The 230,686-nt window shown below is 51.4% G+C and carries 208 protein-coding genes, 8 tRNA genes, 3 rRNA genes, 1 riboswitch and 1 other annotated feature (2 of these 221 running past the window's edge); of the genes, 17 read left to right on the top strand and 202 right to left on the bottom strand.

Annotation, left to right across the window (positions count from 1 at the left end; genetic code table 11):
• The 98 genes from Psch_RS08810 to Psch_RS09295 form a co-directional block, all read right to left on the bottom strand.
• Positions 1 to 39, bottom strand: the beginning of a protein-coding gene (locus tag Psch_RS08810; protein ID WP_190239918.1) for a DUF2922 domain-containing protein. The gene continues 192 nt to the left of window position 1, outside the view; 39 of the gene's 231 nt are visible here — the first part of the coding sequence; its start codon is at positions 37 to 39; its stop codon lies off the left edge, out of view.
• Positions 40 to 298: 259 nt separating this feature from the next.
• Positions 299 to 523, bottom strand: coding sequence for a DUF1659 domain-containing protein (locus Psch_RS08815; protein ID WP_190239919.1), 225 nt, complete (start codon positions 521 to 523; stop codon positions 299 to 301).
• A 177-nt stretch (positions 524 to 700) separates the two neighbouring features.
• Positions 701 to 1,513: an N-acetylmuramoyl-L-alanine amidase CwlD gene (gene cwlD / locus Psch_RS08820; protein WP_190239920.1), complete on the bottom strand. Its 813-nt coding sequence runs from the start codon at positions 1,511 to 1,513 to the stop codon at positions 701 to 703.
• A gap of 537 nt (positions 1,514 to 2,050) precedes the next feature.
• Complete coding sequence (locus Psch_RS08825; RefSeq protein WP_190239921.1) at positions 2,051 to 3,853, bottom strand: S8 family serine peptidase; 1,803 nt, start codon at positions 3,851 to 3,853, stop codon at positions 2,051 to 2,053.
• 351 nt (positions 3,854 to 4,204) lie between these two features.
• Entirely contained in the window at positions 4,205 to 5,077 is an 873-nt protein-coding gene (locus tag Psch_RS08830) for a lipid II flippase family protein (protein ID WP_190239922.1), read from the bottom strand.
• 188 nt (positions 5,078 to 5,265) lie between these two features.
• The gene (gene hepT, locus Psch_RS08835) at positions 5,266 to 5,697 is read right to left on the bottom strand and encodes a type VII toxin-antitoxin system HepT family RNase toxin (protein WP_190239923.1); all 432 of its coding nucleotides are present in this window, start codon (positions 5,695 to 5,697) and stop codon (positions 5,266 to 5,268) included.
• On the bottom strand, positions 5,687 to 6,109 hold the full coding sequence (gene mntA / locus Psch_RS08840; protein WP_190239924.1) for a type VII toxin-antitoxin system MntA family adenylyltransferase antitoxin: 423 nt from the start codon (positions 6,107 to 6,109) through the stop codon (positions 5,687 to 5,689). Before mntA ends, hepT begins: the two co-directional genes overlap by 11 nt.
• A 463-nt stretch (positions 6,110 to 6,572) precedes the next feature.
• Positions 6,573 to 13,253 carry an S-layer homology domain-containing protein gene (locus Psch_RS08845; RefSeq protein ID WP_190239925.1) on the bottom strand — a complete coding sequence of 2,227 codons (6,681 nt, stop codon included), beginning with the start codon at positions 13,251 to 13,253 and terminating at the stop codon, positions 6,573 to 6,575.
• On the bottom strand, positions 13,243 to 13,788 hold the full coding sequence (locus tag Psch_RS08850) for a GNAT family N-acetyltransferase (RefSeq protein WP_190239926.1): 546 nt from the start codon (positions 13,786 to 13,788) through the stop codon (positions 13,243 to 13,245). The genes Psch_RS08845 and Psch_RS08850 overlap by 11 nt, the downstream gene beginning before the upstream one ends.
• Before the next feature lie 10 nt (positions 13,789 to 13,798).
• A complete protein-coding gene (locus Psch_RS08855; RefSeq protein WP_190239927.1) occupies positions 13,799 to 14,350 on the bottom strand; it encodes a phage tail protein in 552 nt (183 codons plus the stop codon).
• 747 nt (positions 14,351 to 15,097) lie between these two features.
• On the bottom strand, positions 15,098 to 15,490 hold the full coding sequence (gene rpsI / locus Psch_RS08860; RefSeq protein WP_134219728.1) for a 30S ribosomal protein S9: 393 nt from the start codon (positions 15,488 to 15,490) through the stop codon (positions 15,098 to 15,100).
• 3 nt (positions 15,491 to 15,493) lie between these two features.
• Complete coding sequence (gene rplM, locus Psch_RS08865; protein WP_134219729.1) at positions 15,494 to 15,949, bottom strand: 50S ribosomal protein L13; 456 nt, start codon at positions 15,947 to 15,949, stop codon at positions 15,494 to 15,496.
• A gap of 215 nt (positions 15,950 to 16,164) precedes the next feature.
• The gene (gene truA, locus Psch_RS08870) at positions 16,165 to 16,914 is read right to left on the bottom strand and encodes a tRNA pseudouridine(38-40) synthase TruA (protein ID WP_190239928.1); all 750 of its coding nucleotides are present in this window, start codon (positions 16,912 to 16,914) and stop codon (positions 16,165 to 16,167) included.
• Between the two features lie 510 nt (positions 16,915 to 17,424).
• Entirely contained in the window at positions 17,425 to 18,213 is a 789-nt protein-coding gene (locus tag Psch_RS08875; RefSeq protein ID WP_190239929.1) for an energy-coupling factor transporter transmembrane component T family protein, read from the bottom strand.
• 82 nt (positions 18,214 to 18,295) lie between these two features.
• On the bottom strand, positions 18,296 to 19,249 hold the full coding sequence (locus tag Psch_RS08880; protein ID WP_190239930.1) for an energy-coupling factor transporter ATPase: 954 nt from the start codon (positions 19,247 to 19,249) through the stop codon (positions 18,296 to 18,298).
• 204 nt (positions 19,250 to 19,453) lie between these two features.
• A complete protein-coding gene (locus Psch_RS08885; protein WP_134219732.1) occupies positions 19,454 to 19,666 on the bottom strand; it encodes a hypothetical protein in 213 nt (70 codons plus the stop codon).
• A 177-nt stretch (positions 19,667 to 19,843) separates the two neighbouring features.
• On the bottom strand, positions 19,844 to 20,779 hold the full coding sequence (locus Psch_RS08890) for an energy-coupling factor transporter ATPase (protein WP_243123994.1): 936 nt from the start codon (positions 20,777 to 20,779) through the stop codon (positions 19,844 to 19,846).
• Positions 20,780 to 21,550: 771 nt separating this feature from the next.
• Positions 21,551 to 21,889 carry a 50S ribosomal protein L17 gene (gene rplQ, locus Psch_RS08895; RefSeq protein WP_134219733.1) on the bottom strand — a complete coding sequence of 113 codons (339 nt, stop codon included), beginning with the start codon at positions 21,887 to 21,889 and terminating at the stop codon, positions 21,551 to 21,553.
• Between the two features lie 16 nt (positions 21,890 to 21,905).
• A complete protein-coding gene (locus Psch_RS08900; protein ID WP_134219734.1) occupies positions 21,906 to 22,853 on the bottom strand; it encodes a DNA-directed RNA polymerase subunit alpha in 948 nt (315 codons plus the stop codon).
• Between the two features lie 41 nt (positions 22,854 to 22,894).
• Entirely contained in the window at positions 22,895 to 23,521 is a 627-nt protein-coding gene (rpsD, locus tag Psch_RS08905) for a 30S ribosomal protein S4 (protein WP_134219735.1), read from the bottom strand.
• Between the two features lie 15 nt (positions 23,522 to 23,536).
• On the bottom strand, positions 23,537 to 23,926 hold the full coding sequence (rpsK, locus tag Psch_RS08910; protein ID WP_134219736.1) for a 30S ribosomal protein S11: 390 nt from the start codon (positions 23,924 to 23,926) through the stop codon (positions 23,537 to 23,539).
• Positions 23,927 to 23,944: 18 nt separating this feature from the next.
• Positions 23,945 to 24,316 carry a 30S ribosomal protein S13 gene (gene rpsM / locus Psch_RS08915; RefSeq protein WP_134219737.1) on the bottom strand — a complete coding sequence of 124 codons (372 nt, stop codon included), beginning with the start codon at positions 24,314 to 24,316 and terminating at the stop codon, positions 23,945 to 23,947.
• Between the two features lie 22 nt (positions 24,317 to 24,338).
• Complete coding sequence (gene rpmJ / locus Psch_RS08920; protein ID WP_011928424.1) at positions 24,339 to 24,452, bottom strand: 50S ribosomal protein L36; 114 nt, start codon at positions 24,450 to 24,452, stop codon at positions 24,339 to 24,341.
• A 392-nt stretch (positions 24,453 to 24,844) separates the two neighbouring features.
• Positions 24,845 to 25,063 carry a translation initiation factor IF-1 gene (infA, locus tag Psch_RS08925; protein WP_045645055.1) on the bottom strand — a complete coding sequence of 73 codons (219 nt, stop codon included), beginning with the start codon at positions 25,061 to 25,063 and terminating at the stop codon, positions 24,845 to 24,847.
• 38 nt (positions 25,064 to 25,101) lie between these two features.
• Entirely contained in the window at positions 25,102 to 25,380 is a 279-nt protein-coding gene (locus Psch_RS08930; RefSeq protein ID WP_190239931.1) for a KOW domain-containing RNA-binding protein, read from the bottom strand.
• 114 nt (positions 25,381 to 25,494) lie between these two features.
• On the bottom strand, positions 25,495 to 26,241 hold the full coding sequence (gene map, locus Psch_RS08935) for a type I methionyl aminopeptidase (protein ID WP_190239932.1): 747 nt from the start codon (positions 26,239 to 26,241) through the stop codon (positions 25,495 to 25,497).
• 8 nt (positions 26,242 to 26,249) lie between these two features.
• Positions 26,250 to 27,509 (bottom strand): preprotein translocase subunit SecY, encoded by a 1,260-nt coding sequence (gene secY, locus Psch_RS08940; RefSeq protein WP_190239933.1) that lies wholly within the window; start codon positions 27,507 to 27,509, stop codon positions 26,250 to 26,252.
• On the bottom strand, positions 27,510 to 27,950 hold the full coding sequence (gene rplO / locus Psch_RS08945) for a 50S ribosomal protein L15 (RefSeq protein WP_190239934.1): 441 nt from the start codon (positions 27,948 to 27,950) through the stop codon (positions 27,510 to 27,512). It abuts the gene before it with no gap.
• A 12-nt stretch (positions 27,951 to 27,962) separates the two neighbouring features.
• Positions 27,963 to 28,142: a 50S ribosomal protein L30 gene (gene rpmD, locus Psch_RS08950; protein WP_134219742.1), complete on the bottom strand. Its 180-nt coding sequence runs from the start codon at positions 28,140 to 28,142 to the stop codon at positions 27,963 to 27,965.
• 17 nt (positions 28,143 to 28,159) lie between these two features.
• Entirely contained in the window at positions 28,160 to 28,660 is a 501-nt protein-coding gene (rpsE, locus tag Psch_RS08955; protein WP_190239935.1) for a 30S ribosomal protein S5, read from the bottom strand.
• 12 nt (positions 28,661 to 28,672) lie between these two features.
• Positions 28,673 to 29,041, bottom strand: a complete 369-nt coding sequence (gene rplR / locus Psch_RS08960; protein ID WP_190239936.1) for a 50S ribosomal protein L18 — start codon at positions 29,039 to 29,041, stop codon at positions 28,673 to 28,675.
• A gap of 19 nt (positions 29,042 to 29,060) precedes the next feature.
• On the bottom strand, positions 29,061 to 29,609 hold the full coding sequence (rplF, locus tag Psch_RS08965; RefSeq protein WP_190239937.1) for a 50S ribosomal protein L6: 549 nt from the start codon (positions 29,607 to 29,609) through the stop codon (positions 29,061 to 29,063).
• 23 nt (positions 29,610 to 29,632) lie between these two features.
• The gene (rpsH, locus tag Psch_RS08970; RefSeq protein WP_190239938.1) at positions 29,633 to 30,031 is read right to left on the bottom strand and encodes a 30S ribosomal protein S8; all 399 of its coding nucleotides are present in this window, start codon (positions 30,029 to 30,031) and stop codon (positions 29,633 to 29,635) included.
• A gap of 22 nt (positions 30,032 to 30,053) precedes the next feature.
• Positions 30,054 to 30,239, bottom strand: coding sequence for a type Z 30S ribosomal protein S14 (locus Psch_RS08975; RefSeq protein ID WP_190240279.1), 186 nt, complete (start codon positions 30,237 to 30,239; stop codon positions 30,054 to 30,056).
• A gap of 236 nt (positions 30,240 to 30,475) precedes the next feature.
• Entirely contained in the window at positions 30,476 to 31,018 is a 543-nt protein-coding gene (rplE, locus tag Psch_RS08980) for a 50S ribosomal protein L5 (RefSeq protein ID WP_190239939.1), read from the bottom strand.
• Between the two features lie 138 nt (positions 31,019 to 31,156).
• On the bottom strand, positions 31,157 to 31,501 hold the full coding sequence (rplX, locus tag Psch_RS08985) for a 50S ribosomal protein L24 (RefSeq protein ID WP_190239940.1): 345 nt from the start codon (positions 31,499 to 31,501) through the stop codon (positions 31,157 to 31,159).
• Between the two features lie 423 nt (positions 31,502 to 31,924).
• Positions 31,925 to 32,293: a 50S ribosomal protein L14 gene (rplN, locus tag Psch_RS08990; RefSeq protein WP_134219749.1), complete on the bottom strand. Its 369-nt coding sequence runs from the start codon at positions 32,291 to 32,293 to the stop codon at positions 31,925 to 31,927.
• A gap of 84 nt (positions 32,294 to 32,377) precedes the next feature.
• On the bottom strand, positions 32,378 to 32,650 hold the full coding sequence (gene rpsQ / locus Psch_RS08995; RefSeq protein WP_134219750.1) for a 30S ribosomal protein S17: 273 nt from the start codon (positions 32,648 to 32,650) through the stop codon (positions 32,378 to 32,380).
• Positions 32,651 to 32,658: 8 nt separating this feature from the next.
• A complete protein-coding gene (rpmC, locus tag Psch_RS09000; RefSeq protein ID WP_190240281.1) occupies positions 32,659 to 32,862 on the bottom strand; it encodes a 50S ribosomal protein L29 in 204 nt (67 codons plus the stop codon).
• The gene (gene rplP / locus Psch_RS09005) at positions 32,852 to 33,283 is read right to left on the bottom strand and encodes a 50S ribosomal protein L16 (protein ID WP_134219751.1); all 432 of its coding nucleotides are present in this window, start codon (positions 33,281 to 33,283) and stop codon (positions 32,852 to 32,854) included. The genes rpmC and rplP overlap by 11 nt, the downstream gene beginning before the upstream one ends.
• Before the next feature lie 5 nt (positions 33,284 to 33,288).
• Complete coding sequence (gene rpsC / locus Psch_RS09010) at positions 33,289 to 33,984, bottom strand: 30S ribosomal protein S3 (RefSeq protein WP_190239941.1); 696 nt, start codon at positions 33,982 to 33,984, stop codon at positions 33,289 to 33,291.
• Between the two features lie 21 nt (positions 33,985 to 34,005).
• The gene (rplV, locus tag Psch_RS09015; RefSeq protein WP_134219753.1) at positions 34,006 to 34,347 is read right to left on the bottom strand and encodes a 50S ribosomal protein L22; all 342 of its coding nucleotides are present in this window, start codon (positions 34,345 to 34,347) and stop codon (positions 34,006 to 34,008) included.
• A gap of 386 nt (positions 34,348 to 34,733) precedes the next feature.
• Positions 34,734 to 35,018 (bottom strand): 30S ribosomal protein S19, encoded by a 285-nt coding sequence (gene rpsS / locus Psch_RS09020; protein ID WP_190239942.1) that lies wholly within the window; start codon positions 35,016 to 35,018, stop codon positions 34,734 to 34,736.
• Positions 35,019 to 35,180: 162 nt separating this feature from the next.
• A complete protein-coding gene (gene rplB, locus Psch_RS09025) occupies positions 35,181 to 36,005 on the bottom strand; it encodes a 50S ribosomal protein L2 (protein ID WP_190239943.1) in 825 nt (274 codons plus the stop codon).
• Positions 36,006 to 36,037: 32 nt separating this feature from the next.
• Entirely contained in the window at positions 36,038 to 36,325 is a 288-nt protein-coding gene (gene rplW, locus Psch_RS09030; RefSeq protein WP_190239944.1) for a 50S ribosomal protein L23, read from the bottom strand.
• Positions 36,325 to 36,945, bottom strand: coding sequence for a 50S ribosomal protein L4 (gene rplD, locus Psch_RS09035; protein WP_190239945.1), 621 nt, complete (start codon positions 36,943 to 36,945; stop codon positions 36,325 to 36,327). Before rplD ends, rplW begins: the two co-directional genes overlap by 1 nt.
• Before the next feature lie 155 nt (positions 36,946 to 37,100).
• Entirely contained in the window at positions 37,101 to 37,730 is a 630-nt protein-coding gene (rplC, locus tag Psch_RS09040; protein ID WP_190239946.1) for a 50S ribosomal protein L3, read from the bottom strand.
• Positions 37,731 to 38,181: 451 nt separating this feature from the next.
• A complete protein-coding gene (gene rpsJ, locus Psch_RS09045; RefSeq protein ID WP_134219763.1) occupies positions 38,182 to 38,490 on the bottom strand; it encodes a 30S ribosomal protein S10 in 309 nt (102 codons plus the stop codon).
• 278 nt (positions 38,491 to 38,768) lie between these two features.
• The gene (gene tuf / locus Psch_RS09050; RefSeq protein ID WP_190239947.1) at positions 38,769 to 39,971 is read right to left on the bottom strand and encodes an elongation factor Tu; all 1,203 of its coding nucleotides are present in this window, start codon (positions 39,969 to 39,971) and stop codon (positions 38,769 to 38,771) included.
• A gap of 59 nt (positions 39,972 to 40,030) precedes the next feature.
• A complete protein-coding gene (gene fusA, locus Psch_RS09055) occupies positions 40,031 to 42,124 on the bottom strand; it encodes an elongation factor G (RefSeq protein WP_190239948.1) in 2,094 nt (697 codons plus the stop codon).
• A gap of 13 nt (positions 42,125 to 42,137) precedes the next feature.
• Positions 42,138 to 42,608 carry a 30S ribosomal protein S7 gene (gene rpsG / locus Psch_RS09060; protein ID WP_134220149.1) on the bottom strand — a complete coding sequence of 157 codons (471 nt, stop codon included), beginning with the start codon at positions 42,606 to 42,608 and terminating at the stop codon, positions 42,138 to 42,140.
• 45 nt (positions 42,609 to 42,653) lie between these two features.
• Complete coding sequence (gene rpsL / locus Psch_RS09065; RefSeq protein ID WP_190239949.1) at positions 42,654 to 43,028, bottom strand: 30S ribosomal protein S12; 375 nt, start codon at positions 43,026 to 43,028, stop codon at positions 42,654 to 42,656.
• Between the two features lie 46 nt (positions 43,029 to 43,074).
• On the bottom strand, positions 43,075 to 43,326 hold the full coding sequence (locus tag Psch_RS09070) for a ribosomal L7Ae/L30e/S12e/Gadd45 family protein (protein WP_134220147.1): 252 nt from the start codon (positions 43,324 to 43,326) through the stop codon (positions 43,075 to 43,077).
• Positions 43,327 to 43,704: 378 nt separating this feature from the next.
• Positions 43,705 to 45,204 (bottom strand): ISLre2 family transposase, encoded by a 1,500-nt coding sequence (locus tag Psch_RS09075; protein ID WP_190238768.1) that lies wholly within the window; start codon positions 45,202 to 45,204, stop codon positions 43,705 to 43,707.
• Positions 45,205 to 45,439: 235 nt separating this feature from the next.
• A complete protein-coding gene (gene rpoC / locus Psch_RS09080; protein ID WP_190239950.1) occupies positions 45,440 to 48,946 on the bottom strand; it encodes a DNA-directed RNA polymerase subunit beta' in 3,507 nt (1,168 codons plus the stop codon).
• A 444-nt stretch (positions 48,947 to 49,390) separates the two neighbouring features.
• A complete protein-coding gene (gene rpoB / locus Psch_RS09085; RefSeq protein WP_190239951.1) occupies positions 49,391 to 52,825 on the bottom strand; it encodes a DNA-directed RNA polymerase subunit beta in 3,435 nt (1,144 codons plus the stop codon).
• 592 nt (positions 52,826 to 53,417) lie between these two features.
• On the bottom strand, positions 53,418 to 53,795 hold the full coding sequence (gene rplL, locus Psch_RS09090) for a 50S ribosomal protein L7/L12 (protein WP_134220144.1): 378 nt from the start codon (positions 53,793 to 53,795) through the stop codon (positions 53,418 to 53,420).
• Positions 53,796 to 53,836: 41 nt separating this feature from the next.
• A complete protein-coding gene (gene rplJ, locus Psch_RS09095) occupies positions 53,837 to 54,364 on the bottom strand; it encodes a 50S ribosomal protein L10 (RefSeq protein ID WP_190239952.1) in 528 nt (175 codons plus the stop codon).
• A 365-nt stretch (positions 54,365 to 54,729) separates the two neighbouring features.
• Positions 54,730 to 54,871: a sequence feature (ribosomal protein L10 leader region), on the bottom strand.
• Positions 54,872 to 54,884: 13 nt separating this feature from the next.
• The gene (rplA, locus tag Psch_RS09100; RefSeq protein WP_190239953.1) at positions 54,885 to 55,583 is read right to left on the bottom strand and encodes a 50S ribosomal protein L1; all 699 of its coding nucleotides are present in this window, start codon (positions 55,581 to 55,583) and stop codon (positions 54,885 to 54,887) included.
• Between the two features lie 48 nt (positions 55,584 to 55,631).
• Entirely contained in the window at positions 55,632 to 56,060 is a 429-nt protein-coding gene (gene rplK, locus Psch_RS09105) for a 50S ribosomal protein L11 (RefSeq protein WP_134220141.1), read from the bottom strand.
• Positions 56,061 to 56,348: 288 nt separating this feature from the next.
• Positions 56,349 to 56,876, bottom strand: coding sequence for a transcription termination/antitermination protein NusG (gene nusG, locus Psch_RS09110; RefSeq protein ID WP_134220140.1), 528 nt, complete (start codon positions 56,874 to 56,876; stop codon positions 56,349 to 56,351).
• 60 nt (positions 56,877 to 56,936) lie between these two features.
• Complete coding sequence (secE, locus tag Psch_RS09115; protein ID WP_134220139.1) at positions 56,937 to 57,326, bottom strand: preprotein translocase subunit SecE; 390 nt, start codon at positions 57,324 to 57,326, stop codon at positions 56,937 to 56,939.
• A 90-nt stretch (positions 57,327 to 57,416) separates the two neighbouring features.
• On the bottom strand, positions 57,417 to 57,566 hold the full coding sequence (rpmG, locus tag Psch_RS09120; protein ID WP_190239954.1) for a 50S ribosomal protein L33: 150 nt from the start codon (positions 57,564 to 57,566) through the stop codon (positions 57,417 to 57,419).
• 611 nt (positions 57,567 to 58,177) lie between these two features.
• Positions 58,178 to 59,380 (bottom strand): elongation factor Tu, encoded by a 1,203-nt coding sequence (gene tuf, locus Psch_RS09125; protein ID WP_190239947.1) that lies wholly within the window; start codon positions 59,378 to 59,380, stop codon positions 58,178 to 58,180.
• Positions 59,381 to 59,567: 187 nt separating this feature from the next.
• Positions 59,568 to 59,644: transfer RNA gene (locus Psch_RS09130), tRNA-Met, on the bottom strand.
• A 61-nt stretch (positions 59,645 to 59,705) separates the two neighbouring features.
• Positions 59,706 to 59,781 (bottom strand) — tRNA-Thr (locus Psch_RS09135).
• 389 nt (positions 59,782 to 60,170) lie between these two features.
• On the bottom strand, positions 60,171 to 61,670 hold the full coding sequence (locus tag Psch_RS09140; RefSeq protein ID WP_190238768.1) for an ISLre2 family transposase: 1,500 nt from the start codon (positions 61,668 to 61,670) through the stop codon (positions 60,171 to 60,173).
• Between the two features lie 380 nt (positions 61,671 to 62,050).
• Positions 62,051 to 64,129 (bottom strand): PAS domain S-box protein, encoded by a 2,079-nt coding sequence (locus Psch_RS09145; RefSeq protein WP_190239955.1) that lies wholly within the window; start codon positions 64,127 to 64,129, stop codon positions 62,051 to 62,053.
• 180 nt (positions 64,130 to 64,309) lie between these two features.
• Positions 64,310 to 64,651, bottom strand: a complete 342-nt coding sequence (locus Psch_RS09150; RefSeq protein ID WP_190239956.1) for a NifB/NifX family molybdenum-iron cluster-binding protein — start codon at positions 64,649 to 64,651, stop codon at positions 64,310 to 64,312.
• Positions 64,652 to 64,684: 33 nt separating this feature from the next.
• Complete coding sequence (locus Psch_RS09155; protein WP_190239957.1) at positions 64,685 to 65,086, bottom strand: DUF134 domain-containing protein; 402 nt, start codon at positions 65,084 to 65,086, stop codon at positions 64,685 to 64,687.
• 453 nt (positions 65,087 to 65,539) lie between these two features.
• Positions 65,540 to 66,499: a glycosyl hydrolase family 18 protein gene (locus Psch_RS09160; RefSeq protein ID WP_243123995.1), complete on the bottom strand. Its 960-nt coding sequence runs from the start codon at positions 66,497 to 66,499 to the stop codon at positions 65,540 to 65,542.
• A 172-nt stretch (positions 66,500 to 66,671) separates the two neighbouring features.
• Positions 66,672 to 66,747 (bottom strand) — tRNA-Met (locus Psch_RS09165).
• Positions 66,748 to 66,818: 71 nt separating this feature from the next.
• Positions 66,819 to 66,903, bottom strand: a tRNA-Tyr gene (locus Psch_RS09170).
• A gap of 30 nt (positions 66,904 to 66,933) precedes the next feature.
• Positions 66,934 to 67,009 (bottom strand) — tRNA-Thr (locus Psch_RS09175).
• Between the two features lie 354 nt (positions 67,010 to 67,363).
• Complete coding sequence (locus tag Psch_RS09180) at positions 67,364 to 68,863, bottom strand: ISLre2 family transposase (protein ID WP_190238768.1); 1,500 nt, start codon at positions 68,861 to 68,863, stop codon at positions 67,364 to 67,366.
• Positions 68,864 to 69,092: 229 nt separating this feature from the next.
• On the bottom strand, positions 69,093 to 69,737 hold the full coding sequence (gene sigH, locus Psch_RS09185) for an RNA polymerase sporulation sigma factor SigH (RefSeq protein ID WP_134219801.1): 645 nt from the start codon (positions 69,735 to 69,737) through the stop codon (positions 69,093 to 69,095).
• A 202-nt stretch (positions 69,738 to 69,939) separates the two neighbouring features.
• Positions 69,940 to 70,455 (bottom strand): NYN domain-containing protein, encoded by a 516-nt coding sequence (locus tag Psch_RS09190; protein WP_134219800.1) that lies wholly within the window; start codon positions 70,453 to 70,455, stop codon positions 69,940 to 69,942.
• The gene (gene rlmB, locus Psch_RS09195) at positions 70,433 to 71,215 is read right to left on the bottom strand and encodes a 23S rRNA (guanosine(2251)-2'-O)-methyltransferase RlmB (RefSeq protein WP_190240283.1); all 783 of its coding nucleotides are present in this window, start codon (positions 71,213 to 71,215) and stop codon (positions 70,433 to 70,435) included. Before rlmB ends, Psch_RS09190 begins: the two co-directional genes overlap by 23 nt.
• Positions 71,216 to 71,220: 5 nt before the next feature.
• The gene (locus Psch_RS09200) at positions 71,221 to 71,535 is read right to left on the bottom strand and encodes a nucleoside triphosphate pyrophosphohydrolase (RefSeq protein ID WP_190239958.1); all 315 of its coding nucleotides are present in this window, start codon (positions 71,533 to 71,535) and stop codon (positions 71,221 to 71,223) included.
• Between the two features lie 5 nt (positions 71,536 to 71,540).
• Positions 71,541 to 72,248 carry an HIT family protein gene (locus tag Psch_RS09205; protein WP_190239959.1) on the bottom strand — a complete coding sequence of 236 codons (708 nt, stop codon included), beginning with the start codon at positions 72,246 to 72,248 and terminating at the stop codon, positions 71,541 to 71,543.
• Between the two features lie 5 nt (positions 72,249 to 72,253).
• Positions 72,254 to 73,183, bottom strand: a complete 930-nt coding sequence (locus Psch_RS09210; RefSeq protein ID WP_190239960.1) for a hypothetical protein — start codon at positions 73,181 to 73,183, stop codon at positions 72,254 to 72,256.
• An 11-nt stretch (positions 73,184 to 73,194) separates the two neighbouring features.
• The gene (gene thyX, locus Psch_RS09215) at positions 73,195 to 74,607 is read right to left on the bottom strand and encodes an FAD-dependent thymidylate synthase (RefSeq protein ID WP_190239961.1); all 1,413 of its coding nucleotides are present in this window, start codon (positions 74,605 to 74,607) and stop codon (positions 73,195 to 73,197) included.
• Between the two features lie 175 nt (positions 74,608 to 74,782).
• Entirely contained in the window at positions 74,783 to 75,169 is a 387-nt protein-coding gene (locus Psch_RS09220) for a Mini-ribonuclease 3 (RefSeq protein WP_190239962.1), read from the bottom strand.
• Between the two features lie 6 nt (positions 75,170 to 75,175).
• Positions 75,176 to 76,645: a cysteine--tRNA ligase gene (gene cysS / locus Psch_RS09225; protein WP_190239963.1), complete on the bottom strand. Its 1,470-nt coding sequence runs from the start codon at positions 76,643 to 76,645 to the stop codon at positions 75,176 to 75,178.
• Positions 76,632 to 77,369: a serine O-acetyltransferase gene (gene cysE / locus Psch_RS09230; RefSeq protein ID WP_190239964.1), complete on the bottom strand. Its 738-nt coding sequence runs from the start codon at positions 77,367 to 77,369 to the stop codon at positions 76,632 to 76,634. Before cysE ends, cysS begins: the two co-directional genes overlap by 14 nt.
• Before the next feature lie 166 nt (positions 77,370 to 77,535).
• Complete coding sequence (gene gltX, locus Psch_RS09235) at positions 77,536 to 79,011, bottom strand: glutamate--tRNA ligase (RefSeq protein ID WP_282432455.1); 1,476 nt, start codon at positions 79,009 to 79,011, stop codon at positions 77,536 to 77,538.
• A 283-nt stretch (positions 79,012 to 79,294) separates the two neighbouring features.
• Entirely contained in the window at positions 79,295 to 79,777 is a 483-nt protein-coding gene (ispF, locus tag Psch_RS09240; RefSeq protein WP_190239965.1) for a 2-C-methyl-D-erythritol 2,4-cyclodiphosphate synthase, read from the bottom strand.
• Complete coding sequence (ispD, locus tag Psch_RS09245) at positions 79,774 to 80,484, bottom strand: 2-C-methyl-D-erythritol 4-phosphate cytidylyltransferase (RefSeq protein WP_190239966.1); 711 nt, start codon at positions 80,482 to 80,484, stop codon at positions 79,774 to 79,776. Before ispD ends, ispF begins: the two co-directional genes overlap by 4 nt.
• Complete coding sequence (locus tag Psch_RS09250; protein ID WP_190239967.1) at positions 80,477 to 81,613, bottom strand: PIN/TRAM domain-containing protein; 1,137 nt, start codon at positions 81,611 to 81,613, stop codon at positions 80,477 to 80,479. Before Psch_RS09250 ends, ispD begins: the two co-directional genes overlap by 8 nt.
• Before the next feature lie 150 nt (positions 81,614 to 81,763).
• Positions 81,764 to 82,240 carry a CarD family transcriptional regulator gene (locus Psch_RS09255; protein WP_134219792.1) on the bottom strand — a complete coding sequence of 159 codons (477 nt, stop codon included), beginning with the start codon at positions 82,238 to 82,240 and terminating at the stop codon, positions 81,764 to 81,766.
• A 191-nt stretch (positions 82,241 to 82,431) separates the two neighbouring features.
• Complete coding sequence (gene disA / locus Psch_RS09260; RefSeq protein WP_134219791.1) at positions 82,432 to 83,508, bottom strand: DNA integrity scanning diadenylate cyclase DisA; 1,077 nt, start codon at positions 83,506 to 83,508, stop codon at positions 82,432 to 82,434.
• An 8-nt stretch (positions 83,509 to 83,516) separates the two neighbouring features.
• Positions 83,517 to 84,869, bottom strand: a complete 1,353-nt coding sequence (gene radA / locus Psch_RS09265; protein WP_190239968.1) for a DNA repair protein RadA — start codon at positions 84,867 to 84,869, stop codon at positions 83,517 to 83,519.
• Positions 84,870 to 85,356: 487 nt separating this feature from the next.
• Positions 85,357 to 85,788 (bottom strand): hypothetical protein, encoded by a 432-nt coding sequence (locus Psch_RS09270; protein ID WP_190239969.1) that lies wholly within the window; start codon positions 85,786 to 85,788, stop codon positions 85,357 to 85,359.
• A 205-nt stretch (positions 85,789 to 85,993) separates the two neighbouring features.
• Complete coding sequence (locus Psch_RS09275; RefSeq protein WP_190239970.1) at positions 85,994 to 88,435, bottom strand: ATP-dependent Clp protease ATP-binding subunit; 2,442 nt, start codon at positions 88,433 to 88,435, stop codon at positions 85,994 to 85,996.
• 20 nt (positions 88,436 to 88,455) lie between these two features.
• Positions 88,456 to 89,526 carry a protein arginine kinase gene (locus Psch_RS09280; RefSeq protein WP_190239971.1) on the bottom strand — a complete coding sequence of 357 codons (1,071 nt, stop codon included), beginning with the start codon at positions 89,524 to 89,526 and terminating at the stop codon, positions 88,456 to 88,458.
• A complete protein-coding gene (locus tag Psch_RS09285) occupies positions 89,526 to 90,050 on the bottom strand; it encodes a UvrB/UvrC motif-containing protein (protein ID WP_190239972.1) in 525 nt (174 codons plus the stop codon). The genes Psch_RS09280 and Psch_RS09285 overlap by 1 nt, the downstream gene beginning before the upstream one ends.
• Before the next feature lie 27 nt (positions 90,051 to 90,077).
• Positions 90,078 to 90,539, bottom strand: a complete 462-nt coding sequence (locus Psch_RS09290; protein WP_134219785.1) for a CtsR family transcriptional regulator — start codon at positions 90,537 to 90,539, stop codon at positions 90,078 to 90,080.
• Positions 90,540 to 90,735: 196 nt separating this feature from the next.
• Positions 90,736 to 90,810 (bottom strand) — tRNA-Asn (locus Psch_RS09295).
• A 276-nt stretch (positions 90,811 to 91,086) separates the two neighbouring features.
• On the opposite strand from Psch_RS09295, the gene Psch_RS09300 reads away from it, so the two are divergent.
• Together Psch_RS09300 and Psch_RS09305 are read left to right on the top strand one after the other, a co-directional pair.
• Entirely contained in the window at positions 91,087 to 91,368 is a 282-nt protein-coding gene (locus Psch_RS09300) for an AbrB/MazE/SpoVT family DNA-binding domain-containing protein (protein WP_190239973.1), read from the top strand.
• The gene (locus Psch_RS09305; RefSeq protein ID WP_190239974.1) at positions 91,365 to 91,625 is read left to right on the top strand and encodes a hypothetical protein; all 261 of its coding nucleotides are present in this window, start codon (positions 91,365 to 91,367) and stop codon (positions 91,623 to 91,625) included. The genes Psch_RS09300 and Psch_RS09305 overlap by 4 nt, the downstream gene beginning before the upstream one ends.
• Before the next feature lie 176 nt (positions 91,626 to 91,801).
• On the opposite strand, the gene Psch_RS09310 is transcribed toward Psch_RS09305, so the two are convergent.
• The 19 genes from Psch_RS09310 to Psch_RS09410 form a co-directional block, all read right to left on the bottom strand.
• Positions 91,802 to 92,461 carry an Ig-like domain-containing protein gene (locus Psch_RS09310; protein WP_243123996.1) on the bottom strand — a complete coding sequence of 220 codons (660 nt, stop codon included), beginning with the start codon at positions 92,459 to 92,461 and terminating at the stop codon, positions 91,802 to 91,804.
• A 625-nt stretch (positions 92,462 to 93,086) separates the two neighbouring features.
• Positions 93,087 to 93,833: a hypothetical protein gene (locus Psch_RS09325; protein WP_190239978.1), complete on the bottom strand. Its 747-nt coding sequence runs from the start codon at positions 93,831 to 93,833 to the stop codon at positions 93,087 to 93,089.
• 16 nt (positions 93,834 to 93,849) lie between these two features.
• Positions 93,850 to 97,980, bottom strand: coding sequence for an RHS repeat-associated core domain-containing protein (locus Psch_RS09330; protein WP_190239979.1), 4,131 nt, complete (start codon positions 97,978 to 97,980; stop codon positions 93,850 to 93,852).
• Between the two features lie 232 nt (positions 97,981 to 98,212).
• Positions 98,213 to 98,307: riboswitch (cyclic di-GMP riboswitch) on the bottom strand.
• Positions 98,308 to 98,465: 158 nt separating this feature from the next.
• Positions 98,466 to 99,314, bottom strand: coding sequence for a hypothetical protein (locus Psch_RS09335; RefSeq protein ID WP_190239980.1), 849 nt, complete (start codon positions 99,312 to 99,314; stop codon positions 98,466 to 98,468).
• A 133-nt stretch (positions 99,315 to 99,447) separates the two neighbouring features.
• A 5S ribosomal RNA gene (gene rrf, locus Psch_RS09340) occupies positions 99,448 to 99,564 on the bottom strand.
• Between the two features lie 124 nt (positions 99,565 to 99,688).
• Positions 99,689 to 103,160: ribosomal RNA gene (locus Psch_RS09345) — 23S ribosomal RNA — on the bottom strand.
• A 218-nt stretch (positions 103,161 to 103,378) separates the two neighbouring features.
• A tRNA-Ala gene (locus Psch_RS09350) sits at positions 103,379 to 103,454 on the bottom strand.
• Between the two features lie 114 nt (positions 103,455 to 103,568).
• Positions 103,569 to 103,645 (bottom strand) — tRNA-Ile (locus tag Psch_RS09355).
• Between the two features lie 278 nt (positions 103,646 to 103,923).
• Positions 103,924 to 105,460 (bottom strand): 16S ribosomal RNA (locus Psch_RS09360).
• Together the 16S, 23S and 5S rRNA genes with 2 tRNA genes alongside form the textbook arrangement of a ribosomal RNA operon.
• A gap of 555 nt (positions 105,461 to 106,015) precedes the next feature.
• Positions 106,016 to 107,533 (bottom strand): lysine--tRNA ligase, encoded by a 1,518-nt coding sequence (gene lysS, locus Psch_RS09365; protein ID WP_190239981.1) that lies wholly within the window; start codon positions 107,531 to 107,533, stop codon positions 106,016 to 106,018.
• 20 nt (positions 107,534 to 107,553) lie between these two features.
• Positions 107,554 to 108,030, bottom strand: a complete 477-nt coding sequence (gene greA / locus Psch_RS09370) for a transcription elongation factor GreA (protein WP_134217211.1) — start codon at positions 108,028 to 108,030, stop codon at positions 107,554 to 107,556.
• Positions 108,031 to 108,381: 351 nt separating this feature from the next.
• Positions 108,382 to 109,458: a shikimate dehydrogenase gene (locus tag Psch_RS09375; RefSeq protein ID WP_190240285.1), complete on the bottom strand. Its 1,077-nt coding sequence runs from the start codon at positions 109,456 to 109,458 to the stop codon at positions 108,382 to 108,384.
• A 12-nt stretch (positions 109,459 to 109,470) separates the two neighbouring features.
• Positions 109,471 to 109,995 (bottom strand): helix-turn-helix domain-containing protein, encoded by a 525-nt coding sequence (locus tag Psch_RS09380; RefSeq protein ID WP_190239982.1) that lies wholly within the window; start codon positions 109,993 to 109,995, stop codon positions 109,471 to 109,473.
• A 400-nt stretch (positions 109,996 to 110,395) separates the two neighbouring features.
• Complete coding sequence (dusB, locus tag Psch_RS09385) at positions 110,396 to 111,364, bottom strand: tRNA dihydrouridine synthase DusB (protein ID WP_190239983.1); 969 nt, start codon at positions 111,362 to 111,364, stop codon at positions 110,396 to 110,398.
• The gene (locus Psch_RS09390) at positions 111,361 to 112,134 is read right to left on the bottom strand and encodes a type III pantothenate kinase (protein ID WP_190239984.1); all 774 of its coding nucleotides are present in this window, start codon (positions 112,132 to 112,134) and stop codon (positions 111,361 to 111,363) included. The genes dusB and Psch_RS09390 overlap by 4 nt, the downstream gene beginning before the upstream one ends.
• A gap of 80 nt (positions 112,135 to 112,214) precedes the next feature.
• The gene (locus Psch_RS09395; RefSeq protein WP_190239985.1) at positions 112,215 to 112,670 is read right to left on the bottom strand and encodes an RrF2 family transcriptional regulator; all 456 of its coding nucleotides are present in this window, start codon (positions 112,668 to 112,670) and stop codon (positions 112,215 to 112,217) included.
• Positions 112,671 to 112,880: 210 nt separating this feature from the next.
• The gene (gene nifS, locus Psch_RS09400) at positions 112,881 to 114,038 is read right to left on the bottom strand and encodes a cysteine desulfurase NifS (protein ID WP_190239986.1); all 1,158 of its coding nucleotides are present in this window, start codon (positions 114,036 to 114,038) and stop codon (positions 112,881 to 112,883) included.
• 102 nt (positions 114,039 to 114,140) lie between these two features.
• On the bottom strand, positions 114,141 to 114,377 hold the full coding sequence (locus tag Psch_RS09405) for a Fic family protein (protein WP_190239987.1): 237 nt from the start codon (positions 114,375 to 114,377) through the stop codon (positions 114,141 to 114,143).
• 41 nt (positions 114,378 to 114,418) lie between these two features.
• Positions 114,419 to 114,745 (bottom strand): AAA family ATPase, encoded by a 327-nt coding sequence (locus tag Psch_RS09410; protein WP_345789063.1) that lies wholly within the window; start codon positions 114,743 to 114,745, stop codon positions 114,419 to 114,421.
• 170 nt (positions 114,746 to 114,915) lie between these two features.
• Here Psch_RS09410 and Psch_RS09415 point away from each other — a divergent pair, with 170 nt between their 5' ends.
• From Psch_RS09415 to Psch_RS09440, 6 genes are all read left to right on the top strand, one after another.
• Positions 114,916 to 115,137, top strand: a complete 222-nt coding sequence (locus Psch_RS09415; RefSeq protein ID WP_110940270.1) for a helix-turn-helix domain-containing protein — start codon at positions 114,916 to 114,918, stop codon at positions 115,135 to 115,137.
• 30 nt (positions 115,138 to 115,167) lie between these two features.
• A complete protein-coding gene (locus Psch_RS09420; RefSeq protein ID WP_345789064.1) occupies positions 115,168 to 115,461 on the top strand; it encodes a phospholipase D-like domain-containing protein in 294 nt (97 codons plus the stop codon).
• A gap of 6 nt (positions 115,462 to 115,467) precedes the next feature.
• Complete coding sequence (locus tag Psch_RS09425) at positions 115,468 to 117,369, top strand: site-specific DNA-methyltransferase (protein WP_190239988.1); 1,902 nt, start codon at positions 115,468 to 115,470, stop codon at positions 117,367 to 117,369.
• Position 117,370: 1 nt separating this feature from the next.
• A complete protein-coding gene (locus Psch_RS09430) occupies positions 117,371 to 118,390 on the top strand; it encodes a virulence RhuM family protein (RefSeq protein ID WP_190239989.1) in 1,020 nt (339 codons plus the stop codon).
• On the top strand, positions 118,387 to 121,434 hold the full coding sequence (locus Psch_RS09435) for a type III restriction-modification system endonuclease (protein WP_190239990.1): 3,048 nt from the start codon (positions 118,387 to 118,389) through the stop codon (positions 121,432 to 121,434). The genes Psch_RS09430 and Psch_RS09435 overlap by 4 nt, the downstream gene beginning before the upstream one ends.
• A gap of 287 nt (positions 121,435 to 121,721) precedes the next feature.
• Positions 121,722 to 122,216: a hypothetical protein gene (locus tag Psch_RS09440; protein WP_190239991.1), complete on the top strand. Its 495-nt coding sequence runs from the start codon at positions 121,722 to 121,724 to the stop codon at positions 122,214 to 122,216.
• A gap of 88 nt (positions 122,217 to 122,304) precedes the next feature.
• Here Psch_RS09440 and Psch_RS09445 read toward each other — a convergent pair whose 3' ends face one another.
• The 4 genes from Psch_RS09445 to Psch_RS09460 form a co-directional block, all read right to left on the bottom strand.
• Entirely contained in the window at positions 122,305 to 122,880 is a 576-nt protein-coding gene (locus Psch_RS09445) for a biotin transporter BioY (protein WP_190239992.1), read from the bottom strand.
• Positions 122,881 to 123,283: 403 nt separating this feature from the next.
• On the bottom strand, positions 123,284 to 124,261 hold the full coding sequence (locus tag Psch_RS09450; RefSeq protein ID WP_243123997.1) for a biotin--[acetyl-CoA-carboxylase] ligase: 978 nt from the start codon (positions 124,259 to 124,261) through the stop codon (positions 123,284 to 123,286).
• 388 nt (positions 124,262 to 124,649) lie between these two features.
• Positions 124,650 to 125,507: a carboxylating nicotinate-nucleotide diphosphorylase gene (gene nadC / locus Psch_RS09455; RefSeq protein WP_190239994.1), complete on the bottom strand. Its 858-nt coding sequence runs from the start codon at positions 125,505 to 125,507 to the stop codon at positions 124,650 to 124,652.
• Positions 125,508 to 125,521: 14 nt separating this feature from the next.
• Positions 125,522 to 126,583 (bottom strand): hypothetical protein, encoded by a 1,062-nt coding sequence (locus Psch_RS09460; protein WP_190239995.1) that lies wholly within the window; start codon positions 126,581 to 126,583, stop codon positions 125,522 to 125,524.
• Positions 126,584 to 126,902: 319 nt separating this feature from the next.
• Between Psch_RS09460 and Psch_RS09465 the strand changes: the two genes are divergently transcribed.
• Positions 126,903 to 127,613 (top strand): hypothetical protein, encoded by a 711-nt coding sequence (locus Psch_RS09465; protein ID WP_134217200.1) that lies wholly within the window; start codon positions 126,903 to 126,905, stop codon positions 127,611 to 127,613.
• A 95-nt stretch (positions 127,614 to 127,708) separates the two neighbouring features.
• Here Psch_RS09465 and Psch_RS09470 read toward each other — a convergent pair whose 3' ends face one another.
• Together Psch_RS09470 and Psch_RS09475 are read right to left on the bottom strand one after the other, a co-directional pair.
• The gene (locus Psch_RS09470) at positions 127,709 to 129,256 is read right to left on the bottom strand and encodes an S-layer homology domain-containing protein (RefSeq protein ID WP_134217199.1); all 1,548 of its coding nucleotides are present in this window, start codon (positions 129,254 to 129,256) and stop codon (positions 127,709 to 127,711) included.
• Between the two features lie 151 nt (positions 129,257 to 129,407).
• Positions 129,408 to 131,945, bottom strand: a complete 2,538-nt coding sequence (locus tag Psch_RS09475) for an S-layer homology domain-containing protein (RefSeq protein ID WP_190239996.1) — start codon at positions 131,943 to 131,945, stop codon at positions 129,408 to 129,410.
• Between the two features lie 477 nt (positions 131,946 to 132,422).
• Here Psch_RS09475 and Psch_RS09480 point away from each other — a divergent pair, with 477 nt between their 5' ends.
• Complete coding sequence (locus tag Psch_RS09480) at positions 132,423 to 132,644, top strand: putative signal transducing protein (RefSeq protein ID WP_205079458.1); 222 nt, start codon at positions 132,423 to 132,425, stop codon at positions 132,642 to 132,644.
• Positions 132,645 to 132,844: 200 nt separating this feature from the next.
• On the opposite strand, the gene Psch_RS09485 is transcribed toward Psch_RS09480, so the two are convergent.
• The 20 genes from Psch_RS09485 to Psch_RS09580 all read right to left on the bottom strand — a co-directional run bounded on the left by Psch_RS09485 (position 132,845) and on the right by Psch_RS09580 (position 155,606).
• Positions 132,845 to 134,014, bottom strand: a complete 1,170-nt coding sequence (locus tag Psch_RS09485; RefSeq protein ID WP_190239997.1) for a THUMP domain-containing class I SAM-dependent RNA methyltransferase — start codon at positions 134,012 to 134,014, stop codon at positions 132,845 to 132,847.
• 275 nt (positions 134,015 to 134,289) lie between these two features.
• Positions 134,290 to 135,873: an L-aspartate oxidase gene (gene nadB / locus Psch_RS09490; RefSeq protein ID WP_134217196.1), complete on the bottom strand. Its 1,584-nt coding sequence runs from the start codon at positions 135,871 to 135,873 to the stop codon at positions 134,290 to 134,292.
• 14 nt (positions 135,874 to 135,887) lie between these two features.
• The gene (gene nadA / locus Psch_RS09495) at positions 135,888 to 136,811 is read right to left on the bottom strand and encodes a quinolinate synthase NadA (RefSeq protein ID WP_134217195.1); all 924 of its coding nucleotides are present in this window, start codon (positions 136,809 to 136,811) and stop codon (positions 135,888 to 135,890) included.
• Between the two features lie 80 nt (positions 136,812 to 136,891).
• Positions 136,892 to 137,287, bottom strand: a complete 396-nt coding sequence (gene panD / locus Psch_RS09500; protein WP_134217194.1) for an aspartate 1-decarboxylase — start codon at positions 137,285 to 137,287, stop codon at positions 136,892 to 136,894.
• 3 nt (positions 137,288 to 137,290) lie between these two features.
• A complete protein-coding gene (gene panC / locus Psch_RS09505) occupies positions 137,291 to 138,136 on the bottom strand; it encodes a pantoate--beta-alanine ligase (protein ID WP_190239998.1) in 846 nt (281 codons plus the stop codon).
• A 444-nt stretch (positions 138,137 to 138,580) separates the two neighbouring features.
• On the bottom strand, positions 138,581 to 139,417 hold the full coding sequence (gene panB, locus Psch_RS09510; RefSeq protein ID WP_190239999.1) for a 3-methyl-2-oxobutanoate hydroxymethyltransferase: 837 nt from the start codon (positions 139,415 to 139,417) through the stop codon (positions 138,581 to 138,583).
• A 2-nt stretch (positions 139,418 to 139,419) separates the two neighbouring features.
• Positions 139,420 to 140,301: a Rossmann-like and DUF2520 domain-containing protein gene (locus Psch_RS09515; protein WP_190240000.1), complete on the bottom strand. Its 882-nt coding sequence runs from the start codon at positions 140,299 to 140,301 to the stop codon at positions 139,420 to 139,422.
• 520 nt (positions 140,302 to 140,821) lie between these two features.
• Positions 140,822 to 141,340 (bottom strand): 2-amino-4-hydroxy-6-hydroxymethyldihydropteridine diphosphokinase, encoded by a 519-nt coding sequence (gene folK / locus Psch_RS09520; RefSeq protein ID WP_190240001.1) that lies wholly within the window; start codon positions 141,338 to 141,340, stop codon positions 140,822 to 140,824.
• Between the two features lie 105 nt (positions 141,341 to 141,445).
• Positions 141,446 to 141,805: a dihydroneopterin aldolase gene (gene folB / locus Psch_RS09525; RefSeq protein WP_190240002.1), complete on the bottom strand. Its 360-nt coding sequence runs from the start codon at positions 141,803 to 141,805 to the stop codon at positions 141,446 to 141,448.
• A gap of 570 nt (positions 141,806 to 142,375) precedes the next feature.
• Complete coding sequence (gene folP, locus Psch_RS09530) at positions 142,376 to 143,566, bottom strand: dihydropteroate synthase (protein WP_190240003.1); 1,191 nt, start codon at positions 143,564 to 143,566, stop codon at positions 142,376 to 142,378.
• A 123-nt stretch (positions 143,567 to 143,689) separates the two neighbouring features.
• Positions 143,690 to 144,145: a universal stress protein gene (locus tag Psch_RS09535; protein ID WP_190240004.1), complete on the bottom strand. Its 456-nt coding sequence runs from the start codon at positions 144,143 to 144,145 to the stop codon at positions 143,690 to 143,692.
• Between the two features lie 170 nt (positions 144,146 to 144,315).
• Positions 144,316 to 144,765: a nucleoside-diphosphate kinase gene (gene ndk, locus Psch_RS09540; protein WP_190240005.1), complete on the bottom strand. Its 450-nt coding sequence runs from the start codon at positions 144,763 to 144,765 to the stop codon at positions 144,316 to 144,318.
• Positions 144,766 to 145,094: 329 nt separating this feature from the next.
• Positions 145,095 to 146,924, bottom strand: coding sequence for an ATP-dependent zinc metalloprotease FtsH (gene ftsH, locus Psch_RS09545; protein ID WP_190240006.1), 1,830 nt, complete (start codon positions 146,922 to 146,924; stop codon positions 145,095 to 145,097).
• Between the two features lie 91 nt (positions 146,925 to 147,015).
• Positions 147,016 to 148,413 carry a tRNA lysidine(34) synthetase TilS gene (gene tilS / locus Psch_RS09550; RefSeq protein ID WP_190240007.1) on the bottom strand — a complete coding sequence of 466 codons (1,398 nt, stop codon included), beginning with the start codon at positions 148,411 to 148,413 and terminating at the stop codon, positions 147,016 to 147,018.
• Positions 148,414 to 148,843: 430 nt separating this feature from the next.
• Positions 148,844 to 151,300, bottom strand: coding sequence for a stage II sporulation protein E (spoIIE, locus tag Psch_RS09555; RefSeq protein ID WP_243123998.1), 2,457 nt, complete (start codon positions 151,298 to 151,300; stop codon positions 148,844 to 148,846).
• Between the two features lie 84 nt (positions 151,301 to 151,384).
• On the bottom strand, positions 151,385 to 152,266 hold the full coding sequence (locus Psch_RS09560; protein WP_190240009.1) for a Ppx/GppA phosphatase family protein: 882 nt from the start codon (positions 152,264 to 152,266) through the stop codon (positions 151,385 to 151,387).
• 106 nt (positions 152,267 to 152,372) lie between these two features.
• Positions 152,373 to 152,756 (bottom strand): S1 RNA-binding domain-containing protein, encoded by a 384-nt coding sequence (locus Psch_RS09565; RefSeq protein ID WP_134217180.1) that lies wholly within the window; start codon positions 152,754 to 152,756, stop codon positions 152,373 to 152,375.
• Positions 152,757 to 152,854: 98 nt separating this feature from the next.
• Positions 152,855 to 153,274: an FtsB family cell division protein gene (locus tag Psch_RS09570; RefSeq protein ID WP_190240010.1), complete on the bottom strand. Its 420-nt coding sequence runs from the start codon at positions 153,272 to 153,274 to the stop codon at positions 152,855 to 152,857.
• Positions 153,271 to 153,507 carry a helix-turn-helix transcriptional regulator gene (locus tag Psch_RS09575; protein WP_134217178.1) on the bottom strand — a complete coding sequence of 79 codons (237 nt, stop codon included), beginning with the start codon at positions 153,505 to 153,507 and terminating at the stop codon, positions 153,271 to 153,273. The genes Psch_RS09570 and Psch_RS09575 overlap by 4 nt, the downstream gene beginning before the upstream one ends.
• Positions 153,508 to 153,896: 389 nt before the next feature.
• Positions 153,897 to 155,606 carry an Ig-like domain-containing protein gene (locus Psch_RS09580; protein WP_190240011.1) on the bottom strand — a complete coding sequence of 570 codons (1,710 nt, stop codon included), beginning with the start codon at positions 155,604 to 155,606 and terminating at the stop codon, positions 153,897 to 153,899.
• 253 nt (positions 155,607 to 155,859) lie between these two features.
• Here Psch_RS09580 and spoIIR point away from each other — a divergent pair, with 253 nt between their 5' ends.
• From spoIIR to Psch_RS09600, 4 genes are all read left to right on the top strand, one after another.
• Positions 155,860 to 156,627, top strand: coding sequence for a stage II sporulation protein R (gene spoIIR, locus Psch_RS09585; RefSeq protein WP_243123999.1), 768 nt, complete (start codon positions 155,860 to 155,862; stop codon positions 156,625 to 156,627).
• 491 nt (positions 156,628 to 157,118) lie between these two features.
• Entirely contained in the window at positions 157,119 to 157,370 is a 252-nt protein-coding gene (locus Psch_RS09590; protein ID WP_190240012.1) for a spore coat associated protein CotJA, read from the top strand.
• A gap of 15 nt (positions 157,371 to 157,385) precedes the next feature.
• Positions 157,386 to 157,643, top strand: a complete 258-nt coding sequence (locus Psch_RS09595) for a spore coat protein CotJB (protein WP_190240013.1) — start codon at positions 157,386 to 157,388, stop codon at positions 157,641 to 157,643.
• 18 nt (positions 157,644 to 157,661) lie between these two features.
• The gene (locus Psch_RS09600; RefSeq protein WP_190240014.1) at positions 157,662 to 158,234 is read left to right on the top strand and encodes a manganese catalase family protein; all 573 of its coding nucleotides are present in this window, start codon (positions 157,662 to 157,664) and stop codon (positions 158,232 to 158,234) included.
• A gap of 200 nt (positions 158,235 to 158,434) precedes the next feature.
• Here Psch_RS09600 and Psch_RS09605 read toward each other — a convergent pair whose 3' ends face one another.
• From Psch_RS09605 to Psch_RS09835, 47 genes are all read right to left on the bottom strand, one after another.
• Entirely contained in the window at positions 158,435 to 159,562 is a 1,128-nt protein-coding gene (locus Psch_RS09605; protein ID WP_190240015.1) for an aminotransferase class V-fold PLP-dependent enzyme, read from the bottom strand.
• Positions 159,549 to 161,321 (bottom strand): ABC transporter ATP-binding protein, encoded by a 1,773-nt coding sequence (locus tag Psch_RS09610; RefSeq protein WP_190240016.1) that lies wholly within the window; start codon positions 161,319 to 161,321, stop codon positions 159,549 to 159,551. The genes Psch_RS09605 and Psch_RS09610 overlap by 14 nt, the downstream gene beginning before the upstream one ends.
• Position 161,322: 1 nt before the next feature.
• A complete protein-coding gene (locus Psch_RS09615) occupies positions 161,323 to 162,864 on the bottom strand; it encodes an ABC transporter substrate-binding protein (protein WP_190240017.1) in 1,542 nt (513 codons plus the stop codon).
• A gap of 121 nt (positions 162,865 to 162,985) precedes the next feature.
• A complete protein-coding gene (gene nikC, locus Psch_RS09620) occupies positions 162,986 to 163,834 on the bottom strand; it encodes a nickel transporter permease (protein WP_190240018.1) in 849 nt (282 codons plus the stop codon).
• Positions 163,835 to 163,841: 7 nt separating this feature from the next.
• Positions 163,842 to 164,771 (bottom strand): nickel ABC transporter permease, encoded by a 930-nt coding sequence (gene nikB / locus Psch_RS09625; RefSeq protein WP_190240019.1) that lies wholly within the window; start codon positions 164,769 to 164,771, stop codon positions 163,842 to 163,844.
• Positions 164,772 to 164,786: 15 nt separating this feature from the next.
• Positions 164,787 to 165,617 carry an acyl-CoA dehydratase activase gene (locus Psch_RS09630; RefSeq protein WP_190240020.1) on the bottom strand — a complete coding sequence of 277 codons (831 nt, stop codon included), beginning with the start codon at positions 165,615 to 165,617 and terminating at the stop codon, positions 164,787 to 164,789.
• Entirely contained in the window at positions 165,598 to 166,827 is a 1,230-nt protein-coding gene (locus Psch_RS09635; protein WP_190240021.1) for a 2-hydroxyacyl-CoA dehydratase family protein, read from the bottom strand. Before Psch_RS09635 ends, Psch_RS09630 begins: the two co-directional genes overlap by 20 nt.
• Before the next feature lie 2 nt (positions 166,828 to 166,829).
• Positions 166,830 to 168,836: a 2-hydroxyacyl-CoA dehydratase gene (locus Psch_RS09640; RefSeq protein WP_190240022.1), complete on the bottom strand. Its 2,007-nt coding sequence runs from the start codon at positions 168,834 to 168,836 to the stop codon at positions 166,830 to 166,832.
• Between the two features lie 730 nt (positions 168,837 to 169,566).
• Positions 169,567 to 170,688 (bottom strand): AAA family ATPase, encoded by a 1,122-nt coding sequence (locus tag Psch_RS09645; protein ID WP_190240023.1) that lies wholly within the window; start codon positions 170,686 to 170,688, stop codon positions 169,567 to 169,569.
• A gap of 168 nt (positions 170,689 to 170,856) precedes the next feature.
• Positions 170,857 to 171,102, bottom strand: coding sequence for an alpha/beta fold hydrolase (locus tag Psch_RS09650; RefSeq protein WP_190240024.1), 246 nt, complete (start codon positions 171,100 to 171,102; stop codon positions 170,857 to 170,859).
• 80 nt (positions 171,103 to 171,182) lie between these two features.
• Positions 171,183 to 171,575: an MmcQ/YjbR family DNA-binding protein gene (locus Psch_RS09655; RefSeq protein ID WP_243124000.1), complete on the bottom strand. Its 393-nt coding sequence runs from the start codon at positions 171,573 to 171,575 to the stop codon at positions 171,183 to 171,185.
• A 312-nt stretch (positions 171,576 to 171,887) separates the two neighbouring features.
• Complete coding sequence (locus tag Psch_RS09660) at positions 171,888 to 174,215, bottom strand: xanthine dehydrogenase family protein molybdopterin-binding subunit (protein ID WP_190240025.1); 2,328 nt, start codon at positions 174,213 to 174,215, stop codon at positions 171,888 to 171,890.
• A 13-nt stretch (positions 174,216 to 174,228) separates the two neighbouring features.
• Positions 174,229 to 174,708 carry a (2Fe-2S)-binding protein gene (locus tag Psch_RS09665; protein ID WP_190240026.1) on the bottom strand — a complete coding sequence of 160 codons (480 nt, stop codon included), beginning with the start codon at positions 174,706 to 174,708 and terminating at the stop codon, positions 174,229 to 174,231.
• Positions 174,709 to 174,729: 21 nt separating this feature from the next.
• Positions 174,730 to 175,602, bottom strand: coding sequence for an FAD binding domain-containing protein (locus tag Psch_RS09670; protein WP_190240027.1), 873 nt, complete (start codon positions 175,600 to 175,602; stop codon positions 174,730 to 174,732).
• A gap of 24 nt (positions 175,603 to 175,626) precedes the next feature.
• On the bottom strand, positions 175,627 to 177,111 hold the full coding sequence (gene gltA / locus Psch_RS09675; protein ID WP_190240028.1) for an NADPH-dependent glutamate synthase: 1,485 nt from the start codon (positions 177,109 to 177,111) through the stop codon (positions 175,627 to 175,629).
• On the bottom strand, positions 177,111 to 177,974 hold the full coding sequence (locus Psch_RS09680) for a sulfide/dihydroorotate dehydrogenase-like FAD/NAD-binding protein (protein WP_190240029.1): 864 nt from the start codon (positions 177,972 to 177,974) through the stop codon (positions 177,111 to 177,113). Before Psch_RS09680 ends, gltA begins: the two co-directional genes overlap by 1 nt.
• A 234-nt stretch (positions 177,975 to 178,208) precedes the next feature.
• On the bottom strand, positions 178,209 to 179,672 hold the full coding sequence (locus Psch_RS09685; RefSeq protein WP_190240030.1) for a sigma-54-dependent transcriptional regulator: 1,464 nt from the start codon (positions 179,670 to 179,672) through the stop codon (positions 178,209 to 178,211).
• Positions 179,673 to 179,704: 32 nt separating this feature from the next.
• Positions 179,705 to 181,402: a GAF domain-containing sensor histidine kinase gene (locus tag Psch_RS09690; RefSeq protein ID WP_190240031.1), complete on the bottom strand. Its 1,698-nt coding sequence runs from the start codon at positions 181,400 to 181,402 to the stop codon at positions 179,705 to 179,707.
• Positions 181,403 to 181,856: 454 nt separating this feature from the next.
• Positions 181,857 to 182,627 carry a 2Fe-2S iron-sulfur cluster-binding protein gene (locus tag Psch_RS09695; protein ID WP_190240032.1) on the bottom strand — a complete coding sequence of 257 codons (771 nt, stop codon included), beginning with the start codon at positions 182,625 to 182,627 and terminating at the stop codon, positions 181,857 to 181,859.
• 13 nt (positions 182,628 to 182,640) lie between these two features.
• Positions 182,641 to 184,446, bottom strand: a complete 1,806-nt coding sequence (locus tag Psch_RS09700; RefSeq protein ID WP_190240033.1) for an NADH-quinone oxidoreductase subunit NuoF — start codon at positions 184,444 to 184,446, stop codon at positions 182,641 to 182,643.
• Positions 184,439 to 184,927, bottom strand: coding sequence for an NADH-quinone oxidoreductase subunit NuoE (gene nuoE, locus Psch_RS09705; protein ID WP_190240034.1), 489 nt, complete (start codon positions 184,925 to 184,927; stop codon positions 184,439 to 184,441). The genes Psch_RS09700 and nuoE overlap by 8 nt, the downstream gene beginning before the upstream one ends.
• 174 nt (positions 184,928 to 185,101) lie before the next feature.
• Positions 185,102 to 185,371 carry a ubiquitin-like small modifier protein 1 gene (locus tag Psch_RS09710; RefSeq protein WP_190240035.1) on the bottom strand — a complete coding sequence of 90 codons (270 nt, stop codon included), beginning with the start codon at positions 185,369 to 185,371 and terminating at the stop codon, positions 185,102 to 185,104.
• A 403-nt stretch (positions 185,372 to 185,774) separates the two neighbouring features.
• Positions 185,775 to 187,577 carry an aldehyde ferredoxin oxidoreductase family protein gene (locus tag Psch_RS09715; protein WP_190240036.1) on the bottom strand — a complete coding sequence of 601 codons (1,803 nt, stop codon included), beginning with the start codon at positions 187,575 to 187,577 and terminating at the stop codon, positions 185,775 to 185,777.
• A complete protein-coding gene (locus Psch_RS09720) occupies positions 187,577 to 188,056 on the bottom strand; it encodes a 4Fe-4S dicluster domain-containing protein (protein ID WP_190240037.1) in 480 nt (159 codons plus the stop codon). Before Psch_RS09720 ends, Psch_RS09715 begins: the two co-directional genes overlap by 1 nt.
• Before the next feature lie 542 nt (positions 188,057 to 188,598).
• On the bottom strand, positions 188,599 to 189,309 hold the full coding sequence (locus Psch_RS09725; protein WP_190240038.1) for an ABC transporter ATP-binding protein: 711 nt from the start codon (positions 189,307 to 189,309) through the stop codon (positions 188,599 to 188,601).
• Positions 189,290 to 190,027, bottom strand: a complete 738-nt coding sequence (locus Psch_RS09730) for an ABC transporter ATP-binding protein (protein WP_243124001.1) — start codon at positions 190,025 to 190,027, stop codon at positions 189,290 to 189,292. Before Psch_RS09730 ends, Psch_RS09725 begins: the two co-directional genes overlap by 20 nt.
• Positions 189,987 to 191,027, bottom strand: a complete 1,041-nt coding sequence (locus tag Psch_RS09735; RefSeq protein ID WP_190240039.1) for a branched-chain amino acid ABC transporter permease — start codon at positions 191,025 to 191,027, stop codon at positions 189,987 to 189,989. The genes Psch_RS09730 and Psch_RS09735 overlap by 41 nt, the downstream gene beginning before the upstream one ends.
• Positions 191,028 to 191,038: 11 nt before the next feature.
• On the bottom strand, positions 191,039 to 191,920 hold the full coding sequence (locus Psch_RS09740; protein WP_190240040.1) for a branched-chain amino acid ABC transporter permease: 882 nt from the start codon (positions 191,918 to 191,920) through the stop codon (positions 191,039 to 191,041).
• A gap of 68 nt (positions 191,921 to 191,988) precedes the next feature.
• A complete protein-coding gene (locus tag Psch_RS09745) occupies positions 191,989 to 193,254 on the bottom strand; it encodes an ABC transporter substrate-binding protein (protein ID WP_206663744.1) in 1,266 nt (421 codons plus the stop codon).
• Positions 193,255 to 193,299: 45 nt separating this feature from the next.
• Positions 193,300 to 194,451: an iron-containing alcohol dehydrogenase gene (locus tag Psch_RS09750; RefSeq protein WP_190240041.1), complete on the bottom strand. Its 1,152-nt coding sequence runs from the start codon at positions 194,449 to 194,451 to the stop codon at positions 193,300 to 193,302.
• Between the two features lie 26 nt (positions 194,452 to 194,477).
• Complete coding sequence (locus tag Psch_RS09755) at positions 194,478 to 196,373, bottom strand: aldehyde ferredoxin oxidoreductase family protein (RefSeq protein ID WP_190240042.1); 1,896 nt, start codon at positions 196,371 to 196,373, stop codon at positions 194,478 to 194,480.
• 417 nt (positions 196,374 to 196,790) lie between these two features.
• On the bottom strand, positions 196,791 to 198,857 hold the full coding sequence (locus tag Psch_RS09760) for a sigma-54-dependent Fis family transcriptional regulator (RefSeq protein ID WP_190240043.1): 2,067 nt from the start codon (positions 198,855 to 198,857) through the stop codon (positions 196,791 to 196,793).
• A gap of 73 nt (positions 198,858 to 198,930) precedes the next feature.
• Positions 198,931 to 199,161, bottom strand: coding sequence for a MoaD/ThiS family protein (locus Psch_RS09765; protein WP_190240044.1), 231 nt, complete (start codon positions 199,159 to 199,161; stop codon positions 198,931 to 198,933).
• Positions 199,162 to 199,294: 133 nt separating this feature from the next.
• Positions 199,295 to 199,846: a spore cortex biosynthesis protein YabQ gene (gene yabQ / locus Psch_RS09770; protein WP_243124049.1), complete on the bottom strand. Its 552-nt coding sequence runs from the start codon at positions 199,844 to 199,846 to the stop codon at positions 199,295 to 199,297.
• Positions 199,847 to 199,904: 58 nt separating this feature from the next.
• Positions 199,905 to 200,177 carry a sporulation protein YabP gene (yabP, locus tag Psch_RS09775; RefSeq protein ID WP_134217164.1) on the bottom strand — a complete coding sequence of 91 codons (273 nt, stop codon included), beginning with the start codon at positions 200,175 to 200,177 and terminating at the stop codon, positions 199,905 to 199,907.
• A gap of 125 nt (positions 200,178 to 200,302) precedes the next feature.
• Entirely contained in the window at positions 200,303 to 201,916 is a 1,614-nt protein-coding gene (locus Psch_RS09780; RefSeq protein WP_190240046.1) for a histidine kinase N-terminal 7TM domain-containing diguanylate cyclase, read from the bottom strand.
• Between the two features lie 388 nt (positions 201,917 to 202,304).
• On the bottom strand, positions 202,305 to 203,255 hold the full coding sequence (locus Psch_RS09785; RefSeq protein ID WP_190240047.1) for a SpoIID/LytB domain-containing protein: 951 nt from the start codon (positions 203,253 to 203,255) through the stop codon (positions 202,305 to 202,307).
• A gap of 51 nt (positions 203,256 to 203,306) precedes the next feature.
• On the bottom strand, positions 203,307 to 203,558 hold the full coding sequence (locus tag Psch_RS09790; protein WP_190240048.1) for an RNA-binding S4 domain-containing protein: 252 nt from the start codon (positions 203,556 to 203,558) through the stop codon (positions 203,307 to 203,309).
• Positions 203,559 to 203,601: 43 nt separating this feature from the next.
• Positions 203,602 to 203,877, bottom strand: a complete 276-nt coding sequence (locus Psch_RS09795; RefSeq protein WP_134217160.1) for an HU family DNA-binding protein — start codon at positions 203,875 to 203,877, stop codon at positions 203,602 to 203,604.
• An 83-nt stretch (positions 203,878 to 203,960) separates the two neighbouring features.
• The gene (gene mazG / locus Psch_RS09800; RefSeq protein WP_190240049.1) at positions 203,961 to 205,652 is read right to left on the bottom strand and encodes a nucleoside triphosphate pyrophosphohydrolase; all 1,692 of its coding nucleotides are present in this window, start codon (positions 205,650 to 205,652) and stop codon (positions 203,961 to 203,963) included.
• A gap of 918 nt (positions 205,653 to 206,570) precedes the next feature.
• Positions 206,571 to 207,131, bottom strand: a complete 561-nt coding sequence (gene spoVT / locus Psch_RS09805) for a stage V sporulation protein T (RefSeq protein ID WP_134217158.1) — start codon at positions 207,129 to 207,131, stop codon at positions 206,571 to 206,573.
• Positions 207,132 to 207,259: 128 nt separating this feature from the next.
• On the bottom strand, positions 207,260 to 208,246 hold the full coding sequence (locus tag Psch_RS09810; RefSeq protein ID WP_190240050.1) for a peptidyl-prolyl cis-trans isomerase: 987 nt from the start codon (positions 208,244 to 208,246) through the stop codon (positions 207,260 to 207,262).
• A gap of 41 nt (positions 208,247 to 208,287) precedes the next feature.
• Positions 208,288 to 211,845, bottom strand: a complete 3,558-nt coding sequence (gene mfd / locus Psch_RS09815; protein WP_190240051.1) for a transcription-repair coupling factor — start codon at positions 211,843 to 211,845, stop codon at positions 208,288 to 208,290.
• 129 nt (positions 211,846 to 211,974) lie between these two features.
• Positions 211,975 to 212,208, bottom strand: a complete 234-nt coding sequence (locus tag Psch_RS09820) for an anti-sigma-F factor Fin (protein ID WP_134217155.1) — start codon at positions 212,206 to 212,208, stop codon at positions 211,975 to 211,977.
• A gap of 115 nt (positions 212,209 to 212,323) precedes the next feature.
• A complete protein-coding gene (locus Psch_RS09825) occupies positions 212,324 to 212,692 on the bottom strand; it encodes a hypothetical protein (RefSeq protein ID WP_134217154.1) in 369 nt (122 codons plus the stop codon).
• Positions 212,693 to 212,753: 61 nt separating this feature from the next.
• Entirely contained in the window at positions 212,754 to 213,311 is a 558-nt protein-coding gene (gene pth / locus Psch_RS09830) for an aminoacyl-tRNA hydrolase (RefSeq protein ID WP_134217153.1), read from the bottom strand.
• Between the two features lie 316 nt (positions 213,312 to 213,627).
• Positions 213,628 to 214,269 carry a 50S ribosomal protein L25/general stress protein Ctc gene (locus Psch_RS09835; protein WP_190240052.1) on the bottom strand — a complete coding sequence of 214 codons (642 nt, stop codon included), beginning with the start codon at positions 214,267 to 214,269 and terminating at the stop codon, positions 213,628 to 213,630.
• 108 nt (positions 214,270 to 214,377) lie between these two features.
• Between Psch_RS09835 and Psch_RS09840 the strand changes: the two genes are divergently transcribed.
• Both Psch_RS09840 and Psch_RS09845 read left to right on the top strand, forming a co-directional pair.
• Entirely contained in the window at positions 214,378 to 215,211 is an 834-nt protein-coding gene (locus Psch_RS09840) for a PRC-barrel domain-containing protein (protein WP_190240053.1), read from the top strand.
• 227 nt (positions 215,212 to 215,438) lie between these two features.
• Positions 215,439 to 217,061: a copper amine oxidase N-terminal domain-containing protein gene (locus Psch_RS09845; protein WP_190240054.1), complete on the top strand. Its 1,623-nt coding sequence runs from the start codon at positions 215,439 to 215,441 to the stop codon at positions 217,059 to 217,061.
• A gap of 36 nt (positions 217,062 to 217,097) precedes the next feature.
• Here Psch_RS09845 and rarD read toward each other — a convergent pair whose 3' ends face one another.
• The 12 genes from rarD to Psch_RS09905 all read right to left on the bottom strand — a co-directional run bounded on the left by rarD (position 217,098) and on the right by Psch_RS09905 (position 230,206).
• Positions 217,098 to 218,096: an EamA family transporter RarD gene (gene rarD / locus Psch_RS09850; protein ID WP_190240055.1), complete on the bottom strand. Its 999-nt coding sequence runs from the start codon at positions 218,094 to 218,096 to the stop codon at positions 217,098 to 217,100.
• 103 nt (positions 218,097 to 218,199) lie between these two features.
• Entirely contained in the window at positions 218,200 to 219,576 is a 1,377-nt protein-coding gene (locus tag Psch_RS09855) for an alanine/glycine:cation symporter family protein (RefSeq protein WP_190240056.1), read from the bottom strand.
• 594 nt (positions 219,577 to 220,170) lie between these two features.
• Positions 220,171 to 221,115, bottom strand: a complete 945-nt coding sequence (locus tag Psch_RS09860) for a ribose-phosphate diphosphokinase (protein WP_134217147.1) — start codon at positions 221,113 to 221,115, stop codon at positions 220,171 to 220,173.
• Between the two features lie 72 nt (positions 221,116 to 221,187).
• Positions 221,188 to 222,576, bottom strand: coding sequence for a bifunctional UDP-N-acetylglucosamine diphosphorylase/glucosamine-1-phosphate N-acetyltransferase GlmU (gene glmU, locus Psch_RS09865; RefSeq protein ID WP_134217146.1), 1,389 nt, complete (start codon positions 222,574 to 222,576; stop codon positions 221,188 to 221,190).
• A 241-nt stretch (positions 222,577 to 222,817) separates the two neighbouring features.
• The gene (gene spoVG / locus Psch_RS09870) at positions 222,818 to 223,072 is read right to left on the bottom strand and encodes a septation regulator SpoVG (RefSeq protein WP_134217145.1); all 255 of its coding nucleotides are present in this window, start codon (positions 223,070 to 223,072) and stop codon (positions 222,818 to 222,820) included.
• A gap of 108 nt (positions 223,073 to 223,180) precedes the next feature.
• Positions 223,181 to 224,398 carry a threonine ammonia-lyase gene (ilvA, locus tag Psch_RS09875; protein ID WP_190240057.1) on the bottom strand — a complete coding sequence of 406 codons (1,218 nt, stop codon included), beginning with the start codon at positions 224,396 to 224,398 and terminating at the stop codon, positions 223,181 to 223,183.
• Between the two features lie 162 nt (positions 224,399 to 224,560).
• A complete protein-coding gene (locus tag Psch_RS09880) occupies positions 224,561 to 225,280 on the bottom strand; it encodes an LCP family protein (RefSeq protein WP_190240058.1) in 720 nt (239 codons plus the stop codon).
• A gap of 375 nt (positions 225,281 to 225,655) precedes the next feature.
• Positions 225,656 to 226,720, bottom strand: a complete 1,065-nt coding sequence (locus Psch_RS09885) for a GNAT family N-acetyltransferase (RefSeq protein ID WP_190240059.1) — start codon at positions 226,718 to 226,720, stop codon at positions 225,656 to 225,658.
• 530 nt (positions 226,721 to 227,250) lie between these two features.
• Positions 227,251 to 228,006, bottom strand: coding sequence for a nucleotidyltransferase family protein (locus Psch_RS09890; RefSeq protein ID WP_190240060.1), 756 nt, complete (start codon positions 228,004 to 228,006; stop codon positions 227,251 to 227,253).
• Positions 228,006 to 228,686, bottom strand: coding sequence for a GntR family transcriptional regulator (locus tag Psch_RS09895; protein WP_134217216.1), 681 nt, complete (start codon positions 228,684 to 228,686; stop codon positions 228,006 to 228,008). Before Psch_RS09895 ends, Psch_RS09890 begins: the two co-directional genes overlap by 1 nt.
• A 58-nt stretch (positions 228,687 to 228,744) precedes the next feature.
• Positions 228,745 to 229,626: a 4-(cytidine 5'-diphospho)-2-C-methyl-D-erythritol kinase gene (ispE, locus tag Psch_RS09900; protein ID WP_190240061.1), complete on the bottom strand. Its 882-nt coding sequence runs from the start codon at positions 229,624 to 229,626 to the stop codon at positions 228,745 to 228,747.
• Between the two features lie 61 nt (positions 229,627 to 229,687).
• Positions 229,688 to 230,206, bottom strand: coding sequence for a hypothetical protein (locus Psch_RS09905; RefSeq protein ID WP_134217138.1), 519 nt, complete (start codon positions 230,204 to 230,206; stop codon positions 229,688 to 229,690).
• Between the two features lie 142 nt (positions 230,207 to 230,348).
• On the opposite strand from Psch_RS09905, the gene Psch_RS09910 reads away from it, so the two are divergent.
• Positions 230,349 to 230,686 carry the 5' portion of a L,D-transpeptidase family protein gene (locus tag Psch_RS09910; protein ID WP_134217137.1) on the top strand. The gene runs 223 nt beyond the window's last position, so only the first 338 of its 561 coding nucleotides appear in the window; its start codon is at positions 230,349 to 230,351; its stop codon lies off the right edge, out of view.

Here is a 230,686-nt window from a genome sequence, read left to right on the forward strand (position 1 = left end):
GCGAAAAACCATGCGCAGGGTTTTGGTGTTGGTGGCCAATCAATCTCCTCCTTTCTGTAGAGAATTAAACTTCACTTTTCAGGCGGCATTTCAATCGCACAACGGCTCGTTAGCGCCGGACTTGTTGGAAGCGCTCCAAAAGACTCCCTCCAAGCCCTGCATAATGCATTTCTCCGGGGCTGATGTGCGAATGAATTCGCACCTGCATTTTTTGAAGTACTGCTCGGTGTGCATTTTCATGGATAGTTTCACAAGCCGCTTTCCGGGCGTCACGTATCATGACACAAGTGTCCTGATGCTACGCGCTGATCAGAGCGCTGTTGTCGACACGGGTAATCCCGTTGAGCGGGTACTGCTGCAGCCCGGCCAGGGCGGTGGCGACGTCAAACAGGTCCTGATCGGCCGCTGCCGGCTTGATCCCGTTGAGGCTCCGGCTCCGCAAAACCGGACTGCCGGTAGCGCTGTCGCCGACATGGAGCGCCAGCTTGAGCACGGAATTGCCGGGGACGTTGTTTACAGCCATGTATTCACCTCCTCTTTGAGAATTCATTTGTCTTGAGGAGGGACTGGGTGTAAACATTTTAGGGCAGGTAAAATGTTTAAAACACTTTGTCCCTGCCCCAAACATATGTTCTGTATATATATTAGCAGAATGGTAATAAGGTGTCAATACCCTTTTTTGGGAATTATATTTTTTCTTTTAGGGCCGCAGGCCCTTGGTGGCGTTCTCCTTAAAGGTCTTGATTATTTCCTCCCTGCCCGTGGTCTCCCGGGCGGGCGGCCCCTGCTCGCTGAAATATTTTACCAAACCTGCGTATATGGCCCAGGCGACCTTGCCCTGGTAGGCGGGGTCCCCCAGCAGTTTGGCCTCCGCGTCGTTGGTGAGGAACCCTATTTCCACGACTACTGCCGGCATGGCGGTGTTTTTGGTGACGTAGTAGTCTACTTCCGCCGGCTGGCGGGTGGTGTTGCGGAGCAGCCTGGCCAACTCCGCCTGGATGTACCGGCTTGCCTTCAGGCTGTCCTCCTTGCCCGGCTGGACGAAGGTCTGGGCGCCGCGCCGGTCGGGGGAGGCAAAGCTGTTGACGTGGATGCTGACATACAGGTCGGCCTGGTTGTCGTTGGCCAGCGCCACCCGCCTCTGGAGGTCCTCCCTCTTTTTGGCGGCGGCTCCGAGGGTGGTGGAGTCGCTGAGGTCGGTGTCGGTCTCCCTGGTCAGCAGCACCATGGCCCCGGCCTGGCCGAGGTTGGCGGCCAGCCTTTTGCCTACCGTCAGGGTGATGTCTTTTTCGAGGAGCCCGTCCTTGCCCACCGCGCCGGGGTCGATCCCGCCGTGGCCGGGGTCGACCACAATAACCCGGTTGGCCAGGGCCGGGGCCATGGCCGCCACGGCCTGCCGGCTGTTCCTATCCTCGATCAGCCGGGCCAGAAAAAATGAAAGGAACAACAGGGCCGCCAGGGCGGCCAGGTGTCGCTTGCGGATCCGGAAGGCGGTGACGATGGTGGGAGACATAGGTAAACCCCCTTATTATCGGCTCTGGTTCGCGGCAGAGGCGCCGTCGCGCGAATGAACCCGGACAGCCCTCCTAATATATGGTATGCGGGTCTGAGGGGGGATATGAAGTTGTTGGTGTCTACTCCAGTATGTTTTTTTATGGATGCAGGCGATTCCAAAAAGCTTTAGCTATAAGAAGATCTTTTAAGATTTTAGGCTGATAGTATTTGTATTGGTAAAAATTGTTATTCGTCTAGACCAAAACTATTATAATGTAAATAAAGTACCCTTTTAAGGGTAGTAGGGCATGTATGCGGTTGGGGGGACTTTCAGCGGGTCTTGAGACTCAGCTTAGTACCAAGACCTTATAGGGCTGGAGCAAACACCCGCTGAGCGGGTGGTTATGATTTGAACGGAGCGGTTTAGGGGGCTTCTACGAGTCTTCGCATATTTGCATTCCTTTGAGGTATTTTTGCGAATGAATTCGCACCCGCACCTTTTGGGGTGTCGCTTCGTATGCCGGACACATGTATTCAAGGTAGTACTCTGGGGTGGTTAAGGGCTGTCGCCGGGCTCGGCCTGGCCGAATTGTTTTCCCGACACAAACAGGGCGTAGCGCTGGTAGCCCATCGGGACGTGGCTGCCGCTGACGGTCACCTTGTAGATCCCGGTTTCCGGGGCTGAAAACACCACCTGTTCAACGTTGTTGACATGGTCACCGGGGCTGAAGGCCTGACCGGAAGGGCTTTGCACGGTAAGGTCGAGGTCGTTGACCAGGGTGGCTGCGGCGTTAACCTGCGCCGGGTAATCCGTCCAGGCCAGGGTTATTTTCAATGGTCCGCCCGTCTCGCTCAACAGGTATTCATACGTTTTGCTTTCACCCGTGGCCAGCTTCGTTTCCTGGTTGACGAATAAACATTCCCTGGCGGAATCGATCGCCGGTTCGGGCGCGTTGATCCGCCCCCAGCCCTCATCGTTTTCCATATAGCCGGGCAGGGCGAAGGCCCCGTCGAGCAGGGCCGCTTTGAGCAGCGCGGCGGAAGGCTTGCAGCCGTGGATCCGGATGAAATACTCCCGCACCAGGGCGAGCATCCCCGTGACAATGGGGGTGGCCATGCTGGTGCCGCTGTGATAGGCGTAGTATTCGTCCTCAATCCCCCAAAAATTGTCGTCCTGCGCCAGGGATGACCTGGTTGAGAGAATCCAGGTCCCCGGAGCGACGACGTCGGGCTTGCTGCGGCCGTCGCTGGTCGGGCCGCGGCTGCTGAAAAAGGCCAGCTCGGCTGGGTTGTCGGCATAGTTGCCTTTATCCGGACGGTTGTTCTCGCTGGCGCCGACGGTAATCACATTTTTGGCCGTGCCGGGAGCGGTAATGGACCCGGCCTGCCCGCTATTGCCGGCCGCTATGGCCACCGCCATGTCGTCGTATTCCCAGACAAACCTGTCCAGCTGGGCAGACGCGTAATTATAGGCGCCGTTAACGCTCATACCCCAGGAGATGTTGTAGAGCCTCGCCCCTGCCTCGTAAGCCTGCTTGAGCAGGACGCCGAGGTCGCCGGGCGCCCCCGTAAGCTTGCCGTTTTTATCCATAATGGACTGGAAGACCAGAGACGCTTCGGGCGCCATCCCCCGGTAAAGGCCCTGGGAAGCGCTTCCGTCGCCATAAGCGGACCCGGCTACATGCGTGCCGTGCCCGTTGAAGTCGCTGGCGTCTTCTTTTCTGCCGAGAGCGTATATGGCCACCACCCTGCTTTTCAAGTCGGGGTGCATGGTTTCCGGGACACCGGTGTCAAGCCCGGTATCCGCGATGCCGATGACCTGTCCGGCGCCGGATAACCCTGTGCTCCACAGCGACGGGACCCTGATAATTTCCCCCGCGCGGTTGTTGAGGAGCTCATATTCCCCTTTTTCCTCGATGCATTGCACCTCGTTGAGTCCGGCCAGTTCGGCCAGTTGCTCCGGCAGCAGCTCTATTTCCAGCCACTGGCTGTCATGCCCGGCCACACTGCCTCCATTCATCCTGACGAAGTCTACAACTGCCTCAGCCCCGGTATTTTCAAAGAGTTTTACGATGACTTGCTTTTTTTTGTCCGAGCCGTCCGGTGTCATCTCCAGGGTCTTCATCAGACCGCTTGTGAATTTTTGTTCGGCCCCGAAAAGGCTGGCGTCAGCCACGAAGGGCAATTTTTTTACAGCCTCCAGCCGCTCTTCGCGCACTCTGGCCAGAAAGGCGCTGCCCGGAAAATACTCGCACAGGAGGACCTCCAGGGCTTCCAGCTGCCGTCTCTCAGGCAGGCCAATGCGGCCGCTGCATTGGATTACGTAAGGCTTATATACTGAGGCTTGCTGCCTTTCCACTTTTACCAACCACCTTATAGTGGCAATGGAGCGTCAGTTCTCATGGTGACAGTGGAGACGGTTTTCGCTGTCACCCGGTGTACCCGGTGTCACCCATTGCTGCTGATAAACGGGTGTAACCAACCCGTATTACAATATATTCCAGCCAGCCCGATTCGGTACCGCTGAAATAAAAAACGGACCTCCCGAAAGAGATCCGCCTGCTGCCGCGCAGTACAAGTGCGATTGTGATTGAAGTTGTCAACAATCCTTGTCAACCATTCCATAAATCAAGTTTCACTCTCATAAAGATCCAAACAAATGCACAAAAAAAAAGAAGTTGACAACAACCTTCGCCCCATTGTCAACCTTTCAGGAAATCCAGCGGGTGAGGAGCATGAGGCCGCGCGATACCGGCTCGAAGATGGCCTGGGCCAGGATCGTGCCGAGCAGGTTTGAGACGGCCAGGTAGAAGACAATTTGCTTCAGCTCGAGCTCCTTTTCTTCGCCCCGGGCTACGGCGTCGGTGACCTTGGCCAGGACCGGGTCGACCATCATCACGTTGACCACGATGGCCGCGTTCCCGACAATGGCCGCCATCATCACCGCGGTCCCGCGGAACTCGGGGTAAAGGGCGCCGGCATAGAGGCCGGCCAGCACGTTGCAGGTCCACAGGCTGTAGCTGGCCAGGTTCCAGAGCAAAAAGGACTTCGGGGTAGTCATCCTGGTGGTGACGATCTCCCTCAAGGTGGCCAGGGAGGACATGCGCAGCTTGAGGATGCCGCTGCCCGGCTTGAATAGCGAGACGAGGATGAGGGGGATGACCTTAAAGACCGAGCCGGTCCTGCCGAAGGCGTTGATGGCGTTGGCAAAGGAGGTGACAAAGCTGGGGATCACCAGCATCCCCGCCACAGTGCCGAGCGAGGCTCCCGCGATAACGAAGCGCAGCTTGTAGTTGAGCCCCATCAAGGCCTGCTGGTAGACCTGGGTACCGGTGGCGTCCGCAGCCGCCGCGATGCCGAGGGCCTGGTTATAGGCGTTCTTGATGATCAGCTCCACCGTCGAGGCCAGCAATGGGGCCTGCAGTGTGTTGGCAAAGCTGGCGGCCAGGTAAACCACTCCGAAAAGGGATATGGCCGTGGCCAGGCTGCCGGTCCTCACCCCGGACAGGCGCGAGGACCGGGTGAGGGTGTTGATCAGGTTGATAAAGGCCGTAAGCAGAAAAACAAACAGTAAACGCTCCAAAGGGTTCCTCCGTTATTAACAACAAATCAATTGCACACCCGCTTTCTCAAATGCGGTGTGGACACACATTCAAACCATGGGATGCCAGCATACCGGCTTTCATGCACGCGTCACTTTTTTCCAGATCATTATACCATATATCCGCTTATAAAAAAGGAAGAGGGGGCTCCCTTCCTTCATAATCGAGCTCATTCCCCTTCTTGTTTTTCTATAAAATATACAGATGCCCTGGCAAACTCATCAAAATCATTAAAACTATGCTTCAGAATACCATACACTTTTTCCGGATTAATTTCCATGTAATCATGTACAAGTATGTTCCTGAAACTCACAATGCCTTTTATTCTGTTAGCCAAATCATTGGGTATTATACCTGCCTTGCCGAGCAATAAAAAAATGTTTTCTTGCTCGAAAGGAAAGCTCAATCTCTTTCTGGCAATAATATAATTCGCAATATCGATGCAAACCTGTATAGATAACTGGAGGTACCTTTCCACAACCGCCTGCATGTCCTGGTTACCAAGATATTCCTGCAAACCAACCGGTTCGAATCGTTTTAGCCGGCTGACGTACTCATCCAGTTTTGCCAGGCGCAAAAGGACGACGCTTTTATCGAACACCAAGCCCGACCTCCTTGATTCTTTCGGCGAGATGCCGTGCATGATAATCAAAGTAGCGCTTGTAATCATAATACCTGCCGGCTACAGACATTACAAAAACCGCCCTCTTGTCGGCGTCTCTTTCAAAAACCACTTTGCCCTTCTGTATAACCTGGAACTGCAGCATTATGGGCGCTTCATTGAGGACAATAATGTCCGCGTCCAACCCGGTCAGCCTCTTAATATCCTCCATTACAGCCAGACGATACTCCATTGTGTCTCTGGAAACAGGCTCCATTATAACCGCAATGTCAATGTCGCTGTCCGGCCTGGCTACATCCTCTGCATATGACCCAAAAACATAGGCTGCCATAACCTCGTTGTTCTTCGAAAAATATTCGGCCAGTAAGGAAAAAATACGGTGCTGATGCATTTTCTGCTTCACCCAAATCCAATCGTAAATATTTACCATTTATATTATACCACAATTTTCAGCATCCAGAGGACTTAGCCGCTTGAACTGCTTCGCAGTGCAACTGCGAATGAACCAATCATGATTTTCAATCGCAAACTACCAATGAAAATATGTGGGTCTGTGCGAATGAATTCGCACCTCGTTTTCCACATTAATTCGCACTTGCATTTCAATGCTGTTTCAAGGTCTCATGTCCTGGAACTCATGCGTAACTTTTTTCCAGGCAATTATACCATATATCTGCTTATGAAAAAAAGGAAGGGGGGTGCCCTTCCTTCATAGTGTAAGCTCATTCTCCTTAGGAACACCACCGGAAATATTTCTCCGGGGGGTCCGCCAGTTTAATCGCATATCTAAACATCCATCTTAAAAAACAACGTCCAGGCGCCGTGTGTGATTGAAATGCCGCCGGCAAGAGCGACTACCATCCAAGCGCTTTTACTATGATCGTAACCGCTTCCGCTCTGGTCGTATCTGCTTTTGGCCGGAAGGTGTTGTCCGGATATCCATTGATCACCCCGTTCTGCACGGCTGCGGCCACTGCACCTGTCGCCCAACCGGAAATTTCCGCACTGTCGGTAAAAGATGTGCCGTTAGACAGCGGCGCGGCAAGCTTAGCGGCTTTTACAACCATCACCGCCGCCTGCTCCCTGGTCACCGGGTCGTCCGGACCGAAGGCCTCGTCGCTGTAGCCGTCAATTATGCCGTGGAAACTGGCGGTGGAGATACTATCCTTCGCCCAGTGCTCTTGTGTGTCGGCAAATATTTTACCTTGTTGTGGCTCCAGTTTGCAGGCCTTCACCAGGACGGTGACGAACTCCGCCCGGGTGATGGAGCTGTCCGGCCTGAAGGTGTCGTCGGGGTAGCCGTTGACGGCGCCTGTGGCCACCAATTTTTCTATATTCTCTTGTGCCCAGTGGCCGGCGATGTCGGCAAAGGCGACGGCTCTTTTAGCCATCACGGCGTACAGGGTGAAGTGGTCCACGGTTATCGTGATGGTATTTCCCGCGACCTCGCCGCCCAGGCTGATCCACTGCGCGCTCTCCTCATCGTAGTAGAACACCTCCGGCTTTTCGCCGGGAGCCAGGGCCGCCGGATCAAATATGAAGGTCAGGGTGACCGGCTTATTGAAATTGTAGTGACTCTGGCCGTTCACGCTAAGCTCGTAATGGCCGCCCAGTACGGTAAAGCCTGCGGGCGCCGGCGGGGGATTATCATGTCTGACAATGCTTACGTTAACATTGGTGTACCCGGTCAGGGCTCCGGCCGGTATGGATACCGACACCTCGTTGCCCAGGCTTACGGTCCCGCCAACGCTTGACTTTATCACGGCCGACCCGGTGGCGGAAGATGACGGGGAGGAAACATGTCCTCCACTACCGCCCCTGTCGTTGTCGGTGATGCTTACGCTGAGGTCCGGCGCCGCTATAGCGTCGTAGTCCGGGTCGTTGCTGGAAACGCTGTGCTTTATGGCGCCGGTGTGCGGTCCCTCAACAGCGTTGTCGTCAACAGCCGTCACCGTGACCTCCTGCGGCACGTTCCAATCGTTTGGCGAGAAAGTCAAGGATCCAGGCGACACGCTTACCTGAGCGTCCCCGTACACATTGACCACCACGCTGGCCGACGGCTGAGTGGCAAGCACAATGGGGTATTTGACTGAAGCCCCGCCCTCCGTCACGCTGACAGAGCCGCTGTTGTCACCTATGATCACCGCCGGTGTATCGTTATCGGTGATGTAAATGGTCAATGGCTGCACCGGGATGCCGTTGTAATCCGGATCCGGACTGTAAACAGAATGGGTCACGGACACGGAGCGCGATCCTTCGGCCGTAAAGTTATCCACCGCTGTGACCGCGACCTCCTGCGGGAGGCTCCAATTATGAGGTGAAAAGGTAATTTCTGTTGGATACAAATCCAACTGGCTGTCTCCATAAACCTTGACAGTAACACTATCCGCCGGCCGGGTGGTAAGTACAACCGCGTACTTGCCCGGCTCTCCGCCCTCCGTCACGCTGGTGGAGCCGCCGGTCTGGACTATGCGCACCGCCGGAGAGTCGTTGTCGGTGATGTGGACGACCACGGGGTCCGCTATGACGCTGCTGTAATAAGGATCGGAGCTGTATACCCCGTTTGTGACCGTTAGGTCGCGGGGGCCCTGGTTTACATTATCATCAACAGCGGTTACCGTCACCGTCTGGGGGACATTCCAGTTGCCGCCATTGAACGACAGGGACGCAGGGGCCACGGCTGCCTGGCTGCCGCCATATACATGGATGGTCACCGTGTCTGCCGGCTGGGAACCCAGTGCCACGGAGTAGCCGGCATGCTCACCCTCGGTGAGGCTTAAGCCGGTGGGACTGACGCTTACTCCCCCCGTAAAGGTTACCTGGGCGCTCTGTGCCAGGGTCACACCGGCTGATATGTCTGTGGCCGTATACGTCACCGTCTCCGCACGGATGCTGTGTACGCTGAAGACAGCCCGGCCGTTTTGGTCGGACACCGCGGTTGCCGGCGTGATGACCGAACTGCCGGAGCCTTGATTGAGCTCTACGGTTTGCCCGCCGACAAGGTTGTCAAAATGGTCTCGCAAGGTTACCGTGATGGTGGAGACGCCTGTTCCGTCACCCGGGACGGTGGTGGGACCGGCTGCTACCGCGGACCTGTCCGGGTCCGTGACGCCGTTTGTCACCGTTATTGCCGGAGACGCTCCCAGGTCGATTAATGTCCCGCCGGAGGTGGACTTTGTTGCAGCCTGCCAGGTCACCGTGCCCGGTGTCGTGGCGGCGGTGGCGCCGGGTCCCCCCATCGCCTTGTCGCCGTAGCTCACCGTAAGGGATTCGCCGCCCGCCAGGTTTAGGCCGGAGACTGTAATGGTGCGGCCGGCGACAGTTACACTCCCTTTGCTGGCCGTACTGTAGCCCGCTCCCGCGGGGTCGGTGCCAGGGACACTCCAACCGTCCGGAACGGTGATGGTTATGGCGCCGTTATTTAACCCGCCGGCGTCCGCCACATAGGTGAAAGTCAAGGTTACCCCTGTCTGTCCCGCGGTTACGCTGCCGGGAAAGACCGTCAGCGCGCCGCCGCCGTCCGCCGCGTATACCTGGAACACTACGAATTGAGAAGCCGAGGTGTCAACGCCGCCGTTGGCCGTCCCGCCGTCATCCGTTAAACAAAAGGCTACTGTTGCGCTTCCGGTGGCGCCCGGCGCAGGGGTGTACGTAAGTGTTCCGTCTGCAGCCACAGCCGGCGGAACTGCAAATAGCGCGGGATTATCGTTGCTGTACACAGAGAAGGTCATCGTCTGACCCGCCTCGTCGGCAGGCCCCGCTATAATGTCCGTGGCCCAGTTTGCCATGGTCTGTGGCCCCGCATTGGCCGAAACAGCCTGGTCCGGACCTTTGGTGAAAGAGGGCGCGTCGTTGACGGGGTCGACATGAACCGTAACGTTCGTTACGCCGGACTCCAGGGCGCCGCCCGGGCCGGTGTGGCCCTGGTCATTGACTGAAACGCTTAAGCTTGCGTCGCCGGTGTCGTTCAGGGCGGTGGTATAGCGTAGGTTGCCGCCGCTGATAAAATTGTTAATATCCGCGACTGTCCCGGTCAGGGTCAGAGCGGCTGCCGTACCGCCCACGGTTACCCCGCCCCCGGATGCTGCCGACAGTATACCGAAATCAACCGTAAAAGTGGCTATCACATTATTTGCCCCCGCGTCCATGTCCGCCACTGAAATACCGGTAATCGGGCTTAGCACATCCTCAGTGACCGTAACAGCCGCCGGTGCGGAAACCGAAGGGGGTTCGTTGACATTGTCGACATCGACGGTCACCGTCTGCGCGCTGTTGTTGCTCCCGTCCGTGGCCTTAACGGTCAGTGTAAAGCTTGCCGCAGTCTCGTAGTCGATGGCGTCGGCATTGTTCACGGTAATCTCTCCGGTGGATGCGTTGATAGCAAAGGCGCCGCCGGTGTTGCCGCTTTCGATGGAGAAGGTCAGCGAGTCGTCGTCGCCGGTAACCGCGACGGCGCCCACCGATGTGCCTGCGGCGGCTGTTTCGCTTACCGTAAACGATTGGCCGGGAGTAACAACCGGGGCGGCGTCACTTACGTTGACGGTGACGGCCTGGCTGGAGTTGTTGCTACCGTCCGTGGCCTGAATGGTTAGTGTAAAGCTGGCGGCGGCCTCGTAGTCGATGGCGCCGCTATTGTTCACGGTCATCTCACCGGTGGATGCGTTGATGGCAAAAGCGCCGCCGGTGTTGCCGCTTTCGATGGAGTAGGTCACCGAGTCGTCGTCGCCGGCGGCTACGACGGCGCCCACGGATGTACCGTCTGTGGCTGTTTCGCTTACCGTAAACGATTGGCCGGGGGTAACAACCGGGGCGACGTCACTTACGTTGACGGTGATGGTCTGCTCGGTGATGTTGTTGGTTGCCTGGCCGTCGTCGGCGCGAACCGTCAGCGTGTAACCGGCGGCCGATTCGTAATCGAGGGCCGCCGCGCCGGCGGCACTGAGGGTAATCTCCCCGGTTGCACCGTTGATGGCAAAGTAGCTTTGGCCGGTCCCGCCTGCTATGCTGTAGGTCAGGTTGGCGTCGTTGGCGCCGCCGTCTCCGTCGTCGGCCTGGACGTCGTGCAGCACGGCGCTGTCCGCCTGGGCGGTTTCCGGTACACTAAAGCTCGCAGCCGAATGGAATACGGGCGGCAGGTTGGCGGCCTGGGGATTGGCAATGGTAAAAGAATCCAGCCCCAGGTTTGACACGTCCTGGAAGCCTGAAACCCGTACGATTTGAACGTCAAACGAAGTCAGGCCGGTCATGCCGCTCAAGTTTATCGCGTTGAATGACACCGTGTCGCTGCCGGTGGCGCTGGTAGTGACCGTGCCCCCACCGGCCTTGTGTCCCGTGACAGTGGCGGTATAGATGTTACCGCTGCCATATAAGTCGAACACAATGCCGGCCAGGTCAAACATGCCTCCCTCGAATTGTTCGGCGGCAGTGATGGTTAACGAGGCCGGACCGGCGCCTCCGCCAGTTAGCCATATGGATGACGCGTCACCGGCCAGGGTCACGCTGCCGTTGGCGGCAACCGTGAAACCGTTGTTGAGATCGTCCACCCAGTCCGGATAACTGAGGTCCTGGGTCAGAGCCGGGCTGTCGACTCCGGACTCTGCCTGGCCGGACACCGATATCCTGGCCGTAGCCGCCGTACTGGTGCCCCCGTCGCCGTCGCTGACGGTAACGGAGATGGTGCGGTAACTGGCGGGCTCATCAGAAGTGTTCCGGTAAGTGAGCGCGCGCAGCAATTCTGTAACCCGCACCGGTGTGGTGACGGAGTTGAGGGAAATCACCAGGCTGGAACCGTTGGCTCCGCCGCTCATTGTGCCGATCTGACCGGCGCCGGCATAGTTGACGGCGCTGCCCGCCACGGAAATATTGCCGATATTGCCGACGGACAGCTGGTCCTCCGGCAATCCCGCGGAAGTGTAGGAGACCGTGACCTGCCCGCCGTCGAAGTCCTCGGAGTCGCTGTCGGTTACCGTGATGTCCGCGTCAATCTGCTGCGGCGCGGCATTGACGGTGTTCTCCTGAAAGGCGGTGTCGTTAAGGTTGGAAATACTTGGCGGCAGGTTTCCCGCGCTGGTCTGGGGGTTGGCGATGGTAAACGAATCCAGCCCCAGGTTATACACGTTAGCGGTGCCGGAAATTTGAACATCAAAAGAATAGATATGGGTCATGCCGCTTAAGTCTATCGCGTTTAATTCCGCCGCAGTGCCGCCGGTTACGTCGGCTGTGACCGTACTGCCCCCGGCCTTGTGACCGGTGATGGTGACAGTGTAGGTATTCCCGCTGCCGGCCAAATCGAATACCAGCCCGGCCAGGTCGAACATGCCTCCCTCGAATTGTTCGGTGGCAATGATGGTTAAGGAAGCCGGACCGGTGCCGCCATTTTCTAACCAGATACTCGTAGCGTTACCGTTCAAGGCCGCGCTGCCGTTGGCGGCAATGGTGAAACCGTTATTGAGATCGTCCCACCAGGCCGGGTAACTGAGGTCCTGTGTCAACGCCGGGATCTCGACGCCGGACTCCGCCTGGCCGGACACCGATATTTTGGCCGTCACCGCTGCACTGGTACCCCCGTCGCCGTCACTGACGGTGATGGAGATGGTGCGATGGCTGGCGGGCTCATTGAAGGTGTTCCCGTAGGCCAGCGCGCGCAGCAATTCTGTAACCCGCGCCGGGGTGGCGGTGGCATTGAGGGAGATCACCAGGTCGGCGCCGTTGGTACCGCCACTGATCGTGCCGATCTGGCCCACGCCGGCATGGTTGACGGCGCTGCCAGCCACGGAAATATTGCCGATATTGCCGATGGACAGCTGGTCTTCCGGCAGCCCCGCGGCGGTGTAGGAGACCACGACCTGTCCGCCGTCGAAGTCCGCCGAGTCACTGTCGGTCACCGTGATATCGGCGTCAATCTGCTGCGGCGCGGCATTGACTGTGTTCTCCTGAAAGAGGGCGTCGCTGAGGTTGGAGATAGTGGGCGCCTGGTTTCCTGCGTATAACTGGGGATTGACAATGGTAAAAGAATCCAGAGCCAGGTAGGACAGATCATCGTCGCCTGCTGTTCGAACTAATTCAACATCAAAAGAAGTCAGTTGGGTCATGCCGCTTAAATCAATCGCATTAAATTCCGCCGTGCTGCCGCCGGTTACACCGGCGGTGACCGTGCTCCCACTAGCCTTATAACCTGTGACAGTCACGTTGTAAGTGCTCCCGGGTAACAAATCGAACGCAATGGCGGTCAGGTCGAACACGCCCCCCGCAAAGTCTTCGCCGGCACTGATGGTCAGCGAGGCCGGCCCGGCCCCGATGGGGCCTTCGTCGGGACCTGCCAGCCAGATAAACGACGGGTCGCCGCTCAATCTTGCGTTGCTGCTGGCGGTGATCGTAAAACCGTTGTTGGAATCGTTCACCCAGTCCGGGTAACTGAGGTCCTGAGTCAGCGCCGGAATCGTGAAGGCCTCTGCTTTGGGCGCATTTTCAAACACAGCTGTAAAAATGGATATCAATATAGAAAATACAAGAAGTAACTTCAGTCTATGGCTCATTTTTCACCTCCGGTTCACACTGCATTTCACAGTAAGCTCCCCCATCTTCGACCACACGGAACCCAAGCCTTTCATAAAGGGCACGGGCGGCGTAGTTGTACCAGGCCACATGGATACGCACCGGCTTGCCCGCCTTGGAGGCGTCCCGCAGCATACCGTTGATCAACTCACTCCCGATTCCCATGTTGCGGAATTCAGGGAGCAGGGTGATGGCGAGACCGCGAAACTCTTCTTTCCCGCGGTGAACGTACAACCTTCCCACGGGTTCTCCTTCCAGAAGTACAATGCAAAACTGCGCATCGGGGTAGTTTTTTTTGAACTGCTCCTGCTCGCACCGGAACTGCCGGCGATAAAGCTCCGTCTTCTGCTCCTCGCTGAGATAAGTGATCCACTCCAGATCCGGACGGCCGCCGGCAAAGAGACGGAAGAGAAACGGCTCATCCGCCGGACATGCCGGACGCAGGGTTACCCGTACCGTCTCCTCCCCGCCGGAAGCACACCTGTTTATCTCCCGTCCTTCAGCGGCGGCGTTCATTCGTTTCGCCTTAATCCCTGGGAGGGAAAATGCCCTGCAGGGCTATAATGTAATTGATAGCCAGGTAGGGCGGCATATTGTTATGGGGTTGACCACCCCCGGCGGTGCCGGTGGGAGAGGCCGGCTTAAGGGTTGTATTGGCGTCAGCCTCGGGCGAATAGATGTTGTAATACTGGCCCCTTTCCTTTTCATAGGAACCCGGCACCACCGCAGGACCGGGCTGTCCCACCGTTGCCGTTTTAGTGGAAGCGGGAATCCCGGCCGAAACATGATTATGAGCAGGCATCTCATTAACTGAAAGGGCAACTTTTTCAGAGCCGGCGCTCTCGCCAAGACTTCGCGGTGTCAGGCCGGGTCCCTGCCCCGCTCCAAGGGGAACGCGCCCGCACAGGTTTGGCAGGGCAAAAGTGTTAATTCCATCACCCCCGTAAGTAGTCCCGATAAGAGCAAATAACGCCTGGTTCGTCCTGATCTGCAGGAGCTGGCCATTGCAGAACGCCCATCCCATTGGTGCGAAATTACATGGCCAGGCTATGATTGTACCTAAAAACGGATCGGACATAATAAAATCTCTCCTTTCTTTTTGGCAGATTAACAGAGCAAAAATCCATTCGGACATAACCCCTTAGAATTGCAAGTTATGCGCCGGACCGCCGCCCGCCGGCACGGGAAGTCTGCCTGCCATTCCCTGCGGTCTGCCCGGATAAAATCGAACGAATCATCAACTCCTTTCCCTTTAACATTACCTTAGATATAGACGCTGCCTTAAAAGCAGTTGTCCATCATACGAAGCGATACCCCAAAAATGCAGGTGCGAATTCATTCGCACAAATGCAACATTGGCTGCCACAAGTTTGGCGCTGGCGCGCCGTGTGCGATTAAAATGGCGCCTACATCGCTGGTGTTTTCATAATATTCAGCAGCATGTTGTATAAGCTCGCAGATAGACAAGGCAACTTTATGTATAATACAGATCACTTACCAATATTTTTTAGTTGAATAATAAAAAATTTTATAAATTTTTCAATAATTCCTCACCTATTGGATCGTTTTCCTGCTGGTTAACCGAAAAAAAATCTCAATACATATAATATTATCGACATAAAAAGTAAAAGTTGTAGCTTATTTTCATGAACGACATTCTTTTCGCACTGATTTACATAAGGACTATTCCGAAAAAGATCATGTAAACAAAAAAGAAAGGGAGACTCCCTTCCTTCATTCGCACATAATCCCACAAAGGGATGAGCAAAAAATCTCTTAGGACCTGTTTACGCATAAAAAAAGGAAGGGTTTCCCTTCCTTTTTGTTAACGTTTTGAGAACTGGGACGCTTTGCGGGCTTTTTTGAGGCCGTATTTGCGGCGCTCTTTCATACGCGGGTCCCTGGTCAAGAAACCGGCCCGTTTTAAAGGGGGGCGAAGATTGGGGTCGGCCTGTATCAGCGCGCGTGCGATGCCCATTTTGATTGCTCCGGCCTGGCCGCTGATGCCGCCGCCGAGAACTTTGGCCTGGATGTCGAACCGGGCTGACGCCCCGGTAAGCTCCATGGGCTGGCGTACGATCATTTCCAGGGTCTTGCGGCCGAAGTATTCGCTTACCGGCCGGTTGTTGATGATCACGTTGCCTTCACCTGGTACGAGGAATACCCGGGCAATGGCATTTTTCCTGCGGCCTGTGCCGTAAAACATTACCTTTGCCATGCTTTATTCCTCCTTCCCGATGGTCTGCCACTGCCAGGCCTCGGGTTTTTGGGCCTGGTGCGGGTGTTCGGCGTCTTTATATACTTTAAGCTTTCTGGCCATATCGGCGCCAAGTTTGTTATGGGGCAGCATGCCCACGATGGCCTTTTCGACGGCCAGTTCGGGCCTGGTTTTAAGTAAAGTGCCGTAGTCGACCGTTTTCAAACCGCCGGGATAGCCGGAGTGCCTGATGTACTTCTTGTCCTGCAGCTTCTTGCCGGTCAGCCTGATTTTGGACGCGTTGATCACAATCACGTGGTCACCGGTGTCGACGTGGGGGGTAAAATTGGGACGATGCTTCCCCCTCAAGATTTTCGCCGCCTCCACCGCCAGTTTGCCGAGAACCTTGCCTTCAGCGTCCAGGACAAACCATTTGCGGTTCATCTTTATATCTTCAGCCTTGGCCATAAAGGTCTTCATTTAAAATCTTTCCCTCCTTAAGTCAACAAACAAGGCAAAAACCTTTGTTTTTACCGGCCCGGGGCTGGGAACCGCTAAAAACCACATTTAACATTATAATACACACAATTACAAGTGTCAAGGAAGAACCATATAAGGAAGCAGGGGGACGGTTCTTTTGCTTCCTTTTTGAAAAAGGAAGCAAAAGAACCGTCCCCCTGCTTCCTCCCCCTGCATCATGTATGGTACTCAACCTTCTCCAGGCAGAGTCCCCTCGCCGGGGCGGTGGGGCCGCCCCTGAGGCTGTCGCCTTCGAACAGAATATCCTCCACCTCGCCCGGGGGAATTTTGCCTTTGCCAACCCGGATCAGAGTTCCGGCAATCATCCGCACCATGTGATAGAGGAAGCCATCCCCCCGCACGTCGATGTAGATCAGGTCGCCTACCCGGTTTACCCGGCTTTCGAGGATAGTGCGGACGGTGCTCTTGACCGGCGTGCCAAGAGCCCGGAAAGCGCTGAAGTCGTGCCGGCCGAGCAGGTATTTAGCCCCCTCCCGCATCGCCCCATCATCCAGTGGGTTGGGTACGTGATAGCTGAACAGGCGGAGGAATGGAGACGGGTATTTCCCGTTGTAGATGGTATAGCGATAGGACTTGGATACAGCAGAAAAACGGGCGTGGAAGGCGGGGTCGACCTCCACCGATTCCAGAGCCACGATGTCCTCCGGCAGCAGGCTTCTCAGGGCGTAAGCCACCCGTTCCGCCCCTATCTTCCAGGAGCCGGCGTCGAAATTGACTACCTGGCCACGGGCGTGCACGCCGGTGTCGGTGCGCCCGGCCCCGATTACCCGGATCTGTCTTTTAGCCAGCCGGGACAGCCTGTCCTCGACGACTCCCTGGATGGTCTGATACGGGGTGCCGCGCTGCTCCTGGAAGCCATAATAGTTTGTGCCGTCGTAGGCCAGGGTAACCTTAATGTTGCGCATGGACAGATTTCCTTTTTGCTGGAATGTGTTTTGGAAGCAAGGGGACGGTTCTTTTGCTTCCTTTTTGACAATGCGGTTCGAAACAATGTGGACGGTTCCCAATACTTCCATTGCTATTTAGCTGTCTAACAACGTGGGAGCAAATTCTTTTCTTAGTGCCGCTACAAGCCGCTATCACGACGCCAGCAGTGGATGAATCTAAGCGGTGCGGGGTGCGATGTCAACTGCACACTGCACGTTAGGCGAATTTGTGTGATACTAATGGGAAGCAGGGGGACGGTTCTTTTGCTTCCCTATCTACTACACCAAACTGCTCAAAAGAAATACAACAAATATTGCTATAAATTCCGTTTTGATTGTTAATCCCTTAAACAGCTTTGCAGCGCAATTATGATTGAAATCGTCCACATCGGGCAGGAGCTCAATTTACTCGTACTGTTAAAGACAGAGGACTTTGCTTTGCCTCATTTTTGGAAGCAAAAGAACCGTCCCCTTGCTTCCTTTTTCTGATCACCTTAAAACAAGCGTGCCCGCCAGGGCGGCCAGGCATACCGCGACTGCGGCGTAGTCGGCGGGGCCGGTGTGAAGGCTCCTGATCCTGGTGCGGTTCACGCCGCCACGGTAGCAGCGGGCTTCCATGGCCGTCGCCAGGTCCTCGGCCCGCCGCAGCGCCCCTGCAAAAAGAGGGACAAGCAAAGGGAGCATGTTTCTGAGCCAGCCGGCCGGGCCTCCTGCCAGTCCCGCCCCGCGCGAACGCTGGGCCTTGACCAGTATATCAGCTTCCTGCATCAGGGTTGGAATAAAACCCAGGGCTATGGTCATCATCATGGCCAACTCATGTGCCGGGACCCCCAGGCGAGTGAGCGGCGACAGCACGCTTTCCAACCCGGCGGTCAGGCTGACCGGCGAGGTAGTTTGAGTCAGCAGGGAGGCCAGAAAAATCAATAGGGCCAGGCGCAGGAACAACTGGCTGCCGGCCTCCAAACCTTCCCGGGATATTTTCAGTGGCCCCAGCGCAAGCAGGAGCTCTCCCGGAGTCAGCAGCAATTGCAGCAGGAAGGTGACGGTCAGGATCAGCCAGAGAGACCGCAACCCTCCTAAAATAAACCGGGGAGAAAAACCCGACAAAGCGACGGCCGCTATGGTAATCAGCGCTGCCGGAACGAATCCCGCCCAGCCGGAGGCGAGCAGAACAGCGACGGCAACAACCAGTACGCACGCCACCTTGGTCCTGGGATCAAGGCCGTGCAAAAGAGATTCACCCGGGATATATTGTCCCATAGTGAGTTTTAAAGACATAGCTACTCCTTAAGGGAAGCAGGGGGACGGTTCTTTTGCTTCCGAATTCGGAAGCAAAAGAACCGTCCCCCTGCTTCCTTGTTTAGGTTGATGCTGCGCCTGACAGTAGTTTTGCGATTTCTTCTTCGGCTTCGGTGTTGGACAGGATACCGGTCCGGACCGGATTGCCGGCGGCTCGCAACCGGTCCATGATCGCGGTGGGGACGGGAACGTCAAGTCCCATCCCGCGCAATTCTTCGGCCCTGCTGAAAATTTCACGGGGTGCACCGATCATGGCCAGGCGGCCCCGGTTCAGGACGGCCACCCGCTCTGCCAGGAGCCCCACCTCTTCCATGCTGTGGGTTATAAAAATGATGGTAACCCCCCACTCGCGGCGCACATTTTCCAAACGGTCCAAGAGCTGCCGCTTGCCCTGCGGGTCCAGGCCTGCGGTGGGCTCATCCAGGGCCAGCACTTCCGGGCGCAGAGCAAGTACGCCTGCAATGGCTGCTCTTCTTTTCATGCCGCCGCTGAGACGGTAGGGGGAGAGCTGCCCAACCTGAACGGGATCCAGGCCGGCTAACCGTAAGGCGTCCTCGACCCGTTCTTTCACTTCATCCCTGCTCAGGCCCATATTTCTGGGCCCGAAGGCCACATCATCAAAAACCGTCTCCTCAAAAAATTGCTGTTCCGGCCGTTGGAAGACCAATCCTACTTTGCGCCAGAGCGTACGCCCCGCCTGCTTATCCGAAACATCCCGGCCGCACACCGTTACCTTGCCGCGCGTGGGTTTGAGCAGGCCGTTGAAATGCTGGACGAGTGTGGACTTGCCGGAGCCGGTGGCGCCTACCACCGCAAGGAATTCGCCTTTGGCTATCTCAAGGGATACATTATCAAGAGAGGTTACCTGAAATGGCGTCCCCGGCGCGTAGACGTGGGTGAGGTTTTCAACCTTGATGACAGGAGGAAGCAGGGGGACGGTTCTTTTGCTTCCTTTCGGGAAGCAAAAGAACCGTCCCCCTGCTTCCTCGTATCCATTTTGTTTATCCTTTGACATGAGACCACTTCCATAAATTAGTTGGACATAGGCTGATTGCATTCCTCCGGGACCTTGTGCGAATGAATTGGCGCCTGAATTTTAGAAAAGGTTGAAGGCGTCGGTAGCAACAAGAACCGCCCCCATGCTTCCTCCCCGTGCATCCTCTGCTTCTTTGTGATCTTTTGGAAGCAAAAGAACCGTCCCTCTGCTTCCCTATTCATGTCACTTGGGATCATGCGAATAATCTGTCACACTGGCCAGCTCACCAGCGTCAAGCTCTACAGTTTTCAAAATATACTTAAACTTATCGGATTCATCCTTCCTCCTGGGACTGACCACCTTGTCGTGGTAGGTAAACCCCACCTTTCCTCCCTCTTTATAGTCAAGTGCAAGTCCATAAAGGTACACTGTCCCATTTCTGAGTGTAACTTTCATGAGTTCACCTCCATTCCTTCTCGGCCTGAATCGAGGATTTTAGCAGAAAGTATCACGTCCATTCGCACCCACATTGTTGGCCGTGTGACGCAAGTGTAAGGAAGGTGTATGTATTCCCCGGGTCGGGCGCCAATGAATTCTGCCAAGTTTCATAAAACGGCAGTGTTATGTGGTTTCTCACGTCTCACGTCCCACGACCGCTTTTACCAGGTCGTCGGGGGTCAGGATTGGTTGGGGTATTAAAAAGCCCCGCCTTTTCAGGCCGCGGGCAATTTGGGTGGGAGCGGGCAGTTCCAGTCCCAGCTCTTCCAATATTGTATCCTGGGAGAATACTTCGGCCGGCGTACCCGCGAGGACGGTCTTGCCGCCGGCAAGGACCAGGACCCGGCCGGCCCGGGCGGCCTCTTCCATGAAGTGGGTTACCAGGACCACCGTGATCCCAAGGGAACGGTTAAGCCTCTCCAGGGTATCCAACAGTTCCCGGCGGCCGGCGGGGTCGAGCATGGCGGTGGGCTCGTCCAGGACCAGGCAGGTTGGCTGCATCGCCAGCACGCCGGCAATGGCCAGCCGCTGTTTTTGGCCGCCGGACAGAAGGTGGGGGGCATGCTGGCGGAACCGGGTAAGCCCGGTCTGTTCCAGCGCCTCCGTCACCCGGGCGCGTACTTCCGAAGGCTCCAACCCCAGGTTTTCCGTACCAAACGCAACGTCTTCCTCCACCAGTGAACTTACAATCTGGTTGTCCGGATTTTGAAAAACCATGCCCACCCTGCGGCGAATTTCCCAGGTGTCCTCCGGACGGCTGGTATCCAGACCGTCTACCAGGACTTTGCCCGTCGAGGGCAGCAGCAGGGCGTTAAAATGCCTGGCCAGGGTGGATTTGCCCGAGCCGTTCGGGCCGACCACGGCCAGGTATTCGCCTTTGTTGACGGTGAGGTCAACTCCGGACAGGGCACGGCACTCGCCGGGCTTGCCGCGGTTGTATATATGGGTGAGACCGGTTACCTCAATAAAGCAGCCGTGCGTCGAGGAAGCCGGGACATGAGAAACAGGATTGTTCCGTACGGAACCGTTGCCCTCTGTAACAATGCCTGTTACCGGCATCTTATCTCTCACGTCTCACACCGTCCCTTTCATCACAGAAAAATATTTCTACTCTACTCTAAAAACAAGTGTTCGACTGCACATAGAGATACCACAAAAGTCACATTAGACATACGCGCCGCTATTTTTTTTCCAGTAAACGCAAGATAGCCTCTTGCAATGGTACACCTCCAATGAGAATGGGCGTAAGGCGTAGCATATGCTGCATTCCTGAGTGGCAATATGTGAATGAATTCGCTCCTGCACTGGATGTATTACCTGTTTACATTAATTATCATGTATGTAGTTTAACCTACATACATCCAAACGTCAACCAAGAGATCTATTGTGGTTTACCTTTGCCCAAGTGTAGCGCTGACGCGCCGTTGTGCGATTGAAATCGCCCCTACATCGCTTAGTTTTCTTCTCTGCTGGCGTCGCGACAGCGGCTTGTGGAACTACTCCGAAATTCCTGCATCATCGACCCGTGACTGGGTGGTTTCCCATCCTCGCCAGCGTGAATAAGTTAGGTACCTGGTACCTGACTTAAGCGCAAATGGATCAACGAAAATGAGACAAAGAACCGTCCCCTGTCTCATTCATATAATGCATTCCTAACGGGTCAAAGTGAATTCAGACGTGGGACGTGGGTATATTCTGCATTCCTGTGGGGTCATATTTGCCCCACATTTTTCGGGTAGTTAATGACCCTTAAAAGGATACAACGCGGGTTGTAAAGACCTTGGAATTTGCGCCGGCAAATACCGCGATTCTCACTTCCCACGTCTCACGTCCCACATCTTATTACACAAGTTCCAGAATGACCATTTCGGCGGCGTCGCCGCGGCGGTAGCCGACCTTGACGATGCGGGTGTAGCCGCCCGGACGGTCGGCGTACTTGGGCGCGATGGTATCGAAAAGCTTCTTGACCACGTCTTCTTCATATATATAGGCAAGCGCCTGGCGCCTGGCCGCGAGGTCGCCCTGCTTGGCCGTCGTCAGCATTTTCTCGGCGATGCTCTTAACTTCCTTGGCCCTGGCCTCAGTGGTGTTAATCCGCTCATCCCGGAAAAGTGATGTGACCAGATTGCGCAGCATCGCCTTCCGGTGGCCGGTATTGACACCCAGTTTCTTGTAGCTCACTGTCTAATGTCCCTCCTTACTCCTCATCCTTCCTGAGTGAAAGGCCGAGTTCATCCAGTTTATGGATCACTTCCTCCAGCGACTTTTTCCCAAGGTTCCTGACCTTCATCATGTCCTCTTCATTGCGCTGGATCAGTTCTTCAACCGAATTAATGCCAGCCCGCTTCAAGCAGTTGTAAGACCTGACCGAGAGGTCGAGCTCTTCGATAGTCATTTCCATGATCTTATCCTTCTGCTCTTCTTCCTTCTCCACCATGATCTCGACGTCGTTCAAGCTTTCCGTGAGACCTATAAAGAGGCGCAGGTGGTCATTGAGGATTTTGGCCGACCAGCTGGTGGCCTCATCCGGCCGGATACTGCCGTCGGTCCAAACCTCCAAAGTCAGTTTGTCGTAGTCGGTAATTTGACCCACACGGGTGTTCTCCACGGTATAGTTAGCCTTTTGCACGGGTGTGAAGGTGGAATCAATGGGAATAACCCCGATGATATGATCACCTTTCTTATTGCGCTCGGCGGAAACATAGCCCCTCCCGCGCGCGACCGTTATCTCCATGAAAAGCCTTCCATTGCCGGCCAGAGTGGCGATGGTGAGATCGGGGTTTAAGATTTCCACGTCAGCGTCATGGATGATGTCGGCGGCCTTAACTTCGCCCTCACCGGTAGCCTCCACCCGCAGGATTTTTTCGTCTTCCCCGTAGAGCTTCAAACGCAAGCTCTTCAGGTTAAGAATAATGTCGGTAACGTCTTCAACAACCCCCGGTATGGTCGAGAACTCGTGCAGCACGCTCTCGATCTTGACCGAGGTGGCGGCAGCGCCGGGCAGGGAGGAAAGCAGGATACGGCGCAGTGAATTGCCCAGGGTGATGCCGTAGCCCCTTTCCAGCGGCTCAACGACGAACTTGCCGTAGGTGTTGTCGTCACTCATTTCAACAATTTCAATTCTTGGTTTTTCGATTTCCAGCATTTGATGGGATCCTCCTTTGGCCGGAACAATGGGCACTTAGCCTACCTGGAGTACAGCTCCACGATCAGGTGTTCTTGTACGGGAGCATCGATTTGATCCCGCGCCGGGAGGGCAACTACGCGACCAACGGCCGGGTCGGCGTCATATTCGAGCCATGCCGGGGGAGTGCGGTCGGCAGCCCTCTCCATAAGTTCTTTAATCCTGGGTGAATCCTTGCTTTTGTCCCGTACGGCAATTACATCGCCGACCTTGACCAGGAAGGAGGGTATGTTGACTTTCCTGCCGTTGACGGTAAAATGTCCATGACGTACCAGCTGCCTGGCCTCGTTGCGGGATGCTCCCAGGCCCAGGCGGTAGATAATGTTGTCCAAACGCCTCTCCAAAAGCCTGAGCAGGTTTTCACCGGTAACTCCTTGCTGCCGCTCGGCCCTATCAAAGTAGCGCCTGAACTGGCCTTCCAAAATTCCGTACATGCGGCGGGTTTTTTGTTTCTCTCTTAACTGGAGACCATACTCGGAAACCTTCTTGCGGCCCTGGCCATGCTGGCCCGGGGCATAGGCCCGGCGGTCTACTGCACACCTTGGAGTATAGCACCTGTCACCTTTGAGATAGAGCTTCAGGCCTTCCCGGCGGCAGAGCCGGCAGACTGAATCCTTATACCTTGCCAAATATAGTGCACCTCCTTAAACTCTCCGGCGCTTGGGCGGCCGGCAGCCATTGTGCGGGATGGGGGTGACATCCTTGATCATGTTTACTTCCAGCCCGGCAGCCTGCAGTGAGCGGATAGCTGCTTCACGCCCCGCGCCAGGCCCCTTGACCATCACTTCTACTTCCTTCAGGCCGTGTTCCATGGCCTCTTTGGCGGACTTTTCGGCCGCTATCTGGGCAGCGAAGGGGGTGCTTTTTCTGGAGCCTTTAAAGCCCACCCCACCGGCGCTGGCCCAGGAAAGTGTATTGCCCCTGACGTCGGTAATGGTAACGACGGTATTATTGAAGGTGGATTTGATGTGGGCAACGCCCGACTCTATATTTTTGCGTTCACGTTTTTTAGTCCTGGCTACGCGACGCGCCATTGAAAAACCTCCTCTAACCTATTTTTTTCTGCGGACGCCAACGGTTTTGCGCGGTCCCTTACGGGTGCGAGCGTTGGTTTTGGTCCGCTGGCCGCGTACCGGCATGCCGCGGCGATGCCTGAGGCCCCGGTAGCATCCGATTTCAATCAGGCGCTTGATGTTCAAAGCGATTTCACGGCGCAGGTCACCCTCGACCTTGTGTTCCTTCTCAATCACTTCACGCAGCCTGGTAATCTCTTCCTCGGTAAGGTTCCTGACCCGTGTGTCCGGATTGACATTGGTTTCAGCCAGGACCTTCTGTGACGTGGGCTTACCAATGCCGAATATATAGGTAAGCGCGATCTCGACCCGCTTATCCCTCGGTAAGTCTACGCCTGCAATACGTGCCATATATTATTAAACACCTCCTGGTTTACCCTTGTGCCTGTTTATGCTTGGGGTTCTCGCAGATAACCATGATTCTGCCCTTCCTGCGGATAATTTTGCACTTTTCGCAGATGGGCTTAACGGACGGTCTGACTTTCACTTTAAACCCTCCAGTCTGGGACGTGGGTCGTGAGACGTGGGACGTGGGGATAAACTTCATTTCTTTTGGGTCTTTGTGCGAATGAATCCGCACCTGCATTGGGCTCATAAATCCCATCTTTATTCCCATGTCTTGCGTCTCAATTCTCACATCTGACTTTAATAATTTGATAGTGGGCCGTATATTCCATTCCTTTGGGGTCCTTGTGCGAATGAATTCGCACCTACATTTTTTGGTCGTGAGTCCGAATTTCTCATAACTGACTTCAAAAATTTGATTACGATCGCTTTAAACAATTTTCAACTTCAATCTTTGCCTCTGCATAAGCCGCTTTTCGCAGGATCATCGACCCGTGAGTCCTATCATTCATTCTCACGTCCCACGTCCCACGTCTACTTATACCGGTAGACGATGCGGCCGCGCGTTAGATCATATGGGGAAAGCTCCACCATGACCCGGTCACCGGAGAGGATCCGGATGAAATTCATCCTGATCTTGCCTGAGACGTGGGCTAGGACTTTGTGTCCGTTCTGGAGCTCAACACGAAACATTGCGTTTGGCAACGGCTCGATCACGGTACCTTCAACCTCAATCACATCCTGTTTCGACATCAGTTATTGGCCCTACCTCCTTGTATTAAAATGAACACTCAAATTTGTTCAATGAGACTCTTAAGTTCCTTCCGGACATCCACATTGGTAATCCTTTTGCCGTTTATCGCCTTGTCAAACACTTCCCCGGCAATCATATCATAAAACTTGAGGTGTTTTACGTTTTTTATTTTGGGATTATCAACTTTCCGGACTTCCCCGTCAGCCAGCATGACCCTGGTCTCGTTTACGCTGCCGACCACCAGGTAATACCTGCCGCTGTCACGGCCCTGCATTGAACATACAAGGCGCCCGATCTGAGCCGCATTCCCTGACATGGCCATTACCTCCGAATTTAGACGTGAGTCGTGTGACGTGGGACGTGGGTATATCCTGCATTCCTTTTGGGTCGTTGACCCGTGAGACTATCTTTCATTCTCACGTCCCACGTCTCACGTCTTTGACAGTATTTCCGGCTCATCATCGGTAATAGCGACGGTATGCTCGAAATGGGCGGAAAGCCTTTTGTCTAACGTAACCACCGTCCAGTCGTTGGAAAGAGTCTTTACCTCGTGAGTGCCCATGTTAATCATTGGTTCAATAGCTAATGTCATACCCGCCTTCAGCCTGGGGCCCCGGCCCGGCCTGCCGAAGTTCGGCACCTGGGGATCCTCGTGCGGCTTGGCGCCGATGCCGTGGCCCACGTAGTCCCGCACTACCCCATAGCCATGTTTTTCCGCCCAGGTCTGAACCGCGTTGGAAATATCGGATAGCCTGTTGCCGTCTCTTGCCTGATCAATACCTTTATAAAGACACTCTTCGGTGACCTTCATGAGGTCTAAAGCTTCACGGCTGACGTCTCCAACCGGAAGCGTCACCGCGCTGTCGCTAAAATAACCATTTATTTCCGTTCCAATATCGATACTGATAATATCTCCATTTTCCAATTTTCTTAAACTGGGGAAACCGTGTACCACCTCTTCGTTGACCGAAGCGCAGATGGCGCCGGGAAACCCGTAAAGCCCTTTAAAAGCAGGCTTGGCGCCGGACTTGATGATGAATTCCTCTGCGAGCCGGTCCAGTTCCCGGGTGGGCACCCCTACCTTCACGGCCTTTTTGAGCTCCGCGTGCGTCAGGGCGACAACCCGACCGGCGTCACGCATGTAGTTTAATTCTCTTTCAGACTTGCAGGTAATCATAATCTCACCTACCTGATAAAGCCCTGGTAACTGCGCATCAGCAGGTGGGACTCGACCTGCTTCATGGTATCCAGCGCCACACCGACTACAATCAGGAGAGCGGTGCCGCCGAAGTAGATGTTGGGGATCTGGGTGGCCACCAGCACAAAGCTCGGCAGGATGGCGATCAGGGCCAGGAAAATAGCGCCCGCCAGGGTAATCCTGTTCATGATCTTAGTGATGTAATCCGCAGTTGGCCGGCCCGGACGCAAGCCCGGTATGAAACCGCCGTATTTCTTGATGTTGTCGGCCACGTCCACCGGGTTCATAATTACCGCGGTGTAAAAATAGGTAAAACCTACAATTAGAAGCGCGTAAATAATGGTATGCGCTGCCGTTCCCCAGCCGAACCACTGGACGTAAAAGGCCGCGGGCGCACTGCTGGCGAACCATTGAGCCAGTGACTCGGGGAACATCAATAGGGACGAAGCGAAAATGATCGGGATCACGCCGGCCTGGTTGACCTTAAGCGGCAGGTGTGTAGTTTGCCCGCCGTATACGCGACGGCCCACCACCCGCTTGGCGTACTGCACAGGTATGCGGCGCTGGCCTTCCTGGATGGCTACCACCCCCGCGATAACCAGACCGCCGATAACGACCAGTCCGATAACGCTCAGGATGTTGATGGTACCCGCGTTGAGGTATTCAATCATTCTCGTAATGCCCTGCGGCACGCGTGACACGATACCGGCGAAAATCAACAACGAGATACCGTTGCCGATACCCTTTTCGGTAATCTGCTCGCCGATCCACATCAGAAGGGTGGTCCCGGCAGTGATGGTAAGGGCTGTGGCCAGGTAAGTTAAAACACCCGGGTTAACCAGCGACCCTTTTACGCCGATTACCATGCCCAGTCCCTGGACAAAAGCCAGGACCACGGTAAGGTAGCGGGTATATTGGGTGATTTTCTTGGTACCCTCGGCCCCCTCTTTTTTGAGCCGCTCCAGGTGCGGTATAACCACGGTGAGGAGCTGCATAATGATGGAGGCGTTGATGTAGGGCGTGATGCCCATCGCAAAGATCGCGAAATTTTTCAGCGCGCCGCCTGATATCACATCAAAGAAGCCAAAAATCATCCCGCTGCTGACCAGTTCGGCAAATTTTTCGGGGTTCACTCCCGGGATGGGAATGTGCGCGCCCAGGCGGAAAACGAAGATCATTGCCAGCGTAAACAGGAGCTTTGACCTCAGTTCGGAAACTCTGACCGAGCTCCGTAAACTTTCCAGCAATTAAATCACCTCTGCTTTACCGCCGGCCGCCGTTATTTTTTCCTCGGCCGACTTGCTGAACGCCTGAGCATGGACTGTCAGAGCTTTTTCAAGGTTGCCCTGCCCCAGTATCTTGACACCATCACCCGTTTTTCTGATAATACGAGCTGCCAGCAATGTTTCGGGAGTTACGGTCGTTCCTTCTTCAAAACAATTTAATTGCTCCACGTTGATAGCGATAATTTCTTTGGAAAACGGGTTGTAAAAACCGCGCTTGGGCATGCGCCGCTGGAGCGGCATCTGGCCGCCTTCGAAGCCGGGCCGGACACCACCGCCGGAACGGGCCTTTTGCCCTTTATGTCCGCGTCCGGCCGTCTTGCCGAGCCCTGAGCCAATGCCCTGACCTTTTCTGGTCGGTTTCACACGCGCGCCCGGCGCCGGGCTTAATTCATGCAGTTTCATTGTTCCACCTCCTCAGGCTTCCTCCACCTTCAAAAGGTGAGCGACTTTATTAATCATACCCCGTACCTGCGGGGTGTCTTCCCTGACTACCGAGTGGTTCGACTTGGTCAGACCCATGGCACGCACGGTGACCTTTTGGTCTTCCGGGCGTCCGATCAGGCTCCGGACCAAGGTAATCTTCAGCTTGGCCACGTTCTTCCCTCCTAATCCTAGCCCAGTAGTTCTTCTACGGTTTTGCCCCTAAGGCCGGCTACCTTCTCAGGGGTCTTGAGGCTTTTTAAGGCCTCCATGGTCGCGTGGACCACGTTGTTGGCGTTGTTGGAGCCCAGCGACTTCGTCAGGATGTCCCGTATCCCGGCCAGTTCCAGAATGGCCCGCACAGGCCCCCCGGCAATCACGCCGGTGCCCGGCGCCGCAGGCTTTAAGAGGACCTTGCCGGCGCCAAAAATCCCGGTTACTTCGTGGGGTATGGTGGTGCCGGACAGCGGTACATTGATCATGGACTTTTTGGCGTCTTCAATGCCCTTGCGAATGGCTTCGGGCACTTCACCGGCCTTGCCCAGGCCCGCTCCGACGTTGCCGTTGCCGTCGCCCACGACCATCAGGGCGGAAAAACTGAACCTCCGGCCGCCTTTGACCACCTTGGCGACACGGTTGATGAACACTACTTTTTCTGACGTTTCCAGTTTACTGGCGTCAATTCTTGCCATCTATTTCCCTCCTTAGAACTCAAGCCCGCCGGCCCTTGCCGCATCAGCCAGAGCTTTGATCCGCCCGTGATATATGTAGCCGGCGCGGTCGAAAACGACGCTCTTAATCCCTGCTTCAAGGGCCTTCTTGGCCAGCAGCTCACCCACTGCGGATGCCGCGGCGGCATTGCTGCAGGAAGGCAGCTTGCCTTTGAGCTCAGGAGCCAGGGTTGAGGCCGCGGCCAGGGTGGCGCCTTTATCATCGTCTATGAGTTGGGCGTAAATATTGTTCAGGCTGCGAAATACATTCAGCCTGGGCCGCTGTGCGGTGCCGGAAATTTTCTTGCGGACCCGCTGGCGCCTGTTGTCCCGTAGGGCTTTACGGTCAGGTTTCTTCAGCACTTTTTAAGTCACTCCTCCCTTACTTCTTACCTTTGCCGCCGGCCTTGCCGACCTTGCGCCGGACGACTTCACCTTCGTACCGGATCCCCTTGCCCTTGTAAGGCTCAGGTTCGCGGACCGCGCGAATAACCGCCGCCAGGGCCCCCACCTTTTCCTTGTCAAGGCCTTTGACGCTGATTTTGGTGGGCGCGGGAACTTCTATATCGATTCCGGCTTCCGGCTCTATTTCCACCGGGTGGGAGTAACCTACGGCCAGGACAAGCTTCTTGCCCTGCTTGGAGGCGCGGTAGCCGACACCGACCAGTTCCAGGTTTTTATTAAAACCGGTGGTCACACCCACCACCATGTTGTTCAAGAGGGTTCTGGTCAGCCCGTGCAGACCCCTGTGCATCTTATTGTCGGAGGGCCGCTCAATCGTGAGCCTGCCGTCCTCGTATTTAATAATCATGTCCCGGTGCAGTTCTCTTTCAAGCTGCCCTTTCGGCCCCTTGACGCGGACATTGTTTCCGTCAATCTGTACTTCCACGCCGGCGGGCACCGTAATGGGCTGCTTTCCAATCCTGGACATCTAAACCACCTCCTGCGAAAAGACTACCATACGTAACAAAGTACCTCGCCGCCCAGGCCTTCCTTGCGGGCCTTTTTGTCGGACATAATACCGCGGGAAGTCGAGATAATGGCGATCCCCAGGCCGCCCAACACTTTGGGTACCTGGTCTTTCCTGGCGTATACTCTTAAGCCCGGTTTGGATATCCTTTTTAAGCCTGTAATTACCCGCTCTTTATTGGCGCCGTATTTCATGTAAATCCTGATGATCCCCTGCTTGCCATCGTCGATAAACTCGTACTCCTTGACAAACCCTTCGTCTTTTAAAATGCTGGCGATGGCTTTTTTAGACCTGGAAGCAGGAGCTTCAACTTTATCGTGATAAACCGTATTGGCGTTGCGGATACGGGTTAAGAAATCTGCAATAGGGTCGGTCATGACCATATTCGCGCTACCTCCTTCCTGATTACCAACTCGCTTTGCGGACGCCCGGGATTTCACCCTTGTAAGAGAGCTCCCGGAAGCAAATCCGGCAAATCCCGAATTTCCTCATATAGGCGTGGGGCCGGCCGCACAGCTTGCAGCGGTTGTAGGCCCGGACAGTAAATTTCGGATCACGTGACTGTTTAACAATCATTGACTTTTTTGCCACCATCAAACCTCCTTTGGGTCGTGTGTAGTGGGTCGTGGGACGTGGGTATGTGCTGCATTCCTTTGGGGTCCCACTGTATTTCTTTTGGGTCATTGTGCGAATGAATTGGGTCTTGGGTCGTGAGACTTTCGGGCATTCCCCTGAGGTCTTTGCTCATAAGTCTATCCTTCTTTCTCACGTCTCACGTCTCACGTCTCATTTCTCACGTCCAATATTCCACGTCTCACGTCTCACGTCTAGGCCGCGCGGAAGGGCATGCCCATGAGACGCAGAAGTTCCCTGGCTTCTTCATCGGTCTTGGCGGTGGTCACGAAGATGATATCCATACCGCGGATCTTGTCAATCTTGTCGTACTCGATTTCCGGAAAAATCAGCTGCTCTTTGATGCCCATGCTGTAGTTCCCCCGGCCGTCGAACGACTTGGGCGAAATGCCGCGGAAGTCGCGCACGCGGGGCAGGGCAACGCTGAACAGCTTATCCACGAACTCGTACATCCTGTCACCGCGCAGGGTCACTTTAGCTCCCACGGTCATGCCGGCCCGCAGCTTGAACGCGGCGATGGACTTTTTGGCTTTGGTCACAACCGGCTTCTGGCCGGAGATAATCATGATATCGTTAACCGCCGCGTCGATGATTTTGGAATTCTGGATGGCCTCGCCCAGCCCCATGTTCAAAACAACCTTTTCCAGCTTGGGCACTTGCATAATGTTTTTGTATCCGAATTTGCTGATCATCGAGGGCACTATATCCTCTTTATACTTGTCTTTCAGTCTGGCCACTGCACTACCTCCCTTCTTGGTCGTGGGTGGTGAGTCGTGGGTCGTGGGTATATACTGTATTCCTTTTGGGTCAAAGATTTGTGCGAATAAATTCGCACACAAATTTTTCCCAACCACCAACCACTAACCACCAACTACTCAAATGTTTTCTCCGCATTTTTTGCAGACGCGGACTTTTTCTCCGTCGTCAAGTATTTTCTTGGCTATCCTGGTGGCTGAATTGCACTTGTTGCAGTAGAGCATCACGTTGGAGCTGTGGATGGCGGCTTCTTTTTCAATGATGCCGCCTTGAGGCAGCTTCTGGGTAGGCCTGCTGTGACGCTTGACCACGTTGACTCCTTCGACGATTATCCGGCTTCTGTCAGGGATAACCGACAGCACCTTGCCCTTTTTGCCGCTGCTCTTGCCGGTAACCACCAGGACTGTATCACCTTTACGCACGTGAACCTTGCCATTGGTTTTCGGTTCGGGCCTTTTGGCCATGAATTTTTTGCACCTCCGGTCTGGGTCGTGGGTCGTGGGACGTGGGACGTGGGTTCTTTCAGCCCATAGTCACCAGCCACCTGTCCCCCTGACCATATTTGGGTAGTGAGACGTGGGTCGTGGGTATACCGGCATTCCTTATAGGTCAATAAACCTCAAGTTTATCAGCAATTTCCACTTTCATTTCTCACGTTTCACATCAACTTTGTGCGAATGAATTCGCACCTTACATTTTGGGTCGTGGGTCGTGGGCCGTGGGTCGTGTGTCGTGGGTATATCCTGCATTCCTTTGGGGTCGTGTGCGGATGAATTCGCACCTACATTCATTACAAATCAATGACCCTCAAGGAAATCATGCAATCTCACGTCTCAAGTCTCATTTCTCACGTCTAATCGCACGTCTCACGTCTAACGTCCCACGTCTCACAGCACTTCCGGGGCCAGGGAGACGATTTTCATGAAGTCGCGATCTCTTAATTCCCGCGCCACCGGTCCGAATATACGGGTACCTTTCGGGCTCTGGTCGTCCCTGATCAGTACTGCCGCGTTTTCGTCGAATTTGATGTATGAACCGTCCGGGCGGTGCACTTCTTTCTTGGTGCGGACCACCACGGCTTTAACTACTTCACCTTTCTTAACCACGCCGCCGGGTGTGGCTTCCTTAACAGAACAAACCACGATGTCGCCCACGCTGGCATATTGCCTGAGCGAGCCGCCCAGAACGCGGATGCACATCAGCCTTTTAGCCCCGGTATTGTCGGCCACATGGAGCATAGTCTGAACCTGAATCACAGCTACAACCTCCTTACACGCGAAATGGGAGGGCAGGATTTATAAAACGAGTTATCTCCCACGTCTTACGTCTTGACTCGAATCTCAGATTTGTTCAGCCCTCTCCAGAATTTCAATAATACGCCAGCGTTTTTCCTTGGATAGAGGCCTGGTTTCCATCATTTTCACTTTATCCCCGACGCGGCAGGAATTTTGCTCGTCATGCGCCTTAAATTTCTTGGTGCGCCGGATTATTCTTTGGTACAAGGGGTGCCTGACCAGGGTTTCGACTGCCACGACGACGGTCTTATCCATTTTATCGCTAACCACCTTGCCGGTGAGCACCTTGCGTATTCCACGCTCTTCCACTTGTCTCATACCCCCCTTTACGCCCGCTTGATTCCCAGTTCACGCTCGCGGATGATGGTCTTTACCCGCGCGATCTTGCGGCGGATTTCCTGCAGCTTCATCGGGTTATCCAGCTGCCCTGTAGCCATCTGGAATCTCAGTTTAAAGAGCTCATCCTTGGAGTCAGTGAGCCGCTTGCCCAGCTCGGCGTCGGTCAATTCCCTAAGCTCCTTAACCTTCATTGACCTCACCTACTTCCCCGCGTTTCACAAACTTCGATTTTAAAGGCAACTTGTGAGCGGCCAGCCGCAGCGCTTCACGCGCCACTTCCTCAGATATGCCCGCCAGCTCAAACATAATCCGGCCCGGCTTGACCACGGCCACCCAGTATTCCGGCGCGCCTTTGCCTGAACCCATACGGGTTTCAGCCGGCTTGGCGGTAACCGGTTTGTCCGGGAATATCCTGATCCATACCTTCCCGCCCCGCTTGATATGGCGAGTCATGGCGATACGGGCCGCCTCGATCTGCCGGTTGGTTACCCAGGCCGGCTCCAAAGCCTGCAGGCCGTATTCACCAAAGCTTATTTCCTTGCCGCCCTTAGCTCCGCCGGTCATCCGTCCACGGTGCTGCTTGCGGTGCTTAACCCTTTTCGGTAACAGCATAGTTCCTATTCGCCTCCTTCACCAGCAGCTGCCTTGGCTTCCCTGGCCGGGGCTTGAGCGGGAATTTTGGCTGCCGGTAAAACTTCTCCCTTATAGATCCAAACTTTGATGCCGATTTTGCCGTAAGTGGTGGTGGCTTCGGCTGAACCATAATCGATGTCGGCGCGCAGTGTGTGCAGGGGCACTTTGCCCTCACTGTACCACTCGGTGCGGGCTATTTCCGCTCCGGCCAGACGTCCGCCGCAGGAGACCTTGATCCCCTTGGCCCCCATCTTCATGGACCGGGAAACCACTTGCTTCATGGCGCGCCTGAAGGCAATCCTTTTTTCCAGCTGAGACGCCACGTTCTCAGCCACAAGCTGCGCGTCCAATTCGGCCTGTTTGACTTCCACGATATTGACGCCGACTTGCTTTCCGGTAAGACTTTCCAACTGCTTGCGCAGGTTTTCCACTTCAGTCCCGCCACGGCCGATCACGATGCCCGGCTTGGCAGTGTGGATCGAGATTTTGAGCCGGTTGGCAGCCCTCTCGATTTGGACCTTGGAAATACCAGCGGCATAAAGCTTCTTCTTGATATATTTCCTTATCTTTACGTCCTCGACCAGGAGGTTCGAATAATTCTTCTTGTCAGCAAACCACTTGCTGTCCCAATCTCGAATGATTCCAATCCTGAGGCCCTTAGGATTTACTTTTTGCCCCACGAGAAATATATCCCTCCTTCTTTATTTGCTCTCTTTTTCAGCCACCACCACGGTAATATGGCTGGTGCGCTTGCGAATAATATCGGCGCGGCCCTGAGCACGGGGCATCATACGTTTTATGGTCGGCCCCTGGTCAACAAAACAGACCTTGACGAATAAATCGTCTTTAGAAAGCTGCAGGTTGTTTTCGGCATTGGCCGCGGCGGATTTTACCACCTTGGTGATGGCTTCGGTCGCCCGGTTTGGCGTATATCGCAAAATCGCCAGAGCTTCATCGATTTTTTTGCCGCGAATTAGGTCCACCACCGCGCGCACCTTGCGCGGGGACACCCTGATATATTTGGCTATCGCTTTCGCTTCCAATTGGTTTAACACCCCCGTTTGGGTCGTGAGACGTGGGACGTGGGACGTGCGCATGTTGTTGTCCCCCATCCATAGTCCTTAAACCCTGAAGTTCTAGTCGTAGGGCGTAGGGCGTTGGGCGTAGGTATATACTGCATTCCTTCCGGTCCGGGAAGGATATATGTTCCTACAGCTCACTGCTTAGCGCCTTACAAAGTCTTGGTCTTATCGCTGTTGAGGTAGTTGTCGTAAGGGTCGATGTGCGAGTAAATTCGCACCTTCATTTGGCTTAATCACCATGTGTAGCTCATGTGTAGCTGTTCGGGCGCTGCAGCTTGCATCGTTTACGCCCTACGCCCTACGACATCCCCAGAGGAATACCCTTTATATAGGACATCCCTAAAGACCTACTTCAAAGCAGTAGATCTTTCCGTGTGGTGACCGTGCCCCCTGAATAACCTGGTGGAGGCGAATTCTCCGAGCTTGTGGCCCACCATGTCCTCGGTTATATAAACCGGGACGTGTTTTCTGCCGTCGTGTACGGCTATGGTGTGACCCACCATTTCGGGATAGATGGTCGAACTTCTTGACCACGTTTTGATAACCCGTTTATCTCCGGATTCATTCATGCTGTTTATTCTAGCAAGCAGCCGCTCTGCAACGAACGGCCCCTTCTTTAATGAACGGCCCAATATTTAGCCTCCCTTCTGAGTCGTGAGTCGTGGGTCGTGGGTCGTGAGTATATCCTGCATTCCCTTGGGTCTTTTTTCTGAATGAACCCGCACCTGGACTTCAAATCTTTGACCCTCAAGAAAATCATGCATTCTCACGTCTCACGTCTCAAGTCTCACGTCTTATTTGGTTCTTCTCTTGACGATCAGCCGATCGCTGGGCTTTTTCTTGCGGGTGCGGGCGCCGAGCGCCGGTTTGCCCCAGGGGGTAACCGGGTTGCGGCCGACCGGTGAACGGCCTTCGCCGCCGCCATGGGGGTGGTCAACCGGGTTCATGACCACACCGCGCACCGTCGGGCGGATGCCCAAATGGCGCTTGCGGCCGGCTGTGCCGATGGTTATGTTTTCGTGGTCGACATTGCCGACCTGTCCGATGGTGGCCTTGCATTCCTGCAAGACAAGCCTCATTTCACCGGACGGCATCCTGAGGTTGGCGTACTTGCCTTCCTTGGCCATCAGCTGCGCTGAGTTTCCCGCCGAGCGGACCAGCTTGCCGCCGCCCTTGGGGTAGAGTTCGATGTTGTGGATCATCGTGCCCAGCGGAATGTCTTTTAAGGCCAGGCAGTTGCCCGGTTTGATATCCGCAGTAGGTCCTGAAACCACCGTTTGGCCTACCGTAAGTCCTACCGGGGCGATGATGTAGCGTTTCTCGCCGTCGGCGTAATGCAAAAGGGCTATCCGCGCGGAGCGGTTGGGATCGTATTCGATGCTGGCTACCTTGGCCGGAATGCCGTCCTTGTCCCGTTTGAAATCGATAATCCGGTACGCTCTCTTGTGGCCGCCGCCGCGGTGCCTCACTGTCAACCTGCCCTGGGCATTTCTGCCGCCGCTTTTTTTCAAGGGCGCTACCAGCGACTTCTCCGGCTCAGTTTTGGTGATTTCTTCAAATGTCGAGACGGTTACAAACCGCCGGCCGGGTGATGTTGGCTTAAATTTCTTTGTCGCCACAGGGAAACACCTCCTTGTTGGGTCGCTAAAACCTATGACATTCCTTCAAATATTTCTATCTTGTCGCCTTGTTTGAGTGTGACAATCGCTTTCTTCCGGTCGGGTGTCCTGCCTTGTATTTGGCGGACCCTTTTCAGCTTGCCCTTTACGCGCATGGTGTTGACTTTTTCAACCTTGACTTTGAAGAGGCTCTCAACGGCTTGCTTGATTTCCGTTTTATTGGCTTTCGGATCGACTTCAAAAGTATACTTGTTATCCTGTAAAAGCGAAGTGCTTTTTTCTGTTACCATCGGCTTTCTTAACACCCTGTAGGCATCCACTACGCGAACACCTCCTCAACCCTGGCCACGGCGTCTTTGGTTATAACCAGCTTGTCGTAGGCCAGGAGGTCATACACGTTGAGGCCGTTTGCCACCAGGGGTTTGATGTTTGGGATGTTGCGGGCGGACTTCTCAACAGCTTCGTCCTTGCCCGCAGTTACCAACAGGGCGTCATCCACCTTGAGGGCGCCGAGAATTTTCACCATATCTTTGGTCTTGGGCCCTTCAAGCGTCAGAGAGTCCAAAACAAGGATGTCTCCATCGTTGACCTTGGCTGACAGGGCGGATTTCAAGGCCAGTCTCCTTACTTTCTTGGGCAGGCTGTAGCTGTAATCCCTGGGGTGCGGGCCAAAGACGATACCGCCGCTGCGCCAAATGGGTGACCGGGTGGTGCCGGCGCGGGCGCGTCCGGTGCCTTTCTGGCGCCAGGGCTTACGGCCGCCGCCGCTAACCTCGCCTCTGGTCTTGGTATCATGGGTACCGAGGCGCCGGCTGGCCAACTGCGCCACAACGGCGTCGTGCAGGACTGACTCGTTGACCTCGGCGCCAAAGATTTCTTCGCTCAGCGCCAGCTCACCGACCTGTTCGCCGCTGGTATTGTACAATGCTACTGTAGGCATGTGCGTATCCTCCTTCAATAGGTCGTAGGTCGTTAGTCGTAGGCCGTAGGTATATTCTGCATTCCTTGCGAGTCTTTGTGCGAATGAATCGCACCTGCATTTTTTCCTACGCCCTACGCCTTACGTCCTACGACCGACTTGCATCCGTCATGCATTTACCGGCTTTTGGTGGACGGTTTGACAATCACCAGGCCGCCCTTCGGGCCGGGGATGGCTCCTTTCACGGCCAGCAGGTTGCGGCCGGCGTCCACCTTGATGATTTCCAGGTTCTGTACCGTCACCCGTTCAGCGCCAAGGTGGCCGGGCAGTCTCCTGCCTTTGAAAACTCTGGCCGGTCCTTTTGCTCCCAAAGAGCCGGGCCGGCGGTGGTATTTGGAGCCGTGCGCCATGGGTCCGCGGTGAAAGCCGTGCCGTTCAATACCGCCGGCAAAGCCTTTTCCTTTGGTCGTGCCAACGATGTCGACCTTCTCACCCTGCTCGAAAATGTCGGCCTTGATTTCCTGTCCTACCTGATAGGCGTCCGGGTCTTCGACTTTCAGTTCCCGCAAAAAGCGCATCGGACGTACATTGTTCTTGGCGTAGTGGCCTTTGAGCGGCCTGGTGAAAAGGCGCTCCCTTTTCTCTCCAAAACCAATCTGGATGGCCTGATAGCCGTCTGTTTCCATGGTCTTTTTCTGAACCACGACGCAGGGGCCCGCTTCAATTACGGTTACCGGGATGGCCAGGCCCTTATCTGTAAAAATCTGTGTCATGCCAATCTTTTTTCCCAGAATTCCTTTGGGCATTATTTCGCTCCTCCGTTTGGAAGTCCAACCGGCGGCGCCGGGGTCAGGCTATCGCCGGTACTCCCGGACCTTCGCGTTAGACCTTTATTTTCTTACGGCAAGAGGTTGAGCTGGTTCCCAACGTTGCACTTTAGTCGTCGGTCGTCAGACGTCGGATGTCGGAATATATTGCATTCCTTTGGGGTCGTGTGCGAATGAATTCGCACCTACATTTTTTGGGCTGTTGTTGCTTTTTTAATGTAGGTTCGATTTCAATCGAACAAAACTGCGGAGCAGTTTAAGGGCTTATACGCATCCCCCTGGTTCGTAAATCGCGAGTACCGGATATTCCATCTCGAATTCTTGACCCGTGAGTCAATCATTCACTCTCACGTCCCACGTCTCACGTCCAAAATTTCCTCTATTACACTAAATGCATGCGCTACACTAAAACCATGTTAATAAAGTAATGTTACAACTTGATCTCGATGTCCACGCCGGCGGGCAGGTCGAGGCGCATGAGGGCGTCGACTGTCTTGGGAGTGGGTTCTAAGATGTCGATCAGCCGCTTGTGGGTGCGCATTTCAAACTGCTCGCGGGAGTCCTTGTTGACATGGGGGCTCCGCAGAATGGTGTACACGTTCTTTTCTGTCGGCAGGGGGATCGGCCCGGCTACAGAAGCGCCCGTTCTCTTCGCTGTTTCCACGATCTTCTGGGCGGACTGGTCGAGCATGTGGTGGTCGTAGGCTTTAAGCCTGATCCGTATTTTTTGGTTTTGCATTTCTTTTGGTCCTCCTTTTCGCCCGATTAGCGGACTCCTCAGTGAAAATTCCCCATTTCGGTCGTCAGACTCGTTGGAATTCGCTTTACGAATTCCTTCCATCCCGATGTCTGACGTCCGACGTCTGACTACCGAACTGGCAACCTCTCACATCATCGGATTTATATTTGGTCGTGAGTCGTGGGACGTGGGACGTGGGTATATCCTGCATTCCTTTGGGGTCAAAGATTTATAGGACAATGCATTCACGTCTGCCACACGTTCACTTACCGTATCGGTTACTCTCTGACGCCTGTTACAACGCCGGCGCCCACGGTGCGGCCGCCTTCACGGATGGCGAAGCGCAGTCCTTCTTCGATGGCGATCGGGGTGATCAGGTCAATGGAGATCTTGACGTTGTCCCCGGGCATTACCATCTCGACACCTTCGGGCAGGTGCGCCACGCCGGTCACGTCGGTGGTACGGAAGTAGAACTGGGGACGATAGCCGTTAAAAAACGGGGTGTGCCGCCCGCCTTCTTCTTTGGTCAGGACGTATACTTCAGCGTTGAATTTCGTGTGCGGCTTGATGCTGCCGGGCTTGGCCAGCACCTGGCCCCGCTCGATCTCTTTGCGGTCCACGCCCCGCAACAGGCAGCCGATGTTGTCGCCGGCCTGGCCGCTGTCCAAAAGCTTCCTGAACATCTCAACCCCGGTTACGACGGTCTTGCGCGGCTTCTCGGTGAAACCTACGATCTCCACTTCTTCCTGCACTTTAATCTGGCCGCGCTCTACACGCCCGGTGGCCACGGTGCCGCGTCCGGTAATCGTGAACACGTCTTCCACCGGCATCAGGAAGGGCTTGTCAATGGCCCGCTGCGGCGTCGGTATATAGGAGTCCACCGCGTCCATCAGTTCCCAGATCGATTTGCACCACTGGCAGTCTCTCTTGCCGCAGGCGCATTCCATGGCTTTTAATGCGGAGCCGCTGATAATCGGGGTATCGTCGCCGGGAAATTCGTAGGAAGAAAGCAGTTCGCGCACTTCCATGTCTACCAGTTCCAACAGCTCGGGGTCGTCAACCTGGTCGGCTTTGTTCAGATAGACAACGATGTAGGGAACGCCCACCTGGCGGGACAGCAGGATGTGCTCGCGGGTCTGGGGCATGGGCCCGTCGGCGGCGGATACGACCAGGATCGATCCGTCCATCTGGGCGGCGCCGGTGATCATGTTCTTGATGTAGTCGGCGTGGCCCGGGCAGTCAACGTGGGCATAGTGCCGTTTTTCTGTTTCGTATTCTACGTGGGCGGTGTTGATCGTGATGCCACGGGCGCGCTCTTCAGGAGCATTGTCGATTTCATCGTACTTCTTGACTGACGCGCCGCCTACGGTAGACAGCACCATGGTGATGGCGGCGGTAAGTGTGGTCTTGCCGTGGTCTACGTGGCCGATGGTTCCAATATTAACGTGGGGTTTGGTGCGTTCGTACTTTTGCTTTGCCATTGGTCTTTTAAACCTCCTTGAAATTCTAAACTTGTTACTGTTTTTAGCCGGTAGGGCCGCTAATTATTACCAATAGCGTGCCCCTGTCTCCTGGCAATAATTCCTTCAGCTATATTATCCGGCGTTTGGGCGTAGTGGCTGAACTGCATTGAGTAGACACCCCGTCCCTGCGTGCGTGACCTCAGGTCGGTCGCGTAGCCGAACATTTCAGCCAGGGGAACAAAGGCGTGGATGATCTGGGCCCCGTTGCGGGGTTCCATTTCCTCAATGCGGCCCCGCCGCGAGTTCAGGTCACCGATAACGTCGCCCATGTACTCGTCGTTGACCGTCACTTCAACCTTCATGACCGGCTCTAACAGGACCGCTCCGGCCTTGCCGGCAGCGCTCTTGAAGCCCATTGAACCGGCAATCTTAAAGGCCATTTCTGAGGAGTCGACATCGTGGTAGGAACCGTCCAGCAGGGTAACTCCCACGTCGACAACCGGAAAGCCCGCCAGGACACCGTTTTCCATGGCTTCCCTGATTCCCGCGTCGACCGCCGGGATGTATTCCCTGGGTACGACGCCGCCGATAATTTTATTGGTAAAAAGGTAGCCTTCGCCAGGCTCCCTGGGTTCAATTTCCAGCACCACGTGACCGTACTGGCCGCGGCCGCCGGACTGGCGAATAAACTTGCCCTCGGCTTTAACCTTTTTGCGTATGGTTTCCTTGTAAGCCACCTGCGGCCGCCCGACGTTGGCCTCCACCTTGAATTCCCTGAGCATCCTGTCCACGATAATTTCCAGGTGCAGCTCGCCCATGCCGTTGATCAGCGTCTGGCCGGTCTCGACATCGGTGTTAACCCTGAAGGTGGGATCCTCTTCCGCCAGCTTCTGCAGGGCAATACCCATTTTCTCCTGGTCCAGCTTGGTCTTTGGCTCGATGGCCACCTGGATTACCGGCTCCGGAAAATCCATAGCCTCCAGGACCACCTGGCTCTTTTCCTCGCACAGGGTGTCGCCGGTGCCGGTCGACTTCAAGCCTACGGCCGCCACGATATCGCCGGCAAAAACCTCGTCGATATCTTCACGGTGGTTGGCGTGCATCCTCAAGATGCGGCCGATCCTCTCCTTGCGCCCCTTAACTGAGTTGAAAACGTATGAGCCGGTCTTTAACTGGCCGGAGTAGACCCGAAAGAAGGTCAGCTTGCCCACATAGGGGTCAACTGCAATCTTAAAGGCCAGGGCTGCGAATGGCTCATCATCCCTGGCCGCGCGCTCTTCCTCTCCGCCGTTTTTAGGGTTTGTGCCCCGGATGGGCGGTATGTCGGTCGGCGCGGGCAGGTAATCCACAATCGCGTCTAAAAGCGGCTGCACTCCTTTGTTTTTAAAGGCGGAGCCGCATAATACCGGAATCAGTTTTACCGCCAGGGTCGCCTTGCGCAGGCCCTTCATGATTTCTGCTTCTGTGATTTCCTCGTTATTGAGGTATTTCAGCATCAGGTCTTCATCCGACTCGGCTACCGCCTCAATCAGACTGTCCCGCATGGCTTTGGCTTCTTCAGCCATATCCTGCGGGATATCGGTCTCTTCACGGCAAGTGCCAAGGTCGTCCGTGTATATGATAGCCTTATTCCTGATTAGATCGATGACTCCCCGGAAGTTGTCCTCCGACCCGATGGGTATCTGCAGAGGCGCCGGGTTGGCTCCCAGACGCTCCTTGATCATCTTCACGCCCCGGTAAAAATCAGCCCCCACGCGGTCCATTTTATTAATATAGGCGATACGCGGGACACCATACTTGTCAGCCTGCCGCCATACCGTTTCCGACTGCGGCTCAACACCTCCAACCGAGCAAAAAACGGCAACCGCGCCATCAAGCACACGCAGGGAGCGCTCCACTTCAACAGTGAAGTCCACGTGCCCTGGCGTGTCGATGATATTAATCTGGCTATCACGCCATTGGCAGCTGGTAGCGGCGGACGTAATGGTAATCCCCCGCTCCTGTTCCTGAACCATCCAGTCCATGGTCGCTGCCCCGTCGTGAACTTCCCCAATCTTATGCACCCTACCTGTATAAAACAGTATACGTTCGGTGGTGGTGGTCTTGCCGGCGTCGATATGGGCCATGATGCCAATGTTTCTTATTTTGTCTAATGGAAAATGACGCGCCACGAAGAACCCTCCTTTACCACCTGTAGTGCGCAAATGCCTTGTTGGCTTCCGCCATTTTATGCGTGTCTTCTCTCTTCTTAACAGAACCGCCAGTACCGGCCGCCGCGTCCATGATTTCGCCGGCGAGTCTCTCCTCCATAGTATGTCCGGCATGCTCACGGGCATATTTGGTCAGCCACCGGATACCCAGTGTCTGCCTGCGGTCATGGCGAACTTCGATCGGGACCTGGTAGTTGGCGCCACCTACACGGCGGGCCTTCACCTCGAGCACCGGCATGACGTTTTTCATCGCTGTTTCAAATACTTCCAGCCCGCTCTTGCCAGTCTTTTCCTGGACGATGTCCAGCGCGCCGTAGACTATTTGTTCAGCCAGGCTTTTCTTGCCGTCCAGCATTACCTGGTTGATCAACTTGGTTAAAACCTTGCTCCGGTAAACGGGGTCCGGTAAAACTTCTATTTTCGGAGCCGCGCCTCTTCTAGGCATATTTTTCCCCCCTTTGCCGTAAAATTTAAGTATCTATAATAAATTTTACTTTTTAGGCCTCTTGGCGCCGTATTTGGAGCGAGCCTTGTTCCTGTTCTGCACTCCCGCGGAATCCAGGGCGCCGCGCACGATGTGATACCTGACGCCAGGTATATCCTTGACCCTGCCGCCTCTTACCAAAACGACCGAGTGCTCCTGCAGGTTGTGTCCAATACCGGGAATGTAGGAGGTAACCTCAACACCGTGGGTGAGTCTGACACGTGCTACTTTACGCAGGGCGGAGTTCGGCTTTTTAGGGGTGGTAGTGTAAACCCTGGTGCAGACACCCCTCTTTTGTGGACACTCCTTCAAGGCCGGAGCCGTGGATTTTTTCGTAGTTTCTTGACGACCGCTGCGGATCAGTTGGCTGATGGTTGGCATATCGATGCACCTCCTTTCTTGCTGCTAAAGTATAGGAAAAATACTATTATTCCTCAACTACGGCTGCCGACGCGCAGCCCACCTCAATGTGACAGGCCTTGCCCAGCGCCAGCATGGAATCTACCTCGATCACCGGAATACCTTTGGCGGTACTTGCCTGTATAATAGGTTCGATGACATGCCGGTCCGCGCCCTGGGCTACGTAAACCACCTTGGCGCGACCTTTTTCAATGGCCTTCAGGGTCTCTTTGGAACCGACCGTTCTTTTCTTGGCTGCCATCAGCCTCTTGTAAGCCATGCCGGCTTACACCTCCCACAGTCCAGACACACTCAAATATCTTATCACTTGATGGAGCCATTGTCAATAATTCCTTCCGTTGGGGATGCTGTCAAGTTAAAGTGGGTCGTATCCGATAATTTCCAATGCAACTCAACCAGGTTATAAATTTGACACGATATAGATTGCAAAAAATTTAAAACACGGTGGCGGCGGCCTTGACTGCCACCCCCACGCATGGTCTGATAAAACATGCCGACGGGGTGGCTCCGGGAACATGTCTACAAAGATAGCGAACCCGTCGTTTCTCCCATTATACCATGCGTGTGGCCCCCGGCAGTCAAGGCTACCCTGACGGCGCCGCCCAAAAAAAGCCTCAGGGATTCACCAAAAACATGTCTAAAAAATCCAATCTAAAGTGAGACGGCTAATTAGTAATGCCAGTTCCCGGCTTTTCTGATTGGGTCCATAAGCTGCCGGCAAGGATGCCCGTACCCAATCCCCAGGATCTTTTGCAGCCAGGCCATCTGTTTGTCTTCTGGCCCAATAGCCGTCCTGAACTCGTACCGGCTCACTCTCTGGAGTAGGCGGCCCTGGCAGGCGAAGAATATCTATAAGATTACCGTTTCTTTTTGCACAACGAACATGGGCGAGATTGTCAGATCCGTTTACCGACCAGGAAGCCCCCTGATGTTTAAACCGACGGGCAATGGTATGCCCCACATTGGGTTCGATAACTCCCAATCCCCGGGCCGGGGAAGGGCAGGGACGGTTTCTTTCCCGCCAGTCGGTAATCCCTTCCCAAACGCTATTGATTAGGCTTTGGAAAGCTCTTAGTTTTTCTTTTCTGGTTTCGTTTGGTTCTTCAATGATCAACGTCCTTAAAAACATATTGAAAGCGGCCCGGCTGTTCGTGTCGTTCGTATAGAGGATTTTCTCGAGTTTTTTTCTGTGCTGGGGGTTAAACAGGCTAATAAGATCCCTTTTTAAGTGGAACCGGCAGTATTGATATTCGGCCCCTAAAAGATCGGCTCCTTCCCGGATCCAGTCGGCTCCGTCCCCGGCAATAATTTTTCTTGGGCAGCCGTCAAGATCGTAGAGCCGGCTTAAACGCCGTTCTAAGGCGCCCCAAAATTCTTCTCCTTTTCCGTGGTAAATGAAGTAAGTGGGGTTGATCAGTTTTGCTCTGCCATTCGGACCTTCTTCCCACCCTTCATAAACTACCGCTGTTTTTAACTCAAAGCGTCTCTGCTCACTTCTTTTGTGCCGGCGCTGTTGTTTGATCATCGCTCCGTCTACTTCGACAACCAATAAAGGGACAACACGGATACCGGTACCGTCTAAGCCAGTTTCCCCATCCCATTTCTTGAGGTGTTCACCGGCTACTTGGACATCCCGATGGATGGTCTCGTGGCTGATGCTCACCCCCAAAGTGGTCTTTAAGGTTTCTTTTGCCTTCCTGTAGGTTTGTTCGGCGGCAAGCATTACGGCTATTTCGCTCAACCGGGCAGAGACATGCGCTCTTGCTGGTATACCCAGCAGTTCGTCCAGCAAAAAGGTGTAAGCGTAAGCTCCGCTTAAAGTGCGCTTTTTGTAGTAGCGTCTTGGGTAGCTGAGCACCCCCAGGGTGGTTTCGAGGCTTCGCTCCCTTATTTCAACTACTTCCCAACCCTCCCGTTCGGCCGAGTAAAGTATGAGCCGATCAAGGTGTTCTAAAAATGCAGTCAGCATCTGAATCAAGTAGTCTCTGGCAATGGTAAATAGTTCTTTTTCTAAAGTATTGAAATTTGTCTTTCCGGCAAGTACACTGTTAAGTAAAGTACTCACTCTTTTCTCTTGCAGCCAGGAACTTTCTTTCAGATAGTCTTGGGCTGCTTGGATTTGGGGTGATGTATTCACTAGAAGAAACCTCCTTTGTCGGTTTGGCTTACTTGCATTGGAGGTTTTCTTCTTTTCTCCGTGGAAAAACTCCTTGTCTTTTCGCCTGGAGATTACTGGTGATCACCCACAGTTATTTTACAGCTACTCCGTTGGGTCGTGGGATGTGGGAAGCAGGGGGACGGTTCTTTTGCTTCCTTCCTCCGGGCAGGAAGGAAGCAAAAGAACCGTCCCCCTGCTTCCAAACTGCTTTCTTTTAGAGCGGGGTCTCCAGGTAGAGGGCGTCGCCGGCTTCCGGCAGGGTGTCCTCTTCGTCCAGGTCGACCATATCCTCATCCGCGTTGACGCTGATATTGCGGTAGCGCGACATGCCGGTCCCGGCGGGGACAAGCTTGCCGATAATCACGTTTTCCTTCAGGCCCAAAAGAGGGTCCGTCTTGCCCTTGATGGCCGCCTCGGTCAGCACCCGCGTGGTTTCCTGGAAGGAGGCCGCCGACAGGAATGAGTCTGTGGCCAGGGAGGCCTTGGTGATACCCAGAAGCACCGGCTTGGCCGTGGCGGCTTCTCCTCCGTTGGCCAGGGCCTTGTTGTTCTCTTCCTCGAACTCGAAGATATCGATCAGCCCGCCGGGCAAAAGGTCGGTGTCGCCGGGCTCTTCTATTTTCACCTTGCGCAGCATCTGGCGGATCATTACTTCGATATGCTTATCGTTGATATCCACGCCCTGCAGGCGGTACACCCGCTGCACTTCATGGAGCAGGTAAACCTGCACCCCCTGCACGCCTTTGATTTTTAATAGATCGTGCGGGTTGACGGAACCCTCGGTAAGTTCATCACCGGCATATACATGCTCGTCGTCCCTTACTTTGAGACGGGCGCCGTAGGGCACCTGGTAGACGGTCTTTTCGCCGTCATCGCCGGTGACCTCAATTTCCCGGCGGCCCTTGACCTCGCGCACGGCAATTACACCGTCGGTCTCGGCTACAATGGACTGGCCCTTGGGCCGGCGGGCTTCAAATAGCTCCTCTACCCTCGGCAGACCCTGGGTGATATCGTCCCCGGCCACACCGCCGGTGTGGAAGGTGCGCATGGTCAACTGGGTGCCCGGCTCGCCGATGCTCTGGGCGGCAATGATGCCCACCGCCTCCCCTATATCCACCTTGCGGCCGGTGGCCAGGTTGCGGCCGTAGCACTTGATGCAGACCCCAAAACGGGTCCGGCAGGTTAAAACCGAGCGGATTTTAACTTTTTTGATGCCGGCCGCCAGGATCCTCTGCGCCTGTTCTTCAGTGATTTCCGTGTCGGCTTGGGCCAGTACTTCACCGGTTTCGGGATGCTTGATATCTTCAAGCGCCACCCGTCCGATAAACCTGTCCTCCACCTTTTCAATAACCTCTGTGCCGTCCTTGATTTCCATTACCTCGATGCCCTGGGTGGTGCCGCAGTCGACCTCGCGGACGATTACGTCCTGGGCCACGTCCACCAGCCGGCGGGTGAGATATCCGGAGTCGGCGGTCCGGAGCGCCGTATCGGCCAGGCCCTTCCTGGCGCCGTGCGTGGAGATAAAGTACTCCAGTACGGTCAGGCCTTCCCGGAAGTTTGCCTTAATGGGCAGGTCGATAATCCGCCCGGAGGGGTCGGCCATCAGGCCGCGCATGCCGGCCAGCTGGCGGATCTGCTGGATGTTGCCGCGAGCCCCGGAGTTGGCCATCATGTAGACCGGGTTGAATCGGGCAAGGGTCGTAATCAAGGCGTTGGTTACGTTTCTGGTGGCTTCGTTCCAAATCCCGATCACGGTGCGGTAGCGCTCGTCGTCGGTAATCAAGCCGCGCCGGTACTGCGTTTCCACTTTTTCAACAGTCTGCTCGGCCTCTTTGAGAATTTCTTTTTTAGCCTCGGGAATAGTGATGTCCTGGATGCCGATGGTGACACCGGCCCTGGTGGCATAGGTGAAGCCCAGCTTCTTGATCCCGTCCAGGAGCTTGGTGGTTTCCGAGAAACCCAGCTTGCGGTAGCAGTCGTCGACGATCCTGCTTAAGACCTTTTTCTCCGCCACCTGGTTGATAAAGCCCAGTTCCCTGGGGATTACTTCATTAAATATCACCCTGCCCACCGTGGTTTCCATCAGGCCCAGCCCGTCGAGACGGACCTTGATTTTGGCGTGCAGAGAGACGCATTTATTTTCATAGGCCATCACGGCCTCGTCACTGCTTTTAAAACACATGCCCTCGCCTAAATCATTCTCCCGCTCCATGGTCAGGTAGTAGCTTCCCAACACCATGTCCTGGGTTGGAATCGCAACCGGCTTCCCGTCCTTGGGGTTCAAGATGTTGTTGGCTGACAGCATCAAAAGCCTGGCTTCGGATTGCGCCTCGGCTGACAGGGGCACGTGCACCGCCATCTGGTCACCGTCGAAGTCGGCGTTGTAAGCGGTACATACCATCGGGTGAATCTGGATGGCCTTGCCTTCTACCAGCACCGGCTCAAAGGCCTGAATGCCCAGACGGTGCAAGGTGGGGGCGCGGTTTAACAGCACCGGGTGCTCATAAATAACTTCTTCGAGGACGTCCCAGACCTCGGGGCGCACCCGCTCAACCATCCTCTTGGCGCTTTTGATGTTGTGGGCGAAGCCTTCATTAACCAGGCGCTTCATAACAAAGGGCTTGAACAGTTCCAGCGCCATTTCTTTGGGCAGGCCGCACTGGTGTATGTGCAGTTCCGGCCCGACCACGATGACCGAGCGGCCGGAGTAGTCGACCCGCTTGCCGAGAAGGTTCTGGCGGAAACGGCCCTGTTTGCCTTTGAGCATATCGGAGAGCGATTTCAAAGGCCGGTTGCCGGGACCCGTTACCGGGCGGCCGCGGCGGCCGTTATCGATTAAAGCGTCCACCGCCTCCTGCAGCATCCTCTTTTCGTTGCGCACGATAATATCCGGCGCGCCGAGGTCCAAAAGCCTCTTTAAGCGGTTGTTGCGGTTGATCACACGGCGGTAGAGGTCATTTAAGTCTGAGGTGGCAAAACGGCCGCCGTCCAGCTGCACCATGGGGCGCAGTTCCGGTGGAATGACCGGGACCACATCCAGGATCATCCACTCCGGCCGGTTGCCCGATTTGCGGAAGGCTTCGACCACCTCCAGGCGGCGGATCGCCCGGATCCTGCGCTGTCCCGTGACCTCTTTGAGTTCATGGCGCAGTTCGTAGGCCAGCTCCTCCAGGTTGATTTCCTCCAGGAGCTTCTTAACAGCCTCGGCGCCCATGCCGGCTTTAAAGGCCGCGCCGTATTTTTCCCGGTTTTCGCGGTACTCGGACTCGGTCAGGAGCTGTTTTTTAATCATTCCGGTTTCACCGGGGTCTGTTACTATATAGGAAACAAAGTAGAGGACCTTTTCCAGCGCCCGCGGGGACATATCCAACAGGAGCCCCATGCGGCTGGGAATGCCCTTGAAGTACCAAATATGTGACACCGGAGCCGCCAGTTCAATGTGGCCGAGCCTCTCGCGGCGGACCTTGGAGCGGGTCACCTCTACACCGCACCGGTCACAGATGACCCCTTTATAGCGGACCCGCTTATACTTGCCGCAATGGCATTCCCAGTCCCGCGTGGGTCCGAAAATGCGCTCGCAGAATAGCCCGTCTCTTTCGGGCTTGAGCGTGCGATAGTTGATAGTCTCGGGCTTTTTGACCTCGCCGCTGGACCAGGCAGTGATTTGTTCGGGAGAGGCAAGGCCAATCCGGATCCGTTCAAAGTGGTTTAAATCTATCAAAAAGGACGCCTCCTTTTGGGACGTGAGTCGTGGGACGTGGGACGTGGGAACCGGGTATTCCTTTTGGGGCCCTGGTTCGCCGCCGGTCACCATCCTCACTTATCACGAAATCCGCGCATTTTGGGACGTGAGCCGTGAGTCGTGAGTAGTAGGAACCGGGCATTCCTTAGTGGTCCTTAGTCAGGAATAGTGCCATGACTCACGTTTTAACTCACTTCACTTTTTAACATATTTGCACTGCGAACAGTTTCAATAATTCATACTGCATTCCTTTTGGGTCGTGGGACGTGGGTCGTGAGACGTGGGAACCGGGTATTTCTTTTGGGTCTCTTATGCATCGCCGGTCAACATCCTCACTTATCACTAAATCCATACTTTTTGGGACGTGAGTCTTGGGTCGCAGGTCTTTTTCTCACGTCCCACGTCCCACGTCTCACGTCTAATTTAATCCAGGTCTTCGTCGAGATCAAAATCTTCGTTCAGGAAGTCCTCGTTGAACTCGTCGTCCTCGGAGATTTCGGTATCGGTATCGGCTTCGCCTTCTTCTTCCTGTTCATCCACCGGGGTATCGTCCGACTGGATATCTATGCCAAGTTCCTTGGCGGTCTCGGTGATATCTTCTTCTACTTCTTTAATCTCTATTTCCTTGTCTTCTTCGGAGAGGACCTTGACGTCCAGCCCCAGGCTCTGGAGTTCCTTGATCAACACTTTAAAGGACTCCGGGACACCCGGTTCCGGCACGTTTTCTCCCTTGACGATGGCTTCGTAGGTTTTGACCCGCCCGACCACGTCGTCCGATTTGACGGTGAGGATTTCCTGCAGGGTGTAGGCCGAACCATAGGCTTCCAGCGCCCACACTTCCATTTCTCCAAAGCGCTGTCCGCCGAACTGGGCCTTGCCGCCCAGGGGCTGCTGGGTGACCAGGGAGTATGGCCCGGTGGAACGGGCGTGAATTTTGTCGTCCACCAGGTGGGCAAGCTTCAGCATATATACATAGCCAACCGTGACCGGATTGTCAAAAGGCTGCCCCGTGCGCCCGTCAAACAGGGTCATTTTGCCGTTTTCGGGGAGCTCCGCCTTTTTGAAGAATTCCTGAATGTCCTTTTCAGAAGCTCCGTTAAAGACCGGCGTAGCGATGTGATAGCCCAAAGTCTTGGCCGCCCAGCCAAGGTGAGTCTCCAGGACCTGTCCAATGTTCATCCGTGACGGAACGCCCAGCGGATTTAAAACGATCTCGATCGGAGTCCCGTCCGGCATAAAGGGCATATCCTCTTCCGGCAGGATGCGGGCGATGACGCCCTTGTTGCCGTGCCGGCCAGCCATTTTATCCCCTTCCGATATTTTTCTTTTCTGGGCGATATAGACCCGCACCAGCTGGTTCACTCCGGGGGGGAGTTCATCCCCGTTGTCACGTGAGAATACCTTGACGTCAACTATTTTCCCGGCCTCGCCGTGCGGCACCCGCAGGGAGGTATCGCGCACTTCCCTGGCTTTTTCGCCGAAGATGGCCCGCAGGAGCCGCTCTTCCGCGGTCAGTTCCGTCTCTCCCTTAGGGGTAACCTTGCCGACCAGGATATCGCCGGGCCTGACTTCGGCGCCGGTCCTGATGATACCCCGGTCATCCAGGTCTTTTAGAATTTCCTCACCCACGTTCGGGATGTCCCTGGTGATTTCCTCGGGACCCAGTTTGGTATCGCGGGCGTCGCACTCGTATTCCTCTATATGAATGGAAGTGAAAAAATCTTCTTTAACTGCCTTCTCGCTGACCAGGATGGCGTCCTCATAGTTGTAGCCCTCCCAGGGCATGAACGCCACCAGGATATTGCGGCCCAGGGCCAGCTCGCCGTACTCTGTGGATGGACCGTCGGCGATAATCTGGCCTGCTTCCACCTGCTGGTTCCGCCGCACAATCGGCTTCTGGTTGATGCAGGTACCCTGGTTGGAACGGGTAAATTTTAAAAGTTTGTAGCGGTCAAGCGCGCCGCTTTGCGTCCTGATTTCGATATCGTTGGCAGTTACCCTTTCCACTATGCCGCTATTTTTGGCAATAACCACGACCCCGGAATCACGGGCGGCCTTGTATTCCACCCCGGTGCCGACCAGGGGCGCCTGTGCTTTCAGTAGAGGCACGGCCTGCCGCTGCATGTTGGCGCCCATCAGGGCCCGGTTGGCGTCGTCGTGCTCCAGGAAGGGGATCAGCGCCGTGGCGATGGAAAAGACTTGTTTGGGTGAAACGTCCATATAGTCGACCCTGTCGGGAGGGACAACTACGATATCCGGGTTACGGGCGTTGACCCGGTTGCCGATAAACCAGCCGTCCTCGTCCAGGAGGGCGTTGGCCTGGGCAATCACAATGCCTTCCTCTTCGTCTGCAGTGAGGTAGTGGATCTCGTCGGTGACTTTCTTGTTTTCCTTGTCGACCTTGCGGTACGGAGTCTCAATAAAACCAAATGAGTTGATGCGCGCGTACGTGCTGAGCGAACCGATCAACCCGATGTTGGGACCTTCAGGGGTCTCGATCGGGCACATCCTGCCATAGTGAGAATGGTGCACGTCCCTGACCTCAAAGCCGGCCCTTTCACGGGAGAGCCCGCCCGGGCCCAGCGCGGAGAGGCGGCGTTTATGAGTAAGCTCGGCCAGCGGGTTGGTCTGGTCCATGAACTGGGACAGCTGGCTGGAGCCGAAAAATTCTTTGATCGCGGCTACTACCGGGCGGATGTTGATCAGCACCTGGGGAGTGATCACGTCCACGTCCTGGATGGTCATCCTTTCTCTGACCACCCGTTCCATCCTCGACAGGCCTATGCGGAACTGGTTCTGCAGCAGCTCGCCGACAGAGCGCAGCCTGCGGTTGCCCAAGTGGTCGATATCGTCGACTTTACCCTCGCCGTTCATGAGCCCTAAAAGGTAACGCACGGCTTCTATAATATCTTCCCTGGTCAGTTCCCTGATAAAGTCGCGGTCCTTGGGAACTTCCTTCTTTAAAAACTCGTCATACTCGGTTTCTCCGCCGTCGTTTTCACCGTAACGGTAAAGTATGCCGTGCTTTAATTTCTTCTGTAGTTTATAACGGCCGACGTTGGCCAGGTCGTAACGTTTGGGGTCGAAAAATAGGGCGGACAACAGGGAACGGGCGCTGTCCACGGTGGGAGGCTCCCCCGGCCGCAGGCGCTTGTAGATTTCTACCAGGGCTTCTTCCTCGGTGTCGGTGTTGTCCCTGGAAAGCGTCTCCTGGATGTTATTGTCCCCGTCGAACAACTCTGTAATCATGACGTTGGAACTGTAGCCCAAGGCCCGGATCAGGACCGTGGCAGGGACCTTCCTGGTACGGTCGATCCTTACAAAAATGTGGTCGTTCACGTCTGTCTCAAACTCCAACCAGGCGCCGCGGTTGGGTATAATAGTGGCGGTAAACAGCTTCTTGCCGCTGGGGTCGATGGACTCGGCGTAATACACACCGGGAGAGCGGACCAACTGGCTCACGATAACTCTTTCCGCCCCGTTAATGATAAAGGTGCCCTTTTCAGTCATCAGGGGAAAATCCCCCATGAAAACTTCCTGCTCCTTGACCTCCCCTGTTTCCTTGTTGATCAGCCTGACTTTGACCCGCAGGGGAGCAGCGTAGGTTACGTCTCTTTCCTTGCATTCCTCTACAGAGTATTTAGGCTCACCCAGGGTGTAGTCCAGGAATTCCAAAACCAGGTTTCCGGTAAAGTCCTGGATCGGGGAAATGTCCTGAAAAACCTCCCGCAGGCCCTCCTTCAAAAACCAGCTGTAAGAATTGCGCTGGACCTCAATCAGGTTGGGAAGCTCCAGCACTTCCTTCAATTTGCCAAAGCTATAGCGTACCCCGGGCCCGACTTTTTCCGCATAAGCCATCGCGCGCACCACACCCCCGTATATTTATGGACAGGATAAACTTATGTTTACTAATCCAGACAATGCAAAAGCAAGGCTTTGTAATCTGACAATACCTCGCTTTTGATACATTATGACTATCTAAAATATTATTTCCAGGATACAACCTGGTAATACATTTAATTCCATATATAAGCAACAAAAAGTATAACCGTACTGTGGTGACATTTTATAATGATAGCACATTAAGCCTGAATTGTCAAAAGATATATTGGAGAAATTAAAAAATTTTGGTGGGATTTTAAGCTGGATGTGCGAATGAAATTGCACCTGCAGTTGAGCAATATTGTAGCAGCCAAAATGTTTTCAGGGTAGTTGCTCACGCCGCTATCGCGACGCCACGTATCATGAAAACACCAGCCGATGTAGGTGGTACACGGCGCGCCAGCGCAGAACTTGTGGCAGCCCATGTTGCATTTGTGCGAATGAATTCGCACCTACATTTTCAGAGCAGTTGTCCATGCCGACGGCTGCAGCCTGCAGAGGCGAGGCCTGTCCAGGAGAAAATACCGGCCGGACGGCTCCAATCAGCAGTCCGGCCGTCTCTGAATTCTTATTTAATATCCACGGATGCGCCCACGTCGGTAAGTTTGGCCTTGATAGCTTCGGCTTCTTCCTTGGAGATTTTTTCTTTAACCGGCTTGGGTGCGCCGTCAACCAGATCTTTGGCTTCTTTCAAACCAAGGGCGGTGATTTCCCGGACAACCTTGATCACGTTGACCTTCTTGTCGCCTACGGCGGTGAGAATGACGTCAAATTCGGTCTGTTCTTCTACCGCTGCCGGCGCGGCGGCAGCGCCCGGGGCGGCGGCCACGGCCACGGGGGCGGCGGCGCTTACGCCGAATTCCTCTTCAAAAGCTTTGACCAGTTCGGCCAGTTCCAGAACGGTCATACCCTTAACGGCTTCGAGAATCTCTTGGACTTTAGACATATTTTTGTAAACCTCCTGAAATTTTAATGTATATGTTCATGCTACGCTTCGCCGGCCCGCTGCTTGCGAACAGCTTCCAGGGCATAGACGAAACTGCGCAGGGTCCCCTGCAGGACTCCTGCAAAACCGTAGAGCGGGGCTTGCATACTGCCCAGCACCTTGGCCAGAAGCACTTCCCGTGAGGGCAGGTCGGCCAGTTCCTTGACAGCCTTGGCGTCAATCACCTTACCATCCAGCACTCCAGCCTTGATCTCCATCTTTTTGGCTTCACGGATAAAATCTGCCAACACTTTGGCGGGGGCAACCGGGTCACTGCTGAAGGCAATCCCAACCGGACCTTCCAGAAATGGCTCCAGGGCATCCAGTCCCTGTTTTTTCACCACCAGACCCACCAGAGTGTTTTTGGCCACTTTAAATTCACAGCCGGCTTCACGCAGACGGCGGCGAAGGCGTGTCGCTTCAGCCACGTTCAACCCGCGGTAGTCCGCCAGGATGGCAACCTTGGCACTATCAAATTTTTCCTTTAACTCTTCAATGATGACTTCCTTTTCAGCTTTGCTAATAGGCACTTTTCTAAAAACACCTCCTTTCATGGGACGTGAGATGTGAGACGTTAGACGTGGGTATATACTGCATTTCTCTGGGGTCAAAGGAAGCAGGGGGACGGTTCTTTTGCTTCCTTTTTCTAAAAATAGACGCAGTCGCCGCAGTCGCAGGCTGTAAAGCATAGGAGATAAGTAAGATTGATTAGTATGCATCGTTTGGCAGATCGAGTTACGCCTTACGCCTGACCATCGAGGAATGCTGGGAAGCAAGAGAACCGTCCCTCTGCTTCCGTAGTGGGTTACTGGATGTCGGAACCTAGTATCTCTTTAAGGCTCTTAACCCCATCGCATGATTCCCAAAAGGAATGCATGCATACCCACGTCTCACGTCCCACGACTAAATAGGGCCTCTGCAGACACACACAGAGGCCCTTCGTTTCTCCAAACGATAGGTTTAAGTCAGGCCTCGGCTGGCGGCGGTGAGCCATTATGCTAAGCACCAGCGGTCTACAGCTTTTATGTTGTAATTTATATTGGGCACGCTTTAAGCGGTTATTTTCTGAGTATTAACCTTCACGCCGGGTCCCATTGTAGACGATACCGAAATGCCTTTGAGGTACTGTCCTTTGGCGGCGGCAGGCTTGGCGCGGATCAGGGTGTCAATCAAGGTGCGCAGGTTTTCCAGCAGCTTATCCGTGTCAAAGGAAACCTTGCCGATGGGGGCGTGAATGTTGCCGGCTTTATCTACCCGGTATTCAATTTTCCCCGCCTTGACTTCCTGTACCGCCCTTACTATATCAAAAGTAACCGTGCCGGTCTTGGGGTTGGGCATCAGGCCGCGGGGACCCAGGATCCGTCCCAATTTACCGACGTTACCCATCATATCGGGGGTAGCGATGGCCACATCGAACCCCAGCCAACCCTCTTGCTGAATTTTGGCCACCATGTCCTCGGCTCCGACAAAGTCAGCGCCGGCATCTTCAGCTTCCTTAGCTTTATCACCCTTGGCAAATACCAGCACAGTCCTGGTCTTACCAGTGCCGTGAGGCAGTACAACAGCGCCCCTCACCTGCTGGTCGGCGTGACGGGGATCGACTCCCAGCCTTACCGCTACTTCAACGGTTTCGTCAAATTTACCTGGAGCTATTTTCTTTACCAAAGCGAGCGCCTCGGCAGCTTCATAAACGACGCTGCGGTCAAGCTGCTTGGCGGCTTCCGTATACTTCTTGCCGTGTTTCGGCATGCTTCCAACCTCCTTGTGGTGTTAACGGAAACGCTTCCTCCCACCTTATTATCCCTCAATGATGTCAATACCCATACTGCGGGCTGTGCCCTCAACCATCCTCATTGCAGCTTCAATATCGGCCGCATTCAGATCGGGCATTTTGAGCTCGGCAATTTCGCGCACCTTGGCGCGGGGAAGCTTGGCTACCTTTTTCTTGTTGGGTTCCCCGGACGCAGTTTCCAGACCTGCTGCTTTCTTGAGCAGTACCGCGGCAGGCGGGGTTTTGGTGACAAAGGTAAAGGAACGGTCTTCATAAACGGTGATTTCCACCGGGATAATCAGGCCGGCCTGAGCGGCAGTGCGCTCATTGTATTCCTTGACAAAAGCCATAATATTAACCCCATGCTGGCCCAGAGCCGGACCCACCGGAGGAGCTGGAGTCGCTTTTCCTGCCGGAACCTGAAGCTTGACGATGGCTGATACTCTTTTTGCCATTAGCTGTCACACCTCCTTTCGAAAGACGTGGATAATGGGTCGTGAGACGTGGGACGTGAGTCATGAGTATGCATGTATTCCTTGTAAGCCATGCTGTATATTCATGATAATAATGCATTACCCCGGAACGGGCGTAAGCCGTAGGGCGTAAGCCGTATTTTATGCTGTATCCCCAAGGTCGGGCATAGGGCATAAGGCGTAAAGCGTATTGTATACCGTATTCCTTCGGGGTCAAAGATTTGTGCGAATGAATTCGCACCTGCATTGCCGGGTGTCTTGAGTTTGCTTTTAGGAGATTTTTTCTACCTGGGTGAAGTCGAGTTCAATCGGGGTTTCACGCCCAAACATGGATATGATAACACGTATTTTAGCCTTCTCCACGTTGATATCGTCAATTGCGCCGATAAAGTTCTCAAACGGACCGCTAATCACGCGGACGTTCTCACCCATGCTGAAATTAACGCGGGTCCGGATTTCCTCCCCGCCCAACTGCCGGATAATCTGCCTGGCCTCACCCTCGTCCAGCGGGATCGGCTTCGAGCCGGAGCCGACAAAGCCGGTAACACCGGGAGTATTACGGACAACATACCAGGAGTCATCGGTCATAAACATTTCCACAAGGACATAGCCAGGGAAGATCTTACGCTTGGAGATCTTTTTCTTGCCGTCCTTCATTTCAATTTCGTCTTCCATCGGGACCAGAATACGAAAGATTTTTTCCTCCATATTCATGGACTCAATACGCTTTTCAAGGTTGGCTTTTACTTTGTTCTCATAGCCGGAATAGGTATGAACAACATACCACAACTTCTCCATAAAATACAAGGGACCCATTTGGTAATGTTAGGTCCCTCACCCCCTCAGCAGATAATATCTTTAAAGAAGAAAATTGAGCACAAAACTCAATGCTGAGTCGAAGAGCCAGATCAGGACTCCAACTGCCACAACTGCTACTACAACAACTGAGGTGTATATGATTATCTCCCGGCGATTAGGCCAGTGCACCTTTTTGAGCTCGTTAAGCGTTCCCTTAAAAAACTTCTGCACCTGCTCGAGACGATTGACCTGCTCCTTTTTAGCCGGCAAGTCTTTCTTGGCGGGAGGCTCTTTTTTGGCGATCTCTTTTTTTTCTTTGTTCAAGACGATATCTCTTTTGGCTATATCCTTCCCGGATGTATCCTTTCTGTCCAGACCATCCCGCTTAACTGTGTCTTTTTTTGCCTGATCCTTTTTATTGCTGCTGTCCTGCTTCTTCGTAACAGCCATTTTTGCCACGTCCTTATTTTTTTTAAAAAATGTCCCAACACGAGCTATACCTGCGTTGTTCATCCCCGTGGAAAGCGGCTTGTCATGTTGTTACCTGGTCTCCTTGTGCAGGGTATGGGTTTGGCAGAACTTGCAGTATTTTTTCATTTCGATACGGTTAGGGTCATTTTTCTTATTTTTCGCGGTTGTGTAATTGCGACGTTTGCACTCGCTGCAGGCCAATGCAACACCTACTCTCAACGATGCCACCTCCCCCAAAACCAAAAAAAAAATTTATATGCCTTTTTTGTGAATACCTTATCAAATTTAACACAATTAAATATGGATGTCAATAGTTTCCCTGTACGGGAATTGAATAGTAGGGTAGGTATTGCAGGTATAGTTTTATTTTAACAAACTTCCTGCCTTTTTATACCACCCAATGGGACGTGAGTTGAGTCGTGAGACGTGGGACGTGAGTATATACTGCATTCCTTTTGGGTCGGACGTAAACCGTGCTGTATGCTGTATTCCCGAAGGTCGGGCGTAGGCCATACGGCGTAGGGCGTATTGTATACTGCATTTCTCTTGGGTCTAAGAATTGGGCGAATGAATTCGCACCTACATTTTTGGTCGTGAGTCGTGGGACGTGGGACGTGAGTATATTTTGCATTCCTTTTAGTTTAAGATTTGACACTTCCCAAAATGTAGGCGCCATTTCAATCGCACAACGGCGCGTCAGCGCCGCACTTGGACATCTAATGGTCGTGGGTCGTGGGACGTGAGACTTGGGTATATGCTGCATTCCTTTGGGGTCAAAGATATATAGGACAATGCATTCACGTCTGTCACACGTTCACTTACCGTATCGGTTACTCTCTGACGCCTGTTACAACGCCGGCGCCCACGGTGCGGCCGCCTTCACGGATGGCGAAGCGCAGTCCTTCTTCGATGGCGATCGGGGTGATCAGGTCAATGGAGATCTTGACGTTGTCCCCGGGCATTACCATCTCGACACCTTCGGGCAGGTGCGCCACGCCGGTCACGTCGGTGGTACGGAAGTAGAACTGGGGACGGTAGCCGTTAAAAAACGGGGTGTGCCGCCCGCCTTCTTCTTTGGTCAGGACGTATACTTCAGCGTTGAATTTCGTGTGCGGCTTGATGCTGCCGGGCTTGGCCAGCACCTGGCCCCGCTCGATCTCTTTGCGGTCCACGCCCCGCAACAGGCAGCCGATGTTGTCGCCGGCCTGGCCGCTGTCCAAAAGCTTCCTGAACATCTCAACCCCGGTTACGACGGTCTTGCGCGGCTTCTCGGTGAAACCTACGATCTCCACTTCTTCCTGCACCTTAATCTGGCCGCGCTCTACACGCCCGGTGGCCACGGTGCCGCGCCCGGTAATCGTGAACACGTCTTCCACCGGCATCAGGAAGGGCTTGTCAATGGCCCGCTGCGGCGTCGGTATATAGGAGTCCACCGCGTCCATCAGTTCCCAGATCGATTTGCACCACTGGCAGTCTCTCTTGCCGCAGGCGCATTCCATGGCTTTTAATGCGGAGCCGCTGATAATCGGGGTATCGTCGCCGGGAAATTCGTAGGAAGAAAGCAGTTCGCGCACTTCCATGTCTACCAGTTCCAACAGCTCGGGGTCGTCAACCTGGTCGGCTTTGTTCAGATAGACAACGATGTAGGGAACGCCGACCTGGCGGGACAGCAGAATGTGCTCGCGGGTCTGGGGCATGGGGCCGTCGGCGGCGGATACGACCAGGATCGATCCGTCCATCTGGGCGGCGCCGGTGATCATGTTCTTGATGTAGTCGGCGTGGCCCGGGCAGTCAACGTGGGCATAGTGCCGTTTTTCTGTTTCGTATTCTACGTGGGCGGTGTTGATCGTGATGCCACGGGCGCGCTCTTCAGGAGCGTTGTCGATTTCATCGTACTTCTTGACTGACGCGCCGCCTACGGTTGACAGCACCATGGTGATGGCGGCGGTAAGTGTGGTCTTGCCGTGGTCTACGTGGCCGATGGTTCCGATATTAACGTGGGGTTTGGTGCGTTCGTACTTTTGCTTTGCCATTGGTCTTTTAAACCTCCTTACACATTCACAACCAGTAATTTACATGATTTTAAATTATTCCCACACCTGTTTAAACTTATACCATACTGTGGAAAACGATAATTAATTCTGCGTTATGGGCAAAAATCCTCCCCGCACAGAAAAATAAAGACAGGTGATTATTATCATCACCCGCCTGTTATCTGCATGGTAGCGGCGCAGGGACTTGAACCCCGGACACCACGGGTATGAACCGTGTGCTCTAACCAGCTGAGCTACGCCGCCATATTCGGTTGCCAGTCGTCGGAGGCCGGATGTCTGATTTCTGACGTCTGACCTCTGAATTTGGAGCCGCTAACCGGGATTGAACCGGTGACCTCATCCTTACCAAGGATGCGCTCTACCTACTGAGCTATAGCGGCATTATAAAAGGGGCCTTGAACACGGTAACTTACCGGCCCCGCAGAATATAGAGTAGCATATCATCGCGACATTTGTCAAGCAAGGTTTCTCTGGTGATGCTGTCAAGTTAAAGTGGGTCGTATCCGATAATTTCCAATGCAACTCAACCAGGTTATAAATTTGACACGATATAGATTGCAAAAAATTTAAAACACGGTGGCGGCGGCCTTGACTGCCACCCCCACGCATGGTCTGATAAAACATGCCGACGGGGTGGCTCCGGGAACATGTCTACAAAGATAGCGAACCCGTCGTTTCTCCCATTATACCATGCGTGTGGCCCCCGGCAGTCAAGGCTACCCTGACGGCGCCGCCCAAAAAAAGCCTCAGGGATTCACCAAAAACATGTCTAAAAAATCCAATCTAAAGTGAGACGGCTAATTAGTAATGCCAGTTCCCGGCTTTTCTGATTGGGTCCATAAGCTGCCGGCAAGGATGCCCGTACCCAATCCCCAGGATCTTTTGCAGCCAGGCCATCTGTTTGTCTTCTGGCCCAATAGCCGTCCTGAACTCGTACCGGCTCACTCTCTGGAGTAGGCGGCCCTGGCAGGCGAAGAATATCTATAAGATTACCGTTTCTTTTTGCACAACGAACATGGGCGAGATTGTCAGATCCGTTTACCGACCAGGAAGCCCCCTGATGTTTAAACCGACGGGCAATGGTATGCCCCACATTGGGTTCGATAACTCCCAATCCCCGGGCCGGGGAAGGGCAGGGACGGTTTCTTTCCCGCCAGTCGGTAATCCCTTCCCAAACGCTATTGATTAGGCTTTGGAAAGCTCTTAGTTTTTCTTTTCTGGTTTCGTTTGGTTCTTCAATGATCAACGTCCTTAAAAACATATTGAAAGCGGCCCGGCTGTTCGTGTCGTTCGTATAGAGGATTTTCTCGAGTTTTTTTCTGTGCTGGGGGTTAAACAGGCTAATAAGATCCCTTTTTAAGTGGAACCGGCAGTATTGATATTCGGCCCCTAAAAGATCGGCTCCTTCCCGGATCCAGTCGGCTCCGTCCCCGGCAATAATTTTTCTTGGGCAGCCGTCAAGATCGTAGAGCCGGCTTAAACGCCGTTCTAAGGCGCCCCAAAATTCTTCTCCTTTTCCGTGGTAAATGAAGTAAGTGGGGTTGATCAGTTTTGCTCTGCCATTCGGACCTTCTTCCCACCCTTCATAAACTACCGCTGTTTTTAACTCAAAGCGTCTCTGCTCACTTCTTTTGTGCCGGCGCTGTTGTTTGATCATCGCTCCGTCTACTTCGACAACCAATAAAGGGACAACACGGATACCGGTACCGTCTAAGCCAGTTTCCCCATCCCATTTCTTGAGGTGTTCACCGGCTACTTGGACATCCCGATGGATGGTCTCGTGGCTGATGCTCACCCCCAAAGTGGTCTTTAAGGTTTCTTTTGCCTTCCTGTAGGTTTGTTCGGCGGCAAGCATTACGGCTATTTCGCTCAACCGGGCAGAGACATGCGCTCTTGCTGGTATACCCAGCAGTTCGTCCAGCAAAAAGGTGTAAGCGTAAGCTCCGCTTAAAGTGCGCTTTTTGTAGTAGCGTCTTGGGTAGCTGAGCACCCCCAGGGTGGTTTCGAGGCTTCGCTCCCTTATTTCAACTACTTCCCAACCCTCCCGTTCGGCCGAGTAAAGTATGAGCCGATCAAGGTGTTCTAAAAATGCAGTCAGCATCTGAATCAAGTAGTCTCTGGCAATGGTAAATAGTTCTTTTTCTAAAGTATTGAAATTTGTCTTTCCGGCAAGTACACTGTTAAGTAAAGTACTCACTCTTTTCTCTTGCAGCCAGGAACTTTCTTTCAGATAGTCTTGGGCTGCTTGGATTTGGGGTGATGTATTCACTAGAAGAAACCTCCTTTGTCGGTTTGGCTTACTTGCATTGGAGGTTTTCTTCTTTTCTCCGTGGAAAAACTCCTTGTCTTTTCGCCTGGAGATTACTGGTGATCACCCACAGTTATTTTACAGCTACTTCTCTGGTTATTTTGCCTCGAGTTTGGCAGCAGTTTCACATCTGACGAGTCGCCCGTAGAAGAAGAAAACTTAACAATAATGCAGCTAACCCGCGACATTATCAAGGAGTTGGTAAGACACGGTATCTTTAGAGAATTAAAACTCAGCTATGTGGGTGAGGCCTTTTCACACCGCATATCTTAAGAGCATTGCGAATGAATTCGCACCTACATTTGAGCGGCATTGCAGCGGCCGAAATGTTTTCAGGGCAGTTACTGCCCCGCGTTGTCCGGACGAAGGAACCTGAAGAAAAAGGTGGAGCCGTCGGAGCCGGTCTCAATCTTTATTGTCGCCCCGTGGCGCGCGGCAATACTGTAACAAACCGCCAACCCCAGCCCGGTGCCCTGCTCCTTGGTAGTGAAAAACGGGTTGCCGATTTTCTCAATGATGTCAGGTCCTATTCCCGTGCCCTGATCCTGGACCGACAGGACCACCTCATTGCCCTCGGTAAAAGTCCTTATAGTCAGGCAGCCCCCGGGGGGCATTGCCTCCAGCCCGTTGCGCACCAGGTTTAAAATAACCTGGCGTATTTCTTTTTCATCGAAGGGCAAATCCGGAATATCTCCAAGATCAACTTCGGCATACTTGTCCTGGATCAGCGCGCTTGCAAGAATTAACGGGAAAACAGCTTCTATAATTGCGTTCAGGCTCTGGACCTTAAAGAGTACCGCCCTGTCCTTGGCCAGAGAGAGAAATTCCTGAATAATTGAATTGGCCCGGTCCAGTTCCTCAATCATCAAATCAAGGTACTCTTTATATTTGAGACACTCGGGCTTACCCCTCAAAACCTGTAAAAGACCGCGCACCGACGTCATCGGGTTTCTGATTTCGTGGCCGAAGCTGGCGGCCATTTCGCCGACAAGGTGGAGCCGGTCCAGGCGGACCATTTCCCCTTCCACCTGCCTTCGCCTGGTAATGTCCCTGACGATAGCCACCGCGCTTTCCTTTCCCCCGATGACGGCCCGTTTTAAGCTTACTTCAATTGACAAGGACGACCCATCACTATCCTTCAGCACACTCTCAAAAAGCAGCGGTTCCCCTTTGGCGGCCTCCGCCATCCACTTTGCCGTACTATCCCGTGTGTACTGCGGCAGGTTGATGAGCCGTCCGTCCAGATCCGGGCTGCTCTCCAGCGGCTTGCAGCCGAACAATTGACAAGCTTTTTGGTTGACATCGGTAACGACGCCGGTGTGCAGATCATGCACCAAAATGGCGTCATCGGCCCCGTCGAATATTGCCCGGTAGTTGGCCTCCGAGATGCGGAGGGCATCTTCGGAGCGCTTGCGGTGAACGGCAATGGCGTAGAGATCCGCCAGGCGCTCGATCAGCGACAGATCCTGCTCCCTGTAATCGCGGGGTGAATTGGCCAGAGTGACGAGTCCAACCAGCGTTTCGTTAAAAATAGCCGGAGCGGCGATTACACGGTCGATGGGGATATGGCCGGGAGGCGTTCCTGCTGAACGCGGGTCTTGAGCAGGGGTGTTGGTCAGCAGTGATTTTTTGTTCCGGATGACCCACCCGCCCAAATCACCAAAGCGCTTGTAGACAATGTCCTTGTCTTTAACCTTACAGTTATCCCAGATATCCTTGGTCATGGTACAACAAATGAGATAACCCGTCTCAGGCTCGATATAGCCGACATAACCGTATTTGCTGCCGGTAAGGCGCTTGGCATGATCCAGCACCAGGATGGAAATATCCTCAATCGCGGCAGGTGATAGAAGCTTGCGTGAGAGTTCGGTGATAGCCAGGCTTATCTCCAACTGCCGCGAAAGGGCTTCCTCCACCTGCCTGCGCTTTACTATTTCCAGCGAAAGCTGCCGGTTGAGCTTTTTATACCCGGCTGTACGATCGAGCGCCATTTGCTCAAGCCAGGCCCGGCCTTGTTGTAGTTCATTATCCAACAGCTTGAGCCTGGTAATGTCTCGTACAATTATTCCCAGCATGTAGCCTTTGGCGGTCATGATGGAAAAAGCCGTCATCTGAATAATTTTGCGTATTCCATCGGGCCACTGAATAGCTGCTTCGCCCATGGCCGGGGATCGCCCGGTTTCCAGCATATGCAAGATGTTTGTTTTGAGCCTTTCGTATAAGGCCTTTGTTTTAGTCTTACTTGACAATAATTGGAAATACACATCCCAGCAAGGGCGTCCCACTACCTCGCTGCGCTTTAGCCCTGTAATATGTTCCAAACTGCTGTTCCATTCGATAAATCCTCCCTGCTCGTCGGCAAAAGCAATTCCGTCAAATGACTGCTCCAAGATAAAGCTGTACAAACTTTGGTTGCTCAAGGCGTCCTCCGATATTTTGGCAAAATATTTCCTTATCCAGGTAAATTCAGCAAAAAACCGGAAACTCCTTTGTTTTTGTGTAAAATTTCATAAATAAAGGAAGTCAAGGAAGCAGGGGGACGGTTCTTTTGCTTCCTTTTTTCGGAAGCAAAAGAACCGTCCCCCTGCTTCCCCTGCTTCCTAGCGGGCGTGGTTTCCACTACCTCGACAAGCGGCCCCAGTTAGCAGTTCGCCGCTGAGGAAATCCTTGGCAACCTGTTCTACCTCACCGGAGGCTCTGGTGATAACCCGTATGCCGTTGTAAAAAAACATTTCCACCACCGGGCGGCTGATCACATTGGCGATAACGACCTCCACCCCTTCGTTCTGAAACATACCGACCAGGTCTCCCAGAGCAGTTTCGCTGGTGAGAATTTTTTTGCCGGTGATCATACCGTCATCCGCTTCAACGATGATGAATTCACCATTCCTGCCAAAATATTCATCCACCGTGCCATTCAGGTAAGGCATCGCAATTTTCATCTTCTGTGACTCCCTTGTTAATTGACTTTTGCTTTACTCAGTTATCTGCCAGTCTTTTTGGGCGCAGGCCGGGCAAACAGTGCGCCTGCAGCAGACTGTTCCCACCCATTGATGACCGCAACGGCGACACTCCAGTTTGTGTTGGGCCAATTTAAAGCTGCCTCCGGTTACTTTCAAGGCTGCCCCATTAATCAGAGCAAATGCAATTTTTTTTCTGGCCGAGGCCAGGATGCGGTGAAAGGTAGGCCGCGAGACCAACATCTTTTCAGCGCATTCTTCATGCTCCAGCTCCAGTAAATCTCTAAGCCGGATAGCCTCAATTTCTTCCACAGAAATAACAACCTCATCAAGTTCTGTACCCGGTATTCCCGCAGGCTTAAAGCAGGTAACCATGGGAAACTGCTCCACTCTCCTGCATTTTGGCGGTCTAGGCATGCGATCACCTCTTTACTTAAAAGACTCTATATTATAATTCTCAATTTTCCCCCATCATACAGCGCTGAAAGGGTGCGGGTCAACAGAATACTTGCCGGGGCAGTTCCACATGAATAATTATATAAATAATATTGAGCATATGTCAATAATACAACAAAGCGCTGTAATCGCTTACAATAATTGAGAGAAATTTAAATTTTCTTTAATGGATTTTTAATAAATTGCTGGTAGGCTGTTTTAAAAGGCTTCTGGAGGGATTAGTTTGATTAATGCGCTTATTTTGATTATCCTTGTCGTAGCGTTAATCGGTATTTTGGGAACGATCATGTGAAATATTGCAATAAAAGCTCAACACCAAGCGCCCCAATCCTTTGGGAAGCTTGGTGTTAGTTTCAATGACGGTACTATAGCGGTCTGCTGTGGGGATAGCTCCTTCTTAGTAACAATCAGCTTTCAGCGCATCCTCAGCAATTCCCAAATTCGCGGATCCTCCAGACCCAGCCTCCACACAGCGATACCCATTATCCCTTCTTGAAAAGCCAGGTTTAGTTTTACTGCAAAGCTCCGCACATCTTCAAACCAGACAATATGGTTTACTCCATTTGCCGTGTAGGTGTAGGTTGATTCCTGCGCCTCTTCATCATAGCGGATGGCAACTCCATGGCGGGAGGCGGTGGTTATAGCTTCTTCGAAGGACAGTTCCCTGGGAAGTTCTGTCCCGGGGGACCAATCACGCCCGTACACGGCCATTCCCAGACGGATCTTTTCCCGCGGTATCACTGACAAGGCATAGGTCAGCACTTGACGGACAAAGCCGTAAGAGGCGATGGGACCGGGAATTGCGACATGTTCATCGTAAGCCAGGAGATACAGCTGGTCGCTGTACCTGGCCAGGTCGGAGTAGCTGAACGCCCCCGAAAATGGGTGGGCCGGATCGTCTTTAAGTTCAGGAGGAACGGATATGGTAACCAAAAGCCCATACGGTTTTAATGCCGTATAAAGCTCTGCCATAAACATAGTCAAATACTGTCTGTCTTCCGGCGGCACAAATTCAAAGTCCACATTCACGCCAATAAACCTTTTACTAAGGAGCATATTTAAAATGTTTATTATAAGAGTCTGGCGCAGGCTGGGGATGGTCAAAATCTTGTGAATGGCTCCGGCCAAATTATAGACTAAAGCCACCACAGGCAGGCCTAATTGCTGCAGCGTCGCCAGAGTATCGGGGTCGGACTGGTCACTCAGGGTCCCCTGCTCGGTTGCCCCAAACCAGTAGGGGACAAAATAAGTAATATCTTTACCGTGAACCTGCAGATCCACCAGCGCCCAAGGATCCGTAACGTAATACCAATTGTTTTCAAAATAAAACCGCTGTCTTAACATTGGCTTTCCTGTATCATTCGGCAAGCGCATTTTAAGCATTCCTTTTTTCCTATAATATACATTGACGGCAAGGAATGTCACATTAAATCAAATAAAAGAACCGGCTGAGCCGGCAGGTTAAATATCCGCTCTAAGATTATTGCATGGTCCTCCGGCTCCTAAATTAAAAAACCCCGCAATTGCTTGCGAGGATTGATTTCTTTGGTTGCGGGGAGGGGATTTGAACCCCTGACCTTCGGGTTATGAGCCCGACGAGCTACCAGCTGCTCTACCCCGCGATATCGACAAAACTTATTATATCATATCAGGAGCCCTTTGTCAAACGACCAGGGCCCCCGCTTAAAAGCGATGGTGGAGGGGGCTGGATTCGAACCAGCGAAGTCGTCGACGGCAGATTTACAGTCTGCTCCCTTTAGCCACTCGGGAACCCCTCCATATTTAGATGTGGGTATCGCTTCTCAGTTTGGAGCCGGCGATGGGACTCGAACCCGCAACCTGCTGATTACAAGTCAGCTGCTCTGCCAATTGAGCTACGCCGGCGCTGACACAGTAGCTATTATAAGCTATTATGGCGGTGCTGTCAACCTGAAATAAATTGGCGATGCTGTCAAGTTAAAGTGGGTCGTATCCGATAATTTCCAATGCAACTCAACCAGGTTATAAATTTGACACGATATAGATTGCAAAAAATTTAAAACACGGTGGCGGCGGCCTTGACTGCCACCCCCACGCATGGTCTGATAAAACATGCCGACGGGGTGGCTCCGGGAACATGTCTACAAAGATAGCGAACCCGTCGTTTCTCCCATTATACCATGCGTGTGGCCCCCGGCAGTCAAGGCTACCCTGACGGCGCCGCCCAAAAAAAGCCTCAGGGATTCACCAAAAACATGTCTAAAAAATCCAATCTAAAGTGAGACGGCTAATTAGTAATGCCAGTTCCCGGCTTTTCTGATTGGGTCCATAAGCTGCCGGCAAGGATGCCCGTACCCAATCCCCAGGATCTTTTGCAGCCAGGCCATCTGTTTGTCTTCTGGCCCAATAGCCGTCCTGAACTCGTACCGGCTCACTCTCTGGAGTAGGCGGCCCTGGCAGGCGAAGAATATCTATAAGATTACCGTTTCTTTTTGCACAACGAACATGGGCGAGATTGTCAGATCCGTTTACCGACCAGGAAGCCCCCTGATGTTTAAACCGACGGGCAATGGTATGCCCCACATTGGGTTCGATAACTCCCAATCCCCGGGCCGGGGAAGGGCAGGGACGGTTTCTTTCCCGCCAGTCGGTAATCCCTTCCCAAACGCTATTGATTAGGCTTTGGAAAGCTCTTAGTTTTTCTTTTCTGGTTTCGTTTGGTTCTTCAATGATCAACGTCCTTAAAAACATATTGAAAGCGGCCCGGCTGTTCGTGTCGTTCGTATAGAGGATTTTCTCGAGTTTTTTTCTGTGCTGGGGGTTAAACAGGCTAATAAGATCCCTTTTTAAGTGGAACCGGCAGTATTGATATTCGGCCCCTAAAAGATCGGCTCCTTCCCGGATCCAGTCGGCTCCGTCCCCGGCAATAATTTTTCTTGGGCAGCCGTCAAGATCGTAGAGCCGGCTTAAACGCCGTTCTAAGGCGCCCCAAAATTCTTCTCCTTTTCCGTGGTAAATGAAGTAAGTGGGGTTGATCAGTTTTGCTCTGCCATTCGGACCTTCTTCCCACCCTTCATAAACTACCGCTGTTTTTAACTCAAAGCGTCTCTGCTCACTTCTTTTGTGCCGGCGCTGTTGTTTGATCATCGCTCCGTCTACTTCGACAACCAATAAAGGGACAACACGGATACCGGTACCGTCTAAGCCAGTTTCCCCATCCCATTTCTTGAGGTGTTCACCGGCTACTTGGACATCCCGATGGATGGTCTCGTGGCTGATGCTCACCCCCAAAGTGGTCTTTAAGGTTTCTTTTGCCTTCCTGTAGGTTTGTTCGGCGGCAAGCATTACGGCTATTTCGCTCAACCGGGCAGAGACATGCGCTCTTGCTGGTATACCCAGCAGTTCGTCCAGCAAAAAGGTGTAAGCGTAAGCTCCGCTTAAAGTGCGCTTTTTGTAGTAGCGTCTTGGGTAGCTGAGCACCCCCAGGGTGGTTTCGAGGCTTCGCTCCCTTATTTCAACTACTTCCCAACCCTCCCGTTCGGCCGAGTAAAGTATGAGCCGATCAAGGTGTTCTAAAAATGCAGTCAGCATCTGAATCAAGTAGTCTCTGGCAATGGTAAATAGTTCTTTTTCTAAAGTATTGAAATTTGTCTTTCCGGCAAGTACACTGTTAAGTAAAGTACTCACTCTTTTCTCTTGCAGCCAGGAACTTTCTTTCAGATAGTCTTGGGCTGCTTGGATTTGGGGTGATGTATTCACTAGAAGAAACCTCCTTTGTCGGTTTGGCTTACTTGCATTGGAGGTTTTCTTCTTTTCTCCGTGGAAAAACTCCTTGTCTTTTCGCCTGGAGATTACTGGTGATCACCCACAGTTATTTTACAGCTACTAAATTGGCTCCGTCTCCAAGTGTGTCCCGGACAGCACCCATATCGGGCCAGCATAGAAAAACCTTTAACCGCCGGTTAAAGGCAACCTGTCAGTTAACTGGTTATGCTTCGCGCTTTTCTAGGTAGCGTTCGAGTTTCCGCTTCACGCGCTGCAACGCGTTGTCGATTGACTTGACGTGGCGCTTTAAGTCTTCGGCGATTTCCTGGTAGGACTTGCCTTCCAGGTAGGACATCAAGACTTTCCACTCCAGCGAACTTAAGATCTCGCCCATCTTCTCTTCGATATCGTCAAACTCTTCCCTGGAGATTATTAACTCCTCGGGATCCGTGATTTTCGAACCCGATAGCACATCCAGCAGGGTGCGGTCCGAATCCTCATCGTATATGGGCTTGTTAAGGGAGACGTAGGAGTTCAGCGGTATATGCTTTTGCCTGGTGGCAGTCTTGATGGCAGTGATAATCTGCCTGGTAATGCAGAGCTCGGCAAAAGCCCTGAATGAGGATAGCTTGTCCATCCGGAAGTCCCGGATTGCCTTATATAACCCGATCATACCTTCTTGGATGATGTCTTCGCGATCGGCCCCGATCAGAAAATATGACCGGGCTTTGGCGCGGACAAAATTTTTGTACTTATTAATCAGGTATTCCAGGGCTATTTCGTCACCCTCCCGGGCAAATTCCACAACTTCTTCGTCAACCAGCAGCTGAAATCCGTTGTAAACTTCCGTCTGGGCTTGAAAAATCACTATTCTCCCCCTCTTTTTCCCATCAACCAACGAGAAAAAAAATAAAAAACCCCACCCTCGCTAATTGACAATGCCCAGGCCTTCAGCCCGGAATGCACTTTTTCTTTTCACGGGGCTAGGCATATGTTGATTATAGTTTCGGTCAGGTTCCTAACTTATTATAACGAAGCGGTGGAAGCTCGTCAAGGTAAAATTGGACGGGCTAGCCCTTTCCCCGCCTCCATTGTTCAAATTTGGAGCGCACCTTTTCCAGCAAACGGTTTTCCAGGTAACCGTCCACCGGCTTGCTTTGCTGGTAGTGGACCTTGCTTTCCTCTTTGGTCCGCCGCACTTGCTCGCGCAGTTCACCTGGAGTCAGGCGAAACGCTCCCCTGCCAAAAATGATCACCTGTTCGGCCCAGTCCGAGGTGGCTACATATACCGTCCCCCCGTCCTCTGGAAAGGAGCCGGCCATGCGCTCGATCAGTGAGTCGGCTGTTTCCCCCTGCTGGGTGTAAATTACCTCCACCCCGTCTACAACTTCCGTTCTTTCAGCGCCGCCTTTAATTTGGTGGGCGTCAAAGACGACCACCACTTTCAACCCGGTTAGAGCCGCGTGGTCGGCAAGTATGGACACCAGCTTTGACCTGGCGTAATCCAACCCGGTTTCCCTGTTCTTATTAAATTCGGGCCAGGCATAAATAATATTATAACCGTCAACGATGAGATGACCCTTCATTTAAAGCGATTCTCCTCTGGCGCACTACTTCATAGGCCAGCAGGGCGGCTGCAACTGAAGCATTTAATGAGTTTACACGACCGGACATGGGCAGGCGCACCAGGAGGTCACACCGCTCTTTGACCAGACGGCCCAAGCCCTTGCCCTCACCGCCTATGACCAGGCCAAGCGGTCCCTCCAGGCGGGCGTCCCAATAAAGTTCCTGTCCCTCCGGATCGGCGCCTACCATCCAGAGGCCTTGCTTTTTCAATGTTTCGATAGTCTGAGGCATATTGGCGACCCTGGCCACCGGCACATATTCAATGGCCCCGGCCGATGCCTTGGCTACAGTTGGCGTCAGCGGGGCGGAGCGGCGGCGCGGAATGACAACTCCGTGCGCGCCGGCGGCGTCAGCGGTACGGAGGATGGCGCCAAGGTTATGCGGGTCGTTGATCTCATCTAAAAGGATCAGAAACGGCGATACGCCGGGACCGGCTCCAGCCAGGATGTCTTCCACTTCCACATACTCTTTGGCGGCTGCCAGGGCTATCACACCCTGGTGGGCGCCATCGGGGGCGAATTTGCCCAGCCGCTGCCTGTCCACCTTCTGCACGGGGATGTTTTTCTCCCTGGCCGCGCCGTAGATTTCCAACAGGGGCCCGGACAAAGGGCCTTCGGCTATTAGTATTTTATTGATGGGGCGGCCGGACCGCAACGCTTCCCGGACCGGGTTGCGTCCTGCAATGACGTCTTCCAGGCGAAGTCTCTCCTCTTCTATCATAATCACTAACTACTAACAACCTCAAGTAGCATTATTTTATCGTTAAATCCACCTCTATCAGATAGTTTCTTGAGCCTATACAATTCAAATTCTTTTTTATCAACACCCATCGAAGCAACGATTCCATATATAACCTCCACAACATCTACTAATTCCATAATATTATGTGACTGAAGATACTCATTAACTTCTTCAATCAGCTTTTCTTCTAAAGCCATAATATATTCCTGACCGTCCAGATTTTTAGTATAACAGATCTTGCCCTCAGCCTCTATGCAGCTAGGCACCTTATCCCTTACTAATTTGTTGTATATAACCATCGAATTCACCATGCCTTAAGCCTACCCTTATATTTATTCAATATTTCCATATAAATACTATTAATATCAACACTATTTAACCTATTAAAGGTATCTACAATATAATCAATTCCAATGTACTCCTTCCAGTTCCAATTTTCTAAAACACCTAACTTATCAGCTAATATCTGTCGAATATATTGAGAAGGGATATTTTTACCTTCAATAATATACTTTATCCCATGATTGTTCTGATAAAAAATATAGGGCTTATGAGAAAGATATTGCATCTTTAAATCATAGAAAGAATCAATCTTTCTAACCTCGAACCCGTCATCAATTATATCAGGTAATATATCCCCATTATAAGGTAATATATGTAGATGCGTGTGATTAACACAACAACCACCCAGATTTTCATCTGTCACAGCACCATGTTCAAAGGCTATTGTGCTTAATTTGTATATGTTTTTTAATAAACTATCAACGGTTTGAAGCAAACACTCCAATTCAAGCAGAAGATAAGTTGGAACAGAACCAATTGAAAGAAAGTGCTTCTCAGTAATGATTAACAAATAACCGGCAACAAATGAACCAAGTGCTGGTATTAGCAACCAATTCTTAGTTTTATATAAAAACCTATGACTCATATTAATATATTGGGAGACCATTGTATTAAAAAGGTTATTCTCTTCATCCATAGTTATTTCGGAGCAAAAGCTACATTTATTCATAATCTTTACTCCTCACCACGACTCATTAATAAATTTTCAATATATTCGTCTGATAGTGTTAATATTGAATAAACATTAATATTAAGAGCTTTTAGCTTTTCCAAACCTCTCCATTCCGATCTATGTACTAAACAGAAGAATGCCAATATATTTATACCACTCGGAAATTTATTAATACTTTTTATAACTTGCTCAGCTTTCACTAATACGTCATGAACAAAAATTATATTCTCATTTGAGTTAAGTTTTCCGTCCCAATACTGATCCTGTCTAATCTTGGGATTTTCCCTCATTTTAACAAATGGCTTTTTCATTCTCTCAGCGACTTTTAAACCTAAAAGGAAGTTGCCTTCAGTTGTGACAACAATCTTATCAATTTTACTCAACTCTCTTTCATCCATACTTGATTCTATGAGATTCACCATCATTGAAACTAAATCATAAGCAAAAAAATTATCGAACATAATATCCGTTAAATTAACATAATAATTTACTGCATTATATAAAACACTTGGGATTCCTTTTTGATTTATTAAGGCGAAATCACTAATGCATATATGCTCTAACCTCTTTCTAATATTTTCCCACGTATCCATTGGAGGGGACTTACGCAACTTGATAATTTCATATTTAACTTGTTCAAACTGCTCACTATTTAAGCCCAATTGAGCCAAGAATTGTCTAATTCGCTCATCCTTATACTGCATTAATAAATTGTGATCTTCGGTAAATATTTGAGAAATACACTGATATGTATTCGCTTTAATATAATTAATATTATCTTTCTCTCTTTTCCTTTGTATTGCAGAAAACCAAGGAATATTAATTCCCTTGTGATCCAATATATCGAAAAAAGTAACTACTGCTAAGAAACATAAAATTAAATACCCGATGAAATCTTGAAAACATTTATAATATTCTGTCATGTGTTCCACATTTGATCACCTCATATAACCGAAAAACTATCGTATACATCTTGCATTTTTCCACATGACAATCTTCCTTCAGGGCAATTCCTTGTCATAAAACATGCTGGGCCAACTCTACCAAATATGTTAGGTGCAATTCTTCTTAATTTTCTCAACATATCTATAGCAATTAAGCGAATTTCCCATTGAGCCCTATTACATGATCTTAGTTGTATAAAATGAAACAACTCTCTCGCATTCATAGTTGTAACCACATCTAAAACATTTCCACTCAAATACAAATAAACCAAATCCTCATCAACAATACCTAAGGAATGAAATTCATTAAAAAAAGCAATATGATTTTTCCAAATTGCATGATACCTTGACAATAAAGTTGGATTGGAGGCTATAGTATTCGGTATAATATACCGATCGCTAATCCCGAATTCCGTAAATGATGGTACATTAAGGGATTGCATCCTGTGCCGAACAAGGTGAGTTAGACCAGCTAGGGAAATATTATTAATCCGAAATGTAAAATTAATTTGCTCTAGTTCACGCTTCCTCTTATCATTACATACTATTTCCAACAATTGATTATGCAAACTTGCATCTGATTCAATTAATTCCGATGCTTTGTTCGTCGAACATAGTTTATGATTAATGATTGCCGTAAGTGCAACAATTTTTTCCGGGTCATTTGTATAACTAATTATTTCGGTAGTTTCATTGGAATTACTTTTCTCAATAATTTTAGCATCAAGAAAATCTCTTAGCTTAAATTCTTTATCCTCATTACCCGCTTCAAGTTGCTCAGTTTTATTAAAGATGCTTGGACATATCTTTGATGCCTGTAAAAGTAAGGATTCTCCTAATTTATTTATTTCGGGAAATCCACTCCCCCTACCATATTTTGCAGAATATATAATGTGCATCAACTCACGTGCATTAACAGTACAATAAAAGTTACTAAAATAACAATATGGCAGAAGAAACCTTGCATCTTCTTTTATTATACCGTTATTAACAAAATATTTATACTCCATGAATAAATAATTCATTTGCTCTGTGTACTTCTTAAATATATATTCTTCCGTTGCAGTAGATTCAGATTTTAGCCTAAATTTGGGAATATAATAGCCCATATTTCCAAAGTCAACATATCTCCGAGATTTAACAGTAAACGAAGCTAGTCTAAATTCAATGATAAATTGCTCAACAAAAGCTGAAACATTTTCAAAAGCTATTGTGAAGTTGACATGCTCAATAAAGGATTTATGCCCAGAATCTAATACTTTTGATATTAGGCTATAATTATTGCTTTTCACTACTTCTTCAAAAATATCAATAGAAGAACCTAATTTAGTTGAAATCCTTGCGGCAGCAGTGCATATCTTTTCTGGTTCAGGTGTATGAGCTATAATTAAAGCTCTTGAATGATGAGGCATATTTCGTTAACTCCAATCAAATATAGGGTTAGCTTTTCGCTTTCAAGGAGATTTCATGCAACTTCAAGAAATATAAATAATACAAATCAAAACCTAAATTATAGCTTAACTATCTGCATGTAATTCAAATTAGTCCATACTTACTTAGCTTCATAAGACAAAGATCCGCCCCTTCTTATTCACGTCCCATCTCCAGCGCCAGGGCCAGGATCTCCTCGAGGCGGTCCTTGTCGCCTTTGAGATAGAGATAGCCGATCAGGCATTCGAAAGCTGTGCTTTGCCGGTAATCGATCACACCGGCGCTGCGGGGGGTATGGGGAGACTTGGCGTTGCGGCCGCGGCGGATTACAGCTGTTTCTTCCTCTGTGAGGATCCCTTCCAGCTCTCTGAGCAGCCTGGCCTGTGCTTTCGCATGTACATATTTTACAGCTTCGTCATGCAGCCGTTTTACCCTTGATATCCCGCTTTCGACAAGATGCGAGCGCACGGCCAGTTCATAGACGGCGTCCCCGATGTAAGCCAGCGCCAGCGCCGGCAGTTCACCTGGTTGAATATTTTTCAACCCCCATCACTGCTTCTTCCAGCGAACGCCCTGAGGAGTATCCTCAAGGACCACGCCAAGTTCTTTCAAACCGTCCCTGATCCGGTCGGCGACTACCCAGTCTTTCTTCTTGCGGGCTTCTTGCCGGATCTCAATAATCAGGTTGATTAACCCTTCCGCCAGGCTGGAACCATCACCTGCGTCACTATCTAAAAGGATCCTGCCGCTTTGCGGTTCAACCTTAAAAAGCCCCATGACCCCGTTGAAATTCTGAAACAGGTCATAAGCGCGCCGGAGAGCCTCCCGGTCCGGGCCGGAGACCTCGTTTCCCGCCTTCTGGACGGCGCTGTTGACCTCTCTGGCCAGGTCAAAGATGACTCCCATGGCCAGAGCAGTGTTGAAGTCATCGTCCATGGCGGAATCAAAGGCGGCTTTTAAGTTTTCAAGGGAGGCTGTTAAGTCCGCCGCCCAACCGGAACCAGAGCGGGCGGTGGAAACCTCTCCCTTCCTCTCCAGGGCTTCGGTCAACAGCCGGATGCTGGTCTTGATCCTTTCCAGTCCTTTCCCGGCAGAAACCAGGTTTTCATCGGCAAAGTCGAGGGGGCTGCGGTAATGGGTGGAGAGGAGGAAAAAGCGGACTACTTCCGGCGAAAATTTGGACAGGATGTCCCTGACCAGGAAGAAGTTGCCCAGCGACTTGGACATTTTCTCGTCGTTTACGGTAATAAAGCCGTTATGCAGCCAGTAGCGGACAAAAGGTTCTCCGGTTGCCGCTTCAGCCTGAGCGATTTCATTTTCATGGTGGGGAAAGATCAGGTCACTGCCTCCGCCATGGATGTCGAAGTTGGTCCCGAGGTATTTTTGCGACATGACCGAGCACTCGATGTGCCAGCCCGGCCTGCCCGGCCCCCAGGGGCTGTCCCAGGACGGCTCGCCCGGCTTGGCGGCCTTCCAAAGGGCAAAATCCATGGGGTCTTGCTTGCGGGTATCCACATCCACGCGGGCGCCTGCCTGCATGTCGTCGAAGGTACGGCCGGAAAGCCTGCCGTAAGGCTCAAACTTGCGCACTGCAAAATAGACGTCCCCGTCTACCTCATAAGCAAAGCCGTTTTTGATCAGCGCTTCAACAGTCCCGATGATATCGGGAATATGCTCCGATACCTTGGGGTGTTGATCAGCCCGGCGGACGTTAAGGGCGTCGGCGTCTTTAAAATATTCATTAATATACATATGGGAGAAAGCGAGAGGGTCCTCCCCCTGTTCCCTGGCGCGGTTGATAATCTTGTCGTCGACGTCGGTGAAGTTCTGGACGTAAACTACCTCGTAGCCTTTGTAGTCAAAATACCGCCGTACCGTGTCAAAAAAGACCAGCGGCCTGGCATTGCCGAGGTGCACATAGTTATAGGTCGTCGGGCCGCAGACATAGATGCCGACCCGGCCCGGGTCTCTCGGCTGGAAGGTCTCCTTCCGCCTGGTCAGGGTGTTATAAATCTCCATCTTTTAAGAAACACCTCTCTCGGCAGCCCGTCAGTTCCTCCCGGCGCAGGCCTGCCAGTTGAAGATTCTGGTCCTCCAGTTCTCTGACCCGCTTTTGCAACCTTTCTATACTTTTATGCATACATACAAGCACGTCTGTAACCGGGTCGGGAAGCTGATCGTGGCGCAGGTTTACCTCGCCGGGCGCCTGCCGGGGATCTACTTTATGGCCGTCCATAACAACGATCTTGCCGGGAACTCCGACCACAGTGCAGTCGGAGGGCACGGCCTTTAAAACCACAGAACCGGCGCCAATCCTGACGTTGTCACCAACCGTAAAGGATCCAAGGACCTTGGCGCCGGCGCTGATCATTACGTTGTTGCCGATCGTGGGATGCCTTTTGCCTTTTTCCTTGCCTGTCCCCCCCAGGGTAACCCCCTGGTAGACGGTAACATTGTCCCCGATTTCAGCAGTCTCACCGATAACGACGCCGGAGCCGTGGTCGATAAAAAAACCTTCTCCGATCCTGGCGCCGGGGTGAATTTCGATACCGGTTATAAAACGGGCGAACTGGGAAATGAGCCGGGCGATAACAAACCAGCCCCGGCGATAAAAACCGTGCGCGAGCCTGTGCATAAGAACAGCGTGAAGACCGGGATAGCACAGGACCACTTCCAATACGGATTTGGCGGCGGGATCCCGCTCCATCACAGCCCGGATATCCTTGCGCAGCCGGTCGAACATTCCAATACCCCCTATGCAGGTCGTAGGGCGTAAGGCATAGGGCGTAGGTATAAACTGCATTTCTCCGGGGTCAATGGGCGAATGAATTCGCACCTACATAAACCAGAGCTTAGAGCCTGTCGGCATTCTACGCCTTACGCCTGACCATTAGGAATGCAGTATTAGCTTACGCCTGACCCTTAAGAACTGCAGTATAAGACCTCGCCTGTTCAAGTCGTGTGGCGACACCGGTTTGGCCGAGGATGGCCATGATCCGGTTTAAATCGGGTCCGTGGGTTTTTCCGGTCAGCGCTACCCGGACCGGCATAAAAATTTCTTTGCCTTTGACGCCCAGCTCTTTGCCGACTTCCTTGAGCAGAAGTCTGGCGCCTGCTTCGGTGAGGGCGGGACCTGTAGTAACCTTGGCTTTGAGGGCTTCCAAAACAGCCGGGACCTGGTTGCCGGCCATGATCTCCCTGGCTTCGTCTTCTTCTATGTCGACCTTGTCGCTAAAGAAAATAGCGGCGTGGTCCGTGATTTCCTCCAGACAGTTCAAATAATCCCGTACTAAGGCAACCACCATTTTAACCCACTCATACTTCTTAGCAGTAAGCGGTTGACTTATATAGCCCCCCTCTTCTAAATATGGTATGGCCAGTTCGGTAATCCGTTCCAGGGAGGCGGTACGGATATAGTGGCCGTTGAGCCAGTTTAGCTTATCGAGGTCAAAAACGGCGGGACTTTTGGACACCCGCTCCAGAGAAAAATGCTCCACCAGCTGTTCCAGGGAAAAAACCTCTTCTTCTCCTCCGGGGGACCAGCCCAGCAGCGCCAGAAAGTTAACCAGGGCCTCGGGCAGGTAGCCTTTTGCCTGGTACTGCTCAATAGCGGTGGCGCCGTGGCGCTTGCTCATCTTGCTGCGGTCCTGGCCCAGGATCAGCGACACATGGGCAAACTCCGGGATCTGCCAGCCCAGCGCTTCGAAAATTAAAATCTGGCGCGGTGTGTTCGACAGGTGTTCCTCGGCCCTGATTACGTGGCTGATTCCCATGGTGTGATCATCTATGACCACAGCGAAATTGTAGGTGGGAATACCGTCGGATTTTACAATAATGAAGTCGCCAATGCCGCTGCAATCAAATGAAACCTCGCCCCGGACGAGGTCGTTGACCTGGATGACATGGTTTTCCGGCACCCTAAAGCGTATCACCGGCTTGCGGCCTGCCGCTTCCAGGGCGGCGCGCGCTTGCGGCGTGAGGTTGCGGCAGCGGCCCATATAGCGGACCATCTCGCCTTTTTCCAAAAGCTCTTCCCGCTCGGCCGCCAGTTCCTCCTCCGTACAATAGCAACGGTAAGCCTGGCCGCTTTCCAGTAAGGTGTCCGCATACCGGCGGTAAAGGTCCAGCCTTTCCGTCTGGCGGTAGGGCTCGTTGGGGCCCCCAACCTGGATCCCCTCATCCCAGTCCAGGCCGAGCCAGCGCAGGGCATTGAGGATGTTTTCCTCAGATTCCCTGGTAGAACGCTCCAGATCGGTATCCTCGATCCGGACTATTAAAGCGCCCCCGTAATGGCGGGCAAAAAGCCAGTTAAACAACGCCGATCTGGCCCCCCCGATATGAAAAGGACCGGTGGGACTCGGCGCAAAACGGACTCGTACCGGCAACAAAATGGTTCCTCCTTAAGGCGCAAATCAGCCGGAAGTCATATCTAACGGCTGGTTAAATGACCCTTTTTTATCGTAGCTTATTATAACACCTGTTTTATCCGGCAGGCAAATGGTCAATAGCAATTCATAAAAAAATGTGAGTGTTAATTAATATAAAACATAGTTATGTATTTCAATCTAAATGCGAGTTTATCTAATGGGTAAAGGTAATTGTTAACTGGCTCTCGAAAAGCCTCTGGGGTAGTGGGAACGGCGCCGCGATAACGGCCGGGCAACTGCCCTAAGTCCCCGGACCGCCTTCGAGAAGCGCCGCGCCATAAGCGGCAATACCCTCGCCGGTACCGGTAAAGCCAAGTCCCTCGGTCGTCGTTGCCTTAACGTTGACCTTGGAAGAGCTAATCCCCAGCGCTTCCGCCATCTTTAGCTTCATTTCTTCCATATAGGGAGCCAGTTTCGGTCTCTGGGCCACAACCACCGCGTCTATGTTCCCCACCGTGAAACCCTTTTCGTTCAGCGCTTCACCGACTTTTGACAAGAGGATCAGGCTGCTAATTCCTTTATAGCGTTCATCGGTATCGGGGAAATGCCGGCCGATATCACCAGCCCCGGCGGCGCCCAGCAGGGCGTCCATAACGGCATGCACCAGCACATCCGCGTCGGAGTGCCCCAAAAGCCCCTTGTCATATGGGATCTCGACACCACCCAGGACCAACGGCCTTCCTTCGACCAGCCTGTGGACGTCATAGCCAAACCCCACCCTCATTTTTGACCACCCCCGGCCTGAGAGGCCTCGAGCAGGGCCGAAGCCACGATGAGGTCTTCGGGAGTTGTAATTTTGATATTCCGGTAACTGCCATCCACCAATTTCACCGCCATCCCCAGCCTTTCAACCAGCGCCGCGTCGTCCGTGGCCCTGAAGTTTTCCTCATGAGCACGGCGGTGCGCGTCCAGAATAACCCCGTAACGGAAAGCCTGAGGTGTCTGGGTCAACCACAGCCTGTTTCTGGGCAGGGTTTCGGCCACAAAACCGTCCTCCCGGGCTAGTTTAACCGTGTCTTTTACAGGCACGGCGCAGGTTGCGGCGTCAAACGCAAGGGCGGCCCCGACGACCATCTCCAGGTTTTCATCGCTCAACAGGGGGCGGACCCCGTCATGTATGACCACAATATCCGTATCAGGCGCAAGCGCCAGGAGGCCGCTGTAAACGGAATCCTGGCGCTCTTTACCACCTTGTACGACGGCTGTTATTTTCTTTAGCCCCAGCTTGTCGACCACAGCCCGGCGGCAATATTCCTCTTCACCTTCGCCTACGGCTACCACTATGGTCTGCACCAGCTTGCTGGCTTCAAGAATTCTTAATACGTACCCCAGTATGGGCGCCCCGGCCAGAGCAATAAACTGCTTCTTCACATCCGACCCCATCCGGCTCCCGCAACCGGCGGCAGGCACCACAGCGGCAACCTTAACCAATGGCGTTCACCTCACCCAGATGAGCTTGTCCTTCGCCGCGTTTTTCATACTTGGGCTTGGCAAAAATCATCCGCCCGGCGGCAGTCTGGAGAACACTGGTGACCAGCACCGGGATAGTCTGGTTCATATAACGCTTGCCGTTGTCCACCACGATCATGGTACCATCATCCAGGTAGGCAACTCCCTGGCCCATCTCTTTTCCGTCCTTGACCAACTGCACCACCATTTCCTCACCCGGCAGAACTACCGGCTTCACGGCGTTGGCCAGCTCGTTGATATTTAGAACCTTAACACCGTGCAGTTCTGCAACTTTGTTCAGGTTATAGTCGTTGGTAATGATTTTGCCGCCCAGTTTCTGAGCCAGCTTGACCAGCTTGGTATCCACTTCCGCAACATCTTCCAGTCCCCGGTTGTTGTCGTATATTTGGACTTTTATGTCAACATCTTTCCTCATCTTATTAAGTATATCCAGGCCCCGCCTGCCCCGGTTCCTTTTCAAAAGGTCGGGAGAGTCAGCTATATGGCGCAGCTCTTCCAGCACAAAGGCGGGAATAAGCATAACTCCCTCAATAAAGCCGCTTTCGCACAGTTCGGCGATCCGTCCATCAATAATCACACTGGTATCCAGAATCTTAAAATGCCCCGCTTTGAGCTCGGATTTCAAAGCCCGGTCCTTGCCAAACTTGGGGAAACTGGCGAACAGCGCCAGTAGTTCTTCACGCTTTTTGATGCCGATGCTTAAGCCAAGGTAAGACAAAAATAGTGTAATCAGAATCCATACCAGCTTACCGACAGGACCTAAAAAGGACAGGAGATTGCCTATTAAATTTGCAATTATAAGTCCAATAATCAAGCCGACCGAGCCCATGACCAGATCCTGAGTCGGGGTCCTCTGCAGGTACTGCTCGGCAATTACAGTCAATCGCACTGCTCCGCTCATGAGCGGCCGGGCCAGCAGAATTCCGGCAAGCAGGCCGATCAGGGTGGATAAGCCCACCACCCCAAGCCTGAAATGTTGAGGCAGGTCGGTTAAAAAGGTCACCAGGCCACTGTTAACCAGAAAAAAACCAAAAGCCACACCGGAACCGGTAAAAGCAGCCAATAAAATAAAATAAACTGCTTTTTTCACTGTCTTTTTTTCACCCCCTTTCTAAATTTAACGATACTCTGAACAATTTTATATAGCTCTATTATATTTGTTTAAGGAATCGCACATCAAGCAAAAATAATGGAGTTTTAGCGACATATAAAAATAAAGCGCCAGTTTAACCTGGCGCCATTAGGCGAAGGCACCGTCGAGCATCGATTGCGCTTTATCCTCTTCAAGTTCTGTAGCCAGAACCAGTTCGCTGATTAAAATCTGCCTGGCGTTCTCCAGCATTTTTCGCTCACCCGAGGAAAGGCCTTTTTCACGGTCCCTTTTAATTAAATTACGCACCACCTCGGCAACCTCAAAGACATTGCCGCTTTTTATTTTTTCCAGATTGGCGCGGTACCGCCGGTTCCAATTGGGAGACATGGCCGAAGACTGCTGGCGCAGAATCTGCAAAACTTCTTTGACGCCTTCCGAATCAATGACCTCCCTGAGTCCAACACCTTCACCATTGTTGATTGGAATCATCACCTTCATATCGCCGACAGGGAGCCGCAGTATATAATACTGACGCTTTTCCCCGAGGACTTCCTTCTCCTCGATGGCCTCGATGACTCCAGCACCGTGCATCGGGTACACCACTTTATCTCCTATTTTGAACAAGGCCGTACCCTCCTTAGAAGTTTACCACGTTTAAAGTATAGCATAAAAGGTATCCCTTGTCAAATAAACTATAATTTTAGCATAGCCTTAACATAGTGTCAACATCATTTTGGGAATATTTTTATCATTTTCTCCCAGGAAACATTAGCCCAAAAAAGGGAAGCAGGGGGACGGTTCTTCTGCTTCCTTTTTTAACTGTGTCTATCCTGCAGCAACAGGTCGCGATAGCGGCTTAAACCTTCCTTGATGGAGCGGGCACGGACCTCCCCTATGCCCTCTACCTCGTCCAGTTCCTCAATAGTGGCTAACAATATTTTATTCAATGCCCCAAAGGTCTTAACAAGGTTATCAATCACAGGCAGGGGCAGCCGTGGCACCTTCTGCAAAATGCGATAGCCCCGCGGCACGACGTGCTGGTCCAGGATACTGGCGCTGCCCGGGTAACCCAGGGCGCGGGCGAGCAAGGAGAGGTCCAGGAAGTCCTCGGCGGGCCAGCTGCCGATTACGCCCAGGATGGCGGCAGGCGTCTTGTCGGCCAGGGTGGTCGCGTAGTCCTGGATAATCAAGAGGCCCTCTTCCTCGACATTGGATACCAGTTCCTCCATTTGCATGGTGATCAGCCGGCCTTCCACCCCCAGTTCGGTGGTATATCTTTCAATTTCCTTTACCACCCTTAAGACCATTTCCACCCGCTGAATGGCCTTGGCAACGTCAAAAAGGGTGACCGTCTCCTGAAATTCCATAACGCTTAAGCCCACCAGGAACTTATCCAATACCGAGCGGTATTTTTCAAGGGTTTGGATAGCCTGATTGGCCTTGGTCAAGATTACCCCAAGATCCCTCAGGACGTATTTAAGGGTACCTTTATAGATAGTAATGATTCCCCGGCGCTGTGAGATGGCGATAACCAGGGCTCCGGTCTGTCTGGCCACCCGCTCTGCGGTACGGTGGCGAATACCCGTCTCGCTGGATGGAACGTTTTGACTGGGGATCATCTGGGTGTTGGCTGCCAGAATCTTTTTGGCGTCCTTGCTGAGGATTATGGCGCCGTCCATTTTAGCCAGTTCATAGAGATTGGAAGGACTGAAATCGGCGTTAATCACAAAGCCGCCCTCAGTGATTTCCATAACCTCCGGGTTTTCGCCCAGGACGATTAGCCCTCCATTTTTGGCCCGCAGGACATTCTCCAGTCCCTCCCGCAAAGGCCTGCCCGGAGCTACCGAACGAAGCACCCGTAATAGCCTGTCTTCCGCTTTTTCTTCCTTCATGGTTCACCTCACGCCAATAAAGCCATTTCCAACGCCCCGGCCAGAGTGTCCGCTCTGAGTAAGCCGTAATCGTCCCCGGACAGGGCGGCGCTGCGGCTCGACATCAGAAAGCGGCTAAAACCCATTTTAAACGACTCTCTAATCCTTTTTTCTACACCCGTAACCGGGCGCAATTCGCCGGTCAAGCCGGTTTCCCCGGCACATGCCAGACCCGGATCCACCGGAATATCCTTAAAACTCGAGGCCAGCGCGCAGGCCACGGCTAAATCTGCCGCAGGTTCGTCCAACCTTACGCCCCCTACGGCATTGACATAGATATCCTGGTTACCCAGGTTGAAACCCATCCTTTTTTCAAGCACGGCGGTTATCAGAGCCACCCGGTTGTAGTCCACACCGGCTGTCATGCGGCGGGGAGTACCATAGCCCGTCGGACAGACCAGCGCCTGTATTTCCACCAGGAGCGGCCTGCTCCCTTCAAGAGCGGCCGCCACGGCGGTCCCGGGTACGTCCCCCTTGGGGCGTTTGGTAAGAAATATGGCGGACGGGCTGGCTACCTCGACCAGGCCGGCGCCGCTCATTTCAAATATACCGATTTCATTAGTTGAGCCAAACCGGTTTTTAACACCACGCAGGATACGGAAAAACTGGTGCCGGTCCCCTTCCAGATAAAGCACCGTGTCCACCATATGCTCCAGCACCCTGGGGCCGGCCAGCATCCCTTCTTTGGTAACGTGGCCGACTAAAAATATCGATATTCCGGTCGTCTTAGCAAGCCTCATCAATTGGGCGGCGCACTCGCGCACCTGGCCGACACTGCCGGGAGCGGAAGCAAGGTCGGACTTGAACATGGTTTGAATGGAATCAACCACCGCCACGGGAGGAGAGATTTGCCGGAGGTGTCTCTCTACTTGATCAATATCCGTTTCACAGGCCAAGAGCAGACCCGGCGACAGCGCCCCCAGGCGTTCGGCTCTGAGACGCACCTGGCGGGCCGACTCTTCTCCTGATATGTACAGTACCGGCATTCTGCAGCTGAGCAGGTGGGCAACCTGCAGCATCAGGGTAGACTTGCCTATGCCGGGATCGCCCCCCACTAAAATCAGGGAACCCGGCACCAGACCTCCGCCCAAAACCCTGTCCATTTCGGCCATCCGGGTGGGGAAGCGTTCCTCTTCCTGAGCGGGCACCTCGGTTACGGGACATGGTTCAAGCAATCCATTTATTGCTGCAGGGCTGACAGTCTTGGGCTGATCCAGCTCTTCCACCAAACTGTTCCAGGCGCCACACCCCGGGCAGCGGCCCAGCCAGCGAGTCGACTGCTGCCCGCATTCCTGGCAGCGAAATTTAGACTTTACACGCATTGACAGAAATCCCCATGTAGTAATTGTTTCTAAATTATAACATTCCCAAGAATAACCTACAATAGCTTATACGCAAGCTTATACGCATTCCTTGTAGGTCAGGCGTAAGCTTAGGGCGTAGGCTTAGGGGCATTCCTCTTTGGTCAGGCATATGGCGTAATACAAATTGATGTAGGTGCGAATTCATTCGCACACGATCCCAAGGGAATGCATTAAAAAGCTTTAAACTGCTTCGCAGTGCAAGTGCTATTAAAATCGCACCTGCATTTTAGCTATAACCAAGGATCATAATTGCCTCATACAAAACATCCTCTTTTGAACCAAAAGCGCGACCAATAAGAAACGCAGTATAAGTTTACGCCCTAAGCCCTGACCACAGAGGAATGCAGTATAGATTACGCCCTACGCCCGACCTAAAAGAAATACAGTATTAGCTACGCCTTACGCCTGTTTTGATCGAGAGAACCATTCCGCTGTTCATATAGACTTACTCCGACGGTACAAGCTTCGTGATCGCAGACAGCACCGGCTGTCCGTTTTTGTCATGGAAAAAGTCAAAGGAAACATTGTCTCCCCTGGTCAGGCCCGCCCCGGCAAATCCCGGCGGGGTAAGGAAAGTCTTAGCCTGGTCCCCGACATAAATAACCATCAAGTTGTTGTCAACGTATCCGGCAAACCGTCCTGTCCAACTCTTAATTTCTTTATCCGCAGGCATAGCGGACTGCGCTATGCCGGATGAGTCTTTTGGGGATTGTTCTTGAACCGGGGCTGTCGCGGCAGGAGTCTGCATGCTGATAACGGGGGGCTCCGGCGGCGCTTCCGGCTGCTTTGTTCCGTTAATAACAAAGCTGACGTAGCCGGTCATAAACAGGAAGATGGTTATAATAATGATTGGGATACCCAGGGCGGGTTTTTTCACTTGTTCTCCTCCTTGAATTTTCAGATATCTCCTCACGCAGCTGACATGCCACCCCATAGAATGAAGACCAAGGGTTGCAGGCGCGATTTCAATCGCACACGCGCGCCAGCGCCGGACTTGTTGAAATTAATGTTGCATTTGTGCGAATGAATTCGCACCTGCATTTTCAGGGCAGCTGTCCATGCCGGGAAGAGACTTTATCTTGCTACACAAGGCTTCTGGCAACCTTCTTGATCGTCACGGTTTCTCCTTCCATATCAAGCAGCACACGATCTCCGCGTTTGAAGGTACCCTTCAGCAGTTCTTCGGAGAGCCGGTCCTCAACCAGGCGCAGGATGGCGCGCCTGAGCGGCCTGGCCCCGTAATTCTCATCGAATCCTTCTTTGGCCAGCAGGTCCTTGACGGGTTCGGTGACTTCGATTTCAACATCATTTTCCTTCATTCTGGCTGCGACTTCTTTCAGCATCAGGCTGACGATCTCACGGATATGTTCCTTTGATAGAGCATGGAACACAATGATTTCATCAATCCTGTTTAAGAATTCAGGTCTGAAGGTCCGCCGCAGTTCCTCGTTCACTTTGCTTTTCATGTCCTCGTATTTGTCTTCGGCTTCCTTACCGGTCTTAAAGCCCAGCGTAGCTTCCCGTTTAATGGTATGCACACCCACGTTGGAGGTCATGATAATCACCGTGTTGCGAAAATCGATAGTACGTCCCTTGGCGTCGGTGAGCCTGCCGTCCTCCATTACCTGCAGCAGGATGTTAAACACATCGGGGTGGGCCTTTTCAATTTCATCCAGCAGCACCACCGTGTAGGGGCGCCGCCTGACTGCCTCGGTAAGCTGGCCGGCCTCATCGTAACCCACGTAGCCGGGAGGCGCCCCAACCAGGCGGGATACAGAGAATTTTTCCATATACTCGGACATATCAAGCCTGACCATGGCGTCCTCGCTGCCAAACAGCACTTCGGCCACGGCCTTGGCCAACTCGGTCTTGCCGACACCGGTCGGCCCGAGGAAAATGAAGGAACCGATAGGCCGTTTGGGATCTTTCAAGCCGGCCCGGGCACGCCTTACGGCCCGTGATATGGCGCGGATCGCCTCGTCCTGACCCACCACCCGCTGGTGCAGGACTTCTTCCATTTTCATCAACCTCTCGGACTCGGCCTCCCCGAGCTTTTTCACCGGGACGCCGGTCCAACTGGAGGTAATATGGGCAATGTCGTCCTCGTCCACAACGAGGTCAACCCCGACCTTTTGTTGCTTCCAGGATTCCCTGAGGCTTTTCAGTGAGGCCCGAAGCTTTTGCTCCTGATCACGGAATTCGGCGGCTTTCTCAAATTCCTGACTGTTAACAGCGGCTTCTTTTTCCTTCTGCAATATCTCTAACTTCTTTTCCATCTCCTTTAACTCAGGCGGGGCGACAAAAGCCTTAAGCCTGACCCGCGAGCCGGCTTCGTCCAAAAGGTCGATGGCCTTATCGGGGAGGAAGCGGTCGGTGATATAACGGCTGGATAGCTTCGCGGCAGCCTCCAAAGCCGCATCCGTAAATCTAACCCGGTGGTGCGCCTCGTACCTGTCTCTTAAGCCTCTTAAGATCTGGATGGTCTCATCCACCGAGGGCTCTGCCACGGTAATGGGCTGGAAGCGGCGCTCGAGAGCCGCATCTTTCTCTATATGCTTGCGGTACTCGTCCAAAGTGGTAGCGCCGATGCACTGCAGCTCGCCCCTGGCCAAAGCCGGCTTTAAAATATTGGCGGCGTCTATGGCCCCTTCTGCCGCGCCCGCCCCGACCAGAGTGTGGAGCTCATCGATAAACATGATAATATTGCCGTGTGTGCGAATTTCCTCGATTATTTTTTTCAGCCGTTCTTCAAACTCTCCGCGGTACTTGGTGCCTGCCACCAGTGTGCCCATATCCAGGGTAACCACTCTCTTGTTGGCCAGTGTCTCCGGGACACTGCCCGCCTTAATGCTCTGGGCCAGCCCCTCTGCAATGGCGGTCTTGCCGACCCCCGGCTCACCGATCAGGACCGGATTGTTTTTGGTACGCCTGCTTAAAACCTGAATGACCCTCTCGATTTCCTTTTCCCGGCCTACGACCGGGTCAAGTTTATCTTCCCTGGCCATAACGGTCAGGTCCCTGCTGTACTGGTCCAGGGTGGGTGTAGCGCTGCTTTTGCCGTCACCTGGAGCCGGCCCCTCAACAGGACTCTGACCGCCCTGGAGGTGGACCAGAGCAGCCCTGCCCTTACGGTAATCGACTCCGTAGGCGCCTAAAATTTGGGCGGCCACGCCCTCTCCTTCCCGAATCAGCCCGAGCAGCAGGTGTTCCGGTCCAACATAGCTGTGGCCCATCCGGTGCGCCTCATCAACAGAAAGCTCCAACACCTTTTTAGCCTTGGACGTCAGAAAAGGATCAGGCGTGGTCGCTTCCGGGGGAGTATCAACCATCTGGCTTGCCGCAAGCCGTATCCTTTCCGGATCGAGACCTACCGCTCCCAGGACCCTGGCAGCGAGGCTCTCGCCCTCCAGGATCAGTCCGAGCAGCAGATGTTCCGTCCCAACATAGGGGCAAGTGGTTTTTATAGCTTCTTCCTTGGCCAGCAACAATACTTTGTTTGCCCGCTCCGTGAATCTCTCTTTCATATTGCACCTCCTAAATCACATCACTGGGGTAAATTTTCGAATTCTTTGCGCACCAGCGCCGCCCTGAAAGCATATCTTTGCTGCGCCGGCAGCTCTCTCCCGTTAACCTTGTATAAAAAAGCCGGTCTAATTTTGATCATGAGCTCGTTTAATTTGCTGGGATTGATTCCTGTAATAATATTTAAGTCAACGCCCAGGCGCAGGTCGGAAATCAGCCGCATGGCTTCTTCCGAGGTAAGGACCCTGGCGTATCTCAATGTCCCGTAGGCGCGGTAAACGCGATCCTCGACTGCCTCCCGACGCTGCTGGTACAGGGCGAGGCGGGCGGCCTGCTCCTGGGACAGGATGTGCCGGGTGCTGACCAGGAGGTTATTGCAGATTTCTTCTTCCGACTGACCCAAAGTAATCTGGTTGGAAACCTGAAACAGGTTCCCCTGGGCCTCTGTTCCCTCGCCATAAAGTCCCCGTACGGTAAGTCCCAGTTTGCTGATGGCGCTAAGCACCACACCCAGCTGTTTGGTAAGTGTGAGACCCGGCAGGTGCAGCATAATTGAAGCTCTCATCCCGGTACCTACATTGGTAGGGCAGGTGGTCAGATAGCCCAATTTTTCTGAAAAAGCATAGTCAAGCGTTTTCTCCAAACCGTCGTCGACTTTGTCTATAATTTCCCAGGCCTCTTTCAGCTGCAGGCCGGGCAAGAGGCACTGCAGCCGCAGGTGGTCTTCTTCATTGAGCATGATGCTGACCACTTCATCATCACGCAGGACAATCGCTTTGGATTGATAATTGTTCGTGAATTCCGGGCTGATTAAATGCTTATCTACTAGTATTTGCCTTTCAACCGGGGATAATTCGCCCAACATGCTTAATTCGAGGGAGCCGAGCAGATGCTTGGCCTCGTTGTTGGCAATAGCCAGCCTGACCGCGTGAATAACCTCTTCCGCCCGGGCCTGGTCGAGGAGATGAGGAAAAGGTATGCCGGCAAGATTACGGGCTACTCTGACCCGGCTGCTGATAACGATGTTTGACCCCTGCCCCTCGGCGTCCATCCAGGCGCTATGGGCGGTGTTTACTGTTTGCTTGATCGGCATCAAGCCTCACCTCCTTCTTCGAGTTTCTTTTCCAGCTGGCGGATGGCGTCGCGGAGATCGGCAGCCTGTTCAAATTCTTCACGGCTGATAACCTCCCGCAACTGCCCTTTGAGACTTTCAATAGCTTTTAATACTTTGGCGCGTCCCCCGGTACGTTCCGGCACCTTGCCGGTATGCCGGATATTGCCGTGAATCCTTCGTAAGAGCGGCAGGAGCCTGTCCTCGAAATGGGAATAACAACTGCCGCAACCCAAGAGGCCCTGCTGAACAAACTGTCCTTCAGCCATGCCGCATTGACCGCACTTTTGGCCGGTGTCCATCACCTGATTGCTGCCGGCCCCGCCAAGTTCATGCAAAAAACCGGCTAAAAAATTATTCAGGTTCAGTTGAGGAGCAAAGCCAAAACCCTGGGGCTGGACCTCTCCGGCGCAGGCCTGGCAGACATGGGTCTCTTTCTTATTCCCGTTGATAATCTCGGTGATGTGTACCGTTGCCGGCCGCTGTCCGCAGCGCTCGCACAACATAGTTCAAAACCTCCTTCAATACAGGCGCTAATCTCTTAGAACCGCTGTTACCATCGCTTTAAGTACTGCCGCACGTAGTTGTTCCTGGGTTTGCGCCTCCAGGAGCTGCGGGTAGCGACCAACTGCCGCCTGCATGATCCTGGCCTCCCGCAGCGAGATCAGTTCTTCTTCGACAAGACGACCAAGCAGTCCCTCAGCTTCATGCTGGGAAATGGCGTCGCCGATTAAATCACATATATCCAGGATTAAATCCACTTTTTGATCCAGAGGTATTTTCACAATCCGGATATACCCGCCGCCGCCCCGCCGGCTTTCTACGAGGTAACCGTGACCGGCTGAAAACCGGGTGGTTAAAACATAATTAATCTGGGAGGGAACACAACTGAAACGCATGGCCAGTTGGCTCCTCTGGACCTCTACAAAATCTTTAGGGCTATTTGAAATCAGGCTCTTGAGATACTGCTCGATCAGGTCGGAAATATTGGACATACCCTGCAACCACCCCCCAAAATAAGCTACTGCATTGACCTTAACTGACCTTAACCTTATTATAATAAAAATTTTCTCTATTTGGAATACCTTTTATCTATTTTTACCGCTTATCTGTACCCTAAACGTGAAAAAGAGGGTAACTTTGCCGAATAAAAAGAAAAACCGTGCGCACAGCACGGTCATAATTTTCATATGGCTCCCCGAGTAGGATTCGAACCTACAACCTACCGGTTAACAGCCGGTTGCTCTACCGTTGAGCTATCGAGGAACGAAACGGTAGGATCCATTGCTTCCACGCACATAAATATACTACGATCTTAGTTTCAAGTCAAGCGCCATGCCGCAGCAACAGCTAAAAGATGTCCGGCCAAACGCTATTAGCTTACCCTGATTTTTGATCGTAATACGATTGAAATACACGGTAATAATTATTCCATATAAGCATTGACATTTTTTAACTACTGTTTTACGATAACCGTAGAACAGTATCACTGTAATGCATTTAACAGCCAAACGGTAATTCATAAAATAGGAGTGAGTAACCATGGGTCAAGTAATTGGTAATATTATGGTGCAAAAGCGCGGCGTTGTAAGTCTGGGAATATTAAAAGGACATATGCCATTAAATGATGGGGACATATTTCAGGTACAGATAGAAAACGGAAAAGTCATTCTATTACCCATGAAACTTGTTCCGGCAGAACAAGCATGGTTTTGGACAAAGGAATGGCAGGAGGGTGAGAAAGAAGCTGACGAAGATATAGCTGCCGGGAGGGTTAAATCGTTTGAAAACATGGATGACCTTCTGGAGGATTTGGATAAATGAATTTCCAAAGGTCTGAGCGATTCAAGCGAATGTACAAGAAATTGGATTCTGAACAACAGAATGCCATAAAAAGAGCTCTAAGTTTGATGTCAGATAACATTAATCACCCCTCTTTAAGGGTCAAGCGCATTCAGGGCACAAAAGCAATATGGGAGGCAAGCGCCACTATGGGCTTACGCATCACATTTAACTGGGAAAACGATTTAATTGTTTTACGCAATTGTGGAGAGCATGATAAAACCTTGAAAAATCCATGATTTAGCATGTCCCCCACCCAGCTCTTGTAATTAATTATTGTTCCGTACCAGTACCATACATCTGCATAACAATCTTAGCATTAACAGACCGGATGGCAAATATGCCGGCCGGTTTTTATATTTGCAGGGAGTTTTTCAAAAACAAGTTGGGTTATTATTCCGCTCTTTAAAGCAAATTACTGTAATGCATTAATGGTAAAGCTTGCGTCGCTATAGTCGTAGACACCTGTGTCTGCATTGCGGGTGATCCTGATCTGGTAGTCATCTCCGGCAGCCTGCGAGGCCGGGATCGTCCAGCTGTATGAGCCGGATTCAGGAAGAACGCTGCTGACGATGACATACTGGAACACACCGCCCTTGTAGAGTGAGATCCTGACATCCGAATCACAGCCCGCTCCGGCATAAGTCCAGGTGATCTCTTTAGTGGCCCCAGCAGTCCAGTCCTCTCCTCCGTTGGGGGTAGTGACGGTAAACCCGCTTGCAAGCTCACCTGTAGTGAAGCTAAAGATGTAGTCATTTTCCAGAGAGTTACCAGCACTGTCTTTAACAGCACCAGCAGGGACATATACCGCATAGGTTACACTGCTGCTGAAATCATTAACAGGATCAAGTATGAGCGTATCACCGTTGATACTGTATATATAGTTGACTACAGAATTGTCATTGGTATTTCTGATATTGATGTCTTCAAAATATACATCTTCAACAACGGTTTCGGAAAAGGCAACATAAACCGATGCGCTTACTGAAACATTGGTGGCGCCATCGACAGGGTCGGTATTCTTAACAGTTGGCGGGGTAGTATCCGGCGAAGAATGGTGACTGACGCTGAGCATATTGCCTCCTGGATCATACGTATAAACTATTTTTTGGCCATTTTGGTAAGTAACCGAGGTCAGTCGGTTAAGCGCGTCATAAGTATACACTGCCGCACTTGCAGGACGAGATATAAAAAGCAATACAAGCAGCACAAATATCATCCCAATGTAAGAAATGGGTTTAAACATTTTCATCACCTCGTTAATTAGTTATAATGAATTTTCATTACGTTTTAATACAGTTCAATTCGTCATACTGGCATACGATCGTACCAGCTCTATCGTGGGTGGTAAGGAGATTGCCATTTTGGTCACAGGTAAAGTCTGCTGTTCCATCCGGGTTGGTATAGCTTTGAAGCATGCCGTTGTCGTATTAATGGTAGGTGGCTGTCTGCTCTGGCATTGTTTTTATGATAAATTAGGTTCCTGGTGTTGTAATCAATATTCAGGTTGGTAATTCCACTAGTGTCGGTACTCCCGGTCAATCTGTCGGAGGTTTCATATTGATTGGTGCTTTGGTTATTGTTGGGGTCCACCATAGTCTTTAGGTTGCCGTGGGCGTCGAAGGTCTGCCTGCCCAATCCATTTAAGGGGTCTATTTTTTGCTTCTTGTGTTCTTGATATAAAAATTATTTTTAGTATTTTATTTTAAACTAGGAACATTTCTATACTGAATTTTAGTAGGATTGTTAACATACTCTTCTAAATCACCAAAAGAGTCAATCCCCAGATGAATTTGAGCTCTTCTCTCAATCTCATCTGATACCAACAATTCTTTATGAGGACTCTCAGATAGGAAGCATATAATTCCTAAATTATCTATAGCATCAGTCTTATACCAGGGAAAGGAGAGTAATCTTTTTTTTCCAAAGAAATCTACATATTTGTTCCCAAAGAAATTGCACCAAAAAACGCCTGGCATTCTCGTTTCAATACTTCCAGTGATGTGCTGTCTTTCCTGAGGTAACTCATGTGACATATAACCGTAAAAAGCATCAAATAATACAATTGAGTATTTGAAAAGATCGATCAAAACACCTTGTTTTTTAGCATAATACTTTTGAGACATATAAAAACAGATATTGTTTATACTCTTCTTACTAGGATGTCTCCACCATTGCATATCAAACCTGAAATTTGGTTCTTTGACTTTGCCTATCATACCACCAGCTTTTCCAACCATACCCACATCATCTTCATAGCATCCTGGTTCTTCTATGTTCCACATTTCGACCGCTCTATCGAAAGAGTAAATTTCTTTTAATGGCTCAAAAAGTCCTATTTTTTCAGGTTTTAATCCAGCTTTATCAAGTTTCTTAAAAAATTCTTTCGCTATTTCTATATCATTAATATTTTTTTGCGTGTAAATTTTTGTTATAATATTTGGCATTATCAGTCATCCCCTATTAATAAATTGAATATGTCCCATCAGCTTGTCTAACTCTAATAGACCCTCCGCTATTCCTTATTGCATCTTGTAATGGTTTTGATATTTTAGTTCGCGGTGACACAATCAAGTCAATGGGCATTCCACTATTGATGTAATCACGAAACTGTTTATTCTTATAAATATAATTCACATCTTTAACTTCAATAATTCTACCATTAATCAAACTATCAGGAATACTATTCCCAATCTTGGTAAGGTTTTTAGTTATCGCTTGTTCTTGCAAAACAATTTCCTCAAAATCCATACCTCTTAGCAATTGTGATGGCACTTTGCTGCCAGCTTTACCCGATCCATCATAACCTATAGTCCTTCCCATAACTAAAATTGAAGCTAATAATAATTTTTGTTCTTCTTTTTCATTCTCTTCATCCATAATACCAGCTAATGTTATTTTAGCCTCGTCCTTTTCATCTTGGTCATAATAGACTGGGTCTCCTCTTATAATTAATAGCTCATTTGCAATTCTAAATTGCAATGTTAAATCTTCTAAGTCAGATTGAGACCACCCATCATAGCTGATATCTTCCTCTAAATTTTTATACACATCATATAAGTCATCATAATGCAATCCTGCTAATTCACTCATGAAATATTGTGCTCGTATCCAATCATGCCCTGATGGATCAATAAAGTTCACAGGATTCCCTTCGCAATATATATACCGATTCTGCGACTGCGGGTTAGTTACTTGACCAGTTAGCGTATCCGGACTCAGGAACCTTTTAGCCACTGGATTGTAGTACCGTGCCCGCATGTAGTAAAGGTCGCTTTCATCGGTCATGACACCATAGCGGCCCACATACAGGAACGGTGTGGCAGTGTTTCCGCTGCGGTAGACAAGCTCTCCGTATGGGGCGTACTGGAAGCGGTCGGTTATATTGCCGCTTTCGTCGGTCAAAGCGATGGTGCTACCCCGGTGGTCGAAGTGATAACTGCGGTATACTCCTCCTTCGTCTTCTTGGCCGATCAGGCCCAGGCCGTAGATGTAGAAGGTCTGATGGTTTTGTTCGTCAGTCTGGATCAGCACCTGGCTTAAAGATGCGTTGGGGTTGACGACGAAGCTTTGATAAACGGCGCCGGCAACGCTGATGCGGTTGTTTCCGGCATCGTAAGTGTAGGTGGTATTTCCCGCCCCGGTCAGCCGGCCGCGAGCGTCGTAGGTCAAGCCAGCCATTTCCCCGGCCAGTGGGCCTGCAGTCATGTTGCCGTCAGCGTCGTAGAGGACGGTTTGGCCGTTATAAGTGGCCAGGCGGTTGTCTGTGGCATAGGTCAGAGCCGCATCATCCATTGTAAGAGACACATTTTCGTTGAAATTCTCTTCCTGGATGAGGTTTCCTGCCGCATCGTAGGTATAATCGTACTGGCTGATGACGCTTCCGCCGGCATCCACATCCTTCAATTGCAACAACCGGCCAGCTTCATCGTAGGTCCGGGTTGTTTGGGTACCGTTGGGGTGAACGGTTTTAACCAGCCTGCCGTTGGAATCGTATTCGTAGGTAGTGACCCGGTCCGCCCAATCGGTTACTTGAATTAACCGGTTGGTTTCGTCGTATTGATATTGTACCTGCCGGCCGCCGGGGTAAGTGAGAATGCGCAGGTTGCCGATGGCGTCGTAAGCGTATTCAATGGTGTTGCCCCAGGTATCCCCGTATTCCACAAGGCGGTTTAAGGCGTCGTACTGGTATTCGATTGTACCAGTACTGTCGGTGGCGCTAAGCAGGTTACTGTTCTGGTCGTAAGTATAGGATACCGTCCCGTCAGGGTAGGTGGCACTGATGAGTCGTCCGGCGTCGTCATATTCATAGGTGGTGCTCTGGCCTCTGGCGTTGATTTTTTGTGCTATCAGGTCCCTGTTATTGTAGGTCAGGGTGATGTTGCCGGAAGCGGCGGTGGTTCTGCCGGTCAGCCGGTCGGCGTTGTCATAGCTGAAGCTGGTCTGGTTGTTGTTGGGGTCGACCATGGCTGTCCGGTTGCCGTGGGCATCAAATTCCTGTCTGCCCTGTCCAGTTAAGGCGTCGATGGTTGATTTCAGTCTATTCAGGTCGTCATATTCAAACTGGGTGATGTTGCCACCCGGGTCGGTAAATCTGGTCAGGCGGTTTAATTCGTCATACTCGTCGAAACTAACGTTGTTCCCCAGGGCGTCTGTCATGTTTTTAGGGTTATAGAGCTCATCATAAGTGACTGTTAGGACCTGATTGCCCAACGCGTCTATTCTTCCGATGAGGTTGCCCGCTGCGTCGTATTGATTGGTGATAGTGTCGCCCAGGGGATTTGTGACACCGGTGAGCCGGCCCAAGTCATCATAGCTTAACTGGGTGATGTTACCACGCGGGTCGGTAACTTTCACCAGGCGGTTTTCCGCGTCATATTCATAACCGGTCTCATTGTTCAAAGCATCAATTTTGCTGACAAGCAACCCATTGTTGTTATAGGTGTAACTGCTGGTATTGCCCCTGGCGTCAGTTTTGGTTAGAATGTTGCCGCGCCAGTCGTAAGTATAGCTGGTGGTGTTGCCCAGGGGATCGGCGACAGTCAGTAAGTTGCCAGCATCGTCATAAGTCATAGCGCTTGTTTTGCCGGCGTTATCGGTTATGGTAATCGGTTGCCCGGCCGCATTATAGCTGTAAGTAGTGGTGTTTTCCGCCGGGTCGGTTACAGTTTGCATCAAGCCATTCTGGTAAGTATATATAGTCGTGCCGGAGCCTAAGCCTGTGTCGGGGGTGGTTGTGCTGAGCAATAACCCGCTTTCATCATAGTTGTAGAGAGTTTCATTTCCTAATGAATCGGTTGTTTTTATTAAATTGCCATTCGAGTCATAAGTGAATGTACTTTGTTTTTCCAGAGCGTTTTCCACCAAAAGAAGGTTATTATTATCATCATATTCCATGGTGGTTGTATGACTCGCTGGATCAGTAACGGTAAGCAGATTGCCGTTACCGTCATAAGTATAGCTGGTTGTATGGTTAAGAGGGTCGGTTATGCTGGTGAGGCAGTTATTGATGTCGTAGGTGTAGGTACCGGTGATATTGCCGGGATAGGTTATATTAGTGCTACGGTACTTTTCGTCGAAGGTGGTTGTAATGGTGTTGCCAAGGGCGCTGAGCATGGTTGTCCGGTGGTTGTCCGGGTCATAGCTGAACTGGGTGGTGTTGCCGCTCCCGTCGGTCTGATGGGTAACTTTGCCACTATCATAAATGTTGCTTAACAAGGTATTACCGCCGGAAGCAATGATTTCGGTGAGGCCCTGTGTGTTATAGTGGTAGCTGGTGACATTCCCCAGCACATCCTGTACTGTGGCCAGGTTGCCTTCGTTGTCATAGGTATAGGTCACGGTCCGGCCGGCAGTGTCGGTTACGCCGGTGAGACGGTTGTTCGTGTCATAATTGAAGCTCAGGGTGCGGCCGGTGGGTTCACTGGCTAAGGTCAGCAGTCCACCGGTATAGGTCAGGGTAAGCGTATTGTTGTTTTGGTCCGTTATGCTGGTTAGTTGACCAATGTCGTTAAAGATATAACCGGTCTGGTCCTTGAAGGTGAGGGTATAGCCGCTGCCCGGCCCGGCAGTTAGTGTTTCAAAGCATCCGGCGGGTCGAACGTAACTGGTTCCATCGTATGTAAAGGTGTAAACATGCCCGTCGTCATAAGCGACGCTGACGCTGCCGTCCTGGTTGATGGTAAGGTGAACATTAAAATTATTGGTCCAGCCCTTGCCCTGGGTGCCTGTATAATCATCCTGAGAATTGTAGAATCTGGTAAACTCAAGGGACGGGCCTACGGAAGGAATGCAAAGGTCTGTCTGGGCCAGGATGAAGTTGCCAGTGGAAAGGTTAACGGATCCTTTTCCATACAGGCAGTAGGGACGTACGCCAAAGGTTTCTTTGGAGATAGTATTGACTTCTACAAAATATGGATAGCTGGTCCCTTCGTGAATTTTCCATACATCGGTGAAATCCCAGCCTGTAAATGTGACCTGACGCTGCATAGCGGAGGTTGTTTGCGGTGTTCCTTTGCCCGTATCAGACTGTCCCGATGTCTGCGTGTCGTAGTAGCATGATGCAACAATACCGCCTTGGTTAATGAAATCCAAATCTCCTATCAAGCCGCCGGCATTAGGACCGGTCGCCGTCACATAACCTTTGGAATATACTGCATTATCATTTTAGTTTCACCTCTCAAAATAATAATTTATAGAGAATTTCCCGCTTTTTATACTCGGAAAAACACTCCTCTGGAGCCCCCGAACACAAAAACACAACCAAAAGAAAAAGCCCGTCTTGCATCCCATTTGACCGAATGCCGCGGACTTCTTGTGAATTAACTTCGGCAACCCGGCTGTCAATAGTCGGCATAAAACCTCAACCGTAGACCCGTGGCTTTGCGTCCCTGGCTTTCGCCAGGTTTGCTCTTTCGTGGGAACTGTTATTTAATTTTATAGTATTATACATTTTATAGAAATGTTTTACAATATCCTGCATCAATTTTATTTTCTATCTGCTGTCCTTATCCAATAAATATTATGACATGCTATTTATACATTTAATGGCTGCTATTCTTAAGTTGTGAAGTCTAGCTTTACTCAAGCAGACCGAGCCTATCCAATACTACGGCCAACATCTCTCTAGTGACATTTCCTTGCGGCTCCGTGCCGTCCATAATGCCTTTTAGCTTTGCCTTATTCCACGAAGCGCCGGCCCAGGGGCTGGCTGAAGCATACTCTAAGCTTTTGATTTCATTTAACATGACATCACTTGCATGCTGCCAACTCCAGAAGCTGATTCCCGGCATTCCAAGTTCACCTGCGGTTTTTATGAAACGCGTAATTTCCCCAAACTTTATATCCCCATAGCTCTGGCCAACAGGCGCCATTTGGAGTCCAAATTGACTGTACTGCTGAACGCAATCCTTTAAAGCGTCTTCCGGCGCCATCCTAAAATCGCCCCAATATACCTGCGGCAATGCCACGTCACAAAAAGCTGAAAATTTCTTATATGGAAATTGAGCATGGTATACCGGGAGGGCAAACGTGCTGTAACCAAGCTTCACATTTTTCATTATTGATGATGAAGAAATCCCGCCGGATAAAGCAGCTGCTTTTTTCTCACCATTCTGGTTCTCATATTCTATTTCCGCGTCGATAACCAGCCAGTCAGCTCCACCCTTGACTGCCTTTTCCATGCATGTTATTTCACCGGAAATATTGTTGCCATAACTGTAACCCCACGCGCCGACTATCAATCCGGCATTTTTTGCAGGACCGGCAATCTTGTCTAATTGATTCCAATAATTTTTGCCGTCCCACGCTTTGACAAGCAACCCTGTTAAGCCCAAGCTTACTGCTTTGTTAATAATATTATTTATTACACCCTTTTCTGCAAGCTCCAATTCCCATATCCACATCTGCTTACCAGCCCATGGCTCCAAATCTACCACTCCATTTCCCAGGATTTTTATAGAGCGCAAACTAGTTATTAATACCATATGGAATAGAATTATCCCTGTGAATGAATCCAAAAAAACAAAACCCCACGGTATCAACCGTGAGGTTTTAAAATTATTCTGGCGACGACCTACTCTCCCAGGGGCCGACGCCCCAAGTACCATCGGCTCAGGAGGGCTTAACTGCCGTGTTCGGGATGGGAACGGGTGTACCCCCTCCGACATTGTCACCAGAAATATTTATCGTTTTAATCGGGATGTTCTCTCAAAACTGTACAGCATACTTGAACAAGTTGTCGTCTTTCGCCTTTTGTCTTCGTCTTTTACCGACTACTGACTACCGACTACCGACTACTGATTAGGTCAAGCCCTCGACCTATTAGTACCGGTCAGCTGAACTGGTTACCCAGCTTACACACCCGGCCTATCTACCTGGTAGTCTCCCAGGGGTCTTACTAGCTTGTGCTATGGGAAACCTCATCTCGAGGGGGGCTTCGCGCTTAGATGCTTTCAGCGCTTATCCCGGCCAGACATAATTACCCAGCGCTACTCCTGGCGGAATAACTGGTACACCAGTGGTCTGTCCATCCCGGTCCTCTCGTACTAGGGACAGCTCCTCTCAAGTTTCCTGCGCCTGCGACGGATAGGGACCGAACTGTCTCACGACGTTCTGAACCCAGCTCACGTACCGCTTTAATGGGCGAACAGCCCAACCCTTGGGACCTACTACAGCCCCAGGATGCGATGAGCCGACATCGAGGTGCCAAACCTCCCCGTCGATGTGGACTCTTGGGGGAGATAAGCCTGTTATCCCCGGGGTAGCTTTTATCCGTTGAGCGACGGCTCTTCCACTCGATACCGCCGGATCACTAAGCCCGACTTTCGTCCCAGCTCGACCTGTCCGTCTCGCTGTCAAGCTCCCTTCTGCCTTTACACTCTGTGCGCGCGATTTCCAACCGCGCTGAGGGAACCTTTGGGCGCCTCCGTTACTCTTTGGGAGGCGACCGCCCCAGTCAAACTGCCCGCCTGATACTGTCCACGTCCCGGTTTCACGGGACTGTGTTAGAACTTCAATACTCAAAGGGTGGTATCCCAACGTTGGCTCCGCCAATACTAGCGTACTGACTTCCCCGCCTCCCACCTATCCTGTACATCCAATACCAAAACCCAATGTCAGGTTGCAGTAAAGCTCCACGGGGTCTTTCTGTCCTGTCGCAGGTAGCCGGCATCTTCACCGGCATTACAATTTCACCGAGTCCCTCGTTGAGACAGCGCCCAAATCGTTACGCCTTTCGTGCGGGTCGGAACTTACCCGACAAGGAATTTCGCTACCTTAGGACCGTTATAGTTACGGCCGCCGTTTACTGGGGCTTCGGTTCAAAGCTTCGACTTTAAGTCTGACCTCTCCCCTTAACCTTCCAGCACCGGGCAGGCGTCAGCCCCTATACTTCATCTCGCGATTTTGCAGGGACCTGTGTTTTTGGTAAACAGTCGCTTGGGCCTTTTCTCTGCGACCCCCTCACGCTCCAAACGTTTGTTCTTCACGCTAACGGGGTACCCCTTCTCCCGAAGTTACGGGGTCATTTTGCCGAGTTCCTTAACGAGGGTTTTCTCGCGCGCCTTAGGATTCTCACCCCACCTACCTGTGTCGGTTTGCGGTACGGGCACTTAAATGCCTCGTTAGAGGTTTTTCTTGACAGTTTGGGCGCCGGCTGCTTCGCTACTAAATTTCGCTCCCCATCAGTTCTCGGGCTTTTTTAAGAGACGGTTTTTCCTGTCTCTTACCCTACCTCCTTGGACGCACTTTTCCAATCGTGCGCTCAGCTTACCCTCCTGTGTCACCCCATCCTTCAAACGGCATTAAGTGGCATCGGATTCTCAACCGATTTTCCATCGCCTACGCTATTTAGCCTCGGCTTAGGCCCCGGCTTACTCTGGGCGGACGAGCCTTCCCCAGAAAACCTTAGGCTTTCGGCGGGCAGGATTCTCACCTGCCTTTTCGTTTACTTATACCGGCATTCTCACTTCTCACCCGTCCACAGCTCCTTTCGGTACTGCTTCAACCAGATGAGAACGCTCCCCTACCATTTCGGTAGTCAGTAGTCGGTTGTCAGTTGTCGGTTTTGCTTCTAGTCCATGCTTCTCTGAGCCGGTAGATTTGTTTCCCAACTACCTCATATTCTTGGCTCAACTCCGAGTAGGTTTTGTTGTCTATATATCCCAAGTCTTTTACCAACTCAACCAATACTCTCGTTTCATTGCATGAACCTAATGCAGTCCTTAGAAAGTGCATGAATTCCTTGTCAGATTTTACTCTACCATATCCTTCTGCAATGTTTAGTGCTATTGATACGGCAGAACGCCTTATCTGACTTCCTATTTCACGCCTTTCCTGTGTCGGAAATTCCTGGGTTAACTTGTGTACTTTTAAAGCCAGTTGATATGACTTGTTGTATACTTCAAGCTTTCTATATCCCATTTTTTCCTCCAACTACTGACTACTCACTACTGACTACCGAAATCCGCGGCTTCGGTGACAGGCTTAGCCCCGTTACATTTTCGGCGCAGAGCCACTTGACCAGTGAGCTATTACGCACTCTTTAAATGGTGGCTGCTTCTAAGCCAACATCCTGGTTGTCCGGGCAACTCCACATCCTTTTCCACTTAGCCTGTCTTTGGGACCTTAGCCGGCGGTCTGGGCTGTTTCCCTCTTGACTACGAACCTTAGCACCCGCAGTCTGACTCCTAGGGTCAAAATATCCGGCATTCGGAGTTTGATTGGGTTCGGTAATCGGTGAAGACCCCTAGCCCAGTCAGTGCTCTACCTCCGGTATTCATCCCTAAGGCTAGCCCTAAAGCTATTTCGGGGAGAACCAGCTATTTCCGGGTTCGATTGGCATTTCACCCCTACCCACACCTCATCCGCCGCCTTTTCAACGACGGTCGGTTCGAGCCTCCACTTTATTTTACTAAAGCTTCACTCTGGACATGGGTAGATCACCCGGTTTCGGGTCTACTCCAACGGACTTCCTTCGCCCTATTAAGACTTGCTTTCGCTGCGGCTCCGCGTCTCTTTCGCTTAACCTTGCCCGCTGGACGTAACTCGCCGGTCCGTTCTACAAAAAGTACGCCATCACACTTCGGTAGTCAGTAGTCGGTAGTCTGTTGTCGGATTGCTTGTTGGAATTCGCCTTTAGGCGAATTCCTTCCTAATCTGACTACTGACTACTCACTACCGACTACCGAATAGTGCTCTGACTGTTTGTAAGCATACGGTTTCAGGTGCTGTTTCACTCCCCTCCCGGGGTGCTTTTCACCTTTCCCTCACGGTACTTGTTCACTATCGGTCGCACCGGGTATTTAGCCTTGGGAGGTGGTCCTCCCGGATTCCCACAGGGTTCCCCGTGTCCCGTGGTACTTGGGATACTCTCGTAGTACCTCGACTTTTCGCCTACAGGGGTTTTACCTCCTATGCCGGGCCTTTCCAGGCCGCTTCGGCTAAATCTACTACACTATCTGATGAGAGTCCCGCAACCCCAGTCGTGCATGCACTACTGGTTTAGGCTCGCCCCGCTTCGCTCGCCGCTACTAGGGGGTTCGATCTTTCTTTCTTTTCCTCCGGCTACTAAGATGTTTCAGTTCGCCGGGTGCCCTCCGTTAACCTATGGATTCAGCTAACGGTGACGGGGGTTTGCCCCCGCCGGGTTGCCCCATTCGGATATCTACGGATCTATGCCTGTTTGCGGCTCCCCGTAGCTTTTCGCAGCTTGCCACGTCCTTCTTCGGCCCTGTGCGCCTAGGCATCCACCGTATGCCCTTTGCAGCTTGACCTAATTTCGCGCGCTACTTAGAACATCTTCTATGCTCTAGTTACTCTTGTTCTCCTATGCTGTGCAGTTTTCAAAGAACGATTGGGTGGTTGGTGGTTAGTGGTTTGTCGTTGGACTCCTTCTAACTACCTACCTTCCCTATTGAGAGAATTTAATATTAATGGCTTCGGCTTCGGTTGGCCTACCCAACCGCTAACCACCCGCCACTAACTACTAAATTGGTGGAGATGAGCGGATTCGAACCGCTGACCCCCTGCTTGCAAGGCAGGTGCTCTCCCAGCTGAGCTACACCCCCAATGTCGGTAGTCTGTTGTCTGTTGTCGGTAGTCGGTTTATTCGTTGGAATTTGCCGCAGGCAAATTCCTTCTTAAAATCTAACTACTGACTACCTACTACCCACTACTGAAATTGGTGGGACTAGGTGGACTCGAACCACCGACCTCACGCTTATCAGGCGTGCGCTCTAGCCGGCTGAGCTATAGTCCCACGGTCTCTCAAAACTAAACAGTGCATTCGGTAGTCTGTTGTCTGTTGTCGGTTGTCGGATTGTCCGTTGGAATTTGCCGCAGGCAAATTCCTTCTCATCTCCCACTACTGACTACTCACTACGAACTACTGAATTGATGGATGGTCGACCTGGAGTATTATTCAGTTGTAGGTTGTCTGTTATCAGTTGTCGGATTATTCGTCGGAATTTGCTTTCGCAAATTCTTAAAATCTAACTACTGACTACTCACTACCCGCTACTGATATCTTCTCCTTAGAAAGGAGGTGATCCAGCCGCACCTTCCGATACGGCTACCTTGTTACGACTTCACCCCAATCACCAACCCCACCTTCGACGGCTGCCTCCTGTTAAGGTTAGCTCACCGGCTTCGGGTGTTGTCAGCTTTCGTGGTGTGACGGGCGGTGTGTACAAGGCCCGGGAACGTATTCACCGCAGTATGCTGACCTGCGATTACTAGCGATTCCGACTTCATGCAGGCGAATTGCAGCCTGCAATCCGAACTGAGACCGGCTTTTTGGGATTTGCTCCGCCTCGCGGCTTCGCTTCCCTTTGTACCGGCCATTGTAGCACGTGTGTAGCCCAGGACATAAGGGGCATGATGATTTGACGTCATCCCCACCTTCCTCCGTTTTGTCAACGGCAGTTCCTCTAGAGTGCTCGCCTTCACGCGTTAGCAACTAAACGTAGGGGTTGCGCTCGTTGCGGGACTTAACCCAACATCTCACGACACGAGCTGACGACAACCATGCACCACCTGTCTCCCTGTTTACCCGAAGGCAAAACTCTGTGTTTCCACAGTCATCAGGGGATGTCAAACCCTGGTAAGGTTCTTCGCGTTGCGTCGAATTAAACCACATGCTCCACCGCTTGTGCGGGCCCCCGTCAATTCCTTTGAGTTTCAACCTTGCGGCCGTACTCCCCAGGCGGGGTGCTTATTGTGTTAACTACGGCACAGAAGGGGTCGATACCTCCTACACCTAGCACCCATCGTTTACGGCGTGGACTACCGGGGTATCTAATCCCGTTCGCTCCCCACGCTTTCGCGCCTCAGCGTCAGTAACAGGCCAGAGAGCCGCCTTCGCCACTGGTGTTCCTCCCAATATCTACGCATTTCACCGCTACACTGGGAATTCCACTCCCCTCTCCTGCCCTCAAGTCTACCAGTTTCTCAGGCACGCTACCGGTTGAGCCGATAGTTTTCACCATAAGACTTAGTAAACCGCCTACGCGCCCTTTACGCCCAGTAATTCCGGACAACGCTCGCCCCCTACGTTTTACCGCGGCTGCTGGCACGTAGTTAGCCGGGGCTTCCTCCTCAGGTACCGTCATTTTTTTCTTCCCTGAAGACAGAATTTTACAACCCGAAGGCCTTCTTCATCCACGCGGCGTTGCTCCGTCAGGCTTTCGCCCATTGCGGAAGATTCCCCACTGCTGCCTCCCGTAGGAGTCTGGACCGTGTCTCAGTTCCAGTGTGGCCGTCCACCCTCTCAGGCCGGCTACCCATCGTCGCCTTGGGGGTCTCTTACACCTCCAACCAGCTAATGGGACGCGGACCCATCTTAATGCGGATTGCTCCTTTCCTCAAAAAAACATGTGTTCCCTTGAGCGTATCCGGTATTAGCGCCAGTTTCCCGGCGTTATCCCGGTCGTTAAGGCAGGTTATCCACGCGTTACTCACCCGTCCGCCACTAAAGTTTGAGATTCGCAAGCTTCCTCTCAAACCTCCGTTCGACTTGCATGTGTTAAGCACGCCGCCAGCGTTCGTCCTGAGCCAGGATCAAACTCTCCATCTATATCTGAAAAATTTGATCTCGCTCGTTAATTTAGTCGTGTGTCGTGAGTCGTGGAACGTGGGATTCAGGCATTCCTTCCGGGTCCCTTTCTCACGTTTCATTTCTCACTCTACACGTCGTTGTTTTGGAATACTGCTCGTTAGTTTTCACTTGACGAGAGTCATGTGTTTGAGTCATGGTTTGTAGTTCGCTTGTCGTGTGAACTCCCGGCTTCCTCTTGGGTCCTGGACCCTTGAGTCTGTCATTCATTCCCACGTCTCACGTCTCACATCCCACGTCTCATTTCCATCCATGCACTGTTTAGTTTTCAAAGACCGTGTCGCCCTTTAGCGCGACGCAAGTGTTATCCTATCATTTCTGCCGGCCCCGTGTCAACTGGTATTTTCTGGCCGGGTTCGTACCCTTGTGTCTTAAAAACGACGGATATTTGCTGTCCCGGATTCTAATATTATCATGTTTATGTGTCTTTTGTCAAGTTGATTGAGCTTAAATTGTAGCCGCAAATAAAACATTCCCGGAAGCAAGTACGTCCGGGAATGATACAAAAATTTTCAACTATGCTTGCTCGCGTGGTTTCATCAGCGGGAACAGCAAAACGTCGCGTATGGAGGATGAATTGGTCAACAGCATCACCAACCTGTCGATCCCTATGCCCATGCCGCCTGCCGGGGGCATCCCGTATTCCAGAGCATTTATGTAGTCTTCGTCCATCATATGCGCCTCATCATCACCGGCTTTGCGCTTCTCAACCTGTTTTAAAAACCTGCCTTTTTGGTCAATGGGGTCGTTTAGCTCGGAAAAAGCGTTGGCCATCTCGCGGCCATAGATAAACAGCTCAAAGCGATCGGTCAAATCCGGGTTTTCCGCCTTGCGTTTGGCCAGTGGAGATATCTCGACAGGATAGTCCATAATAAAGGTGGGCTGGATCAGCTTGGGCTCAACGACCTCATCGAAGACCTTGTTCAGTACCGAACCCCAGGTGTCCGTCCCGTCCAGTTCTATTCCCAACCGGGCCTGTTTCGCCGCGCTGCGCGCCTCCGCGTCATCCTTAATCATATGGAAATCCAGCCCGGAGTGCAGCTTAACTGCTTCAAGCATGGGCATCCTTGTCCACCCCGGAGACAGGTCGATGGCCGTGCCCTCGTACTCAACCTTTGTTGTTCCCATAACCTCTGCGGCAACAGTTGAGACCAGCTCTTCGGCAAGGTCCATCATGACGTGGTAATCGGCGTAGGCCTGGTAGAGTTCGAGCATGGTAAACTCGGGATTATGCTTGGTCGAAATGCCCTCGTTGCGGAAGTTGCGGTTTATTTCGTAGACTTTTTCAAATCCCCCCACCAGCAGGCGCTTTAAGTATAATTCGGGAGCGATCCGCAAGTACAGGTTGATGTCCAGCGCGTTGTGGTGCGTTATAAAAGGCCGCGCCTCCGCTCCCCCGGCGATCGTCTGCATCATCGGGGTCTCAACTTCCAGGAAACCCTTGCGGTCCATAAAAACGCGTATAGCCCGGATGATTTTACTCCTGGCTTCGAAAACTTCTTTTACGTCTGGATTTACAATCAGGTCAACGTAACGCTGCCGGTAGCGCAGGTCGACATCCTTTAAGCCGTGCCATTTCTCCGGCAACGGCCTTAATGACTTGGACAATAGCGTAAATTGCGCCACTGCTATAGTAATCTCGCCCATACGCGTCTTGAAGACCTTGCCGCTCACTCCGATAATATCGCCAATGTCCAGCTTGCCGAAAAGCTCGTAAGCTTCCGGCCCGATATCATTTAATCGCAGATATACCTGTATTTTTCTGGAGCCGTCCTGGATGTGGGCAAACGTGGCCTTGCCCATACCCCGCCGGGACATAATACGTCCCGCCAAAACTACACTCTGGTCTTCAAACTCAGCAAAATGGTCGAGGATCTCGCCTGCCTGGTGCGTGCGTATGAAACGGCCGCCATAAGGTTCTATGCCTTTGGCGCGGATCTCGGCAAGTTTCTCACGGCGTACCTGCATTAATTCATTCAAATCCTCTTCCGGTTTCTCAAGCGCCTCACACATATCCTTTTTTTGTTCCGACATATCTAAAAATCCCCCGGTTCCTAACGCAAAATGTCCACAATTTGGTATTTCAACTGACCTGCCGGTACGCTAACCTCTACGATATGGTCTTTGGGTTGTCCCAGGATGGCCTTGCCGACCGGAGACTCGTTTGATATTTTATTGGCGCCGGGATTGGCCTCAACTGAACCGACGATGGTATAGGTAAATTCGTCCCCACTCTCAAGGTCTTTTAAAAGCACAGTGGACCCGATCGATACCACTCGGGTATCCAGGTTTTCATCATCGATAATTTTCGCGTTGCGCAGCATTTTCTCCAGGGTCAGTATGCTGCCTTCGATGAACGCCTGCTCATTTTTGGCGTCCTCGTACTCTGAATTCTCGCTGATGTCCCCGAAGCCAATGGCCTGTTTAATCCTCTCGGCAACCTCTCTCCTCTTTACTGATTTGAGCTGTTCCAGTTCATCCTCCAGTTTTTTAAGACCTTCCACCGTGAGGATAACTTCCTTTTCCTTCATAAACATTATCTCCTTATTCATGTATTAAGGCATGATAAAACAAATATATGTTTAAACCCTTTATTTATGCGATACCATACAAAAAGGCCTATACTACACTCAAAGCACTGCAAAAGAAAATATCCTGCAGTGCTTGCTATGTACCGGGACAAATACCCACTACCCCAATCCCCGTGGCCCAAGTGTGTCCGGGTTCTGTGTTAATTTTGTCCGACCTATTCCGGCATCGATATAAAAATAAAAACAATGAAAAACCATTGCTAGAAAAAACAGTTTATATTGGGGACCCCCCTGGAGCCTTTTCCTAAACATTATAAAAAGACAGACCTGCTTTGTCAAGGCCATCTCGCTCTATATGAATTTATTTTGCCCGGCACGCTGTTTAATTTGTTCTATTTCCTGGTTGGTCATGGCCCGGCCAAAGCTGCGAAAGCCGCCCAGTTTAAACCCGTGTTTCCTGGCTAAGACATCAATTTCTTCAACCTGCTCGATCGTAAGTTCACGGCCCAGGGTATAGCTCTCATAACGCTTTTCAAGAGACAAAATCATGGTCTCGGCCATACAGGCGTAGGCCGTGCGGGGTGGAAAACCAAAGTTGAGGTTGAACTCCACATCTCCGGGAATCTCAACTACACCACCCTCTATGACCAGGACATCATCCCTGAGTTCGGCCACCCGCGCCGAGACATCACGCGGTCTGGCCACGTCGCAGACCACCGCTCCGGGCTTGAGGTCCTCCGGCTCGATTACCGTGTCAATAGAGCTGGTTACCGTAATGATAACATCGGCGGAGCGGAGAGCTTTCCCGGTATCCGAGGTCACCTTCACCGCCAGGCCCGTGTCGTAAAGGATTTTACCGGCCAGTTCCTCCAGCTTGCGCTCATTCCTGGCCACCAGGGTCATGCTTTTGGCATCCCTGGCCAGGATCAGGGCGCAAATCCGGCCGATAGCGCCGGTGGCCCCCAGAATTACCACGTTAGAGCTTTTTAAATCATGGCCCATGGCTTGAGCCGCCGACCTGGTGGACTCAATGGCCGTAGCTACGGTGTAGCTGTTCCCGGTAGTAACCGGTATCTTCAGCTCTTTGGCCACTGTCACGCCGGCGTCTCCCACCACCTTGGTGAAAGCGCCCAGACCCAGGATCTTGGCGCCCAGTTTTTCCGCTACGCGCCCCCCCTGGATAATCTTTTTTAACACATATGCCTGGGGAAGTCTCATCATCAGGTCTGCTGTGAGGGGACAGGCGATGAACCAGCCTTCCGTTTCAGCCAAAGAAGAGCGTACACCTGTGATATGGGCTACATTCATCGACGGGAGCATGGCAAATGCCCGTTCAATAACCCGGTCGGGAACAAACCTGGCAAATTTAAATTTTCTGCTGACATCTCCCGCGTGCATAGGGTGAATCATAAAAGCGAAGTTCTGCAGGTGGGTCCCCTCCTATCCTTTAATTGCCCGAACCAGTTCAATTATTTTTTCTGTTTCAACATACTTATCTTCCTGGATGGGCGACTCGCCAATCTCAAAGCCCACCACTTCCTTGTCCAGTACCGCTTCGATAATCTTGATCCTTTTGTTGGAGCCGATCATCACAACCTGGTCAAAGGAATGGAGCATAGCTATTGTTTCCATGATTGAGTCAAAAAGGGTTAACCCGCTCTTATCTCTTAGATACTCCCAGCGCTCCTTTTCCGACATGAGAAAGATAAGATCTACACCTTCCCCTTCCAGCGCCTCACGGACTTCCTCTTTGTTTAAAATTGGAAAGCCAACCACGGCCAGGCTGCGGCCCTTCCTGATTTCGCCCAGACTCTCAAGACGGGATACAAGGGTCCGGTCCACCCCCAGGCGGGTTGCCACCTCAGTCTGTGATAGACCCTTTGCCCTCATGATGAGGATTTCACTCACAGCCTGGTCAATCTTGCGCCGGCTGAGTATTTTCTCTCCCAAACGGATTAAATCCAAAGCTTATCACCTATTTCGGTCGTCAGTCGTCCGATGTCGGACGTCGGTATATGCTGCATTTCTCTTGGGTAAGAGGATTTGTCAGGCATACTTTGCTTTAGGGGTATTCCACATACCGCTATCGCGTCACCAGCAGGGCATAAGTACCTAGTAATGTAGGTGCGATTTCAATCGCACTTGCATGGCGCAACAGAGGCTTGTTTATACGTACTATTATGGGGTCATGTGCGTAGTATTGCTCCGTACGTGGGAGCATATTTAAGGTTAGGACTAATAATAATATATTCGTCCCGGGTATATTCATGTGCACAAAATTGTGTACATACTAGATTTTAACAGAAAAATAAGCCCTCTCGCAAGGGCTGACGAAAATTTTATCTCTTATTTTGAAAATAATTCTTTAATTATCGACATTTTCCTCGAACAAGCCAAGAATACTGCTGATTTCCTCCCGGGACCCGGCCTTATTTATCAAATCTCTCAACCTGGCTGAACCGCGCATTCCTCGTGTATACCAGGCAGCGTGCTTGCGCATCTCCCAGACCGCCACCCTCTCCCCCTTGGACTGGACGAGAAGGTCCAAGTGCCTCTGCGCCATGGCGACCTTCTCTTCAGGTTTTGGCTCGGGCAGCAGCTCGCCGTATTTTAAAAAGTGCACAGTGCGCGAGAACATCCAGGGATTGCCGAGGGCGGCCCGGCCGATCATAACCGCGTCGCACCCTGTCTCTTCCATCATGGCCAGGGCATCTAGCGGGGACCAAATGTCCCCGTTGCCGATAACCGGGACCTTGACTGCCTTTTTAACCGCGGCAATTGCTCCCCAGTCGGCCTTTCCGCTGTAGAACTGGGAACGGGTCCGCCCGTGTACGGTTACTGCCGCGGCCCCCGCGTCAACCACCGCCCGCGCCAGTTCCACCGCGTTAACGGACTTTTCGTCCCAGCCCTTGCGCATTTTAACGGTAACAGGGACTTGCACTCTATCTACCACCGACTTGACAATTTTCGCAGCCTTTTCTACGTCCTTCATCAGGGCGGAGCCTTCTCCGTTCCGGACGATTTTGGGTGTCGGGCAACCCATGTTGATATCTATCAAAGAGGCCCCGCAACTCTCAACGATTTCCGCGGCGCCGGCCATATAGGCGGGCTCGGAGCCGAATATCTGAATGCTTACCGGCCTGGACTCCCCGTCAATATTAAGGATGGCGCCGGTTTTAACGTTTCCATACAAAAGCGCCTGGTCACTCACCATTTCGGTGCAGACCAGGCCGCAACCAGCCTCTTTAGCTAAGGTGCGATAAGCTTTGTCGGTAATACCTGCCATTGGCGCCGATATAACCGGGTTCTCCAGTTGAACGGAACCGATTTTCACCGCGTTGTCAAATTCCTCTCATAAATTAAGAGCAAGCCGGTCAGGGTCAGGAAAGCATCTACTTTTTCAATGGTTGCGCTGGACTCGGCAATGAGTGGAGCCAACCCCCCGGTAGCAATAACCATACTATTTTCACCAAGTTCCTTTTTCATCCGTCTGGTAATCTCGTCGACCTGGCCGACAAAACCGTAATATATGCCGGCCTGCATGCTGCTGACGGTGTTTCTGCCAATTAAAGCCGACGGCTTTGCTATTTCTACCCGGGGTAGTTTGGCGGCTCTGGCAAAGAGGGCTTCCGTTGAAATGCCGATACCTGGCGCTATAGCTCCACCCAGGTATTCCCCCCTGGCGTTAATGGCGCAGAAGGTCGTGGCCGTCCCGAAGTCGACGATAATCAAAGGGCATCCGTATTTTTCAATCCCCGCCACGGCATTGACAATGCGGTCGGCGCCCACTTCCCTGGGGTTTTCGTATTTCACCGGAAGGCCGGTCTTAATGCCCGGCCCTACCACCAGGGGGCTTATGTTGAAAAATTTCCGGCACATTTTTTCCAGGGTATAGGTCAGAGGAGGCACCACGGTGGAAATAACCATGGCGTGGATCGATTTCATTTCCAGCCCTGCGATGTCAAACAGCTCTTTGAGCATAACCCCGTACTCGTCCGAGGTGCGATGGCGGTTAGTGGACAGCCGCCAGTTTGCTACGAGTTCACGATCCTTATAGACACCCAAAACAATATTGGTATTACCCACATCAAAAACCAGGACCATACCTGTCCCCCTCCCCGGTACATCTTAACCAATTTTAGCAGAGAGCCCGGCTGCGGCGCAAGAAGCTCCAGGCGCAAATATCAAATATAATACATATCCGCCTCTTTAGAACGGCGTATGCGCTCCGCATCGTCGCACAAATCAGCCAGGTTGATCTGAGTAAGCACGTCTCTCAAAGAGTCCCGCACCCTTTGCCACAAAACACGTGTTACGCAGGTATTCGACCAGTCGCATAATACCTGCTCATCCTCGTTAACGCATTCGGTTAGGTCCAGCGGCCCCTCTACGAGCCGGATGATGTCCCAAGCCGTTATCTTGTCAGGTCCTTGACTCAGCAGGTAACCGCCCTGAGCGCCGCGGACGCTGCGCACCAGTCCGCCTTTCCTCAGGGAAGTCATCAACTGCTCCAGGTATCCTTCCGATATACCCTGATTTTCGGCCACCTTAATGAGCGGAACCGGCTCTCCCCTCTCGTAATGCCGGGCAAATTCCACCATGGCCCTCAGGCCGTAACGGGCCCGGGTTGAAAATCTCATGTCGCACCCCTCCGTCATCATTCCCGACCTTGCTGTATATCAATTTAAAATGTTTCATCTTTGTTCGGATTTAGTAGTAATTTGCAGGTACAGGCGTAAGGCGTAAGTCGTAAGGCGTAAAATATATTTAATATATAGCTTGTCGTGAGGCCTTTACAACGGCCTGCGGCAGCTATTGCTCCCGCCGGCGCCGCTTCATGCAAGTAATGCCTAAAAAGGTGAAGCGGAACGCAACTCTTCTATGACCGGGCCAATGGTCGCCAGAAAATATTCAACGTCCTCCTCCGTATTATCCCGTCCCAGTGTCAAACGCAGGGAACCATATGCCAGATGGGGCGGAATACCCATGGCCAGCAGCACATGTGACGGCTCCAGGGAACCCGAAGTGCACGCCGACCCGCTGGAGGCCGCGATCCCTTTCAGGTCCAGGTTGTGCAGCATGGACTCGGCCTCAATATGTTCAAAACAAAAGCTGGCATGGTTGGGCAGTCGCAGCACAGGGTGTCCGGTAAGTTGAACTTCCTCAACACTACCGGTTACACCGCTGATCAACCTGTCCCGTAGGGCTTTTAGACGGTTGCCTTCTATTGCCTGGTCCGCTGCGGCCAGTTCAACCGCCTTGCCCAGGCCGATGATGCCGGGGATGTTTTCGGTGCCGGCCCGCCGCAGCCGCTCCTGCGCTCCGCCGTGCAGCAGCGTTTGCTTCCAGCGGGTCCCCTTGCGGATATACAGCGCTCCAATGCCCTTGGGGCCGTATATCTTGTGAGCGGATATGGTCAGCAGGTCGCAGTTCAGGTCGTTGACATCGACCGGTATTTTACCGAAGCTCTGCACGGCGTCAATGTGAAAGAGAACACCCCGCTCCCTGGCAATTTTACCGATTTCAGCCGCAGGCATAATGGAGCCTACTTCGTTGTTGGCGTGCATGATAGTAATCAGGGTGGTCTTGTCGGTAATGGCGTCCTTTACTGCTTCCACACTGACCATACCGTAGCGGTCAACGGGCAGAATCGTTGTCTCAAAGCCCTGCTTGCCCAGCGCCTTTACGGTGTTGAGCACGGCGTGATGTTCAACGGCGCTGGTAATAATATGGTTGCCTTTTTTGAAGTTGGTAGCAGCTGCCCCGTGTATGGCCAGGTTGTCGGCTTCGGTCCCCCCGCTGGTAAAGACGATTTCCTCACGGTCGGCGCCGAGGGCATGCGCTACCTTTTCCCTGGCCTCTTCAACCGCTTTTTTGGCGGCGTAGCCGAAAAAATGGTGGCTGGATGGATTGCCGAAGTTGTCACCAGTTAAGAAGCGGTATATCTCATCGGCGACACGCCGGTCAACAGGTGTGGTACCGCTGTGGTCAAGATAGATCCTGGGCAATGGACGACCCCCTCCGATACTAAGACTAAAGTCTTTAAGGCAGAATTAGCCCAATAATATCAGATTTTTTATATTTCAATCACCTGAAACCGTATCACATTACTAGGGTATTGTCAACCAAGGAGGTAAAAAAAGCGCTTCCGCGCTGGCCTCGATCATTTCTCTGCCGGTAACCTGCGAAAAGTCTACCTGGTATCCCGCGTTTTCGGCAAGGTACTGCATAAAAAGCCGTTGTACCCGCCCGTTGCCTTCCCGAAACGGGTGGATCACATTGATCTCACTGAGATAAAAGGATAAGCGGAAGGGCATCTCATTTTCCGGAGTGCCGCTTAGATACATCTCCTTTTTCAGCCTTCCAAACAGCTCGTTTGCATTGGATTCTATGTAAGACGCTTGAACACCGGACGCACTTTATTAGCTCGGTGCATGTCTCCGTTATCGCCGATATATGCCTGTAATGGATCAAGCACAATCAGCTTTGCGCCGGTTTCCTGCACAGCCTGCTCCAGACGTTCATCGCACAGAGTGAGTTCCTTGTCCGATTCATCGATGACCATCACACGGGAACAGTCTGCGCCGGACGCTTCCAGCCTCGGCTTAATGGTATCTGCCAGACCGTCCTCTGCCGACTGGTATATTACTCTGATAGGTTTCGCTGCTGCTTTTTCCTCCGGCAGCGGCTTGCCTGTTGTCAGCAGAGCAATCATCGCCAGAACAAAAGATGTCTTGCTTCGCCGGGATCGCTACACATATTTCTATAAAACTGCTTAAATGTCGAATAAACATAAACGGAATCTTTACAAATGCGTAAAATATATTGTAAAGCGCATGCAAATTTTGGTATAATAAGTTGAAACTTAGGAAATGGGTGGCGAATATGCGAGTAAGTTATAAAAAATTATGGAAGCTCCTTATTGATAGAGATATGAAAAAGAAGGATCTGCAATTGGCATCGGGATTAAGTTCAACCACCATTGCCAAACTCTCAAATCATGAGAATGTCAGCATGGAAGTCCTGATTAAAGTATGTGCCACTCTCGGCGTTGATTTCGGAGACATTATGGAATTAGTTCCGGACCTGCAGGACAACACAAAATAAATTAACATATAGCCAATAAAGGAGCCTACTATGGAAATTTTCGATAATATAACAAAAACTGTGAAGAATGATTTAGCGGTTACAATCGAAAAGGGCAGCCGCCTTTCAATTGCTGCCGCTTGTTTTTCCATATACGCATACCAGGTTTTGAAAAAACAATTTGACAATATTGACGAGCTTCGTTTCATATTCACATCGCCTGCCTTTGTCACTGAAAAAGCACCTAAAGAAAAACGCGAATTTTATATCCCCCGCCTCAACCGTGAGCGCAGCCTTTATGGAACAGAATTTGAAGTGAAGTGTTATGAAATAATAGGGGGATGAATTATTATGGATAAAATGCGTTTTGAATCGGCGAACCTGACCGCCGCGAATATTGATAAGATAGCGGAACTTTTTCCCGGTGTTGTCACTGAAGGAAAAGTAAATTTCGACCTGCTGCGCTCCCTGCTGGGCGATGAAGTATATGGCGATGAAGCATATGAGTTTACCTGGGTAGGCAAAAGGGCTGCCATTGCCGAGGCCGGCAGGCCTATTCGCAAGACGCTGCGCCCATGCCCGGAGGAAAGCAAAAACTGGGACACCACCGAAAACCTTTACATAGAGGGTGACAATCTTGATGTGCTCAAGCTCTTGCAGGAGAGCTATCTTGGCAAGGTGAAGATTATTTATATAGATCCGCCGTACAATACGGGCAATGATTTTGTTTACCGTGATAACTTCACGCGGGATAAAGACGAGTATGAAGAGGAAGCGGGCGTATATGACGAGGATGGTGACCGCCTGTTTCGCAATACTGAAAGCAATGGGCGATTTCACTCCGACTGGTGCAGCATGATGTATCCGAGGCTGTTGCTTGCGAGGAATTTGCTGCGGAATGATGGGGTTATTTTTATCAGTATAGATGATAATGAAATAGCACAGCTTCGAAAGATCTGCGATGAAGTATTCGGGGAATCAAATTTCGTCGCAGATTTGTGTGTTGTCAACAACCTAAAAGGCCGCAATGATAAAAAGTACATTGCCAGAGCAAACGAACGTATGCTGATGTATGTCAAATCCCAAGAGTTTGACGAATACGGATTATCTTTATCCGATAATGTATTGGCCGAATACAATATGACTGATTCAAACGGAAAATATCGTTTGCTTGAATTGCGAAAACGTGGTGGTCCGGATACGCGTAGTGAGCGGCCTAATATGTACTATCCTTTTTACGTCAATCCTGATACGGGTGAGGTTTCACTCGAACAAACAGGTTCTTTTTCGGTTGAAGCCCTCCCTGTTAAATCAAACGGTGTTGATGGCCGGTGGCGTTGGGGAAAAGAAACAGCACAAAAGAACATTGGATTTCTTTATGGCAGACAGGTGGGCAATAAATATAACATCTACGAAAAAGACTACTATGAGAGTGACGAAGGAGCGCGGCGAATTCGTCCCAAATCTGTTCTTGCAGGAGCAGGCTATTCTACTGATGTCGCTACAAAAGAATACCGTGCAATTATGCAAGGGATTGATTTCAGTAATCCTAAACCAGTTTTACTTTTGCGTGATTTAATTGAGTACGCTGTTGCGCCAGAAGAAAGTTCAATTATTCTCGACTTCTTCTCCGGCTCCGCTACCACCGCCCACGCTGTCATGCAACTCAACGCCGAGGACGGCGGCAAGCGCAAATTCATCATGGTGCAGTTGCCTGAACCCTGCCCCGAAGGCAGCGAGGCTGCCAAGGCCGGCTATAAAAACATCTGCGAAATCGGCAAAGAGCGAATCCGGCGTGCCGGAGAGAAAATAAAAGATGAAGCCGGGCTGACAGCTCAAAACCTTGACATCGGCTTCCGCGTGCTCAAATTGGACGATACGAATATGAAAGATGTGTACTATGCGGCAAGCGAATATACCCAGGACTTGCTTTCAATGATGGAAGACAACATCAAAGACGACCGCACCGATATGGACCTGCTCTATGCCTGCCTTTTGGATTGGGGATTGCCCCTCTCCATGCCTCACACGCAGGAGAAAATAGGCGGCTTCACCGTGCATACCTACAATGACGGCGACCTCATCGCCTGCTTTGATAAGCAAATCAGCGACGCAGTAGTCAAGGAAATCGCCAGGCGCCAGCCTCTTCGTGCAGTGTTCCGCGACAGCAGTTTTGCCGGCTCGCCCGAAAAAATCAATGTGGAGGAGATTTTTAAATTATTGGCTCCGAACACAAGTGTGAGGGTGATCTGATATGAAGCGGGAAGATAAAATCATTTTGTATACGACGGAAAGCGGCAACGTGACCGTTTCGGTGCGCTTTGAAGACGAAAACTTTTGGATGACGCAAAAAGCCATTGCGGAGCTGTTTGAAACAACGACAGCGAATATCAACATCCATATTAAAAACATTCTGGATGATGAAGAATTGGATGCGGATTCAACTATTAAGGATTTTTTAATAGTTCAAACCGAAGGCAAACGTGAGGTCAGCCGTAAAGTGCAGTTTTACAGCCTGGACATGATTATCGCGGTTGGTTACCGCGTCAACTCAAAAAAAGCGACGCGCTTCCGCCAATGGGCGACCAAAACGCTGCACGAATATATTCAAAAAGGCTTTGTCCTGAATGACGAATTGCTGAAGAACAGCAAGCCTTTCGGCAAGGATTACTTTGACGAGCTGCTGGAGCGCATCCGCGAGATACGCGCCAGCGAAAGGAGAGCCTACCAGAAGATTGCCGATGTGTTCGAGCAATGCAGCTACGACTATGACAAAAACAGCAGCTTGACAAGGGAGTTTTATTCCTTTGTGCAGAACAAGCTCCATTATGCCATAACCGGAAAGACCGCTGCCGAGCTGATTGCCGAGCGGGTCAGCCTTGAACATCCGACAATGGGGCTGACCACATGGAAAGCGGCTCCGGACGGCAAGATTCTCAAACGGGATGTGGTTATTGCAAAGAACTACCTCAACGAAAAGGAGCTTTCACGACTGAACCGTATTGTAAACATGTTTATCGACTATGCCGAATTAATGGCAGAGGATGAAGTGCCGATGAGCATGGCGGACTGGCTGCGTGAAACGGATAACTTTCTTAAGAACAACCGCCGGAAAGTCCTTGAAGGCAAAGGTACGATTTCCCATGAGGATGCTGTAAAAAAAGCGGAAGATATCTACGAGCAGTTCCGCGTTCGACAGGACAGGGACTATATTTCGCAATTTGATAGAGAGATGGCAAAATACTTAAAGGGCGAAGGAGGCAAGGACAAATGAAGCTGAAATTCAAGCATCAAAAATTCCAGGCAGATGCGGCAAAGGCTGTATGTGATGTGTTTGCCGGACAGCCGTACCTCACGCCCAGCTATATGATGGACAGGGGTTATGTAAAAAATGATCAGATATCTTTCGATGAAGCGGAACGCTTTACCGGTTTCGGCAACTCCAGGCTCGTGCCGGAATTGAACGACGGGGTTATCCTCGAAAACATCAACAGAATCCAGCGCAGCAACCAGATTGAGCCTTCCAGGCAATTGGAGGGCCGGTATAACCTGACCGTGGAAATGGAAACCGGCGTGGGCAAGACCTATACATATATTAAAACCATGTACGAGCTGAACAAGCGATACGGCTGGAGCAAGTTCATTGTCGTTGTTCCCAGCGTCGCCATACGCGAGGGCGTATATAAATCTTTTCAGATTACAGAGGAACATTTTGCGGAGGAATACGGAAAGAAAATCCGGTATTTTATATACAATTCCGCACAGCTGACGGAGATAGACCGCTTCGCTTCAGACAGCGCCATCAATGTCATGATTATCAATTCGCAGGCATTTAACGCCCGCGGCAAAGATGCCCGCCGTATTTACATGAAGCTGGACGAGTTCAGAAGCCGCAAGCCCATTGATATCCTTGCAAAAACCAATCCTATACTGATTATCGACGAGCCTCAGTCGGTGGAAGGCGCTGCCACAAAGGAGCGCCTGAAAGAATTCAATCCGCTGTTTACGCTGCGCTATTCCGCAACACACAAGAAGGACAGCGTTTATAATATGATTTACCGCCTGGACGCAATGGAAGCCTACAACAAAAAGCTGGTCAAAAAGATTGCCGTTAAGGGCATTTCTGTTACGGGCAGCACGGCAACCGAAGGATATGTATATCTGGAAAGCATCAACCTCTCCAAGGGCAACCCTACTGCTACCATTGAGTTTGATGTAAAAGGTTCAAGCGGTGTCCGCAAGACCCGGCGTACCGTCGGCGAGGGGTACAACCTGTTTCCCAATTCCGGTGAGCTTGCAGAATACAAAAACGGTTATACCGTGCTGCGGATTGACGGAAGAGACAGCTCCATCGAGTTCACAAACGGCATCAAGCTCTTTGCCGGTGATGTTATCGGGGCGGTCAGCGAGGAGCAGCTCAGGCGCATCCAAATCCGCGAGACCGTCCTCTCTCACATCGAACGGGAACGGCAGTTGTTCTATAAAGGCATCAAGGTATTGTCGCTTTTCTTCATTGATGAAGTTGCAAAGTACAAGCAGTACGACGCTTCAGGGCAAGCCTTTAATGGTCTCTATGCCGATATGTTCGAGGAAGAATACAAGCAAGTTATCGGCAATCTTCAGCTTGCAATCGGTGATGGCGATGCGTATTTTAAATATCTTGACGGTATAACCGCTGAGGAAACCCATGCGGGATATTTTTCCATAGACAAAAAGAGCCAGCGTATGGTTGACAGCAAGCTGGGCGACAGGCGGGAGCGCACCTCCGACGATGCGGACGCTTATGACCTGATTATGAAAAATAAAGAGCGATTGCTGGACCTCCGGGAGCCGGTGAGGTTTATTTTCTCGCACTCTGCTCTCCGCGAGGGATGGGACAATCCGAATGTGTTTCAGATATGCACCCTCAAGCAGAGCGGCAGCGATGTCCGCAAGCGCCAGGAAGTCGGGCGGGGCTTACGTCTCTCCGTAAATCAAAACGGAGAACGTATGGATACGAACCTGCTGGGCGAGGATGTCCATAACGTGAATGTCCTTACCGTTATCGCCAACGAAAGCTATGACAGCTTCGCCAAAGGCCTTCAAACTGAGCTTGCCGAGGCTGTAGCTGACAGGCCGCGAATGGTAACGGCAGATCTCTTTAAGAACAAAGTAATAAAAGATGCCGGCGGCGCTGAACAGGTTGTTGATATCGACCTTGCCCAGAGTATTTACGAGGGACTTATCACCAGCGGATATGTAAAGAAAGGTATCCTTACAGATAAATATTATGAGGATAAGAAAAACGGCAGTCTTGAAATCGCCCAAGAAGCCGCCGATTGCAAAGAGTCCGTAATAGCGATTCTCGATTCTATTTACGACAGCCGGTCCATGCAGCCTGAGAACGCACGGGAAAACAATGTTGAGTTGAAGCTTGACAAATCCAAGTTGGGCTTGCCGGAATTCCAGAAGTTATGGGCTAATATAAACGCCAAGTCTGTATATGTGGTGGAGTTCGACCAGGATGAATTGATTCAGAAAGCAATATCGGCGCTGAACCGGGAACTGCGTGTATCTAAAATATTTTTCAAGGTAGAAACCGGGTCGATGACCGATATTCAATCACGGGAACAACTGCAACAGGGGTCAGCCTTTGTGAAGGAGAAAAACGAGGTTTACAAAGCTGAAATTTCCGCAAGCAGCGCGGTAAAATATGACCTCACAGGTAAAGTAGTAACCGAAACAGGGCTTACCAGAAAAGCTGTTGTAAGCATCCTGCGTGGAATAGAAAAGGCTGTCTTTGGCCAGTTTGCGAATAATCCGGAGGAATTCATCATCAAGGCGGCGCAGATCATTAACGAGCAAAAAGCAACGACCATCATTCAGCACATCACTTATAATAAGCTGGATGCTGTTTATGACACCACCATTTTTACCGAGCCAGCATTAAAGGGACAGCTTGGCGTGAACGCAATGGCCGCGAAGAAGCATCTATATGACCATATCCTTTATGATTCCTCAAATGAGAGAACCTTTGCGGAGAGCGTTGATACCAGCAATGAAGTGGCGGTCTATGTAAAGCTGCCGAAAGGCTTTTTTATTAGCACACCTGTAGGAAAATATAACCCCGACTGGGCGATAGCTTTTCACGAGGGCAAAGTGAAGCATATCTACTTTGTTGCCGAGACAAAAGGCTCCATGTCCACAATGCAGCTTCGCGAGGTTGAAAAAGCGAAAATTCACTGTGCCCGTGAACATTTTAAGGCTATTAGTACAGATTCTGTTGTATATGACGTGGTTGACAGTTATGCGGCGTTATTGGATAAGGTGTTAAGTTGATTTACTGCATGAACTATAGATTTTGGTGAGGGAGGTGTTTCAATGTTAAGGCTTATAATCACTATAGCAATTCTTTTTTTAGCTTTCCTCATCTGGATTATAGTGATAAACATAAATAAATCGAAGCAGTCAGCACTGCCGCTTCTTTTAATTCATGAGGGAATCGGGTTGTTGGGCAGCGGTATTCTTGGCTGCTTCGAATTTGACTTTTTCTTGAATATCAACACAAAAATTGGCGCTGCTTTCGGCTATATAAAAAGCCCGGATACGAATTACGTTTTATTGGGATGTGGAATCGCTCTCATGATTTTCGGTATAATTTTACGGCATTCAATCAGGACGAGAGTTTATGTTTTGAATATGTTATTGCGGTATCTATAACACAGACAGTGCATTATGTATCAACAGCATCACCGAAATATAAGTACGGTATAGTTGTTACCGGCGAAAATAAGGGCAATCTGGTAATCAATAATGAACTGGTTGCAGTGCATGACTTTTTTTGGAATCCAGATTCGGTCAATGAATCTGCTTCATTAAGCAAAGGTGCGTTTGATATAAATGCCGTAAATTTTTCAAATACTGAAGAGTTTATTGAAGACGAAGTTAATGTCAATGAAATTTATGAAGTTGAAATTGACTGTGAGGCTTCTGGGAATGGTTTTAGAACAGGCCCTATCAGTGTTTATATCGATAAAGTTCTAAAAAAGTTTGCTGAGATAATGCCTCTTCTGCTTTTTCCGTATCGGTTTGGGGTACGGTTCAACAAGTTTCCCTATTGAACCGCGCCTTTAAGCCCGCCCGCTTTTTTGGGGGAAGCGCTCTGTGTGCGCTATCCGGACAGGCCATCCGGATATTTTTCGGCTCTTATCATTTATTCCCGGCCATGCCGTAAGCTTTTAACCTGCGGGAAACGGCCCTGGCCAGGACCGCGGCCATGGCCGCCTTAACCAAATCCAGGGCTATAAATGGGGTAAAGCCAATGGTTAAGACCTGGGCCACGGAAACCGTTTTGCCTATATAAAACGTTAAAATTGCGTAGAGATAGGGCAAACCGACCAGGTAATACACAACTATGCCTGCGGTCATGGAGAGGAAGTAGCGTAAAAAACCACTCTCCTCCTTGTTTCTGAGCAGTATCCCGATAACGTAGGCACACCCGGCAAATCCCGGCAGGAAGCCGAAGGTGGGCTGCAGTACATAGGCCGGCCCGCCAAAAGGGGGGGTGGCAAAAACAGGCGCCCCGGTTAAACCCAACAGGATATATACAACCATACTCAGCGCTCCCAGCTTGGGACCCAATAGCCCGCCGGCCAGCATAGCCATCAAAGGCATAAGGCTGAAGGGGACTACTGAACCGGCGTAGCGTACCAGCATGGCCGCCACCACGGCCAGAGCGGCAAATACGGCAGTCATGGTAATGTCACGCGCGGATAGTTTAGACATTTAATCTCATCTCCCAAATTAATTAGTTGGTATAATTGTAAACGTCGTAGGGCGTAAGGCGTAGGGCGTAGCGATATACTGTAATCCTTTGGGGTCTTCTGGTATGACGAAATTCAAAACAACTTGCAAACTGGCCCTAAATGTAGGGTCGAATTCATTAGCACAAAAGTTTCAGTAGATGCCCAAGTATCGGCGCTAATGCGCCGTTGTGCGATTGAAATGGCGCCTGCATCGCTGATTTTCAGCCACTGCGGGCGCTGCGATAGCGGCATGAGTATCTCGCTAGAGAATATCATGCAAACCCACGTCCCACGTCCAAATTTACGCCTTACGACCTACGACATATCCGCCACATATTGTTAACCTGTCTTAATCTATTGGTTTACCTAAAAGATAAAAATTTTTATGTCAGCCTTAACGACACCTCCCCTGACACCAGCCTTTGCATTTCTCCGTTGGGGAGGCGCAGGAGCAGGGCTCCATCCACGTCGATATCCTCCGCCCAGCCTTCCCATGATTTGTTTAAAGTATGGATGCGCACAGGACAGTTCAGGGAAACCGACATCTCCTTCCAGGATGACAATACCGTCCCAAAACCCCCGTCCAACCATAGAGTATACCAGTGTTCAAAGGATTCCAGGCAGGCGCGTGTCAACTTAGCGCGATCTACCCGGCGACCGGTCTCAATTTTCAGCGAGGTAGCAGTATCTCTAAGCTCAACCGGGAAATCCTCCGGCTGCTGGTTGGCGTTGATGCCCGCCCCCAGGACCAGGTAGTTGACACGGTCCATCTCCGCGTTTAAATCAGCTGAGATCCCGCAAACTTTTTTGCCGTGCGCCAGCAGGTCATTGGGCCATTTGATGCCTGCCACAACCCCGGTTTCCGTCCTGATCGCCATAGCCAGCGCGACAGAGGCCACCATGGTTACCTGGGCAACCTGGGCAGGGTTGACCAGAGGCCTCAGGACCAGCGATAAAAAAATTCCCTTGTACCTGGGCGAAGACCAGACCCTGCCCAACCTGCCCCTGCCGCCGGTCTGTTCCTCGGCTACCACCAACGTTCCTTCCGCACAGCCTCTTTGACCTTCTTCCTGGGCAATCTTGTTGGTGGAGGAAATGGTGGAGTAGTAAAATATTTTGTTTTGGCCCATAATCCTGGTTGAGAGTCCTTCCCTGATTTCCTCCGGATTGAGCCGGTCAGGCGTACCGGTCAACTGGTAGCCGACTCGCGGCCGTGCCTCAATCTCATAACCGTCTTCCCGCAAGGCCTGGATGTGCTTCCAAATAGCCGTACGCGTAACCTGCAGGCTTTTGCATATTTCTTCACCTGAGACATACGCGCCGCGATTTTTTTTAAGTAAACGCAAGACAGCCTCTTTCAATGGTATACCTCCATATAGTCGTGGGACGTGGGTCGTGAGACGTGGGTATGTTTTAGCTAAAATATAAGCTGTCGTAGGGCGTAGCTTATGCCGCATTCCTGAGGGCAATGTGCGAATGAGTTCGCTCCTGCACTGGATGTATTACCTGTGTACATTAATTCTCCATGTATGTAGTTTAACCTACATACAGCCAAACGTCAACCTCGGGGAGTATATTGGTTTACCTTTGCCGTTTAACCATTCTACCCCGAAAATGCAGGTGCGAATTCATTCGTACAAAAGTTACTATAGATGCCCAAGTTCGACGGTGGCACGCCGTGTGCGATTAATGGCGCCCGCGTCGCCAAGTTTTTACCCGCTACCGGCGCCACGTCAGCGGCATGGATATCTAACTGTCAACAGCTTTTACCTCGTGCAGGTCCAGGCTGATGTCCAGGGCTTTTACCGAATGGGTCAGCGCCCCCACTGAAATCAGGTCAACGCCGGCAGCTGCCGCGGCCTTGACATTTTCCTCGCTGATCCCGCCGGAGGCCTCGACCAGAGCCCGTCCTGCAATGATTCTGACGGCCTCCTTCATTTTTTCCGGCTCCATATTGTCAAGCAAAATTATATCCGCTCCTGCTGTCAGGGCTTCGCGCACACCGGCCAGGTCCTCTACCTCAACCTCAATCTTGACAGTATGGGGACTGCCCAACCTGGCGGCTTTTACGGCAGGCCCGATACCTCCCGCCACTTTAAGGTGATTGTCTTTAATCAGGACGCCGTCGTAAAGACCGACACGGTGGTTATAACCGCCTCCGGCCCTTACAGCATACTTCTCAATGGCCCGCAAGCCCGGAGTTGTCTTTCTGGTATCTACAATACGGGCGGAGGTTCCCTCCACAAGGCTAACCAGGCCGGCCGTCCTGGTCGCTATACCTGACATGTGCCGCAGAAAATTCAGAGCCAGGCGCTCACCGGTGAGTATCGCCCTGGCCTGCCCGGCAATTTCAGCAAGTATACTGCCCGGTCTCACCTTATCCCCGTCGCGCGCCAGGGCCTTAAACTCAAAAGCCGGATCGAAACGGCGGAAGACCAGCTCCGCAATCGGCAGTCCGGCGACCACCCCGCCTTCTTTAGCCATAATGTAACCGTAAGTCGCGGCGTCCGGGGCAACGATGCTGTTGGTGGTCAGGTCGCCGGCGCCAATGTCTTCACGCAGGCCGCGATCAATCAGCTCTTCCAGATCAAACAGGTTAAGTTCCAATTTTACGTCTCTCCTTAAATCTGGTATCTTTGTTTTAAGAATTTAACCGTAAAGTCCTCCAGAGATGTTTTCTGGGGGTCAAAACCGGCTACCAGGGCTTGCGCGTATTCATGGTCGAAAATATAAACACCTTCCCCCACATCCCTGGTAATCCCCTTGCGAACACTGAGGTACCGGGCAAAACCTTCCGTGAGGTTCTCTTCAATCCAACCGTCCCAGGTATAAGGGACATCCTCCTTGAATCTCGTCATCAGCTTCTCATCTTTTTTCAGTTTTGCATTCAAGTATTTGAAGGTCATATTCCCGGTAAAGGTCCGGAAGTAGGGAGTTGAGAACTCGTGAAACGGCACCGACCAGGTTTTCTCGGGCGGGCTGTTCCACTGGATGGTGGTAAGTGAGTCTTTATCGCGATAAAAACCGGCGCCGCCGTAAATCCGCATATTCATAAGCAGCTCGATGTTTTCAGGCTTTTTCTTGAGCTTAATGCCGGTTTCCTTTTCCATAAAGGCGATAACGTCAAAATCCTTTTCCACCAGGCTGCCCGTCTTCTGGGCTTTCCGCTGAAGCAGCGGCTTGACCTGCTCGTAGTGAGGCAAGGCATAGTTGGCGCCGTACCAGCTATAAAAATCGACCAGGGTATTCCTGTTTTTGCTGAAATAGCGGTCCTCTTTGATAAATTTAAGGATCTCTTCCAGGTCCGCTCCCTGCTTGCCCTTCTGGATCAGCCTGTCGGCCATGGGCTGGGGATGGTAATCATCCATGATTTCTTTGAGTTGGGCACGGCGGCGTTCATCCATGCTTTTGTAAGTGCTATAAAGCCAGTTGTAGTGCGACGCGTAATCGGAGTCGCGGTTCGCCTGTTCCTTCAGGCCTGCCCACATGGCGGGGTCCTTGACGTTGGCCCGGTAAATCTCCTCCGAAGACTCAAAAATGAAGATACTGAAATCTTCGGGTTTAATCACCAAGGAGCGTACCGATTCTGTATCCGAATCCCAGAGGTCACATCCGGGCATAAGCAACAAGGCCGTACCGTAGAAAATCAGCATTCCCAGGACCTTTAGAATCCTTAGCTTCACGACAATCACCTGCTCTAGTGCAAAGTTGTCCCCACAGTCGTACCAGCATGTCTCTCTTTGGTTATTTTACCCATTAAAGATATCGATCATATACTGTTTGGTAATATTCCCAATAAAGGCTTTTTTTTAAGCGGGGGATTCTATACAATTTTACCAGACTTACCAGGCAATAAATAGTATCAACTTAACTGCGCTTGCGTTAATAATTATTTTCGCCGGAGGCCTAAAGGATATCAACCTGCATCTAAAGAATTAGCATTCCATTGCTGTTTGGCGGCGGCAGAATAAGAACAGTTTAACTGAAAGGAAGCTCGTATCTGTGATTAAATTAAGGGAGTTATTGATGCTGGCCGGGATTATGAGTGAAAGGCTGCGAGACCAGAAACCTGATCAAGCGCTCCTATTGCGCTGTCTGGAGCCGCTTTGGCCGTATATTTATCCTTATGGGACGATATCCTACCTGAAGAAACATACCGGCTGCAGCACCGGGGAAATTGACCAAAGACGAACAAAAAAGATGTTAAGAGCTCTAAACGGCTCCAGGCGCATATGGCAAAGTTTTATTATCGGCCTTTGTTACACCTACCGAGAGCGGCACAGCCTGGGGAGGAACCGCGCCCGCCTGGCTCAAAAGGCGATCCGTCTGGAAAAGGCCGTGTCCGCCAGAGAATTGGGAGAGCTGGCCGAGCAGTTTCGCCGGCAGGCGCAGCAATACGCCCGGGTCGTGCAAGAGACTCCCCCCGGGCTTTTTGACCCGGCAGAGGCGGACAACCGGATCAGGCTGGCCAAAACTATCTGCAACGAAGAGAACATACCCCGGTTTCTACTCCTTTGCCGCAGCCTTGATTGTGAAAAACTGCTGAAGTTGGCTTCTCCGGATATACTGAAAACACTGAAGGGCAGGTATGACAACCCAACCCCCCTGACCCTGGCCTTCGACTTACTCCAGGAGCATATCGCTTTAAACGATGGACTCTGGAAACAATTCAAGGCAGTATTGGCAAGCGCAGGCAAGCATAACGCCAATTAATAGGGAAAAATCAAGAAGGCCCCCTTGAGCGAATCTCAAGAGGGCCTTCTTGATTTTTCATCCCCTGCTGATAAACATCGCGGCAATAGCGTCTATTAAACGTCTATGGTAACATTCACCTCTGAAGTAAGGCCTGTTTTGCCGGTGACAGTGATTGATATTTGGCTTGTTCCAAGCAAGCTCAATATCGTTTTTAACCCGCCAAGGCTAATATCCTGTTCTCCAACCAGTTCGTCAACTGAGACGGAGGCAACCCCCTGGTTGAAAGTTATTGTTTTGGTAACTCCCAGCAAACTGAGGCGGGCTTTATCAGCGTCACTGGAAGCGTTAACAGTTATTTCGGTGAATTTGGAAGCATCGGTATAGCTGCCGCCGGTCAGGTTAATGTTGAAGCTGTTGTTGGCGCCGGTTACGGTAACCGGGCTGCCGTCCACCACAAAAGTTACCGATTCGACTACCGGAGCTTCATCTGCGCCACCGCCGCCGGCGCCGCCCCCGCCACCGGCGGCAGGCTGCTCAGCGCTGGTTTCGGTGGCTAAAGGTACGTTATGCGGCCCGGCATGGCCCACTGATAAATTATCCTCGATTTTGACCGTTTCACTACCTTCCTCGCCCGAAACAAAGCGTACCAGGTAGTTCCGGTCGGGTACCAGCGCTACCGAGTATTGGCCGTTAACATTTGTACTTGTAATGAAGGTGGGGTTGGTGGTAAAAGTCAGAGTAGCGTTTTTCACGGGGTTACCGTCCTTATCCTTCAACTCGCCGGTCAGCACGGCAGCGGCCTGCAGTTCAAGATTAACGACGGTAACTTGATCTTCATACACCTGCACATCACTCCGGTAGGCGACTTCCTGATCGGTAACTGCAGTCAAATCGTAGGAGCCCGGTTCCAGATCCAATTTAAAAGTACCGCCGGTATCAGTTTTTGCTATTTCCAATACTTCATAACCGCCGGCAGCATAAACTCTTACGACCGCATTTTGCACGGCCGCATTTTTATAAACCGCCTGGCCTTCAATACCGGTTTCTTGAACCGGTGGAGTAAATTCCAGCGCCCGCTCCAGGGAGACAACCGCTTCAGCCCTGCTGATATTTTTTTGCGGCTGGAAAGTGTGATCCGGCATACCAACCATCAACCCGTCCCGGACAACCGCGCCTACGCTGCCGTGGGCCCACTGTGCAATCAGGCCGGCGTCCTTGATTTGATCAAGTTCCCCGGCAGCCGGCGCAAGTTTTAATAATCTCACTAAAATAGCGGCCGCCTCCTGGCGGGTGATGCTGAGCCCGGGGCCAAAGCTGCCGTCGGGATAACCGGAGATATACCCTGCGGCGGCTGCGGCGGCCACTTCACCGTAATACCAGGTTCCAGGCTGAACATCCGCAAACCGCAGGCCGGAGGCCGCCGGCTCCACGGCGAAAGAGCGGTTGACCAGCGCCACAAATTCCGCCCGGGTAATCTGCCGGTCGGGCTTGAATGTCCCGTCTTCATAGCCTGCGACCAGGCCCTGCTCAACCCATTTGTTTATTTGCCCTGCGGCCCAGTGGCCCTGCAGGTCGGAAAACCCGGCCGCAAAGGCGTAACCGCCGGCGGTAAAAAGCAATAATAATGTAACTATTGCCACACTTGCAGCCTTTTTGCCCATTATTACAGTACCTCCTAATTTATATTCGCAATGCTGGTGGTATCTATTATCGGGCCGCGTGCAAAAGCCGGGAAAAAAACCGCGACCGCCTTAATGGCGTGCGGTTTTCTTCCTCAAAAAGAAGCTATTTGCTAATGTTAATATGTTTCATCTATTTTAGCGCGTTGACGATTACCGTGACCGCCTCCGCCCTGGTGGCATTGGCCTGAGGTTTAAAGGTGTTATCCGGATATCCCTGGATGATGCCTGCTTCCACTGCCGCGGCGACCGCATCCTTCGCCCAGTCGGAAATGCTTGCGGCGTCACCAAAAGGTGTTCCGTCGGATACAGCGGCAAGTTGCGCCGCTCTGGCGATCATGACCGCCATCTGCTCACGGGTAATTAAATCGTCCGGGCCAAAGGCGACATCATTATAACCTTTGATGATCCCGTAAGAAGCTGCCGTTGCAATGAAGTCCTTCGCCCAATGGCTGCCGGTATCGGTAAAGACTTTGCCGCTCTGCGGAGCCAGGCCGAACGCTTTTACCAGCACGGTTGCAAACTCAGCCCTGGTAATATTATTGTCCGGCTTAAAGCTGCCGTCGGGATAGCCGGTAATGGCGTCCCTGGCCACCAACTGTTTGATGTTATCCTCCGCCCAGTGGCCGGCAATATCGTTCAGGGATACGACAGGCGGTTCTTCTTCTTCTTCCTCCTGCATAGCCAGCACCGCGAACTTGGTGAAGTGGTCTATGGTTACCGAGATGGTATTGTCGGAAACGTCGCCGCCCAAGTCGACCCAACTGCCTGCTGTTTCATCGTAGTATGCCGCTATCGGTTTTTCGCCCGGGTCCAGAGCGGCCGGATCGAATGTGAAGGTGAGTGTAACGCCCGGCTCATTGAACGTGTAGTTCGACTTTCCGTCTATGCTCAACGCGTATACATCACCAAGCAGCCTGAATCCGGAGGGAACCGCCGGTGGTGTTGTGACTACTCTTTCCAATAAGACTTTTACAGTTGCTGTGCCCTTCAGGGCGCCGGCAGGAATTTCCAGTTTCACCGCGTCGGCCAGTTCCACCGTGCCTCCTTTAGAGGGAACGATACTAACGCCGGGGAGAGTGCCGCCGCCACCGCCACCGCCGCCTCCTCCGGAACTGGTGGGTTTGTACACTATAAATGTGGTGAAGTGCTTGGTCCAGATCACCAGGTCGGCTCCGACGTCCAGCTTGCCGTCTTCTTCGTCGCCCAGTTCTGCATTGGCTGCCGCCTGTGAGTCGGCGCTGATTATTCTGGTGATGGGTACGGGAGCATTATTGCCCCGTTTATAAGCTACCGATTTTCCGGCTTGCCCCGGGATAAGGAGCCTTACCGCCTGATCAAAAGTCAATATGCCGTCGGGCAGGCCTATTTCCACCACCGCATTGACAGTACCGTTGCTGATGCTTTCGCTGCTGTTGAGCTTAACTGTAGGCAAGGTGATACTGCCGTCCCAGCCGGCAGGTCCTTTTACGACCGTACCTTGCGGGATCTGCATGGCTATAGTGCCTTGTACAGCGCCCTGCATATTTGATATGACCTGCGCCTGCACAAAGGGGAAGATAGCTTCATTGGTGGCCGGATCAACACTGGCCGCCTGTATTTTCGCACCGGTGACTCCTGCGGGAACAGTAATGGATACAGGTGTAGTGGCGTCCTCCAAGGTTATTGTTCCGCCGGTTGCCGGTGCGGGTAAACCTTTGGGTCTGATTACTGTCAGGGTGTAACCTTTTTCAGTTTCACTTTGCGCGGTTACCGCAACAGTGATCACAGTACTGGAACCCTCGCTCAGCGAAACATCCCCTGAGGCAGTCCCGCTCGCTACAACGGTACCGTTGACCTTAATCACGGCAGCGGCGTCAGCCGCCGTTGGGGTCACGTTAATCCTATCGACACTGCTGTCCACAACAACCGTATACGCGGTGACGGCCGGGGCAAAGGCCGGATCTAATTTGCCGCTGCTTACTGTAAGCTCGCTCAAGTCGGCGTTATCGCTTACATTTCCGATGGTAACAAGGATATCTATCAGCTGCTCCTTCTCTTGAAGGGTCAGGCTATCCCTTAGCGCTTCAACATTAGCCCAATTCAACCCGTATCTGGCCGCAGTTTCAGCAGATATTCCCGTATCTTCGGTGAAAATTGCCTCGAGCTCTGCTTTGGGAATGTCGCCGAACGGGTTAAACGACAATTCCGCAACATCCAATGCGGTCTTAACGACCTCAAAGACTGTAAGTCCTTTAGCCACAAGAGCGCTCTTTAATTCTTGACTAAAACTAGCTTCAACTGTATTGCAAAAACTCACCAGCTTGGGTATTCCACCGGTTTGCAGTTCTTTGATTTTTTCCGGAGTATTTAGTTGCGTCATCACGCTGGTGTAGGCGGATACAATCTGTGCGTTCGTCAGACCCAGGTTTCTGAGCAGTTGTTTCTGTTCGCTATTAAGTATATCCGGTATCGTGCTGCTGTCGACGATGATCCTCTTACCGATATCCAGCGCATCTTGCACCTGCTGCGTACTCAATTTCTGAAATTTAGCGATAAGCGCAGCAATGTCTCCCAAATCGTCTTCGCCAATTGCAGCGTTTGCGACAGGGACATTGCATGTTATCACCGTGCTCAGAAAAAAGATACTCGCCAAAACAAACGATAAGAACTTGAGCTGAACTTTTCTCAATTTACAAACCTCCTTTGAAAAATTTATAGCTATCAGCCCACAATCTTCTATAAGTAACAAATCCTGATGCTATACCACCACCACGTTATAATTGTCGTACTGTTGGGAGTGGTTGTCATGGTAACTTTGGCTCAGATGGCCTCCCCCCTTTCATATCCACACTTTAAATTGATACAACTCTATGGTAAAATATTGAAAAACTACGGTAATCAAGCTGCCGTAGCTAAATGCTTTAGGCTCACAGAGCTGCATCCCTGAATTTCAAAAATATTTATCTATGTGAATCATTTAGTAATTCAACATTAAGAGATAATTTCCCTTCCCTAACTTTAATTTTCGTAATGTATTTTGCAAGCGCATAATTATCCTTTTAAAAAACAAGTCCCTCCCCGGCAGTGGACGGGAAAGGCGCCGACAAGGGATTTTAACATTCAAGGGATATTATAGTAATCCTAAACCGATTGGAGGGTGGTCAAAGTGGCTGACGCGATAGACAAACTGGTACAGGTTGCCGCACTCTTTGACCTTGCGGAGGCACATATACTGAAAGGGCTGCTTGAGAGTGAAGGGTTGGAAGTTTTTCTGTTCGACGAGCAAGCGGCCGCCTTTACCCCCATTGTGGTCGGGGGTGTGAGGCTGATGGTGAGGGAACCGGATCTGGAACGGGCGAGGGAATTGCTTAAAACCAGACAACAATAAAAACCACAAGCGTTCTGTATGTATTTTCAGGTAGTTGCCCACACCTCCGGCGGCGCCACGTATTATGAAAACACCAGCCGATGTAGGCGCCATTTCAATCGCACACGGCGCTCGCGCCGGACTTGTGTGGCTAATGTGTAGGTTGAACACTGTACAGTGATTTTCAGGATAAGTGTTGTGCTGCGCCCCGGCGCTGCTGTCTACTGCTGAGCCGGCGCCGGTTCTTCAGGGTTTCTTGACCTGGGCGGACGGGGTCCGTAGTACTGGTAGTAGTGACATTCAATCCGCCCGTTGTACAGTTTTCGCTTTTTATCGGCCCTTTTGCCAAAAAACCGTTCAAAGCCGGGGTGGGCTGTAAGCACATAGCAAGACCAGGTATCCATCTTTTTGAAGGAGTTACCCAGGTCGCGATAGAGTCCCTCAATCTCGCCCTTGTCCCCCATGCGTTCGCCGTAGGGGGGATTGCAGATCACACACCCGTAAGGCTTGCTGGAACGTAGTTCGGCGGCCGCCAGTTTTTGAAAGAAGACCTTGCCCTCCAGGCCCGCCTGCCGGGCGTGAAAGCGGGCCAAACCCAGTACTTTGCTGTCGATATCAGAGCCAAGTATGTGTAAGGAGCGATCTGGAGCCGCCAGGTCACGGGCCTCCTCTCTGGCTTTATTCCAAAGGGCGGCTGGTACAACAGGCCATTTTTCAGCAGCAAACCGCCTCCCCAGCCCCGGCGCGGCGTTCAGGCCGATCAGCGCCGCTTCGATCGGTATGGTGCCGGAACCACAGAAAGGGTCGATCAGGGTCCTCCCCGGTTCCCAGTAACTCAAGAGAACCATTGCCGCCGCCAGGGTTTCCTTGAGGGGAGCCTGGCTGCCGAGCGTCCGGTAACCCCGTTTGTGCAGCCCGGCCCCGCTGGTGTCAAGAGTCAAGGTAACGACGTCTTTCAGCAGGGCTGCCTCAATGGTGTACCTGGGGCCGTTCTCGGGAAACCACTCCCGCCGGTACCTCTGCTTCAGCTTTTCCACTACCGCCTTCTTGACAATGGCCTGACAGTCCGGGACGCTGTGCAGCTGTGATTTGATTGATTTCCCCTCAATCGGAAAGGCGGCGTTTTCCGGCAGCCAGTCCGCCCACGGCAGCGCTCTGGTCTGTTGGAAGAGCTCTTCGAAACTCCGGGCCTGGAATTCACCCAGCTTAACCAGTACCCGGTCTGCTGCCCTGAGCCAGAGGTTGGTCCTGCAGATAGCCGCTTCATCCCCGGTAAAGGTTACCCGGGCGTTTTCCACTTTGACGTCCTGGTAGCCAAGATCTCTTACTTCCCTGGCCACCACCGCCTCCAGCCCGAAAGTCGCCGTAGCGATTAACTCTATCTTGCTCATTCAACTTCTCCGGTTAGCAATATTCTTTACAACCATGCCGCTATCGCGGCGCCACGTATCATGAAAGTGTATCACCTGGAAGTAACTATTCAGTGAACCCGGCGGTGGAGGCATGGTGTTATCAACGCTCACTCCAGTGCTCCGCGCCGGCATCACCACGGCTCGCTTCGGACCGAACTAGCGGCGCTGCAAAGGCGGCGGTAGACTGGTTATGAATAAAACCTGTTCATATTCATCCCATCTGCAAGTAAATTACACCTTGTTGGCGCCACCGGCTACCTTCTGAAAATAATATGCTTCTGCCAGCGCTGATTGCACTCCGGATAATCAACCCGGTAGTGCCCACCGCGGCTCTCCCGGCGTGCCAGGGCGGCTTCCGCCACCAGTTCGCCGACCTGGAGCATGTTTTTCACTTCCATCCCCTCCGCGGTTTCCTCACTGTGACGCTGCAGGCGGCTCCAGTAGTCAAAGAACTCTAACGCTTCCATGAGGCCGCGGTTGCTGCGCACCGGCCCCACCTTTTGGCCCATCAGCACCTGCAGCTCCCGGCGCAGCGCTGCGTAATCGATCTTGTCCTGTTTAAGCAGCCAGTCGCAGCCAAACTCCAGCCGCCTGGGCCGGTAGTCTTTCAGGAACTTTCTGGTTTCATTCACTATGCGGCCCCCGAATACCAACCCGTCCAGCAAGGAATTACTGGCCAGCCGGTTGGCCCCGTGCACGCCGGGGCAGGAGCACTCACCGCAGGCGTACAGCCCCCTGATACTGGTTTCACCCACCAGGTTCGTCTTTACCCCACCCATCATATAGTGGGCCGCCGGGGAAATCGGAATGCGATCCACGGTAATATCAAGGTTGTACTGGGCACAGGTCCTGGTGATGTTCGGGAAACGCGCTCTAATTACCTCCGGATCCAGGTGAGTGACATCCAAATAAACCTGGTTTAAGCCGGTTGCAGCCATTTCCTTTAAAATAGCCCGGACCACAACATCACGTGGAGCGAGCTCGGCCAGATCATGATAGTCGGGCATAAAGCGATGCCCCTGAGAATTCCTAAGATATGCGCCCTCACCGCGTACCGCCTCGGAAATCAAGAAACGGGGAGCGCCGGGTAGGTATAAAACTGTCGGGTGAAACTGGATGAACTCCATGTCCATTACTTCGGCGCCGGCCCGGAAGGCTATTCCGATACCGTCCCCGGTGGCAACCTCGGGGTTAGTGTTGTGTTCGTAAAGGCGGCCCAATCCGCCGGTGGCCAGGATTACCACCCGGGCCCGAAAGACCTTGAAGGTCCCGCTGGTCCGGTCTAAGGCGAGAACACCGTAGCAGGTATTTTCGTTAACCAGGAGGTCCGCCACATAGTGGTTCTCCAGCACCCTGATCTTATCATTTGCCCGGACCTGCAGGGTCAACACCCGCTGGATCTCAGCCCCGGTAGCGTCCCCGCTGGCATGCAGAATGCGCCGTTTGCTGTGCGCCCCTTCGCGGGTGAGACAGAGGCCGTGGCTGTCGCTGTCAAAATGCGCGCCCATTTCGATCAGTTCACGGACCCGGTCGGGGCCTTCGCTCACCAGAGCGGCCACCGCCTCCGTATCACAAAGTCCCGCTCCCGCCACCAGAGTATCCTCCCGGTGCAGGGCCGGTGAATCCGAATCCCCCAGGGCGGCAGCTATCCCGCCCTGGGCCTTTTCGGTGCCGGTATCCATCATGTCCAGCTTGGTAATTACGGTCACCGAGCCTCCGGCGGCAGAGGCCGCCAGGGCAGTATACAACCCGGCGATACCGCTTCCCAAGATAAGGTACTCATCGTCCACTTGAGGCAGTTCCCGGGTGTCAAAATTCATTATGTATTTTTCGGGCACGATATATCCCCCTCTTATACCACCGACAGCATTCGCTCAAGGCATAGCGCCGCCTTCTCGCGTATATCTTCCGGAACGCTAACCCTGGGCTGAAGGGTCACCAGGGCCCGGTGGACACTTTCCAGGGTTGTCTTCTTCATGTTGGGACAGACCATCTTCGTGGAAGCCATGTAAAACTTTTTGTCAGGGGATCCTTTGTGCAGCTGGTGCAGAATACCTGATTCTGTCCCGACAATAAACTCCCGGGCGCTGTTCTCCCTGGCGAAGTTAATCATTCCTGTGGTGCTGGCAACCTTGTCCGCCAGGGCGACAACCTCAGGCCTGCATTCCGGGTGGACCAGCGCCAGCGCCTGCGGGTGCTCTGCCTTTGCCTTTTGGATATCCTCGACGGTAAGGCGGTCGTGGACGTTGCAGCAACCCTCCCAGACAGTCATTTCCCGTCCGGTTTTTGAAGCTATGAACCTTCCAAGATTTTTGTCCGGCACAAAAAGGACCGGCTGATCCGGCGGCAGGGACGCCACAACCTTAACCGCGTTAGCCGAAGTGCAGGCGATATCGCTCTCAGCCTTAACCTCAGCCGAGGTGTTCACGTAACAAACAACAACGGCGCCGGGCATTTCCCGCTTTTTTCGTTCCAACTGAACTGCGTCGACCATATCAGCCATGGGGCAGCCGGCATGCTCCTCGGGCAGCACCACGATTTTATCCGGGGAGAGGATCGACGCGCTTTCAGCCATGAAGTGGACACCACAAAAAATAATGACCTTCGCGTCGGTTGCGGCAGCCTGCTGGGAGAGTCCCAGGGAATCTCCCACAAAATCTGCCACCTCCTGGACCTCAGGTCTCTGGTATACATGCGCCAGAATCACCGCGTCACGTTCTTTCTTGAGACGCCGGATTTCATTGGAAAGCTCCTGCACAGTGGCTTGCCCCGGCATTTAAGCTTCAATCCTTTCTGTATTGGGTGGCTTCTGTGTTTCTTCCCATTGTATCCACCCTTTTCACCGCTTGTCAAGCATTAGGGCTGAGGCGGAGAGATTTCGCCATGAGCTTCAGCTTCTTTGATTGCTATAACCTTGTTTTTACCGTCAACCATAACGACGGCAGGTTTGAAGGACTGCGCTTCTTGATAGTCAAACAGGGCATAGGCAATGATAATCACGATATCACCCGGCTGAGCCAGACGGGCGGCGGCGCCGTTTAAGCAGATGACCCCTGAGTTGCGGGGGCCCTTAATCACATAAGTTTCAAAGCGGGCGCCGTTGTTGTTGTTGACCACCGAGACCTTTTCATTGGGCAGGATGCCGGAAGCTTCCAAAAGAGCTTCATCTATGGTGATACTCCCCATGTAATTGAGGTTGGCCTCAGTGACTGTGGCCCTGTGAATTTTCGACTTAAACATTGTTAAAAACATGCTTCAAACCTCCAAAATAGCGTTGTCGATCAACCGCGTCCGCCCTATTTTAACTGCCAGGGCCAGCAGGGTCAAGCCCTCAATCCGCTCCAGCGGCTCAAGCCCGGGATAGGAGTACAGTTCAACGTAATCGGGTTCCGCCAGCGGTTCGGCCTGGATCATATCGATAACCAGTTGGCGGATTTCCGCCGGATTCCTCTCCCCTTCCCGGAGCGCCTTACGGGCTCGCTCCAGTCCACGGGAGAGAACCAGAGCGGCGTGGCGCTGCTCCGGCTCCAAATACAGGTTGCGGGAGCTCATGGCCAGACCGTCCTGCTCCCGGACCGTGGGGACGATTACTACCTCCAGGTCCATGTTCAGGTCAGCGGTCATCCTCTTGATAACCAGCGCCTGCTGGGCGTCTTTTTGCCCAAAGTAAGCGTAGTCCGGCTGAACAATATTGAAGAGCTTGGTCACAACCGTAGCCACACCGCGAAAGTGGCCGGGACGGGATAACCCGCACAATTTGTCCGTAATCCGCTCAACGTCGACGTAGGTACAGTAGCCCTGCGGGTACATCTCCTCCACCGGGGGGTTGAAGATAGCCGCCACCCCGACTGACTCGGCCATCGCGGCATCGCGCTCCAGGTCACGCGGGTACCTCCCAAAGTCCTCAGTGGGACCAAACTGGGTGGGATTGACAAATATACTGGCGATAACCATATCACATTGACTCTTGGCCCGGCGCATCAGCTCCAGGTGTCCCTCGTGCAGGTAGCCCATGGTCGGGACAAGTCCGATCACCCGGCCCCGGGCCCTGGCCTGCCGGACAAATGCGCGAGTCTCGGAGATGGTGTGAAATATCTGCATTGTTTTATGAACCTCCAGTTTAGTCGTGGGTCGTGAGACGTAGGACGTGAGTATATGCTGCATTCCTTTTGGGTCAAGATAATGCCCTTGATGCCTGTTTGACACTGGACTCCAAAATACCTGCATATTTTACCCAAAACAAGAACTTTTTTTCAGGGCAGTTCCATATGCCGCCATCGTGGCGCCACATATCATGAAAATACCAGCCGAGGCGCCATTTCAATCGCACACGGGGCGCCAGCGCCGAACTTGTATGGCTAATGCAACATTTGTGCGAATGAATTCACACTACAATTTTAGTCGTTGGACGTGGGTCGTGAGACGTGAGTATATTCTGCATTCCACCAGGGTCATAAATATGCTATGATTGCTAAATAGTACTAGTTGTATTTAATACACACGGTGCGCTTATCACGTCCCATTTCCCACGTCCCATTTCTCGTCTCAGTAAAGTTTCTTGAGTACTTCATCCGACATGGTAAAGCTGTGTTCGGGGCCGGGGAAATTCCGTGCAACCACTTCCTCCCGGTACTGCTGGAGAGCATCGACTACATGTTCCTGCAGGTTGATGTACTTCTTTACAAATTTAGGTGTGAAGCGGGGGTAGAGACCAAGCACGTCATATATCACCAGTACCTGACCGTCACAGTAGGGGCCGGCTCCGATACCGATAGTGGGAATCTGCAGCTTTTCGGTAATAAGTTTGGCCAGGGGGGTCGGCACACATTCCAGGACCAGACAGAAAGCGCCGGCTTCTTCTATCGCCAGGGCATCATCAATCATCTTCCTGGCTGCCGCGATGTCCTTGCCCTGGACCTTAAAGCCCCCCAGCTGGTTGATGGACTGTGGGGTTAGTCCCAGGTGGCCGCACACCGGAATACCGGCGTTGACAATAGCCCGTACAGCCTCCGCGATTTCCTTGCCGCCTTCCAGCTTGACCGCTTGCGACTCTGTTTCCTTCATAATGCGGCCGGCGTTGCGAACGGCGTCCTCTTTGGAAACCTGGTAGGAGAGAAACGGCATGTCGGTCACCACCATCGTCCGGCTGATCCCGCGGCAGACTGCTTTGGCATGGTGGATCATGTCATCCATAGTCACCGGGAGACTGGAGTCATAACCCAGAACAACGTTGCCCAGAGAATCGCCCACCAGGATCATATCGATCCCCGCGTCGTCGACGATTTTAGCCATGGAATAATCGTAAGCCGTAAGCATGGTGATGGGTTTGCCTTCTGCCTTCATTTGCTTGACAGTTGCCGTGGTAACTTTGTCCTTGCTCATTATTATGCCTCCTTGAAAATTTGTTCCAGTATTTCTCCCTGATCCGCGTTGATACTGCCCTTTTCCAGCGCTACCCCAACTGTGTACAAGCCTAGTTTGCGATAAAGTTCCAGTTCCAATCCGTCTATAGGCTTTAAAACTTCCAGGTGTCCCTGCAGGGTCGATCCATCTCCCCTGGCCACGGGACCGGTCAGGGCCTGCGCCGGGCCAACCCGTCCAATGTTGTTTATGGTGCCCTTGACAAGGGGGTAAAGGGCTTCAAAGGCCTCCTGCCTGGACAGGCCGAAACGGCCGTACAGCCCGGTCGCCAGGTGCATCAGGGACACCAGGTAGTTCGAGGCGATGCAGGCGGCGGCATGATAAAGAGGCTTGTCCCGCGCTTCAATCAAAAAACTTTTGCCGCCCAGATCCTTGACTATGAGCTGGGCATAAGGCAACGCCGCCGCGTCACCCTCCAGGGCAAAATACGACCCCGGCAGGTTTTCCATAGCCGTCTTCACATCTGCAAAAGACTGGAGGGGGTGCAATGAAGCAGCCAGAGCGCCGGAGCGGCGCGCCGCGCCCACCTCGCCGGCGGCATGCGCCCCGCTGGTGTGAAAGACCACCTGGCCGGGCTTAAAACCGCCCCGTTCATTAATCTCGGCGGCAACCTGGGCAATGACGCGATCCGGCGTGGTAATAAACACCACGTCCGCACCCGGAGTAATCTCTTCCGGCCGGTCGGTGGCCGGCACACCCAGTTGCTCCGCTGCCCGCAGGGCCGAACTGATGCTTCTACTGGCGATCCCGGCTACCGGATAACCCTGTGCCCCCAGCAGGAGGGCCAGGGCCGAACCGACCTTGCCCGCCCCTACCACCGCTATCCTGGGCTTGTCCAAACTCATACCCCCCTTCTCAATTGTGAATCATTTTCCATTATTAATAATTTCACAAAGACAAACAAAAAAACCCTCCGGCCAACCCGAAAGGCATAATTTTCATCCTCCCGTCTCGGTCCTCCCGGCTCCAAGCGGTACTGTAAATTTGTAATTGAGGCAACTTTTTCTTCTTCATTCGCGGTGTGGTTCTTTTTGATACCACCCTGGCAGTTCCATTTTAGCACAGCAGCTGCTGTCAGGCAATTGTTTTACCTTAATTAATTGAGAAATTATGCCCGCAGCCGTTTCTTATATATGTGCAAACCATATCAAGCCTCAAACCAGGTACTCAACCTTGGCTCCCGGAAAGTATTTTCGGGACGGGCAAAAAAAACCTGTAAAGTTGGACCGGGAAGCAGCATCTTGGTATAATAATAAATATTGGATGAAATTAGGTGGTAAACCGGTGTTAGCGAAAGAGATCAAACCGTCACTTGTTGAGATATTTGCTTCATGCCCCGGGATTATAGCCTTCAGAAAAAAATGTTCAATAATAAGTTGAGTCCAGTTTCTCTATCGACTGCGACCTTGCCAGTTCCCCTGCCAGTTCCACCGCTGTTTTCCCCTGCAGGATCAATCCCGGAGCCAGCTCCGCCAGGGGCGCCATGACAAAAGCCCGCCCGGTCATGCGGGGGTGGGGCAGGGTCAATGCGGCGTCACAGATCTCTCTGCGGCCATAGAGCAGCAAGTCCAAATCAATCGTGCGCGGTCCCCAGCGAATGGTCCGGACACGGCCAAGCTCCTCCTCGGTTTTTAACAGGGCCGCAAGGAGCCGGTGAGGCTCCAAAACGGTAATCACTTCGGCAACGGTGTTGAGATACCAGTCCTGGACAGGTCCACCCAGGGGAGCCGTCCGGTAATAAGACGCCACTCTTTTTAACTGCACACCGGGTATAGAGCCAAGCAGTTCAAGGGCTTTTTCCAGGTTGGCTCTTTTATCTCCCATGTTGCTCCCAAGGCCGATATAGGCCGTATGCTCCGTATGCTCCGTTTGCTCCTCCGGCATCCGTACCCCCCCATAAAAGTCCAATATATAAATTCATAACGCTTAAGCAGCCCCATCATGAAAACACCATTTATGCAGGCGCCATTTCAATCGCACAACGGCGCGTCAGCGCCGCGTCCTTCTGATTTCCACTGCCATCCAGGCAAAGTGGCCGGGCGCCGGCGCCTGGGGTTTTTTGACCCGGACCGTAGACGCGGCCACCGGAAACTGTTCCAGCACGGCGGAAGCAATGGCTTCCGCGACCGATTCAATGAGACGGCGAGGGGCGCCTTTGACCACCGACTCCACCAACTCAAATACCCTGGCGTAATTTATGGTAAGCTCCAGGTCGTCCGATTCCCCGGCCGGCCGCAGGTCCAGTTCAAGTTCCAGGTCCACGATAAAGCGCTGCCCTAAAGTCCGCTCCTCAGGCATGACTCCATGGTACCCGTAAAACTCCATACCCTGCAGGATGATTTTATCCATGTATGATGCTCCTCTATCTACTTAAAGTGGCGCTAGAAAGTGCGTACTTCTGAAGAAACAAGCCGTAAGGGCGTAGGGCGCAAGGCGTAAAAACCGGAGGAAGGTGCAACTGGACGTGAGACGTGGGACGTGGGACGTGAGTATATTCTGTATTCCTTTTGGGTCGATGATTATGTAAGAATAAAAACGCAATATAATTGAATTTAGGAAACAGAACCGTCCCTGTCTCACGAACGCCCGCCGCTATCGCGGCACCACGCAGTATGAAAACACCAGGCGATGCAGGTGCGATTTCAATCGCATACGGCGCGCTAGCGCCGAACTTGGGTGGCTAATGTAACTTTTGTGCGAATGAATTCGCACCTACAATTTTAGTCGTTGGACGTGGGTCGTGAGACGTGGGTGTATTCTGAATTCCACCGGAGTTATAAATACAATGTTATGATTGCTAAATGGTACTAGTTTATTTAACACACCCTGTGCGCTTCTCACGTCCCACGACCCACGTCTCACGTCTAATGATACGCCTTACGCCTGACCAATAAGAAATGCAGCATAAGCTTATGCCTCTTACCTCTCGCCTCTCACAATGGCGTCCGTCATCCTGGCCACCCGCGCCATTTCCTTGACGTCATGGACACGCACCAGGTCGGCCCCGTTCAATATAGCTGCGGCAATGGTAGCCGCCGTTCCTTCCAGGCGCTGGTCGACCGGCAGGTCAAGCACCTTGCCGATAGTGGACTTACGGGACGTCCCGACCAGAATAGGCAGTCCCAGGCAACGTAGTTCCTTCAGGCGCCGCAGCAGTTCCAGGTTCTGGGCCGGGGTCTTGCCGAAGCCAAAGCCCGGGTCAATGATTAATCTATCCCGCGCCATACCCGCTTCCACAGCCAGGCGGACGCTCTCCTGGAAATATTTTACCAAATCCCCGGTCAAATCACGGTAAGAGGTCCCCTGCTGATTATGCATCAGAACCACAGGCACCCCGTACTCTGCCGCCAGTCCGGCCATGGCCGGATCTGAGCGCAAAGCCCACTGGTCGTTGATAATATGCGCTCCCGCCTCCAGCGCCTCCCTGGCTACCGCCGGCTTGGTCGTATCAATGGAGACGGGTACCGGCAACGAGCCTACAAGCCTCCGCAGCACAGGGATGACCCGGGCCAGTTCTTCGCCCGCCTCAACCTTAACATAACCCGGCCTGGTGGATTCCCCACCCAGGTCAATGACGTCCGCCCCCTCGTCCACCATCTGCGCCGCCCGCTCCAGCGCCAGGCCGGGGTCGTAGAAGCTGCCCCCATCGGAAAAGGAGTCGGGGGTTACGTTCAGGATACCCATCACCAGGGTTTTAACCCCCAGTTGCAGTATTTTGCCTCGACAATCCAGGCCACGGGGGCGCAACCCTTCCTGCCCTTCCAGGACTTCCCGGATACGGATGGCAAGAGCCTTGAGGCCGAAGGGCTGCGCCTCGAGCTTGGCCAGAAAATCATCGTATTGCCGCAAAGTACCCATCAAGAGCACTTTGGTTTCAGACACCGAGCAATCCACCACACCCCTGGAAACGGCCGCTTCACCGCCTTTTCCCAACAGTTCCTGCTTGATGATGTTGGCCTGCCTGGGCTGTACACCGTCCAGCATGACCAGCCGGTGGACAGCCTTGGGCGCCATCCACCGGCGCCCGGCGGGGTCCGCCCCCACCGAGGCAATTGCCTTGAAAGCCTCTTCTTTGTTGTCCACCATGATGCTGTATACAGTGATTGTCAAGTTTTATTCCCTCCCGAAAGTGAAAGGCTTCCAATTGGAAAGATTATAAAACGGCTAATTCTAAAAAGCAAATTAAAAGAAAAGGACCCGCTCTTGAAGCGAAAGTCCCTTCAGTTTCCTTCTCTAGTTGGCCGCGTGAATCAGAATTACCGGGCACGGCGCATTGCGGCTGACCTTACTGCTGACGCTACCGCTCAGGAGCCCCGGTATTTTCCCCAGGCCCCTGCTACCCATGACAATTACATCATAGCCTTCAATCTTTGCTTTCTTACATACCTCATGGGAAGGTTTTCCGGTCGCAACTGCTATGTCAATCTTAACGTCCGGGCTTGAAAAACTTCTCTTTATTTGGTCCAGCATCAACTTGGCCTTGTCCTTATTTTCTTTAATAGAATTGGTACGTTTAAAACCATCCGCTCCCCCCGCTTCACCATCGTCGGAAGGCGCTTCAGGCACCACATGAAATAATGTCATAGAAGCCTTGGCAGCTACTGCCATTTTGTAGGCATGCTGCACTGCTGAGTTTGACTGTGGGGTATTATTATAAGGAACCAGAATTTTGTGATACAGTCCTATCACCCCGCTGTGATAAGTAATCTACTAATTCTCTAATACTTTTACAGCGTTGCGGCTCAATCCTTCCCAATAATAATTATATACCAAAATGTTCTATTTAAAGAAGAATTATTTTAAAAAAACTTTCCCTGCTACTTTATCCGAGTATTAGAAAAAGGGCGGAATATCCGCCCCTATTCATAAATCCACCTGTCAACATCGCGGTTGTATGAGAATAGCTCATCCTCTCTGAAAAAGAGGGAGATTTCCCGCGCGGCGCTCTCCGGAGAATCGGAACCGTGGATGATGTTTCTCCCGGTATCTATGCCGTAGCTGCCCCTAATCGTGCCGGGCGCCGCCTTGAGAGGATTGGTCGCGCCCATCATTTCCCTCGCCGCGTTAATCACGCCGCTGCCTTCAAGGACCATGGCCACCACCGGGCCGGAGGTGATGAAATCCACCAATCCCGCAAAAAATGGTTTGCCGGCGTGTTCTCCGTAGTGTTTTTCCGCAATTGCACGGCTGATTTGCAGCATTTTCAGGCCAATAATCTTAAAACCCTTTTTCTCGAAGCGGGAAATAATTTCACCGGCCAGGCTGCGCTGCACACCGTCAGGTTTGACCATAAGATATGTACGTTCCATGTTTAGAACCCCCCCAAAAATTTTTCTCCTTCTTGTATTGTAACCTTTTATGAAAAGAATTACCTTTTGTATCACCACCATCTCAAAAGGTCGTAGGGCGTAAGGCGTAGGGCGTATATTTATAGTCGTGGGTCGTGAGACGTGGGACGTGGGTATGCATTGTATTCCTATGGGGTCAAAGATTCTATGAAGGATAATAGGAACGTTCTCACTGTCTGACCCAAAAGCAACAGTACGTGTAGAGCAGACAGCGGGAAGCGTCCCATTGCTTTGCCGGCGGTTTTTCGTGAAAACACCCGCGGCTTTTTAAGCTGCGGGTGTTTAAGAAACTATTCGATGCGGTCCTTTCTTTCTTCCTCGCCGGCCTGCTTCATCAGTTCCGCAAATTCCCCAGCTTCTATGGTTTCCTTTTCAAACAACGTCTTGGCCACCAGGTGGAGTGTCGCCATGTGCTGTTCAAGAAGATCCTTGGCTTTATTGTAAGACTGGTCGATGGTATTGCGCACCTCAATGTCGATGGCGTTGGCCACTTCTTCACTATAGTTGCGGTCCCTGGACAGGTCGCGGCCGAGGAAAGGCGTGTCTGTTTTGTGGCCGTAAGTCATCGGCCCCAGGCCGCTCATGCCGAATTCCATAACCATCTTGCGCACGATGTCGGTGGCGCGCTCCAGGTCGTTTTGGGCGCCGGTGCTGATCTCTTTAAGTACCAGCGCCTCGGATACCCGTCCGCCAAGAAGCATGGTTACCTGGTCCAGAAGCTGCGACTTGGTCGCATAATAACGATCCTCTTTGGGAAGCAGCAAGGTGTACCCGCCGGCGCGGCCTCTGGGAATAATCGAGACCTTGTGGACGGGGTCGGTGTTCGGCAGGAGGTAGCCCACCACGGCGTGACCGCCTTCGTGGTAGCAAACCAGCCATTTCTCCTTTTCACTGATTACCTTTGATTTCTTTTCAGGACCTGCGATAACCCGCTCGATGGAGTTTTCCATGTCGGCCATGGTAATCCTTTTGCGGTTCTGCCTGGCCGCCAGAAGCGCCGCCTCATTGGTCAGGTTGGCCAGGTCGGCCCCGGTAAAGCCCGGTGTGCGCCGGGCCAGGACATCAAGGCTTACCGCCTCCTCCAGAGGCTTGCCCCTGGTGTGGACTTTGAGTATTTCCTTGCGGCCGTTTACATCGGGGGCGTCCACGACGACCTGGCGGTCAAAGCGTCCCGGCCGGAGAAGCGCCGGGTCTAAAATATCCGGACGGTTGGTGGCTGCCAGGATGATGATCCCTTCGTTGGGCGCAAAGCCGTCCATTTCCACCAGCAGCTGGTTTAGTGTCTGCTCCCGCTCATCGTGGCCGCCACCCAGGCCTGCGCCGCGCTGGCGTCCAACGGCGTCAATCTCGTCGACGAAAACGATGCAGGGAGCATTTTTCTTGGCCTGTTCAAAAAGGTCGCGCACCCTTGAAGCGCCGACACCTACAAACATCTCTACAAAATCCGAACCGCTGATGCTGAAGAAAGGCACACCCGCCTCACCCGCGACGGCTCTTGCCAGAAGTGTCTTGCCCGTCCCCGGAGCGCCGAACAGCAGCACCCCTTTAGGAATTTTAGCGCCAAGCTCCTGGAATTTCTTGGGATTCTTTAAAAATTCGACGACTTCCTCCAGTTCCTCTTTAACCTCATCGGCGCCGGCCACGTCGGAGAAGGTAACCTTCTTCTTTTCGTCGTTGTGGAGCCTCGCCCGGCTCTTGCCAAAGGACATAACCCGGTTGCCGCCGCCCTGGGTCTGCTGCATCAGGAAGAAGAACAGGACGATAAAGAGGATGATCGGCAGCAACGTAGTAAGCAGCCCGGTCCACCACCCCGGTTGCGGAGGCAGCTCGCTGTTCCACTCAACTTTTTTCTCCTTTAACAGTTCATAGAGGGCGGAATCATTGGCAGGCCCCTTTGTTTCAAAACGGCCACCGTCAATTTTCTCCCCGCTGATGATATTGGTCAGGCCCTCAGCTTGGATAACCACCTTCCTGACCTGCCCCTGCTCCACGTCATCATAAAATTGGTTGTAGGTTATCGGTGTGGGGATATCCTTGTTGGGCGTCGTATATTTAATCAAGGCAATGATAGCCAGAACAATCAGCAGATAAATACTAAGGTTTTTCACAACCTTATTCAAGCACGACACTCCTCTCCGGGGACTGGTCAGATCAAACCATAATGATTATTTTACCACATATTATAAGTCATTTCAATTTGGACGGAATTTGTCAAGGCTCAATTTTCAGGCGTAAAATACGTTTGGTCGTATGGTCAACTTTCCACCTTTCACCGGCCCGTAAGCCCGGCACCCACACAATAGCTTCAGGCGTCCCGACCAGTGGAAGGCGATCCCTTTGTGCTTGTGGAATTTTTTGTTTTATGAAAAAGTCCTTCAGCTTCATTCCCGCAGGCATCCCAAAAGGATGAAAGACATCTCCCGCCTTACGGCGGCGAACGTAGAGCTGTTTAGGCAACTTATCCCAATCCAATACTGCTTCATTCGGCGGCAGCTTCTTGGGATCCGGCCGAAAATCAAAAGGGACAAGCTCCGCGTACACAGTCCGGTCCAGTTCCGGAATATGGGTTGTGCCCGGGATGACGAGTGGATGCTGGTAGTAAGGCGCCCCCGTTCTCTCCTCTTCCCGCATTAATTCGAGAAACCGGTAGGAGCGAACAGCTTCCACACTGCCCGGCAGGATTGCGCTCGACCCTGTTCTGCCCCCTTCGATTAACCGGATGACATCCTCAACGTGTTGAAAGGAAAGGGTCCCTTCATGTCCTGCCAGCGCCGCCCAGGCCATGCGGATGACCCTGCGCCTGACAGCCAGGTCCACTCCGGCCAGGTCAGCCAGCCTGAGGGTCAAGCAGCCTTCAGACTCACCCGCCAGGGCGCCCAGGTAGGCCTGCCTGGCCCGGGTTTCAAAATAATCGTCTTCCTCCCGGCAGAGCTCGCCCAGTCTGAGCAGAGCCGGCACAAGAGCCGGATTGTATTCTTTTTCCAATAAAGGGATCAGTCTATGCCGTACCCGGTTCCGGAGGTGAACCTCCTTCATATTTGATGAGTCGGTACGGAACTTGAGTCCGTTCTCGGCGCAGTAGCGCTCAATCTCAAAACGCCTGAGGGATAGCAGAGGCCTTACATACCCCCCCTGCCGAACGGGAGGGATACCTTTCAGGCCTGTTGTTCCAGAACCCCTTAGGAAATTAATTAAAATGGTCTCGGCCTGGTCGTCAGCCTGGTGAGCCAGGGCCACCCTTTTGGCGCCGCATTGACTGGCGACATCGCTGAGAAAACTGTAACGCACCTCCCTGGCAGCTGTCTCTACTGAATTTCGGCGCTGTTCGCGGTAAGCCAGCACATCGATCGACTGAACTGTTGACGGCAAACCATAGCTTTGCGCCAGGCCGGCTACAAAACGAGCGTCCTCTTCTGATTCCTCCCCACGCAGCATGTGATTCAGGTGGGCGATATGCAGCGATATTTCCAGTTCATCTTTAAGCAGATATAACATGTGCAGAAGCGTAACCGAATCGGCCCCTCCGGAGACTGCAACCACCACTTTAGATCCGGGTTCTGTCATCCGGTGGCGGGCCATGTCGTTACGAACCCTGTCAAGCAGGTCCATCTTCTCCACCACCTGCGGGAAGTTCCCGAATAAGGCAGCTCCCCTCCTTTTATATCTATTCTAAAGCTGTTAAGCAGCTTTAATACATAGAGCCTATTTTTACCACTTGCTAAAACAAGATGTAATTCAACAGCAGCAAAGTCTTTTCCTGCCCCAAGGTAAAATAAGTGTTCCCAAAACTGAGATAAACTAAAAGCCGGGAACTTTCCCGGCTAAATTTTGACCTAGCTGAAGTATCTAATTGTTAATAAACCCAACCATATGGAAGCTAATGCTGCATTTTTACGAAGTAGTTTCATGGACTTCTATAGAAACTGTTGCTGCATTCCTATGGGGTTAAGTGCGAATGAATTCGCACCTGCATCAAAAGGCCTGTCCGAGATGTTTTCACAGCAGTTTGTGCTTGCGCATTATGCCCGGTTCATGCACGCTAATTCCGTTTGGGAGCTGTTTCCAACCTGGCCACCAGGACGGTCATGTCGTCGGGCGCCCTGGCGGTTCCTCCAGCGCTGGTATGCGCCAGCTTTAAGATTAGCTCAGCCATCTGTTGCGGCGCCATATGAGCCACATCCTCCAGGACCCCGGCCAACCAATCCTCACGCTCTTCCTGCCCCTGGTAGGCGTCCAGCACACCGTCCGTGACCATCACCAGCACATCTCCAGGCTGCAATTTCTTGCTCATGGAGGCCACTTCGATATCCTCAACAATTCCGACCGGTAAGGAACTGGCCTTAATCATTCCTACCTCCCGCCCTCGCAGCACAAAGGTCGGCACGGCGCCGATTTTCACAAAATCCGCCTGGCCGGTATAGATGTTGACCACCGCCAGGTCCACCGTGGCGAAACTTTCTCCGGGTGAGCGAAGCGCCAAAATTGAATTGACCGTTTTAATGGCCAGATCCTGGCCAAAACCGGATTCCAGCAGGTTACCCAACAGGGAGATGGTAATACCGCTTTCCAGGGCCGCGCGCGGACCCACCCCCATACCGTCGCTTAAGACCAGCGCCAATCGACCCCCTTTGAGGTTAAAAAAGGCATAACTATCCCCGGAAATCAAGCTGCCGTTCTTACCGCTCCGGGCGACCCCCAGAGCCAGGCGGCACCTCAAATCCGGGTAAAAACGCAAGGTGCAGACAGTATCCCCTTCCTGCGCCAGGCAGGCCGGGGTGGCCTTATTGACGGGCTGTTCCAGCAGGGAGGACAGCAGAGGCCCAATAACATTGGCGCATTTCATCATCCCGCCGCAGGGGGCATGGGCAAGGACCACCTCACTGGCGCCGCTTTCCCTGGTGACAACTGACAGGCGCTCCGGTTGAATACCTGCTTCTTTTAGCCTCCTGCGCATACGCGGGGCGATCTCCCCGGCATCCAGGTCCAATTCCAATTCTCCAGGCAGGCTTGCCATTACCCCGGCAATACCCTTCAGTTGCTCCGAAACAATATCCCTGCTCTCCAGCAGGCGTTGCGACCAGTAGCGATTGAGATTGTAGGATTCATAGAGGCAGTTAAGGGTTATGGCCAATTCTTTGGTACGGGAGCAGCGCTTCTTCAACTCGGCGGAGAAGTTATCCGGGCTTATTTTGCCATAGATCTCAATATGGGCAATCAGATCCACCAAGCCCTGGTAGGTCTTGTAGAAATCCCTCTCCCAGCAGGTACGATGAAAAGTGCAGTCACTGCAGACCTTTTCACCGGTCAGGCGCAATAACTTCTGCAGGCTCTGCTCCTGTGGAGTATGACCGACCGTAGAGGAAACCTGCTCAAAGGAGCGCGACAGCTCATAGAACACACGCGACCAGTTTTTTATGCGCTCCTTAAACATTTCTTTGAGCTGGCTGCCCTCCTGCTGGTGCGGGCGAGACTGTTCCGAAATCCCGAGGGTAGTTTGTAGCTTCTCAATAGCAGTTGCAGGGAAGAGCAGGAACAGGAGCGCGGCAATCCCGCTTTCGGCGAGGACCGTGACCAGGCTGGTGTAATCCGTCAAATAAACTGAAAGGATAATATTACCCAGAACAAACCCGATGGCGACACCGGCCTTGCCGAAGCTTTTGCCAAGCCCCGCCAGCAACCCGGCAAAGGAATAAGCCCCTACCACGGCCGGGGCGACCACGTAGGCCAGGCCGGGGATAATTCCCACCACCGCTCCCGCAGCCGCTCCGGCTCCCGCTCCCCCGGCCATGCCAGCCAGCAAGATGGTTAGACCGCTTAATACCCCCTTGACACTCACCAGACCGAGCTTGAGGTCACCGGTTCCGGACACGAGCCCTCCAAAAAGCAGGGCTGCGCAAAATATTTCTTCACCGGTAAGCGGTCGCCCGGAGCCGGCCTTTTTTTTCAGAGCAGCCAGAGCGTAGTTCATAACCCCGGTTAGCAGGGCGGCAAATATGGCTTCAAAAAGAACTGCGAAATAGAGGTAGGTAGATGCGGCGAAAAAAGCCAACAGGGTGGTCCTGACAATGACCGTAACAGCAAAGACCAGCGCCGGCAGGACCAGCCACGGACGCTTGACCTCCCCCGGTACGACGCTGGTTAACAGCCAGGTCCCGAGGACAGTCAGGCCCGTACCGGCCAGAGCCGGCCCCTGGCTGATCGTGGCCAGACCCAGGAGCACCGCCGGTACCGACAGGATACCGTTGCGGCCGAAAACACGGATAGAAGCCGCCACAAAAGATGCCGCGAAAGGAATTAAATCGCCCAGCAACACGGCCCGTCCCAGCAGGATACCGGCGGCGCCAATCGCCAGAGCCACCGGGGTAAAGCCTTCCCCGGTCCCGGCCTTAAAAAAGTGAGGCCTCTTATTTGGGTTTTTGGCCGGTCTCTCAGCCCGCTTTTTGTTCTGTTCTTTACCCGTACGACGGTAGGGATAAATGTCGATGTTTTCGAACAATTGCTCCAACCCCTAATACCAAATCCATAAATATAATTATAGCGTATAGGGTTGGAAATATTTGTAGTAAATGGTATATTTCAACTACTTTCTTTCGACTTCTTCCAGGATCAGGCTATGAAGAAGATCCCACTCACTGACTGTCAGCCGGTCAACCCCCAGCCCTTCCATAACAACTTTAACAATAGTAACACCTGCTACAATAACGTCCGCCCGTCCCGGCTGCAGCCCTGCCACCTTCTTACGCTCAGCAAGCTCCATACCGGCAAGCCTTTCAAGAATTCCCGTTACATCAAGGATTGACAGACTAAAACCGTGTACCCGCTCCGGGTCGTATATGGCAAGTTCCTGTTGAATCGCCGCCAGAGTAGTAACCGTACCTCCCACACCCACGAGAACGGCAGCTCCGGCCTGGCGCGCCCTGTTTAAGTGCGGGTGGAAAGCGGCGGCAACCTCTGCCGGGGATAATCCACTCAAGGTCAGCCGCACGGACCCCATGTTTACACTGACTGTGTTGAGCCCTTGGGGCTCCATCCAGCTTAATTCCGTACTGCCGCCACCAACGTCCAGCACAGCTGTTGATCGCTGTTCTATGGGCAGTCCGCTTACTACGCCCAAATAACTATAGGAGGCTTCCTCTGTCCCGCTCAATACCCTTATTTGCAAACCAGTTTTCTTCTTTACCAGTTCCAGGAAGTCCGCCCGGTTGGCTGCATCCCGTACCGCGCTGGTAGCAACTGCCACCACCGTTTCGGCGCCCAGGCGTACCGCCTCATGAAAAAAACCGGCGACTGCGTCGGTCGTCCGGGCCATTGCGGGGGGCAGAAGCTCCCCGCTGCCGATGCCTTCCCCCAATCTGGTTATGGCCAGATTGGTTGCTACAGTCCGCAGATGCCCGTCCGACTCTTCAGCAACCAGCAGTCTGGTAGAATTCGTTCCAATATCAATAGCTCCAACCCGTTTCACCTTCCACACCTCCGGAAAAAGAGTTGTTCGAAAAGCTTATTATTCAACAACAAAAGCAATTCCCCTGTTGAGAATTGCTCCCTAGCTAAGTAAATATGGATGGGCTCTAATCTGCTTTCCGGCCTGAGCCGCGCCCTCCCCTTTTAGCTTCCGTGCTCCTTTTTAAAACCTGCAGCCGCTCTTCGCTATCCTTCATAAACTTGGCCAGCTTATCCTCAAAGGAAGCCTGGAATTTTTTCTTGGGCGCGCGTGCCGAAGGATTGGCCTGCTTGATGGAAAGCCCTATTTTACCCTTTGGATCAACCGAAATAACCTTTACCATTACCTTGTCGCCGGCTTTTAAAAAGTCGTGCACATCTTTTACATAAACTTCGGCAATCTCCGAAATGTGGACAAGTCCGGTCGCACCGCCAGGCAGTTCAATAAAAGCACCGAAATTGGTAATACCGGTAACAACGCCCTCTACGATGCTCCCCAACTCTATCGGCATAACTGAGAATATTCCTCCTCTAAACCTACAAAAACCTAGTGTAATTATATGCGAGATTAATGGAGAGTGTCAAGAAACATCTAGGTTTAACGATGAATTTAGTCTGCGGCGGGAGTGGGTCCGGATGGGACCTCAAGCTGTTGCAATTCTGTCCCAGGAGCTACCGTCAGCACCCTTGTTTCACCCTGCTTAACCAGCCCCAGCTTCTCCCTGGCAGTTTTTTCAACATAGGCGTCGGTCTGTACAGCCTGCAGTTCCTGACGCAGAGCCATGTTCCTCTGCTTGAGTTCCTCCACCTCCTGCTGAATGCTGAGCACATCCTTCTGCATGGTGGTAAGCTTGCTGAACTGGGCGCCGAAGGAGACCGCCAGGTAGCCCAGAACCAGGATAAAAACCAAGGAGGGGAACTTCGTTTTAGAGAGTTTTTTAGATTTCCGTCTGACCGTATGGCTATCCGGCGCCATCTTTTCCGGCCGGGGAAGGTATGTCTCCTCTAATATTCTTGCCGACGCGTTCATGCTTTGTCCTCCTCTTCCTCATCTGACCCGAAGATGCCCAGGTTGTTGCCAGGGATAACGATTACCACCTCATAGCCTTTGGTCCTGGCCCGGTTATACAGGGTGGCGACGGTACTCGGGCTCAAGCGGAGCTGTTTGGCAATGTGGTCTGCGGAATAACCCATTTCCTTTAAAGTTACAACCTGCCGCTCCCGGAAACTGAGCCTTTCCGCCCCTCTTATTTCAATCTGCATAACCCCTGATCCCTGCCCTCACCCTACGCTCATCCACATAATGACTACAAAATTAGTACATACTTTCTACGCCGCCAAAAATATTCCTGCCCTGTGTATTTATTTTTTTATTTTTTATCCCAAAATGACTAATGCCGGATTGGGGCATTGTCCGGTCAGGCGTAGGGTGTAAGGTTATTAACAAAGGTAGGGGGATGCTGCCCTGCTATTATTTTTACGCCTTACGGCCTACGGCTATTTTTAACCCCAAGCCCGCAAGCCGGGGCTTTTCGAAAAATAGATTCCCAACACAAGCCCTCAGGCACTTATCCACACTTCATCAGAAAACAGTAAAGCCGGGGTGGTATCCCCGGCTTAACCAAGAAATATATTTTGTTTCGCTCCCAGGGTTATTCGGTAGTAAATCTCCAGTCACTGCCATTCAGCCCTGCAAAGTCCGCGCCGGTGTCTTCATCCTCCAGATAACCGGCTTTGATTGTTACCTCAAACGTGCTGTCTCCCTCCAGGGTGTCCTCCAGGGTAATGGTGAGGGTGTCCCCGTCAATTTCCACCTTGTCTATATCAACGTACACGCCATCGGTTTTGTTGTAAACCCTGACCGCCCCAAGCAGGCTCTTTCCTGATACGGCACTGATATCCCCGCTAAAGCTGGCCTTCAGAACATCGGTAAGGTCAACATCAGCCGCGCCGTTCCGGGGGGTTAGTTTCTCGATATAAAAGGAATCTACCGTGGTGAACTGCCATTCGCTGCCGCTTATTCCTACGAAGTTCTCTCCGGAATCCTCCGACTCGATAATCCCCGAACTGATGGCAACGCGGTAGGTTTTACCCTGCTCCAGCGAATCTTCCAGTGTGATTGTTAAAGTGCTGCCGCTAATCGCAACCGTATCGATGTCAATATATCTACCGTCGGTGATATTGCGCACGGAAATACCATCCATGACGTCATCGAGGTCTTCGACCGCACATATGTCCTCATTAAACTCAACAGTCAACTCGTTGGTATCCGGGTCAACGCTATCGCTCCCCTTCCTGGGGTTAAGCGATTCGATTTCCAGGTCGGAAACGTCATCGTCTCCGGTGGCAAACTGCCAATTGCTGCCGCTTAAACCTGTAAAGTTTTCTCCGGATTCCTCCGACTCAATAATCCCTGAACTGATGGTGACACGGTAGGTTTGGCCTTGCTCCAGCGAATCTTCCAGTGTGATTGTTAAAGTACTGCCGCTAATTGCAACCGTATCGATGTCAACATATTTCCCGTCGGTTATATTGCGCACGGCAATACCATCCATGACGTCATCGAGGTCTTCGACCGCTCTTATATCCTCATTAAATTTAGCAGTCAACTGATAGGTGTCCGCGTCGATGCTATAGCTTCCATTCCTGGGGCTGAGCGTCACAAGCTGCAGGTCAAGGCTGTTATCATCATTGTCGCTGCCGTTGTCCTCGGCCAGCATAATCCGGTACAGCACCATGGCCAGTTCAGCCCTGGTCACCGCCTTGTTTGGTTGAAAGATGTTGCCGGGATAACCAATCATGTAACTGTTCGCACACATCCCCCCGACATAAGGCCTGGCGTAAAAGGGGATCTCGTCCGTATCCTCAAACGCTAGCCGGTCATCCACCTCTAGTCCCATAGCCCTTGAGGCCCAAACCGCCACCTGGTACCTTTTAGCCGCCTGATTGCCGTTTAGGTCATCAAGCTCGCTCTCTTCTATAATCCCCTCGTCAAGGGCAAAATCTATACAATCTTGCATCCAGAAAGGGAACCCGTCGTATGAAGACTGGCCTGACGTGGCTGTGGAAACTTCGAAGCCGGCGGCCCTGGAAATCATCATGATAGCCTCATTGACGGAAACAGAAGAATTCGGCCGGAAAGTCTGGTCAGGGTAACCCAGGATGATGCCGTAGGAAGCCATCACTTCGATTGGCTGTTTGGCCCAGTGTGAACCGATATCCGTAACAGTGACAGGTTTGTAGTTTTTCTTTACAAAAAATTTCTTATTGTTTTTGTCCTTCCAGGGCGCCGCCTGGGAGGCAGTCGCAAAACCAAGTACCATTACAAGCGCAAGCAAAACCATCAAAACTTTTTTAAACATTATTAGAGCCCCCCTTAATTTTTTTAAGGAAAAAGTTATTTACACCACCGCAAAATACATGTTGCCCCCTTTCTTTCCAGTGTCTACATGTTAATACGGCTCCCTTCCAAATATTCAGGGGTTTGTTTAAAGCCTCCAGCGTGATTTATCCTGGTAAATTAAACCAGAAAATTATCGGATTGCGTAAGATTCCAACAGGTTCTGGTTATACTACAACCAGTCAACAATCTTTTTTAGTGATGAGGTGTGTGGTATGCGGGCATTCAATATGAAATGGGTTTATAGAATACTGGCAGGCGGGCTAATACTGTCGGGATTGCTCTTTTACGTCAGCCTGCCTGCCGCAGTTTCTGAAACTTCCGTAGCAGGCGGCGGTTTCATTCGCCTGCACGTTTTAGCTAACAGCGACAGCGAGGCTGACCAGGCGCTCAAGCGTAAAGTCAGGGATGAAATCATCCAGGTTATGGCTCCGGAGTTTTTGGCCTCCGGGAATATCGAATCGGCCAGACTGACCGCACGGTCTAACCTTGACCGGATTGAATTGATCGCCAGTCGCGTAATAAAGGCGGAGGGCAAGGATTACCCCGTTACTGCGGAACTGGACACTTTTCCTTTCCCCACCAAGCATTATGGCGCATTCATTCTCCCCGCAGGTGATTACGAGGCGGTGCGGGTGGTTATCGGGAACGGAGAGGGAACAAATTGGTGGTGCGTCCTCTTCCCGCCTCTCTGCTTTGTGGATATGACCAGAAATGCAGCCATCGACACACCAGCAATGAGTTTTCCGTCCGTCCCTTCAAAACCTGATATTACCGTAAGCAAACAAACGTCTCAGACCCTGGACGTTCAAATAGCCGGGGACACAAACGGCAAACCGGAAGCATATAGACCGGATGAACAGAAGATGGAAAATTACAATACTCAAGCAGCCGGGGATGTAAATTTCAAGGCGGATAACGAAGAAGACGATTGTAAAGTGATCTTTTCGTTCAGATTAATAGAATGGCTTAAAAGGCTGTAGGATTCAGTCGTCGGTCGTCAGACATCGGACGTCGGAATATACTGCATTACTTATAGGGTCAAAGACAATGCCCTTGCTGCCGATTGGTATCTGGGTCTTTAAGCAATGTACGTTTTTAGCCAAAACAAGGACTATTTTTCTGTAAGGTTCAACAAGCCGCTGTCGCGGCGCCGGCGGCGGATGAAAACTTAGCGCTGTGGATGTGATTTCAATCGCACACGGCGTGTTAGCGCCGAACTTGTTGGTACTAGTGTTACATTTGTGCGAATGAATTCGACCCACATTTGGGGGAATTGCTCCGTATGCTAATTAGGCCCGGGTTTTTAACGAACCCGGGCTTTTGACGTGCCCGCCGGTTAACGGACAATAACCTCAATATGTCTCCAATCCCGGTTTTCGCAAGAGCCAAAATTTCCCCTTGCCGGTCACAAGCCGCAAATACCATACATAAGCTGGAAGTGAGAAATCATGCCAATAAAGGAGGTCATTTCATGCTGCCGCAGAACCCGCAGAGGCCGCCCGCCAGCCCGGCTCCCGCTGTCAAGGGCAAAGATAAAGCTGAAGCGCCGTTTGAAGTCAAAAGCCAAACAGCCGAAGACCTGCAGGCTGAAGGTTTGTATCCGACCGCCCGCCTGGCCCAGGCCTATGTGATCTGGCAAAAATACGGGCGAACATTTACTCCGGCCGAGGCATTGGAAAAAGGCACTCTTTTTCCAGACCTCTATAGACCTTATCCTTATTAACGAGGAGAGAGAAAGATGGACGAAAGATTGGCCCTACTTAGGGAAATCCAGGAACTTGAATTTGTTTTAATTGAGCTGAATTTATTCCTGGACACGCACCCCCAGGATCGCGCGGCGCTCAGGGACTACGCCGCCGTACGCGATAAACTCCTGCCGGCTATCAAGCGGTATGAAGAAATTTATGGGCCCCTGACACTTTTAAGCACAAGTCCGGTTAAATGCCCCTGGCAATGGATCGAGGGGCCATGGCCGTGGGAAATTGAATACGCCTAAAGAAAGGACTAAAGAGCTATGTGGATGTATGAAAAGAAACTGGAATACCCTGTCCGCGTATTAAAAAACGACATCGGGATGGCCAAGTTCCTGATGGCCCAGTACGGCGGGCCGGACAGTGAACTTTCTGCCGGGGTCAGGTATCTAACCCAGCGCTACTCCATGCCCACCAATATGGCCAAAGGGCTTTTGACCGATATCGGCACCGAGGAACTGGCCCACTGGGAGATCATAGCCACCATGATCTACAAGCTGGTCAAGGGCGTGCCGGCCAAGCAGCTCAGGGAGGCCGGCTTAGGGGCGCATTTTGCCGAACACGACCGTGCCGTTTACCCGGCCGACGCCGCCGGCGTCCCCTGGACGGCCGCTTACGTCCAGGCTACCGGCGACCCGGTTACCGACCTGCATGAAGACATGGCGGCAGAGCAAAAAGCCAGGACCACCTACGAGCACCTGATCCAGCTCACCGACGATCCCGGCATAAAAGACACGCTTCGTTTTTTGAGAGAAAGAGAAGTGGTCCACTTCCAGCGGTTCGGAGAATGCTTAAACGACGTCCAGGCATGCCTGGAATCAAAGAAGTTTTTTTAGCGTATACGGCGCCCAAAGCGGGGCCGTATGCTGCAAATGAGGCTGAGCTCTTCAACCAAAACAATCCTGACTATTACAAGAGTGATTTCACCTTATAGTGATGCGTGCGGTGATATGGGTCTAAAATGTACAAAGAAGTATACCTTAATTTAAATCTATCCCACCATGTCAATACTTGCAAAACGATATTTTTTAAAGCTTTAACTTTTTGCTATATTTCTCAAAGCGAAGATCGCCAAATCCACTTCTTCTATTGTATTAAAATAACCCATGCTGAACCTTACGCTTCCCATATCACCCGTACCAATGGTTTCATGAGCGTAAGTCGCGCAATGCAGACCGGGACGAACTCCGATCTTATACCGCTTATCCAGTAACTCCGCAACTTCCTGTGGAGTTTTTTCCTTAATGTTTAAGGACAAGATACCGACCTGCTTTTTTTCAGACAGCGGACCGTAAAGGACTATTCGTTCTATGCCTTGTAATCCTTCGATCAAACGTCGGGTAAGAATTTGCTCATGCATCCTGATTTTTTCGGGTGTTTCAGATAGGATAAAATCCACACCGGCTTTTAATCCGACAAGACCCGGTGCATTTAGCGTTCCGATCTCATAGCGTTCGTAAAATAACCAACTGTTAATTTCCTCTTCCGGCACCCGACCTACATATGGGCGTATTTTGGCCTGCGGAGAAACATACAGCACTCCTGTTCCCTGCATACCATAAAGGCTTTTGTGACCGGAAGCTACCAACAAATCGATATTCATGGCCTGAACATCGATATCAAGAACGCCGGCGGCCTGGGAAGCATCAACCATAAACTGTATCCCCTTTTCCCGGCAAATCCGTCCGACCTCCTTAATAGGCATTACGGTTCCGGTTACGTTTGAAATTCCGGTCATACCAATTAATTTTGTATTACGTTTGATCGCATCCCGAAGTTCATCGATATCCAGTTCGCCGGTACGAGTACATTTTACTGTTGTATAGCTTACCCCGGACCGCTCCATTTCCTGAAGCGGGCGCAGCATCGCCTTATGCTCCATAGACGTTACGACCACATGATCCCCGGTCTGCAACAATCCGCCATATATTATCTTGATTGCTTCGGTTGCATTAAAACTGAATACTACCCGGTACGGATCATCGATGGAAAAAAGTCTGGCAATGCTTTGTCTGGTCTCAAACAGTTTTTGATTGATCTGACGGGCCATCATATGCCAGGAACGACCAGGATTGGCTCCGTATTGGGTCATACAACCGTTTATCGCTTTATAAACACATTCAGGCTTGGGAAAACTGGTAGAAGCATTATCAAAGTATATCATTTACAACCTCCGTAGGGAAAAAACAAGCGCACAGATTTCCGGACTCGTCTTCTTTTAATGTCGGTTCCGACAACATACAGTCATTTTTTCGCCGGCAGCATCTATGATAATACACACAGCCGGTAGCCGAAGATTCAGATTCGTTATTCAAACCCGTTGCTACAGGGCTAATAACATCTTCTTCCCTGTCCAATGAGCATACCGCGTTGAGCAATTCCTTCGTATAAGGGTGCCTGGCTTTGGTAAGAAGATCGCATCCGCGCAAGATTTCTACGATACAGCCGCGATACATGACGATGATCCGGTCGCTGATATGCCGTATCAGCGCAATATCATGACTGATAAAAATTGAAGTTAATTTATTTTCCTTATGTATATGCAAAATATCTTTAAGGATCTGCTTTTGAATCACCGTGTCCAGCGCAGATGTCGGCTCATCATATATGATGACTTCCGGCTGAATTTCAAGGCATCTGGCTATTGATACTCTCTGCAGTTCGCCACCGCTCAGTTCATGCGGATATTTGTGTTGATATGATTCGGGTAACAGCATCTTTTGCAACGCTTCGTTGACCGCTTCAGGCAGTTCTTTTCTGTTTTTAATACCGAAATTACATAACGGCTCTTTGAGTACGGTTCCGATTTTCATCCGGGGACTGAAAGTCTCCATGGGAGATTGGAAGACTAGCTGAACCTTTCTTCTGAATTCCCGTTGCTGTGATAAAGACAGGAAAGCAATATCAATGTCATGAAAGAGCACCCGTCCATTATCCGGCTTTTCTAGTCCCAGCAGAGTTTTTGCTAACGTACTTTTGCCGCAACCGCTCTCGCCCACAATTCCGATGAATTCTCCCCGTTTTATTTCTATCGATACTTGATGCAATACACGGAGCGCTTTTCTGCCGTTTACCGTGGAATAGTATTTCGAAATATTTTCACCGGTAAAAATAGCATCCTCAGCCCGGTTAAAGCCGCCAAGGGATTCTTCATATAATTTGATATTGTTTCTGAGCAATTCTTTGGCATATTCCGTTTTTGGATTGCAGATCACTTCATCTGTAGCGTCATGCTCCAGCAGAGTACCGTCCAACATGATGCCGATTTTATCAGCAACCCTGGCGGCCACGTTGATATTATGGGTAACCAGAATAACCGAAGTACCAAACGTTTTTTTCAGATAATGCAGTTCTTCAATGATCTGCGCTTGGGATACGGTATCAAGCGCACTGGTCGGCTCGTCGGCGATAATCAGATCGGGATTAAATATCATGGCCATCGCGATCGCAACCCGCTGCTTCATTCCTCCGCTCAACTGTGAAGGATAAGAATTGAGGATCCGCTGACCGTCATGAAGACTTAATTTCCGCAGCATTTCTGATTCCATCATTTGAGCTTTTTTTCTGCCGATCTTGTCGTGACTGCGGATATATTCGGTAAACTGGCTGCCAATTTTGCGCACCGGATTCAGCGACGCTCCCGCGTCCTGAAAAATATACCCTATCCGCCGGCCGCGTATCTCCCGCCATTGACGGAGAGAAAATGAGGTAAGGTCTTGATCGGCAAAACGGATGGAGCCGTTTATGATCCGCCCATTATCGGGAAGCAGGCCGATAATCGCATGAAGAAGCGTCGATTTTCCGCTGCCGCTTTCCCCGACAACGGCGAGAATTTCGCCGTTGTCTAGATGAAAGCTAAGGTCTTTTACAGATGGAACCTGTCCTTTATAGCAAACCGAAAGGTGACTTACATCCAGCAGCATTTTACTTAATATCTACGGTGTTGTTCATCAGATAGAAATCAATGGGGTAAGCTTCAACACCGGTTATATTGCTTTTACAGACCACGTTGTTATTTGTATAGGCCATAAACAGATAAGGACAGTCATCCAGTATCATCTGTTGTGCTTGGGCTGCTATATTACATCTGGTTTGGGTATCCATTTCGGTAGCGAGCTTACCGATCAGTGAATCCAACTCCGTATTACTGTAGTGTCCGTAATTTTCGGAAGCGCCTCTCTTGAAATAAAGCTCCAGGAAGTACTGGGGATCGCCGGTCGTGCCGGTATTGATATTCCCTACGCCGATATCAAAGGCGACATTTTTATCGGCCATAGCGGCAAGGTTATCGTCAGCCATTTCAATAATTACCTTGAGGCCGATTTTGGCGAACACGGATTGCAGGTAAGAAGCCTCCGTACTGTTATCGGTACCCTTCTTGATCACAAGCTTCAGTTGAACATCCTTACCGTTTTTCTCAACATAACCATCGCCGTTTTTATCGATTAAACCACTGTCGGCCATTAATTGTTTAGCCTTGTCCAAATTATAATCGTAAGCGGAGAGCTTGTCATTGCCAAAAGGCAGGGAAGACGAGAACGGCCCCGTAGCCGGAATACCGCCCAGGAGCGTACCGGACAGTTCCTCACGGTTCAAGCTGTAAGCAAGCGCTTTCCTGACGTTAATATCTGCCAGAATGGGGTTGCTAAAATTCAGCCAGATCAAAGCGGTGCGGGTGCTGGGGACTTTGGATATTGTATAATCAGGGTTGTTCTCAAAGAGGGAAAGCGAGCTTACATCAATGGCCTGCGCCACATCGACATCTCCGGATTGCAGTGCCGAGGTACGGGTATCGCCGTCCCGGATCAAAACATAGGTAACCTTGCCCAGAGGAGAGGCCCCGCCCCAGTAATTATCATAAGATTCAACTTCAATAGACTTATCGAGAGTATAGGAAACGGCTTTAAAAGGACCGGTGCAAACAGGCGCTGTGTTGACATTGGTCAGCTCAACCGAGGTATCGATGATCGTGAATAAAGGATCAGCGATGTTGCCTAACAATGCGCCGTAAGGTTCGGTTGTGGTAATCGTCAGATCCTGCCCGGAGGCGGTAATACTTTTTACCGGCAGAAGAGAAGTAGCGCGATCACAAAGTTTAAGCGCTCTTTCCAGAGAAGACTTTACCGCCTCTGCGGTCACAGGATTGCCGTTCTGAAAGGTTACGCCATCGCGGATATGGATTTTCCAGGTGGCGGCGTCAACGTTTTCCCATCTGTCGGCAAGGACGCCGACGATCTTCGAATTGGCGTCAAGCTTGACGAGAGTCTCTCCGACGGCGGTTCTGGACAAAGTCCAGCCGTTCCAGCTTTGGGTGGGATCCAACCCATCGCCAAAGTACCACAAGCCGACCGTCAGGTGTTTGTTTGGGTCTGCCTGGCTTGTTGTGGGAGTAGATCCACAGGCGGTGAGGCTTGCTATCATGAATACCATCACCAAAAAAAGTGCTATGATTCTTTTTGTTTTCATTTTTCCCTCCCATTTTTCTCAAAAATATATCGATAACTTAGTTGTCTAAGTATATTGAACACCGAACAGTTATTTATGACACGATCTGATTCAAGAATCCGGCAAGGATATTAATTCCTGTTTAAAACCTGTCGGGAATTGAGGACTGTTCTTTGGGATCAAACAAGTCGCGCAGAAAATCACCCAAAAAGTTAAACAAACATACCGTGATAAAAATTGAGATACCGGGGAAAATGGTAAGCCACGGCGCCTGCTGCAGCATGCTTTTACCTTCATAGAGCATGTATCCCCATTCCGAAGTAGGAGGCTGAGCCCCAAGACCAAGAAACGACAAGCTTGCGACCGACAAAAGAAAACCTCCGATATCCACCGCCGCAATCACAATGATTTGGGAAACAACATTGGGCAGCAAATACTTGACGATGATTTTACTCACACCGGCGCCGGACAGCTTGGCAGCAATGACATAGTTTTTATTCTTTTCCATGATGATCAATCCCCGCGTCAGACGAGCGTACTTGGTCCAACCCGTGGATATAATGGCAATTCCGGTGTTAAAAAGGCCGGGACCGAGGACTCCAGCCACTGCAATGGCCAGAACCAAATTGGGGAAAGCAAGAAAGACATCGGTAACACGCATAATGCAGGAATCGGCCAAACCGCCGGCATAGCCAGAAATCAAACCGATGACGCTACCCAGAATAACCGCAATAAAAACCAACGTAAATGTGGTGATAAGGGACGTTGAGGCGCCGTATAATACTCTGGACATAACACACCGGCCCAGCCGGTCGGTGCCGAACGGATAAGCGGCGCATGGTTGCTGCAAGGCAACGGGAACATTGACCGCGTTAGGATCATGGGGGGCTAAAGCCGGTAGAATAACCTGTATAAAAAAGATAAAAAACGCAAACCCCGCACCCAGAAACAGATAGATCCTGTTCAGAGAATTTGAATGAGCACATTTCATGATTTCCTCATTGCAGCTTGATCTCGTGATTAAACATCGTGTATATAATATCAACAATCAAATTTGTTAAGACATAAATCAGTGCCATCCAGATGACATAGCCTTGGATCAACGGATAATCACGGTTGAAGATGGCGTCCACCACCATTTCCCCCACCCCGGGCCAGACAAAGATCGTTTCCACAATCGCCGCCCCGCCCAGCAACCCGCCGACCGACAAGCCTAGCATAGTGATGATTGGCACCAGAACATTGGGCAGAACATGAAAGAACAGTATTTTGTTGGCGCTGACACCGCGGGCATAAGCGCCCTGTACGTAATCCTTATGTATTTCTTCCAGAATAGCCGCTCTAAGCTGCCGGACATATTTTCCAACCATAGAAAAAGCAAGCGTAACCGCGGGCAGGATGATACCGACGGCGGCTCCGTTACTGATGATCGGCAGCAGCTTGAGGCGATAGGTAAAAAAGTATATCAGAAGCAGGCCCAACCAAAAAGACGGCATAGAAATACCGAAGAGAGAAAAAATCCTGATCAGATAATCGGCAAGCTTGTTTTTATAAACGGAGGACAGAATTCCCAACGGCAAAGCCAGCAAAATCGTCAGAAGCATTGCTGCGCCGGCTAGTTTTAAGGTCGCCGGCAGTTTGGAGGTGATTACGTCAAAAACCGGATAATTATACTTGTATGAAGTCCCGAAATCTCCGTGGATTACTCCACCCAGCCAGTTGATATACTGCACAGGGACCGGTTGGGTAAGACCCATTTGCTCTCTTGTTTTTTCCAAAAGTTCCTGGGTAGGCGCAATACCCATTTGATTCAGCAGAATCTGCGCCGGGTCGCTGGGAGCAAGGTACGATAAAAAAAACGTCAGGATGCTAACCCCCAATAAGACCGGGATTAATTGCAGAATTCTTCTGATGACGTATCGCTTCATATAACCCGCGCTTTCCTATTGCGCCGCATAGATCGCCGCTCCCAAAGCGCCGGTGTATACAGCGTTAATCTCCGGAGAGAAAACTGGTTTGTCGAGAACGCTTTCGATCGCGTGTTTCATACCCTCGTTGTTGGATACCCCGCCGGAAAAGAAGATATCAGGAAAACACTGGATCCGCCGCGTCTGATTTTTGATACGTCTGGCGGTGGCGATATGTACGCCCGCCGCAATATTGGCTGCCGTCGAGCCGCTTGCCTTCAGCGAGATGATCTCCGATTCGGCGAATACGACGCATTGACTGCTGATCTCGCAGGGAGAATCGGCCTGCAGGGAAATCCGAGAAAACCGCTCCACCGGCATCTCCAAAAGATAGGCCGCTTTTTCCAGAAACCGGCCGGTACCGGCAGCGCAGCGGTCATTCAGGATAAATTCCAGAACATTGCCGTTTCTTTCATCGATACTGATCGCTTTGGCGTCCTGACCCCCGATATCGATCACGGTCCGGGCCGTGGTTAAGAGACAGTGCGCTCCCTTGGCGTGGCAGGAAATCTCCGTCATGATATCGCTGGGAATATCCCGCAGGGAAAGAGAAACATTACCATACCCGGTGCCGACCATCTTCCGGATCTGTTTTCTGGACACACCGGATTGCTTCATTAATGATCCGACTAACAGTTCCCCCGTTTCATTGGCGGAAATCCCGGTGGGCGTTAGAGCGGCATAAAGCATATCCCGGTAGAGCATGACAGCTTTACCGGTGCGGGAACCTAGATCGACGCCCACCCAACAATTTTGCCGGTCGATCGGGAAGTCCCATTTTGAACTTTCACATTGAAAGGTTTCCATAACAACCATCCTTTTTTTGCTGTTCCAGCATCTCAATAAAGGCGCGCACTCTGGTTTGGGTTTGTCCCTGGGAAGGATCCGGTTGGAACGTGCCCTCCAGGCAGATGCAGGGAACACCTTTCTGCTGAAAATAGTCCTTGACGATCTCTCTGGGAACCGTTTCCAGAGAGCAGCCGGAATAACCGTAGATAATGATTCCTTTCGCGTTGACCGCTTCCACATGCTTTTCGACAGACTGTCGTAAATAAACCGCTGCGCCGGCGTTATGGCTGTCCAGAACAAAGCGGGCCAGAGATTCGACGGGAGGAATATCCTCGCGGTAAGTTTGGGAAACGGCCGAGACCACCCCCAGAATCGCCGCATCGGATTGGTCAAGGATTTCCAGAGTGCTGGAGTTTTGTCCCCAGCCCCCGCCCCAGACCAGAGGAATCACGCGCTCAAGATCTCTGTCGTCAGGTGATAGGCCCTCCATCTCCGCGATCAGGCCGTCCAAAACTGACTCGAAGTAATCCGGCCGCCCAAAACAGCTTGTGATGCCGTCCTGCAGGCACATAACCCCAAAACCCTTGATATAAAAAGGGTTGTCCAACCTGAGAGATAAAATATGCTGGTATTTCGTGATCAGACGGTTCCGCCTGCGAATCTCAAACGCAAGCCGTTCCTCGTTTAAAGGCTTGCCGTCGGATAAAAACTGCTGGAATTCCAGAATCTGCTTCTTAAAGAATTCCAACAAGTGTTCATATCTGACACCGTTTGCTTTAGGCGCGCGATAGGCGCTATCCATAATAAAAACTTTAAACCCATACTGACGCAGGACTTCCAAGGCCATGTTGTATGGTTCACAGGAAGAGCCCATACCGAACAGTTTTTTGATCGGTCCGTTCCGGCGCATGTACCAATCTCCCAAGGAGGCTTTGACCATGGAACAGGTTTCAGCCGGGATCTGGAAATGCGTCTCCGCTACCTCGACCGCTTTATAAATATCCCTGGTCCAGATTTCCGTATAAGGGATCGGTATGGCGTCGCAGGCAAAAATCAGCGCCTGCCACATCCCCATTACAAAAACAACGTTGCCCCCTTTTGCCGCATAATCCTCGGCATAAGTCAGATAGCCTTCGGTGAGATTAAACAGCTTCTGCATAGCAGGCGAATACCGGTGCAGTTCCCGGTTTCGCAGCATAGTTTTTTTCCACTCTTTATTCTCATTCATTGTTATCTCTCCGGTCCGTTAATCATGTTAATAAACGTTTCCAGCCGCGTACGCAATTGTCCGTAATCGTTGCGGGAATAATCCAGACCGATATCAAGGACAGGAAAACCGGCTTTTTGAAAACGTTTGACGAATTCATTTTTAATCTGACCATAACACGGACAGAATTTAACATAGGCAAAGACCACCGCTTCCGCGTTGTACTCCTTAGCCAGTTCAACGGAGAAATCCAGGCTGTCTTCCAAAGGCTGCATCCGGGCGCAGGGCGCCTTATCCATATAAGCTTTGGCCAGAGCGGCATAAGGCTCCGCCGTTTCATCCGTCTCGTAGCATATTGCTCTAAGCCCGGTGCAATGATCTTCCGCAACGATCCGCGCGTTCAGCTCATTTTCCAGCAAATCTATCAGCCGCATATCGCCGTCCGACTGCAGTCCACCGGAAAGGAAAATACGGGAGCCGTTATGTCCACTATCGACATTTGGCACGGAACGGCTTTGCCGTTGTTTCCAAAAGTCCTGACAAATTGATAAATATTGTTCAGGCTCCAGATAGAAATAACCGCGCATCAGATCATAAAATTCCCCGCCTGATAACAGCGGAGGATTCTGCTTGCGCAACCCGGAAATGTTCTTCAAGATGGTCCTGATTCTGTTATACAACCGGATGCTTTCCCGAAGCCTCCGGGGATCAATCCGCGTTCCCGTTAGTCCTTCCAGAGTTTGGGCAAAAAAATGCAGCTCATCGGCAAGGAATTGATAAGAATCCGGATTGTGGCGTTTTCTGGGCAGGACAAAGGTATCGGCGTCTTTAAAATAATTCAGGATCGCCTCGCTGAGCCTTTTGGTACAGTCGCAGGTATAGAAGTTATAAACGCCGTCCAATGAGAGATATAAAGGGTCCTTTTCCCGGAACGCGCCGAGGATGCTCTTGATAAAATCACAGTAAAAGCTCCTGGTTATCTGTTCTCCCCCGGCAATCTCTTCCGCAGTACCGGCCTGAAAAAGACGTATGTAGGAAACATCGGCGGCGTGCATCAGTTCCATCGGGGTATAAGTGCAAAGATATCCAATTTTTTTACGGTTCTCCCCGCCGTCGATATAGGAATGCAGCTTTTGCTCTATTTTGTGATGCAAATCCTGAAAATCGGATTTAACGGATGCCAGTATTAGCTGCTTCTTGAGGGACTTTTCCTGTTTTAGATAGCGAAGAGCGAGCGCCGCCCCGCCGATCGCTCCGGCATAATAAGGATTGATCTCCGATTCCGCCAGACGGCACTGCAGAACATCCTCCAAAGCCTTGCGCATGCCGATATTCTGAGAAACGCCCCCGGTGAACATAATTTGCTGTTTCGGGTCAAGGCGGCGGCTCAAGCTTAACACCCGCTTTGTCACCGCTCGATGAATACCGGCTGCGATATCCGCCACGTATTCCCCGCGCGCCAGCATGGAAATGAGCTCCGATTCGGCGAAAACGCTGCACTGGTTACTGATATTCAGTAGCTTAGCACTTTGAAGCGAAACCTGTCCCAGTGCTTCCAAGGGAAGCGAGAGCATTTCCGCCGCTTTTTCCAGAAAACGACCAGTACCGGCGGCGCACTTATCATTCATAACGAAATCCGTTACCTCGCCATCCGCATTGACGGTAATGACTTTGGAGTCTTGTCCGCCGATATCAATCACGGTTCTGACCTCAGGGTTGAGTACATGCGCGCCTAAGGCATGACAGAAAATCTCGGTTTGCATTTTTACCGGGAAACCACTGAAACTGAGCGCAACGCGTCCATATCCGGTTCCGACCAAATAAGAAATGTCCCGCGGCTCTATTTCAGCTTGTAATAAAAGATCGTGGAGCACTTCCTCTGCGGTCGTCTGCATATTTACTCCGGTGTACGCTGAAGACAGATATAACCGACCCTTATGAACCAGCGCACCTTTTGCCGCACGTGAACCGATATCGATCCCAACTGTTGTTTCATAAAAGCCGTATTGATCCGACTTAATAAATTGCATAGGAATTCTCTCTCTCTTCTTTTATGAAAAGTGTGTCACAAGGTCGTACAAAAATTTCGAACGCAACAGCTCAACAACAAGCCTGCCCTCCAGCGTGAATCGATTCATTTCCTGAAGACACTGCGCCGTTTATTAAAATCCGGCGCCCGTTGGATGTGTCTCCCTGAGAGCCTGGCATTCAATGTCACTCAAAAGGCAGCTTTTTCCATCCCCAGTAGATCCAACAACGCTGATTATTTCACTGCGTTTCAATATCAGACCAGGCAGTTCAGGTTTTCCTGTCTTATGTTTTGTTCTCTTTTTAAATGTAAAGGCACTTCGTATCCGGCTTTGACCATTTTTATATATTGTTATGCGTTGCAACATGCTGTTTTGTACTGTTTCATAATATAATCGACAACAGCACATGTCAATGAAAAATTGTGATCTTCTTTTCAAAATCCGGGATACTTGAACACCTCCTTAAAAAAAAGAAGACCCGGGGGGGTACTCGGCCTATCTTCAATTTTAAAACAAAAAAAAGGAGCACTTCCGTCTCCTGCTTATATCCGCTTTATTCTGTTTTTTCCCATTTCTCTTCCGATATACCAGCCTGTCTCAATATTTCCTTAAGCAAAGTGCGCTGATATCTCCCTCGTACGTGAAAAAGGGCCTTTAAAACCCAATAAACTTAAGCGCCGGACCAGTTCGCGCCTGCTAATGGGCTTTATTTCCATCAGATCTTTAAGAACTAACCATCCTGGTAGTTTCTAACTATATACTCTTTTAGCATCGGTTCAACAAATCTGTACTTGCCCCGACCTTCTTTTTCTATAACAGCAGTAAGCGTCAGTTGGTCGATAGCTCTTTTCACATCGTAAGGGTGATTTTTCTCCTTGTAAATGATGTCTCCTATCGCAAGTCTGTGAAGAACCTCGCGCACCAAGTGCTTTTTACTCAACTCGTCAAGCATTTCATCAAATACAGGCATTAAAGTGGCCATCGCCCTGTCAAAGGCGATCCTTACAATGTCTAAAGACAGCTTAGTTTCTTCTACCTCCAACAAAGTGTAATAGGCTTCAGAACATATGAGCATGGTGTCTTGCGGGTGTCCTCCCGCCAATGATATTATTTCTTTAACGGCTTCACTGCTTGTCTCGATGTTTTTCCCCCTGAACTTGCGACTTATATAAAGCTCCCAATCACTCTCCCTTATCTGGGGTATTGGCAATACTGTAGCGAACCTGTAAAATGCCTGTTTTTTCCCACCGAAAAGGGATTGCATCATGCCTTCTTTGGAACCGAGGAAGAGATAAGACACGTTCCTTTGAAGTTGGAAAAAGGAGCGCATTTTTTTATATATATCTGAACCAGTAATTTGCCCCGCGTCCTGGAACTCATCGAACAGTACCACCATGCGCTTTTTATCTTTTTCAGCGAGAAGTTCAGGTAAGCTAAATGCATACTCCATCAAAGTTTCATCGTCCATCTCTTTCCTAGGAAGGCCTATATTAAACTCCAGGTCTTTCATCTTCACGGCAATTTTAGCTGAACCGGCAAGTAATTTTGCCTGATCCCAGACAGCATCCAAAGTCCTGCGAATACCCGTCCTGTTTTCGAGACAACTATTGATGATTGATTCGGCAATGTTTCTCTTACTCGACAAGCGAAAGAAATCTACCGACGCAACATACAAGCCTTGCTTTTTTAAACGTCTCAGTACTTCCTGTGCAAGTGAAGTTTTACCAATCCTTCTCGGACCCGCGAGCATTACACTATGCCCTTCTGCTAGGCGCATTTGAAGCGTGTCAATGAAGCTATCCCTACCTATAATATCGTTTTCAGGAACTGGCCCTCCGAGCGGAAATAACATAATATGCCCCCTTATGGTTATCAATATGTTTGCTATATAATATCACATATTTATTGATAATACAAGGGGGGGCTATTCACAATTTATATAAAAATAAGCCCTTCTGCTTTTCTAAGTGTGCATAAAATAGCTTTATAGACCAATCAGACCTTTCCGACCTTGCACAGTTCAACGAACTTCAAAGTCGTTGATGTTTCCATTATATAGCTTTTCGGCCAGCTTCAGAGTTCCTTCACAGGTAAAGCCGTGTCCGGGAAAGTCTATTAGAACAACTTTATAATCCTTTGAAAAAGACTCCATTACATCTAAAAACATATTTAAAGAAGCAGTATTACCATGCAAGAAAAGCAGAGGGATTCCTTCTCCATGTTCCTCATAGTAACATGATTTATTTTTATATTTAAAAAACGGCATTGATATCCTCCATTCATTTTTTATAGATTATTAAACATTCTCACGATCATCACGCCCTTTCACAATATATAAGAAAACCTTTACCCACCGAGTATCTCCTTTTGCACTTTCTTCGGGAGTTTCTCAAATACCAGCTTGTAGGACATATCACACATATCCTTCAAGATTTCGTCGGGCATGGCACCGTCGAGGTAGACCGAATTCCAGCAGCGCTTGTCGCAGTAGAAGCCCGGCACCACGTCCGGATACTCCTTCCGGAACAGTTCGGCAAGCAACGGATCGCATTTCAGAATGACCATGCTCCGCCCGTTGTGCGGCTTATACTTCGGGTCCGGGGTACAGGTGGCCGCGAACATCTTACCCCAGACGAGATAGCGCTCCCACTGCCATTCAATCTTGAAATCATGCTCCGCGCCCGCTTTTCCCAACAGATACGCGTCAAGCCATTCATATTTCATTACTGGTTCACCCATAAACGTCACATTTTTTCCAATTCTATCACACTATTGATAAACAAAGGAAGATGAGGTTTCCCCCAGCTGTCTTCAGGCTAGAATCTTTTTTTCTTAAAAATACCTCATCACCGAGCTGCATGGAGACCCGGCAGCCGAACAAAAAGCCAGGACACCCATGAGCAGATTGCTTCAGCTCACCGGTGATCCCGGCAATAAAGACATTTTATGATTTTTGTCCATCGAGCACTTCCAGAGGATACCCCTTGGACTATGAAGGAACTGGAACAGCAGCAGGTCAACGATGGTCATTCATCTGCTCGACCTCAGGGATTAAACCCGCTGCTTTAAGGCTTTGTAAACCTTTTCTTCGGTCAGAGGTATCTCGTAAAAGCGAATCCCTGTGGCGTTATAAACCGCATTGGCAATAGCCCCCGCAGTCGGCACCAAACCTGTCTCACCCACACCCTTGGCGCCGTAAGGGCCGGTCGGGTCGTTGGCCTCTACCACAATGGCGTCTATTTCAGGCGCATCCTCCGCTGTGGGCAGCATGTATTTATGCAGGCTGTTGTGCAGTTGTTTTCCTTTAGCGTCATAGAGGATTTCCTCACTGATGGCGTAACCCACGCCCATCAGGACACCACCCTCGATTTGCCCTTCCACAATAAGCGGGTTGATGGCCTTGCCCACGTCGTGCGCCGCGGCAATCTTTAATACCTTGACCTGGCCGGTTTCCGTGTCCACTTCGACCTCAGCGAAATGGGCGTGCCAGGGAGGGGCGTTCCCCGGAACAATCCGGCCCACCCCGATAAACTGTTTATTGCGCAGGTGCGCGTGGTAAGCCAACTCCCGCAGGCTTACACTATTTCTGTTTTCACCGGTTTGACACACGCCGGTTCCCGCGCACTGCCCGCCCAATTCCCGGCCGGTGATATAGATAACAGAATCCTTGAGATCCAGTCTTTCCGGCGGGACATTTAAAAAATCACCGGCATATTCGAGGATCTGCCTGCGGGCGTCATTAGCCGCTGCCACTACAGCTGTTCCGGCGGCATAACAGGTCCGGCTGGCGTGACTGCCGATGTCAAAGGGCGTGGTTGCGGTATCGGCAAAAGTCAGGCTTACTTCGCCGAGTCCTACGCCGAGCGCTTCGGCGGCCAATTGCGGCAGGGTGGTGCTGGTCCCGGTGCCGATGTCGGGAACTCCGGCGGCTAAGTGAATGGACCCGTCCTGCTGCACAGTGACATAAGCGTTATCATAGTCCACACAAAATGGCCAGGCGTTGCTCACGTGGGTACCTACTCCAACACCTATTCCCTTGAGCTTCATGGCTCCGGGCTGGTTTAAGCTATTCCTTTTTTCCCAACCAATGCTTAACGCTCCCTTTTCAATACACTCGGCCAAACCGGTCGATTGGCAGGGATAAGGCAAACACCAGGGGTCTCCGGCCTGCATAATATTTTTCAAGCGCAGCTCCAACGGGTCCATCTCCAGTTTTTCGGCGATCATGTCCACCGCCGACTCAATGGCAAACATGGCCTGGGGGTTGCCGAAACCGCGCATGGCTCCCGCGGGGGTGGTATTGGTGTAAACGCTGTGGCCATAATAGGACTGATTGGGGACGCGGTAAACAGCCAGCCCCATCGCTCCCAGCACGCCAGGCGTTTCACAGCTAAAGCTGCAGTAAGCTCCGGAATTCAAAATCCCCTTCAGCTCCATTGCATGGAAGGTCCCGTCTTGCTTGGCTCCCAGCTTGATGCTCACATATCCTCCATGCCGTGTATCTGAGGCGATAAAATCCTCTTCCCTGGAATAAACAACCTTGACCGGTTTCCCGGCCAGCTTGGCCAGCGCCACAGCAATAGGTTCGGCTTTCGCGCTCAAACCGATGCGCACACCGAAGCCGCCTCCTACATAAGGCGGGTTCAATACCCTGACCTTGCTTTCGGGGACCCCAAAAACCTTGGCCAGGATGATCCGGGAGGGGTGCGGTGTTTGAGTAGTCGACCAGACCGTGATTTTTCCGTCAACACCGACCTGCGCCACAGCCGCCTGTGTTTCCAGCTGGGCCTGCTTCTGAACAGGCAATTGAAAACGTCCTTCGAATACTACATCGCTTTCTTTAAAACCCTTGTCTACGTCGCCAAAAGGGATCTTGACTATTTCTCCGGGGATATTTTTACCGGCGCCGCAGTTAGGGTGGATATCGGGCGCTTCCGGCTCCATTGCTTCCAGCGGATCAAATACAGCCGGCAGTTCCTTGTACTCTACCTTAATCAATTTCAGCGCTTCCTCAGCCGCCTTTTCACTGACTGCCGCCACAGCCGCCACCTCGTCACCCACGTAGCGCACTATGTTGTCAAATATATACTGGTCCAGGACCGGTTCAAGCGCCGGCACGGTAAAAGTCATTGTGGCGGAGGTGTTGAAAATTTCCCTGGAGGTGTTTTGATAGGTAGCCACCGCCTTAACCCCGGGAAATTTTTCAGCTTCAGTTGTGTCAATACTGATAATCCGGGCATGGGGATAGGGGCTGCGCAGCACCTTCCCGTACAGCATGCCGGGCAAGTAGAAATCGGTGGAAAAGGTGGCTGTTCCGGTGGCCTTTTCAGCGGCATCCAGCCTGCGAACATTTCTGCCAACGACATTATTTTTTTTCATTACGGTGCCTCCTTTACCGGCTTTCTCTGATTTGTTTCGCGGCAGCCGACACCGCTGTTTCTATTTTGACGTAACCCGTGCAGCGGCAGATATTCCCTGATACAGCTTCCCTGATATCTTCCCGGCTGGGTGCCGGGTTTTTATCGAGCAGGGCTTTTGACGACATGATCATCCCCGGGGTACAGAAACCGCACTGTATGGCTCCGTGATCCATGAAGCTTTCCTGCAGCGGGTGCAATTTATCCGGACGCCCGATCCCTTCGATTGTTTCCACCACCGCGCCCTCGGCTTTTAAGGCGGGAACCATACAGGAGTTGACAGCCTCCCCGTTTATAATCACCGTACAAGCCCCGCATTCCCCTTTACCGCAACCTTTCTTGGTTCCGGTCAGGAGCAGTTTATCCCTCAAAACGTCAACCAGCATATCGGAAGGAGCGACTTCCACTACAGTTTTTTCCCCGTTGAGAATAAAAGACAGCATTTTGACGCCCATGATCTGACCTCCTTATTATAATTAAGAGTTGGCTTTCGCTTGAGCAACGGCCGACTCCAGGGCGCGTCTGACCAGAACCGGCAGGACCTCCAGGCGGTATTCCCGTGAACCTCTGAGCGCGCTGTCCCTGGGGTTGGCCTGGGCAATAGCCGCACCGGCCGCCTTTTCAATTATCTCCGAAGTTACCCTGGCGCCTGTTAATATTGCTTCCGACCCGGTCGCGCGCACCGGTTTTGTCCCGACCGGAGCCATGACGATGCGGGCCCACTCAAACTGCTCACCGGACAGGGAAACCACCACCGCCACATTGAGCATGGGCAGGGCCAGCGCCTTACGTTGTTCCAACCGTTCAAAAGCTGAGCCCTGATTCGTTGACAAGGCGGGAAATTGAACCATGGTCAACAGTTGGGAGGCGCTGTCCACAGCGCTTTTTCCGAGACCGGCATACAGGTCTTCCACCGGCAGGTTCTCCTTTGCCGCCGGCGACAGGATTTCAGCAACCGCGCCCAGCGCTGTCAGGGCTACCGCCGTGTCGGCGGCAGGCTGCGCATTCAGCACATTCCCAACCACTGTGCCGGAATTACGGATTTGCAGGGAACCCACCGATCTGGCCGCCTGGGCCAGGACGGAAGCCTTGTCCCTGATGATATCAGATTTGGCGACCTGGTTATGGGTTACAGCAGCGCCAATCCGCACGAAGCCATTTTCCACCGTGATCATTTGCAATCCGGGAATTTTAGTAATGTCGACCAAAATCCCGGCTTCTTTCTTGCCCTCCTTTAGATCCAGGAGCAGGTCCGTACCCCCTGCGATGATCCTGGCTTTCCCTTTGTTTTCCTGCAAATGTGACAGCGCCTGTTCGACTGTTTCCGGAACAAGGTAGTCTTGTAGCATAAAAGTACCTCCTTAAAATGAGATTCATTTGGACATCGCTTCGTTAACACGTACCTGGCTGGCTTCTCTCACCTCCAATAAGGAACCCGATAAAAACTTATTGTTTGACAGGAGATAATTATTGATGGACTTGGCTGCGGCGCGCCCCGCACCCATGGCCAGGATGACCGTGGCGGAACCGGTAACCACATCGCCGCCGGCGTAGACCCCCGGCTTGGAAGTTGCTCCGGTTTCCAGGTCGGCTGTGATATTGCCTCTCTTGTTTACCGCAAGGTCGGGCGTGGTCTTGGAAATAAGCGGATTGAGCCCCGTGCCGATAGCCACCACCACCGTGTCCACCTCGAGGATAAATTCGGAGCCTTTAACCGGCACCGGACTGCGCCGGCCGGAAGCGTCCGGCTCGCCCAACTCATAGCGCAGGCATTCCATACCGGTTACCCAGTAGTCATCGTTATAGAGGATCCTGGTCGGGTTGGTGAGGAATTGAAATTTAACGCCTTCTTCCTCGGCGTGCTCAACTTCTTCAATTCGCGCCGGCAGTTCAACCCTGGAACGCCGGTAAACGATCCAGGACTCCTCCGCGCCCAGGCGCAGGGCCGTGCGGGCGGCGTCCATGGCCACGTTGCCGCCGCCCAGTACGGCCACCCTTTTACCGGCAAAGATGGGGGTGTCCGTTTCCGGGAAGCGGTAAGCCTGCATCAGGTTGGAGCGGGTCAGAAATTCATTGGCCGAGTACACCCCGCAGGCGTTTTCGCCGGGTATCCGCATAAAGTTGGGAAGGCCGGCGCCGGTACCGAGAAAGACAGCGTCATAGCCGCTCTCCATCAGTTCATCTATAGTGGAAAACTTGCCGACAATAGCGTTGACCTGAATATCGACCCCCAATTTCTTGAGGTTGTCGATTTCCGCCTGGACGACTGACTTGGGCAGGCGGAACTCGGGAATGCCGTACATCAGTACCCCGCCCGCGATATGCAGGGCTTCAAAGATGGTTACCTGGTGGCCGAGCTTGGCCAGATCGGCGGCGCAGGTCAGCCCGGCCGGGCCGGAACCCACGATGGCTACCTTCTTGCCGGTAGGAGCCGCTGTTTGCGGGATCTTCACACCTGTAGCCAGTTCCCAGTCAGCCAGATAGCGTTCAATCCGGCCGATGCCCACGGGCTCATATTTCTTGCCCAGAGTACAGTACTTTTCACACTGGCTTTCCTGGGGACAAACCCGCCCGCAGACTGCCGGCAGGGCGTTGGTTTCCTTGAGCTTTTGGGCACCCCCGGCAAAGTCCCGTTCGGCAACCTTTTTGATAAAAGCCGGGATGTCTATATCAACCGGACATCCCTGCCGGCAGGGGGCGTTTTTACACTGGATGCAGCGCTCCGCCTCGGCGACAACGGCCTCTTCACTGTAACCTAAGGCAACCTCGTTAAAGTTCCCGGCTCTAATCACGGGGTCCTGAGCCGGCATGGGGTTCTTTTTGGGGATAATAGCTTTTTTTGTGTTTTCCGCAGCCATTACTCTTCACCCCCGCATCTGCACTGATGATGATGCCTGGTACCTTTTTCCTCATACAGGTCCAGGGAAACTTTTTCCTGGTGCTTATAGATCACGGAACGGCGGGCCATTTCAGCAAAATCGACCTGGTGGCCGTCAAACTCCGGGCCATCGACACAGGCGAATTTGGTTTCTCCACCTACGGTTACCCGGCAGCAACCGCACATACCCGTCCCGTCAACCATCAGGGGATTGAGACTGACCACGGTCTTGATCCCGTAATTTTTGGTCAGGTCACATACCGCCCGCATCATGGGCAGGGGTCCGATGGCCAGACAAAAGTCTATCCCTTCTTCCTCGATCAGCTCCTTGAGCAAGTCGGTCACGAAGCCCTTGCGTAAGTAAGAACCATCGTCGGTGGTCACTCTCAGTTCACTCGATGCGGCTCCCATGCGGTCTTCCCAGAAAATGAGGTCTTTATTACGGGCCCCGATAATGCTGATCACTTCATTACCGGCTTCTTTAAGTGCCCTGGCTATGGGATGAACGGGCGCTACGCCCACTCCACCGCCGACACAGGCAACCCGGCCGTAATTCTCAATGTGGGAAGGGACACCCAGGGGGCCGACAAAATCCTTGAGACATTCCCCTTCTGTAAAGGTCGCCAGTTCTTTGGTTGTCCTGCCCACCTCCTGGAAAACACAGGTAATGGTTCCTTTCTTCCGGTCAAAATCCGCTATGGTTACGGGAATCCGCTCACCCTCGTCATGGATGCGCAGGATAACGAACTGACCGGCCAATGCTTTTCTGGCTACCAGTGGCGCATGAATTTCAATCAGGTTGAGCGTTGGCGCCAGTACTTCTTTTTTTACGATCCTGTACATGAAACATTAACCCCCCTTTGCTAATGCTTTTTAAGTGCAAAGATCATGCCAGGTTTTGTGAATATTCGCACAATATAAGGCCTCTCCAGTGAGAGGCCTTATATTACTGCATTTTCCTGTTATTGAGAAGTGTCTTAATTTATAAAATTCTTTTCGTTAAAGTACTACAACACATCAATCAGCGACGAAAAAACGGCAGCCGGACGTAAAATCGGCCGGCTGCCGTTAAGGAACTTACTCTCTGCTCTTTTCATTTCGGTGGTAGCGCAAAACCCTGGGAGTGATATTAAGCGCTTTTGCAGCTTCAGTCCGGTTATTGCCGGTCTTGACCAGGGTTTCTTCGATAACCCGTCTGGACACCCAGGCGGCCTCTTGTTCCAGCTTCTTCTCAAGCTCCAGAAAATCTATGCTCCCTTTGCTTAATATTACCTTGAGAAGCCTCTGGCTCCAGTCTCTTAGCGCCTCGTCAATGTTGGTCTTCGTACCCAAATGCTCTGCGAGAAAATCCTCCTCCCCGTAGAGAACAACATGCCTGGGCAGACACTCCGGTCCAAGCAGGTCGCTATCCCTGAGAGCCAGGGAACGAGCCACCACATTTGACAGTTCCCTGAGGTTGCCCGGCCAGAAATAGCTCTGCAAAAGGTTCCTTGCCTCGTTATTAAACCTGACAGTTAAATGCTTCTCTTCTTCCGGCAGGTTTTTTTCGATAAAATAGTCGACCAGAGGCAAAATATCCATACGTCTTTCACGTAAAGGCGGAATATGCAAGTTGACTACATCAAGGCGATAAAGCAGATCCTCCCGAAAAAGTTTATCTTTTACGGCATCCCGCAGGTTTTTATTGGTGGCAGCCAGCACCCTTACATCGGTTTTCAGCGGTTTTTCACCGCCAACTCTGTAAAATTCGCCGCTCTCCAAAACACGCAGCAATTTCACCTGGATTGAAGGCGAGGCCTCACCGATCTCATCAAGAAAAAGTGTTCCCTTGTTTGCTAATTCAAAAATACCATGCCGGACTCCCTGGGACCCGGTAAAGGACCCTTTTTCATGTCCGAAAAGTTCGCTTTCCAAGAGCGATTCGGTAAGCGCCCCGCAGTTAACACTTATAAAGGGACTGCCGGAACGGAGACTGTTGGCATGGATAAACCTGGCCAGGACCTCTTTACCAGTTCCGGTTTCGCCTTCAATTAAAATAGAAATCTTGCGGGTGGCTACTTTTTTACTCAGGAGCAACAGGTCCTTTAAAGGACTATCAGCAGCCACGACAATGCCGAATTCGGTAGCTAATTTGTGCAGTTCATCGCTGATAAACCATGTTTTATTATAAATAGACTGCAGCGCCCGCTCCAGCAGTATGTCCAGTTCCTCCAGCTCATCAAAAGGCTTGTCGATATAATCAAAGGCTCCCAGCTTCATAGCGTCTACAGCGGATTTGACCGTGCTGTACCCGGTCATAATGATTACCACACAGCCGGGATTATTATCCTTGATTTCTTTGAGTAAGGTAATACCGTCCGTATCCGGCAGCTTTAAATCCACCAGAGCAAGATCAAAGGATTTTTTAGATAGAAAGGCTCTGGCTTCTGAACCGGAGTTAGCCACCGCCACCGGATAGCCTTTTTCTTCCTGAAAGTAATAATGAAAAAAAGCGCCGACTTCAATCTCATCATCAATCACCAGGATCTCCGGCTTCTTCATGGCTGTCACCCCAAATCTCGTTGAATATATTGTTACACCGGAATAATCAAGGAAAAGACGCTGCCCCTGTCAACCTCGCTGGAAACCTCGATCCTGCCGCCGTGGGTTTGGGCAATACCCAGGCTGACCGAAAGGCCTAATCCGGTGCCCCTGGTTTTCTCCTTGGTTGTAAAAAAGGGGTTAAAAATCTGGTCGATGATACTCTCGGGGATTCCCTTTCCATTATCCGCTACCTGTGTTTCAACCACCGTGCAGCCTGCTTCCGCGTCCTCTCTCATGTCGGTGCTGATTTCAATCCTGCCGTCAACCAAACCCTCTAAAGCATCCCTGGCATTAAGCAAGAAGTTGATAACAACCTGCTCCAACTGCTGCTTGTTGCCTATAATCAGGGGGATGCGGGGGTTAAGGTTCTTCTTAATTGTTATCTTGTTTTTCTCGATTTGATAAGAAACAAGGTATAAACTGGTTTCCACAATATTATTGATGGAAACCTGGGCGAAGGAATAGCTGTCCTGTCTGGAAAAAGTAAGGAGATTTTGGATTATGCGCTTGCTCCTCTGCCCGCAGGATTTAATATCCTCCAGCAGTTTTATATGCTTGTCACCAAGTGACGCATTCCTTAAAATTAAACCTGTATTACCGATAATGGCGGTAAGGGGACTATTCAGCTCGTGAGCTACCCCTGCGGCCATTTCACCTATAGCTGCAAGCTTAGCCGACTGAAACAGCTGCGCCTCCATTTTTCTCTTATTAGTTACATCATGAACGTATACAGTCATGCCGTAGAGCTCGTTTTTTTCGTTATAAACCGGGTAGGCGGATATATTATAAATGTTTTTGGTAACGGTATGGGTAAACTCTCCGACACTGGCTTTACCCGTTCGGAAAGCCTCCACGGTAGGGCAAAGCTGGCACTGCTCTCCGATGCAGGTGAAGGCTTTATAGCATTTAAAGTCACCGTCTACTTCTTTTATAAAGTCCTGGCTGTTGGAACGAAGTACATTGTAAGAGCGGTCAATGAGAAACAGCCCGTCAGGAACCGCCTTGAAGGTTTCCTCCCATTCTCTCTTACTTTTTAAAACCTCGCCATAAAGGCGCGAATTGTTTATACAGACCGCCAGTTGATCGGCCATCTGCTGGACAAATATAAAATCATTTTCCGAGTAGACGTAGGTTTCTTTACTCCCGAAATTAAGGGCGCCGATAACCTCATTATTCACCAGGAGCGGCGCCATAATGGCGGATTTGATCCCTAATTTACGGAGATCATCGTCTTCCTGGTATTTATGAGTATCGTTCCAGATGTCCTGTCTTAAGAAGCAATGTTTGTCAGTAATGGCCTTCCAGGGAGCCGAATTGTAGTAATCCAGAACACAACCGACATCAAGGATTATTTGTCCCTTGGGCACTCCGGATTTAATTATGAGTTGATCATTTTCTATCAAACAAAAACTGAGCAGGTCGTACGGCAGGACACCGCGCAGGGGCTCCGCCACCTCATCGATGATATCCTCATAGGACATCTCAATGTTAATCCTTTTGGCAATCTGCTGGATTATGGCCATGCGTGTATTTTGCCTGGTCAGTTCCTCGATAACATCCTTGCACTGCTCCAAATCACAGCAAATGCTCGTATTTGGCCTGGACAGTTCCTTGATAACGTCCTTTACTTCTGCAGAAGTTTGGATTTTATCTTTGTTGATAGCCGGGGTCTCGCTGTCTAAAACCATATGCTACCCCCTTCTAAGCAGTAATTTGTTGACTGATAAAATGGGCCGTCCAGAAAATATTGTCGAAAAATTTTATATTTTACTCAAGCAAATTTTAATCCTTTTAAGTGTTTTATTCAACTAAAAATAGTCTGATTCATATGGCTTCCGTCTTAGACGTACATGAAGCTAACACGGCGCCAGCAGAAGATGAAAATCATTGATGCAGGTGCGATTTTAATCGCACACGGCGCGCCAGCGCCGCACTTATATGGCTAGTGTGACATTGTGCGAATGAATTCGCACCTACATTTGAGCTACATTGTAGCGGCCGAAATGTTTTCAGGATAGGTTTCTAGTAAATAAATGGCATACTCTTGTTCACCCCTGCTTATAATAAAAAATTGTATAATTGACGAGATCTTTATCCGCCAATTATACAATTTCAGTAACAACCATTTTCCAAAAGCATGCCTTAACGGACATATCTTTTACTCACAGTGACATTGGCGTAGGTTTCTCCCAACCGTTTTCCGGCTATCATCCTTTTACAGGTTTCGCAAATGATTTCAGCCATTGGCTGGTCCATGCTGCTTTTAAGGTAGGCGACTTGCTCCGGGGTAATGAAAGGCTTTCCGCATACCGTACAGGCAAGCAGCTCAAATTCCTTGTTCCAGATTTTTCTTTTACCGTGACCTTCCGTTACCCTGATAGCCCCGGTAGGACATACAGCGGCGCAGGCAGCGCATCCAATGCAGGTTTTTGACGGTTCATCAAAGGGGGTCGCTACTTTTTTGGTAATGCCCCTGTTGACGGTAGCAATGGAGTTGGCGCCCATCTTCTCGCAGGCGCTGACACAAAGGCCGCACATTACACAGTGCTCGTCCTTATCCCCTTTAAAACGCTTTGGTGGCGCTACCCCGTATTCCTGCATCAATTTGCGGATATAATCATTTTGCTGGGCCCTTGCCCCCAGGAGCATGAGCAGCGTTCTTCTCATCCGGATGATTTTCTCCGAGCCGGTAACCACTTCGATCTCGCTGGTAATGGGGTAAACACAGGAAGCTACCACTTTACTCCAGGCGCCTTCAACAACCTCCACCATGCACAACCGGCAGCTCGCCAGTCCCGGCAGCGCAGCGTTGTGACAAAGGGCCGGTATATGAATTCCATTCTTAAGTGCAACATCCAGTATAAACTCCCCGCGGGATGCTTCACACTGTTGACCATCGATGGTGATTTTCAATTCCTGACCCTCCCTAGACGACTTTTATCGCATGGAACTGACAGCTGTCAATACAGTTGCCGCATTTGATACACTGGCCCTGGTTAATGCTGTGAACGGACTTGCGCTCTCCCGAAACAGCGCCGGCCGGGCAAAGCTTTTGGCAAAGCCCGCAACCCTTGCAGGTATCCGGATCAATGACAAAGGTGGTTAGTTCCGGGCATACCCCGGCCGGACACCTTTTATCCCGGATATGCGCCAGGTATTCATCCTTGAAGTACTGGATGGTGGTAATCACCGGGATGGGGGCGCTCTTGCCCAGACCGCAGAGAGAAGCCTCTTTGACCGCATCACAAATTTCCAATAGAAGTTCCATATCCCCTGCCTGGCCTCTACCCCTGTAGATATCGTTTAAAATCTCCAGCATTCTTTTGATGCCTTCCCGGCAGGGCACACACTTGCCGCAGGACTCCTCGGCAAGAAAGTTCAGGTAATACCTGGCCACGTCCACCATGCAGGTCCGGTCGTCCATAACGATCATGCCGCCCGAGCCCATAATTGAACCAGCCTTAGCCAAAGAGTCAAAATCCACCGGCAGGTCTAAAAGCTCCCCGGGAATACAACCTCCCGACGGCCCGCCGGTCTGGACGGCCTTGAATTGTCTGCCGCCGTCAATACCACCGCCGATATCAAAGATTAGTTCCCGCAGGGTGATGCCCATCGGCACTTCTACGAGGCCGGTATTCTTCACCTTGCCGACTAAGGAAAACACTTTTGTCCCGGTGCTTTTAGGCATGCCGATGCCGCTGAACCAAGCTCCGCCCCTGTTGATGATCACCGGTATATTAGCCCAGGTTTCCACATTATTAAGTACTGTAGGCTGTCCCCAGAGGCCTCTTTCCACCGAGCGGATATATTTTGCCCTGGGTTCCCCCACTTTTCCTTCGATTGAGGACATCAGCGCGGTTGATTCACCGCAAACGAACGCGCCGCCGCCCCGGACGATTTGAATATCGAAAGAAAAACCGCTGCCTAAGATATTTTCGCCCAGAAATCCGGCCTCTCTGGCTTTCATAAGGGCGTCGGACATCGTTTTGACGGCCAGATCGTATTCATCCCGGATATAGGCGAACCCGGTATGTGAGTCTAGGGCATAGGCGCAAATGACCATGCCCTCAATGACACTGTGCGGGTCACCCTCCATGATGCTCCGGTCCATAAAAGCCCCCGGATCTCCTTCGTCACCGTTGCAGAGGACATACCTGGGGGTATTCTGGTAACCTGCGCACTGTTTCCACTTGCGCCCGGTTGGGAAACCAGCCCCGCCCCGGCCTCTTAATCCTGATTGCACCACTTCTTCGATGATTTCTTGCGGGGTCATGTCAAAAAGTGCTTTCTTCAAGGCTGTATAGCCGCCCCGTTCGAGGTAATCGGAAAGCTTGTCCGGATCAATCACTCCGACGTTGCGCAGGGCAATCTTCATTTGCCGCTTGTAAAATTCATTGTCTTTAGGTGACTTAATACGCCGGCCGGTGACAGCGTCACGAGGCAGCAGCCGTTCGATAATCTTGTTTTGCAAAATGGTTTTTTCAACTATTTCTTCGACATCGCTCTCTTTAACCTGATAGTAGGCAACATCTTCAGGCAGGATCTTTATTACCGGCCCTTTGGCGCATAAACCGTCACAACCGGTTTTTTTAACGAGCGTTTCCACGGTTAGGTCAGCATTTATTTTAGCTATTATTTCACGGAGTTTATGATAAAGCGCCAGACTGTTGTTGGCCAGACACCCCGGCCCGCAGCAAACCTGGATCGTCTTTTTCCGGTCATTCTCACGCACAGCCCGCACCCCCGTATTCGTTCAATATGTCCCGGACTTTGGCGGGAGTAACCTTGCCGTAATATGTTTCGTCGATAACCATGGCCGGGGCCATGGCGCAGGAACCGAGACAGTTTACCGTTTCAAGTGAGAACTTGCCGTCACCGGTGGTTTCCCCGGGTTTAATTTTAAGGATCTTGGCTATTTCATCAACAATAACCATGGAGGACCGGATATGGCAGGCCGTGCCGTCACAAACCCTGATCACGTGTTCCCCCTTGGGCTGCAAACTCAAGGCTTTATAAAAGGTGGCCATACTGTAAAGCTTGCTGAGAGGCATACCAAGGTAGACTGAAAGCAGGGTGAGTGACTCCCTGGGAATATACTTAAATTCTTTTTGAATGTCCTGGAGCATGGCCAGCGTGAATCGCTGCTCCTTCGGGTAGCCGGCTATGACCTCACGGGTATATGAAAAAATATTTTCGGCTTTCTCCGCTGCCATCGTTTTCATCCTTTCGTTAAAGGCGCAGTGTAGTTGTCCATGCCGCTGTCGCGGCGTCACATATAATAAAAATATACTGAGCAATGTGGGCGCCATTTCAATCACACAGAAACTGCAAATCAGTTTCAGGATCTTCTACTGCATTTCTCTGGGGCTGTGCGAATGAATTTGCCGTCAACCTCCTGCGACTACTGGAAAAATCGAGATTTCGTCATTCTCGTTAAGCTGTGTGGCCAAGCCGTCCAAGTGCGCTACGTGCCTTCCGTTGACCAAGACAATGATCTCCGGGCCAAGATTTTCCCCCTGGAACACCTTGGCCCGGAACTTTTTACCGTACTGATTGGACAGCTTCTCCAACAGCTCTTTAAGAGTTTGACAGCGCTCGCAATGGATTTCTTTCGTCCCGGTGTATTCCCTGATGTAGGCGAAAAACCTGACCTTCACTAGCATCACCTCAACTATTAACGGAAAATAACCAAAGTTTTCAATTGGACACTGTGCAATGACAATGAGGGTACATATGTCTCGTCTTCTGCTCGAAAAAAAGGCTTGACTTGCGGGCATGGGGTTATCCGGAGCGAACGTAGCACCTGGGTGCGGTCCTTAGCGCGTGCGTAGCTTAAAGTCAAAGCTTAAATAGCGCGTAGCTGCCGGATGGCTGTCTGTAGATGCGGTTGGCATGACGCTCTTTTTGTACAAATGGAGAATTGCGAAGAGAGCGGAGGATAACCCCATGCCCACTACCCCAAAGTGTTTTTTGAGAACCAGTTAACAATAACGATAACTAATCTGCAAGCTGCCGGCAGGTTTTCCCCAGGCAGCTTGCAGGTCAAATAAAACATGTTATTTAACTGATGGAAAGTTCCTTTAATTTCTCCTCAGCCGGCACGCCCTCAGCGTCCCAACCTCTTAGAGTGTAATATTCGGGCAGCATGACATCCAGCTCGGCGACTTTCCCTTTTGCCGGTCCATCTTTCACCGGTTCTTTCAACAGCCTGTCGGGCAGGGTGTCGTCTGCTTTGGTGAAACCGGCCTTGAGGTTGAATAGCTTCTCAAGGTTCCAAATCCGCTCGCCGGCTTTTAAGATTTCCTCGTCGGAGTAATCCCAGCCCACAGCCGTCCTGAGCATTGAGGAGATTTCCGGCAGCCCGATGGCAAAGCTGGTGAACAGACAGATCCCTGCTGAATCGATAACAGCCGTTAAATCCTGGAATATTTTAAGCCACATGGCTTTGTCCGCGGTTGCCAGCGGGTCGAGTTTCTCCGGTATCCCCAATATTTCAGGAGAAGTAAGGTAACCTCTGACATGACAGCCGCCCCGGTTGGACGTGGCATATTCCAGGCCCATGCCCTGCACGCCCCTGCCGTCATAAGCCGGCATTTCCTGCTTTTTCACAGTCATGGACAATTCCGGGTGCCCGTACAGCGAAGCCATCCTAAAGGAGCCTTCGGCCATTTTGTCGCCAAAGCCTTCTCTCAATCCGGTCATTCTGGTGAATTCCACGATGCCTTCGGCATCACCAAAATCCAGATCTCTACCCAGCTCTTCTTTCGTCAGGATGCCCTTACTATACATTTCCATAGCGCAGGCAATCGTCGAGCCCATGGTAATAGGGTCAAAACCCAGCTCGTTGCAAATGAAGTTGGCTTTACAAATGGCCGCGAGGTCTTGTACCCCGCAGTCAGCGCCGTAAGACCAGCCTGCTTCATATTCGGGGCCTTCCCCGAAACCTTTAAATTTGCCGTCCGGGATCCTGGTCACCCGGCCGCAGCCGATAGAACAGCCATAGCAACCCTTATTGCGCACGAGGTATTTTTCGGCCAATGCCTCGCCGCTAGTTTCATCGGCAGCTGCAAAAGAGCTTTCCTGCCAGTTTTTAGTAGGAAGAGCGCCAGACTGGTTTAAAATGTTAACAAGTATCTGGGTTCCATAAGTCCCTAGGCCAACGCCCGTGACGGGGTGCTCTTTGAGCTTTCTCCTGGCGTCCCAACAAGCCTTTTTAAATTCCCCGGGGTCGGCTACCTGAATGGACTTGGTTCCCCGCACCACCACCGCTTTGAGGTTCTTCGAACCCATGACGGCGCCAAGGCCGGACCTTCCCGCCGCCCGGTGCTTGTCATTCATGACGGTGGCAAACTTGACCAGTCTTTCTCCCGCAGGACCGATACAGGCAACCCTGGCGTCCCCGGAAGTCCTGTTAATCAGTTCATCCGTTGTTTCAAAAACGGTTTTCCCCCACAGGCTCTCAGCACTATTTAATGTCACTTCATCATCATTGATACTTAAGTATACCGGCTTTTCCGCCCTGCCTTCAAAAATAATACCGTCGTAACCTGCAAACTTTAATTCGGGTCCGAAATGACCGCCGGAATTGGATGCGCCGATAGTACCGGTTAACGGCGCTTTGGAGATTACCTCATATCTGCCGGGGCATGCGGCCATGGTCCCGGTCAGCGGGCCGGCTAAAAAAATAAGCTTGTTTTCCGGGCTAAAGGGCTCTACTTTAGGATCGACCTCATCCATCATAATTTTGGCGCCCAAGCCGCGCGCTCCCAGATAAAGGTCGGCGTCACGCTTATTTAACGTTTCTTTTTTAATTGTTCCATCAGTTAAATTGACGCGAAGCAATGTACCTGCCCAGCCAAACATTATTCAGTCACCTCCCCGAATACTTCCTTGAACTTTTCGGCGATAATCTTCTTTTTATTTAGGTTGGTAGAGGTAGCTTCCTTGTATTGAATGGCTCCCGAGGGACAAATATAAGCGCATTTCGGTACTCCGCCACAAAGATCACACTTCACCATTTTTCTCTCTTTGGCGTTGAAGATGATGTTTCCCATCGGGCAAGCGCTTACGCACATCTTGCACCCGATACATTTATCGTCGTTAATCACTACAGCGCCTGTGTCCTTGAACTCTACCGCGCCAACAGGGCATACCTTCATGCAGGAAGGGTTTTCACACTGCATACACATCATTGGTACGGCGATAGCAGCCTCCTCATAAGCCAAAACCGTAACAGCCGCATGCTTGGGGTTGAATTCGTTGGTCTTTTCAAATGAACAGATTATCTCACAACTTCTGCAGCCAATACACTTTTCCGGTGATATCATCAGGATTTTGCTCATGACCTCCCTGGACGCCGTATTTAAGCGGCGCCAGTTACACCTCCTTCGTGTACTTTTTGTCTTTGCCCCCATTCCGGGAGGGCGTCTTTATTTATTTGTCCATGCAAAAGCGCGCTTCCCCCCCTTTTTCATGAAATACCGGCTTGTTTTTTAGCTTTGCGTTTACAGTCATCAAAAACATGTATATGTACACTTAACGATTGGTTTCCATACTATTGGAAAAAGTTATTTATAGTTAACTTATGAAAATATTCTATAAAAATTGATATATACCTTCATTAATCCCGTACAATTATACAAATGGTAATAAATTTTGTAATTTATATATACCTCATTGCCGAACTGTACAAAGACCAGCCTGCCCGTAAAAACCCTGGACCTTGGCGCCGCTATTGCGGCATATGAAGTAATGCTGTAAAAAAAGGGCTCTGGAAGCCCAATTTTTTTGGATTTCCAAAAGCCCTTTTTCTTGTGTTCTATTCGGGTTTGTCAACAGACCTTCTTTGAACTCACCGTATCACCATAATTTCCCTTGGACACTACTACAGCCCCAGGTAAGCTTTTTTGATATGCGGGTTATTCAACAGTTCAGATGCAGGACCGGTCAGCCCGACCGTGCCGTTTTCCAGGACGTAACCCCTGTGGCAAAGCTCAAGGGCATTTTGCACGTTTTGCTCCACCAGCAGCACGGTGACTCCCTGGGCCGCGATGCTTTGGATTAATTCCAGCACCTGTGTTACCAGTTTGGGCGCCAGGCCGAGAGACGGTTCATCAAACATCAAAAGTTTGGGCTCCGACATCAAAGCTCTGCCGATCGCCAGCATCTGCTGTTCGCCGCCGCTCATCGTCCTGGCAATTTGTTTTTTCCGTTCAGCAAGGCGCGGCAAAAGGTCAAATACTTTATCAAGGTTGGCCGCGCGGTTTTTGCGGGTGGCAGGCGCATAGGAGCCCAGCAGCAGGTTTTCCTCCACGGACATGTTGGGAAACAGCCTGCGCCCCTCCGGAACCTGGATGACGCCCCTTTCAACCACTTGGTGGGCCTCAAGCCGGCTGATCTCCTCTCCGGCAAAACTGATCGAGCCGGTCTTGGGCTTTAAAATACCGGAGATCGTGTTGATCAGCGTGCTTTTACCCGCGCCGTTGGCTCCAACGATAGAAACAATTTCGCCTTCCTCCACACTGGCTGAAACATCCCTCAACGCGCACATCTCACCATAAAAAACACTAATTTTTTCAATCGTTAACAGCGCCATATTTATCACCCAGATATGCTTTAATTACCTCCGGATTGCTGGTAACCTCCTGAGGGGTACCCTCAGCGATTTTCTTGCCGTAGTCCAGTACCATAATCCTGTGCGACAGGGCCATAGCGGCCTGCAGGACATGCTCAATCAACAGGATGGAAACGCCGGTCCGGTGAATATTTCTAATCAGTGCTACCGCTTCTTCGACTTCGGTGGGGTTGAGGCCGGCCAGGACTTCGTCCAGCAAAAGCAATTTCGGCTCCGTGGCCAGGGCTTTGGCTACTTCAAGCCTTTTCCTGTCAACAATGGTCAGGTTCTTGGACAGGACATCCCTTTTATCATACAGACCCACCTGTTCCAACACAGCCAGAGCCTTCTCCCTGCACTTTCCCCTGTCACCGGTCCGCAAAAAAGCACCAACCATGACGTTATACAAAACACTTTTATTGGCAAAGGGTTTGACCACCTGAAAGGTCCTGCCGATGCCCTTCTCACAAACCTGATAGGGCTTCAATCCGGTGATGTCCTCATTGCGGAAGATCACTTCCCCGCCGGTAGGCTTGTACACCCCGCTGATTAAATTGAAAACCGTCGTTTTACCGGCCCCGTTGGGGCCAATCAAGCCGGCAATTTCTCCTTCCTGGAGGGTAAAGTTGAGCTCACTCAAGGCGGTCAGGCCACCGAACTTAATGGTCAGATTCTTTAACTCCAGCATCTTCCCGGCCACGCTTTTCCCCCCCTTCCCCCAGAAGGCGAAGTAATCTACCGTAGGCATTTTCGCAAAACTCGATAACACCCCTGGGCTTGAATATAACGAATAATACCACGATCAGGCCGTAGAGAAAAAGGTGCAGTCCCATGACCTGGCCGAAGAAAATCCTGGTAATCTCGCCCACCACCGTCAGGAGAACACCGCCGATCGCCGGCCCCAGTACTGAACCCTTGCCGCCCACGATGGCCAGAAAGACAATCTGGTTGGACATCATGGGGCCGGAAATGGCGCTGGGTTCCAGGTAACGGATCAACTGCGCGTAATAGACTCCGCCCACACCGGTAAAAAAGGCGCTTAATGTGGCTGCAATAAGCTTGGTCCGGGCGGTATTAATCCCCAGCGCCAGGGCGGCGTCTTCGTCCTCACGCAGCGCGGTGAGGTAATACCCCAGCTTCGACCTGTCGATCCAGACGCAGAACCCGATGATCATCAACACAAGAGCCAACGCGATGTAGTAATAGGGCACCTTGGACATGAACTGCATATACTGCGGAGCGTTACCCATCAGGGGCACCAGAAAGCCCTGGGCCCCACCGGTATCCCAACTGCCGATTTTTTCGGTGCTGATCAGGATGACCCGGAAGCCTTCGGCAAAACCCACCGTGGCCAGGGCGTAGTAAGCCCCTTTCAGGCGCAGGGTCGGGTAGCCGACAATAAAGCCCAAGAGCGCCGCCGCCGCACCGCCGATAAACATGCCGATCCAGGGGGAAAGGCCGGTATTTGCAAAAAGCATGGAGGATACATAGGCGCCGGTAGCGACGTAGACACCGTGACCCAGGGACAACTGGCCAGCAAAACCGCCCACAATGTTCCAGGCGCTGGCCAGGTAGGCCCAGAAGAGGATGATCGCCAGGATGTGCAGGTTATAGGGATTTTTTATAAACAGGGGCAAGAGCGCTAAAACCAGCAGCGCCAGGGCAGGGAGATATACGCGGGGACTTGCGAAGTTCCTCAATTTTTCATCACCTACCATTCGTACCGGGAGCCGAACAATCCTGAAGGCCTGACCAGGAGCACTACCAGGAAGGCGAAATAAACCAGGATCGCTGTCCAGGTGGCCGTCATGTAAATGGCCGCCACCGATTCAATCAATCCGATAATAAGCCCGCCTACCAGCGCTCCGGGGACACTGCCCAGGCCCCCCAGCACGACAATAATAAAAGCTTTGGTCAAAAAGACCTCTCCCACGGAAGTGTGGGCGTAATAGAAAGGAATCAAAAGGACGCCGGCCAACCCGGACAGGGCCGTGCCGATCCCGAAGGCGACACTGTAAATACGGGTAACATTAATCCCCATCAACTGGGCGGCGTTGCGGTCCTGCCCGGTCGCCCGCATCGCCCGGCCTGTTTCTGTTTTGTTTAAGAACTGGTAAAAAGCAATGGTTATAGCCAGGGTGGCAACAAAAGCATAGAAGCGGGGCGCGCTGACCAGAAGGCCCGACAGGTTGAACGTCACGCCCGAGTAACTGGTTTTTGCTACCAGATAGTCCGCGCCAAACACCATCAGCATGAAGTTTTCAATGACCACGGCCAAGCCCGCCGTCAGCAAGAGGGCGCTGACGGGTTCCCGGACGTCCTTATCAGCATTGAGAACAGGTCTGATCAAACCTTTCTGGCAGTAGTAACCCAGGAAAAACATCAAGGGGAAAATAATGATTGCGAGCAGGTAAGGATCCAGACCTGAAAGGTACCACAGCCAGTACGACGCCAGCATGGAAACCATCAAAAAAGCGCCGTGGGCAAAGTTGATAATTTTCATAATTCCGAAAATAAGGGTAAGGCCTAAGGCAATTAGCCCGTATACCCCTCCCATCAGGAGCCCGTTGGTTATTGAGGAAAGCAAGCCCATATTTTAGACCTCCAGGGAGAACTGGGGGGGTAGTCAACCGGCTACCCCCTATTCTCATTTCAGTTTACTTAATTCCAGCCCTGGAACGGCCAGACCGGTTCCCAATCAGGCCGCGCGTCTTTGGCCGGCCAAACGGTTACCCGTTCCATTTTGCCGTCTACCTTGCGGAACTGGGATATAATCAGCGGCGCGTTGACCATCTGTCCGCTTTCATCAAAAACTATTTCCGAAGCGTACATCTGGGTAACGCCTTCGCTCAGCTTCGTCTCGGACAAAGCCTTGCGAATTGCTTCCGGATCGACAGACGCCGCCCGTTCCAGGGCATCTTTAATGACATACATTGTAGTGTAAGCCTTGACAGCCTCAGCATTCATGCCATAGCCGTATTTCTCCGTGAATTTCTTGTTTACTTCCTGGGAGAAGGGGCGGTTCACGTCCGGTTCCCAGGTGGAGATATCGTAGAAGTATTCGCAGTTATCGCCGGTGGTCTTAAAGTAGACCGGATCCGCAAAACCGCCGCTGGTGCCGATGAAGGCAAGTGGTTTAACCTTGTGTTCGGCAAAGGTGTTGGTCAAGAGGGCGGCGTCCGACACGTAGGAAACCATGAATACAACGTCCGGGTTAGCCTGTTTTACTTTCAGGACTATCGGGGTGAGGTCCGAGGAGTTGGTCGGATATGGCTCCTTGAGAATGACCTCAATGCCTGTCCCTTCAAGGTACTTTTCCCAGCCTTTGACGGCGCCCTGGCCCCAGGCGGTGTTTTCATAAATAAAGGCCACGGTTTTAACCGGCGTACCGAATTGCTTGCCCATATCCTGGATAAACGTGATCTGGTCCCTGTTGCGCCAGGTTGTCTTCTCAGCCTGCCTGAAGACGTATTTGAAACCGCGCTCCGTGATGATATCCTCCGAGGGGACCGGACAATAGAAGGGTACTTGATAGCGCTCAGCTACCTCTGTGGCAGGCAGGGCCACACCGCTCTGGTAGGTCCCAGTGAGAAGCGCCACTTTTTCCTGGGTGATCAGGCGCTCCGACTCCGATACGCCCGTAGCCGGGTCACCTTTGCTGTCGGCGTAAACCATCTTTATTTTAGCTCCACCCAGTGATTTAATTCCTCCCTGGGCGTTGATTTCTTCCACAGCCAGATCCCTGGCCTGCTGGCTGACCTTGCCGACCGGGGCAACCGACCCGGACAAGGGCAGGATATTGCCAATCTTAACCTCAGTGACCTTTTTGGCCTGGTCACCGCCGCCGCACCCGGCAACCGTGAACGAAACCGCGAGAAGCAGCGCAATTACCAGCAAGGAAAGCATGAACTTATTTTTTTTGATCATGAGAGAACCCCCTTTCGTGAGTCAAACAGGATACACTGTTATGTCTTACAAAGTTTTTCTGTAGATGCTTTCAATATCTTTCCTCGTCATCAGCCTTGGGTTGTTGGTTAACAGGCGGGTTTGTTTTTCCGCGCTCACGGTTAAGAACTCAATATCTTCTTCTGCGACGCCAACTTCACGCAGGGAATTGGGAATCCCCACGTCAGCGACCAGCTCCTTGACCGCCCGCACTGCCAGCAGGGCCGCTTCCCTGGGCGATTTCCCGGCGACCGGCTGGCCCATGGCCTCTGCTACACAGGCAAACTTACCAAGGTTGCCGACACAGTTGAATTCCATGACCGGAGCAAAGAGCAGCGCGTTGGATACACCGTGGCTGACGTGGAATTTGCCGCCCAGCGGGTACGCCAGAGCATGGACTGCTCCTACACCCGCGTTGGCCAGCGACACTCCCGCGAAGAAAGAACCGACGGACATCTTTTCCCTGGCCGCCAGGTCCTGCCCGTTGGATACGGCAGTCCTGATACTTTCTGAGATCAGCCTGATCGCTTCCAGGGCATAAATATCGGTTTGCAGAGTGGCCTTTAAGGCGGTATAGGATTCCACAGCATGCACCAGGGCGTCAACACCGGTCGCGGCAGTAACACGCGGGGGACAGGAAAGGGTTAGCGCCGGATCTACTATGGCCACCCGCGGCAGCAGGTACGAACTGACAATACCTTTTTTGACCTGTTCCTCCTTGAAAGCAAAGATGGCATTCTGGGTAACCTCTGAACCGGTACCTGCCGTGGTGGGGATTAGAATCGTAGGCACGCCTTTTTCGGGGAACAATTCTATACCCACGTAGTCTTTGATGCTGCCGCCATTTACAGCCAGTACGGCAGAAGCCTTGGCAACATCCATGGGGCTGCCGCCACCCAGGCCAACCAGCAGGTTGTAGCCGTTTTCCCGGACAAACTTAGCAACGCTGTCCACCGTATCTGTACTTGGTTCGGCATCAATTTCTGCAAATATGTCTACCTGCGCACCACCCTCCTCAATACAAGTTCTCACCAATTTGTCCATTCCGGCAGCCTGAACCCCTTTATCAGTAATCAAAAGGACCTTATCTGCCTTGAACTTTTTGACTTCCCCACTTAGATGCTCCAATGCTCCTTGACCTAAATAGACTACTTCAGGCAATCTAAACGGAAATACCATTTTGAAACTCCCTCCCGAATTTTTAGTTAATTCTTATCAACCAGCCAATCAAGGCCAAGTTCATACAGCTTGGCTGCTTTCGGCCTGCCGGTGCTTACCTCCCAACCAGCCATTTCATAAAACAGTCTAACTGCCAGGTCAAAAACTTTCCGGTCCAGTCCTGGTTTGCCATCAAGCGGCCCGCCGCTGAAAGCTTCATAAAACTTTTCCGGCAACCGGTCGTCTTTAATCGTAAAGCCCATGCGCCAGTTATATTCTTTTGCCATGGCCAGGTACAGTTCACCGGCTTTTAAGAGTTCCCACCAGGAGGTTTCCCAGCCGGTCACCGCTTTAACCAGGTTTAAGAGCATTTCCAGTGAAGTTAAGCTTCTCGCCGTGTAGCCAAAGATACAGACTCCAAGCATGTCATACAGTCCATTGAGGTAACTGGTGTAGAGCACCTGCTTCACTTTATTGGGGCCAAGGTCCTCAGCCCCTACCGGCCGGCTTAAGCCTATAATTGCAGCGCCCCGGGTACCAAAAGACTCCTTGCCGGTGAAGAAGGGGTCGTGCTGGGCAAACCAGTGGTCGGCTCCGTTAAACGACAAGGCGTACTGGAGACCCACGCCGCTTTTGACCCTCGGATCATGCATCGGGACCTCCTGGCCTTTGACCTCAATCAGGAAGCGCTCGCTTCTTTGGCCAAACCTGGCTGCCGCTATCCTGCTGCCGTCCGCCAGAGTATCTCCGAAGCCTTCTCTTCTAGCAATTTTTTCAATTAAAGGAAGTAAGACTTCCTCGTTGCCGAAATTCAACGCAAGCCCGCCGGTGATGTCCTTGCCGATGATTCCCTCTTCATAACATTTCATGGCAAAGGATATGGTCATACCCAAAGAAATAGTGTCTAAACCATAGCGGTTGCATAATTCGTTGGCTTTGAGCAAAAGTTTTAAATTCCCAATGCCGCAATTGGACCCCAGCGCGGCCAGGGTCTCATATTCCGGCCCGCCATATTTTTTATCTACGATGAAGTCCCCGTCCTGCACTTCCACCACTCTCTTGCAGTTAATAGGACAGGAATAACACCCGCCGCGCCTGAGCAGAATTTCATTTAATTTTTCGGAACCAATTTCATTAGCCTGCGCAAAAAACCCGGTCTCCCAGTTATTGGTCGGCAATACTCCTCCAGCATTGTTGCCTGTAATCCCCATTGGCGTACCATGTTCATGCAGGGCGGCGCTCAGAGGGTGATCTTTAAAATTCTTGGCAACCCAACGCAGGGTATCCATGATCACTGACTGGTCTTTAACTTCTACTGACTTTGTACCTCTAACGGCAATGGCCTTTAAGTTTTTGGACCCCATAACAGCGCCCAGACCGTTGCGGCCGTTAAAATGCACCAGGTTATTGGATATGCCCGCAATCCTGGAAAGGTTTTCCCCGGCAGGACCGATCTGGGCGATCTGAACCCTGTTGTCATCCAGTTCACGCCGAATTTCCTGTTGCGCCTCACCGGTTTCCATACCCCACAGGCGCCCTGCGTCTTTTATCTCGGCCTCACCGTCTTTGATCCAGATGTACACCGGGTGTTCGGCGCGCCCCTCAATGACCACCGCGTCAAAGCCAGCCTTTTTAAGTTCCGGTCCCCACCAGCCGCCTGCTTCAGCCTTCCCCAGCGCGCCTGTCAGCGGGGACCTGGCCACCACCGTGTAACGCGGCACACAGGGAGCGTTTGCTCCGGTCAAGAGTCCCGGCGCAAACACCATGATATTGTCCGGTCCAAGCGGGTCAATATTGACTTTGTTGCTTTTTAACAGGTAGTAAAGACCTATTCCCTGGCCACCAAGGTACTGCCTGTAAAACTCTTCCGCGGGTTCCTGTACTAAGACTTCAGACTTACTCAGGTTAATCAGGAGAATTTTTCCATTATAACCGAATCCCATTTTCGCACCTTCCTAAGCTTTTTAACAAGTTGCCGTTTCTTTTCCCATTAACCGGCCTTTTTTACTTGTTATGTGTAATTCTCCACCTGGCCGGGACCAGTTCAATATTCATATTTGCAAAAATTATTCCAATCGTCCTCTATTTCAGAAATTTTTCATACTGACATAAGTTACAGTAGACCCCCATGCCGCCTGTGGCCGCGCCACGTATCATGAAAATATCAGCCGATGCAGGTGCGATTGAAAACGGCGCCCGCATGGCCAAGTTTTTGTCCGCTGCCGGCATGTGACAGCGGCATGGCAACTACTCTGATAGCTTATTGGAGCAAATCATCGGATACAGATGTGCATACAAATGACCCACTCCGAAACAAGAAGTGGGTCATTTGTATGCACACAGATATTACGTATATAAAACTATGCCCTCAAGGCATGCTTATTCATTTTCCTGTAAAGGGTTTTCCTGGTTATGCCTAAAAGCTTTGCCGCTCTGGTAATGTTGCCGTTCGTTTGGTTCAGAACCTCTTTGATGATATCCTTTTCCATGGCCTTTAAATTGCTTCCATCGGACAGCAAAGGCTCTGCTGACGGCTCCGGCCTGTTGCCCAAAGCTTTTCTAATCCCCGGATAGCTTAATAAATCCTGTTCATTGGCGCAGCTGTCCGAACGGCTGAAGGCCAATACCGCGCAACGCTCAATAACGTTTTCCAATTCACGGACATTCCCGGGCCAGTGGTATTCTTTCATTATCTCCAAAGCCCGTTCGGAAATATTAAAATTAAAGTTTAGTTTTTTGGCATGCTTCCGGCAAAAATGTTCAATCAAATCGGCAAGTTCATCTTTGCGCTCTCTCAACGGGGGAATTTCGATAGTTATGACGTTTAACCGGTAAAAAAGGTCCTCCCTGAAATTGCCGCAGCTTACCTCGTCCCACAGGTCGCTGTTGGAAGCGGCAATTATGCGGGCTTGCAGGGCAATCTCATTCATTCCGCCGATCCGCGTAAACCTCAAGTTTTGCAGCACCCTCAACAACTTTGCCTGCATCGTAACAGACATAGCGTTTACTTCGTCCAGAAACAGCGTGCCTCCCGCGGCCAACTGGAACTTGCCCTGTTGCCCCTCGCGCCTGGCGCCCGTAAAAGAACCGCCCTCGTAGCCAAACAACTCACTTTCAATCAACTCCGCAGGTATAGCCGCGCAGTTAATTCCTACAAAAGGCCCGCTATTTACACTGCTGGCGTTATGGATTGCCTGGGCAAACATCTCTTTACCCGTACCGCTTTCTCCCAGTATTAGAATATTGGAAGGCAAGGGCGCCGCCTGGCGGGCCAGATTTATCACCTGGTTGAAATGGGCGCCGTTACCCTTTAAATCTTCAAAATTAAAATATGCTTTAAAGCCCGCCATGTTTTTAACCAGTCCCCTGGCGTGGCTTAAGCCCTTGAACACTGCCAGGACGCCGTTAACCTTGTTGTTGTCGGTAATCGGAACCACATTGCCGAACACAATTTTCTGCTTGTTTCGTTTGTTTAAGATCAGTTCCTTGTTCAGGTAAGTTTCCCCTGTCCTTAAAGCCTCAACAATGCTGGACTGGCTGCCCAACACCAGTTCAGCGGGCTGGTTGACAACCTCCTGGGGTTTAACCTCCAAAATCTCGCCGGCAGTACGGTTAATAAAAGTAATCAGGCCCTGTCCATCAAGCGCAATCATCCCGTCAAAAATAGAGTTGATCATGCGCTCAACATATTTGCCGGCCAGTTCTTTTTCTTTACGAAGTTGATTCTGGCGCAAACTGAATTCAATGGCCTTGCCCAGAGCAGTAGTCATGCCCAGCGTATGCTGGTGCACTTTCAGGTAATGCCCGGCAATATTTACAACTCCCAGCATCACCCCGTTCGGATCAAAAATTGGAGTGGCCGAACAGGTCCAGTATTGAAGCTGGGCGTTGTAATGTTCCGGTCCCGCCAACTGTACCGGCCGGCCTAAAACAGCTGCCAAATTGATAGCATTGCACCCGGTATTCTGCTCACTTCTGCTGACACCTGGGTAAGATTTCTGCTTGCGTGCCGTTTCCAACACTTCCGGCTCGCCAAATTGTTTTAGTATATATAAGTCCTTATCCAGTAAATCCACCCGGAAACCGGAACCTTCCAGGTTTAAAGTTAAAGCGTCCAGAAAAGGTGAAGCTATGTCTATAAACTCTTTGTTCTCCGCAAGCCTTAGTTCCAGGTTCTTTGCAGTCAGTGAAACCGGATACAATTTATAAGGGTCGATACCGCGTTTCATGGATCTTTTCCAACCACTCAGCACTTCCGTCCGTACATGCCTGATTTTGCCCATTTTACCGGTGTGAATAAATATCTCCCAATCCTCTTTGATCTTGGCCAATGTATCCAGAAAGGTCTTGTATTCCGCCAGCTGCTTTTCTAAAAGTTCCTCGTCTTCACAAGTCCATCGCGGGGTCAGCTCGTCCTTGTTATGCATATTTGAGTTACGCCCCTTTAACAATTCTTATAGATTCTACAAAGGTAAAAAAACCGAGAAATTGGTAATTTTCTTACCCGCCTCCAAAGATAGGATAAAACTCAACGATGTCCCCCCGGTTTAATACATCATAATTCTTTGCATGCTTTCCGTTAATCAGGATAAACCCTACTTCAGCTATTTGTATTTTTAAAAGCTCCCTTAACTTTTCTACCGTTAATCCATGTTCATATTGTATTTGGATGTAACCTTTAACTTTGGACTCTGTTTTTTGCAATGCAGGGTGTAGCTTAACCTTAATCACGGCAACATCCCCCTACGCAGGTATTTGTCGATTGAGTATTATAGCATGTAATAAGTGTTAAACAAATTTTAATCCTTTTCAGACAGTTGTACAACTAATAAAAGTACCCAAAAAAACCCCTGGCGGGGCTTCCTTAATCATCCTTTTTTTTCCTCCAAAATACCAGGCGGGAGAGCCGCCTTCTCAATCCGCCCAGGCCCCGCTCAACTCTCCTGCCAACCAGCCGGTACCAGGCAGTTTTAAATCCCCCGCCCGTTTTGTTCACAATACTTCCCAATAGCCTGTACGGGTAAGAAAGGCTAAACAGCAGCAATCGCACCGGGTAAGTAACAACCATCCACAGCCAGTGCACCGTCCACAGCAATAAAGCCCAGGTCCGGTGAATGATGTAAAACTTCAACCGGAACACGCGGTAGGCGGCGCGGCTGAACAGGTGAAAGTATAAAAGCGCGCCCAGGCCGATGCCGATGAATACATAAAGGCGCAATTCCCCCCAGGTCCCCCACAGCAGCATGCCAAAAACCATGGCCGTGGTAACCAGCCAGTAGACCACGTCACCAATAAAAGTCCCAATTTTCCTTAGCTTGTAAGCCGCCCTGACCGCGCGGTAATAGTCATATAATAGACCTGCGGACATGCCTATGACGATGGTAGAGGTGAAAGCTCCCGCCTGGTTGATAAGCATATCCAATAAGAACACCGCCCCTGCTAAAAAAGCGCCTTAAGCGCTTTTATAATTGTCCTTATTTTAAAATCTTGCTTAATAATCCCTTGCCCTTGCCTTTGCTCTTGCTTTCCATGTACTGAAAAGAGGTGAAGTACCCTTCCGCAGTCAGGCTGCCTGTTTCCAGGCTGAGTTGGGTAATATGCAGCCCCTCGCCTTTGAGGCTCAGGACGCCCAGATTGGTTTCCAGGTTAATCTCGGCCTCATCAAAGCTGTCGACGCGCAGCACCCCCTGCAGGACCAACTGCTTTCGCCCGCTGACCACCAGGCTGTGCGTGACGTGTTCCTCCACACGATCACCCCCCACAGGTACCCTTTCAAAGACCCCTCTAAATTACTGCCTAACTCATCCTATGCTCCGGGGTTATTATTAATGCTAAAAAAAGAGATGATGGTCAATGAGAACCGTCTTTATTGCTAATTCAAAAACCGCCGCCGTACACAGTTTCTGCCTGCTTCTTTAGCCTCATATAAAGCCTCATCCGCATTTTTCAACAGTTCATCCAGCTCTATATCGCCGGCTTTATCCGCGCTGGCGACACCAAAGCTGGCGGTTACGGTTATTGAGCCGTCATCCAGCTCTATCCTGGTAACGGCTATATTTTGACGGAGGCGTTCGGCTATCTGAAATGCTTCTTCAGATGATGTCTCCGGCAAAAAAGCCACAAATTCCTCTCCTCCGTAACGGCCAAAGAGGTCTGTAACCCGAAGGTTATTACTGCAAACCGCGGTAACCGTTGTAATTACAATATCACCCGCTTTATGCCCGTAGGTATCGTTGATTTGCTTGAAATGATCAAGGTCCATCAGGATCAAAGATATTGATGTTCCGGACTGTTTCGCGTGACAGAGCTCATCATTGCTTAAATCCAGAAAATGCCTGCGGTTAAAGATATTTGTAAGCGCATCCAGGGTAGCCAGTTTACTAAGTTTTTCATGCAGCAACACCTGTTGGGTTATATCATTGAGTACAATTGTCTTACCGATTAATTTGTTTTTGTCATTCATTACAGGTGTAACGCGGGAATTATAGTAATAAGACACTCCCCCTTGAGATGTTTGAAGGTTATTTTGCTCATTATTATTTACGGAAAGTTGCTTCAACAGCTCAGGATAGTCCGCCAAAACTTCTTTCGCAGGCCGGCCAATATCCTTTTTCGATAGTTTTTTTACAATTAGTTGGGCGGTTGGGTTAAAATCTACGATTCTGTCGCTGGTATCCACAACCAGTACACCGTCACGCATACTGTCGAACACTTTGTCACGCGCAACCGGAATAAGATCAAATAACCGGTATTGGAACAAACCCCAGGCAGTTATTAAACCTGTACATGTGAATGTAAAAGGGGTTAAATCCAAGTCCCAGGGACTTCTTCCCGTTTGGTAGATAATTAAGCCCGCCCACGGAGCCAGCGAAGCAATCAGGATGATAGCCGCCTGCCTGCTATATGAGGGCGCGGATCGCCGCCACATGTCCAAAAGCATGATATTGCCGCAAAGGATGGACAGGTTGGTAAAAGCCACATGGACCCAATACCAGGGCCCCTTGGTAAAAACAAGCAGGGGAAAGGGGCTATTTAGATTTACACTTACCGAACTATAATACAAATGATGGTAACTATCCGTTAAGTGCAAAATAAAAGTCGTAAATGGAATTATAAATATAGCAATCAGTACAGGACGAGTCAGCCACCTGTCTTTCCCGGTCATCTGAATTACCATAATGATCCATAGAGCTGGTATGATCGAGATGCCCAGATACTGGAATTTTGACCAAAAAAGCATACCCGACAGGGTTGAACAGGCAAGTTCAAAGGCATATCCCAAAGAGTAAACGCTCGTAGACAGCATGAGATACGCCAAAACTACTGCGCCTGTCTTTGTACGTCGAATAAATAGAAATAATGCCATTAACAGGGAAATGACACTTGCAATTAATAAGGCGACAATATACGCTAAATATCCATGCAGCATCACTATTACATCCTTTTTGACCAACAGCAGAAAAGCCCTGTTGGCGCTCGTCATCATTTATTTAGATTCTACCACTTTCTGAACAACTTTACCGGGTAGTTTCATACGCCGCTATCGCGGCGCCACGTATCATGAAAATACCAGCCGATGCAGGCGCCATTTCAATCGCACACGGCGCGTCAGCGCTGAACTTGTTGTAGCTGATGCAACATTTGTGCGAATGAATTCGCACCTACATTCGACCAATGTAGCAGAGGCCGTAATGGATTTTCAGGAAGGTATCTTTTTTAATAGAATTATATTCTCTATAGGCGTTAGAATAACAAGGGGCTATCGCAACGTAAGCGATAGCCCCTTAAGCGCTTATGCGCATTTTTCATTGGTAGTTTCTGCAGTCGCCCGCATTGCCAATTTAACATCAGCTCACGTCCTGCGATTTATACTGCTACTTCCACTTCTTTTGTATGTCCACGTTTTGATAATAGAACTTGACGATATCCTCGGGTGACTTTCCCTGCTCGGCCATTAACCTGGCGCCCCACTGGCACATGCCCACGCCGTGGCCAAAGCCTTTTCCCTTGAGGACCAGCTGGCCGCCTTCGACCCGCAGGTCTGTGAGCAACATGGAACGCACTTTTTCACTGCCCAGGGCCAACCTCAATTCCGGCCCTCCGACACTGACAGCGCCTACCTTAATCTGCTCGGCGCGGCCAGACGGCCCTTTCTTTTCAATAGAAACCGAGGTTATAGCCCCGGGATCCTTTCCGGTAGTCCTCTGCACAGCAGCTCTTACCTGTTCAACCGGGATCCTGGCTTCCCACGCTTTGTTCCTGGGTTTGGTTATGGCAAGGCAGCCGTCCTGCGCCCCGGCCTTGATATAGGGGGTAGGGTCTTTGGTGTAGGCCAGCCCTTCTTCGGCGCTGGCCGAAATCCCGCCGCAACAGGCCGAAAACCAGGCATGGACGGGATTATTGTTGACTGTAATTACCTCGCCCCTGGTCTGCTCCACCGCCTTCTTGACATTGTCGTTAATTTTAGACGGGTCGTAGGCCTGAAACTCCTCGACACTGGTGGAGGCGTCGGTGCCGCGCAGCTGTTTAACCCGGCCTGAGTTTATATTCTCCAGGGTAAAGGTCCTGGCCAGGATAGCCTGGGCTGCCAGCGCGTTCACCGGCGACTTGGTGTCCATCTCCGCAGCCACCACACCCTGGATATATTCTTCCATCTTTAAGTTCTTCTTCTCTCCTGTTTTATTGATAAATAGTGAAATAGTCGGCTCGTCTTCCAGGGGCTGCGCCGGCTTGGGCGCAGGAGCCTGCTTCCTGGTACAACCTGCCGCCAGTAAGCAACCCACCAGCAGGAGCACTACCGTTCTGAGCATAATGTGCCGGAACATAAAAACAACCCCTCCCGCGTTTTCTTTTATTGTGAGCAGGAGAGGTTTTATTTATGTAGTTTCCTCTAGCACTTTATACAGTTCGGCCGCAAGTTTGGCCGGAACATTATCGCGGACATCAACAACCTCCAGCTTAAGCATCCGGTGACCAAAACGAACCTCCAGGATATCACCCGGCTTAATTTCTAATCCCGCTTTAGCCACCCTGCCGTTGACTGAAACATGACCCTGGTCGCACACTTCATTGGCCAGGGTGCGCCGCTTGATCACCCTTGAAACTTTAAGGAATTTATCAAGCCGCAAATATCACGCCACCATTCCGGTAAATATTGAAAAAGAAGTGGACTTATTTGCCCACTGCATCCCTGAGCGCTTTACCTGCTTTAAAAACAGGAACCCTGGCGGCGTCAATATTAATTTCTTCGCCGGTCTGAGGATTTCTGCCTTTACGGGCAGCTCTTTCTCTGATTTCAAAGGTTCCGAAACCTACCAATTGGACCTTGTCACTCTTGGACAAAGCCTCACCAATGGTGTCCAGAACTGCAGTGACAGCCTTTTCAGCGTCTTTCTTGGTCAGTTCCGTTCTTTCGGCAACATTTGAGATCAATTCTGCCTTATTCATATCATCCCTCCTAAAATAATAGATATTAGTCCCAGTACTATTCGCGAAAATTCTTTCAGTTCCTTCCATCAAGAAAATGTTTCCTATATTTTTTCTACTTTTTTTGCCTCCTCCCACCATTCATCCTTTTCGGCGAGAGTAAAATGGGAGAGATCTTTACCTTTTGTCCGGGCCATATTTTCGACATATTCGAAGCGTCTAATAAATTTTGCCGAAGTTTTGGAAAGCGCCCCCTCAGGTTCTATCCCCAGTAGTCTCGCCAGGTTAACGGTAGAAAAGATGAGATCGCCAACCTCCTCCTCAATCTCCAGCCGGTCCCCGGCTATAATAGCCGATTTCAGCTCGCTCAGTTCCTCCTGTGTCTTGTCATAAGCCCCCTGATAATCCGGCCAGTCGAACCCGACGCGGGCTGCCGCTTTCTGCAGCTTGTTTGCCCTCATAAGCGCCGGCAGGGCTGACGGGATAGAAACCAAAAGGCTCTTAGGGGCGCCCCCCTCCCTTTCCTTGGCCTTGATCTTCTCCCAGTTAACCAATACCTCGCGACTGTCCCTGGCGTTAACAGAGCCAAAAACATGCGGGTGCCTGCGGATCAATTTTTCATTGATTCCGGCAATAACATCGTTGATGTCAAACTGCCGGTTTTCCTTGGCAATCTGCGCGTGAAAAACGATTTGTAGTAATAAGTCTCCCAATTCTTCACATATTTTATACATATCTTCCTCGTCCAGCGCCTCTAAAACTTCATACGCTTCCTCGATAAGATAGGGCTTAAGGCTTTGGTGGTCCTGCTCCCGGTCCCACGGGCACCCGCCTTCACCGCGCAGGCGGGCCATGATGTTCACCAACGGGTCAAGAGGAAAGCGGCTCTGAGTTTCGTCTTCATACGTTGGCTCCCGAAGCTCGTCCCCGTCCCAACCGGCTTGCTCATCATCCTCAATTACCTCGACAACCTCAATTTCTCCGTCTTTCTCCTCAGCCTGCCCGCCGCCTGCTTGTCCAGGTGTTTCGTAGGATATATCTTTGCCGTATGAACTCCCTGTGGTTATGCCACGTAGTTCATCTGACTTCTCACGTCCCACGTCCCACGACTCATTTCCCAATTCGGGTATGTAAACGCTGGTAAGATGGTCCACCCAGTCCAGCCTGTCAATTTCAAAAAGCGGGTGTGTCTCGATCCTTTCTTCACCTGTTATACCTGCGGCCCTAACCACCGTCACCGGGTGTTCGGGCGGATAAATTTCCATGAGATAAAGCTTTACATCCGATGCCACGAGGCGGCTGTAAACCTGGGTGATTACCGCGGGCCTGGCCGGCAAGGGAGGCCTGTCCTCGAGCCGCAAACCGTCTACAACCTGAAGTCCCCGGCCCGGGTCCAACCGCAGGGAGGTGTAAATCGCGTCAAGGAAGCTGACTGCAGGCAGTACCGCTACCTCCAGCCCCTCCTCTTCCGCCTTCTCAATAATCAGGCGCACCGATTCTTCAGCCACCAGGGGGTGCCCCGGTACAGCGTACAACACATGAGCGCGACGGGCTTCTTCTATCACCTGCCCGGCAATACGCTCATAGACCTCGCCAAACGAAGCGGCTTCATCGTAAAAACCGTCAAAGGTTTGGAAGTTAATCCCCTGGTTGCGGAGCCATTCTACAACCGGGTGCTTTCCCGTGCGGAGATAGATGCAAGTGGAGCCCCTCAACGCTTCCCAAACACCCATAGTAAGGCCGGAAGAAGCCCCGGCACCAAGTCCGGCGATAGTTATCCTTGCATGGCTGGGCATAAAAATAAGCCTCCCTTGAATATTAGTGAGCCTATGCCCAGGTCGTAAGGCGTAGGGCGTAGGGCGTAAGAATTGGACGTGAGACGTGCGACGTGAGACGTGAGTATATACTGCATTCCTTATTGGTCTCATGTGCGAATGAATTCGCACCTACATTTTGGCTGCGTTAAATAGCAATGGGGATAGTTCCCACTATCTACATCTGTCTAAGTTAAGCAATGAGAAGCAATAAGAACCGTCTTGTCCCACCTGGCTCAAAAAGCATGCTCGAAAAGGCTTGACTTGCGGGCACGGGGTTATCCGGAGCGAGCGGAGCACCTGGATGCGTTCCTTAGCGCGTGCGTTGCTTGCAGAAAAGCTTAAATAGCGCGTAACCAACGGATGGCTGTCTGCGACTCGCGGTCGGTATAATTTTGCTTTAATCAAACGTAGAATTGCGAAGCGAGCGGAGGATAACCCCAGGCCCACTACCCCAGAGGCTTTTCGAAAACCATTTTACAATGATCTTTATCATTACGTCGGTATAATTTTGCTTTAATCAATAAGAACCTTCCACTGTTCCACCTGTCCTCAAAAAGTATGCTTCGAAAAGGCTTGACTTGCGGGCACGGGGTTATCCGGAGCGAGCGGAGCACCTGGATGCGTTCCTTAGCGCGTGCGTTGCTTGCAGAAAAGCTTAAATAGCGCGTAACTAACGGATGGCTGTCTGTAAGGCGCGGTCGGTATAATTTTGCTTAAATCAAGCGTAGAATTGCGAAGCGAGCGGAGGATAACCCCGTGACCACTACCCCAAAGGCTTTTCGAGAACCAAATTACATTGATCTTTTCGCTTCGAACACATTTGCATCCATATAGCGTACTGGTATTTTTATGTATTGTCAATTAAAAAAATAAAGTGGCCGTTTAGAGGCCACTTTGTTACTGTTCCATCTGTTTGGCAAGAAAACCGGCTGCGGTCTCGGCCAGTTTCAGCTCCATCTCACCCATTTTAGTTTCCGATTCCCTGGAGGCCAAAATCACAGCCCCGATGGGATCTCCTTCGGCAATAATTGGAGCGATAACTTCGGAAGAATATTTACATTCACCGTCTTCTATGATCATACAATCCTTACAGGAGGGATCTTCACCCGGGTTGTTAATGACCACTGCCTTGCGGTCTTCCATTACTTTCTCAATAGCCGGCCCAATCGGTTTATTTATAAATTCTTTTTTTGGCGCGCCGGATACGGCGACAATAGTGTCCCGGTCAGCGATACAAGCAATGTGACCCAAGGCCTCATACAAAGAATCCGCATACTCCTTGGCAAAATCGCCCAGTTCGCCGATTGGTGAATACTTCTTTAGTATTACTTCACCTTCCCTATCAACAAAAATCTCCAGGGGATCGCCTTCACGGATTCTCAGTGTTCTCCTTATTTCCTTGGGGATAACAACTCTACCCAGGTCGTCTATACGGCGAACTATACCTGTTGCTTTCATTAATTCCCCTTCCCTCCTTATCGGCTCATTTCAAGGTTTAGCTTTATAAAATAGTATATAACGGGAGGGGTTTGATTATTCATTTTTTTCCAATCAACCATAAAAACTTTTCAGCTTTCGTCAGGCTTTTATTGTTTTGAGTTATCTTCTGCCTGGTCTAACAGTTTATTAGTTATATCAGCATTATTTTTAGCTTCCTCCATAAACTGGCTGAACTTGGTCTGCTTGGCTTCCTCATTCATCTGTTCGGCAAGTTCGCTCTTGACCTCTTCAAAAGACGGTGTTTGCGCCGGAATCAGTTTCTCTCTGAGAATAACATGGTAGCCATAGTCGGTTTTTACCGGCGACTTGGTGTACTCGCCGTCTTTTAAGGCAAACGCGGCTTCTTCAAATTCCGGAACCGCCTGGCCTTTGCTGAAAGTGTAAAGGCCGCCGTCAACCTTGGTCCCGTCCTCAGATTTTTCGCCGGCTAGTTGAGAAAAGTCCTTCCCTTGCTGAAGCTGGCCGATGACATCCTGCGCCAGCTGCTTTGCTTCAGCGTCGGTATGCTTAAACGGGTAGCCCTTGTCACCTTCATCCACGAAGAATAAAATATGGCGGACCTGCAACTGCTCGGGTTGGGCCATCTGCTCCTTGTTTTCTTCGTAATACTTTTTAACCTCGTCATCGGTTACGGGGGGCAGGTCCTTAGTAAGCTCGTCCTGCAGGTTCAAGATATAAGCGATGTCTTCCTCACTCATTTTGACCTGGTCCAGTAACTGCTGATACTCTTCCTCGGACGAAAACAGCTGTTTATACGCGCCTATTATCTCCTGAACCCGATCAGTGGACAGGGTACCCACTTTCTTTGCTTCCTGGAGCATCAGTTTGTTGTTGATCATCTGTTCCAGGGTGCTCTTGCGGAGAGTCTCCAGCAAGCTTGCGCCCTGGTCCCCGCTGAAGTCCATGCCCTGTTGTTCGTAGCCGGCCTTTTCTTCTGCAACCCGCTTGTCCAGTTCCTGGCTGGTAATCTTCTCACCATTTACGGTTGCCACAACATTGCCGTTGCAGCCCGCAACAATGACTACCGCCAGCAGCGCCAGCGACAGGACAAAAAACCTCAATATTTTCATCATTATCATATCCCCCCTTCAAAACAACATAGGTACATTATATATTAACATTGCTTCCTCTGGCAACCACCTGACATTTTGTGGCAAAACCGGTCACCAACCAGCAGGTTTAAAAAAGCTTCCAGTTGTTCCAGAAGAAAACTGCCCTCATAGTGGCCATTCCCAGCCAGGCGCAGCTTGATTTCGAATTCGTCTCCGGCGCCTGAGTATTTTACCCGGTTCTGGTATTGCCGGCCGGCTGCTACCAGGTCCTCCCCCGCCAGGGGATGGCCTGCGGCGAACAAGAGGCGAAACTGTCCGGGCAAAAGGCTGATTGACTTAATTTTTAGCCACCCCGCCAGTACCCTGATTTTGGCCACAGCCAAAAGGTTACCCACCGGCCCCGGTAAATCCCCGAAGCGATCCACCAGTTCATCTTCCAGATCCGGAATTTCTGAAAGCGAGCTAAAGGCCGCTATCCGTTTGTAAATCGCCACCTTCTGGTTGGAATCCGGTATATAGGTGTCAGGAATATAGGCCTCTACCGGCAGTTCAATAGAAGCTTCCACCATCCTGGGCGCCTCCTCACCCCTGGCTTCCCGCACCGCTTCTTCCAGGAGCCGGCTGTACAGGTCAAAGCCGACTGCCGCAATGTGCCCGTGCTGCTCCGCCCCCAGGATATTGCCGGCGCCGCGAATTTCCAGGTCTCGCATGGCGATCTTGAAGCCGGAACCCAGCTCGGTGAACTCACGGATGGCGGCCAGTCGTTTTTCGGCAGCCTCACCAAGCACCCTGTCCTTGCGATAGGTAAAGTAAGCGTAGGCCACGCGGTTGGAACGGCCAACCCGACCCCGCAATTGGTATAACTGGGCCAGGCCCATCATGCCGGACTCCTTGACCATAAGAGTATTTACATTGGGGATATCCAGGCCGTTTTCAATAATAGTGGTGCAGACCAAGACGTCGTACTCGTGGTTCAAAAAATCCAGCATCACCCGTTCTAACTCGTCCTCTTTGATTTGGCCGTGGGCAATTGCTATCCTTGCTTCCGGCACCAGGCCCTGCAGCCATAAGGCCACCCTCTCCATATCAAAAATACGGTTGTAGACAAAGAAGACCTGCCCCCCGCGTCCCATCTCACGGTGAATAGCCTCCCGGATCAGGACCGGATCCTCTTCCAATACATAGGTCTGGACCGGGTAGCGATTTTCCGGCGGCGTCTCCAGGATGCTGGTGTCCCGCATCCCCACCAGGGACATATGCAGGGTACGGGGGATGGGAGTGGCGGAAAGGGTAACCACATCCACGTTTTTACTGATTATTTTCAGCCTTTCCTTATGAGCGACCCCAAAGCGCTGCTCCTCGTCCACCACCAAGAGGCCCAGGTCCTTGAAACGGACGTCTTCCTGCAGCAGGCGGTGGGTGCCGATGATGATGTCAACAGTACCCCGCTCAAGTTCCTGGAGTACCTGGCGCTGCTCGCGGGTTGTGCGGAAACGGCTTAAAACATCGACCCCTACGGGATAGCCCGCCAACCTCTCCCGGAAGGTGTTGTAATGCTGCTGGGCCAGGATGGTAGTCGGAGCCAGCACGGCGACCTGCTTTCCTTCCATGACCGCCTTGAAAACAGCCCTTAAGGCTACCTCGGTTTTGCCATAGCCCACGTCCCCGCACAGCAGCCGGTCCATCGGCCTGCTACGCTCCATATCGGACTTAATCTCCTCCGCGGCACGCAACTGATCAGGGGTTTCCTCAAAGGGGAACGCATCCTCAAACTCCCTTTGCCATACCGTATCCTTCCCGAAGGCATGGCCCTTGACGGTCTCTCTGGCCGCATAAAGGGCAAGCAGCTCATGGGCCATCTCCCGGACCGCTTCCTTTACCTTGCCCTTGGCCCTGGCCCACTCGCCGCCACCCAGGCGGGACAGCCGGGGGGCCTCGCCTTCACTGCCCAGGTACTTTTGGATTAACCCCACCTGGTCCACCGGAACATAGAGCTTATCCTCCCCGGCGAATTTGACCAGGAGGTACTCCTTCTGAACCCCCTGGATAGTCAAGGGCGTCACCCCGAGATAGCGGCCAATCCCGTGATTGACATGCACCACATAATCACCGGTTTTAATATCCACAAAGGGAGCCAGCCGGTCCGACCGCCTCCACTCCCGCCTGGGTTTTTTGCGCTGGCCGTAAACTTCCGACTCAGTGAGCACCACCAGGCGGCAGCCGGGAAGCTCGAAACCCGCTGCCGGGCTGCCGTTGGAAATCACCACGTTGCCGGCCCTGACGTGACCTTCCAGGGAATTGGCATAAAAGGCGTCAATATTGTAGTCCCGTAGAGCTAAGAGCAGCTGCTGGGCCCGCAGCTGGCTTGACACAAGGACCACCACGGCATAACCTGATGCATGCCACTGGCGTATTTCTCCCGCCAACAGCCCCAGGTTCCCCATGAAAGACGGTACGGATTTGCCGGGAAAGTTAATGATTTGTTCGGGCTCGATAAACCCGGGCTGGCGGGGCAGTAGAGATGAATAAATAGTAATATGGGAAGCAAAGCCCGCCTGGAGATGTTCCCAACCGGCGTAAGTCAGGAACTGGGATGGCAGGAGCTTTCCCTTGGCCAAAAGGTCCGCGTAGGTTTCGGCGTGTTCCCGCAGCACTGCTTCCGCAACTTCCTTGACGCGCGACGGGTCATCTACAAAAATTGGAACCTGGCCAGGCAGGTAGTCAAGGAGGGTAACTGTCTCGGGGTAAAAATAAGGGAGAAATTGCTCGATACCGCTGAAGTAGCCGTCAAAACCCTCCAGGATCTCCTCGAATTTTTCCTGCAGCTGCTGCAATGCTCCCTGTTCTCCTGTTTTCCCCAGCTTGCGGCGCTGCGTCAGGTATTCCTTATCGACGGCCAACCGGGCTTTTTCCCGGGTATCGCCCCTGACAATCAGCTCCCTGGCCGGGTAGATCACCAATTCGTTGGCCTTCTCCTCTGAGCGCTGGGTTGTAATGTTAAAGCGGCGGATGGAGTCCACCTCGTCGTCAAAGAATTCAAGGCGGGCCGGCCGGTGGGCGGTCATAGGGAAAATATCCAGAATACCCCCCCGCCTGGCAAACTGCCCTCTTCCCTCAACCAGATCAACCCGCTCGTAGCCCATGGCCGACAAACTATACAGGATGTCTTCCAAATTTACCCGATCACCGATAGTCAGCCGCAGCACCGCTTTTTTGAAGTCGTCAGGGGGGGGCAAGCGCCGCAATAAAGCTTCAACAGGAGCAATGACAATGGTCTGATCGCCCTGTGACAGCGTTTCCAACACCTGCAGGCGCTGAGCCGCCACCTCCATGCTCTGGGCCAGTACCTGATAGGGCAGCAACTGCATTACCGGGAACTGCTGCACAGTGACGCCGGGCAGGAATTCCACCAGTTCATCGCCTAAAGCCAGGGCTTCCCGCTCACCTACCGTCACCACCAGGAACGACTGGGGGGCGCTTTCAACCAATCCGGCCAAAAGATAGCTGCGCTGTGACCCGGTCAGGCCAAATACCTGCTGTTGCTTCATTTTTTTCTCCAGTCCTGCGGCCAGGCTGCCGAACTCAGCCGAGGATTGAAGCGGCTTCAAAATCCCGCGCATGAATATATCCTCCATTTACCCATCACAAAAAGAGCTTTAGCAGCTTAAAGGCCAAAGCTCACGTATCATGGTTTTACATCGCTGTAATTTCATCCTCTGTTTGCAACGCGTCATGCCTATTGTGGACCTTTAATTGAGCACCGGCCCGCCAAAATAAGCGCTGTCAGGACCTCCGTACATGTCTTCCAGGCACTCCTCACAAAGGGTGGTCAAGATCACCTGGTCCCCGCTGCCAGACATACTAATTATATTCTGCGACTCTGTACCCGTCAAGGCAGACTGCATTTCTCCCGGCGAAAGGGCCTCCACTTCTAAACTATGCACGACAATATCACAACATTCACAAACATATACGAGTTTCAAAAAGGCCTGCCCTCATTCCATGATTTAGTAAAGGAAGCAGGGGGAGAAGCAGGGGGACGGTTCTTTTGCTTCCTTTTTTGGAAGCAAAAGAACCGTCCCCCTGCTTCCTTTACATTTACTTGTTGTGTCGCTTTGCCGATAATTTCACAACCAGGCAGTTCCAGGCCATATGGGTCAAAAACGCCGCGCCCAAAGCGGGTGGCAGGGTACCGTAAAAACGGTAGACAGATAAGGTTATAAAACCAAAAATGGAGTGGCTGGCCAGAGCCGCCAGCCCGGCGTAATAACCATTGCGGCGGTTGAAGTATTCCCAAAAGCCTTCCACTGCTCCAAAGGACAGGTGGGTTAACAGGATGTCCCCGCCGAATAAAACAGCTGCGGCAGTTTTGGAGATCTCCTCCACCAGTGGGGCCAGGTATTCCCACCTTTTGCCGGCCCATCTACCAAAATGTTTATTAACCTCCCAAGCCAGGGCTGCAGCCATTACCCCCAGGATCAGGGACAGTGGCAGGGAGGGTAAAAACTGCTTGAGGCGTATGTAACAATCACCTTCTGTTGTAAAGGTTCATAGCTTTCTCCAGTCCATCGCGCACTATGCAAACGACCGACCCGGCAGCGGCCTTCAGCGCATCCTCCATCTCCCTGGGCTCAAGGCGGCTGAGGACATAATCCACCGTCTCCATGTCAACGGCTTCCGGCCTGCCGATCCCAACTCTAACCCTGATAAAATTTTCAGTACCCAGGACCGCTATGATCGATTGCATTCCCTTGTGCCCGCCGGAACCTCCTGAGGGACGGATACGCAAGGCGCCGGCAGGCAGGTCCAGGTCGTCGTAGACAACCACCAGGGCAGACGGATCAAGTTTGTGCCAGTTTAACAAGGGGCCTACCGCCTGCCCGCTTAAATTCATATACGTCTGGGGCATGGCCAGCACAATTTTTTCCCTGTCAATCAGCCCCTGGCCGACCAGGCAATTAAACATCTTTTTAGTCACAGCCACATTCAGTTCCCGCGCCAGCCGGTCGATGACCATAAAGCCTATATTATGCCTGGTAGCGGCATACTGTCTGCCCGGGTTACCAAGTCCCACAACCACTTTCATAAAGGGCACCTCCGCCTCTAAAACTCTCCCCTATTTTACCAGGGCCTGCTTAGGAGGGAAAGGCTAAAATGGGCGTAAGGCGCGAGCTTATGCTGCATTCCTTAGCGGTGAGGCGTAAGCTTATGCTGCATTCCTTAATGGTCAGGCGTAGGGCGTAGAAAAAAATAAACCTGAGTTATCATCTTCCACCCTGAAAATGTAGGTGCGAATTCATTCGCAGAAATGTTACATTGGCGCCCGCAAGTTCGGCGCTGACGCGCCGTGTACGATTGAAGTGGCCTGCAAAAGATGGATATTCTTGTTAGACAGCCATACCCTATTTAGAGGACTCTTCTTCACCCGCCCCGGCAGGCTCGGCTTTCTCCTCATCAGGCTCAGCCACGGTTTCAACTGGCTCTCTCCCAGGCGCAGCTACCGTGACCACAGCGGCGTGCAGGTCTTCGTTAATTCTAACATCCGGAGGCAGTACAAGGTCGGCCACGCTTATTACATCCCCGACCTCAAGGCCGGAGATATCCACGGTAATGGCATCGGGGATTTGTGTAGGCAAGCACTCCACCTCGACCCGCCGCAGGAGCGGTGTAAGGACACCCCCCATCACCACACCAGGAGCGGTACCGTTCAAAACAACCGGTACGGTGGTGTGAATTCTGTCCTTCAAAGAAATTTGGTGAAAATCAGCATGTACCAGAACACGGCGCAACGGATCCCGCTGGACGGCTTTGACCAGCACCTTGTGCTTCTTGGTTTTACCATTTTCATTGATCTTCATACTGATCAGGGCGTTTGAACCGGCTTCCGCCAATATTTTCTGCAATTCCTTGGCATCCACTTCAATAGCCATGGCGCCTATGTTTTTTCCATACACAACAGCCGGGATCAACCCTTTATTTCTTATCTCATGGGTATGGCTGCTGGTTTTATCCAACCTTTTCCGGACTTCCAATTCCGGTTCCATCTAAGAAACCCCCCTTTGGTAACTATTATTCCCTATATTTGTCATAAACATTCCAGCGTGGGCATATGAATTAGCTTAAGAAACTTATTTGCTGCAGGGGGGGTTAAGATGCGTAAGAGCAAGCGTTTTGAATCCATGCCGGTAATCAGTTTGGAGGAAGGCCAGCAGATCGGCCATGTTAAGAGTCTGGTAGTTGACCCTGCCGGTAAAAAGGTGGCTGCGCTGATTATTGAGCAAAAGGGCTGGTTTAAGGAACAGAGGTTTATACCTTATCATAAGGTTAAAAGCGCGGGCAGCGACGCTATCACCATTGAAAAAACAGCCAGTGTGGAACGGGCAGCGAGCCTGCCTGACATAGTCAAGCTGGCCAGAGAAAAGGTCGGCGTCATCGGCGCCCGGCTCGTGGCTGAAAACGGGACTCTCCTTGGCAATGTTGACGAGTACTACGTGGACTTGGCCACGGGTACTATCGCCGGCCTGGAATTTTCCGGCAACCTGCTCAACAGCTTTATCAAGGGCCGTGCCTTCCTGGACACCATTTATGTCCGGACCCTGGGCAAAGAAGTGGTGGTAATTACCAACGAGGCGCTGGACAATATTTTCAAGCTCGACGGCGGGCTGCAGGAAACCGTCAAAAATATCCGTGAAACAACCGGCCATCTATGGGAAAACACGGTGCAAAAAACAAAGGACCTGGGTACCACCTTGAACAAATCTATCGAAAAAGTAAAGAAGGATATAAAAGCCGCAACCAACCCCGAAGGCGAAGAGGCTCTGTCCGCTGACAGGGAAAAGAACGAAGATCCGGCTGCTGCTGGATTGTCTGCAGTTACCACGCAGAAAGCGGGTCTAGAAAAAAATGAGCGCATAGTAGAAAATCCCCCGGCGCAAGCCGGCCCGCCAAACGAGGAAAACCGCACTCCCCCGCCTCCGCAAGCTTAAAGGGACGGTGGGTATGGGAAAGTCTGTACGCGATCGATTTAGAATGCTGATTACGTCCATAGATATGAGAAACACAAAACAAGTGAAGGGTCAGGGGCTTTCATTGAAAACAAATGACGGCCTTTTTTTCATACACAACTAAATATTTAACTTTTTTTCTTGATGGAAGGTAATTGAGGACCAGGTGTGGAAAAAGAAGGAATAGTTCTTTATTGGGGGGATAAAAAGTGAAAAGGCATTGTTTTTTATCTGTGCTTTTAAGTTTGTTGTTCTGCCTGGCTGTCGCTAACGCAGCTTTCGGGGAAACACAAACTTCGGCCAAGCAGTTGTTCCTGACCGATTTGAAGAATAACGGTCTGGTGGTAAGTGGTATACCTTACCACATCTATTCCGGAACATCAGTTTTGGAAATTAAAGAATTAAAGACTAATTTGCCCGGCAGTGAAGAAGCCATACAGCTGCTGACCCGTGCCAGGTTGAAGTTAGACTCCAAGGTTGACGGCCCTGCTGAAAAGATGGAAGCAAAATATACGCTTACCCTGGGGGGGAAAAACCGCAGCGGCTCCTTATTTATGGATAGCGACAAAATGATTGTATCAACAGAGTTCATGGACCTGATTAAGGACTTGTACCAGGCGCCTGCCCCCAGCGACTTAACCCTGCCCCGTTATGTCTATTTTACCGGGCTAGCCGACGCCGGGGGTTGGGACAGCATGGTCCAGCCTGAAATTTCACCGGCCCTGGAGGAAATGCTTATATTTATCTTCGAAGCAATACCGGAGCATTACTATCAGCTTTCTCCTGCCGAAAAAACAATAAAATTACAGATAGACCGGAACGGATTGCCGGAGGTCATACGCTCTTTAACATTCAAGGCTTTTGACGAGCCGGAGCGGTTCGCCGATCTGGTGTTTAATATTTTAACCGCCTTCGATCCTACGGTAAGTGCGGAAGATAGCAAACAAGGTATTCTGGAGACATTGGAATACCTCTATCAAGTTGCGGATACTCCTGACAGTCCCGATCAAATGCTGGAGATGCTGGGCGACAAACTGACCTTCAACCTGGTTATTGAGTCCTCCCTGCTGCCGGCAGGCCCGGACAAATTTCTCTTTGAGCTCGGCATGAATGACTTGGGCACATCAACCAACATCCACATCGACAGCACAACCCAGGGCGGCAAAGAAAACATAAGCGGTACCGGACTTATTTCCTTCAACTTAACAGATAAAACAGAAGGTTTCAGCCTTGATGGAAAAGTAAGCCAGGATCTCCGCCTGACTAAGGCTGAATACCGCACCAACTCTATAATAGATCTTAATTTTAGCGAAAGCAGCGACGAGGACAGCTACCTGCTCTTAAGCCTGAAGGGAACAGATCGCTACAAACCTGAAAAAAGTGTTGCCATAAACCTCCCCGAACTTACCCCCGACAACAGTATGGATCTCACAGAGGCAAGCAGCAAGCCGGCTCCATTCCATGAGGAGGTGCAGGTAGTCCTTGACGGCGAAGCGCTCTCCTTTGACGTGGACCCCTTTATCAAAGACGGCAGGACTATGGTCCCGATCCGGGACCTGGCGGAAAAACTCGGCTTTACAGTCGTTTGGAGTGAGCCCAATCAGGTCGTTATGACCAATGGGGATACCACCATCTCCATATTCCTGGGTGATCAGACCTACACTGTCAACGGTACCCGGAAGCACCTGGATGTTACCCCTTTTGCAAGCGAGGGGAGAGCTATGGTCCCGGTGCGGTTTATTGCCGAGGAGTTAGGCTGCATGGTTTATTATAGTGAGGCTACAAATACTGTGTTCATCAACCATAAGGCAAGTACCCGCGTCATTCCCTAGCTTACAAATGATAATAAGATAAATTTTTGGCCCAAATTACTTTTTGGAGACACTTCCTTGTTCACCCGTCAAAGGCGTCAGTTTTTCCCGGTTGAACCTTTGAAAGATATTCTTTTTCAATATCACTGATTCAAGTTGGATAAATAACCTGGTCCTTGCCAGTGAGAAAACCGTCAAAGCAACCCAGATAAAAACAAAGGACACCATGTGAACAGTTGTGAACGGTTCATGAAAAATAAATACTCCTAAGAGCAGCGCAATGGTTGGGGCGATATACTGCAAAAACCCCATGGTCGACAACGGGAGGCGCCTGGCGCCGCTTGCAAACAAGATTAGCGGCACTGCCGTGACAACGCCGGCCCCGGCTAAAAGAACTGAAATACCGGGATGACCAAAGCCAAAGAATAGGGCCCCGTGGTTATGTACATAATTGAGATAGAGCAAGGCAAACGGGGTCATAATGAGGGTTTCCAATGTTATTCCAGTGATGGCCCCGAGTTGGATCATTTTTTTGCACAGACCGTATAAACCAAAGGTAATTGCCAGGATCAACGCAACCCAAGGAATAGCGCCGAAGTGAAACGTCAGATTCAACACACCAAGCATGGCCAGGAAGAAGGAAACCATCTGCCAAAACGATAGCTTTTCTTTAAGTATAATAATGCCCAATAACACGCTAACCAGTGGATTGATGTAATAACCCAGGCTCGTGTCAATAATATGGTTGCTGTTTACAGCCCAAATATAAGTCAACCAATTCACGCTGATAAGCAAAGAAGCTATTACAATGCCGGACAATTTTTTTAGTTTACAACTGATTTCGCACAGTTCGCCCCAAAAATCTTTAAACTTTCTGGTTGAAAGCAAGACCAGCGCCATAAAGAAAAAAGACCAGGTAATCCGTTGCGCCAGTATTTCAAGAGGCGGAACAAGGTCGACCAGCTTCCAGTAAAGCGGCAATATGCCCCACAACAAATAAGCTCCGGCGGTAGCTGCCATACCGGTTAGTCGTTCGTCTGTCTGTTCAGTTTTCATAGTCTTACCCCTATTTACGAATAAATCTATTTTATGTTTATCTATCTATAAAAGCAAGCGAGACAGGGGACGATCCCTGTCTCACCTGCATGATGAGATTTTTTTATGCTTCTGAAGACGATAATTGCGTTTTGAGCATACTTTCTTTTGCGCGCAGCTTCTTAAAGTCGTTTGTTTCCGCCGCAATAATTCCAGACAAAGCGATCAGGGCGATCAGGTTGGGTATAGCCATGGCTCCATTCATGGTGTCGGCGATATCCCAAACCAGACCAAGATTTAATGTTGCTCCCACCACAACAGCTATGCTGAACAGCACCCGGTAAACGATGATAAAACGCGCGCCAACCAGGTAATAGAAGCATTTTTCACCGTAATAATACCACCCTAAAACAGTGGAGTAAGCGAATAGGATTAGGCCAATAGTAACTATCAGGCTGCCGATGCCCGGGAAAAAGGCTTCAAAAGAACGGCTCGTAAGCGCCGCGGCCTGTGCTTTTTCTACTCCGGGATACAGACCGGCCATTACCAGAACGATGCCTGTAATGCTGCAGACTATAATGGTATCAAGAAAGGTGCCCGTCATGGAAACCATCGCCTGACGGCACGGGTGGTCGGTCTTGGCTGCGGCCGCAGCGATGGGGGCCGAGCCCAGGCCGGCCTCATTGGAGAATACGCCCCGGGCTACCCCGTAACGAATGGTACTGCCGATCAAAGCTCCAAAACCAGCCTGGAAGCTAAAAGCGCTGCTAAAGATAAGTCCAAAGGCGTGGGGTAGTTTATCCAGGTTCATAATAATGATAACCAACCCGGCCAGAACGTAGAAGACTGCCATGAATGGCACAATAACGCCGGAAGCTTTGCCGATACTTTTGATGCCGCCAATTATAACCGCAGCGGTCAACACGGCCAGGATTATGCCTGTTTTCCATGCGGCAACCCCAAAGGTATCATGCACTGCGCCCGCAACAGAGTTTGCCTGCACCATATTTCCTATGCCGAAAGCAGCTATGGCGCCAAAAAAAGCAAATAACCAGGCCAGCCATTTTTGCCCCATACCTCGTTCAATATAGTACATGGGACCACCGGCCATTTCACCTTTTTCATCTTTGATCCGGTACTTTACAGCCAGTACGGCTTCCCCGTATTTGGTAGCCATACCAAATACAGCGGTTACCCACATCCAGAACAGCGCGCCAGGCCCGCCCAATACCACGGCTGTGGAAACCCCTACGATATTGCCGGTTCCAATGGTGGCCGACAGAGCAGTCATCAGCGCCTGAAAGTGAGATATATCACCTGAGGATTTTTTATCCTGCCTCGCGGGTGAAAAGGCCAGCTTCAATGCGTACGGCAGGTTGGAAAACTGCAAAAAACCCAGACGCAAGGTTAAGAATATACCTGTGCCGACCAGTAAGGTCAGCATCCACGGGCCCCACACAAACCCGTTTATTTTCCCTACAATTAATGAAATTACCTCCATTCCTGCATCACCTGTCCTTACAATTAATTTAGTTTTTGTCGTGAAGTCGCTTATCACACCTTTGTTGCGGCTGCTTGTGATTTATTCGACATAAAGCTATGAATTCCTTGGTCCCTGGCTACCTCCTGTGGAAAACAAGCAACAAAAATACCGGCGGAATTTTCCGCCGGCTGGAGTCAATAAAATGCGTAAATCGATCAAGGAACTTAAAGCTGCCAATGATATTCTAAAAAGAAGTAGCTGCCCAAGAGCTTTTTTCGATGGATATGGATGGATACAACGGAGGCTATCCGGCTCTGGTGAAACGTTCTTTTACAGGGCTCGGCTAGCCGAAGCAATATAAAACTGGCAGATAAGGCCTGCTTCAGAAAACCGTCGCAAGATTTCTTCCTATAATAAGGTTCGTCAATGGTAAGGTGGAGATTTCCCAGCGGTTTCTGCTGGAAGATCTCCACCTTACCATTGACTTCATAAAATTACGAGTTTAAGGACTAAACTGGATTTGACAATTCCAGAAGCAATTTGTTCTTTTGCCCATTGCCGAGGAGCATGCTGGGGATAGCCACTTTTATTTTCTTATGAGTCCATGACTTTTTAATCAAACAATTTGCTCACGGAGAGATCCTCATGGATGCGGATGATCGCCTCGCCGAGAAGTGGAGCGACAGATAAGACCTTGATTTTATCGATCATTTTTTCCTTGGGCACAGGGATGGTATTGGTAACGATCACTTCTTTGATGGGCGCCTCGTCGAGCCGCTTTATCGCCGGCCCGGAAAGGATAGGGTGAGTGCAGCACACATAAATATCATTCGCGCCCCATTGTTTTAAAGCCTCGGCCCCTTTGGTGATGGTCCCGGCAGTATCAATGATGTCGTCCAGCATGACCACATTTTTGCCCTTGATGCTGCCAATGATGCTGGAAACTTCGGCCACGTTGGGCTCAGGCCTGCGTTTGTCGATTATGGCGATGGTGGCGCCAATCCGTTCGGCCAGATCCCTGGCCCGGGTGACACCACCCAGGTCGGGTGACACCACTACGATATTATCAAGCCCTATTTGTAAAATATACTCGGCCAGGATGGGAACACCGGGCAGATGATCAACCGGAATATCAAAAAAACCCTGAATTTGACCAGCGTGCAGGTCCATACAGAGGACCCGCCTGGCGCCGCTGGCATTCAAAATATTGGCAACCAATTTGGCGGTAATAGGGTCTCGCGCCCTGGTTTTCCGATCCTGTCTGGCGTACCCGTAATAAGGCAGAACCGCGGTAATCCGCTTCGCGGAAGCGCGCCGCACGGCGTCAATCATGATCAGGAGTTCCATCAGGTGCTCATTAACGGGACTGCAGGTAGGCTGCATGATAAAAACATCGGCGCCCCTTACGCTCTCGTTAATTTTAACCTGGATTTCTCCGTCACAGAAACGGGTGCATTTGGCGTCGCCCACAGATACCCCCAGGTACTGCGCAATCTCTTCAGCCAGTTCGGGATTGGCGTTTCCGGTAAATATTTTTAGCCTCTTGCGAGATGACATGCCTACTACCTCCAAAATGTATTAACCGCAGATTATTTTTCTGGTTTTCGAAGAGAGATGGTCACGTAGACGCTAACCATCCCTACCCTTCTCGGCCTTGCTTTTTTTCCTGCTCTCCCAGTCAAGCACCAGGGCTTGCTTGGCCCTTTCCACGCCCAGGGCGCCGTCGGGTACATCCCTGGTGATGGTGGAACCGGCTCCGGTTGTCGCGCCGGCGCCTATTTTGACCGGAGCTACCAGGTTGGTGTTGCTGCCTATGAAAGCCCGGTCACCAATATGTGTGGGCCATTTTTGTTGGCCGTCATAATTGCAGGTAATCGTGCCCGCCCCAATGTTGACCTTCCGGCCGACAGTCGCATCGCCAACGTAGGCCAGGTGAGGCACCTTGCTGCCGTTACCGATATCTGATTTCTTGATTTCAACAAAGTCGCCCACCTTGACATCCTCTCCCAGCCTGGTTTCAGGACGGATATAGGAAAATGGGCCAATCGAACAGCGGTCCTGGATATAGCTTTCAAGAACGATGGAGTTTTGGATCGTTACACCGCTTCCCACCACTGAGTTTACCAGGCGGGTATCCGGGCCAATGACGCAGTCCTCACCTACTGTCGTGCTTCCCTCAATAAAAGTAAAAGGGTAGATGGTCGTGTCCCGGCCGATCCGTGCCCCACGGTCTACAAAAGTAGATTGCGGGTCAACTACAGTTACTCCCGATCTCATTAGCTCCAAAAGGACCCTCGACCTGATCACCCGCTCCACCTCGGCCAGTTGGACACGGTCGTTAATCCCGGCTGCCTCAGCCTGGTTTGCCAGAAGCATTGCGCCGACCGCCCTGCCCTCCGCGGCGTAAGTTTTAATAATATCGGTGAGGTAGTACTCACCTTGGGCATTGGCCGGTGTAACTTTGTCCAGCGCCTCAAAAAGACCGGCGGACTCAAAGCAATAAATGCCGGTATTGATCTCCAGCACCTCAATTTCTTGTGGAGAAGCGTCTTTTTGCTCAACTATCCTTTTCACTCTGCCTTGTTTGTCCCGGATCACCCGGCCATAACCGGTTGGCTCCTCCACCTTGGCAGTCAGCACGGTGGCGACAGCTCCCGTGGCCCGGTGTGTCTCCACCAACCGGGAGAGCGTTTCAGGCTCAATTAGTGGGGTATCGCCGCATAGTACCAGGAGCTGGCCATTAAATTCCTTTAATAAAGGGCTCGCCTGCAATAGCGCATGGGCTGTTCCCAACTGTTCCGCCTGCAACGCAACCTGGCCCCGGCCCGCCACTTCCTGGGCGACCAAATCCGCGCCGAAACCCACCACTACAATATTCTGTTCCACCCCGGCAGCTGCAACAGCCTCAAGAACATAAGACAGCATCGACCTACCGCAAATCTTATGAAGCACCTTGGGCATCCCGGACTTCATCCTGGTGCCTTTACCCGCAGCAAGAATAACTGCCGCCAGACTCATCCGGCGACCTCCTTTGCAGTGTTCTATAATAATAATGGTGAAGATTCCCTAAAATATGGTTTACCACGAGAATCCACATTATTAGCATATTCAACAAAAAAATTTAATTTCCTCTAGCTTTAGATAAAAAGAGCGCTTGTACTCCAAGTGGTTGTGAATTTGCCCTGAAGTGGTAAAACGGTGCGCAAGGCATTAGACAACCATATCTGGAAGCAAGAGCTCTTACTTGTCAATTATTTAATTAAATAGCCATAGCATAGGCCTGTAGAACGGCGGTTTGGATTAATTCACGAGCGATAGAAGTAATCGGGTGCGCTATGTCACGAAACTCTCCGTCCGGTGTTTTCCTGCTGGGCATCGCCACAAACAGCCCGTTTTGCCCCTCAACAACCTTGACATCGTGAACAACAAAAGAATCATCCAAAGTAACCGATACAATTGCTTTCATTTTGCCTTCTGTTAAAACTTTACGAACCCTGACGTCGGTAACTTCCACGAATTTCACCACCTTCCCAAATATGGTTACCGCTCTTAAAATAGCTCTTTCTGCAACACTTGGCAAATTCCTTCTTATTTCCAAAATTTTAAGAAAATAATTCCTTTGTTATATTATCTCTGGCAAATAATTGCTTTTCTTTAGTATGGACACTATTTCCTGGATGTGTTCCTGGTCCCTCGTCTCAAGATCAAGCTGCACTTCGGCCTGTTTTAAAGGTATGCCCGGTCTAATCCGGTCATGATTTATCGAAATCACGTTAGCATGAGTTTGAGCGACTACCGACAGCAGTTTCTGAAGGCTGCCCGGCCGGTCGGTCAAGGTTGTCCGCAAGCGGACATAACGGCCTGACTTGGCCAAACCACGCTCGATAATGATGGAAAGAATATTCACATCTATATTGCCGCCACTTAAAACAACTGCAGTATTAGCTCCTGTCAAAGATGTTTTATGATAAATTAATGAGGCCAAGCCGACCGCTCCGGCGCCCTCAACCACCAGTTTCGAACGCTCCAGAAGCATCAGGATAGCGCCGGCAATCTCTTCGTCATCAACGGTGATGATATCGTCCACATAACTCCGGATGATCTCAAACGCCAGCTTGCCGGGCCGACGTATCGCTATCCCGTCAGCAAAGGTGCTGGTATTGCTGCTTTCAATCAGGGCGCCTTCCCGGTATGAGCGATACATGGCCGGAGCCCCCCCGGCCTGCACGCCAATTATACGTACTGAGGGTTTCGATTTTTTTATGGCCAGCGATATACCTGCGATCAGTCCGCCTCCGCCAACCGGTACCAGCACCGCCTCCAGGTCCGGCATCTGCTCAAGCAGCTCCAGGGCAATCGTGCCCTGACCGGCCATTATTTCCACATCATCAAAACCATGGATGAAAGTGGCCCCGCTCGTCGCCTGGAGCTCAAGAGCGCGGTGGTAGGCTTCATCATACCCACCTCCGGCCAGGATTACTTGCGCACCGTAACCACGGGCTGCCATTATTTTAGAAATCGGCGCCCCCTCAGGCATGACAATGGCGCTGGTTAAACCCGCCCGGGCTGCGGCATAGGCCACCCCCTGGGCATGGTTGCCGGCTGAAGCCGCAATTACTCCGCGCGCCTTTTCTTCACCACTCAGGCTCATAACCTTGTTATAGGCCCCCCGAATTTTAAAAGAACCTGTTTTCTGCGTGTTTTCCAGCTTGAGGAAAACATTATTGCCAGTTAGCCGGCTGAAGGTATGAGAATACTCAAGCGGGGTGATGTGCGCCGCCCCGGCCATCCGCTGCCTGGCGGCCCTGACCATGTCCAGTGTCAATAACGCCTCCGACATAATTCTCTCCTTGTTTTTATTATTAGATACACATGCCGCTATCCAGGCGCTACGTATCATGAAAATACCAGCCGGTGCAGGCGCGATTTTAATCGCACAACGGCGCGTCAGCGACGCACTTGGGCAGATAATGTAGCCTTTGTGCGAATGAGTTCGCTAGACCTAGGTGACGTCATTGAGCGTTCTCGCCCACGCTTCCGGCGCGACGTCACGGTATTTCCGGTTGCCCACGTAAAAATCCCGTCCTGTCAGCGCTCTTTTGTGGATTACCCCGGGACCCTGCAGTTCCACCATGCGGTAAATATTCCAGATGCTTCTGTAGCCCAGGTTGGTCCTTACCTCTGTGGTTAAGATCATCATCACTTGCGGCGCCTTAATCAGCGCTTTCGGTTCCACCAGGCGGGCGGCCAGAGCACGGATCTCGGACTGGGGTTCGATTTCACCCTCCGTGTAGCTTCCTTCAAAAACTTCAGCCAACGAGGTTGTCCTGCCTTCCATGATAATTGGCCCGAAAATACAACTGGCTTTTTCCAGTGTCGACTGGTCCACTGCCAGGTAGCTGCCGATGGGCGTCTGGAAAAGCTGCTCCAGACGACAGGTCAGCCCTTCCCTGCCCACCCTTGCGTAGGTCTCAGAAATGGTGAGATGGTGTTCACCCTCGTTAATCCTGATATATACCGGTATGGCCACGATACCCACCGGATTGCCGCGACCTTGCGCTGTCATGAGCGTAACGGCTTTAAGGCGGTCATTTTCAGTCCAAAAAATAAGGATGTTGCCTTGACCGTCCTGCGCCGCCCCGGATGGATTAACCCAAGCGGCAAAAAGCAAAAGAAATACTAAAAGGACAAGGCAGCTCCGTATACACCTGGTGTATGTCATAGAAAGCCCCCTTAAATCTACCAAAAATATTATGAAACTGCGGGCTGACTTTTATTCTAAAAAAAATTCGCCTCTGACGACCTGTGGGCTTATAACGCGGCTCATGTTCGTCCCAATTTTGTTCAACGTTATTTTCAGGATGTCCAGCCGCCAGCGGCGCCACGTATCATAAAAACACCAGCGATGTAGGCGTCGATTCCAACCGCATACGGCGTGCCAGCTCCGAACTCGTGGCAGCCAATCCGCATTTGTGCGAATGAATTCGTACCTACATTTTTGGGGTCTCGCTTCGTATGCCGGACTCTTATTTTCAGTGGCGGGCCTTAAAATCACGCTAGCGTGAGCCCACAGATCACCTCTGCGGACGTGAGGTTACTACGAATCGAGAAGCGTTTTTCGATAAACCCGGTAGACCCTGCCCTTCCTGGCTTGCCCCATGTTCTGGATAATTTTGTTCATCATCCGGTTACTCTCCGCAATTTGGGATAATTCGAAGCGCATGACGCCTCTCCGGCCAGCCCTGCGGATACATTCTAGAATCAGCGCGGCTTCCAGCCCCTTAAACCGAAAGGGCGGCAGCACGGCCAAGACGGCCAGACGGGCGGTCCGGGGACCCGCCAGCGCCCTACCGGAGTTTCTTCTTAAAGCTAAAAGGGTCAAACAGAGACCGGCCGGCTTTCCGTCAACTTCAGCGATCAGGATCAAGCCGGGGTCATAAAAACCCTTCAGTCTATGCAAAATGGCGGCGCCTTCCTCCGGGGAAAGAGGCGCGAACCCCCAGATACCCGGCATTGAACCGTTATGCAGGCATGAAAATTTTTCTCCCTCAGCTGTCAGGTTGTTAAAATCCAGTTCCCTGATACGCAGGGTCTGGTTATTCATAGCCCGGGAAGCCACTCTTACCAACCGCTCCGGTAAAGGCTTCCCGAGGTCACGGTGGTAAGCCAGCAGGTCCACTTCCAGCTCCAGCCCGCTTGCTTTTAACAGATCCTGATAATAGGGGGGATTATAGGGCATGCCCGGCAGGTGAAAACCCTTAAAACCCTCCACCAATAGGCCCACCCGTTCGTGCGGAGTAAGATCAACAGGTCCGATCATTACCTTTACTCCCCTGCCGGCCAGCCATGCTGAAGCTCTTTCAATCAGCGCAACCGCCACAGTGGGGTCGGGTAAAGCTTCAAAGTACCCAAAATAACCGGTAGACCTTAACTGTTCGTCCGTATGGACACCGGCCGCAATGCGCCCGGCAGCATAACCTCTATGCACCGCCAGAAAAGGCTGCGCTTCCACCCGCGCAAACAGGCGATCCCGTCTCGGGTTGGCGGGATCGATAATGGGAAAAGACGGCGCCGTAAAAACACCACGGTAAACCGATCCCGGGAAGGCGTTAAAGACCTGAAGTTCTTCCGGGCTCGAGACAGCTACAACCTCTACAGCCATAACACACCCCCACTTTTTTTGCTACAGGTTATTCCGGCAGTCAGCCCATTGCTACTACCTTGAAAATACACACAGATCGCTTCAAAACATGTAGGTGCGAATTCATTCGCACAAATGCAACATTGGCTGCCACAAGTTCGGCGCTGGCGCGCCGTTGTGCGATTGAAATCGCACCTCGCTAAGTATGTTTTCATGATCCATGATACCGCTGAAGGCATGACAACTACCTTATAAATAAGTGGGCAGCATACAAAAAGCCAAACCCAAAGAAAATGTGGCTGCTTACGCTGGCACAGCGATAAGGCATGTGAATTTATCATAAAAAAACAACAAACCGGCCCTCAAGGACCGGCAGATTCAGAGTGCATTGACGATACAAACCATTGTACCGAAACAAATATTGGAACAAATTAACTATTACCGCTTGCACCTTATACCCAATCAAGTGCAGGCGCGAATTTATTCGCACGCATCTCAAAGGAACACGAACACAGATACGCCCTACGCCTTACGACCAACCACAGAGTTAACTATGCTCCCAAAGTCTTCAGCGCCAGAGTAAGGTCGGCGGGCTTATCAACATCAACGCCAACTTCAGGATATTTTGACATTACCACAATTCCCTTAATCATGCCCAAAAGCTGTGAGGCTTTTTGCTCAGCCTCGGCAATGGTCAGGGAGCGCATTAAAAACTTCAGTACAAATCCCAGGCCGATTAGCCTGCAAAGTCCAACCGGGCTCTTGCGCAGGCTGATAATTTTTTGCCCGTTTTCAACACATTGCTTAAAAATCGCGGGGTTAATTAAGAAGAGGTTTCCCCCCGTAAACACACCCTCTTTTAAATTGACATAGGTGCGCCTGGTCGTTGGGAATTTACTCTCCACCACCTGCTTGGAAATGATAGGGTAATACAGGTCGCCGCTCATATCGCCGCAAAGCTCGAGGAAATCGTTAACCGCCTGGGTTGTGAGCATGGGAATGTCGGAAGTAACCAGCAGTACCCGGCCAGCCCCCAGGACACTCTTCAGTCCTGCTTCGATGTTTTCCATAATACCGCCGCGAGACTCTATAACAGATACCCGCTCTCCGTTAAAAAACGGGGAAAGCTCTGCAACGGGACCAACCACCACCACCCGCCTTATCTGACGACATCTCAATAGCGCTTCAACCACATACTGGACCATGATTTTTTCGCCTATCGGTATCAGCGCCTCGTAGCGGACCTCGCTGCATTCTCTGAGCGGCCCTTCATTGCTGCTCCCGGCCAGGACAACAGCGTCAACCATTAAGCCTCTTCCTCCCTGAGGGCATTTAAGAGGCTTTGCTCGGCGTTTTCAATATGCTCAGTGGCAAGTTTCTGGGCTTGTTCCACGTTGCGGTCGGAAATCGCCTCAACAATCTTGGTGTGTTCATCCAGAGCGATTTTTAAACGGCCCGGCTGGGATAAAGATGTCATACGAAAACGGTTAATCTGCTCATGGAGATTAATAATAATCTGTTCCAGTCGCTGGTTGCGGGAGGATTTGTAAATAAGAGCGTGAAAAGCAGTATCTCCTTCAACTACCGCTTTGAGATCTTCCTCTGCGCTGACGTTTATTTGATGAATTGACCGCTCAAGTTGATCCATCTCTTCGTCCGTGATTCTCTCGGCGGAAAGTCCGGCAGCAAGCCCTTCCAGGGCAGCCCTCACTTCAAAAATATCTACGATATCCTTTACCGATATGCCCGCCACATAAGCCCCCTTGCGGGGAACCATAACCACAAACCCTTCCAGTTCCAGCTTGCGGATGGCCTCCCTGACCGGGGTGCGGCTCACACCCATTTCTTCGGCGAGCTGGATTTCCATCAGTCGCTCGCCCGGCCGCAACCTCCCCTGGATAATTGCTTCCCGGAGGGACTCGAAAACCATTTCACGAAGGGGTTTATAATTGTCCAGTTTAATAGGTATAAGTCTTGACTTGTCCATCAATGTCCCTCCCCGGAATGTAAGTGTAATAATATTTATATTTTACTCTCGGTTATTGTTAATCGCAAGAAATATACGCTTTATTGCCAGTGTTTAATATATTGGTGACAATCACCTGCTCATCCCGCCGGTTATAACGGGCCGCGACAGCATGGGCCGTGTCCAGGTCCGGAGTCAGTCCGAATACGGTAGGTCCGCTGCCTGACATCAGAACACCCAGGGCCCCCGCTTGCAGCAATTTTGCTTTAATTACCGATATCGCCGGCTGCAGCTGGATCGCCACCGGCTCCAGCATATTGACCAGGTGGCTGCAAATAGCGCGGGCGTCGTTTTTTTCAATTGCGTTAATCATACCCCGGTGATCCGGTTTATCGACGCTTACTTCCCGTTTATAAGACTGGTAAACATGCGCCGTCGATAGTCCAAAGGGGGGTTTAACCAGTACCACACCCAGACCGGGACAAGCTGGAAGCCGCTCCACTCTTTCCCCCCTGCCGCGGGCCAGCGCGGTGCCCCCCAACAGGCAGAATGGTATATCCGAACCCAACCGCTCCCCAAGCTTCATTAAGTCTAGCAAGGAGAGACCTGTCCCCCACATCTTATTTAAAGCAATCAGGGTAGCCGCGGCATCTGCCGAACCTCCGGCCAAACCGGCCGCAACTGGTATGTATTTTTTGAGGTGGATGCTTGCTCCTTGCCGGATCCCCCTGTGGCCGCGCAGTAAGTCGGCCGCACGGTACACCAGGTTTTGCGCGCCGGCAGGCAAGCCGTCTCCTTCGACCGTCAGGGTTATTTTTCCCGGTGTTGGGCTAAACTCAAGGTAGTCATGCAGTTCAATTGACTGCATAACCATTTCCACTTCGTGGTAGCCATCCGGTCTTTTACCTAATACTTCCAGGGTAAGGTTTATCTTAGCCCTGGCTCGGGCTTTAATACTCACTGGGGCACCATCTCCCGTGTATTAAGTTAGCCTTAAAAGACCGAAAATCCTCTTATCTCCTTCACAATTTCTTGATTTTTTCCGGGTATGCAAAATCCTGGTTCTGGTGGCCTTTGCAACGCCAAACTTCTTCCGGCCGCACGCCCAGGACCATCAGCCCTGCAGCGGCAGCCAGGGCATCTTCCAGCCGGTTTGCGTCTGAAACGTTACAGGGATGTGTTTTTGTTTTGGTAATCGTCCTGGACCGGCAGCCGTTTGCGACAAGCACCTTGCCTTCACGGATAAACACAGCCATCCCTCCTGCTCCCAGATGCCGCCTGACCACAGCGTTATCAGGATAAACACTGTAGTATACAACCCGGCCCTTAAGCCTGCCGGCAGGATATAACTCTTGCTGGCTGTCCGCATTAACCACCTCGTAGCCAAAACGGCCGGCAGCTTGCAGGACCAGTTCCCTGAGGCCGGCCAGGCGCAACAGGCGGGATCTTGGCGCATCCGGACCCTGACGGTATTCGTCCACAAACTTTTGGATTGATGAATAAAACTCCATGCTTAGCCATTCAGTTCCAGAATTAAGCATGACATCCCTCCATCACTATTCCTAAGGTTATTATTAACCTTATTTAGGCAAATGATACAATTTTTTTTAGTTGTCATTGATGCTCAATGCTATTTCCCTCTCATAGAATAAAGATAATCAAACCTCTGATAGGAGGGCTATAATGGCTGATAAATTAATGCGTGCCCACGGCAGTTATATAACCATAAACCTGGCCACCCGCCGCCTTGGTTTTCACGAAGGAGGGCGCCTGGTAAATACCTACCCGGTTGGAGTAGGGAAACCTTCAACACCTACACCAACCGGCAGCTACAGCGTTAGAGAGAAGATCATGTACCCCGGCGGAGCCCTGGGTACACGCTGGATGGGATTGTCTGTCCCGGGAGGGAATTACGGTATCCACGGAACCAATAATCCTCCGTCGATTGGAGGTTATGTTTCCAACGGGTGTATTCGCATGTACAACCAGGATGTGGAAGAACTTTTCCCAAGGGTGATGAT

Origin of the sequence: Pelotomaculum schinkii (assembly GCF_004369205.1) — a bacterium.
Taxonomy (GTDB): Bacteria; Bacillota; Desulfotomaculia; order Desulfotomaculales; family Pelotomaculaceae; genus Pelotomaculum_C; species Pelotomaculum_C schinkii.

Excerpts from the sequence above, each read along its gene's own strand:
- Psch_RS09835 (WP_190240052.1), bottom strand. The coding sequence starts at position 214,269 with ATGGAACCGGAATTGGAAGTCCGGAAAAGGTTGGATAAAACCAGCAGC.
- nusG (WP_134220140.1), bottom strand. The coding sequence starts at position 56,876 with ATGGAGAAGTTGTGGTATGTTGTTCATACCTATTCCGGCTATGAGAAC.
- Psch_RS09275 (WP_190239970.1), bottom strand. The coding sequence starts at position 88,435 with ATGAAAGAGAGATTCACGGAGCGGGCAAACAAAGTATTGTTGCTGGCC.
- Psch_RS09310 (WP_243123996.1), bottom strand. The coding sequence starts at position 92,461 with ATGCTCAGCGTCAGTCACCATTCTTCGCCGGATACTACCCCGCCAACT.
- Psch_RS09445 (WP_190239992.1), bottom strand. The coding sequence starts at position 122,880 with ATGTCTAAACTATCCGCGCGTGACATTACCATGACTGCCGTATTTGCC.
- spoVT (WP_134217158.1), bottom strand. The coding sequence starts at position 207,131 with ATGAAAGCAACAGGTATAGTTCGCCGTATAGACGACCTGGGTAGAGTT.
- Psch_RS09440 (WP_190239991.1), top strand. The coding sequence starts at position 121,722 with ATGTGGAATCGCTCTCATGATTTTCGGTATAATTTTACGGCATTCAAT.
- Psch_RS09690 (WP_190240031.1), bottom strand. The coding sequence starts at position 181,402 with ATGGTTTTAGACAGCGAGACCCCGGCTATCAACAAAGATAAAATCCAA.
- tuf (WP_190239947.1), bottom strand. The coding sequence starts at position 39,971 with ATGGCAAAGCAAAAGTACGAACGCACCAAACCCCACGTTAATATTGGA.
- lysS (WP_190239981.1), bottom strand. The coding sequence starts at position 107,533 with ATGTCGGAACAAAAAAAGGATATGTGTGAGGCGCTTGAGAAACCGGAA.
- rarD (WP_190240055.1), bottom strand. The coding sequence starts at position 218,096 with ATGAAAACTGAACAGACAGACGAACGACTAACCGGTATGGCAGCTACC.
- Psch_RS08850 (WP_190239926.1), bottom strand. The coding sequence starts at position 13,788 with ATGAACGCCGCCGCTGAAGGACGGGAGATAAACAGGTGTGCTTCCGGC.
- Psch_RS09685 (WP_190240030.1), bottom strand. The coding sequence starts at position 179,672 with ATGAAGAAGCCGGAGATCCTGGTGATTGATGATGAGATTGAAGTCGGC.
- rpsJ (WP_134219763.1), bottom strand. The coding sequence starts at position 38,490 with ATGCAAAACCAAAAAATACGGATCAGGCTTAAAGCCTACGACCACCAC.
- Psch_RS09825 (WP_134217154.1), bottom strand. The coding sequence starts at position 212,692 with ATGGCTGCAGCCCTGGCTTGGGAGGTTAATAAACATTTTGGTAGATGG.
- Psch_RS09595 (WP_190240013.1), top strand. The coding sequence starts at position 157,386 with ATGGACGAAAGATTGGCCCTACTTAGGGAAATCCAGGAACTTGAATTT.
- Psch_RS09575 (WP_134217178.1), bottom strand. The coding sequence starts at position 153,507 with ATGCAGATTGAAATAAGAGGGGCGGAAAGGCTCAGTTTCCGGGAGCGG.
- infA (WP_045645055.1), bottom strand. The coding sequence starts at position 25,063 with ATGTCGAAACAGGATGTGATTGAGGTTGAAGGTACCGTGATCGAGCCG.
- Psch_RS09205 (WP_190239959.1), bottom strand. The coding sequence starts at position 72,248 with ATGAATAAATGTAGCTTTTGCTCCGAAATAACTATGGATGAAGAGAAT.
- Psch_RS09715 (WP_190240036.1), bottom strand. The coding sequence starts at position 187,577 with ATGTTTGGCTGGGCAGGTACATTGCTTCGCGTCAATTTAACTGATGGA.
- rplL (WP_134220144.1), bottom strand. The coding sequence starts at position 53,795 with ATGTCTAAAGTCCAAGAGATTCTCGAAGCCGTTAAGGGTATGACCGTT.
- mazG (WP_190240049.1), bottom strand. The coding sequence starts at position 205,652 with ATGCCCAGCCATGCAAGGATAACTATCGCCGGACTTGGTGCCGGGGCT.
- Psch_RS09600 (WP_190240014.1), top strand. The coding sequence starts at position 157,662 with ATGTGGATGTATGAAAAGAAACTGGAATACCCTGTCCGCGTATTAAAA.
- Psch_RS09160 (WP_243123995.1), bottom strand. The coding sequence starts at position 66,499 with ATGCGCTTGCCGAATGATACAGGAAAGCCAATGTTAAGACAGCGGTTT.
- rpsQ (WP_134219750.1), bottom strand. The coding sequence starts at position 32,650 with ATGAGACAAGTGGAAGAGCGTGGAATACGCAAGGTGCTCACCGGCAAG.
- rplC (WP_190239946.1), bottom strand. The coding sequence starts at position 37,730 with ATGCCCAAAGGAATTCTGGGAAAAAAGATTGGCATGACACAGATTTTT.
- Psch_RS09890 (WP_190240060.1), bottom strand. The coding sequence starts at position 228,006 with ATGGTTGACGCTGTTGTCCTGGCCGGGAGCAGCAATGAAGGGCCGCTC.
- Psch_RS09605 (WP_190240015.1), bottom strand. The coding sequence starts at position 159,562 with ATGATATACTTTGATAATGCTTCTACCAGTTTTCCCAAGCCTGAATGT.
- map (WP_190239932.1), bottom strand. The coding sequence starts at position 26,241 with ATGATTACCTGCAAGTCTGAAAGAGAATTAAACTACATGCGTGACGCC.
- folK (WP_190240001.1), bottom strand. The coding sequence starts at position 141,340 with ATGCCGGAGGAGCAAACGGAGCATACGGAGCATACGGCCTATATCGGC.
- Psch_RS09150 (WP_190239956.1), bottom strand. The coding sequence starts at position 64,651 with ATGAAAATTGCGATGCCTTACCTGAATGGCACGGTGGATGAATATTTT.
- rplD (WP_190239945.1), bottom strand. The coding sequence starts at position 36,945 with ATGCCTACAGTAGCATTGTACAATACCAGCGGCGAACAGGTCGGTGAG.
- Psch_RS09325 (WP_190239978.1), bottom strand. The coding sequence starts at position 93,833 with ATGCCAAATATTATAACAAAAATTTACACGCAAAAAAATATTAATGAT.
- rpmC (WP_190240281.1), bottom strand. The coding sequence starts at position 32,862 with ATGAAGGTTAAGGAGCTTAGGGAATTGACCGACGCCGAGCTGGGCAAG.
- Psch_RS09410 (WP_345789063.1), bottom strand. The coding sequence starts at position 114,745 with ATGATTGCTCTGCTGACAACAGGCAAGCCGCTGCCGGAGGAAAAAGCA.
- Psch_RS08855 (WP_190239927.1), bottom strand. The coding sequence starts at position 14,350 with ATGTCCGATCCGTTTTTAGGTACAATCATAGCCTGGCCATGTAATTTC.
- folB (WP_190240002.1), bottom strand. The coding sequence starts at position 141,805 with ATGGATAAAATCATCCTGCAGGGTATGGAGTTTTACGGGTACCATGGA.
- glmU (WP_134217146.1), bottom strand. The coding sequence starts at position 222,576 with ATGAGTCTGGCGGCAGTTATTCTTGCTGCGGGTAAAGGCACCAGGATG.
- panD (WP_134217194.1), bottom strand. The coding sequence starts at position 137,287 with ATGTTTTTAACAATGTTTAAGTCGAAAATTCACAGGGCCACAGTCACT.
- Psch_RS08885 (WP_134219732.1), bottom strand. The coding sequence starts at position 19,666 with ATGAAAGTTACACTCAGAAATGGGACAGTGTACCTTTATGGACTTGCA.
- ndk (WP_190240005.1), bottom strand. The coding sequence starts at position 144,765 with ATGGAACGTACATATCTTATGGTCAAACCTGACGGTGTGCAGCGCAGC.
- secE (WP_134220139.1), bottom strand. The coding sequence starts at position 57,326 with ATGGCTGTTACGAAGAAGCAGGACAGCAGCAATAAAAAGGATCAGGCA.
- rpsG (WP_134220149.1), bottom strand. The coding sequence starts at position 42,608 with ATGCCTAGAAGAGGCGCGGCTCCGAAAATAGAAGTTTTACCGGACCCC.
- cysE (WP_190239964.1), bottom strand. The coding sequence starts at position 77,369 with ATGTTCGACCGGCTGCGCAAGGATATCCGGGCTGTGATGGAGCGGGAT.
- Psch_RS09740 (WP_190240040.1), bottom strand. The coding sequence starts at position 191,920 with ATGGGCTTGCTTTCCTCAATAACCAACGGGCTCCTGATGGGAGGGGTA.
- Psch_RS09880 (WP_190240058.1), bottom strand. The coding sequence starts at position 225,280 with ATGACATACACCAGGTGTATACGGAGCTGCCTTGTCCTTTTAGTATTT.
- pth (WP_134217153.1), bottom strand. The coding sequence starts at position 213,311 with ATGAAAGTGGTTGTGGGACTTGGTAACCCGGGCAGACAGTATGCCGCT.
- nikB (WP_190240019.1), bottom strand. The coding sequence starts at position 164,771 with ATGAAGCGATACGTCATCAGAAGAATTCTGCAATTAATCCCGGTCTTA.
- Psch_RS09405 (WP_190239987.1), bottom strand. The coding sequence starts at position 114,377 with ATGTATCTAAGCGGCACTCCGGAAAATGAGATGCCCTTCCGCTTATCC.
- Psch_RS09780 (WP_190240046.1), bottom strand. The coding sequence starts at position 201,916 with ATGATGACGAGCGCCAACAGGGCTTTTCTGCTGTTGGTCAAAAAGGAT.
- Psch_RS09720 (WP_190240037.1), bottom strand. The coding sequence starts at position 188,056 with ATGAGCAAAATCCTGATGATATCACCGGAAAAGTGTATTGGCTGCAGA.
- Psch_RS09290 (WP_134219785.1), bottom strand. The coding sequence starts at position 90,539 with ATGTCCAATATTTCCGACCTGATCGAGCAGTATCTCAAGAGCCTGATT.
- Psch_RS09680 (WP_190240029.1), bottom strand. The coding sequence starts at position 177,974 with ATGTACAGGATCGTAAAAAAAGAAGTACTGGCGCCAACGCTCAACCTG.
- Psch_RS09750 (WP_190240041.1), bottom strand. The coding sequence starts at position 194,451 with ATGGTATTTCCGTTTAGATTGCCTGAAGTAGTCTATTTAGGTCAAGGA.
- mfd (WP_190240051.1), bottom strand. The coding sequence starts at position 211,845 with ATGCGCGGGATTTTGAAGCCGCTTCAATCCTCGGCTGAGTTCGGCAGC.
- rpsE (WP_190239935.1), bottom strand. The coding sequence starts at position 28,660 with ATGGCAAGAATTGACGCCAGTAAACTGGAAACGTCAGAAAAAGTAGTG.
- nikC (WP_190240018.1), bottom strand. The coding sequence starts at position 163,834 with ATGAAATGTGCTCATTCAAATTCTCTGAACAGGATCTATCTGTTTCTG.
- nadA (WP_134217195.1), bottom strand. The coding sequence starts at position 136,811 with ATGCCGGGGCAAGCCACTGTGCAGGAGCTTTCCAATGAAATCCGGCGT.
- Psch_RS09570 (WP_190240010.1), bottom strand. The coding sequence starts at position 153,274 with ATGAACGCGTCGGCAAGAATATTAGAGGAGACATACCTTCCCCGGCCG.
- Psch_RS09745 (WP_206663744.1), bottom strand. The coding sequence starts at position 193,254 with ATGATCAAAAAAAATAAGTTCATGCTTTCCTTGCTGGTAATTGCGCTG.
- Psch_RS09300 (WP_190239973.1), top strand. The coding sequence starts at position 91,087 with ATGGGTCAAGTAATTGGTAATATTATGGTGCAAAAGCGCGGCGTTGTA.
- panB (WP_190239999.1), bottom strand. The coding sequence starts at position 139,417 with ATGAGCAAGGACAAAGTTACCACGGCAACTGTCAAGCAAATGAAGGCA.
- gltA (WP_190240028.1), bottom strand. The coding sequence starts at position 177,111 with ATGGCTGCGGAAAACACAAAAAAAGCTATTATCCCCAAAAAGAACCCC.
- Psch_RS08845 (WP_190239925.1), bottom strand. The coding sequence starts at position 13,253 with ATGAGCCATAGACTGAAGTTACTTCTTGTATTTTCTATATTGATATCC.
- ispF (WP_190239965.1), bottom strand. The coding sequence starts at position 79,777 with ATGAGGGTGGGGTTTGGCTATGACGTCCACAGGCTGGTCGAAGGAAGG.
- rplX (WP_190239940.1), bottom strand. The coding sequence starts at position 31,501 with ATGGCCAAAAGGCCCGAACCGAAAACCAATGGCAAGGTTCACGTGCGT.
- rlmB (WP_190240283.1), bottom strand. The coding sequence starts at position 71,215 with ATGATAGAAGAGGAGAGACTTCGCCTGGAAGACGTCATTGCAGGACGC.
- Psch_RS09905 (WP_134217138.1), bottom strand. The coding sequence starts at position 230,206 with ATGCTTAATTCTGGAACTGAATGGCTAAGCATGGAGTTTTATTCATCA.
- Psch_RS09795 (WP_134217160.1), bottom strand. The coding sequence starts at position 203,877 with ATGAATAAGGCAGAATTGATCTCAAATGTTGCCGAAAGAACGGAACTG.
- Psch_RS09430 (WP_190239989.1), top strand. The coding sequence starts at position 117,371 with ATGAAGCGGGAAGATAAAATCATTTTGTATACGACGGAAAGCGGCAAC.
- rplO (WP_190239934.1), bottom strand. The coding sequence starts at position 27,950 with ATGAAACTGCATGAATTAAGCCCGGCGCCGGGCGCGCGTGTGAAACCG.
- Psch_RS09305 (WP_190239974.1), top strand. The coding sequence starts at position 91,365 with ATGAATTTCCAAAGGTCTGAGCGATTCAAGCGAATGTACAAGAAATTG.
- rpsH (WP_190239938.1), bottom strand. The coding sequence starts at position 30,031 with ATGGTCATGACCGACCCTATTGCAGATTTCTTAACCCGTATCCGCAAC.
- rpsL (WP_190239949.1), bottom strand. The coding sequence starts at position 43,028 with ATGCCAACCATCAGCCAACTGATCCGCAGCGGTCGTCAAGAAACTACG.
- ilvA (WP_190240057.1), bottom strand. The coding sequence starts at position 224,398 with ATGTCGGAGGCGTTATTGACACTGGACATGGTCAGGGCCGCCAGGCAG.
- Psch_RS09070 (WP_134220147.1), bottom strand. The coding sequence starts at position 43,326 with ATGGCTTACAAGAGGCTGATGGCAGCCAAGAAAAGAACGGTCGGTTCC.
- truA (WP_190239928.1), bottom strand. The coding sequence starts at position 16,914 with ATGCGCAACATTAAGGTTACCCTGGCCTACGACGGCACAAACTATTAT.
- nuoE (WP_190240034.1), bottom strand. The coding sequence starts at position 184,927 with ATGGCAGCGGAGAAAGCCGAAAATATTTTTTCATATACCCGTGAGGTC.
- Psch_RS09395 (WP_190239985.1), bottom strand. The coding sequence starts at position 112,670 with ATGAGATTTTCAACCCGGGCCCGTTACGGCCTGAGGGCCATGGTGGAA.
- Psch_RS09885 (WP_190240059.1), bottom strand. The coding sequence starts at position 226,720 with ATGGCTGTAGAGGTTGTAGCTGTCTCGAGCCCGGAAGAACTTCAGGTC.
- Psch_RS09420 (WP_345789064.1), top strand. The coding sequence starts at position 115,168 with ATGGAAATTTTCGATAATATAACAAAAACTGTGAAGAATGATTTAGCG.
- Psch_RS09435 (WP_190239990.1), top strand. The coding sequence starts at position 118,387 with ATGAAGCTGAAATTCAAGCATCAAAAATTCCAGGCAGATGCGGCAAAG.
- Psch_RS09755 (WP_190240042.1), bottom strand. The coding sequence starts at position 196,373 with ATGGGATTCGGTTATAATGGAAAAATTCTCCTGATTAACCTGAGTAAG.
- Psch_RS09660 (WP_190240025.1), bottom strand. The coding sequence starts at position 174,215 with ATGAAAAAAAATAATGTCGTTGGCAGAAATGTTCGCAGGCTGGATGCC.
- Psch_RS08875 (WP_190239929.1), bottom strand. The coding sequence starts at position 18,213 with ATGTCTTTAAAACTCACTATGGGACAATATATCCCGGGTGAATCTCTT.
- Psch_RS09485 (WP_190239997.1), bottom strand. The coding sequence starts at position 134,014 with ATGAGCAAGATAGAGTTAATCGCTACGGCGACTTTCGGGCTGGAGGCG.
- Psch_RS08880 (WP_190239930.1), bottom strand. The coding sequence starts at position 19,249 with ATGTCAAAGGATAAACAAAATGGATACGAGGAAGCAGGGGGACGGTTC.
- Psch_RS09855 (WP_190240056.1), bottom strand. The coding sequence starts at position 219,576 with ATGGAGGTAATTTCATTAATTGTAGGGAAAATAAACGGGTTTGTGTGG.
- Psch_RS09425 (WP_190239988.1), top strand. The coding sequence starts at position 115,468 with ATGGATAAAATGCGTTTTGAATCGGCGAACCTGACCGCCGCGAATATT.
- Psch_RS09610 (WP_190240016.1), bottom strand. The coding sequence starts at position 161,321 with ATGCTGCTGGATGTAAGTCACCTTTCGGTTTGCTATAAAGGACAGGTT.
- greA (WP_134217211.1), bottom strand. The coding sequence starts at position 108,030 with ATGAAGGAAAAGGAAGTTATCCTCACGGTGGAAGGTCTTAAAAAACTG.
- Psch_RS08930 (WP_190239931.1), bottom strand. The coding sequence starts at position 25,380 with ATGTCAGGGAATGCGGCTCAGATCGGGCGCCTTGTATGTTCAATGCAG.
- cwlD (WP_190239920.1), bottom strand. The coding sequence starts at position 1,513 with ATGTCTCCCACCATCGTCACCGCCTTCCGGATCCGCAAGCGACACCTG.
- Psch_RS09785 (WP_190240047.1), bottom strand. The coding sequence starts at position 203,255 with ATGTTCCGGCACATTATGCTCAGAACGGTAGTGCTCCTGCTGGTGGGT.
- Psch_RS09155 (WP_190239957.1), bottom strand. The coding sequence starts at position 65,086 with ATGCCTAGACCGCCAAAATGCAGGAGAGTGGAGCAGTTTCCCATGGTT.
- Psch_RS09645 (WP_190240023.1), bottom strand. The coding sequence starts at position 170,688 with ATGTTATTTCCGCTCGGAGGGCCAGTTCCTGAAAACGATATTATAGGT.
- rpsM (WP_134219737.1), bottom strand. The coding sequence starts at position 24,316 with ATGGCACGTATTGCAGGCGTAGACTTACCGAGGGATAAGCGGGTCGAG.
- Psch_RS09515 (WP_190240000.1), bottom strand. The coding sequence starts at position 140,301 with ATGAGTTTGGACAAGCCCAGGATAGCGGTGGTAGGGGCGGGCAAGGTC.
- Psch_RS09840 (WP_190240053.1), top strand. The coding sequence starts at position 214,378 with ATGCGTAAGAGCAAGCGTTTTGAATCCATGCCGGTAATCAGTTTGGAG.
- Psch_RS09810 (WP_190240050.1), bottom strand. The coding sequence starts at position 208,246 with ATGATGAAAATATTGAGGTTTTTTGTCCTGTCGCTGGCGCTGCTGGCG.
- tilS (WP_190240007.1), bottom strand. The coding sequence starts at position 148,413 with ATGGACCTGCTTGACAGGGTTCGTAACGACATGGCCCGCCACCGGATG.
- Psch_RS09650 (WP_190240024.1), bottom strand. The coding sequence starts at position 171,102 with ATGCCGTTTTTTAAATATAAAAATAAATCATGTTACTATGAGGAACAT.
- rplF (WP_190239937.1), bottom strand. The coding sequence starts at position 29,609 with ATGTCCAGGATTGGAAAGCAGCCCATTACGGTGCCCGCCGGCGTGGAA.
- Psch_RS09760 (WP_190240043.1), bottom strand. The coding sequence starts at position 198,857 with ATGCATAACAAGGACGAGCTGACCCCGCGATGGACTTGTGAAGACGAG.
- Psch_RS09615 (WP_190240017.1), bottom strand. The coding sequence starts at position 162,864 with ATGAAAACAAAAAGAATCATAGCACTTTTTTTGGTGATGGTATTCATG.
- Psch_RS09580 (WP_190240011.1), bottom strand. The coding sequence starts at position 155,606 with ATGTTTAAAAAAGTTTTGATGGTTTTGCTTGCGCTTGTAATGGTACTT.
- Psch_RS09635 (WP_190240021.1), bottom strand. The coding sequence starts at position 166,827 with ATGAATGAGAATAAAGAGTGGAAAAAAACTATGCTGCGAAACCGGGAA.
- Psch_RS09640 (WP_190240022.1), bottom strand. The coding sequence starts at position 168,836 with ATGCAATTTATTAAGTCGGATCAATACGGCTTTTATGAAACAACAGTT.
- rplP (WP_134219751.1), bottom strand. The coding sequence starts at position 33,283 with ATGCTGTTACCGAAAAGGGTTAAGCACCGCAAGCAGCACCGTGGACGG.
- spoIIR (WP_243123999.1), top strand. The coding sequence starts at position 155,860 with ATGCGGGCATTCAATATGAAATGGGTTTATAGAATACTGGCAGGCGGG.
- disA (WP_134219791.1), bottom strand. The coding sequence starts at position 83,508 with ATGAAGGAAGAAAAAGCGGAAGACAGGCTATTACGGGTGCTTCGTTCG.
- rpoB (WP_190239951.1), bottom strand. The coding sequence starts at position 52,825 with ATGGCTTATGCGGAAAAAGTCGGGCCCGGGGTACGCTATAGCTTTGGC.
- Psch_RS09655 (WP_243124000.1), bottom strand. The coding sequence starts at position 171,575 with ATGGGTGAACCAGTAATGAAATATGAATGGCTTGACGCGTATCTGTTG.
- Psch_RS09630 (WP_190240020.1), bottom strand. The coding sequence starts at position 165,617 with ATGGAAACCTTTCAATGTGAAAGTTCAAAATGGGACTTCCCGATCGAC.
- Psch_RS09280 (WP_190239971.1), bottom strand. The coding sequence starts at position 89,526 with ATGCCGATCAAGCAAACAGTAAACACCGCCCATAGCGCCTGGATGGAC.
- Psch_RS09415 (WP_110940270.1), top strand. The coding sequence starts at position 114,916 with ATGCGAGTAAGTTATAAAAAATTATGGAAGCTCCTTATTGATAGAGAT.
- Psch_RS09725 (WP_190240038.1), bottom strand. The coding sequence starts at position 189,309 with ATGGCGCTGTTAACGATTGAAAAAATTAGTGTTTTTTATGGTGAGATG.
- Psch_RS09190 (WP_134219800.1), bottom strand. The coding sequence starts at position 70,455 with ATGAAGGGTCATCTCATCGTTGACGGTTATAATATTATTTATGCCTGG.
- yabQ (WP_243124049.1), bottom strand. The coding sequence starts at position 199,846 with ATGCTTATCAACCAGGCGGGAGCTTTCACCTCTACCATCGTCATAGGC.
- Psch_RS09565 (WP_134217180.1), bottom strand. The coding sequence starts at position 152,756 with ATGCCGATAGAGTTGGGGAGCATCGTAGAGGGCGTTGTTACCGGTATT.
- Psch_RS09590 (WP_190240012.1), top strand. The coding sequence starts at position 157,119 with ATGCTGCCGCAGAACCCGCAGAGGCCGCCCGCCAGCCCGGCTCCCGCT.
- Psch_RS09200 (WP_190239958.1), bottom strand. The coding sequence starts at position 71,535 with ATGGTTATATACAACAAATTAGTAAGGGATAAGGTGCCTAGCTGCATA.
- panC (WP_190239998.1), bottom strand. The coding sequence starts at position 138,136 with ATGCAGATATTTCACACCATCTCCGAGACTCGCGCATTTGTCCGGCAG.
- Psch_RS09895 (WP_134217216.1), bottom strand. The coding sequence starts at position 228,686 with ATGGACAAGTCAAGACTTATACCTATTAAACTGGACAATTATAAACCC.
- Psch_RS09860 (WP_134217147.1), bottom strand. The coding sequence starts at position 221,115 with ATGTCATCTCGCAAGAGGCTAAAAATATTTACCGGAAACGCCAATCCC.
- Psch_RS09390 (WP_190239984.1), bottom strand. The coding sequence starts at position 112,134 with ATGGTCCTGGTTTTTGATGTGGGTAATACCAATATTGTTTTGGGTGTC.
- rplM (WP_134219729.1), bottom strand. The coding sequence starts at position 15,949 with ATGAAGACCTTTATGGCCAAGGCTGAAGATATAAAGATGAACCGCAAA.
- Psch_RS09285 (WP_190239972.1), bottom strand. The coding sequence starts at position 90,050 with ATGTTGTGCGAGCGCTGCGGACAGCGGCCGGCAACGGTACACATCACC.
- rpsK (WP_134219736.1), bottom strand. The coding sequence starts at position 23,926 with ATGGCGCGTCGCGTAGCCAGGACTAAAAAACGTGAACGCAAAAATATA.
- rplA (WP_190239953.1), bottom strand. The coding sequence starts at position 55,583 with ATGCCGAAACACGGCAAGAAGTATACGGAAGCCGCCAAGCAGCTTGAC.
- Psch_RS08815 (WP_190239919.1), bottom strand. The coding sequence starts at position 523 with ATGGCTGTAAACAACGTCCCCGGCAATTCCGTGCTCAAGCTGGCGCTC.
- rpsI (WP_134219728.1), bottom strand. The coding sequence starts at position 15,490 with ATGGCAAAGGTAATGTTTTACGGCACAGGCCGCAGGAAAAATGCCATT.
- cysS (WP_190239963.1), bottom strand. The coding sequence starts at position 76,645 with ATGGAGATTTATAACACCCTGACCAGGCGGAAGGAGACCTTCCAGCCG.
- Psch_RS09670 (WP_190240027.1), bottom strand. The coding sequence starts at position 175,602 with ATGCTACAAGACTACCTTGTTCCGGAAACAGTCGAACAGGCGCTGTCA.
- Psch_RS09470 (WP_134217199.1), bottom strand. The coding sequence starts at position 129,256 with ATGGGCAAAAAGGCTGCAAGTGTGGCAATAGTTACATTATTATTGCTT.
- Psch_RS08900 (WP_134219734.1), bottom strand. The coding sequence starts at position 22,853 with ATGCTGGAAATCGAAAAACCAAGAATTGAAATTGTTGAAATGAGTGAC.
- thyX (WP_190239961.1), bottom strand. The coding sequence starts at position 74,607 with ATGCCTCATCATTCAAGAGCTTTAATTATAGCTCATACACCTGAACCA.
- radA (WP_190239968.1), bottom strand. The coding sequence starts at position 84,869 with ATGCGTGTAAAGTCTAAATTTCGCTGCCAGGAATGCGGGCAGCAGTCG.
- Psch_RS09665 (WP_190240026.1), bottom strand. The coding sequence starts at position 174,708 with ATGGGCGTCAAAATGCTGTCTTTTATTCTCAACGGGGAAAAAACTGTA.
- rplK (WP_134220141.1), bottom strand. The coding sequence starts at position 56,060 with ATGGCAAAAAGAGTATCAGCCATCGTCAAGCTTCAGGTTCCGGCAGGA.
- tuf (WP_190239947.1), bottom strand. The coding sequence starts at position 59,380 with ATGGCAAAGCAAAAGTACGAACGCACCAAACCCCACGTTAATATCGGA.
- mntA (WP_190239924.1), bottom strand. The coding sequence starts at position 6,109 with ATGCATCAGCACCGTATTTTTTCCTTACTGGCCGAATATTTTTCGAAG.